Origin of the sequence: Neorhizobium sp. T25_27 (assembly GCF_002968565.1) — a bacterium.
Taxonomy (GTDB): Bacteria; Pseudomonadota; Alphaproteobacteria; order Rhizobiales; family Rhizobiaceae; genus Neorhizobium; species Neorhizobium tomejilense.
The window spans coordinates 730672-951583 of sequence record NZ_PVBJ01000001.1 but is presented as its reverse complement, the minus strand read 5'-3'; the positions used below and the strand labels follow the sequence as shown (position 1 = coordinate 951583).

The following is a 220912-nucleotide window of genomic DNA, read 5'->3' as shown; positions in this document are numbered from 1 at the left end:
TGCGGCGTGCGCGCCGGCGAAATCGCGGTAACGCATGTTTTTCATATCGAAGAGCCGGAATTCTGGTGGCCGTCCGGCAGCGGCGAGCAGGCGCTCTACCATTTGACGGTCGGCACCCCCACCGAAGCCATCACCCGCCAGATCGGCATCAGGACGGCCGAACTGCTGACCGATCCGGACGAAGCGGGCAGCCGTTTCGCCTTCCGCATCAACGGCCGCGAGATCTTCTGCCGCGGCGCGAACTGGATTCCCGCCGACGCGCTGTTTTCTCTCTCGAGCCGGGAGAAAACCGAGGACCTGCTGCGCTCCGCCGTCGATGCCAACATGAACATGATCCGGGTCTGGGGCGGCGGCTTTTATGAGCCGGACTGGTTCTACGATCTCTGCGACCAACTCGGCCTGATGGTCTGGCAGGATTTTCAGTTCGCCTGCAACCTCTATCCCTCGACCTCGGATTTCCTCGAAAACGTCGCGGCGGAAGTCGAGTACCAGGCCCGCAGGCTGATCTCGCACCCCTCCGTCGTGCTCTGGTGCGGCGATAACGAGCTGGTCGGCGCGCTGACATGGTTTCTGGAATCCCGTGAGAACCGCGACCGCTACCTCGTCTCCTACGACCGGTTGAACCGCGTCATCGAGCAGGCGCTCGAAAGGGCCGCGCCCGACGCCATCTGGTGGCCGTCCAGCCCTGCATCCGGCTATCTCGATTATGGCGACGCCTGGCATGCGGACGGTTCGGGCGACATGCATTACTGGTCCGTCTGGCACGAGAACAAACCGTTCGCCGACTACCGCTCCGTTCGCCCGCGCTTCTGCTCGGAGTTCGGCTTCCAGTCCTATACGTCGCTGCCGGTCATCGAGACCTATGCCGCCGCCAGGGACATGAATATCGCCTCGCCGGTCATGGAGCATCACCAGAAGAATGCCGGCGGCAACGAGCGCATTGCCGGCACGATGTTCCGCAACTTCCGCTTTCCGACGGATTTCGCCAATTTCGTCTATCTGAGCCAGGTGCAGCAGGGATTGGCGATCAAGACGGCCGTCGATTTCTGGCGGTCGCTGAAGCCGCATACGATGGGTGCGCTCTACTGGCAGCTCAACGACACCTGGCCGGTGGCTTCGTGGTCGAGCCTCGACTATGGCGGCAGCTGGAAAGTGCTGCACTACATGGCGAAGCGCTTCTTCCAGCCGGTCACGGTTGCGGCGATCCCGTCGGACGACGGCCAGGAGATCCGCTTCTCGCTCGTCAATGACACAGCCGTCGATGTGACGGTGACCCTCAATTTGTCGCTCCTGACGCTCCGGGGCGAGCGCAGCTCGCTTCGGAGCATCGAAGCCGTCTGCACACCCGATGCAGCCGTCACCGTGCTCACCTTGCCGACCGCGGATATTCCCGACGGGTCGGTCCTTGCCTGGAGCTTTACCGCGTCGAACGGCATGGCCGGCGAGGGGCATCATATGCCGGGCAGCTACAAGGCCCTGGAGCTCGAACCGGCAGGGCTTGAGCTTGCTGTGTCTCCATCCGGTGATGGAGCTTTTGACCTCGTCGTCAAGGCCGACGGCCTCGCGCTTTTCGTGCTGATCGAGAGCGGCACGACCGGCCGTTATTCCGACAATGCTTTCGATCTCGCCCGCGGCGAAAGCCGCAGCATCCGCTTCACGCCCGCCGCGCCGACGGACGCGATCCCGCAATTCCGCATCTACGACCTCTATTCCTGCCACGCAGCAGGCGAGGGTATTATCAAGGGAGGATCACTATGACGAAACTCGGTTTTCAGCTTTATTGCGCCCGCAACTTTCCGCCGCTCGCAGATGTCCTGAAGAAGGTTGCGCAGGCGGGTTATACCGAGGTGGAAGGATTTGGCGGAATTTACGCCAATCTCGACGAGTTGTCGCTGAAGACGCTCAAAGGTGATCTCGATGCCAACGGCCTGACCATGCCCACCGGTCATTTCGGCATCGACCTTCTGGAAAAGGAGCCGGAACAGGCGCTGCTGATCGCCAGGACGCTCGGGGTCGAGGCGATCTATTGCCCGCATCTGCTTGCCGACCAGCGCCCGACCGATGCCGCCGGATGGTTCGCCTTCGGCCAGCGGCTGCAGAACGTCGGCAAACCCTATTGGGATGCCGGCTACACGTTCGGCTGGCATAACCACGACTTCGAGTTCAAGACCCTGCCGGACGGCTCGACGCCGCAGGAACAGATCCTTGCCGGCGGCCCTGACCTTGCCTGGGAAGCGGATATCGCCTGGGTCATCCGTGGCGGTGCCGATCCGTTCGCCTGGATCGAGAGCTACGCCAAGCGGATCACCGCCGTTCACGTCAAGGACATCGCGCCGGCTGGCGAAAACGCCGACGAGGACGGCTGGGCCGATGTCGGCCACGGCACCGTTCCGTGGAAGGACCTGATGGCGGCGCTGAAGAAGACGTCTGCAAAACATTACGTCCTTGAACACGACAACCCGAAGGACCTCGACCGGCTGCTGACGCGCTCGATCGCTTCCTTCAAGACCTATTGATCACAGATTTTTTGGAGTTTTCCATGCCCAAGGAACTTGGCGTCGGCATCATGGGATGCGGCAATATTTCCACGACCTACTTCAAGCTGTCGCCGCTCTTCAAAGGCCTGAAGGTTCTCGCCTGCGCGGATCTCAACGCGCAGGCAGCCCAAATGCGCGCCGAGGAATACGGCGTCAAGGCACAGTCGATCGAGCAGATGCTCGCCAATGACGAGCTCGACGTGATCGTCAACCTGACCATCCCGGCGGCGCATTTCGCGGTCTCGAAAGCAATTCTCGAAGCCGGCAAGCACGTCTACTCGGAAAAGCCCCTCGTGATCACGCTGGAGGAGGGCAAGGCGCTGCAGGCGCTCGCCAACGAGAAGGGCTTGTCGGTGGGTTGCGCGCCGGACACCTTCCTCGGCGGCGCGCACCAGCTCGCGCGCAAATATATCGATGAGGGCGGTGTGGGGCGCATCACGTCCGGCACCTGCCACGTGATGAGCCCGGGCATGGAAATGTGGCATCCCAATCCCGGCTTCTTCTTTCTCGAAGGCGGCGGACCGATCCTCGATCTCGGGCCTTATTACATCGCCAACCTCATCAATTTCCTCGGTCCGGTGAAACGGGTTGCGGCACTGACGTCGATGGCAAACCCGACGCGCCTCGTCACCAGCGAACCGCTGAAGGGTCAGGTGATCCCGGTCGAGACGCCGACCAACATCCACGCGCTGCTTGAATTCGTAAACGGCGCGACGATCACGCTCTCGGCAAGCTGGGATGTCTGGTCGCACCGCCACGCCAACATGGAGCTCTACGGCACCGAAGGATCGATCTTCGTGCCCGACCCGAACTTCTTCGGCGGCACTGTCGAGGCGAGCGGCCGCAACAAGGATATCCAGCCGCTGAAACCCTGGGATCACCCGTTCGGCATCGACAACCAGGAACATCCGCAGGGGCCGCGCGCCAACTATCGCACGGCCGGTCTTGCGGACATGGCGATAGCGCTGATTGAGGGTCGCGATGCCCGCTGCTCGCTGGAGCGCACGCTCCACGGCGTCGACGTCATGACCTCGATCCTGAAGTCCGGCGAGGAAGGGCGGTTCATCGAGCTTTCGACCACCTGCACCCAGCCGGCGGCGCTCGGCATCGACGAGGCGCTGGCGCTTCTGCGCTGATGGGCTATGAATGCGGCGCGCACCGCCTGAGACACCGGCGCGCCGCATTTCATTCGGAGGATTTCGATCATGACCTGGCAACCCGCGTCCAACCGCTACGAAACCATGAAGTACAACCGCTGCGGCCGTTCGGGACTGAAGCTCCCGGCGATCTCGCTTGGCCTCTGGCACAATTTCGGCGACGACACACCGCATGAACGCAAGGTCGCGATTGCCCGCCGGGCCTTCGACCTCGGCATCACCCATTTCGATCTCGCCAACAACTATGGCCCGCTGCCCGGCAGCGCCGAGACCGCCTTTGGCCAAATCCTGCGCGAGGATTTCAAGGGATATCGCGACGAGCTGATCATCTCGTCGAAGGCCGGCTACAACATGTGGCCGGGTCCCTATGGCGAATGGGGCAGCCGCAAATACCTGATCTCCTCTTGCGACCAGAGCCTGAAGCGGATGGGCCTCGACTATGTCGACATCTTCTATTCACACCGCTTCGACCCGGATACGCCGCTCGAAGAGACCTGCGGCGCGCTCGACCATATCGTCCGTTCGGGCAGGGCGCTCTACGTCGGCATCTCGTCCTACAATTCGAAGCGCACCCAGGAAGCAACGGCGATCCTGAAGGAACTCGGCACGCCTGTTCTCATCCACCAGCCGAGCTATTCGATGATCAACCGCTGGGTCGAGGAAGATGGCCTGCTCGATACGCTGGAAGATCTCGGCATCGGCTCGATTGTCTTTTCGCCGCTGGCGCAAGGCATGCTGACCTCGAAATATCTCGGCGGCATTCCGGAAGACAGCCGCGCCGCGCAGGGCAAGTCGCTGCGGCCGGCCTTCCTGAACGACCGAAACATCGCCAACCTCAAGGCGCTCAACGCAATCGCCGAAAAGCGCGGCCAGACGCTGGCGCAGATGGCGCTCGCATGGGTTCTGCGCGGCGGCCGCGTGACCACGGCGCTGATCGGTGCCAGCCGTCCGGAACAGGTCGAGGATTGCGTCAGGTCGCTCGACAATCTGGAGTTCACGGCGGCCGAACTCGCCGAGATCGATACCTATGCCAAGGATGCCGACATCAACCTCTGGGCCAAGTCGGCCGAACGAGCAGGGCCGGCGCGGTAAGGCAAAGGCGGCTTCGAGCTGCCCCTCATCCCCCTGCCGGGACCTTCTCCCCGTCTCGACGGGGAGAAGGGAGATGTGGCGCGGCCGGCGCTCCGAAGCCCTTCTCCCCGCAAGCGGGGAGAAGGTGGCGGCAGCCGGATGAGGGGCAAGGACTCAGTTTTTATTTTGGGAGGAGAACATGATCCACAACCCCATCCTGCCGGGCTTCAATCCCGATCCGTCCATCTGCCGCGTCGGTGAGGACTATTATATCGCCACCTCGACCTTCGAATGGTACCCGGGTGTGCAGATCCATCATTCGCGCGACCTGGTGAACTGGACGCTGGTGCGTCGGCCACTGGAGCGGGCAAGCCAGCTCGACATGCGCGGCAATCCCGACAGCTGCGGCATCTGGGCGCCGTGCCTCTCCTATTCCGACGGGCTGTTCTTCCTGGTCTACACCGACGTCAAACGCTTCGACGGCAACTTCAAGGACGCGCATAACTACATCGTGACTTCGCCGACGATCGAGGGCGAATGGTCCGATCCGATCTATGTCAATTCCTCCGGGTTCGATCCCTCGCTCTTCCATGACGACGACGGACGCAAGTGGTTCCTCAACATGCAATGGAACCACCGCACGGAGAGTTATGGCGGCGCGCCGAAACATCCGGCCTTCGACGGAATCCTGCTGCAGGAGTGGGATTTCGAGACGAGGGCGCTCAAGGGCCCGATCAGGAACATCTTTGCCGGCAGCTCGCTCGGCCTGGTCGAAGGACCGCATGTGTTCAAGCGCAACGGCTGGTATTACCTGACGACTGCCGAGGGCGGTACGGGTTACGACCATGCCGTTACGATGGCGCGCGCGCGTTCGATCGACGGGCCGTACGAAATGCATCCGCAGACGCACCTCATCACCTCGAAGGACCATCCGAAAGCCGTTCTGCAACGGGCAGGCCATGGCCAATACGTCGAAACGCCGGAAGGCGAAGCGTACCATACCCATCTCTGTGGCCGGCCGCTGGCGCCGCAACGCCGCTGCACGCTCGGCCGCGAAACCGCGATCCAGAAATGCATCTGGGAGGACGATTGGCTCTATCTCGCCCAGGGCGGCGTCGTGCCGGATGTCGACGTGCCGGCACCGGGCGATGTCACACGTATCGAGCAGCCTGCCCGCATCGAGCGCTCGTTCGACAACAACGTCCTGCCGCCGGAATTCCAGTGGCTGCGCACGCCTCATCCGGAACGGCTGTTCAGCATCACCGAGCGTCCCGGTCACCTGCGCCTTTTCGGCCGTGAGAGCATCGGTTCCTGGTTCGAACAATCGCTGGTCGCCCGCCGTCAGGAGCATCATTCCTTCCGCGCCGAGACGGTGGTCGATTTCTCACCCGAGACTTATCAGCAGGTCGCGGGCCTGACGCACTATTACAATCGCCACAAGTTCCATTCGCTGGTGGTGACGCTGCATGAAAAGCTCGGCCGCGTGGTGACGATCTTCTCCTGCCCGGGTGATTTTCCGCATGGGCGCATGAGCTTTCCGGCAGGGAGCGGCGTTTCCGTCGCCGAGGGGCCGGTGCATCTCGCGATGGAGATCCGTGACAACGACCTGCAGTTCCTCTGGCGCGCCGGCGGCTCCAACGAGTGGCAGGAGCTTGGCCCGGTGCTCGACGCCGGCGTCATCTCGGACGAGGGCGGCCGTGGCGAACACGGCTCCTTCACCGGCGCATTTGTTGGCCTCTTCGCCTTCGACACCTCGGGTAGGGCGAAGACTGCGGATTTCGACTATTTCGTTTATGAGGCGCTAAAACAGTAAAGTCTAAATATAAAGAAATTAGCGGAACACATTAATTTCATTACGAAAATGTAATGCACCAATTCAGATAGGGTTCATCATTCGGGTCCTAGTTTCCGGGCGTGCTCAACACGAGGAGACATCCGATGAAAAAGTTCTTTGCAATCCTTCTTTCCGCAACCGTGCTTACCGCTCCGCTTGCCGCCCAGGCGCAGGATCGTCATTCCGGTCCGGATCGGACCAGGACCGTGACCCGCACGGTGACGGTTCAGAAGAAGGTCGTGGTGGTGAAGCCGCGTTGGTCCAAGGGGCATCGCATGACGGCTGCCGAACGCCGCCGCATGGCGGAAATCCGCGATTACCGCCGTTACCGCCTGTCGGCTCCGCCGCGCGGTTATCGCTGGGTCAAGGTCGACAACGATTTCCTGCTGGTCGGCGTCGCAAGCGGCGTGATTTCGAGTTTCATCGCGGCTCGCTGAGAAAAATCGGCCTGCGGGGGTATTTTGCCTTCCCGCCCGCAGGCCTCACACATTCGCCGCTATGCGACCGGCGATCACGCTTTCGGTGGCTGGTCTCAGGTCCTTTGGGACAGGCATTCCTTCATCGAGCGGGCAAGTCCGCGCATCAGCTCGAAATAAAGGCCGGAACCGGATTTCAGCGTCGCTGCTTCCGGATCGAGTGTCCCTGAGCGGGCAGGCGTGCCTTCGGTCACGACCGCCACCAGCTTCGGCTCGAACTGCGGTTCGGCGAAGACGCAGGTGGCGCCCAGTTCCTTCACCTTCTTCTGGATCTGGTCGACGCGTTCTGCACCGGGCATGTTCTCCGGGCTGACGGTGATCGAACCGGCGACGCTCACCCCATAACGATGCTCGAAATATTGATAGGCATCGTGGAAGACGATGAAAGGCTTGTCCTTGACCGGCGCGACCGTCGCCTTGATTTCGGTATCGAGCGCGTCGATATCCTTCATCAGCCTGGCGCCGTTTGCCTGATAGGCCGCAGCATTCGCCGGGTCGGCACTGACCAGCGTCTTTTCGATTTCTGCCGCCATCGCCTTGGCATTCATCGCATCGAGCCAGAGATGCGTATCGAAGCCGCCGTGGTCGTGATGGTCATCGTCGTGGTCGGCATGGTCGTCGGCGGGCTTCGCATGGTCGTCATGCCCCGCTTCTTCCCCTTCATGCTCGTCGTCATGGGCCTCGAAGGCGCCGCTCTCGCGGAATGGCAGTTTTTGCAGTCCAGGTGCATCCTCCAGCTCGATCACCGTTGCCGAACTCGCCAGAGCGTCCAGCGGCTTTTCGAGGAAGGCCTCGATGCCGGGACCGATCCAGAAGATCACGTCGGCGCCTTCGATGGCTGCTGCATTGGAGGGCTTCAGTGCGAAAGTGTGCGGCGAAGCGGCGCCATCGACGATCAGTTTCGGCTCGCCGACGCCCTTCATGATCGAGGCGACGAGCGAATGGATCGGCTTGATCGAAACCACCACGTCCCGGGCCGCAACGCCGGGGCCGGCACCGATGGAGAACACCGCGGCGGAGAGGAGGGAAATCGAAGCCGGCTTCATGCTGTGTCCTTGCATTGTGGCGTAATGTTATTACATCAATTGCGTTATGCTATAACGTGTGTCATAGCCATTGACAACAGGGAATTCGGAAAAACATGCTGATGTCCAATCGGGCTCGCGCCCCCAAAATCGAAAGCCAATTGGTATCGCTTGCCAATGCCGGCATTCGCCGGGATGGCCGATGGCTGGTGCGGGGCGTCGATTTCTCGATCCGCCGCGGCGAGGTGGTGACGCTGATTGGCCCGAATGGTGCCGGCAAGTCGACGACCGCAAAGCTTGCCATCGGTGTGCTGCGCCCGGACGAAGGATCGGTCGCAAGATTATCCGGCCTGCGCGTGGGCTATGTCCCGCAGAAACTGTCGATCGACTGGACCATGCCGCTTTCCGTGCGCCGGCTGATGCGGCTGACCGGCCCGCTTAATGACGCCGATCTTCTGGCGGCGCTGGCGTCGACCGGCATTTCCCATCTCATCGATGCCGAGGTCCGGTACCTCTCCGGCGGCGAATTCCAGCGGGCGCTGTTGGCCCGGGCGATCGCCCGCAAGCCGGACCTGATGGTGCTCGACGAGCCGGTGCAGGGTGTCGACTTTGCCGGCGAGAGTGCGCTTTACGACCTGATCCGCTCGATCCGCAATTCCACCGGCTGTGGCATCCTGATGATCTCGCACGACCTGCATATGGTGATGGCCGGCACCGACACCGTCATCTGCCTCAACGGCCACGTCTGCTGCCGCGGCACGCCGGAAGTGGTGAGCCAGAGCGCCGATTACCTGAAACTCTTCGGCAATTCTCGTTCGCTGGCGGTCTACAACCATCATCACGATCACACCCATCTGCCGGACGGCCGGGTCATGCATGGCGACGGTTCGGTGACCGATCACTGCCATCCCGATGACGGGCATCATCATCACGATGGGCATGATCACGACCATTCTCACCATGACCATCATGGCGGCCGCCATCACGGCGATCATGCCGAGGCGAAGGGAAAGGGCCGTGCTTGACGACTTCTTCACCCGCGCGCTCGTCGCCGGCATCGGCGTCGCATTGACGGCCGGGCCGCTCGGCTGTTTCGTCGTCTGGCGGCGGATGGCCTATTTCGGCGATACGATGGCCCATTCGGCGCTGCTCGGCGTAGCGCTGTCGCTGTTCTTCGAGATCAACCTGCTGGTCGCCGTCTTCGGCGTCGCGGTCGTCGTGTCGCTGCTGCTTCTGGCGCTGCAGCGGCGCCAGTCGCTGTCGGCGGATGCGCTGCTCGGCATTCTCTCCCATTCGGCGTTGGCGATCGGCCTCGTGCTCGTCGCCTTCATGACCTGGGTCAGGATCGACCTCATCGCCTTCCTGTTCGGCGATATCCTCGCCGTGACGCGCACCGATATCGCGCTGATCTGGGGCGGCGGCGTGCTGGTGCTGGCGGCGCTCGCCTGGCTCTGGCGGCCGCTGATCGCGTCCACGGTCAGCGAGGATGTGGCCGAAGCCGAGGGCATGAAGCCGGCGCAGACGCGGCTGCTCTTCATGCTTCTGATGGCGCTCGTCATCGCCATCGCCATGAAGATCGTCGGTATCATGCTGATCACCGCGCTTCTGATCATCCCTGCGGCGACGGCCCGGCGGTTTTCCGCAAGCCCTGAGCTGATGGCGGTGCTCGCCTCGCTGATCGGCGCGCTGGCCGTGGTCGGCGGCCTGTTCGGCTCGCTGCACTACGATACGCCGTCCGGCCCTTCCATTGTGGTCGCGGCGCTCTTACTTTTCATTTTAAGCCTGCTTCCCGCAGCGGGTAAAAACACGGCCGAGAAGGCCGGCAACCAAGGAGTGCGATGATGAACGCACCAGTTTCGACACCGACATCCGCTCCGGCGCTGACCAAGAACCAGTCGCTCGTCTTCGACGTTCTCGACCGGTCCGATGCGCCGATGAGCGCCTATACGATCCTCGATCGGCTGCGTGACCATGGTTTTCGTGCGCCTCTGCAGGTCTACCGGGCGCTCGACAAGCTCCTCGAATTCGGCATGGTGCATCGGCTGGAAAGCCTCAACGCCTTCGTCGCCTGCGCCCATCCGGAAAGCGAATGCTGCGGCAAGGGGCATGGCCACGGGCACGGCACGGTCGCGTTTGCGATCTGCGAGAGCTGCGGCCACGTCTCGGAGTTTCACGACCACGAGGTCGATCACCGCCTCGGCGCCTGGGCCAAGGCCAAGAACTTCAAGCCTGCCAAGACGACGATTGAAATCCGCGGGCTTTGCGGCGCCTGCGCGGCCTAGAGAAGCCGGAGATCGCGCGCAAAGCGCTTCCAGTTGGCGACATAACGGACAGCCGACTGTTTCAGCTTCTCGACCGCTTCGTCGTCCAGCACCCGCATCACTTTCGCTGGCGAGCCCACGATCAGCGAGTTGTCGGGAAATTCCTTGCCCTCGGTGACCAGGGCATTGGCACCGACCAGTGAATTCCGGCCGATCTTCGCGCCATTCAGGATCGTCGCGCCCATGCCGATCAACGAATTGTCGCCGATCACGCAGCCATGGATGATCGCATGGTGGCCGATCGTGCAGTTTTCGCCGATCGTTACCGGATAGCGCGGATCGGTGTGGATCATCACGCCTTCCTGGATGTTCGAACCCTTGCCGACGACGATCGGTTCGTTGTCGCCGCGAAGCACCGAACCGAACCAGATGCCGACATCCTCGCAGAGCTCGACCTTGCCGATGATGGTCGCATCCGGCGCCAGCCAGAAACGGTCGGGGCCGGGCGTTTTCGGTTCGAATTCTCCGAGTGCATAGATCGGCATGGTTTCCTCCCTGTCGCGGTTTCGTCAGACGACCGTCAGCGACAGCGCTCCGACGCCATCGATGCCGCAGGTGACCTTGTCGCCGCGCACCACAGCGCCAACGCCGGCCGGCGTGCCCGTCATGATCACGTCACCGGGGGCGAGGACGAACAGTTTCGACAGTTCGGCGATGATCTCCGGCAGTTTCCAGATCAGCTGATTGAGGTCGCCGGACTGTTTTCGCGCGCCGTTGACGTCAAGCCAGACGCTGCCCGCCGAGGGATGGCCGATTTTTTCGGCCGGGACGAGGGCCGAGACGGGCGCCGACTTCTCGAAGGCCTTGGCGGCCTCCCACGGACGGCTCATCTTCTTGGCGACATCCTGCAGGTCGCGGCGGGTGAAGTCGATGCCGACCGCGTAGCCATAGACCTTGGACAGCGCGTCCTCGACCGAAATATCGGCGCCGCCGCCCGAGAGCGCCACGACCAGTTCCACTTCGTGATGGACGTTGGAGGAGAGCGGCGGGTAGGGGAAGGTCTCGCCGTTATAGATGTTGTCGGCATTCTTCTGGAAAAAGAACGGCGGCTCGCGGGTCGGATCGCCCCCCATTTCGATCGCGTGGTCGGCATAGTTGCGGCCGACGCAATAGACCCGGCGAACCGGAAAGCGCTCCGCCACTCCCTCGACCGGCAGAAGAACGGTTTCGGGCATCGGGATCACGGTCGCAAACATGGAAAATATCCTGGAAAACTGTGGGCACGGGGGCGATGGAGACGGCGCCCTTTGTCTCCCAATTCGTCGGTTAATCCTAGCACTTTTTCAAGACCGCAGGAAAAGCTTGCGCCCTTCGGGCAACGATCCCGGGCGCCAGAGAGTAGACACTCCGACGATTGCCGGGGGCTCCGATCGAAGCGCCGTTGTGCGGACTTCATGTCTGGCTCGCTTCTCGCGCATAACGCGTCGGTGGCAATCCGACAACGCGGGTGAATGCGACGCTGAACGCGCTGGCGGAACTGTATCCGACACGTTCGGCAATCTCCTTCATGCCGCCGTCGCCACGCCGCAGAAGGTTCTTCGCCAGAGCCATGCGCCACGAAAGCAGGTACTCCATCGGGGTGACGCCCATGGCGCGGCGGAATCGAACGAAGAAGGCGGAGCGGGAGAGGGCGGCTTCCTGGGCCAGTTGCTCCACCGTCCAGTCCTGGGTCGGATCTTCGTGCATCCGACGGATCGCGACCGCCAGCCGTCCATCGGCCAGCCCGCGCAGAAGCCCGGGCGGCGCTGCGGTGCCTGCCGTGGACCGGAGCGCCTCGATAAGCAGAACTTCCAACAGGCGCGCCAGGATCATGTCCCGCGCAGGCCGCTGTTCGCGAGCCTCGTCGCGTACCAGCTTTACAAGGGTCGCAAGCCGTCTCTCGCCGCGAACGTGCACGAGTTGCGGCAGGAGCGTCACCAGCAGGGCAGCGTCCGGCGACCCGAAGACAAAACGGCCGACCATCAACCGGACATCGGGCGGCCCATCCGGATTTCCATGTCTTATTTCATCCGCCAACCTGGTGACGGTCAACGGATCCACGCCCTCCGACGGCATCGGTTCCAGGTTCGACATGCTGAAGCCATAGGCCGACGGGATCAGAACGAAGTCGCCCTCCCGCAGGTCGATCGGTTCCTGTCCGTCGACGGTCAGGCGGGACGAACCTTCGAGGATCACGCAGTAGAAGGGCTGTCCCGATTCCAGGCGCTGAACACACCAGGCGCCGGCGCCACTGACGAGTTTCGTCGAGGGGACGCTGGGTTGGAGCAATGTGACCACTTCGGCGAATGGATCGACCGTTTCAGGACTCTCGCGAATGACAACCGGACTTCTGATTGTAGCCAGTCCAACCTCCGCGGTCTAGGTTTCAGGTGCTGCAAAACACATGAAGGAGCCGCCATGAAAACCGTTCTCATCACCGGTTGCTCGTCCGGATTCGGTCTGGAGATCGCCAGGTATTTCCTCGACCGCAATTGGAAGGTTATCGCGACGATGCGTTCGCCGCGCGAGAATATTCTGCCTTCCTCCGAGCACCTCCAGATACTCGCCCTCGACGTCACCGATCCCGAAAGCATTCGCCAAGCCATCGATGCCGCCGGACCAATCGACGTGCTGGTCAACAATGCAGGCATCGGCTGGCTGAATGCCCTTGAAGGCACATCGATGGATATCGTCCGCGAGATCTTCGAGACGAACACTCTCGGGACGATGGCCGTGACACAGGCCGTCCTGCCTCAATTCCGGCAACGGAGAACCGGCGTCGTGGTCAATGTGGCGTCGAGCGTGACGTTGAAGCCGCTTCCTCTGCTTTCCGTCTATACGGCAAGCAAGGCTGCGGTGGATGCTTTCAGCGAGGTGCTGGCGCTGGAACTCCAGCAGTTCGACGTGCGGGTGCGCCTGGTACAGCCGGGAAGGGCGCCCGACACCCGTTTCGGAGATAACGCGCGGTCCCGCATGCAGGCTCATGGTGGCTTCCCGCAAGCGTATGCCGGTCTGGTGCAGAGGGTGTTCGCCGGTTGGGAGCAGGAGCAGTCGGCTGTCACCCGGCCGCTCGACGTGGCCGAGGCAGTCTGGCTTGCGGCAACCGATCCATCGTCGCCGGCTCGCATTCCTGCCGGCGCCGACGCCGTGGCACTGGCCGGCTGACGTCGGTTGGCCGACACTGCGCCAGCTATCTTTCAAGCGCCACGAACTGGCTTGCCGCGGGGGCCCCTCCGCGACAAGTCGACCTATGGTCAAGGTTGCACTTATGGCAGCAGATCCGCCAGGCTGTAAAACGCCGCCGATATCGCGGCAGTTGCCGGCATCGTCACGATCCAGGCGATCACGATGTTGCCGGCGAGACCCCAGCGTACCGCCGAAACCCGCCTTGCGGCGCCGACGCCGACGATCGCTCCTGTGATCGTGTGGGTCGTCGAGACGGGAATGCCGAGCCAGGTCGCTCCGAACAAGGTCAACGCTCCGCCCGTCTCGGCGCAGAAGCCTTGCATCGGGTTGAGCCTGGTGATCTTCGAGCCCATGGTATGGACGATCCGCCATCCGCCGAAGAGCGTGCCGAGAGCCATGGCGGACTGGCAGGAGATCACCACCCAGAAGGGCACGTAGAAGGTCGAGCCGAGATATCCCTGGCTGAACAGAAGCACCGCGATGATACCCATCGTTTTCTGCGCGTCATTGCCGCCGTGGCCGAGGGAATAAAGCGAGGCGGAGATAAACTGCATCACGCGGAATGTCCGGTCCACCGCGAACGGCGTTTGCCGGACGAACAGCCAGGAAACCAGGAGCACGAGCACCAGGGCAAGCAGGAAGCCGATGGCCGGCGAGAGGAAAATCGCACCTACCGTCTTCCCGAGACCGCTCCAGACAATCGAACTGAAGCCGACCTTTGCCAGGCCGGCGCCCACCAGCCCGCCGACGAGCGCATGCGAGGAACTGGACGGAATTCCGAAAATCCAGGTGAGAATATTCCAGATGATTGCCCCCATGAGGGCGGCGAAAATCACCTGGGGTGAAACGATCCCCGGATCGATGATGCCTGTGCCCAGCGTTTCCGCCACGTGCAGGCCGAAGAAAAGGAAGGCGATGAAATTGAAGAACGCCGCCCAGGCGACCGCATATTGCGGCCGCAGGACGCGGGTCGAGACGATCGTCGCGATGGAATTGGCCGCATCATGAAGACCGTTCAGGAAGTCGAAGAACAGAGCGAGCGCGATCAACCCGAACAGAAGTGGCAAGGCGAGAGAGATATCCATCAAACGTTCTCGATAACGATGCCGCTGATCTCGTTGGCGACATCCTCGAAACGGTCGACGACCTTTTCCAGTTCGCCGTAGATCTCGCTGCCGATCATGTAGGCCATCGCGTCGCCGCTCGCCCCGTGACGCCGGTACAGGTCTTTCAGGCCCTGGTCATGAAGGTCGTCCGATCGGCCCTCCACGCGGGTAATCTCCTCGGCGATCGCTGCAAGGCGGTGAGCATTGGAGCCAACCTTGTTGAGGAGGGGGATTGCTTCCGAAATGAGGTCCGCCGCCTTGACGATTTCGCCACCCATCTGCTGCATCAGCGGATCGAAGCCGGACTGCTCGAACAGCCGGATCGTCTTGACCGTTTTATGCATCATGTCGATCGCGTCATCCATCGACTGGATGAGGTCCTTGATGTCTCCGCGGTCGAAGGGCGTGATGAAGCTCCGCCGGACGGCGAGAAGAACCTCCCGCGTGATGTCGTCGGCCTCGTTCTCCAATGCGACGATCAGCTCGCAGTTCTTCTCGATCTCGTTGCCCTTGAGGAGCTGGTCAAGCGCGTGGGCTGCTGCAACGACAGCTTTCGAGTGCTGAGAAAACATTTCAAAGAAACTGTCTTCACGCGGCATCAGCTTCCGAAAAATACTCATCATACCGTGCGACCTCCCATGCGGCTGACTGTCATAAATGTGTCATAAACATGCTCGGGCAATTGAAGCAACACGCAAAATCGACAGTTTGATCCGCATGAAATCCACAAAAAAGCGCAGCAAGCTGCGACCGGACAGGTCCCAGACGCTGCTCAAGCAACTTGCGGCAGTTCCGGGAAGGCTATTCGCCGGCGCGTTTCGCCAACAATATGGCGCCTTGTGCTTTCGATATCGGGAGTACGGCCCTCAGGTTGAAATCCTGGTGATCACCTCGCGCGAGGCCGGGCGGTGGGTCATCCCGAAAGGCTGGCCGATGAAGGGAAAAAAGCCGTTCGAGGCCGCGACCACCGAAGCCTGGGAAGAAGCAGGCGTGAGCGGTACGGTGAAGAAGAAGCCGGTCGGCCGCTATACCTACCTGAAAGAACTCGACAACGGCGATGTGGTCCCTTGTATCGTCGACGTGTTCCAGATCGAAGTCACGGAGGTCACGGGTGGCTTCAAGGAAAAGGGGCAGCGTATGCTCGAATGGGTCAGCCCTGATGAAGCGGCACGACGCGTTCGCGAGATCGAACTCAAGTCGCTGCTCGTCGAATTTGAGCCGCAGGGTCGCAAGAAGCGCAATCGCGGCTAATTCTGAACCTGATCGCCGGCGCTTTGGTAGGTGGTCCTGCTCTGCAGCAGCTCACCTTGCCGTTCCAGAACCGGATAGGCCGTGGCTGCGACGAGGTGCGAATTGATCTGCTTGAAATCCCGCAACAGGTCCAGGTGGAGAGAGCTGGTTTCGGCCGTATCGAAATCCCCCTCGCGCAGCCGCTGGAAATGAGCGTTGGTTCCGTCGCGCTCCGCCCGCCGGAAGACGATTTTTTCGTCGGCGAGCATGCGTGCGACGCGCTCGTCCTGCGACATGAAAAGCGCAGCGGCGGTGCGCAGATTGGTCGAGAGGCGGTCCAGCAGACCGCTGAGCTCATGCTGCCCTTCCTTCGAAAAGGTCATGCCTCGGCGCAGTCTTTTGACAAGGTGGGGAAGCACGTTTTGGTCGACGACGTCGCCCGCGTGTTCCAGGCCGGTCGAGAACAGCAGAATCTCGTCGAGGCGTCTCCGGTCGACATCGCTGAGTTCTTCCGGGTCGATGGACGTGAGGTATCGTTTGACCGCCGTATTCAGGCGGTCGAGGACGTTGTCCTTCCGCCGCAGTTCCGCCAGGGCGCGGCGATCGGTGCTCGTCAGGGCAGCCTTCGTCCCCGCCAGCATTTCCTCCAGCACATCGACCAGCCGCAGGACTTCCCGCGCCGCTCCCTGCAGCGCGACGACCGGCGTTTCCTTGGCGGACGGATCGAGATATCGCGGATGGCCGGGATCGCTCTCGTCTATCCGCCGCGGCAGCAGCCTGACGAGGACGTTTGCGAAGGGCGAGAGGAACGGCATGAAGACGACCGCGACCACGAGATTGAATGCCGTGTGGAAATTCGCGACCAACCGGGCACCATCGCCCTCGATCTGGATCATCAGTGCCGTAATCGGGGAGAGAAGCGCAAACGCTGCCAGAACGCCGAGGATCCTGGTAACCAGATTGCCGATCGGAAGCCGTCTGGCCGCAAGATCCTTCCCGGACTGCCCCTCGACAACCGGGTTGATCGCCGTTCCCAGGTTGGCGCCGAGGGTCAGTGCGAAGGCCTGGTAGGGATCGATCAGCCCCTGGCTCGCAAGTGACATGACGAGCAGGACCACCGCGACGCTGGAATGGGCCGCCCATGTCAGTGCGGCCGCGAGCAGAAGGCTGAGGAGTGGCATGGTCGAAATGGCTGAAAGAACCGCACCGAAGGCCGGTGTATCGGCATATTCCGTCAGCACATCGAGCAGTTGATGCAGGGCGAGCAGCATGAAGCCGAGCCCGATAAACACCCGACCGAGGTCATGGACCTGCGGATTTTGCGTACGGCGGAACATCAGGACGCCGAGCAATACGAGAGCCGGCGAGGCGGCGGCCACGTCGAAGGACAGGACTTGCACGATGAGCGTGCTGCCGACATTGGCACCCAGCATGACGGCAAGCGCCGGGACAAGATCGACCAGGCCGTCGGCCGCGAACCCCGATGCCATCAGTCCGGTCGCAGTGCTGCTCTGGAGAATCGCCGTGACGCCCAATCCGGAAAAAAACGCCTTTATCCGATTATTCAGCGCGCGGCCGAGAAAAGACCTGAGATTGGGGCCGAAAGCGCGCTGGATGCCCGTCTGCACCATCCGCGTCCCCCATAGAAGGAGGGCTATGTGTCCGGCAATGGTGATGATTGCAATGATGAAGGGCATGGCATTTCCATAAGTAATCAGCCGGATGGAGAATCGCACCGGCAGCGCAAGATGTTAGCCAGCTAACATAGTTGCCGGGATCTATTGCTTTTTCAAGGCTGAGGTCTGACCGGTAGGTATTGGGGGGCTACCATCCGGCATTGCCCGGAAGGCGGGAGATTTTTTTGAGACGAGAGGATGTCGGATTGGCAAAGTCTGGTTCGTCCTTAGAGTCGTCCATTCCATATTTTAAAAGGATCACGACCATGCCGAACACCATACGCCTGCATCGCGTTCTGGCAACCAGCCCGGAAAAGATCTATCGCGCGTTCATCGAGGCTGACGCGCTTGCCAAATGGCTTCCGCCCAACGGCTTTTTGTGCACCGTGCATCACCTGGAACCAACGGTCGGCGGCAAGTTCAGAATGTCCTTCCGGAACTTCACGACCGGCAACAGCCATGCCTTCGGCGGCGAATTTGTTGAGCTCGTCCCAGGCGAACTTGTCCGCTACACGGACAAGTTCGATGATCCCAACCTGCCGGGCGAAATGGAAGTCACGGTGACGTTGAAGAAGGTTTCGGTCGGTACCGAGGTGAATATAACGCAGGCAGGAGTGCCGGACCTCATCCCGCCCGAAGCCTGCTATCTCGGCTGGCAGGAGTCGCTGCGAAACCTGGCAAGGGTGGTCGAGCCTGAGATCAACGAATAACCTATCATGACGGCGCAAGCCGTGGGACCGGATCGCGTTGGTGACTTTCGCGATCCGGCACGGGAAGCAGTTGCCTGCGGGAACTATCGCGGGCCTCTTTTGTTGACATTCCGAAAGAGAAGGAAGTCATGCAGCAGCCAACGACAGAATCCGTTACCGACCGGCAGCCTCCCGTGCCGTCGCGATCCAATCCGGTCCCCCCGGCCTCCGAAGCGCAGTCAGATCGTCTGCCGGACGAGGAGCACAGTCCCAATCCGCACCAGAACGACACGAAGCCGAAATATACGCCCCAGGATCTCGTCAAGAACTATGGCCTGAGCGCACAGGAAGCGCAGCGCCTCATCGACCGGTTCGGACCGTCCGTAGCGGAGCTTGATTTCATTCTGGCCGGGAAGGGGCGTCCCAGGAGGCATCGCCGGCAGGATATCGAACGCTCGGCCGAAGAAATCGCCTTTGGATGAACGCGGCTGGCAACATTCTTCAGGAGAAATCCCGTCTGGATTTGAGCCCGATGCCCGGCGTCGGCTGATCTCCGAGGAAACGGATCATGACGCTTTTCGGTTATCACGCCTCCCATGAACAGTTTTCACCAAGCGAGCTTATCGGGCATGTCCAGGCTACAGAGGCCGCGGGCTTTGGCGCGGTGATGTCCTCCGATCATCTGACCCCATGGAGCGAACGGCAGGGGCAGTCGGGTTTTGCCTGGGCGTGGCTGGGGGCGGCGCTCCAGGCGACACGGTCGATCCCGTTCGGAATCATCACCATTCCCATGGGCTGGCGCTACCACCCGGTCATCACGGCGCAGGCAGCCGCGACGATCGCCGAAATGTTTCCCGGAAGGCTGCCGTGGATTGCGGTCGGCAGCGGGCAGGCCATGAACGAACATGTCACCGGCGAACGCTGGCCATCGAAGCGGGAACGGAACGAACGGCTGCAGGCGGCGGTCGAGATCATCCGCGATCTGTGGTCGGGCAAGCTGGTCAGCCGGGAGCAGCCGATCAGGGTGGACGAGGCGCGTGTCTATACCCTTTCCGAAAAGCCGCCCCGCCTCGTTGCCGGCGCCTTGTCGCCCGAGACGGCGCAATGGGCCGGAAGCTGGGCCGACGCGTTGATCACCATCAACCAGCCAAGGGACAACCTTCGCAAGATCGTCGACGGTTTTCGGCGCGGCGGCGGCGAGGGCAAACCGCTTTACCTGCAGACCCATGTGTCCATCGCGGGTTCCGATGAGGAGGCGAGGGCAAACGCGTTCGACCAGTGGCGGAGCAATGCAATGACGGCGGCGGTCTCTGAAACGCTGCGCCTGCCCGAGGAATTCGACCAGGCGTGCGCCAAGGTGCGGCCGGAAGACATGGATCAGCACGTGCGGATTTCGGCCGACCCCCGCCGGCACATCGAATGGCTGGAAGCCGACGCCGCAATGGGCTTTGCGGAAATCTACGTCCACAATGTCGGACGCAACCAGCGCGAATTCATCGATCGTTTCGGACGCGAGGTTTTGCCTCACGTGAAGGCGGATAAACGCCACCGGAACGGGCGGTGACGGGTTGGCGTCGTCGCGTCCGGCGATGGGCCTCTGGCCGGAGTTAGGGCCGATGCCGAACTAAGTTCCGGCGCCATGGAACTACGATGGCTGACCCAAGTTACAAGTGCTCAATCCAACCATCCCATTCACAATGACCTCAAGACCGAAAAAGACGCCGCGTCTAGGCTTTCCAAGTGGCCCAGCCGGCGGATGGGGATCGGCTAGGTCCGTGGGTGAGGTGCTCATCCGGGAACACGTTCCGGTGTCCGGGCCTTCTCTTCTGGCGCATCAGAACAAGCCGGCCGGCTTGTCTCAGGCAAAGCCGGCGGCGGACGGTTCATTCGGATCCCAGTCGGGAAGCGTTCTCCCGCTCCCGCACTTCCTTCAGAAGCTTTTCGCGAGGCTTGCCGGAGAGCTTGCGACGCGTCCTTTCGACGGTCTCGTCGTCAACCTCGACCGGTCGCCCGCTGTCATCCGGCAGGCCGTCGGCGGTCTGGCCTATCGGCGCGTTCTTCGGCCTGTCATTCAGGCCCTCGGTCTGTTTTTCAGTGCTCATTTCAGCCTCCTTGGACCTTTCCAACAATCGACGGCCGGTTTTGTGCCCTGACATGGCCCCTCCGGAGACCGAAAAGGAGTTTTTCTGCTGGTCCTGGAACAACCCGAGGAATGCGTTGTTCGCGCTGATGCGAAAGGAGAATTGCATGAACAAGATCATTCTAGTGACTGCCATGGCAATGGTTACGACGTCGGCATTCGCCCAGTCCGCGGCGGAAAAATCGGGCGTCAATTCGCTTGCGGGCATCCCTCCGAAGACCCAGGATTTCGTGACCGAAGTTGCAACGAGCGACATGTTCGAGATCGAATCCAGCAAGCTGGCTGCAGAACGGGCCGACGCGGCGACGAAGACGTTCGCACAGCAGATGATCCAGGATCATCAAAAGACGACGACGGAACTGAAACAGCTCGTCGATAGCGGCAAGGTGAAAGTCAAATTGCCGACGGCGATGACCGACGCGCAAAAGAAGTCCATCGCCAAGCTCAAGGGCTTAAATGGCGCAGAGTTCACGAAGCAATATCATTCGGACCAGGAAGACGCCCATGAAGATGCCGTCGACCTGTTCAAGCGATATGGCAAGGAAGGTGAAAACGCCGACCTGAAGGCGTGGGCGGCAAAGACGGTCCCTGCGCTCGAACATCATCTGAAGATGGCCGAGGATTTGAACAAGTAATCGCCATTGCACGGGCTTGCGTCGACGGCTGTGGCTTATGCGGCGGCCGTCGAGGCCTGTGCGCAAACGAAGATAGTGGGGAAAGACCGGAGCCACGCCGCAGCCGTATTTGTGTTACCATTCCAGCGGTCTCAAAGCGGAAAGGTCGAATGCCCCTTCAGCGTGTCAGTTTTTATGTGCTTCTGGTCCTGGTGACCATTGCGTTCGTCGCAGTCGTCCTGCCGTTTTATTCAGCGATATTCTGGGCAATCGTCCTCGCCATCATCTTCTTTCCTCTCCATGCTCGTATCGAGGCCCGTCTGGGCGGGCGCAGAAATGTTGCGGCGGCGCTCTCCGTCCTGATCTGCCTTTGCGTCGTCATCATTCCGGGGCTGATCGTCCTCAGCTCGCTCGTCCAGCAGGGCAACCTTCTCTATGGACGCATCGACAATGGCGAGATCGATGTCCGGAGGTTTTTCCAAGAGCTGCAGGCATCGCTCCCCCTGTTCGTCCGCGGCTGGATCGAGCGGATCGAGCTGGAAGGCTTCGACACGCTTCGGGAACGTATTTCTGCGGCGCTGATGCAGGGCGGTGGTTTCTTTGCCGGACGCGCCTTGAGCCTCGGGCAGAACACCCTGCAGTTCTTCGTCACTTTCGGCGTCATGCTCTATCTGCTGTTCTTCATGTTCCGCGACGGGCAGGTGCTCGCCCGCACGATCCGAAAGGCACTGCCTCTCAGCAACGCGCATACCCGTCGCTTCACCTCCAAATTCACCGCCGTCATCCACGCGACGGTGCGGGGCAATATCATCATTGCCATCATCCAGGGCTCGATCGGTGGCGTCGCCTTCTGGGCGCTCGGCGTGGAGCCGGCCTTGCTGTGGGGCGTTCTGATGAGCGTCCTGTCGCTGCTGCCGGCGGTCGGTGCTGCATTGATCTGGATGCCCACTGCCGTTTATCTGGCGCTTGCCGGCTTTTGGGTGAAGGCCATCGTGCTGGTTGCGGTCGGCGCACTTGTCATCGGTCTGGTCGACAATCTTCTGAGGCCGCGCCTGGTCGGCAGAGAAACCAAGCTTCCCGACTATGTCGTCCTGATTTCCACCATTGGTGGCATTTCTCTGATGGGTATCAACGGGTTCGTCATCGGACCGCTCGTCGCCGCGCTGTTCATCGCCGCCTGGGGAATATTCGTCGAGGAGGAGGGTGTTGCCGATACCCAGTGAGGGCAACGACCTCTCCGTGCATTTTTAAGACGGCCTTCGGAACTTCCGTCTCCCTGAGGGGTTCGAAAGATTCGAACCATCATCATGGAGGTGAAGCCATGAGTGCTTCGGGTCTCACCGTCTTCGACAAGACGCTGCAAACCACCAACATATGGCTGGACGATCTGATGGCCGACCAGGGACCTGACCGGCAGCTTGCCTGGCATGTGCTGGGCGCGGTTCTCCACACGCTGAGGGATCGCCTGCCGATCGAACTGGCCGCACATCTTTCGGCACAACTGCCGCTTCTCGTACGCGGCGCCTATTACGACCGCTACGATCCCTCCAGACAGCCGACCCGTTCCCGCTCGCTGGACGAATTCCTGGAACCGGTGAAGGCGGAGCTTTCATCGACGCGTCCGGTGGACGCGAAGGAGGCGGTGCGGTCGGTTTTCCGGGTGCTTTCCCATTATATCGATCCCGGCGAGGTGCGCAAAGTGCGCGAGGGACTGCCGTTGGAAGTCCAGGCGCTCTGGCCGGATCCGCAAAAACCGCACTGAAGGGTTCGGAAGGAGCGACCAATGACAATGACCCTCACCAGCCCGGCTTTCGCCGATGGCGAACGCATGCCGGACAAGTATACTCGCCTCGGGGAAAACCTGATGCCGCCTTTGAAATGGGGCGATGCGCCTGAGGAGGCCAAAAGCTTCGCACTGATCGTGGAGGACCCGGATGCACCGAGCGGGACCTTCCGCCACTGCGGTGTCTTCAATATCCCGAAGGACTGGAACCAGTTGGGCCAGAGCGCGGATACGGCGCCCGGCGGCGGTCCGCGTTTCTCCGCGAACGACTTCGGCAACGCCCGTTACGACGGGCCTCAACCGCCGAAAGGCCACGGCCTGCACCATTACCGGTTCCGTCTCGCCGCCCTCGACGTCCCAAACCTCAAGGTGCCGGACAGCGCGGGGGTCGAGGCGATGTGGAAGGAGGCGCGCAGCCACATTCTCTCGGAGACCAGTCTCACCGGAACATTCGACGTCCACTGAACGAAGGAGGAAAGACCATGAAAGTGTCAGAGATCATGTCGCGCGATATCGAGATCGCCAGTCCCCACCAGACGATCACCGAGATTGCCAAGTGCATGGCCGACAGGCAGATCGGCTTTTTGCCGGTCGGTGACAACGACAAGCTCGTCGGAACGATCACGGACCGGGATCTGGTCATCCGCGGGCTTGCCGACGGGCTCGGAGGCGATGCGAAAATCCGGGAAGTGATGACGCGTGACGTAAAGTACTGTTTCGAAGACGATGATGTCGACGACGTGGCCCGCAACATGGGCAAGGTTCAGGTCCGCCGTCTTCCTGTCGTCAATCGCGACAAACGGCTGACGGGCGTCATTTCGCTCGGGGATGCCGCCCTTGCGGACGCCGCAGCCGCAGGAGCCGGATTGAAGAAGGTTTCCCGTCCGGGCGGCGCTCACGCGCACTGAGAAAAGGACGTCGGCCGGGACAATGCCAACCTGAAAGTAGGGGATCGCCTCCTGGTTCCCTTCACGATCTCCTGCGGCGAATGCTTTTTTTGCCAGCGCGGCCTTTATTCCGGCTGTGAACGCTCTCCGCAGATCTCTCTCGCAAATCCCAGACCGCTGTGAAATTGACCCCGATAGGGTCGATGGAGTAGGGAAAGCCGACGCGGCATCCCTGCACGTGCGGATCGGCAATCGTGCCGGTGGCCGTCTGCTCGTTTGGTATATCGCAATTCCATTTGCTAGATTGCACCCGGTCCGGCCCCGAAGCGGCGGGTCGGGGCGAAGGTGATTGTAAAGAAGACGGTGAAGAAAGTGATGCAAGCAGCTCAAAAGGCTGGATATTCCAAGGCTCCAGTCTTCGCTGTGGCGCCGATGATCGATTGGACGGACAGGCATTGCCGTTTCCTGCATCGGCAATTGTCGAAATCCGCGCTGCTCTATACCGAGATGGTGGTGGCCGATGCGATCATCCATGGGCCGCGCGACAGGCTCTTGTCCTTTTCGCCGGCCGAACATCCGGTTGCGCTGCAGCTCGGCGGTTCGGACCCGGCAAAGCTTGCCGAGGCGGTGCGGATCGCTGCTGATTTCGGCTATGACGAGATCAACCTCAATGTCGGCTGCCCGTCGGACCGGGTGCAGTCGGGCACCTTTGGCGCCTGCCTGATGCGGGAGCCGGCGCATGTGGCCGACCTCGTGACGGCGATGAAGCGGGTGTCGAGCGTGCCGGTCACCGTCAAATGCCGGATCGGCGTCGACGACCAGGAGCCGACGGACGTGCTGCCGGATTTTCTCGCCCAGGTAATCGGGGCGGGGGCAGATGCCGTCTGGATACATGCCCGCAAGGCCTGGCTTCAGGGGCTTTCGCCGAAGGAAAACCGCGAAGTGCCGCCGCTCGATTACGAGCTGGTCTATGCCATGAAGCGGGAAAACCCGGACGTGTTCATCGGCATCAACGGCGGCATCGCCGATCTGGAACAGGCGGCAAACCATCTCACCCATATGGACGGGGTGATGCTCGGCCGCGCCGCCTATCACAATACCGGACTTCTGGCCGGGGTGGATGCGTTTCTGAAGGATGCCAGCCCTGCAGGAGCCGCCACCGTCGAATTCGACTGGCTGGCGCTGCGCGATACGATGGCGGACTATGCGGCGGAGCTGATCGGCCGGGGCGGGCGGCTGCATCACGTCACAAGGCACATGGTCGGGCTGTTCCAGGGGTTTGCAGGCGCACGGCGGTTTCGCCAGATCCTTTCCACCGACGCCACCCGCCCGGGTGCCGGGCTGGAGGTCATAGCGGCCGCCTTCGCGGTGGTGGATATCGACGGCGGTCCTCGGGTCCAATCCGAGGAGAAGAAGCTGGCGGGGTGAGGGCGGAGATTTTCGAGCTCCCACAAGACACACTCCACCCTTGGCGATCCTCGGATCTCCGCCGGCTTCTCCAATGGTATCGAACGGACTTCAAGAATCCGGCGACACCATCCGGTCAGCCACCATGTGTGCCGCACAGGCACGTCCGGCGCGCGCTTTCGGGCTTCAAGAGACGAAGGCTCGGTTCGTTTGCCTCCACCTCTCCCCGTTGTCGCCGGAGGGAGACGGTTTTCCGCGAACTCCGAATGGCAGGACTTACGTCGTTTCCTGCAACCCGGCGCCGGTCCCGCCTCGCCAGCACGCCTGCCGGTGTATCCGCGACGGAACGGAGGGGATTTTAGGCACGGGCCGGGAGTGCGGGGATGAAGTAGATAAGGATTTTTAGTAACTCATTTGAAGAATTGTTGAAGATCTCCAAGTGCATTCACAGTTAAGGGTGCTTCAGACCGCTGTAGAGCCATCAATTAATACGTCCTCGATATAGCTGATGCCATGAATTCCGTGCGTGAGCGTGTCGTGGAGAGATAACCCCGAGGCTTCGAGAAGTAGTTTCCACACGTCCATCGCTTCATCATACGCATTGAGGACAAGGTCGGGCTTGATCTGATATTCCCATTGGCCTTGGAGCTCGCCGTTGTATGCCTCCAATTCGTGAGGCGTGCTAACGACCTCCTTGTCCACCTCAATCAACTCGGGCTTGCCGTGGGCCAGGGTGTCGCGGATGTCCTTGAGATAGGTAAAGGCTGTAAAGGGCTTCGCGTTAAGGCTCAACGTCACTCCTACATGCCGGCAGACCTTCTTGAGCTTTTCGTAGCTAGAGTCGCGCTCCCGCCATTTCCGGCCGAGTAGTCTATCTCCGAGGAAATTGATTTTGGCTTCGAGGGCAAACGCGGTCATCGTTACGCAGGCCATCATGTCGAAGTGACTTCCTTTTACACTTCCGTCGATCTTGCTGTTCTCCATAACCTTGTTACGGAAGAAGAAGGCGGCGCTCGCTAGGTCGTTGTGGATATGGATGTGATGGGTATGCTGGATGCGAACTCGGATCTTGCGCATATGCTTCCCTGCGAACACGTGTTTAGTTCCGGGATATTCGGTAACCAATCGAAGCTCAAGTGCATCGATGTCTCGAGCTACTCTTGAAGAATTCACGAATAAGGCAAGACGCGTGGCCGCCTCGGGTTGATATCAGCCATTCTAACGTAAAGGGCCTAGCCGCACTCGGCAAACCGCTATCGCCGCCCTCAATCCCGCTTGATGCTCATCAGCACGGCCCACATGTCCGCGCCCGTCTCGAACGCTGCCGCGTTGGCCGCATAACCCTGCGCCGAGGTGAAGGCGTCGAGCATTTCGTTGGCCATGTCGACATTCGAGCTTTCGGGGAAGGTGACGGAGGTGGAGGGGGTGACGGTGGTGGTGACGCCGCCGGAATTGGGGAGCGAGGAGACCTGGGTGTCGAGGCGGTTGTAGCCGGGAGTCTGGGCATTGGCGATGTTGTGGGCCGCGGTCGCGAGGCGTTTCGCCTGGGCCTGCATGCCCGAAACCGCAATGTTCATCACCGACGACAGACCCATGACAAGCATCCCCAAACCCGATGACGGATGTTTTAGGGCAAGAGCTTCAAGGAAGACTGAACGGGAAGGGTAAGGGAAGCGTATTGCGGCGCGGCACAGATGTGCCGGAACGGGGCGGGGACTTTTCGGCAAGGCGCTATCTGCGCTTGAACGCGTTTCCGTTGCGTGTCCCGAGGCATCCTCGTCGAACGGATGCCGTCGCAATGACGGAGGCTGGCGCCCAGGCGGGTCAGATCGGGGGCGTCAGGTATGGCTGCGCAGGTCCAGATGCACCACGACCCCGGCTTCGGTGTGGGCCCGCTGGCGCTTCATCACGCGGGAACTGGAGAGGAAGACGGCGACCGAGGCCAGCCGTTCCGGATCCGTCAGTCCGCGCCTGTAATAGCGGAAGACGATCCAGGCGAGCAGCTCGGTTTCGGCGGGGTCGGCGGGGGGCCGTATCGTTTCGGCAAGTCGCACCGCTTCGCGCATCGCCTGCAGATCGTGCATGGTCATGACATGCGGAAAAAACGTCCAATCATCGGACATGGGGGCTGTCCCGGTTCTGGAAACTGCCGTGACAGAATATCAAAAACGGCAAAGCTGTCAGGGAAAGTCCGGTAACGTAACGAAGGGCCGAGCTCCGTCGCTGGCAGGCTTCGATTGCGCGCCGCGGTGGTTTACAGAAGGTCGGCCGGGATCACGTCGCAGATGGCGTCCGGAACGAAAACCTCCGCCAGCATCTCGCCCTCCGCGCTGCAGATCCGGGTGCTGCGAAGCGTGAACCTGGCCTGTGCCGCAAGGGAATCCGCGGCGAGTTCGCGGATGGCCCGGCGCGCCGAATTTTTTGCAGCGTCGAGATCGGCGAACTCCACCCCTTCGGGATCGGTGACGAATTTGCCGGTAAAGTTGATGTGAAAAAAGAACCGCTGCATGGCGAGCTCCTTTGCCGCACCCCGCAAACCAGGGGGCGGCGCCGGAGTTCCCGTGCGGTAGCGTACAAAGAGGGCGGCGGTGGATCGCCTCGCCTCCGGGGATGGATCCGGGGCGAGGCGGGATGGAGGGGAAATTTACTCGGCTGCCTCCGCGTAAGCCTCCAGCGGCGGGCAGGTACAGACGAGGTTGCGGTCGCCATAGACATTGTCGACGCGGTTGACCGGGGACCAGTATTTGTCGACGCGGAAGGCGCCCGGCGGGTAGCAGGCCTGCTCGCGGGAATAGGGGCGGTCCCATTCGCCGACCAGGTCTTCCACCGTGTGCGGGGCGTTCTTCAGCGGGTTATTCAACCGGTCCATGCGGCCGTCCTCGATGGCGCGGGCCTCCTCGCGGATCGCCAGCATCGCATCGCAGAACCGGTCGATCTCGGCCTTGGTCTCGCTTTCGGTCGGCTCGATCATCAGCGTGCCAGCGACCGGCCAACTCATGGTCGGGGCGTGGAAACCGCAGTCGATCAGGCGTTTTGCGACGTCGTCGACGCTGACGCCGGCCGAGGCGTTGAGTGGGCGCGTGTCGATGATGCATTCATGCGCGACGCGGCCTGCCTCCGACTTGTAGAGCACGTCGTAGGCGCCCTTCAGGCGGGCGGCGATATAGTTGGCGTTGAGGATCGCCACCTTGGTCGCCTGGGTCAGGCCTTCGCCGCCCATCATCAGGCAATAGGACCAGGAGATCGGCAGGATCGACGGCGAGCCGAAGGGGGCCGCCGAGACCGCGCCCCCCATTGTACCTTTATCTGGTCCGTCCGTCGCCGGGTGGCCAGGCAGGTGCGGGGCGAGATGCGCCTTGACGCCGATCGGGCCCATGCCGGGACCGCCGCCGCCATGCGGGATGCAGAAGGTCTTGTGCAGGTTGAGGTGGGAGACGTCGGAGCCGATGTCGCCGGGGCGGGAGAGGCCGACCATAGCGTTCATGTTGGCGCCGTCGAGATAGACCTGGCCGCCATGCTTGTGCGTGATCTCGCAAATCTCGCGCACGGTTTCCTCGAAGACGCCGTGGGTCGAGGGGTAGGTGATCATGCAGGCCGAGAGGTTCTCGGCATATTGTTCGGCTTTGGCGCGAAAATCGTCGAGGTCGATATCGCCGTTGTCGCGAACCTTGACGACGACCACCTTCATGCCGACCATCTGGGCGGAGGCCGGGTTGGTGCCGTGCGCGGAGGTGGGGATGAGGCAGACGTCGCGATGGGTGTCGCCATTGGCGATGTGGTAGTTGCGGATGGTGAGCAGGCCCGCATATTCCCCTTGCGCGCCGGAATTCGGCTGCAGGGAAAAGGCGTCGTAGCCGGTGATCTGGCAGAGTTTGGAGGAAAGATCGTCGATCATCTCCTTGTAGCCGAGCGCCTGGTCCGCGGGCACGAAGGGGTGGATGTCGGCAAACTCCGGCCAGGTGATCGGCAGCATTTCCGCCGTCGCGTTCAGTTTCATGGTGCAGGAGCCGAGCGGGATCATCGCCCGGTCGAGCGCCAGGTCCCGGTCCGAGAGCCGGCGGATATAGCGGGTCATCTCGCTTTCGGCGCGGTTCATGTGGAAGATCGGGTGGGTCATGTAGTCGGATTTGCGCAGGAGCGCGATCGGCAGGCGCCAGGTGGGCTCGAAATGCGAAACCTTGAAATTGCCTCCAAAAGCCCGCCAGACGGCTTCGAGCGTCGCCGGCCTTGTGCGCTCGTCGAGCGACATGCCGATGCGGGTTTCGCCGACCTTCCTGAGGTTGACACCCTCGGCGACCGCCGCGCGCATGATCAGGCCCTGCATGTGGCCGACCTCAACGGTGATAGTGTCGAAGAAGGTGTCGGGTTCGATGGTGTAGCCCAGTTTTTCGAGGCCCTTGGCCATCAGCACGGCCTTGCGGTGGACCTGCTGTGCGATGGCTTTGAGCCCGTCCGGGCCGTGGAAGACGCCGTACATGGAAGCCATGACGGCGAGCAGGACCTGGGCGGTGCAGATGTTCGAGGTCGCCTTTTCGCGGCGGATATGCTGCTCGCGGGTCTGCAGCGACAGGCGGTAGGCGCGGTTGCCGCGGCTGTCGACCGAGACGCCGACCAGGCGGCCGGGCATGGCGCGCTTGTGGGTATCCTTGACCGCCATATAGGCCGCATGCGGGCCGCCGTAACCGACCGGCACGCCGAACCGCTGGGAGGAGCCGATTGCGATGTCGGCGCCCATTTCGCCGGGGGATTTGAGTAGCGTCAGCGCCAGGGGATCGGCGGCGACGGCAGCAACCGCGCCGGTCTGGTGCAGGCGGGAGATCAGGCCGGTGAAATCGCGGACATGGCCGTTGGTGCCCGGATACTGGAAGATCGCGCCGAACACGTCGACCGGATCGAGATCGGTCATCGGGTCGCCGATGACGACGCTCCAGCCGAGCGGCGCGGCGCGGGTTTCGATCAGCGCGATCGTCTGCGGGTGGCAGGCGGCGTCGACGAAGAAGGCTGTCGCCTTCGACTTTGCCTGGCGCTGGCAGAGCGCCATCGCTTCGGCAGCGGCAGTCGCCTCGTCGAGCAGCGAGGCGTTGGCAACGTCGAGGCCGGTCAGGTCGCAGATCATCGTCTGGAAATTGAGGAGCGCCTCGAGGCGGCCTTGCGAAATTTCCGGCTGGTAGGGCGTGTAGGCGGTGTACCAGGCGGGATTTTCAAGGATGTTGCGCTGGATGACCGGCGGCGTGATCGTGCCGTAATAACCCTGGCCGATCAGCGAGACGAGCGCTTTGTTGCGGTTGGCGGTATCGCGCAGCTTGTCGAGCGCCTCGCGCTCGGTCAGCGCCGGCCCCCAGGCAAGCGGTGCCGTCTGGCGGATCGAGGATGGCACGGTGGCGTCGATCAGGGCGTCGAGGCTCTTGTAGCCGACCACTTTCAGCATCTCGGCCATTTCGGCCGGCGACGGGCCGATATGGCGGCGGTTGGCGAAGTCGTAGGGCTGGTAGTCGGTAAAATGGAAATCGGTGCTGTCGGTGGTCATGCGATCAGTTCCTGGTAGGCGGCCTCGTCGAGCAGCGCATCGGCGTCGGAGGCGGTCTTGAGCTTCAGCTTGAAGAACCAGCCTGCTCCTTGAGGATCGGAATTGACGATCGAGGGATCGTCGACGATCGCCTGGTTGACCTCGATGACTTCGCCGTCCAGCGGACAAAAGACGTCAGAGGCTGCCTTGACGCTCTCGACGGTCGCGGCATTGCCGTCCTTGGTGAGTATGGCGCCGACTTCCGGCAGTTCCACGAAAACGAGGTCGCCAAGCTGTTCGGCAGCGTGAGAGGTGATGCCGACGGTCGCGATACCGTCTTCGAGCTTCAGCCATTCGTGTTCGGCGGTGAATTTCAACATGGTTCTCTCCGGAGGATTATCGTTTGTAGGTGGGGGTGATGAAGGGAAGGGCGGAGACGGTGAGGGAAAGGTATTTTCCGCGCACCTCCGCAAAAATCTGGCAGCCGGGTTCGGCAAAGCGGGTCGGCACGTAGCCCATGGCGACCGGGCCTTCGACCGAGGGGCCGAAGGTGCCGGAGGTGACTTCGCCGAGTTCGGTCCGGCCCTCAGCGTCGGCATAGAGCTTGGCATGGGCGCGGACGGGCGCCTTGCCTTCCGGCTTCAGGCCGACGCGGCGGCGGGAGGTGCCGTTCACCAGTTCATCGAGGATGCGGGCAGCACCCGGAAAGCCGCCGGCGCGGACGCCGCCAGCGCGGCGGGCCTTCTGGATCGCCCATTCGAGCGCGGCCTCGATCGGCGAGGTTGTGGTGTCGATGTCGTTGCCATAGAGGCAGAGGCCGGCCTCGAGGCGTAGCGAATCGCGGGCGCCGAGGCCGATCGGCTGGCAGTGCAGGTCTTCGAGCAGCGCCTTGGCGATCTGTTCGGTCTGGTCTGCCGGAACCGAAATCTCGAACCCGTCCTCGCCGGAATAACCGGAGCGGGAGACGATGCAGTCGATATCGTGCAGGGACGCGTCGCGGACGTCCATGAACTTCATGGAGGTGACGTCCGGCCAGAGAGCCGCCAGGGCGCCTTCGGCGCGCGGACCCTGGAGAGCGATGAGCGCGCGGTCTTCGAGGAGTTCGACGTCGCAATTGGTCAGATGCGCCTGCAGGTGGGCGAGGTTGGCGTCCTTGCAGGAGGCGTTGACGACGACGAACAGGTGATCGCCGCGATTGGTGATCATCAGATCGTCGAGGATACCGCCGTTGTCGTCGGTGAAGAAGCCGTAGCGCTGGCGGCCGGGCTTCAGGCCGAGGATATCGACCGGCACCAGGGTTTCGAGCGCAAGTGCTGCATCCTCGTAAGCGCCGGATTTCGCGCGGATGACGACCTGGCCCATATGGGAAACGTCGAAAAGCCCGGCGGCGGTGCGGGTGTGCAGATGTTCCTTCAGCACGCCGGCTGGATATTGCACAGGCATGTCGTAGCCGGCAAAGGGCACCATCCTGGCGCCGAGCGACAGATGGAGGGCGTGAAGCGGGGTGGTCTTGAGAACGGTCTGATCGTCCAAGGACGCCTCCAGGGTTGGCGCATTTCAAGCGCCGGCTCAGATTCAGGCGCAGTGACGCACCGGTTTATGAGCCCCCTCTGTCCTTGTCGCCTGAGATTGTTATCCCTTCGGCGAGCCCTCTTCGGGCTTCTCTCCAGAGTTCCTGTCGGTCGACTGCTGGTCCTTTTGCCTGAGAGTTTCCGGGGCGGTTGCTCCTTCGGCACCGCATCTAAGCGGCTTCTCCCAGCGAGTCTGGGCGGTATTATCGGCCTTGATCGCCATTTGGCAAGCCCTCCATGTCGCACGAAACACTATTTTTGTCGCAACGCAGCAAACGCGATTTGACCTAATGCAATGGCTGGCGAAATGACCGAACAAACCGCGGCAAAAAGGGCTTTTGCGCTTTGGTGCGATTTGGGTTATTCCGGCAGGCATTCGGACAGGCGAGACGATGACGGCACGGCTCAACACGGCGGCGAACTCAACGCGCATTTTCTGCGCGATGCTGCTGCTTTTGCTGGGATTTGCCCATCAGCCGGTCCAGGCGGCAGCGCCGCTCGATTCCTACAGCGAAGCCTATCGTCTGCCGGACGGCACGTTTGCCGACATCTGCTCGTCACGCGACCACGGCCATCAGATGCCGGCGGCAAAGCCGCTCTGCGAAGTCTGCCTGCTCTCCGGATCGGTCATCCTGCCGCCGCCGAGAGATGAAACCTGGCTTGCGGCAGAGCGCGCGTCGCTCGCCAATCCCCTGCGCCAGTTTTCCGAATTGCTCGGTACGAGTGCCGTCGCCCGGCCTAAGTCTCGTGCGCCCCCGATTTCGACCTGATGCTTTAACGCTCTCAGATCAATCGCGGTCGACCGGCACGGATGCTGTCACCGCATGGGGATATTCCATGAAGACTTTCACCAAACTCACGTTCCTCGGCATTTTCGCCGCGACCGGCATTATCATTGCGGGAGCTACGGCCGCTCAAGATGCGCCCGCCAAGGTCGCCGACCTGGAAATCACCAGCGCCTTCACCAAGGCGATGCTGCCCGGCCAGCCGGTTGGGGGCGGTTATCTCACCATCAAGAACACCGGCAAGTCCGACGACATGCTGGTTTCGGTCTCGTCGCCGGCCTCGGGCACCGTGGAGTTGCACGAGATGGCGATGCAGGGCGAGGTGATGAAAATGCGCAGGCTCGATACCGGGATTGCCATCCCGGCGGGCAAGGCCGTCGAACTGACGCCCGGCGGACTGCACCTGATGTTCATCAAGGTCAAGGAACCCTTCAAGCAGGGCGGCAAAGTGCCGGTGACCCTGACCTTCGAGAAGGCCGGCAAGGTCGACATCACGCTGCCTGTCGAAGCGGCGGGGCCGGGCGGCCACGTGCACAAGTAAAATTCGATGGAGCCTACTCCCCGGAGTGGGCTCTTCGTCTCTAGCGCAGCAGTTTGAGGCTGCCGGTCAGCGACTTTATCCATTTCGAAGGTCCTGCGAGGCCAAGGCCGTCGATCTCCTCTTCCGCAAGATCGCGATCGGGGAAGGCGGCTTCATAGTCTCGATAGTCGTGCAGCGATCTGGCGAAAGCCGGAAAGGGCACGACGGCGTGGTGCTGGATCTGGTCCATGGCCTTCAGCATCAGGGATCGGATCGTATCCGCCTGCGCCTGCAGGATCGGCACCGGCAGGGCGGAACTGATATCGATCGTGCGACCCTGCCGGTCGGTCAGCCGGCGAGCTGCGAGCGCAGGCACGCGAGCGCCAAGGCCGATCGAGATGGCGCCGGCCGTGTTGGCAAGGAGGCCGAGCGGCAGGGTAGGGTTGACGATGATGGCGATGCGGATGTCGTCGGTCATGGGCAGGCAGGATATCCATCAGTGAAGAGGATCTGCAGATTACTCCGCATCGCCCGGTCGATCCTGCCTTTTACTTCTCCCTTTCGGGGTTCTGAGGTAGGATCTACCTCATCTGATGGAAATATGGGTAGAGTTTGATGGAAAACGACGTCGAGCCGGCGGATATACGAATTCTGGAAGCGTTGCAGGACGATGGCCGCCTGACCAATCAGGCGCTCGCGGACAGGATCGGGCTTTCGACATCTCCAAGCTGGCGGCGGGTGCGGCAGCTGGAGGAGACCGGCGTCATCCAGGGCTATAAGGCGGTGCTGAACCGAAAGGCGATCGGCCTCGGCGTACTTGCCTTCATCCGCGTCAAGATCGACAGCCATAGCGAGGAAGAGGCTGAAGCGTTCGCGGCGGAGGTGATCGGGCTGGACGAGGTAGTCGCCTGCTACAGCATCGCCGGCGACGCGGATTTCCTGCTGCAGGTGGTCTCGTCCGATCTCGACGCCTATGCGGATTTCGCCATGTCGACGCTACGGCGGTTGCCGCGCATCAAGGAAATGCAGACGACCTTCGTCCTCAAGGAAATCAAAGCTTTCGACGGGCTTCCGCTGCGTTTCGCAGGCCGCCGGGCCTAAAATCCTCTCTCGGCTTGCCGGACGGAGATGTCCATTCGGCCCGTCCTGCACGGGCGGCACGCAACCGGTGGGCTTTTAGAATTTGCTTCGATACAACCTGATCGAGTTGCATCAAGAAATCTTAACAGAAGTCCGCGATGAATATCGCCAACACCTCTCATCAAAGGTTTCGGCGATGGAACTGCGACGTTCTCGGGTGATTGCGGCGGCCATTTTCCTGGGCCTGCTCGGGGCAATCGTACCGATTGTCGCGATGGTCTACATTTCGTGGGTCATCACGGTCGAGAAACAACAGAACAATCTCGAACGGCTCGCCGAGCAGACGATCATGCGTGCGAGCCGGACGTTCGAGGATGCGCGGGCGGCGCTCGATTCGCTCGCCTATCCGCGCCTGGTGCCATGTTCGGACCAGCATATCGCCCGGATGCGGGTGATCGCCTTCAATACGCCCTCGGTCAAGGAAGTCGGTTATTTCGAGAACGGCCTGTTGAAATGCACCTCCTGGGGGATCGAGGAGCGCAAGGTCGACAGGCCGTGGATCGACTACATGACGCCCGACGGCGTGGAAGTGGCCACCCGCGTGCAGCCGGCGGTCAGCATGGGCAATCCGATGATGGCGCTCCACTACGGCCCCTATAACGTGCTGGTCGATCCGGCCCGCTTTGTCGATATCCTGGTGGACGCCGACATTTCGCTGGCGCTCGCCAACCGGCAGGGCATGCTGATCAACGAACTCAATTCCCCCGAAACGGACCTCGTCAACGCCCTGATCGACGAGCCGAAGAACGGCATGACCTCCTCGGCGCTCTATGCGGTGGCGCACGACAAGGGGTTGATCGCGATCGCCATCGAGCCGCGTTCCAACCTGACCGGCAGGCTGCGGGAGGAACAGCTCCTGCTGCTGCCGGTCGGTGCCTTCGTCGCCATCTTCATTGTCGGCGTGGTGGTCTGGCTGTCCAAGAAAAGACTGTCACCGCTCGGTGAGATGGCGATTGCGGTGCGCAAGCGCGAATTCATCGTCCACTACCAGCCGATCATCGAACTCAAGACCGGCATCTGCGTCGGCGCCGAGGCGCTGGTGCGCTGGCGGCGGCCGGATGGATCGCTGGTGCGCCCGGACCTGTTCATTCCGCTCGCCGAGGAAAGCGGGCTCATTCTGCCGATCACCGACCAGGTCATCGAAGCGATCGTTGCCGATCTCGGAGGATTGCTCAGGGCGGAAAGTTCGCTGCATATCGCCGTCAACCTTTCCGCCGCCGATGTCACCTCCGGCCGCATCCTCGATGTACTCGACAGGAAACTCGCCAAGACCGGGATCGCGGCAGGGCAGATCTGGCTGGAGGCCACCGAACGCGGCTTCATCGACATCGAGGCGGCGCGGACGACATTGACAGCGGCTCGGCAAAGAGGCCATTCGGTGGCGATCGACGATTTCGGCACGGGATATTCCAGCTTGCAATACCTGCAGGGGCTGCCGATGGATGCGCTGAAGATCGACAAGTCCTTCGTCGACACGATCGGCCGCAACAGCGCCACCAGCTCGGTCACCGGCCACATCATCGAGATGGCGAAGACGCTCGACCTGCAGATCGTCGCCGAAGGCGTGGAGACAGAGGAGCAGGCGGACTATCTAAAGGCTCACGACGTCAATTTCGGCCAGGGCTGGCTGTTCTCCAAACCGCTGCCGGCCGCCGATTTCATCGATTACCACCGGAACGCAAAAGCCCGCTCGGGGAGCGGGCGGGAGAATATCCGGTGCGTGGCGGCCTGAGGGCTCGCCGGGTGATATCAATCGTCCAGATCGCGATAGGCGGATTCGACCTGGCGGAACGTGACCTGCTGGCGCGGCTTCTGGTCGGCGGTGAGCATGTCGAGCGAGACGGTGGTGGCCGGGATCATGAATTCGGTATCGCCGGGGTCGCCGGCGTTTTCGGCGCGGCGCTGGTTGCGGTCAGAATCGGCCTTGATGTCCTTGACCTGATCCTTGGCCGAGATGCGTCTGCCGGGCTTCAGCGCCTCGATGGCGAGTGCGGCAGTGCTTGCCGATATGCTGACCAGTTGTGTCATCGCGCCCATCGCTCTTTTTTCTCAGAATATGATAATTACGGCGGCCCTGATTTGTTCCCCTTTAAACAAAACGTCGGCATTTTATCGATTTGACGATTCTCGTTTCTGTCCTAGAGAAGTTCCATGACCAACCTGCTTCTCGTCGCCATCGGCGGAGCGATCGGCTCCGTCTGCCGCTATCTCGTCGGGTTCTGGGCGTTGCGCCTGTGGGGGCCGGCGTTTCCGTGGGGGACGCTTGCCGTCAATATCGCCGGCTCGTTCGCGATCGGCTTTCTGGCCGAACTCATCGTCCGGCGGTTCGATGCGTCGCCCGAGCTGCGGTTGCTGATCATTACCGGCTTTCTCGGCGGCTTCACGACGTTCTCGGCCTTTTCGCTGGATGTCGTGTCGCTGCTGGAGCGGGGCGCGACCATGGTGGGCGTCACCTATATTGTCGCGAGCGTCGCAATCTCGCTGGGTGCGGTTTTCGCCGGACTGGCGCTCGGGCGGGCAATGCTCTAAAGACCGGGCAAAGGGCCGCCGGCCCACACATAGATATGAAAGAGCTTTGATGGCAGGCATCGAGCATATCCGCGTCGAAGCGGACGAAGCGGGAATGCGTCTCGACCGCTGGTTCAAGATCCACTACCCGGGCCTCGGCTTCGGGCCGCTCCAGAAACTGCTGCGCTCCGGACAGGTGCGCGTCGACGGCGGACGGGTGAAATCCGACGCCCGCGTACAGCCGGGACAGACGGTGCGCATCCCGCCTTTGGACGTGGATGCAAAGAAGACGGGGCCGATCGCCGGCAAGGATCTCAAGCATTCCAGCGATTTCGAACTGCTGTCGCGCATGGTCCTGCATGAGGACGAGAAGGTCATCGTGCTCAACAAGCCGGCCGGCCTTGCGGTGCAGGGCGGATCGGGCGTCGCGCGCCATATCGACCAGATGCTCGACAGCTGGATCAGCCCGAAAGGCGAAAAGCCGCGGCTCGTCCACCGGCTCGACCGCGACACGTCGGGCGTGCTGGTGATCGCCCGCACTCGTGGTGCTGCGCAGAAGCTGACGGCCGCCTTCCGCGAGCGCGATACCAAGAAGACCTATTGGGCGCTGGTCAAGGGCGTGCCGCGCAAGCACGAAGACAAGATCTCCACCTGGCTGGTGAAGGAACAGACGCCGGATGGCGACCGCATGCGGATCGCCAGGCATGGCGAGGACGGTGCCGACCACGCGGTGTCCTATTACCGCGTTCTGGAAATGGCGGCGCAGACGCTCTGCTGGCTGGAGATGGAACCCTATACCGGCCGCACCCATCAGCTGCGCGTCCATGCGCTGCATATCGGCCATCCGATCATCGGCGACCCGAAATATTTCGACGACGATCACAACTGGGATTTTCCGGGCGGCATCCAGAAGAAGCTGCATCTCCACGCGCGCCATATCGACATTCCGCATCCGAACGGCGGCCGGCTAAAGGTCACGGCACCGCTGCCACCGCATATGGTGCAGAGCTGGAACCTTCTCGGCTTCGACATGGAAAACGGCCGCAGGGACGACGAAGAATGAAACTGGTCCTTTTCGATTGCGACGGCACGCTGGTCGACAGCGCGAACCTGATCCACGAAACCATGCGCCGCACCTTCGCCCATTTCGACAAGCCGGAACCCAAGGTGGAAGACACCAAGGCGATCATCGGGCTGACGCTCGACATCGCAATCGCCCGCATGCAGGGCAAGCCGCATGCGGACGAAGAAGCCGTCGAGATGATGGCCTATTACAAGACACTGTTTGCCGTCGTGCGCCAGGATCTCGGTTTCAAGGAGCCGTTGTTCGAGGGGATTCGCGAGCTGATCGACACGATCGGTCCGCGCAGGGACCTGCTGATCGGCGCGGTGACCGGCAAATCGCGGCGCGGCCTGAAGCTGGTCGTGGAGACGCACGGGTTCGACAAGTATTTCATGGTGTCGCGCACCGCCGACGACTGCCCCTCGAAGCCGCATCCGGCGATGGTGACCGAATGCTGTGACGAGACCGGCATGAAACCTTCCGACACTCTTGTCATCGGCGATGCCATTTACGATATGCAGATGGCGAAGGCGGCCGGCGCCACGGCGATCGGCGTTGCCTGGGGTTACGCCTCGGTGGACGAGCTGAACAAGGCCGGAGCCGACGCGATCATCCATCATCCGAGCGAGTTGCTGAGCCATATCGGTTGAGGTTTTATTTCCATGCGTGACATGTTTCCCGATCCATCCGAAGCGCTGAGCCATCCGGACCCGACGCGGCGGGCGCAGATCCAGATGCACAAGCCGCTGCCGAAGCGCTTCTACAAAAAAGTATCGGTTGCCGAGGGCGAGGGCGGCCATGCCATCCATCTCGACGGCAGGCCGGTCAGGACGCCGGCCAAGAACGGGCTCGTCGCGCCGACGGCACGGCTTGCCGAACTGATCCGCGACGAATGGGCCAACCAGGTGGATGTTATCGATCCGGGCACCATGCCGGTGACGCGGCTCGTCAACACCGCGATCGACGGCATCGCCACCGACCCCCAGTCGGTGTTCGAGGATATCCTGCGCTTCTCCTCGAGCGACCTGCTCTGCTACCGCGCGGAAACACCGGAAAACCTGGTCGCCCGCCAGAGCGAACAATGGGATCCGATCGTCGACTGGGCCGCGAACGAACTCGGCGCCCGCTTCATCCTGGTCGAGGGCGTGATGCCCCAGGAGCAGCCGAAGGAGGCGACCGCCGCCTTTGCGGTGACGCTGAAGAAATACGATACGCCGATCGAACTCGCCGTGCTGCACACGGTGACGACGCTGACCGGTTCGGCGATCCTGGCGCTTGCCTTCGCGGAAGGCCGGCTCACCGCCGACGAGGCCTGGACGCTCGCCCATCTCGACGAGGACTGGACGAACGAACATTGGGGCACGGACGCAGAAGCCGAACATCGCCGCGCCAAGCGGCTCGAGGAAATGCGGGCGGCGACCGAAACTTTTCTTGCCTTGAAGCCCTCGGCTTAATCGTTCTCTAACCGTGTTCGTTGGAACATCTGAAGGTGCCGTCTTGCGGGTTCCTTCATGTTTCGTCGCCTCTCTCGTTTCTGTCTTATCGCTTTGACGGCCCTGCCGCTGATGTCGTTCCGTCTGGAGCAGGCAAACACGGCGCAGGAAAAACTTTTCTATGACGTGCGCGGCGCCTTCGTGACCGCGCGGCCGGACGTGCCGAAGGGATTGGTGATCGCCACCGACATGCTGGTCGACGAGGCGATCCGCGCAACCACCAGGTCGATCGCCCTGCCGAGGACGATCATCTCGGTACGCATCGACGAGATGTCGCATATGCCCATGCTGATCGGCAGCCGACATGAGGCGAAGGTGACGGTGCAGGCGATTTCGGTCAACAGCGGCGAACCGATCGCCAGGGGAACGTTCAAGACGTCGATCTACCTGCTGGACGGCGACACCGCGGACCGTGACCTCGCCGAAAAGATCGCCGACCGCATCTCCAGCGAATTCCGCCTCGACGGCCAGCGCCGCCCAACCATGGCGACCGCCCTGTTTCCGTGAGATTTAGCCCAGCCGTTCCGCGTGCCAGCGGAGATGGTCGTCCATGAAGGTCGAGATAAAATAATACGAATGGTCGTAGCGCTCGTGCATCCGTAGCGTCACGTCTATATCCGTTCCCTTGGCCGCTTCCTCGAACAGCCAGGGGCGCAGGCCGCTTTCGAGGAAGCCGTCGGCCTTGCCCTGGTCGATCAGGAATTCCGAAAAGCGCGCCCCGTCCTCGACCAGTGCGCAGGCGTCGTATTGCCGCCAGGTGGAGCGATCGGCACCTAGGTACTTCTCGAAGGCCGGCGCCGACCAGTCGGCGGTCGAAGGCTCGACGATCGGCGCGAAGGCGGAGCAGCTCCTGAAGCGGTCGGGGTTCCGAAGCGCGATCGTCATCGCGCCGTGACCACCCATGGAATGGCCGAAAATCCCCTGGCGGCCCATGTCCATGCGAAAATGCTGGCTGACGAAGTTCGGCAGTTCCTCTGTGATGTAGGTGTACATCTGATAGTTTTCGGCCCACGGCTTTTCCGTCGCATCGAGATAGAAGCCGGCGCCCTTGCCCATCTGCCAGTTGGTGAGCTCGTCGGGTACGTCATTGCCGCGCGGGCTGGTATCCGGGCAGATGACGATCAGGCCAAGTTCCGCGGCCATCCGCCTGTATTCGCCCTTTTCCATGATGTTGGCATGGGTGCAGGTGAGGCCCGAGAGATACCAGACAACAGGGCAGGGCTTCTTGATCGCCTGGGGCGGCACGAAGACGGCGAAGGTCATCTCGCATTTGCAGGCCTCGGAATCGTGCATGAATACGCCCTGCATGCCGCCGAAGGCAGTGTTCTGGGAAAGGACCTTCATCGGTGCTCCTCGAAGATATCAGTTGCCCATAGACACGACGGCGTTGACGGCCGCGGCGACAAGGACGGTGTTGAAAAAGAAGGACACGACCGCATGCAGGAGGTTGATGCGGCGCATGCCGGTCGTGGTGATCTGGACGTCCGAGGTCTGGGCGGTCATGCCGATGACGAACGAGAAATAGAGGAAATCGTAGGCGCCGGGCTCGTCGGTTTCGGGAAAATCGAGGCCGCCGCGCTTCGCCTCGTTCTCCTCCGCCTGTTCCTCCGGCCGCCAGAAGCGATGGGCATAGTGCATGGCGAACATGGTGTGGATCGTCAGCCAGCCGAGCACGACGGATGCGAAGGCAAGCGACACGGAGGCAGCACCCGCGGGCTGCGAGCGGTTCAAGGCCTCGAACAGCGAAACAATGGCGGCGGCGACGGCAAGCAAGGTCACGGCGAGGATGACCGGCGCCGGTTCGTCGTCGTTCTGCCCCTTGTCTCTCAACGTGGGGCCGTCGAGCTTGCGGATGCGAAAGGCCATCATGACAAGATAGATCAGGAAGAAGACGACGACTGCGATGCCCGGTGCGAGCTCAGGCGTGTAGAAGAGCAGGAACGGCAGACAGACCAGCGAGGCGATGGTGCCGGCGAAGAACGGCCCGTGCCGGTGATAGGTCAATCTGCGCCAGGGGCTCGGCATCCGGCTTTCCGATCGCTCACGTGGCCGATTTGGACCGGCGGCAGAGCCTGTCCAGCGTTTCCAGGAATTTCGAACGGTCGCGTGGGGAAAAGGCGGCGTTGTAGCCCTTGCTTTCGCCGGTCTCGCGCAAATGCGCCCCAAGGTCGCGCATGGCGCTCGCCATGCCGATATTGGTCTCGTCGAAGACCCTGCCGGTCGGACCGGTCACCTGCGCGCCCGATGCTACGCAGCGTACGGCCAGCGGCACGTCGGCGGTGATGACGATATCGGCGGGTCCGGCGCGCTCGGCGATCCAGTTGTCGGCGGCATCGAAACCGGCAGAAACGATGACGTTGTGGACCATCGGATCACGAGTGGGGCGCAGGCCGGAATTGGCGACGAAGGTCACTTCGATGCCGTGGCGTTCAGCGACTTTCAGGACCTCCGGCTTGACCGGACAGGCATCGGCGTCGACATAGATCATGGATGGATACTCAGGCCCAATCCGGCGACCTCCTGCACGAGGGGAGGCAGCGTAGCCCACCGCAGCGGGCTACGCGCAGGATATGCTTCAGGCGACGGCAGTGGTCTGGTCGTCGACTGCTGCGCCGGGTACGTTTTTCTTGATCGATTCTATGGCCGAAACGGCGGAAGCCTTGGCCGAATAACCTTCGGAAGAGAACATGGACTGGCCGTTCGAAGCCTTGAAGCGAAAACGGTATTCCCCAGCCTTGTCCTGGTAGATTTCAAATTTGTACATCTTCTGCGTTCCTCACATTAAACGGAGTTAAATCCTAGCTCTATTCGCAGTATCGGAGCGTGTTCCGGAACATCGCGGAACTTCGCTCAGTAAATCACTACGCTGCGAATCGATTCGCCGCCATGCATCAGCTCAAAACCCTTATTGATGTCTTCGAGCGGCATCGTGTGGGTAATCATCGGGTCGATCTCGATCTTGCCCTCCATGTACCAGTCGACGATCTTCGGAACGTCGGTGCGGCCGCGGGCTCCGCCGAAGGCCGTGCCCATCCAGGTGCGGCCGGTGACGAGCTGGAAGGGACGGGTGGAAATTTCCTGGCCGGCGCCGGCAACGCCTATTACCACCGACTTGCCCCAGCCGCGATGCGAGGCTTCGAGCGCCTGGCGCATGACCTTGGTATTGCCGGTGCAGTCGAACGTATAGTCGGCTCCGCCGATCTGGTCGGCGCCGCGCTTCGTCAGATTGACGAGATAGGGGACGATGTCGCCGTCGACTTCCTTAGGATTGACGAAATGGGTCATGCCGAAGCGTTCGCCCCAGGCCTTCTTGTCGTTGTTCAGATCGACGCCGATGATCATGTCGGCGCCAGCCAGGCGCAGGCCCTGGATGACGTTCAAACCGATGCCGCCGAGCCCGAAGACGATGGCGGTGGCGCCGATCTCCACCTTGGCGGTGTTGATGACGGCGCCGATGCCCGTCGTCACGCCGCAGCCGATATAGCAGACCTTGTCGAAGGGGGCGTCCGGGTTGATCTTGGCGACCGCGATTTCCGGAAGGACCGTGTAATTCGCAAAGGTCGAGCAGCCCATATAGTGATGGATCTTGTCCTTGCCGATCGAGAAGCGCGATGTGCCGTCGGGCATCAGGCCCTGGCCCTGGGTCGAGCGGATGGCGGTGCAGAGATTGGTCTTGCGCGACAGGCACGACGGGCATTCGCGGCATTCCGGCGTATAGAGCGGGATGACGTGATCGCCCTTCTTGACCGAAATGACGCCTGGGCCGACGTCGACGACGATGCCGGCACCCTCGTGGCCGAGGATCGCCGGAAAGAGGCCTTCCGGATCGGCGCCGGACAGGGTGAAATCATCGGTGTGGCAGATGCCGGTCGCCTTCACCTCGATCAGCACTTCGCCGGCGCGGGGCCCCTCGAGCTGTACGGTCATGACTTCGAGCGGTTTGCCAGCCTGAACGGCGACGGCGGCGCGGACATCCATGATGCTCTCCCTTGAGGCTTTTTAGATTCGGCGCGACCTTGGCACAGGCGAGGGCCCCGGCTCAAGCCGGAACGAGCCGTTCGCGGTCGCATTTCGGTGAGCGGATCAGGGACCGATCAGGGGCACGTGCGGCGAGGTCGTGCGCGGCGCCAGGCCGGTCAGGCGCGGATCGTCCAGCACTTCGACCATCAGCGCGTAGGGCGTGAACCCAGACCGCTGGTAGAACTGCATCGCGGCCGGGTGGTCGAAGTGGCAGGTATGCACCCAGAAACGGCGGATCGGATGCGCCCAGGCCCTCTCGATCGCCCAGTTCATCATGAAACGCCCGGCGCCCTTGCCGATCGCACCGGTGACGAGGCCGAAATAGACGAGCTCGCATTCGCCCTGTTCCCGGAAATCGAGTTCCAGGAGGCCGATCCGGCGGCCGCCGTCGAGAAGCACGTAGATCTCGACCTGCGGATCGCTGAGCACCGAGGCAAGTTCGTCGTCGCTCATGACCAGCCGCGACACCCACATCCAGTTCTCGCCGACCGCCCGGAACAGCGCGCGGTATTCGTCGAGAGCAGGAGACTGCCAGCGTTCCAGGGTAAGCGTGTCCGGCGCCGTCGCGGTTTTCCTGCGCGGCTTCTCGAACATTTCGAGGCAGGTCACGACGGTGGCAATCTTGCCCGGAGGTACGGCGGAATAGCCGGACGGCAGTGTGGGGTTTTCGCTTTTCATGTAACCTTTTGAGCCGCTTGGCGGGTTGATGTCAATGGGTGGAGACGTCGATGGCGCGTGATATCGAAGGTGGGTGATCACCCGAAAAGGCGGTCGCAGGCGTAGACGATTCCGTGCGAATGGATGGCGACCGCGGCATAGAGGCCGAGCCCCGCCATCAGCCGCTCGCCCGGATGCATGGGGTCGAGACTTTCGCGCGGCTTGGCGGACGAAATGCCCATTAGGCTCATCAGCGTGAAGACGGCTAGGGCCGCGATCAGGGCGGTCGACGACAGGCCGATCCGGTAACCGACCCAGAGCATCAGAAGCGTGATCCCGAAACTGCCGGCGACGAGCAGGCTACGGGTCGGAAAGATCTGCCTCAGCACCCTGCCGCCGTCGAACTGGGACATCGGCAGAAGGTTGAGGAGGTTGAAGGCCCCTAATATCAGCAGGAAGACCAGAGCCGGTTCACGCAGGGACGAGGACAATAGGTGGGCGTTTGAGAGGTCGTGGACGGAAATCACCACCGGTACGAGGAAGGCGGACATGCCTGCGCCCATCAGCGCGCATGTGGCGACTTCGAAGCGGCTGTTATAGGGCCGCCCGCCGATGGCGATGCCTCCGAGAAACGGCACGAAGATCATCCTCACCCGTTCATGCCCGAAGGCGCGATAGGCCGCCATGTGCCCAAGTTCGTGCAGCACGATGACCAGGGTCAGGATTATGGAGATCGTCAGGCCTGCCGCAGTCAGCCCGAAAAAGGGCCAGAGCAGCAGCGTCGAGAGGAGCGCCAGGACTATCTGGACGACCGGGTGTTCGATCATGCCGCTTGTTTTCGGCCGGCCGTTTTTCATCCAGGCAGTCAGCGACGAAAGCTCGCGGCGGATCATGAAATAGCGAAACAGGTAGACGGCGAAGCCCCGATAGTCGTCCGTCTGCGCGAGGGTGACCGTGGAGCCGCCGGGTGAAGGCGACACGGCACGGTATTCCTCGAAATTGCGCCAGAAGGAAATGTCGAGCGCTGTGTCGTCGACGACGCGTGCGCGGCTCTCGTAGCTGAGCTGGGCACTATCGATAGTTTCCTCGACCTTGAAGACCCGCCGGATCGGCGCACCGTGGCGATCGGGATGGCTGTAGGCGATCTCGATCCCGCCGCGGTTCTTTTCCGTCCCTGATGAGAGGATCGAAGGGTTCCAGCTCGCTTCCTCGCCGCCGGGATGAAAGGCGTGCCACAGACGCTCCGGAGCGATTTCAAGCGTCCGGCGCAGCGCGATGGTGCGGCGGCCGACGGGTGCGGCCATCAGCAGCCAGAGCAGACCGAGATTGATCGTCAGCAACAGGACGGCGGAGACAGTGGGCGTCATATCGACCTCGGAAGCCTGTCGGCTCGCCATCGGCCGATCATCAGGGACACCATTAGGCCGATTGATTTTCCAGGCGGTTTAGCCAACCGATAAAATGCGAACGAGCAGCCGTGCAACGCGGCGCGGCCGGCGGTTCGTCAGGCCGCCACCTCTTGCGTCAGGCGATGCCTGGCATCGGTCACCAGCCAGGGACCCGACCGCAGCACTTCCTTCGGCCTTTCATATGTCGTCACCGCCGCGATGATCTCCCGCCAGGCGGGATGATGGGTCTTAGCATCGGCCAGTTCGTCGATCTCGCGCAGGACCCACGCTTCGACCGGCGACAGCATCAGCCGGCCACGTTCTGTCGCTCCCCGCAGAACCCGCCAGATATAGGTGAGGTCAAAGGCGGTGATGCCGGCAGAGGCCGGGCGGATAGCACGATAGGCGCCTCGCGCGCCGGGCTCGAGAGCCAGGCGGATCTGGTCGAGCGCAAAGGCCGAGAGGCTCTCCGGCACCTCGGATGCCATTTCCATGGCATGCAGCAGCAGTTCGAGCTCCGGGGCGGAACGCACGGCGCCGTCGGCGGCGATCGTGCGCATCAGCCAACCGGCTTTCGCGTCGTCGATGCGTCCCAGCGGCTCCGTGCCGCGCACGAGATATGCCGTCAGGCTTTCGACGAAATAGGTCGACCATTCGGGGCTTTGTTCGGGACAGGAATCATTCAGCGCAAAAAGGGCGAGCGCGTCTTCGGAGGAGCAAATGCCATCCGGGAACGCGTATTTGCGCAGCATCAGAATATCGTCGGCCACAATCCGACCCTTCCCGGCGATGACACATGCCGGAAAAGAAAAGCGGAACCCGCTCATCTTTATTTCTCCGTTTCATCATGAAACCAATGTGGGTGATAATTGAGAGAAGTTGAGGGGTGGCCAACAAGCGCGGTTAATCGGCAGGAAACAGGGCCGTCAAACGGCTTCGAGCTGCTTCGATTTGGAACGCTCCCGCCAGATGATGAACAGGCCGGAAGCGACGATGATGGCAATGCCGAGCGATTTGGAGGCGGTCGGGAAATCGCCGAACAAGGCGTAACCGAGCACGGTCGCCGAAATGATCTCGAAATACTGGAAGGGCGCAAGCAGCGAAAGCGGCGCCAGCCGGAAGGCGCGCACCACGAGCAGATGCATGTAGCCCGAGATCGAGCCGAGCAGCATCAGCAGGATGAGACCGAGCCAGGAGGCCGGGAGCGACGGGGCGAAATCCGTGGCCCCTGTGCTATCCCCGATGACCAGGGCTGCCGCCATGAACAGCGTTCCTCCGACGCCCGCCATGGTCTGCATGACGAGCGGCGAATCGGCTTCCCCGATCGCCCGGTTGAGGAAGAGGTAGAGCGTGAAGAGGAAGGCGCAGGCGACCGGCAGCAGCGCCGTCCAGCCGAAGATCGCATAACTCGGCTGGATGACGATCATGGCGCCGCCGAAACCGACGACGATCGCCAGCCACCGCCGCCAGCCGACCTTTTCCCGCAAGAAGACCGCCGACATCATGGTGAGCATGAAGGGTTCGACGAAATAGATGGCGAAGACGTCGGCGAGCGGCATGTATTTGACCGCCGCGAAGAACATCAGGCTGGCCGCCGCGTGCAGCACGCCGCGCAGCAGGTTCATCCAGGGGCGTTTCGGCCGGAAGATGGCAGCCCCGGTGAAGACGGCGAGCGGCAGGATGCAGACCAGCTGAAAAAAGAACCGGTAGAATGTCACCTGAGCGGGCGACATCGCCTCGGATGTCGCCATGTATTTGGCGATGGCATCCATCAGCGGCAGGATGGCCATGCAGGTGGCCATGATGGCCATGCCCTTCAGCGGATTTTCAGGTGTGGAAGAGGGCATGCCCGGCACTTTCGAGGAACCGGGTTCTTCAACCACAGCGGGCGGCAATGTTCAAGCCGGGATCAGGCGACCGCGGTCTCGGAAACCGTGCGCCCAAAGATTTCTTCGAAGGCTTGCCGCAGGCGCATATCCACGTCGGCCATCATTACCGGAAGTCCGAGATCGACGAGGCTCGTCACGCCGTAAGCGCTGATGCCGCAGGGCACGATGCCGGTAAAATGCGAGAGGTCAGGCTCGACATTGAGGGAGAGGCCGTGGAAGCTGACCCAGCGGCGCAGCCGGATGCCGAGAGCGGCAATCTTGTCCTCCGCTATCGAACCGTCCGGCAGGAGCGGTTTTTCCGGCCGGCGCACCCAGACGCCGACGCGGTCCTCGCGCCGCTCGCCGCGCACGTTCATCATGTCGAGGGTGCGGATTATCAGTTCCTCGAGCGCCGCCACATAGGCGCGCACGTCCTGGCGACGGCGCTTGAGGTCGAGCATCACGTAAGCAACGCGCTGGCCGGGACCATGATAGGTGTACTCGCCGCCGCGGCCTGTGGAAAACACCGGAAACCGGTCCGGCTCGATCAGGTCTGCGGCGTCGGCGCTGGTGCCGGCCGTATAAAGCGGCGGGTGTTCGAGCAGCCAGACGAGCTCGTCGGCATGGCCATCGGCGATCGCCGCCACCTCGCGCTCCATCTCGGCCACGGCCTCCTCATATGGAACGAGTCCATCGGAGATTCGCCAGCGCACCGGCGGCGAGCCTGTTTGCGGCAGCATGGACAGATTGAGGTCGGTGCGTGTGAGCATGGAAAATCTTCTGGCAAAAACAAAAGGGTGCGGCAAGGGCCTGGTTTCGGCCGGGTTTATATAGGCATTCACACCTGGAATTTTTATCCTTCAAAAATCTGTCACGGCGCACTTGTGCACCCCAAATGCTTTTGCTACATGCAGCCCCGCCGGCGCAAATCGGCATCTACCACGATGCGGTCGTGGCGGAATTGGTAGACGCGCAGCGTTGAGGTCGCTGTGTCGCAAGACGTGGAAGTTCGAGTCTTCTCGACCGCACCAAAATAAAAACCCGCTTCGGCGGGTTTTTTGTTGCCCGGATGAAATGACATCTAGAAAACTGAGCGGCCGATCTGCCGCTCCTATGGCAAAACATCGAGCTATATAGCGCATTGCCGATGAATAGTCGGCCGGTGTTCACGCAGGCGACACCTGTCGTCCGACGCCTAGACTTTCAACGCGACTGATTTACTCGGACGACCTTGAAGCGGGGGGGGGGAGCGAGACGTAATCAATCGGAACTGCGGCGTACATATTTTCAAAGATCGTCACGGTTACTTCTGCGTCGCGTCCCGCTTGGCGCAAACGCGCTAGGGCGCTGAACGACGTGTTCTTACTCGATTGAAACGACTTCCCGTCCCCGTGAAAGCGATCAACTAGTCGTCCCGATTCTTTAGCGAGAACGACTGTGTCTGCTCCGTACATCGCGTGCTCGAAATCGTGGTCCTCCGTGCCGAACAGTTGAAACGGGTCATAGTCGTTGTAGATCATCAGAACGGTCGGCTTCCCGCCCTTAGACGCGGCTTGTATTTGCCTCTTGCTCTTGGTGATTCTATCTCGGATAAATTTGCCGACCTCCCCACTGTGAACCATCTCATCCGCCCAATTTCGGCCAGCCTCAATCTGCTTTAGCTCGAAAATGATCTCCGCCTCACCGATTGTCACGCCGTAGTCTGGCATCGAGACGCCCCGTTCGGCTGAGATTGACCGAAAGGGCAGGCTGTTTGACGCTAACCATGTCTCGAATAGTGTCTCGGATCGGGTCTTGGCCATGGGTTTTTGCAGAATCATCCAGGGTTGGTGGCCGGTGGTGACATCTTCCGGCGCGGTGACGATAGGCGTATGGTTTGCGACGCCTCGTTTCATGTCTTGCCTACCCCTCTTACCATACTCATCTGGAATGGTCCCGCCCGCGCCGTATCGCGTCATATCGGGCAAGCTCTCGTTCACCTGATTAGCGCATCAGCCTAGGCACTCACCCACCTGCGTACTGTACGATGGGTGCCCGAATCCCGTGATTGTCGCTATCGGCCCGTGAGCGCCGATGAATTTTGATGAGGATTGGTACGCTGCCGCGCAAATGAGCCTCAGAATGACTCAAGTAGATTAGGCGAAAACCCAAATTTTGCTGATTGTACAAGGCAGTCGTGCAGCAAGACGAATTGCGGCTTTGAAATTCCATGCCTATCTGATGAATTGAGGCGTGTGCATTATTGCAGGGTAGGAAATGACCCCATGGTCGAACTGAAAGTAAAGACACGGCCGATCGGAGCGACCGCCGTTCTCGGACGCCTCGGTCACCCGCAGGTGACAAGCGAGACGGGTGGCCAGGTTGAATTGGTCACGGGCGCTTCCGAGCCGGGGTTCAATCCGCTCGACCTGATGTTTTCGTCGCTTGCCGCCTGCCTCGTGCTCAGCGGTCGTATCGCAGCAAGCAAGCTCGGCATTCTCGACAGGCTGACCGAGGTGAGGGTGCATGTGACCGGCGAAAAGGCCCATGACGGCCCCTCCCGGGTCACCCGGTTCATCGTGGATTTCCGTATTGAAGGGGATTTCGACGACGAGCAGAAGAAGAAGATCGCCCATATGGCCGAGGAAATCTGCACCGTCAGCAATACGCTGAAAAGTTCTCCGGAGATTTCCCTGACAATCGATTAGTCGTCGTCGGGAATGTGGCTGTCGACGCCTTCGAGGCGAAGGTTGTTGACCAGTTGGCGGACGCCGGCGACACGCTGGATCCGGCGGACGATCTTGCGCGAGGTCGCCGCATCGTCGACGGCGCCTTCGAGCGTGACCGTGCCGTCCTCGACATGCACGTCGATCGACGCCATGTCGATCATGTCCAGCTCCTCGATCGCGTCGGTGATCCGCTCTTCGAGATCGTCGGCCTCCTCGATCCCCTTGGTGCCGGGGCGGATGCTGTCTGCCAGGCGCTCTTCCGAGCCGTCGCGTTCCACACCGTCCACCTGATAGCCTCGGTTGCGGTCGGTGTCGAAATTGGCTTTGGGATCGCCATAGGCGGCGTTGTCGACGGGGCGTGCGCCGGCTGCATCGTCGTAAGGCCAGCCTTCGTCGATATTGCGGTCGTCGTAGTCGCGGAAATCTTCCTCGCGGGAAATGTCGTCAGCTTTTTTCTTGCCCGGCACCGCAGTCTCCTATCATGCCCACATGGACCCGGCGCACCCCCTCCTGAAAGGCCGGTGCGCCGGGTATTTCGGCTCAGTGGCTCGTGGATGCGCCGTTCCTTTGACCCGTCAGGGTCAGGTGGCTTTCGACATCATGTACGCCATCCACGGTTTCCGCGCTCAACACCGCCTTGCGGGCGGAGAACACGGTATCGACAGAACCCTCGAGGATAACCTTGGTTCCCTCGGCATGTGGTTCTATCATCGACGAATCGACGTCCGGCAGTGCAGCCAGGCGCTCGGATACTTTTCGCTCGAGCTCGGCTGCGGTCTTGTCTGCTGTCGCATTCATGGTCGTAGATCCTCGCTGGACTTGCGACCTCACAACGGGCGAACGCGAATTTGGTTCGGCCGCCTTCTTATTTTCCCTTGTCCCATTTGCGCAGCAGCCGGTCGCGCTTCAGGCGGGACAGCCGTTTCAGCCAGAAGATGCCGTCGAGCTGGTCGATCTCGTGCTGCATGCAGATGGAATAGAAGCCTTCGGCGTCTTCCTCACGGACGGTACCGTCGAGGTCCTGGTAGCGGAACCGGATCCTTTTCGGCCGCTCGACCTCGTCATTGGCGCCGGGCATGGAGACGCTGCCTTCCGTATGACGCATCAACTCGTCCGAGGAGACCAGGATTTCCGGGTTGACGTAGAAGCGCGGGCCGCTTTCCCTCGACAGTTCCAGCACCACGAGCCGGGTGAAGACGCCGACATGCGCGGCGGTGATGCCGACGCCGGGTGCCGCCCGCATCGTATCGAGGAGGTCATGGGCCAGCGCCGTTAGGGCAGCATCGAAAACGGTGACCGGTTCGCACGGCCTGGAGAGACCCGGATCGGGATATTTCAGGATGGTTCGGATGGCCATTTTCGAACTCCTCTTTCTGCCTTTCGGGCTGACTTCCCGGTTTTTCCGCATCGTTTCGTCATGCGCTCTGGACCCGGAACGGCAATTGTTCTAGCAGGAAAACCGGTGGCATGAGCAATAGCGCCGGATGCAGCTATCCAGTTGTTGACAATATGTTTTTTGCCGCCATTCTCCTTTTGTCAAAGACCAGCAGCGAGGGCGGCAGATGAGCGATATCGGCGAAGACCACCGCCTGCGCACAAAAACCGACGATGCCGGGGACGATATCTATTCCGAGGACGGCGCGATCCGCGCCGACTTCCTGGCCATGGTCGGCGCCGCAATCGCCGACCGCGACACGCTTTTCCTGCGTAGCCATGTGGCGCGGCTGCACGAATCGGAACTCGGCGATCTGCTCGAGGCGATCCTGCCAGACCAGCGCCATGCGCTTGTGCGACTGCTCGGCGATGATTTCGACCTCACCGCACTCACCGAGGTCGACGAAAACATCCGCATGGAGATCGTCGACCAGATGCCGAACGCACAGATCGCGGCGGCGATCGGCGAACTCGATTCGGACGATGCGGTCTACATTCTCGAAGACCTCGACCACGAGGACCGGGAAGAGATCCTGGCGCAGCTGCCGTTCACCGAGCGGGTGAGGCTGCGCCGCGCGCTCGATTATCCCGAACAGTCGGCCGGCCGCCGCATGCAGACGGAATTCGTCGCCGTGCCGCCGTTCTGGACCGTCGGCCAGACGATCGACTACATGCGCGACGAGGAGGACCTGCCGGAGAGCTTCACCCAGATCTTCGTCATCGACCCGACCTTCAAGCTGCTCGGCGTGCTCGACCTCGACCGTATCCTGCGCGCCAAGCGGCAGGTGAAGATCGAGACGATCATGCGGGAGACGAACTATCCGATCCCCGCCGACATGGACCAGGAAGAGGCAGCCCAGCTTTTCGAGCAATACGACCTCATCTCGGCAGCCGTCGTCGACGACAACGGCCGCCTCGTCGGCGTGCTCACCATCGACGACGTGGTCGACGTCATCCAGGAAGAGGCGGAAGAGGACATCATGCGCCTCTCGGGTGTCGGCGACGAGGAACTGTCCGACTCGGTCCGGGAAACCTCGCGGTCGCGGGTGCCGTGGCTGCTGGTCAATCTCTTCACCGCCTTCATTTCGGCGTCCGTGATCTCGCTGTTCGAGGCAACCATCGAACAGGTGGTGGCGCTCGCCATCCTGATGCCGATCGTCGCCGGTATGGGCGGCAATGCCGGCTCGCAGACGATGACGGTGACGGTGCGCGCACTTGCGACCCGTAATCTCGACATCCACAATGCCTGGCGCGTCGCACGACGCGAGGCTGGCGTCGGCCTGATCAACGGCGTGGTGATCGGCTGTCTCGTCGGCATGGTGGCCGGCCTGTGGTTTCACGACGTCCATATCGGCGGGCTGATCGCTACCGCCATGCTGATCAACATGTTTGCGGCGGCCATGGCCGGCATCACGATCCCGCTGCTGCTCGACCGGGCAGGGGCTGACCCGGCGGTATCGTCGGCGGTGTTCGTGACCGCGATTACCGACACGACCGGCTTCTTCTCGTTTCTCGGCCTCGCGACCTGGTGGTTCATGCTCCCTTGAGCCCAAAAAATTGACTGTTACGTAAAAGTCAATTAGTTTGGCTGACGAGTAGCAGGACATGATCGTGAACAAGTATTATAGCATTACGGAGCTGACGCGTGAATTCGGGGTATCGACCCGCACGCTGCGCTTCTACGAAGATGAGGGTCTTATCCACCCCGAACGCCGGGGTCGCACGCGGCTTTTCCGGGCAACGGATCGCCGGCTGATCCAGGAAATCCTGCGCGGCCGCCGGATCGGCTTCACGATCGCCGAGATTCGCGAAATCATCCAGGTCTACAAGGAGCCGCCGGGAGAGCTGGGGCAGCTCAAGCTCTTGATGACGCGCCTCGACGAGAAGCGCAACGACCTGCGCCAGAAGCGCAAGGATATCGACGACACGCTGAGCGAACTCGACAATGTCGAGGAAGCCTGCCTGACCCGGCTCGCCGAAATCGGCGTAGGCACCTGATCTTCAAAGCGACCGCTATTGGGCCTCGATCGAGCACTGTTCGGCGAGCGATTGCACCCTTTCGTCCTGCGCGGCAATGGCGCCAGACTGCAGCGGCGTCATCAGCGACTGCGCGATCAGCTTGTCGGCGGTGCAGCCGCAGAACTTCTGGCAGAGGCCGGCGTCGTTGCCCTGGCCCGTGCAGCCCGCCTCGCAGCTTCTGACATAGCCGATCCGCGGATCGGGCGGCGGGGCGGGATGCACCAGCGAGAAGAGATAGACGAGCGCGATCAGCACCGGCTGGTGGACGAGATAGACGATCAGGCTGTGGCGACCGGCCTTCGAGAGAAGGTTTTGCCGCGTCTGGACCGCTGCGAGCTTCGGGAGCCAGTTTTTCGATAGCGCCAGCCGCGCTACGGCCACCCCGGCCAGAAGTGCCGCGATCCAGGGAAACAGCGGCACATAGTCGTTCGAACGCGGCGGGATTTCTGCAAAACCGAGCCAGCTCAGGTAACGGGCGTTGAATAAAGCTCCGTCCAACGCGCCGGGGAAAAGACTGTAGTCGACGATCATCGCCGCCGCGATGAGGACGACGATGGCAGCCGTCAGCAACGGCGGCAGGCGCAGGAAGGCGAGGCCGATCAGGCTCGACAGCGCAATATTGTGCAGGATGCCGAAATAGATCCATTCGCTCGGAAAGGCGATCAGGGTCGCGATGCTGATCGCGAGTGCAGCGCCTGCAACCATCGCGAAACGCTTCCAGAAAGGCTCCCAGCGGATCTTCGGGAAATGCGCGAGGACGAGGCTGACGCCCGCCAGGAACAGGAACGAACTGGCGATCGAGCGGGCGTAGACCTTGAAGAACCCTTGGGTCGCCGTGCCGGGATCGACATAGCCGAAAAACTCGAGATCCCACGTGAAGTGATAGGTCGCCATGGCGATGAGAGCGACGCCGCGCAGCGTATCGATCAGCGTGATGCGGGGTCTGCGCAGGGAGGGATTTTCGGTTTCGGCAACGGTCACTGCTTATCTTTCCGGATCAGATCTCAGGGCGTCCCACGGTCCATGATCGCCAGCCGGGCCTCGGAGAAATACTGGCGGCGGGTGAGCACGACAATCACGACGACAGTCATCGCGATGAACATATAGGGCCCGATGAACCAACCGAGATAGCCGATCGACAAAAACAACGCGCGCAGGCCGGAATTGAAGTGGCCGGCCGCGATCGTGTTCATCCGCACCACCTGATCGGCCGCCCGCTCCGCCGCCGCCCGGTCGGCATGGGTGTCGTGCATCATCGGCAGGGCGCCGAAGAGAATGGTGCAGTAGTTGAACAGCCGGTAGGACCAGCCGAACTTGAAGAAGGAATAGCCGAACAGGAAGGTGAGGCCGGCCACCTTCAGTTCAAAGGCGGTGCGGCCGCCGTAAGCGACGAAGGGCAGGTCACGGAAGACCGCTTCCACCTGTTCGGTGGCGCCCAGCAGCGCAAAACAGCCGCCGATCGCAAAGATGGACGTCGAGGCGAAAAAGGCGGTGCCGTTCTGCAGACCCGCCAAGATCTGGGTGTCGATCATCTTCAGGTCGCGGCGGAGCGAGTTGTAGATCCAGTCCTTCCGCCGTTCGGCCATCGCCCGGTTGAGGCTGGCGCGCGGAAACAGCCGCGAGCCGGCGCCGGCGGTCACCCAGGAATAAAGGGCCCAAAGCACGGCAAAGAGGGCAAGCGCAACATAATCAGCGTTCGTCATAGGCCTCACCGTCGGAATCGGTCTTGATCCGTCCCGTCATGCTTTGTTTCGGTTTCGGCGGCAAGCCTCCTGCATCGGCAAGGGAACTATTTGGGGCGGGCAGGCGTTGCGAACATGACCAGCCTGGAGTTCCACCATGTTTCCGCCATTTTTGGATTGCGCAGGCGGCGGGATTTTAATAGACCATTAGCCATGACGACCCGGAGCGGACGTTTATCAATGCGGCAAGAACCTGGAGACGACATGGAAGATACCGTTCAGAAGTCCTGCTGGGGCGTGACCTTCAAGGCGCTGGTAGGATTTGCAGGTGCTTTGGCCCTCGCGTATCTTTTCGGCGCTATCTGACCATCTCAGTGAAATTCCGGAATTTCGGTCCTCGGCGTGGTATTCGTACCGCGCCGCTTCTATTTTAAGACCATGTCGCGGCCGGCTCACCGGATGTCGGGCAACCGCCAAGGCACGGCGGCAGTCTGACATAGGTTTGGCCGACATAGGCTTGGCCATCCCTCGTATCACCGCACGGATTCTCATGTTCCTGTCCGTTTTCGACGTTTTCAAGATTGGTATCGGTCCATCGAGCTCCCACACGATGGGACCGATGTCGGCCGCCAACCGGTTCCTGGAGCTCATCCTGTCCAACGATTGGCCGCGGCCGACCGGGGCGCATGTCGCCGCGCTGAAGGTGAGCCTGCACGGGTCCCTGGCGTTCACCGGGATCGGTCACGGGACGGGCAGGGCGGTGATACTGGGCCTGGTCGGCGAGGAGCCGCACGCCGTCGATCCCGACAGGATGGACGAGATCATCGGCGAAGTGGAACGCAGCGGCCGCGTCATGCCGCCCGGCCATCCGGCTTACGAATTCCAGCCGAAGACCGACCTGATCTTCGACAAGAAGCAGCCGTTGCCGGGCCATGCCAACGGCATGAGTTTTTCCGCCTTCGACCGTGACGGCCGGCTTCTCCTGAAGCGTATCTACTATTCGATCGGCGGCGGTTTCGTGGTGACCGATACCGAGCTCGAGGCCATGCGTGCCTCCAAGAAATCGGCAGGTGATGCGCGCATTCCGTATCCCTTCGCCTCCGCCCGGCAAATGCTCGACATGGCGCGCGGTTCGGGCCTGACGATCGCCCAGATGAAGCGTGCCAACGAAGAAACCAAAATGAGCTCCACCGAACTCGATGCCGGCCTCGACCGCATCTGGGAGGCGATGTCGAGCTGTATCGACCGCGGCCTCAAGGTCGACGGGATCATGCCCGGCGGGCTGAAGGTGAAGCGCCGGGCGAAGGCAATCCACGACAAGCTGAACGAGGAATGGCGCAGCAACCGGCTGAACCCGCTGCTCGCCAACGACTGGCTGAGCGTCTATGCGATGGCCGTCAACGAGGAGAATGCCGGCGGCGGGCGGGTGGTCACTGCACCGACCAACGGCGCGGCGGGCGTTATTCCGGCGACGGTACGTTATTACCTGCATTTCCATGAGGACGCGACCCAGGCCGACGTCCACAACTTCCTGCTGACGGCGGCCGCAATCGGCGGCATCATCAAGCACAATGCCTCGATCTCGGGCGCCGAAGTCGGCTGTCAGGGCGAAGTGGGCTCGGCCGCCGCCATGGCTGCGGCGGGGCTAGCGGCCGTCATGGGCGGCTCGCCGGAGCAGATCGAGAACGCCGCCGAGATCGCGCTGGAACACCATCTTGGCATGACCTGCGACCCGATCGCTGGTCTCGTGCAGGTGCCCTGCATCGAGCGCAATGCGCTCGGGGCCGTCAAGGCGGTCACGGCCGCCTCGCTCGCCATCAAGGGCGACGGGACGCATTTCGTGCCGCTCGACGCCTGTATCGAGACCATGCGCCAGACCGGCAACGACATGAGCGAGAAATACAAGGAGACGTCGACGGGCGGCCTTGCGGTCAACGTCGTCGAGTGTTGAACCGTCCCCGCTGTGGAGTGAACCGAGCAAACGCTTGACCTCACGTGCGGATGGGTCTTCAACCAAACCATGGCTCTACATCTCATCAAACTCTGCGTCGGCGCCGATTCGATCCAGGATCTCCAGGACTGGGTCGCCGAGCGGTCGCTCAATGCGATGGCTGCCGGCCTCGAGCCGCACAGCATCCATACGACCCGCATGGCGCCGAAGCGCATGGAGGAACTGCTTGACGACGGATCGCTCTACTGGGTGATCAAGGGGCAGGTGATGGCGCGGCAGAAGCTGCTCGATATCCGCACGGTTACCGGCGGCGACGGCATCCAGCGCTGCCAGCTGGTGCTCGGCCCCGAGGTCATCGAGACCGCACCGCAGCCGAAACGGCCTTTCCAGGGATGGCGGTATCTGAAAAGCGAAGAAGCGCCGCGCGACCTCGGCAAACTGGGCGAGGACGTGGCGGCGCTTCCGGAAGATCTGCGGCGGGAACTTGCCGAACTCGGACTTCTGTAGCGGCTGATCTTTCGATCAGCGAAGCCTGATACGGACTGGCGCACGGCCGGCGCGGATGCCGATATGAAGGTGGACATTGGCTTCCGGCTGGGAATGCCGCCAGGCGCGGGCACCGTGGCTGAGCAGCATGGCGACCAGGTCGCGGGTCTTTTCCTTGGAACGGTTCAAGCCGAGACCGGCAAGCCGCATGGCCGCCTCGTGAAGCGGGTTGAGGGCGACGCCCTTCGCTCTGGACTTCTGCGCCGGCTTGAAGGCCAGTTCTGCGCTGTTTTCATTCATTGCCATCGGAAACCCCGTCTACTCGTTACTCTCGAGATCCCTCCGCGCCGAAAACCCGGCGCGGGTATTTCCTTGATCGCCGGCGGCGACGCTCACTGAAGCGACGCCCAGCAGCTGATGCCCTTCTTCTTCAACACGTTGCAGGCATCGATGGCCGTCTTTTGGTCGTCGAAGCCGCCGAAGCGGGCGCGGTAGATCTGTTCGCCATTGTTGCTAAAGGCGACGGTGAATGGTTTGGCGGAACGCAATACCTTGCCGCCTTTATCCTGCGCATTCTGCAGGAGATCCTGTGCTTGTTTCTGGTTCGGCGACGCGCCGATCTGAATGACCCAGCCGTTCGCTGCTATCGCGGCCTCGGAGGAGGGCTTTGCAGCTGCCGCAGAGGCAGAGGCCTTGGTGGAAGCGGTCGTCACTTCATCGACGGCAGAGCGGCTCGTCCGGTGCGCCACGGCCACTTCGGTCTTGGCCGGAATATATTCTGGAGCCGGCGTCGGGACGGCGGAGGCACCGGCCATTGCCGAGTTCATCGCCTGGGTGATGACTTTCTTCTGTTCCGGTTCCGCGGCATAGGCCGATGCGGCGGGAGCCATGGCTGCAGCCTGCTGCTCGGCATAACGGGCGCCCGGCAGCGGACCGCTCGGCGGCAGGTCGAGCGCAGCCATCTGGCGCGCGTCGGACTGGGACGCGGCAACCGGCGAAGCGGATCTGACCGGCAGAGAGGGAGCGGGCGCAGCCGGGGTCACCTGGGCGATCAGGTTGCCGTTCCCGCCGCGAGATGCCTCCGGAAGATATTCCGCGACCAGCTTGCGCATCGTTGCGTCACGGGCGGCACTGGAGCGGCCACCGAGCACGACGGCGACGATCGAACGTCCATCGAGCTGGGCCGAAGTCGCAAGATTGCTGCCGGCGGCGCGGGTGTAGCCGGTCTTGATGCCGTCGACGCCCTTGACGTTGCCGACCAGGCGATTGTGATTGCCGATCGTCTGCTTGCCGAAATTGAAGCTGCGGATCGCGAAGTAACCGTAATATTGCGGGAAGTGCTGACGCAGAGCCATGCCGAGACGCGCTTGATCGCGCGCCGTCGTCATCTGCGCGGTATTCGGCAGGCCGTTGGCGTTGCGATAGGTGGTACGGGTCATGCCGAGCGCACGCGCCTTGCCGGTCATCAACGATGCAAAGCGCTCTTCGGAGCCGCCGATGAATTCACCGAGAGCGGTGGCGATGTCATTGGCGGAGCGGGTGACAAGTGCGCGGATGGCCTGGTCGACCGAGACAGAACCGCCGGCGCGAACGCCGAGCTTGGAGGGCGGCTCGGATGCAGCATGAGCGGAGACAGGGACCTGCGTGTCGAGGCTGATCCGGCCGGCTTCAAGCGCTTCGAAAGTCAGGTACAGCGTCATCATCTTGGTGAGCGACGCGGGATAGCGCAGACCATCCGGATCCTCGGAATAGAGAACCTTGCCGGTCTTGGCGTCGACGACGATACCGGCATATTTCGGACCTGCGGCAGCCGGCGTCGAAAACATCGAAATCGCCACAGCCAATGTGAAGAGAAACCCGAGGAAACGTCCCGGAACCGTCGCATCACCCTTCGAAGGGAATGCAGAGAACATTTTTTTCGACACTGCCGCACTCATCGCTTGCATCACATCAGTCATATCCGGACGCGCCCCCGCCACGACCGTTACCCATCAATCTAGGGGATTAGCGTTACCAAGAGGTTTATGATGAACAGCAGCTTGCATCGATATACTGCATTTTAGACATCAACTTGGGGCTTGGACCCGACCCGTCCGCGGCGGCTTATTTCGCCAACCGGTTTTCGACAAAGAGGCGAACTGCGGCATCAATATGTTGCCAATCCCTCAAAAGCGCACTGGAGAAGCGATAAAGTATCGTCAGGTCCTGCCCGATGTGGATATCCCGCTGGCAGTCGCCGCTGGTCGCCCTCTCGCCGGCAGCCGGCAGCACGCAGCGAACGACGTAGTCCGGCGCGCCGGCGACCCGCCCCGTCAGGACGATTTCGCTGCCATAGCCCGAGTCGGCGCGCAGCCGGTGAAGCGTCAATCCGAAGGCCGCCTGCTGCGGCGCTCCCTCGAACAGTTTGGAGTATATCGGCTCCAGCCGCCCCGACATGTCGCGAGACATGGTGCTCTGGGATAATTGCAGGAAAATCAATGAGGAAGACTGGCCGACATCATCGAAACGAGACCGCAGGCCGGCACTGTAACCTTCGAGCTCCGGCCATGTGAGATAGAGATCGACGCGCTCGGTGATGCCGGCCCGGCGCTGGTCGCGGAAGCGGATCGTGTTGGCCGGAAGCTTGAGCTTGTCCTGGCCGATCCGGATCAGGAATTCTTCGGTACTGTCGGTATGGCCGGCAAGCGCGATACGCTGGCCGAACCAATGACCACTGATGCTGATCGCCGCCGTCAACAGAGCAAGGACGGCGATGACGACAGTCAGCCGATAGACGAAGCGATTGGAGAGGAGCGGTGCTTCTTCTGCAGCCGAGACGTTCCGGGCCGGACCTGCCATGACGTGCGCTCCATGTTCTCGTTCGAGAGGAGATTCGCCAGCGCCGGAACGGGACAGGAATACGGGAAGAGGCCAGGCGATTTGGCCGCAGTCTGGATCGTTATGATTAACGCTTCGTAAAGCAGATCAAGTCCGGGACAGTTCGGGCGATCGCCTGCAGAGGTGCGATCGTGCCCATTGACCGCGGCTCGGGTCGCTGCGGTCTTCTGCCGATAGGAGAGGTGGGATTACTGGCCGACCGAGCCGACGGCGGTGGCGCGACCGTCCTGCAGCTTGACCCAGCGAGCGGGATCGTCGTTCGCCTGGCGCTTCAGGAAGGTGTATTCGGTATCCGACCAGACCATGACCTTGTTGCGCATGTTGTCGAGCACGAAGTCGCCGCGATCGGTGCGGACTGTCAGGACCGCGTGACCTTCGCCATTCGGCTGCAGGACGACGGTAATCAGCAGGTCGGACGGCGAAAAGCCCTTCGCGATCAGCATCTTCCGCTTCAGAAGCACGAAGTCTTCGCAGTCGCCGACGGTGCGGGGATAGGCCCAGCGCTCTTCGACACCGTAGATGTCCTGATCGGTCATCGGCGTGATCGAGGAATTGACCGTGTAGTTGACGTCCAGAAGCGTGCGCCACTTGTCTTCGGTCAGCGCCAGCGGGCCGGCGTCCTTGTAGGTCGCTGCGCATTCGCTGACATAGGTCTTGCAAAACTCATAGTGGCCGAGCGGCGGATTGGCCTGGCCGAGAACACGCACGGAGCCGGCCGGCATGCCGAACGAACTTCCGGCGGTAAAGATTGTGACGATGGCGGTGATGGCGGCGAGGCCCAGTCCCTTGCTGTACTTCATTTTTATGTCTCCCCGTTGTGGGAAGAACACTGCCAGACAGGGCTTGATCGACCGGAAAATCTCGTAGTAAAATCAATATCTTATTTGAATTCAATTCGTCTAAAACATAGCTCAAATGCATCTCGAACTTTCATAAAATTCGAGGCAAATTTGCCGCTGATTTTCCTAAAATGCGCCCTGCCGACAACGGCCGGCATTGCCGCTTTCCTACTATCCAACTGTAATTCAAGCGCTTCTTGCGAACGGCTGGAGCCGCCGCCGGAGCGTCGAAAACTCGGAAAGGGCGGCGGTTGGTGTGTTCGAGCAGGAGAGGAAAGGGCGGAGTGACGGTGCACCGAAGTCGAATCGGGCTCGCCGAGGTCGATTCCCGGCCTCAAAAAAAGTGCCGAAAGGGGACATTTTTTTGAAAGAAAGCCCGTTTCGGCACAAGCCGCCGGCTTTTTTCGGTCTGTCCAGCAACGAAACGGGACGACTGGCGGAGGCGGATAACAAAAAAGCGCCCCGAACGGGCGCTTGCGGATGGCGATGGTGAGAATGCTTTTAGAGGAATTCGGTCAACGTTTCGCGCGACTGGACCGAATTGAACTCGATCGCCACGCCTTCCATGAAGTGGCGCACGACGCGGCCGCGCATGTTGCCGAGCCGGACGGGCGTACCAAGCGCCGGACGGATATCGATATCGACGGCCGCGCCGGACAGTGAAAGGTCCACGATGCGGCAGGCATAACGCCGGCCGTCGTCGAGCGTGATCTCCGTGCGGGTAATGCGCGGCGCCAGGCGATCATGGCGGCGATCTTCCGGCAGGCCAAGTTCATGCTTGTTGGCGATCCAGGTCAGCTGGGCGGCCAGTTTCTCGCGCTTGCGGTCCGTCGCGTTGATCGACATCACGAAGCCGGTATCCGACACACTGACGACCATGCCTTCCAGCCGGCCGATATGCTCTAGATAGGCAATCACGCGTTCGCCGACGAGAGGACGACCGACGCAGGCAAAGCTGACGTCGCCCGGCGACATATCCACGACGTTGCAGGGAAATTCCTCATGCGTTGCCAGCATCAGCCGTCCTGGAATATTGACGGACACGCGCTGGAAGGAACGCTGTGCGGGAACGCTGGGTGTAGATGGAGTATGAGCCGGCTGAAATGAATACATTTGAGAGAGCTTTTCTCTTCTAAGTCTATCGTTAAGAGTATTAGCGCGCCTCGGTTAACAGAAGGTTTTGGAAGGCGCCGCCGCTGCTATCTGCCGCGACCGGCATTCGCCCTCACGAGGGAGGGCGGTCGGACGGAAGCCGACCTGGCGTGTTGCGGAAAATCCCGCGATCGCCTGTGACCGGTACGCCGAAATGCGAACCGCTGCCGGTCAGGAACGTCCAGTTCTCGAGCGTCAGGAAGGCGGCCGGCGTTGCCGTTACGGGATAGGGAGAGAGCCGGGGCAAGAGGGCGCCGAAAATGCGGTCGCTCGCCGTTGTCTCCGCCGATCGGATTGGCAGAAGCAACATTTCATAGGCATGGCGAATGTGGCCGTTCGAAGCGAGAACGTCCAGAAGCGCCGGTTGTTGCGAGTGAATGACGTTGTGGGCGATTTCCACCGGCTGCCGGTGATCGGTTTCCGGCCAGACATCCGCAAAAGCCTGCCCTCGGAATTCACGGTCGAACAGGTCGCAGATGCGGGTACCGGCCAGGCGGAATGTCAGGGTGCCGGCAGGGTCCATGGCAGCCATGAAAAGATGCGGGAGAAGATGACGCAAGGCGGCTGGATCGATCTCGGTCTTGAGGGGAACTGCCCCGTCGTGCTTGAGATTGATCCAGTAGTCGAAGATCGCCCGGCTGGCCTGGTTGCGCATTCATCTTACCTGTTGCATTTCGAGACAGATCGCGCTTCATGCGCGGCTGGTCCTTCTCCAGCAGCGAAATCCGTGCCACGGCAAAGGGGTCATGGTTAACGATCCATCATCTGCCGATGCGCTGGCGTTACTGTGATCCCGGTATGCTTTCATTTGAACGGCCGCTCCTATATGGCTGTCGGCCATTCCGCCGGGGAATGAGAAGACAGAAGGGGCTGGCATGAACGACGGGCCGGATATGGCAAACGAGCAGCCCGAGGCGGATGACGACGCCGAGCGCTCGCAGCCGATTTTCAATCTTCCGCGGAGCCTTGTCGTGACGCTGGCTCTGCTTGCGGTCATCTACCTCGTGCAGGACTATGTGCTGGACGAGGATACGCGCGCCTATATGGTCGTCAATCTGGCGTTCACGCCGTTGCGTTACGTCTATCCGCTCGGCGAGCAGGGTTTTGCATGGGCGTGGACACCGGTCACCTACTCGCTTCTGCACGGCGGCATCGAACACATTCTCTTCAACGCGCTTTGGCTGATGGCCTTCGGGGCGCCGGTTGTGCGACGGATTGGCACCCTGCGCTACGTGATCTTCTGGATCCTCTCGGCGGTGGCCGCCGCCTTCTTCCACGCCGCGCTCAACTGGGGCAACGAGACGCTGCTGATCGGCGCGTCGGGGGTCGTCTCGGCGCTGATGGGAGCCGCCTGCCGTTTCGCCTTCCCGGAACGTCGGGGCTATGACCGCACCCACGGCCATCTTTATCCGCGTCAGTCGATCCTCGGCTCCTTCCGCAACCGCACCGTGGTGATCTTCACTGCCATGTGGTTCGCCGGTAACCTGCTGATCGCCTTCGGGGTGACGCTGTTCGGCGCGGATATGGGGCCGATCGCCTGGGATGCGCATATCGGCGGCTTCCTGTTCGGCTTCCTGCTGTTCGGTCTTTTCGATCCCTTGCCACGCCACGTCATGCCGCTCGCGCGTCCTTGATCTCTTTCTTGATCTCTTTCCCGCCTCGCTCTACACTTCCGCATACGTGCAGGGACGGTTCCTCCACCCAGGCGCTTTGCTTTCGGGAACGGACAATGTCCAAGCCGAACTGGTTGCGAGGAGAGAGCCATGGCAATAGTCGTCAAGAACATGCTGGATGCAAAGGGGCGTGACGTGGTGACCGTCGGTCCCGACAAAACGCTGCTCGAAGTTGCCGGTATCCTCAACGACAAGAAGATCGGTGCCGTGGTGGTGATCGGCATGGAAGGCCGCATCGCCGGCATCTTCACGGAACGCGATCTGGTGCGTGCCGTCGCCGGCAAGGGCGCCGCCGTTCTCGATCAGCCGGTCAAATCGACAATGACCACTTCGGTGCAGCGCTGCAAGGACGAAACGACCGTCGACGAACTGATGGGGATGATGAGCTCGGGCCGTTTCCGCCACGTGCCCGTCGAGCAGGACGGCAAGCTCGCCGGCATCATCTCGATCGGTGACGTGGTGAAGTCGCGCATCCGCGAGATCGAACTGGAGGCCGAACAGATCAAGGCCTATATCGCCGGCTGATCTTTGGCCGAGCCTCGCCGAAGGGCGAGGCTCTTTACATATGTGGCGAGGCGAGATGCCCGCTCAACGAGCGAAAACTTCCTGCATGCGCTTCAGCGCCGAGATCTGCGCCATCGTCTCCGTATAGCCGCGGTCGATCGCTTCGCCGGCGCGGTGGAATTCCGACAGTCCGATATCGGCAAGCCGCGGATGCAGCGCCAGGTCCGGCGGATCGCCCGCAAGCCGCGCCCGCGAGATGCGTTCCTGGATGATGTTGAAAGCTTGCACCATGGTGCCGGTCAGACCGACGCGGACATCCTCGGGTTTCTTACGGCCGTCGTCGATCGGCTGGACGCTGGCATTGTGCTTGACGACAGCCGACCGTCCGAAAATCTCATAGTTCAGGTTGACGGCGACCACGAGCGGCTGCTCATAGGCGCGGCATACCGAGGTCGGCACCGGATTGACGAGCGCGCCATCGACGAGCGTGCGGTTGTTGCATTTCACCGGTTCGAAAATGCCCGGCAGGGCGTAGGAGGCGCGAAGCCCGGTGATCAGCGAGCCACTGGAGATCCACACTTCATGGCCGGTGTGAAGTTCGGTCGCAACCGAAACGAAGGGGCGGTCAAGCTCCTCGATCGACAGGCCTTCGAGATGTTCCTGCATCCGTTTGGTCAACCGCATGCCGCCGAGAAGGCCGCCGCCGCCGATCGTCAGATCGAGCAGGCCGGCGATGCGGCGCATGGTGAGCGATCGGGCAAAGGTTTCGAGTTCGTCGAGCTTGCCGGCAAGATAACATCCGCCAACCAGAGCGCCGATCGAAGTGCCGGCAATCATGCCGACCTCGATCCCGGCTTCGTCAAGCGCCCTGAGCACGCCGATATGCGCCCAGCCGCGCGCGGCACCGCCGCCGAGGGCGAGGGCGAGCTTTGCTTTTTTGGGGGATTCGATGATGGGAGGAGGGGTAGGTTCGAGGATATTCGTTTCGCCGCCGTCGGCAGGTGCCGCTTGCGGATCGTGACGGTTCCAACTCCAGTTCAGCATCGATAAACGCCCTCCACAGCTGAACAAACCCCAGTCTGTCGATTAACACACCAACAGATTTCGAAATCGTTTATTCAGGCGAGACATGCCGAAAAACGAGGCAGATCCCTAAATGGTTCCTTGATCCGAATAGACCACACCTGGGTCAAAATGACGCTGATCGTCGGTGATTTCAAGAACCGCCCGGCCATCACTTTGGGTAACAGTCCGATAGAAACAGGAGCGGCGTCCCGTGTGGCATGTGGCGTCGTGCCCGGCGACCGAGACCTTGAGCCAGACAGCATCCTGATCGCAATCGGTGCGCAGTTCATGGACGGTCTGGAGATTTCCGGAGGATTCGCCCTTCTTCCAGATCTTGGCACGCGAGCGGCTGTAATAGTGGGCAATGCCGGTCTCAACCGTCAGCGCCAGCGCTTCGGCATCCATATGCGCGACCATCAGCAGTTCGCCGTCACGGATATCGGTGACGACGGCAGTGACGAGACCGTTCTGATCGAAGCGAGGCGTGAAGGCGCCAGCGCCTTCGAGTTCCGTTTTGTCGGCGGAAGGCTGGTCGAAAGAAAGCGGCATGGGGAAACTCCGCCCGGGCAACCGCGCCTCAGCGGTTGCGGGCCAGCGTGAAGAAACGGGCCTGTTCGGCGGCGTTCGCCTTGAACTCGCCGGTAAACGTCGTCGTCATCGTATGCGAGCCCTGCTTCTGCACGCCGCGCATTTCCATGCACAGGTGCTCGGCCTCGATCATTATGGCGACGCCGCGCGGCTTTAAAGTTTCCTGGATCGCATTGGCGATCTGCGCCGTCAGGTTTTCCTGGGTCTGCAGGCGGCGGCCGAAGATCTCCACGACGCGGGCGATCTTCGAGAGCCCGAGGACGCGGCCGTTCGGCAGGTAGGCGACATGCGCCTTGCCGATGATCGGCAGCATGTGGTGTTCGCAATGAGAGAAGAACGGGATGTCGCGCACCAGCACGATATCGTCATAACCCGAGACTTCCTCGAAAGTGCGGCCGAGCACATCCTCCGGCGACTGTTCGTAACCGGCAAACAGCTCGCGATAGGAGGCGGCGACGCGCTTCGGGGTCTCGAGCAGGCCTTCGCGGGCCGGATCGTCACCTGCCCAGCGCAACAGAACACGCACCGCTTCTTCGGCTTCCTGCTGCGAGGGCCGGACCTGCTTCTCTTTCGAAGCCGGGAAATTCTTCACTATGGCATCCATCTATCGTCTCCTGATGCGGTTCAAGGCCGCATCCGACTGGCGTTACTCACGGACTGATCAGCCGCTGGGCACCTGCGGCTGATTTTTGGGCAATCTGGGGTTATCTGACCTTCGGCGAACATTTTTACAAGATATCCTATTCCGTTTTCGGTAGGATTTCGTGAAAACATCCTTTCTTGATGATCTCGCCCGGACATCACATATAATGGCAGGAAGCCTTTTATGGTAGCCCGCCGGACGTGACGCAGTGTTCAACGAGCGACGGCGGTTTCAAAAGCGAGCCTTGATGGACGACATCTATAACAGCAAGATCCTCGAATTCGCCGGCAATATCACCCATGCGGGCGTGTTGCCCGATGCGGATGCGAGTTCCGAAAAACATTCGAAATTGTGCGGCTCGAAGGTACGCGTGCATCTGAAGATGGACGGCGACCGGGTTACGGACTTCGCCCATGAGGTCCGTGCCTGCGCGCTCGGCCAGGCCTCGTCCTCGATCATGGCGCGGCATGTGATCGGCGCAACGACGGCCGAGATCCGCAAGGCGCGCCAGGACATGCTCGCCATGCTGAAGGAAGACGGCGAGGGGCCGGACGGCCGGTTCGAGGAGATGCGCTACCTGAAGCCGGTCAAGGACTACAAGGCCCGCCATCCCTCCACCATGCTGACATTCGAAGCGGTCGTCGATGCGATCGACCAGATCGAGGCGAGGGAACGGTCCGAAGCGGCCACCGTCTGATCCGATGTGCAATGCCCCCGACTGCCAGCATTCCAGATCCGAACCGAAGGCAGGCCGCTCACGCAACTGGACCGGCCCGTTCGCCAAGACGCCCGGCCGGCTGTTCGGCATGGGGCTCATCCGCCTCTACCAGCTGACCCTGTCCGGCTTCATCGGCAATTCCTGCCGGCATATTCCGACCTGCTCGGAATATGGATATGAGGCGGTGGCGCGGCATGGGCTGTGGCCCGGAGGATGGATGACGCTGTTTCGGGTGGGGCGCTGCGGGCCGGGCGGTACAAGCGGTCTCGACCCGGTGCCGGAAGCGCTCGAAGGGCGGCAGCATTGGTGGACGCCATGGAGATACTGGCGCCGTCATGTCAAACCGACATCGCTTCCGTGAGGAACCGATGATCACCTATGTCGCGCTGCTTCACAGCATCGTTCTCGGCAGCGGCAAGCGGGTCGTGATGGCCGACCTGCGCGCCATGGCGGAGGATCTCGGCTACCGGAATTGCCGGACCCTGGTTTCGACCGGCAATCTCGTCTTCGAGACCCGCAGGTCACCGATCCGCGATCTCGAGCAGAGACTGGAGACCGCCTTCGAGAAGCAGTTCGGCAAACATGTCGATATCATCGCAAGGACCGGTACCGATTGGCTGAAGCTCGCGGCCGGCAATCCCTTTCCGTCGGGAGAAGGTTCCGAGGTCGGCGTGCGGGTGATGCGACAACCGCTCGACGAAAGTATCCTCAACCTGCTCGAGCGCCACCGCGGCGAGGAGAAGATTTCCATCGTCGACGGCGATCTCTGGGTGGACTTCGGCGGCAAGGCGAGCGAGACGCGGCTGCTGTCGGCGATGACCACCAAGAAGCTCGGCATCGGCACGATCCGCAATGCCAACACAGTCGCCGGGCTTGCCGAAATGATCGGCTGAGCGGCTGCTCGCCTTTACTAAAACGCCAAAAGCATTTATCAGCCACGCCGGCTGCGCCCCAAGGGCGCACCGCCATTTATTCCAACACCACCCGCATTCGTTGGCGGGACTGGACAGGAGAAAGACATGTCCCAATCCGTTTCCCTTACATTTCCCGATGGCTCCGTCCGCGTTTTCGACGCCGGCACGACTGGCCGTGACGTTGCCGAGAGCATTTCCAAGTCGCTCGTCAAGAAGGCTGTCGCCGTCACCATCAATGGCACCGTGCAGGACCTTGCCGAGCCGGTGATCGACGGAAAGATCGAGATCGTCACCCGCACCGACGCCCGAGCGCTGGAACTTATCCGCCACGACGCCGCCCACGTGATGGCGGAGGCCGTGCAGGAGCTTTGGCCCGGCACGCAAGTCACCATCGGCCCGGTGATCGAGAACGGATTCTATTACGATTTTGCCCGCAACGCGCCTTTCACGCCCGACGATCTGCCGAAGATCGAGGCGAAGATGAAGGAAATCATCGGCCGCAACAAACCGTTCACCAAGCAGGTCTGGTCTCGCGAGAAGGCCCGCGAAGTCTTCGCAGCCAAGGGTGAAGGCTACAAGGTCGAGCTGATCGATGCGATCCCTGAAGACCAGGACCTCAAGATCTATTATCAAGGCGACTGGTTCGACCTCTGCCGCGGTCCGCATATGGCCTCGACCGGCCAGATCGGTACGGCCTTCAAGCTGATGAAGGTTGCCGGCGCCTATTGGCGCGGCGACTCCAACAACGCCATGCTGACCCGCATCTACGGCACCGCCTGGGCGACGCAGGAAGAACTCGACCAGTACCTGCATGTGCTGGCCGAAGCCGAAAAGCGCGACCACCGCAAACTCGGCCGGGAAATGGACCTCTTCCATTTCCAGGAAGAAGGTCCGGGCGTCGTCTTCTGGCATGGCAAGGGCTGGCGCATGTTCCAGACGCTGACGGCCTATATGCGCCGCCGGCTCGCCGGTACCTATGAGGAAGTCAACGCGCCGCAGGTTCTCGATGCCTCGCTCTGGGAGACGTCGGGCCACTGGGGCTGGTACCAGGAGAACATGTTCGCGGTGAAGTCTGCCTATGCCTTCACGCATCCGGAAGACAAGGAAGCGGACAACCGCGTATTCGCGCTGAAGCCGATGAACTGCCCGGGTCACGTGCAGATCTTCAAGCATGGCTTGAAGTCTTATCGCGAACTGCCTATCCGGCTTGCCGAATTCGGTCTCGTGCACCGCTACGAGGCGTCAGGAGCGCTGCACGGGCTGATGCGCGTGCGCGGCTTCACCCAGGACGACGCGCACGTCTTCTGCACCGACGAGCAGATGGCGGCCGAATGCCTGCGGATCAACGACCTGATCCTGTCGGTCTACGAGGACTTCGGCTTCAAGGAAGTCGTGGTCAAGCTGTCGACCCGGCCGGACAAGCGCGTCGGCACCGACGCGCTTTGGGATCGTGCTGAATCCGTCATGCTCGATGTTCTGAAGACGATCGAGGCGCAGTCGGAAGGCCGCATCAAGACCGGCATCCTGCCGGGCGAGGGCGCGTTCTACGGTCCGAAGTTCGAATATACGCTGAAGGACGCGATCGGCCGCGAATGGCAGTGCGGCACGACCCAGGTCGACTTCAACCTGCCGGAACGGTTCGGCGCGTTTTACATCGACCAGAACTCTGAAAAGACCCAGCCCGTGATGATCCATCGTGCCATCTGCGGTTCGATGGAACGTTTCCTCGGCATCCTGATCGAGAATTTTGCGGGCCACATGCCGCTGTGGTTCGCGCCGATGCAGGTGGTGGTCGCGACGATCACCTCGGACGCGGACGACTACGGCCGCGAGGTGGCGGAAGCTCTTCGCGATGCGGGCATGGTCGTCGAGACCGATTTCCGCAACGAGAAGATCAACTACAAGATCCGCGAGCACTCGGTCACCAAGGTGCCGGTGATCATCGTCTGCGGCAAAAAGGAAGCCGAGGAGCGTTCGGTCAACATCCGCCGCCTCGGCTCGCAGGCCCAGACCTCGATGACGCTGGACGAGGCGATCGCCTCGCTCAGCCTCGAGGCAACCCCGCCGGACGTGCTGCGTCGCCTCGAAGCCAGGAAGGCGGCAAAGGCAGCAGCCTGACCCAAGTCAAGTGATGGCGGCGCCTGTGAATGCAGGCGCCGCCAAATGCGATATGGCTTCGTTAAGATGGGATGGCTTCGTCAGGCTGGCTGAGGTTCGGCGATTGCTGCGGAAACTCGGCTAGTTCCTGTCGTTGGCGACAGCGCCGGCGACCTGGGGCGTTTCGCGCATCAGCACTTCGACCTCGGTATTGCGGCCGGCTTTGACGGTGAACGAGCGCTGATAGATCTTGGTCTTGTTGCGGGCGACAGCAAGATATTCGCCCTCTGACAGCACCATGGTGGAGAAAGCGCTGACGCTTTCGTTGACGATGTCCCCGGCGGCGGTCAGGACGGACCATGCCGTATCGGCAATCGCTTCGCCGCCCGGCTGGGAGACCAGCTTGAGGGTGATCTGCGCTGCACGATGCTGCAGCACTGCCTGGGTGAGCTTGCCGGCCTCCACCTGGATATCGGCCCGCACCACCGCGTTGACGCCGCCATATTCCGAGACGACATGATAGGTGCCGGCATTCAGCCGCACGACCGTATTCGGCTTCACGTCCGACATCACAAGCGCCCGGTCGCCGTTGTCGCGCACATCGGCCGAATAGACCGAAAAGCTCAGTTCCTTGGGCGGAATGCGCTGGTCAGTACCGGCAACCGCGTTCAGCACGAAACCGCCGGCATCGAGCACCAGCGTCTGTTTCGGCACGTTTCCGCTTTCGGGGACTTTCAGTTTCTTGGTGACGCCGGCGCGGCCGAAGGCGCAATTGACGAAATAGTCGCCGGGGGGGAGCTGGAACGACGCCGAGCCACCTTCGGAACTAGCCACCAGCGGCAATTTTCCGTCTTCGCCGGCGATCGGGCTGAAGACGCGCCAGGTGAGGCCTTCCTGCATGGGCTGTCCGTCGGACGTCAGCTTGGCGTCGAACTGCACGTCCCTTGAGAGTGAGCCGGGCGGGCCGCCGGGCAGAGCCGAGAAGGCATTGAGCTTGGGCATCTTCGCCGTGCTGTCCAGCGCGCGAAAATTCTTGAAGGCTTCTTCCTGGGCGAATGCGCTGAAAGCTGAGCCGAGAACCATCGCTCCGGCGAGAAACCAGCGTGCCGCAAGGGAAGTGCCTGCCATCTGTTGTACCGGTTGACTCTTGTTTTCCGAGACGTCACTTGAAGACCAATGACAAGGCAATTTCAAGACCTTCCCGACCGCCAGCTCCAAATGAAAGCTTTGACCATGCAAAATGACGTTAAACTCATCGATTTTCTGCGCGACAGGCATTCCACGCCGGTAGCCCAGATGAAGGAGCCGGCCCCGTCGCAGGAAGAACTAGAGGCGATTCTCACCTTCGCAACCCGCATTCCGGATCACGGCAAGCTGGCCCCCTGGCGCGTCATCGTCTATCGCGGCGACGTGCGCAGGACGCTCGGCGAACAGTTTCTGGCCCTGTCCCTCCAGAAGACGCCCGACATGGCCGAGGCTACCCGGCAGGCGGAGCTGACGCGCTTCACCCGTGCGCCGCTGGTCGTCGCCGTCGTCAGCACCGCGGCACCGCATCCGAAAATCCCTGAATGGGAACAGGTGCTTTCGGCCGGCGCCGTCTGCTTCAACATGCTGATGGCGGCAAACGCGCATGGCTATGTCGCCAACTGGCGTACGGAATGGGTCGCCTATGACGACGAGGCGCTGGCCCTCCTCGGCGTGAAGCCGGGCGAAAAGATCGCCGGTTTCATCCATATCGGCTCAAGCGATTTCGCGACGCCGGACCGCCCGCGGCCGGAATTGTCGCAGATCGTCACCTACGCCGGCGAATAGGGTTTTCGATGTTCTACACGACCGACACCAACCAGCATGGACTGAAGCACGATCCCTTCAAGGCGATCGTCGCGCCCCGCCCGATCGGCTGGATCGGCACGAAGGGCAGGGACGGTTCGATGAACCTATCGCCCTATTCCTTCTTCAACGCCATTTCCGACAGCCCGAAACTGGTGATGTTTTCCTCCAGCGGCCGAAAGCACAGCCTGAAGAACGCCGAGGAAACCGGTGTCTTCACCGCAAGTCTCGCAAGCCGTCACCTGGCCGAGCAGATGAACGCCTCGTCGGAGGCGGTGCCCTACGGCGTCAGCGAGTTCGAGGTGGCGGGGCTGACCGCCAAGATGGCGGAACTCATCGATGCGCCTTACGTCGGTGAAGCCTATACGGTACTCGAATGCCGTGTCACGCAGGTGATCCAGCCGGTCGGATTGGACGGCGAGCCGGCGGAGGCCTACATGGTGTTCGGCCAGGTGGTCGGCATCCATATCAGCGAGGAGATCCTGCGGGGCGGGCGGATCGACATGGGGCTTGCCCGGCCGATTGCGCGCATGGGTTATCGCGATTACGCCGACGGCGGCGCGGACGTGTTCGAAATGACCCGGCCGGCCGGCGCCGAGCCTAAACGCTGAAAATCCGATTGACGATCGGAATTTGATCGGAGCTGCGGCAGAGTTTGCCGGAGAAGCCGTTCGCTCTTGCTCTTTCGCAGTCAGACAGGAAGGTAGCCGCGTCCCCCGCGGGCGAGACGGCATCGATGGCCGTTATGCCTGTGGCGGCGGCGGTGAGCGCGATGGTTCCAGCCGCAACACGCGCGGTATCGGAGGAGGGGCCATAGCCGCCTTCCCAGCCGAGGGCCGCCAGACGATTGCTGCAGCGTTCGAAGCTGGAAGCGGCGAGGATGCCGGAGGCATTGGCAAGCGCGACGATCCGTGTCTTGCCTGGCGCCAGCCCCGCGCGGATTTCCGCCACGCGCAAAGCCATGTCGAGCCTCTGGACTTCGGCCCCGTTGCGGACGCCCGAGAGCACGACCGAGGCGGCCCCATATTGGATGGCGAGATCGATGGCGGCCTCCGTCCGTGCCGAAGAGAAAGCGGGCAGGAGAAACGAGAGGCCGGCGACCGGCGCCAAGTCGGCCCATGCCCGGCAGAAATCCCCAACCGCATTCTGCGACTCAGGAAGGCCCGTGAGATCGAGCACGACCACATCCGCGTCCGCCGAATGGACCGTTGAGGCCTCAGCAGACGGGGCGACGATAAACCAGGACCGTATTTTCAAGGACTTCGCCATGGTTAAGGAACGTGGTGAACCAATCTTAAACTTTTTGGCATTAGCGTGACGGATCAAGCCAGCCAGATCCGAACTGGCATGTGTAGTCGAGGCCGAGTGTGATCGTACAGGCATTTCTTCGTTGGGCAGAAACGGCAAGAACAGGCGAGAAGGCGAAGGCGGCCAATGCTCTCGGCCGGGCCTATCTCCACTCGCCCATGGGCGGTGAGCAGCATCGCGCCGCGGGCCTTGCCATGACCTATCTCCTCGACGATCCATCGCCGCACGTGCGCCTGGCGCTCGCGGAGGCTCTGGCGGACTCTCCCAATGCGCCGCGGGCCGTCATCGTGTGCCTTGCCGAAGACCAGCCGGAGATCGCCTGCACGGTCATCGCCTGTTCGCCCGTACTTACCGAAAACGACCTTGTCGATCTTGCCGGGCGCAGCGACAGCCTGACCCGTGGAATGATCGCCGCAAGGCCGAACCTTTCGCGCGGGGTTGCAGCCGCGATCGCTGAGATCGGCGACGAATGCGAAGTCACCATCCTGCTGGAAAACGAGACCGCATCGATCACCCGCGTTTCGCTCAGGCGGATCGCTGAGCGGTTCGGGCATTGCTGCGAAATCCGCAACCTGCTGCTGGAGCGCGACGCGCTGCCTGCGGACGCCCGCCACATGCTCGTCAACCACATTACCGCAGCCCTTGCCGGCTCCGGACTGGTGCGGACCAGCATGGCGCCGGCGCGGATCGAGCACATGACCCGCGAGGCAGGCGAGGCTGCGGCCGTCGCCATTGCCGGCACCGTGCTGCAGGAGGAAATCCCCGGCTTGGTCGAGCATTTGCGCACGGCCGGACGGCTGACGCCCGCCTTTCTCATCCATGCGCTCTGCAGCGGCAAGGTCGATTTCTTCGCAGGCGCGATGGTATCGCTTTCCGGGCTCGACGACCGCCGCGTGCGGGCAATCCTTGCGACCGGGCGTATGCATGCGGTGCGGGCGCTTTTCGAAGCCTCGGGGCTCGGACGGGATATCGCTGCCGTCTTCGTCGAAGCGGTCTTCCTCTGGCGCAAGGCGGCGGCAACCGGCGCGCTCGACAATATCGCCGGCCTGCTGCTCGAAAAGTTCCAGCGGTCGGACATGCAGCTTTCGCCGGTCTCCGACCTCCTCGACATGATCGAGAAGCTGCATCGGCTGGAAGTCCGGCTCAGCGCACGGTCCTACGCAACCGGAGTGTCGCTGGCGGCGTAACCGCCGGCTTAACGCTCGAATTTCTTGGCGACCCAGGAATAGCCGTTCTCGACCAGCCGCACCGGGCTGGTCATCAACGTTTTTACCCCTTCGGTGGTCGGAAGCACGGTCTTGACCCGCTGGATGGCGCGGCCAGCCAGCGTTTCCTTCTCCTGCTGCGTCACCGGTTCCTGAGCAAGCGTCGCGGTCGGCTGTCCGGCTGGTGCTGGCGGCGGCGTCTCGGGTCGAGCCCGCGGCACCGGCGCATTGGCAATCTCTGCGGCTTCCGGCTTCTGGCAAACGGCGATAAGCATCGGATAGGGTTGGTTGGCATAACCCGACAGCTGCTGCTCCGACACGGAATTGCACAATTCGATGCTCGGCCAGCGATTTTCCGCGGTGGCAATATAGTGGCAGTCCGTTCCGGCGTCGTTGCAGCCGAGAATGGTCATGACAATCAGTGCGGAATTCATGTCGTCCCCTGGAATGTGGTGGATGACTTAGATCGGACAATCTTGACCCGACCAAGGCAGGTTTCGCAGGCATTCCGCATCCGCTAAGGCATTCTCTTACCAAAGCTCGAGGAGGCAGAAATGACCGTCACGATCGCGATCGAACCGCCGCGCCAGACGGGCGTGCTGAAGCTTCTTGAACTCTCCGACGCCTATGCGGCCTCGCTCTATCCCACCGAGAGCAATCACATGGTGGACGTCGCGACACTCGAAGGTCCCGGCGTCTCCTTCTTCGTGGCGCGCGATGGAGATAGGATTTTGGGCTGCGGTGCGCTGGTCGAGGCGGGTGACGGCACCGGGGAGATCAAACGGATGTTCCTCGACGAGGCGGCGCGAGGGCTGAAACTCGGCAGGCGGCTGATGGATGCGATCCTGGAACGGGGCCGCGAGCTTCACCTGTCGGCGATCCGGCTGGAGACGGGCATCCATCAACCGCAGGCGATCGGACTTTATCACGCCTACGGCTTTTCGGAGATCGGGCCGTTCTCGAGCTACCGGCCCGATCCGCTCAGCATCTTCATGGAGAAGAGACTTTCCTGACCACGGGAAGATCGGGCGGAAGGTCCGGGGACGTCGCCGGCCCTTTGGCCAGATCGGCCGATTCGACCTCGGTCACATCGGCCATTTTCACTTCCCGGATCCATTCGCGCCAGATCGAGACGAGCAGCGCCATCAGGACCGGGCCGATGAACAGGCCGAGGAAACCCATGGTGCTGACACCGCCGACGAGTCCGAAGAATGTTGGCAGGAAGGGAAGCTTGATCGGACCGCCGACCAGGCGCGGCCGCAGCGTCTTGTCGACGATGAAGAGTTCGACCGTGCCCCAGAGGAAAAGTGCACCGCCGGCGACATAGGCGCCGTTGGCGACCAGATAAAACGAGATCAGCGTGAAAGACAGCGGCGCGCCGCCGGGGATGAGCGCCATCAGGCCGGTCAATACGCCGAGCGTGACGGGCGAGGGGACGCCGGCGATCCAGTAGGCTATGCCGAGCACGATACCTTCGCCGATCGCAATCAGCGTCTGACCGGTCACGGTGGAGCTGATCGTTCTTGGAACGATGCGCGAGATGCGTTCCCAGCGGGTCGGCAGGATGCGCTCGCCGAGAAGGTCGATCTGCTCGCTGAAGGAGCCGCCGTCGCGATAGACGAAGAACAGCGCGATCAGCATGAAGAGCAGCGTCAGCACCAGATGGAAGGCGCCGTCGCCTGCCGCCACGATGGCGCGGTAGATATTGCCGATATTGGCGCCCGAGACGATCTGGATGAGTTCGCCGACCGCACCGGGCGAGCCGACATGCTGGACCCACTGGATGCCCAGCCATTCGCCGACCCAGGGAAGGCCGGTGATCCAGGCGGGCGGCGGGGCGCCGAAACGGTTCACTTCAGCCGCCCAGATGATCCACTGGCGCACTTCTCCGATCGTATAGGAGATCGCGATGCCGATCGGCACGATCAGGAAGGTCAGAATGAAGATGATGGCGAGCGAGGCGCCGATGGTGGTGTTGCCGCCGGTCCGGCGCAGCAGCTCGCGATAAAGCGGCCAGCTGGCAAAGCCGATCACCAGGGCGGCCAGAACCGGAACCAGGAATCCGTGGAAGAAATAGATGCCGGCAGCGGCGACGAGCACGAGAAGCCAGCGAGCAGCGGAGATCGGCGGGATCAGCGCGACCCTGCTCGGTGCGACCGGCCCAAGCCAGCGCGGCTCTTTCGGGCCTCTGCGATCGTTATTTCCGCTCACCGAATTTCCTTTTTTCGTTTTCACCATCATATGGCTTATGAGGTCCGCTGGTACAAGACTAATGCGTCATCCATTAAAAGGAAGCTTACTCCTTGCCCTAGACGGCAGATGCGATAGAAATATGAAATCACCTTCCGGCAGAGCCGGAAATACGATGCAAACCTTCTTGATGACGTTTTCCTAACCTTAAGGATGCCGAAGCGTCTGCTGTCCCCATTGTATTGGCCGGACTGTCTTCAGGGACTTGTAACATGCCTCACAGGGATGCGGTCGACCTTAGCAATTGCGACCGAGAGCCGATCCATATCCCCGGCAGCATTCAACCCCATGGATGCCTTATCGCCTGCGACGCCGCTGGCGCGGAGATCGTGCAACACTCCGCCAATGTGGCGGACATGCTTTCGATCACGGGAGACATCAACGGCCGGCGGCTGGAGGAGATCGTCGGCGGGGAGGCGGCGCACACATTGCGCAATGCGCTCGCCACCTCCGACAATCCGGCGCGACCGGCGCTTCGGCATGGTCTCAGATTTGCCTCGGGAGCCGCGTTCGACGTCGCGATCCATCGTTTCGAATCGAAGGTGATCCTGGAGTTCGAGCCGGCATCGACCGATTCCGACCAGCCGCTCGAAGTGGCGCGCATGCTGATCAGCCGCATCCGCAACGTCGCCAGCCTCGACCGGCTGATCGAAAGCTCGGTACGGCTGATCTATGCCATGCTCGGCTACGACCGGGTGATGATCTATCGCTTCGAGGAGGACGGCGCCGGAAAAGTCGTCAGCGAATACAAGAGGCGCGACCTCGAAAGCTTCAAGGGCCAGTATTTCCCGGCAGGCGACATCCCGAAACAGGCCCGCGCGCTTTACGTCAAGAACACGGTGCGGGTGATTTCCGACGCCAGCAACCCGCGCATCCCGATCGTGCCAGAAACCGACGAGACCGGCGAGGCGCTCGATCTGTCCTTCGCGCACCTGCGCAGCGTTTCGCCCGTCCATTGCGAATATCTGCGCAACATGGGCGTCGCCGCTTCGATGTCGATTTCGGTCGTGGTGGACAATGAACTCTGGGGCCTGATCGCCTGCCACCACTATTCTCCGAAAGTGCTCTCGATGCCGCAGCGGGTGGCGGCGGAAACCTTCGGCGAATTTTTCTCGCTGCATCTGAGCGCATTGAAACAGCGGCAGCTCATGGAGACCGCGGGCCAGGCGCGACGGTCGCTCGACCGCTTCCTGCAGGCCGCTTCCCACCATGCGGACATCACCGGCCTGCTGCGCAGTTCGCTTGGAGAATTCAGCCGGATGCTGACCTGCGACGGCGTCGGCCTGTTGCTCGACGGCGTTTGGACCGGCGATGGGGCCGTGCCGCCGCAGAACCTGATAGCAGAACTTGCCGAACTTGTCGGCGGTGCCTCGGGCGGCAGGATCTGGTCCAGCTTTCAGCTCTCGTTGGATCTGCCGGGGCTGCTCATTTCTCCGGACACGATCTGCGGCCTGCTGGCCATCCCGCTTTCGCAGAGGCCGCGCGACTACCTGTTCTTCTTCCGCCGCGAAAAGGTGCAGACGCTCGACTGGGCGGGCAATCCTGAAAAATCCTACGAGGCGGGGCCGCTCGGCGATCGATTGACGCCCCGCAAGAGTTTTGCCATCTGGAAGGAGATGGTGCATCAGCAGGCACAGCCCTGGACCGATGCCGACCGCGAGATCGCCGACGCGATCCGCGCCGTGCTTGTCGAGGTGGTCCTGCATCACAACGAGTTGCTGGCCGACGAACGCGGCAAGGCGGACGTGCGCCAGCGAATGCTGAACGAGGAGCTTAACCACCGGGTCAAGAACATCCTTGCGGTGATCAAGGCGCTGGTCGGGCACTCGATCGATGCCGACGTCAGCCTCAAGGATTATGTCGGCTCGCTCAAGGGGCGCATCCAGGCGCTTGCCTTCGCCCATGACCAGGTGGTGCGCGGCGGCGACGGCGGCGTGCTGTCCGATCTTCTGGAAGCGGAGCTGAAGCCCTACAGGGAGGGAACGCGCAACGTCACGCTCAGGGGGCCGCGCATATGGCTCGACAGCCGCGCCTTTTCGGTGATGGCGCTGGTCCTGCACGAGATGTCGACCAATGCGGCAAAATACGGTTCGCTCTCCGTCAATGGCGGACGGCTGGATGTCGAGTGGCGGCGGCTTGCCAACCACGATTGCGAACTCGTCTGGACCGAGAACGGCGGGCCGCCGATAAACCTCCCGTCACGCGCCGGCTTTGGCAGCGTCCTGATCACCCGCAGCGTGCCTTACGAACTGGAGGGCGAGGCGAAGATCGAATATCCGCCCGAAGGGGTGAGGGCGCGCTTCGTGGTGCCGTCGAAACACATTCACGGCGATGATGAGCTGGCGGAAGTCGAAACCGAGGAAAGCAGCAGCGCCGTCAGCGATGACACGGCTACGCTTCGGCTTCAGGACCTCGAATTCCTGCTGGTCGAGGACCAGATGCTGATCGCCGCGGACGTGGAAGCGATGCTTGCCGAGCATGGCATCGACAAGGTGACGACGACGCCCTCTGTCGCCGACGCGCTCCGCAAGCTCAAGGAGTTCAGGTTCGACGTCGCGATCCTCGACGTCAATCTCGGCTCCGGCACATCGCTGCCGATCGCCGAGGAACTGATCCGCCGGGACATTCCGTTCATTTTCGCGACCGGCTACAGCGACAAGTCGATCATCCCGGCAAGCTTTTCGGCGCCTGTCGTCCTCAAGCCTTATGAGGCGGCCGCGTTGATCGGCGCCGTTACCAAGGTGCTCGGCGAACGGAGTTGACTTCCATGACCACACCGGAATTCCTGATGGTCTTCGGACGCGTGCTCATCGGGGGTCTTTTCGTGGTGGCCGGCGTCCGGCATTTCTTCATCCTTCCCGCGGTGACCGTGCCGATAGCGGCGCGGGGCATACCGCGTCCGGGGCAAGTTCTGATCACCGGCAGCATCTTCGAGGTGTTTGCCGGCTTGATGGTGATCTTCGGTTTTTACGCCGGCTGGGCGGCACTTGGGCTTGTCGCCTTCACGCTCATCGCCTCGTAGATAATGCTCGACTTCTGGAACAAGGACGGCTTTCCGCGCGACGGCGCGATCAATGGCTGGATCGCCAATATCGGCGTGATCGGCGGCCTGCTGATCGTGGCCGCCCAAGCTCTTTGAAAATATGGGCCTTTGAAAATGTCGGAGCCGGAAATCCGGCTCAGATATCGAGGTTTTCGGCAAACGCCGCGCGCTCCTGGATGAAGCGGAAGCGGGCATCCGCCTTGGTGCCCATCAGGTTGTCGACGGCTTCGCGGGTGCCTTCGAAATCCACGTCGTCGATCGAGATGCGCAGCAGGGTGCGATGGGCGGGATCCATCGTCGTTTCCTTCAGCTGCGCCGCCATCATCTCGCCGAGGCCTTTGAAGCGGCCGATTTCGACCTTCTTGCCCTTGAACACCGTTTCCATCAGCTCCGCCCGGTGGGCGTCGTCGCGGGCATAGACGGTCTTGCCCCCCTGGCGCAGGACGTAGAGCGGCGGCACCGCCAGATAGAGATGGTTGCCGCGGATGAGTTCCGGCATTTCCTGGTAGAAGAAGGTGATCAGCAGCGAAGCGATATGGGCGCCGTCGACATCGGCATCGGTCATGATGATGATGCGTTCGTAGCGGAGGTCTTCCTCGCGGTATTTGGTGCGGGTGCCGCAGCCGAGCGCCTGGATGAGATCGGCGATCTGCTGGTTGGCCGACAGCTTTTCACGGCTGGCGCTGCCGACGTTGAGGATTTTTCCGCGCAAGGGCAAAATGGCCTGGTTGGCGCGGTTGCGGCCCTGCTTGGCGGAGCCACCTGCCGAGTCACCTTCGACGATGAAGAGTTCGGCACCTTCGGCGGTGTTCTGCGAGCAATCGGCGAGCTTGCCGGGCAGGCGCAGCTTGCGCACCGCCGTCTTGCGGTTGACTTCCTTTTCCTTGCGGCGGCGCAGGCGCTCTTCGGCGCGTTCGATCACCCATTCGAGGAGTTTCGCGGCCTCCGCCGGATTGCCCGCGAGGTAGTGGTCGAAGGGGTCGCGCAGGATGTTTTCGACGATGCGCTGGGCTTCGACGGTTGCAAGCTTGTCCTTGGTCTGGCCGACGAATTCCGGCTCGCGGATGAAGACCGAGAGCATGCCGACCGCCGAGATCATCACGTCGTCGGTGGTGATGTCCTTCGCACGTTTGTTCTGGGTCAGGTCTGCATAGTTCTTGAGGCCCTTGGTGAGCGCGATGCGCAGACCCGCCTCATGCGTCCCACCCTCGGGCGTCGGGATGGTGTTGCAATAGGAATGCAGTTCCGGATCGCCGCCATACCAGGTGATCGCCCATTCCATCGCACCGTGGCCGCCGGTCTTCTCGGTGCGACCGGCGAAGATTTCGCGGGTGACGGTAAAATCCTTGCCGAGCGTGGCGGACAGATAATCCTTCAGGCCGCCGGGGAAGTGGAAGACCGCCTTTTCCGGAATGTCGCCGCCGGCGGCAACCATGCCCGGATCGCAGCTCCAGCGGATTTCGACGCCGCCGAACAGATAGGCCTTGGAGCGCGCCATGCGGAAGATGCGGCCGGCATCGAATTTCGCGTGGTCGCCGAAAATCTGCGGGTCTGGATGGAAGCGCACCCTGGTGCCGCGCCGGTTATGGACGTCGCCGAGTTCCTCCAGGCCGCCCTGCGGCATGCCGCGCGAAAAACGCTGGCGATAGAGTTTTCGATTGCGGGCGACTTCCACCTCGAGAAGATCGGAGAGTGCATTGACGACGGAAACGCCGACGCCGTGCAGACCACCGGAGGTCTCATAGGCCTTGCCGTCGAACTTACCGCCCGCATGCAGCTTGGTCATGATCACTTCGAGCGTCGATTTGCCCGGAACCTGGGGGTGATTCTCGACAGGGATGCCGCGGCCGTTGTCGGTGACCGTCAGGAAGCCCTCGGCATCGAGATGCACGTCGATGAAGTCCGCATGGCCTGCAACCGCTTCGTCCATCGAATTGTCGATGACCTCGGCGAAGAGGTGGTGCATCGCCTTTTCGTCGGTGCCGCCGATATACATGCCGGGACGCATGCGGACCGGCTCCAGGCCCTCGAGCACACGGATGGAGGAGGCGCCGTAGTCGTCGCCGGACAATGTCGTCGGCGCCGGGCGCGGTGTCGAGGGCTCTGCCTTGAGGGCGGGCGCGGGTTCGGCGGCGACCGCCTTGGCTGTCACCGGCAAATCGGCAAAAAGGTCGTTATTGTCATCCATTGGCTGCGTCGGTACTACCTGTCGGGGTGCGGAAGAGGAAGCCATACCCATCTCGTGCTGTTTCGAATCACTCGCGATTCTGCCAGAAACCCGGCTTTTTCGCGATGCCGCATGGAAACGGTCGTTTTTCACCAATGCTGCGCCGATCGGGCCATGGCAAGCTTGGGAGGCTGAAGGAACCGGATGAAACAAAGCATGTCCACAGTTCATTTCATTTTCGGCACGTTTCTTGCTGTCCTCTCAACTCTTGCCGCAGCTTCAGCGCAAGCGCAGCAAGAGCCGATAAAGCCTTTCAAGGATGAACTTTTTTCCCGGATGACGCTGCTGAAATCCTTGGACGGCGGCGCCTATGAGGTGATCGACTACCAGGAAATGCGCGACATCAACGGCCGCGACCGCGAGCCGGAACGGCGCGTCAAGGACGAGTATGTTTCCCTGGGCGTCAGGCGCCATCAGCAGAACGAGACGCTGAACCTTGCCGGACGCCGGCTCGATGTCACCAGGGTGGGACAGACGGACGGCTCCGCTTTCACGGTGATCTTCATCCACGGTCGCGGCGGTGACCGTCGGCTCGGCGTCAACGACTATACGTTCGGCGGCAATTTCAACCGGCTGAAGAACCTCGCTACCGGCAATGGCGGCACCTATTATTCACCGAGCGTCACCTCGTTCGACGACCAAGGGGTTGCCGATATCGCCGCGCTGATCCGCTACGCGTTCGACCGTTCGTCCGGACGGCCGGTGATCCTCGCCTGCGCGTCGATGGGCGGGTTTATATGCCAGGGCATCAGCCGCGACGAGCAGGCCGTCCGGTATCTGAAGGGCATGGCCCAGCTCGGCGGTCCGCCGGACCCGGAATTGCCGAAATCGCTTTTGGCAAAGCGCAAGCTTCCCATTTATTTCGCGCATGGCGGCAGCGACAGCGTCTACAAGTCCGAGAATCAGGAAGCGGTCTATCGCAAGCTGAAGGCGGCGGGCTACCCGACCCGGTTCACGCTGTTTGCGACGGGCAGCCACGGCACGCCGATCCGGATGGTCGATTGGCGGAAGGTCCTGAATTTTCTGCTGACCGGACACTGAAAGGCCGATCGTTAACCACGGTCCTGAACCAAAACCTGTCTTTTGCATACCAATTCACACAGGATATGTCTAAAAACAGTTTCCCGAATAGACGGAGGCCTCGGTTTTGCTGGTCGGAACCGAACGGAGAGGAAATATTTGCCTATGACGCCTGATGTGCGCCCGCTCGTTGCCGGAAACTGGAAGATGAACGGCACCCGCGAGTTCCTGACCGAAATCAAGACGATTGCCGATGGCGTGATGGGACCGTTGTCGGAAAAGGTCGATACGCTGATCTGCCCGCCGGCGACGCTGCTCTATGTCGCAACCGCCTTGGCGACCGACAGCCCGCTCGAAATCGGCGGCCAGGATTGCCACCAGAACATATGCGGCGCCCATACCGGCGATATTTCTGCGGAGATGATCGCCGACTGCTTCGGCACTTACGTGATCGTCGGACATTCCGAACGCCGAGCCGACCATGCGGAGACCGATCATCTGGTCCGCGCCAAGGCGGAGGCTGCCTATGCCGCCGACCTGACGGCGATCGTCTGCATCGGCGAAACCGGCGACGAACGCGACGCATACCAGACCCTCGACATCCTGAAACGCCAGATTTTCGGCTCGCTGCCCCTCTCGGCAAACGCTGCCAACACCGTCGTCGCCTATGAACCGATCTGGGCGATCGGCACTGGATTGACGCCGACCGTCAAGGATATCGAAATCGCCCATGCCTTCATGCGGGCAGAACTCGTCCAGCGGTTCGGCGACGAAGGCAGACAGATGCGCATCCTCTACGGCGGTTCGGTCAAGCCGGGCAATGCCCGGGAGTTGATGGGCGTCGAGAATGTCGACGGCGCATTGATCGGCGGCGCGAGCTTGAAAGCCGAGGACTTTCTCGCCATCTATCGGGTCTATGAGGGACTGACGGCCTAAAGCTTTTTGATAAGGGCTTGGAATGCACGCGAGCCTCATGTAAAGAGCCGCCAATCTTCTTCTATTGCCTCGTCGAGGGGCAGGGATCTTTAATTCATGCAGACCGTTCTGATCGTTATTCATCTCATGATCGTGCTGGCGCTTGTCGGCGTCGTGCTGATCCAGCGCTCCGAAGGCGGCGGGCTCGGCATCGGCGGCGGCTCCGGCTTCATGTCGGCACGCGGCACCGCCAATGCGCTGACCCGCACGACCGCCATCCTCGCGACGCTGTTCTTCATCACTTCGCTCGCGCTCGGCATCCTCGCGCGGTACGAATCCCGTCCGAGCGACATCCTGAACCGCATCCCGCAGAGCCAGCAGGGCACCGGCGGCGGCATTCTCGACCAGCTCGGCCCGGCACCCGCACCCGCTCCGGCAGGCAACGGCGTTCCGTCCGGTTCCGGCGCATCCGCTCCGGCAGCCCCGGCGACTGGTGCTGCCCCTGCAACGCCCGCTCCTGCGGCCCCAGCGACCGGTTCGGCGCCTGCCGCTCCGGCTGCGCCGACGGGTGTTCCGACCGGCCAATAAGGCTCGGTCAACGTTTGAAGCTCCGGCAGGCCAAAAGCCTGCCGGTTTTATTTTGTGAAGATTCCACAGCCGTTTTTATAAAGCAGACGATTTGGGCTGGCGGAATCACCAATGAAAAGGTATCCGGTGAATCCCATGGCGCGATATGTATTCATAACTGGCGGCGTGGTTTCTTCCCTCGGAAAAGGAATTGCGGCCGCGGCACTCGGAGCTTTGTTACAAGCACGAGGTTACCGGGTTCGGCTGAGGAAGCTCGATCCTTATCTCAACGTCGATCCGGGCACGATGAGCCCGACGCAGCACGGCGAGGTATTCGTCACCGACGACGGGGCGGAAACCGACCTCGATCTCGGTCACTACGAGCGCTTCACGGGGCGCTCGGCGACGAAGACCGACAACATCACCACGGGTCGCATCTACAAGAACATCATCGACAAGGAACGCCGCGGCGACTATCTCGGCGCGACCGTCCAGGTGATCCCGCACGTGACCAACGAGATCAAGGATTTCGTCACCGAAGGCAATGACGACTATGATTTCGTCATCTGCGAGATCGGCGGTACGGTCGGCGACATCGAGGCGATGCCGTTCATGGAAGCGATCCGCCAGCTCGGCAACGACCTGCCGCGCGGCACCGCGATCTACCTCCACCTGACCCTGATGCCGTTCATTCCGGCGGCCGGCGAATTGAAGACCAAGCCGACCCAGCATTCCGTCAAGGAGCTGCAGGCGATGGGGATTGCCCCCGACATCCTGCTGGTGCGCGCCGACCGGGAAATCCCGGAGGCCGAACGCCGCAAGCTGTCGCTGTTCTGCAATGTCCGCCCGTCCGCGGTCATCCAGGCGCTCGACGTCGCCAATATCTACGACGTGCCGATGGCCTATCACAAGGAAGGCCTCGACAGTGAGGTGCTCGCCGCCTTCGGCATCGAACCGGCCCCCAAGCCGCGCCTCGACGCCTGGGAAGAGGTCTGCAACCGCATCCGCACCCCGGAAGGCGAAGTGACGATCGCGATCGTCGGCAAGTACACGGGCCTCAAGGACGCCTACAAGTCGCTGATCGAGGCGCTGCATCACGGCGGCATCGCCAACCACGTCAAGGTCAACCTTGAGTGGATCGAGTCGGAAATCTTCGAGAAGGAAGATCCGGCACCTTGGCTCGAAAAGGTTCACGGTATCCTGGTACCGGGCGGATTCGGCGAGCGCGGCTCGCAGGGCAAGATCAATGCGGCCCGTTTCGCGCGCGAACGCAAGGTGCCGTATTTCGGCATCTGCTTCGGCATGCAGATGGCCGTCATCGAGGCTGCCCGCAATCTCGCCGGCATCGAGAAGGCATCGTCGACGGAATTCGGCCCTTCCAAGGAGCCGGTAGTCGGCCTGATGACCGAATGGGTCAAGGGCAACGAGCTCGAAGTCCGCTCGGCCGCCGGTGACCTCGGCGGCACGATGCGCCTTGGCGCCTACAAGGCGGCGCTCAAGAAGGAAACCAAGATCGCGGAGATATATGGCTCGACCGATATTTCCGAGCGTCACCGCCACCGTTACGAGGTGAATGTCGACTACAAGGACCGGCTGGAAAGCTGCGGCCTGGTGTTCTCGGGCATGTCGCCGGATGGCGTGCTGCCGGAGACGATCGAATATCCGGACCATCCGTGGTTCATCGGCGTCCAGTACCACCCGGAACTGAAGAGCCGGCCGCTCGATCCGCATCCGCTGTTTGCGAGCTTCATCGAAGCAGCCCTGGAACAGAGTCGCCTCGTCTGAGCAAATTCAAAAAGGCAGGGTCTCGCATCCTGCCTTTTTGCCGTCAGGCGGAGACCTTCTGTTTTCGCACTGGCGGGAATACTTCAACATCCCTTATGCTTCGCCGAATTGCTCTTTTCATTTCAGCGGTGCGATATGGCCATTTTCGACAGATTTTCCCTCATCGGGCGCGTGGCGCTGGTGACCGGCAGCGGCCGAGGGCTCGGCCTGCAGATGGCCAAGGCTCTGGCGGAGGCCGGCGCGCATGTGGTGCTCAGCGGCCGCTCCGGCGACCTGCTCGAACAGGCAGTGGCTTCCATCAAGGGTGCGGGCGGCAAGGCGAGCGCTGCCGCCTTTGACGTCGCAGATCTCGATGCCGGACGCGAGGCGATCGCAAAACTCCACACAGATCACGGCCGGCTGGATATCCTGGTCAACAATGTCGGCGCCCGCGACCGGCGCCCGTTTGCAGCGTTCAGCGATGCCGAAATCCTCAACCTGATCCAGACCGACCTGCTCTCGGCAATCGCGCTGTCCCGCAAGGCCGCTGATATCATGAAGGCTCAGGGCCATGGCCGTCTCATCTCGGTCACGTCGATCATCGGCAACATGGCCCGTTCGGGCGATGCCATCTATCCCGTCGCCAAACAGGGCCTGACCGGTCTGGTGCGAAGCCTGGCAGTCGAATACGGTCCATTCGGCGTCACTAGTAATGCGATTGCGCCCGGCATGTTCGCCACCGAGACCAATGCGGCGATTTCCGCGGAACCCGACATGATCGCATTCATGCGCCAGCGCGTGCCGCTGCAGCGCTGGGGCCGGCCCGAAGAGATCGCCGGCGCCGCGCTGTTCCTGGCAAGCGACGCCGGCTCCTTCGTCAATGGCCATGTGCTGACCGTCGACGGCGGCATGTCCATCCAGATGTGATCGCCAGTCATGCCGCCTGGGGCAGGGGGCCGACATAGACCGAGCGGGGCCGGATCAGCCGACCTTCCAGCGCCTGTTCACGGGCATGGGCGATCCAGCCGACCGTGCGGCCGATCGCAAAGACGCCGGTGAAGGCAGCCCGCGGAAATTTCAGCGCATCGAGGAGCAGGGCCGTGTAAAACTCGACATTGACGTCGAGCGGCCGGTCCGGCTTGCGCTCCCTGAGGATGGCGAGCGCCGCCTGCTCGACGGCTTCGGCGAGCCGTATGCGGTCGGGGTCCACCTGTCCGGTCATGACCAAGGGCGCCAATGCGCCTTTCAGCGCATCGGCGCGGGGATCGCGGACGCGGTAGATGCGGTGCCCGAACCCCATCAGCCGCTCGCGGCGATCGAGCGCCTGGCCGAGCCAGGTCCTGGCGTTGTCGTCGCTGCCGATCGCATCCAGCATGTCGAGCACCGGTCCCGGCGCCCCTCCATGCAACGGCCCCTTGAGCGCGCTGATGGCAGCCAGCACCGATGACGTGAGGCCAGCGCCGGTTGAGGCGACGACGCGCGAGGCGAAGGTCGAGGCGTTGAGACCGTGATCCGCGATCGTCACCAGATAGGCGTCCAGCGCTGCGACCTGTTCACGCGTCGGCAGGCTGGCGTTCAGCATGGCGAGGATATCGGCGGACTGGGAAAGCGACGGGGTGGGCGCCACCGGCATCTCTCCCTTCTGCAGCCTCAGCACGGCCGGCAGGAAGACGGCGGGAGCGGCCAGCAGTCGAAGCGTCGTCTCGAAATCCTCGCCGTCCGGCAACCGCCCGATCAGGGCGCGCATGGCATCGACAGGCGGCAGGTTCAGAAGTGCGGCATCTGCGGCGCGCACATGCGCAAAAACTTCGGCGCGGGCCTGGCCGAGGCGGGCCTTGAGATCGGCCGCGGTGACGGGACGTTCCAGGAAGCCATCGAGGAGCAGCGCTGCAGCGTCTTCATAGGTCGCGCGCTCGACAAGCAGGTCGAGAGATACGCCGCGAATGACGAGGCGGCCCGCTTCTCCGTCCACGTCCGAAAGCCGAGTCTCGGCGGCGATGACATCTTCAAGTCCGTTGTTTTTCATGAGTGTTTCTCCTTTACGAAGGTGATGATCCGACCTAGTCTTATTGACGTCAATCTTGATGTAATCGATCAATATGAACATGCTCTGGATCACCGCCGAAGAAGCTCTCTCCCGCCTCGGGACCAAACCGCAGACGCTTTATGCCAATGTCAGCCGCGGCCGCATCCGCGCCAAGGCGGATCCTGCCGATCCGCGCCGCAGCCTCTATCAAGCCGACGACGTCAAGCGCCTTTCGGAACGGCATGCCGGGCGGCGACAATCGGCGGCGGTGGCAGCGGACGCGATCCGCTGGGGCGACCCGGTCCTGCCGACGACAATCTCGACGATTTCCAGCGAGCGGCTTTTCTATCGCGGCCGCGATGCCGTCGAATTCTGCGAACATGCGACGCTGGAAGAGGTCGCCGCACTCCTCTGGGATACGGAAAGCGTGCGCGTCACCGCAGGCGGGGCAGGGCAAAGCGGCGCCAACCGTATGGCTGCGGCCTTTGCCGGGCTTGCCGCCCGGGTGATGAGCGACCTGCCGGCGCTGCGGCGAAAACCCTCCATCCTGCGCGCGGAAGCAGCCGACGTGCTATCCACCGTCGCCATGGCGCTTGCGCCGTGGCCGGAACCGCTGCCCCTGCATGAGCGGCTGGCGCTCGGCTGGCAGCGGCCCGATGCGGCCGAGCCGATCCGCAGGGCACTGGTGCTGGCGGCCGAACATGAACTCAACGTTTCCGCCTTCGCGGCGCGCGTGACGGCGTCGTCGGGCGCCGCACTCTCCGCTGCGGCGCTTTCCGGCCTTGCGACGCTGACAGGCCCGCGGCATGGCGGCGCCTGGACCAGCGTCACGGTGCTCGCGGAAAAGGCGGCTTCGGTCGGCGTGCGGGAGGCGATCCGCAGCATGCTGTCCTCGGAAGGCGTCGTCCGGCCTTTCGGCCACCGGCTCTATCCGCATGGCGATCCGCGGGCACGGGCGCTGATGGCGAGCTTCGAAGCGCCACCGCTCTACGTCACGCTCGCCGAAGCGGGGGAGGAACTGCTCGGCGAGCCGATCAACATCGATTTCGCACTGGCATCGCTTGCTGCGACCTTCAAGCTCCCTGAAGACGCGCCGCTCGTCATCTTCGCGCTTTCGCGCACCGCCGGCTGGCTGGCGCATGCCATGGAGCAGGTCGAGAGCGGACACCTGATCCGTCCACGGGCGCGTTATACAGGCCCCGGCGGCGAATCCGGTGCATAGCGTCCGTTAAAGGCCGGAGGCCTCCACGGCTGACATGACACCACCACAATAACTCCTTTATCCTGCCGGGGAATCACGGGTGAGCATGGACGATGTTGGGTAGTAATTTCAGCTTGAGTTTGAGCCTGTTCGTGGCACAGGGGCGCGAACGCGACACGGCCGAGTTCTACAAGAACGTCTTCGGCGCCACGGAAACGAATTCCTATGAGATGCTCCGCCTGACGATGATCGAGCTGCAGCTCGGACCGATCGGCATCGTCGTCTGCGGATCGGATCCGGAAAGGGAATCAGCACCTTCCTATCAGGGGCCTTATCATCCGAAAAACGACGGCGCCGTCAGCACGATCTTCCAGCTGACGGTGCCGGATGTCGAAAGCGTCGTCGAGGCTGCGTTCCAATTCGGCGGCATGATGCGTGACAGGATCCAGACGGACATGAATGGTCGCCAGGTGGCGTCGATCTTCGATCCGGCCGGTCATGTCTGGGTGCTGACCGAGCGCGAGCGGGAGCAGGACGAGGAATAGTCTCATTGCGGCCGTTAGGTTCGATCAACGGATGTCGCGATAGGCAGCAAGTGCCCGGTCGCGGGCAAAACCGTGATCGACGATCGGCTTCGGATAGGTCTTGCCGAGTTCGATGCCCGCCTGTTCCAGGACACGCTCCGGCGCTTCGAAGGGCTTGTGGACGTATTTGCGATCCAGTCTTGCCAATTCCGGTAGATATTCCCGGACGTAATCGCCACCCGGATCGAATTTCTCACCCTGCAGGACGGGGTTGAAGATCCGGAAAAACGGCGATGCATCGGCACCGGAGCCCGCCACCCATTGCCAGTTGGCCGAATTGTTCGCGGGGTCGGCATCAACCAACGTTTCGCGAAACCATCTCTCCCCGCGGCGCCAGTCGATCATCAGGTCCTTGATCAGGAAAGACGCGGCGATCATGCGCACACGATTGTGCATGAAGCCGGTACGCCAGAGCTGGCGCATGCCGGCATCGACGATCGGATAGCCGGTCATGCCCATCGTCCAGGCGCGGAACTCCCCCGGGTCGTATCCCCATTTGAAGCGGTCGAACCTGTCGTCCCAGTTCTTGTCGTGAAGCTCAGGGAATTCGATGAGCAGATTGTAGCAGAAGTCCCGCCAGGCGAGTTCGCGCCGGAAATGGGCGACATCCTCCGACGCTTTAGAGGGCAGGCCCCGCACAGCATGCCAGATCCGAGCCGGCGAGATTTCGCCATGCGCCAAGTGAGGCGACAGGAGGGATGTTGCATCGATCGACGGCAGATCGCGGCCCCGCTTGTAGTCGTGCAGCTCGCGATCGATGAGGTCGCCCAGTTTTTCCTGTGCGCCTGCTTCGCCGGATGCCCACGTTTTTCCGAACTCCGCGGCCCAATCGGGTTTCGTCGGCAGCAAGGCCCAGTGATCGAGGTTCTCGGATGGTGGCGGAGGCTCGGGCGAGGGGATTTTCGTCGGCGCGTCGATGGGCTCGTGCGACTCGCCCGCCTTCTGGAGCGCATTCCAGAATGGCGTAAACACCTTGAAGGCGTTTCCCGCACCGGTGCGGATGGACTTCGGCTCGTGCAGGAGTTGGCCGTGAAAGGCTCTGATAGCAATGTTCTGCTTCTTCAACGCGATGGCAATGTCGCGATCAAAAAACGTCCGCTCATAGGCGCGGTTGACGAAGACGGTTTCCGCGCCGGTCTTGCGGGCGAGACCGGCGAGCACATCCTCGGCCTTGCCGGAGACAAGGATGAGGTCACTGCCCAGAGACTTCAGCGATGCCTGGAGTGCTGTAAGCGAATGGTGCAGCCACCAGGCCTGCGCGGCACCGAGCGGCCCGACGTTCAGGTGTGCCGGCTCTCGGATATAAACCGGGATGACCGGGCCGCCGGCCTCGATCGCCGCGTGCAGCGCCGGATTGTCGTCGAGGCGCAGATCCTTGCGAAACCAGAGGATGGCGGGGACCGGTTTTTCGTGAGGCACAGTCTTCTCCGTTCAGGGCATTGCCGCCCGAAGGTACGGACTTCGAGAAGGTTCGGGTCACCTCAAGGGCGGATCAGCAGGATCGGGCAGGGCGCGCCGGCCGGCAGCTCCGGCGCGTGCGCCGGACGGATGATGAGGCCGTCGGAATGGGCAAAAATCTTCATCATCGACGAATCCTGCTTCGCGAAGGCCTCGGCGACGAGATTGCCGTCGCGGTCTCTCGTCAGCCTGGCGCGCAGATAATCCTGGCGCTGGTCGTTGGCGGCCAGTTTGCTTGCCGCGACGCCCTGCACCTCCCTGCGTTTTTCCGGCAGGTGCGCGAGCTTGCGGATCAGCGGTTCGAGGAAGAGCAGGCTGGTGACCAGGCTCGCCACCGGATTGCCGGGCAGGCCGAGAACCCGCATTTCGCCCAGTGCGCCAACCATCAGCGGCTTGCCCGGCCGCATGGCGATGCGCCAGAAATCCAGTTCCATGCCGGCCGCTTTCAGCGTCGATTGCACCAGGTCATGATCACCGACCGAGGCGCCGCCGAGGGTCACCAGCACGTCGGCCTTGGCCGCACGGGCCTTGTCGATGGCCGCGGTGATATCCTCAGGCCGGTCCCGGACAATGCCGAGATCGAGGACTTCGCCGCCATTGTCGCGCACCAGGGCGGAAACGCCGAAGGTGTTGGAGGCTATGATCTGCGCGCTCCCGGGCGTGACGCCGGGCGGGACGAGCTCATCTCCCGTCGCCAGGACTGCGACGCGGGGGCGGCGATAGACGGAAAGCTCCGGGTGGTTCATGGCCGCAGCGACCGTCAGATGCGAGAAGTCGATGAGCGTGCCGGCCGGGAGCACGGTTTCGCCCTCGGCGAAATCCTGGCCGCGAGGGCGCACGTGCCGGCCTTTGATGACATCGAACCTGGTGCGGATGCGGTTGCTTTCGAGCTTTTCGGCATCCTCCTGGATGAGAATGGAATCGGCACCTTCCGGCAGGGGCGCACCGGTGAAGATGCGCGCAGTCTCACCCTTGCCGACCGTGCCTTCGAAGGCGTGGCCGGCGGCGGCGGTACCGATTACGGTCAGTTCGGTCCCGATCGCCGGTGCGTCGGAAGCCTTGAGCGCATAGCCATCCATGGCAGACGCGTCGAAGGGAGGCTGGGTGAGGCGGGCAACGAGGTCCGTCGCAAGGAGGCGGCCGTTTGCGTCGCCAAGAGCGACCGTCTCCATCGTGCCGATCGGATTGGCTTTGCCGAGCAGGCGGTTCTTCGCTTCGGAAACAGGCAGCAACGCCATTTCTCAGTCCTCTGCGCGATAGGTTCCGGACTTGCCGCCGGTCTTTTCGAGAAGGCGGATGCCGCCGATCTCCATGGCCCGGTCGACGGCCTTCGCCATGTCGTAGATCGTCAGGCAGGCGACCGAGGCGGCCGTCAGCGCTTCCATCTCGACGCCGGTCTTGCCGGTGAGTTTGGCGGTTGCGGTCACCCGAAGGCCCGGAAGCTGCTCGTCCTCGGTGATATCCACGACCACCTTGGTCAGCATCAGGGGGTGGCAGAGCGGGATGAGATCCGAGGTCTTCTTGGCGGCCATGATGCCGGCCAGCCGCGCCGTTCCGATCACGTCGCCCTTCTTGGCATTGCCCTCGCGGATCGTTGCCAGCGTTTCCGGCAGCATGCGGACATAACCTTCGGCGGTCGCGGAGCGGCTGGTTTCGGCCTTGTCGCCGACATCGACCATATGCGCCTCGCCGGAAGCGCCGATATGGGTGAGGCCAGCCATTATTCCGCCGCCTGGGCCGCAGCCTCGCCGGTCAGGAGAAGGCGAGTGGCGGCGGCCACGTCGTCCTTGCGCATCAGGCTTTCGCCGACGAGGAAGGTGTTGATGCCGACCTTTTTCAGGCGCTGGCAGTCCTCATGGGTGAAGATACCGCTTTCGCCGACCAGCAGCCGGTCGGCCGGCACCATCGGCGCCAACCGCTCGCTCGTTTCGAGATTGAGTTCGAAGGTGCGCAGATTGCGGTTGTTGATGCCGATCAGCGGCGAGGGGAGTTTCAGCGCCCGCTCCGTTTCCTCTTCGTCATGCACCTCGATCAGCGCGTCCATGCCGAGTTCGGCGGCAACGTCGTAGAGCTCGCGCGCCTCGTCGTCGGAAAGCGAGGCCATGATCAGCAGGATGCAGTCGGCGCCCCAGGCGCGCGCCTCGTGGATCTGGTAGGTCTCGAACATGAAATCCTTGCGCAGCGCCGGCAGCGAGCAGGCGTTGCGGGCAGCGCTCAGGAATTCCGGCGCGCCCTGGAAGCTTGGCGCATCGGTGAGGACGGAGAGGCAGGTGGCGCCACCGGCTTCGTAGGCTGCTGCAAGCGACGGCGGATCGAAATCCGGGCGGATGAGGCCCTTGGACGGACTTGCCTTCTTGATCTCGGCGATCAGCCCGAAGACACCGCTATCCTGCCTGGCCTTCAGTGCGCGATGAAAGCCGCGCGGGGAGGGCTGGTCCGCAGCGCGGGCCTTCAGCTCCGCAAGCGGTACGCTCGCCTTGGCAGCGGCGATTTCCTCGCGCTTGTAGGCTTCGATCCTCTTGAGGATATCCGTCATGACCTCAATCCTTTTCGTTCGAGACGGCAACCAGACGGTCGAGCGCGGCAGCTGCCTGACCGCCATCCAGCGAACGGGTGGCAAGCCTCATGCCGTCGGCGATCGTTTCCGCCTTGCCGGCGACGACCAGCGAGGCAGCCGCATTGCAGAGCGAAATATCGCGATACGCATTCTTGGCACCACCGAGCACGGCGCGCAATGCGGCCGCGTTGTGCACGCCGTCGCCGCCCTTGAGTTCGTCCAGCGTTGCGGGCTGAACACCGAAATCCATCGGCGTCAGTTCGAAAGAACGGATCTTGCCGTCTTCCAGCGCCGTCACCTGGGTGATGCCCGTGGTAGTGATCTCATCCATGCCGTCCCCGTGGACGATCCAGACTGTCTCCGAACCGAGATCGCGCAGGACTTCGGCGATCGGTCCCAGCCATTTCGGCGCGAACACGCCGAGAAGCTGGCGTTTGGCGCCGGCAGGGTTTGAAAGCGGGCCGAGCAGGTTGAAGATCGTGCGGGTCCCGAGTTCGACGCGGCTCGGCCCCACATGGCGCATCGCCGCGTGATGCATCGAGGCGAACATGAAGCCGATACTGGCCTGCGTGATGCAGCGGGAGATCTGGTCGGGCCCGATCTCCAGGTTGACGCCCAGAACCGACAGCGTATCGGCAGTGCCGGATTTCGAACTCAGCGCCCGGTTGCCGTGCTTGGCGACCGGGACGCCACAGCCGGCGACGATCAGGGAGGCAAGCGTCGAGATATTGTAGGTGCCGAGGCCGTCGCCGCCGGTGCCGACGATGTCGATGGCGTCGGCAGGGCCGGAGACGGGCAGCATCTTCGATCGCATGGTTTCGACCGCGCCGGTGATCTCGGCAACCGTCTCGCCGCGCACGCGCAGCGCCATCAGGAAGCCGCCGATCTGAGAGGGCGTCGCCTCGCCGGACATCAGGATGTCGAAAGCGCCTCGCGCCTCTTCGTGACTGAGGCTCTCGCCATTGGCAATCTTGGCAAGCAGGGGTTTCAGCTCAGGCATGGTCGGCCGTCCCTCTGGTTTACTGCAGCATGGCCTGATCGACGACGGTCTGGTTGACGGACACGCCGTAGCTTGTCTTCAGACTGTTGACCATCTGATCGAGCATGTCGTCACCGGCAGCGTTCGCCATCTGCTGCAGCTGCTGGTCGCCGGAAACCGCATCCGTCGTCGCCTGGTCCACGGCGGCCACCTTCATCAGAAGGCGGCTTTCACCGTCGGAACCGATCGCGGTCGCAGTCTTGTTGACCGGGCCGGAGAAGGCCGCCGAAATCGCCTCGTTGCCGAAGATCGCGTCCTCGGCGCCACGGCGCAGGCCCTGCTTGTTTTCGACCGCTACGCCAAGTTCGGTGGCGATGGCTGCAAGCGTCTCGCCCTTGTCGAGGCGGCTCTTGAGCTCCGTCGCGCGGGCGGTGAGCGCCTGGCGCTGCTGTTCGGCGGTCCAGTCGGCGACGGCCTTTTCGCGCACATCGGCGAGCGGGCGGTCGCGCTCGGGCACGATGTTGCGCACCTCGAACCAGACATAACCGTCATTGCCGAGGTTGACCGGAATGGTGTCGGCGCCGGGCTCGGTCCGGAATACATCGCCGAGCAGCGCGGTGGAAGCCGGCAGTTCGGTGATGCGCTGCTCCTTCTCGTCGCGGCCGGAGGCATCGGATGTCACGGTGACGGCCTTGAGGTTGAGCGCGTTGGCAGTCTCCTCGAGCGGGGTGCCGCCGCTGCGCATGTCCTCGAAACGGTCGTGAACGCTCAAAACTTCCTGCGACGCGGAAGAGACGGCAAGCCGCTTGCGGATGTCTTCCTTGACCTCGTCGAACGAACGCGTCGTCTCCGGGCGGATATTGGTGACGCGCAGGATGACCGGGCCGAAGGTGCCGTCGATGACCGGCGTCGTCCCGCCGCTGGCAGCAACCTTGAAGGCCGGATCGGCAAAGGCCGGATCAGGCACGTTCTCCCTGGTGAAATCGCCGAGCAGAACGTCCGTCGCCGTCTTGCCCTGATCCTTGATGATCTGGTCGAAAGTGGCGGTACCGTCCTTCAGCTGCGTCGCGGCCGCCTGCGCCATTTCCTTGTTGGGGAAGGGGAGCTGCTCGATCGTGCGGGTTTCGTGCGTCTTGAAGCTGTCCTTGCGCTTGTCATATTCGGCGCGCGCCGCTTCGTCGGTAATCGAAGATGCGTCGGCGATGTCGCCCGGCTGCAGCTTCACATAGGTGAAAGTGCGGTATTCGGGTGCGCGGTAACGGGTCTTCACGCCCTCGAACCAGGCGGCGAGTACATCGTTTGCCGGTGCCTTCACTGGATCGATATTGGCGTTGGAGAGCAGGATGTAGTCGATCGTGCGGGTTTCGTCACGATAGCTCTTCAAGGCATCGACCAGCACTTTCGGCGGCTGGAAGCCATCCGAAACTGCCTCGACGATCTGACTGCGGACCGCGACCTTGCTGCGCTCCTTGATGTAGTCGTCCTCCCGAATGCCGGCATTGCGCAGGCGAGAGGTGAAGAGGTTGCGGTCGAACTGGCCGTTGACGCCCTTGAAGGCCGGGTCCTCGGCGATCAGGTTGGCGAGGCGGTCCTCCGAAAGGCCGAGGTTCATGTCGTCGGAAAGCTGATCGAGCGCGGCGCCGGCTGCGAGCTGCGTGAACACCTCGTTCTGGATGCCGAAGGCGCGGGCCTGCTCGGCCGTCAGCTGTGTCCCGAACTGGCGGCTGAGATTGGCGATCTGCCGCTGGTAGGCGAGGCGGAATTCCTCGCTCGAAATCTGCTGGTCCCCGACGGTCATCACCGTGTTGCCGCCGGTCGTCACCAACGACTGAGAAGCACCCCAGACGGCAAACGAGGCAACCAGAAGCAGGAGAAGCGACTTGGCAACCCAGGAGCGGGCGGCGTTTCTGAGGGAATCAAGCATTTATCAACATACCTTGCGAACAGTCCTACCGCCTGGAAAAGGCGGATTGAAGGACTGTCTCTAAATCAAACCGAGATAGAAATGAAGGCATGCCGACGGAAAAGCGAAAACCTCCCGTTCAGGCGCGTCTGGCGGTCTTCGCAATCGACGAAATCGGCCCCGCATCAAGCCGGTCGGCGAGGGCCTGGGCATCCCGCGGGGCGCGCACTTTCACGTCGTTGTCGAAGTAGACATAGACATCCAGCCCGTGCGCCCGCGGCGGGGCAGGCGGCCCCACACGTTCCGCGTCTTTCGGGTCGCGACCCTTCGTCCATTGGCGGATGAGCTGCGCCCAGCGGTCGAGAGCCTCGTCATCATATCCGCTGACATAAAGCTGCTCGGAGCCGTGCAGGCGGCAATAGACGAAATCGGCGGTGAGATCCATCAGGAGAGGCCACTCGACCGTGTCTGCGACGACCAAGCCGACCTTATAATGGCGCAGCAGGTCGATGAAATCCTGCGAGCGGAAGCTGTCGTGGCGAATCTCCAATGCATGGCGGATCGGCCGATCCGCATCCGTCTTCACATAGTCGCGCCCGTCGAGGCGCGAATCGTGCCGCCCCGCGAGGTCGACGGCATCTCCCGTGGCCTTCGGCAGCAGCTTCAGAAACGGCTCGAAACGTTCCGTCGAAAATTTCATCCGCGGGGGGGACTGCCAGAGGACGGGTCCCAGCTTCTTGCCGAGGCGCAGGACGCCGGAGGCCAGGAAATTGGCGAGGGGCGTTTCGATGTCGGTGAGGCGGCGCATATGGGTAATGTAACGCGACCCTTTTATCGCGAAGACGAAATCGTCGGGTGTCGCGTCATGCCAGGTGGCAAAGCTCTCCGGCCGTTGAAGCCCGTAGAAGGTGCCGTTGATCTCGATCGAGCGGAAATGCTCGGCGGCGTAGGTCAGCTCCTGCTTCTGCGGCAGGCCGTCGGGATAAAACACGCCGCGCCAGGGCTTGTAGGTCCAGCCCGAAATGCCGATCCGGATATCGCCCGATTTCTTCTTCATCGCACCACCTGACGTCATGGTGGCCCGAACACATCTATGGCGCGCCGGTTCCCGGCATCCGCTCTATTTCGTGAAGATGAAGAACGCTCCGAGCGCGATGAAACCGAAGCCGACGATCTGCTTCCAGTGAATTGGCTCGCCGAGATAAAGCACGGAGAAAATGACGAAGACCGAGAGCGTGATGATCTCCTGAATGGTCTTCAGCTGGGCTGCATTGAAGTAACCGTAGCCGATGCGGTTTGCCGGCACTTGGGCGCAATATTCGAAGAAGGCGATGCCCCAGCTCACCATGATGACGAGATAAAGCGGCTTGCTCTCGAATTTCAGGTGCCCGTACCAGGCGAAGGTCATGAAGACGTTCGACAGAATCAGAAGGCCGATGGTGAGGAAGGGCGTGGCGCTTGCAAACATGATGGGAGAATCCGTGAGGGCTGCTAATGCCGTACGGCAATCATGTTCGCACGCGAAAGACAAGCATGTCCGAGCACTCGAGCAGCACGGACGTTTTAGTGAAACGTTTCGGGACGAACTTCGTCCTCGAGAATGCGGAAGGCTTCGTAGAGCGCCTCGACCAGAATATCGGTCAGCTTGTCGGCGTCGTTGTCCTGCAGGAACAGCGCGAGCGACTGTTCGGACGGCTGGTGGGTAGTTTCGTTCGACATATCATTGTCCTCAATCTGAACCGGAATCATTCCGGGTGAGGCCGACGTTAGGGACGCTTGCTTGCGCCGAGCTTGACGAAGAGGCCAACGGTCCGGGAAGCCTCAGCGAGAGAGAGAACGGGCGTTCGTCTATAACGTTCCCGATGCGATCCAAGTGTCGCATAAGATAGATTATGGAACTATCCGATACGCACCCAGGCCTGGAAAACCGGGATTTGTGGCCACTCCACTCCACTATTCTGCCATCGATCAGAGATCGAGTACAACCTCGAACGCGAGACCGTCATAGGCTGGTTCGACATGCTGCGGCGTCTGAGCCATCACCGTGTCGTAGTCGAGCGGAAGATGCATATGCGTCAGGATCGCGTGTTTCGGCGAAAATTTCGCGATCCATTCGAGCGCCTGATCGAGCGACAGATGGCTCGGATGATATCTGTACTGCAACGTGTCGATGATCAGCACGTCGAGCCCGCCGAGCTTCGGCACGCTTTCAGGTGGAAAATCGCTGACATCGCTGCAATAGGCCACGTCGCCGATCCTGAAACCCAGCGAATGGATGTCGCCATGCACCTGCAGATGCGGCAGGAAACGAATCGGTCCACCAGGCCCGTCCACGACGATCGGCTCGTCCATGGTCTCGATCAGGAACGGCCGGACGATCGGCGGATAATTGCCGCCCGCCGGCGTTTCCAGGCAATAACCGAACCCCTGGCGGATCCGGTCCATGGTGACCGGATCGGCGTAGATCGGGATGCGATGGTGCTGCAGGATGAAATAACCGCGCAGGTCGTCGATGCCGTGCAGATGATCCGCGTGGGCGTGGGTGTAGAGAACCGCATCGACCCGCTGTACGTTGGCGGAGATCATCTGCTCGCGAAAGTCAGGACCGGTGTCGATGACCACCACGGTGCTGCCGCCATCGGGCGCGATCTGCTCGACCATGAAGGCGGCACGCGTGCGGCGGTTCTTCGGGTTGGTCGGATCGCAGGCGCCCCAGTCGCCATTCAGCCGCGGCACGCCGGGCGACGACGCGCAGCCGAGAATGGTGAAGCGGCGCCGATACCTCGCCACAGGTCAGAGCCTCGGCATCTTGGAGAAGATGCGGAACGCGTTCTCCGTGGTAACCTTGGCTATTTCCGCGTAGCTGACGCCCATGCATTCGGCGAGCACTTCGGCCGTATTGACCACATAGGAAGGCTCGTTGCGCTTGCCGCGCCAGCGTTTTGGCGCAAGATACGGCGCGTCGGTCTCGACCAGCAGCCGGTCGAGCGGCACGGTTTTGGCGATCGTGCGCAGGTCTTCCGATTTCGGGAATGTCAGGATGCCGGAGAAGGATACATAGCCGCCGAGTTCCACGCCGATGCGGGCAAGGTCGGCGCCCGACGAGAAGCAGTGCAGGATGAAAGGGAAAGCCCCCTTCCCGCTTTCCGCCGTCAGGATCTCGGCCATGTCCTCGTCGGCGCTGCGGCTGTGGATGACCAGCGGCAGACCGGTTTCCCGGGCGGCCGCGATATGGCGGATCAGCCCGGTCTTCTGGTCGGCCGGCGCCTGCGTGTCGTAGAAATAGTCGAGCCCGGCCTCGCCGATCGCGACGATCTTCTCATGCGCATTGGCAAGCCGCACCAGGTCTTCGGTCTGGATGTCCAGTTCCTCGCCGGCGTTGTTCGGATGCGTGCCGACCGAGCAGAAGACCGACGGATACTGCTCGGTCAGTGCCAGTAGCCCGTCAAGTTTTCGAACCCGCGTCGAGATCGTCACCATCTGGCCGACGCCGGCCTCGTTGGCGCGCGACACGATTGCGTCGCGCTCCTCGGCGAAATCGGCAAAATCCAGGTGGCAATGGGTATCGATCAGCATGGATAAGGCCTTATACGCTCGCTTCCGGCGCCACATAACGCGGGAAGACCGGCGTCGGGGCTTCGAGCGGCGTGCCGGGCTTCAGGCGACCTGCTTCGCCGAGCGCCGCGAAATCACGGCTGTCGGCCGGAGAAGCCACGAGATCGAGCAGCTTGGCAGACGATTCCGGCATGAACGGCTGCAGCAGAATGGCGATCTGGCGCACGACTTCCGCCGTCACGTAGAGCACCGTGCCCATGCGGGCCGTATCCGTCTTTTTCAGCACCCACGGCGCCTGCGCCGCGAAATAACGGTCCGTCTCGGAAACGATACCGATGACCGCCGCAAGCGCGCGGTTGATCAGCTGCTTGTCCATCTCCTCGCGGCAGATGGCGATCAGTCCGTCGGCCGCCGCAAGCAGTTCCTTGTCGGCGTCGGTGAGCTCGCCCGGCTCCGGAACATGGCCGTCGCAATTCTTGACGATCATCGACAGCGAGCGGCTGGCAAGGTTGCCGATGCCGTTGGCCAGATCCGCATTGACGCGGGTGGCGATCAGCTGATCGTTGCAATTGCCGTCCTGACCGAAGGAAATCTCGCGGCAGAGATAATAGCGCACGTAGTCGAGCCCGAATTTCTCCAGAAGCTCGAACGGATCGACGACATTGCCGACCGACTTCGACATTTTCTCACCGGCATTCAGCACGAAGCCGTGGGCGAAGACGCGCTTCGGCAGCGGCAGCCTGGCAGACATCAGGAAGGCCGGCCAGTAGACCGCATGGAAGCGGATGATGTCCTTGCCGATGACATGCACGTCCGCCGGCCAATATTTGGCGCGGGGGCCGTTCGGATCTTCCATATATCCGGTTGCGGTGATGTAGTTGGTCAGCGCATCGACCCAGACATACATGACATGGGCCGGATCGTTCGGTACCTTGATACCCCAATCGAAGGTCGTGCGCGATACCGACAGGTCCCGGAGGCCGGATTTCACGAAGGAGATCACCTCGTTGCGGCGCTCGTTGGGGCCGATGAAATCCGGGTTTTCCTCGTAGTGCTTCAGCAGTTTGTCGCCGTATTCCGAGAGCTTGAAGAAGTAGCTGGACTCCTCAACCCACTCCACCGGCGTACCCTGCGGCCCGTAGCGGACGCCATCGCGCATCGATGTTTCGTCCTCGGCATAAAACGCTTCGTCGCGCACCGAATACCAGCCGGCATAGGTATCCTTGTAGATGTCGCCATTGTCGGCCATCCGGTTCCAGATATCCTTGGAGGCCTCGTGGTGGCGCTGCTCGGTGGTGCGGATGAAATCGTCGTTGGACGCGTTGAGCAGCTTGCCCATCGCTCGGAACTCACTCGAATTGCGCTCGGCAAGCGCTTCCGGCGCAATGCCTTCGGCGCGCGCCGTCTGCTGCATCTTCTGGCCGTGCTCGTCCGTGCCGGTCAGGAAGAAAACATCCTTGCCGTCCAGGCGCTGGAAGCGCGCCATGGCATCCGTCGCGATCAGCTCATAGGCATGGCCGATATGCGGCTTGCCGTTCGGGTAGGAAATCGCAGTGGTGATGTAATAGGGCGTCTTGTCGGACATCAGGGGCACTCGGGCACTTGGATTTGGATCATGCCGCTCTTAGCGCATGTTTTGCTGATGCGAAACACAAAGTTCCTTATGCGGTTCCCGCCCCTGCCCTCGGATCAGCGCCGCGCGGCATCGAGGATCGACAGGATCGTCTGCTTGCGGTCCAGATTGTAGGCCTGCGCGATGGTGATCTTCTCGGTCATGTCGCTGACCAGTTTCGCCTGCCGGTCGGCAGTCGGAAGATCGCCGGCAAGGGCCGCGTTGCGCGCCTTGGCGATCAGGTGATCGCTCAGGTGCTCCAGGAAAAAGCCGAAGATCACTTCGCTGTCCTTGCCGGACAGCACATCCGCCAGCCGGTGCATCGCCTTGCGGGCCGTCGGACCGTCGGCCGCGACCACCTCCTCGAAGGCGGAGATGATCTCGGTGCCGCCGTAGTTCAGGAGTTTCAGCGCCTGGGAAACGCTGCCCTTGGACTTGGCCAGCACCATCTCCTGGGTTTTGCCGCCGTCAAGCGGCGTACCCAGGCCTGCGAGCGCCTTCGCAAGATCCCGGTCACCGAGCGGCGACAGCCTCAGCGACTGGCATCGCGAGCGGATCGTCGGCAGCAGTTTTCCGGGTGCATGCGAGAGGACCAGGAACAGCGCCCGGCGCGGCGGTTCCTCGAGGATCTTCAGGATGGCGTTCGCAGCATTGCGGTTGAGATCGTCGGCCGGATCGATGATGACGATCCGCCAGTTGCCGGTGCCTGACGTCTGCGAGAAGAAATGCCCGGCCCTGCGCACCTCGTCCACCGTAATCGCGGTTTTCGTCTTGCCGGTCTTCTCGTCCACCGGCCGGGCCAGATGCAGGAGGTTATGCGAGGCCCCGGACGCGATCTGGCGGCTGACGGACGAATTGAGATCGGGATCGGCGAGACGATCGGGCGCAGTCGCGGGATCGGGATGCGAAAGCACGTGGTTGGCAAAGCGGAAAGCGAGCGTCGCCTTGCCGATCCCCTCCGGCCCCTCGATCAGGATCGCGTGGTGCCCCTTCCCCGAGCGGTAGCTGCGCGCCAGAAATTCCTCGGCGGCCTGATGCCCATAGAGATGCGGATTGCGCGCCGGCGGCACGGCGCCTTCCAGAATGCCGGCGGTTTCCTCGCTCATCCGACCGATTCCGCGCTGCTCTTCTGGGTAAAGCTCAGTTCGCGCACCAGCGGCTCGACAATCGCGAAAATCTCGTCGGCGATCTCGTCTTCGGAGCGCTCGGCATCGACCACATAGCAGCGTTCCGGTTCCGCCTCGGCGATTTCGAGATAGGCCTCGCGGCGTTTTTCGTGGGTTTCGATCTCTTCCCGCTCAAAACGATCGGGCGCGCTGTCGGCGCCGCGCTTGCGGGCGCGCTTCAGCCCGACTTCGGCCGGCAGATCGAGGATCAGCGTGCAATCCGGCACCACGCCGTTGATCGCCACCCGCTGCAGCGCCTCGATGTAATCGGGCTCCAGGTTGCCGGTGACACCCTGGTAGACGCGGGAGGAATCGATGAACCGGTCGCAGAGCACGACGGCGCCGCTTTCGAGCGCCGGCCGGATCACTTCCTCGACATGGTCGTTACGGGCCGCGGCAAACAGGATCGCCTCCATCCGCACGCCGAACTCTTCCGCAGCCCCCGAGAGCAGAACGTGGCGCACGGCTTCCGCCCCCGGCGAGCCGCCAGGCTCGCGGGTCATCAGCACATCATGGCCACGGCGGCGCAGCTGATCTGCGAGCCGGCGAATCTGGGTGGATTTGCCAGCCCCCTCGCCGCCTTCGAAAGTTACGAACAATCCGGAATGTTCTGCCACGCGTCTTTCCGCACTCAAATTTATGCTTCAGCTTATAACGCATATGGGTGCGCTGCGAAACATCGTGTTGTCAAAGCCAGAAGAACATCAGTTCAAGCAGCGCGTCCGTCGCCTGGCTGACGAGGCTACCGGTTTCGATCGGCTTGGCCGTTACCAGCGGCACTTCCCGCACCACCCGGTCGCCCGAAGAAATCCTCAGCACGCCGACATCCTGGCCTTCGGTCACCGGAGCCCTCAACGGCCAGCGATAGACGATTCGCCCGGAAAGGCGGTCGGGATTATTGGCCGGCAGGTAGATATCGACCGGTTCTTTGGCGATCAGATCGACATGGCTCGACGTGCCGCCATAGACGCTCGCCTGGCCGATCACCTCGCCCTGCTTGAACAGGACCTTGGTCTCGAACGAAGACAGCCCCCATTCGAGCACCCTTCTCGCCTCCTCCAGCCGTTCCTTGTCGCTGGCAAGCCCACCCATGGCAAGGAAGAGCCGCGTGCCGTTGCGTGCCACCGACGCCACCAGCGCATAACCCGAACCTTCGGCAAAACCGGCGCCAAGGCCATCAACGCCGATATTGAGCGAAAAGAGCGGGTTCTTGTTGCGCTGGAAGATCTTGTTCCAGGTAAAATCCGGCTGGGCGTAGATCGGATAGAATTCCGGATATTCGCGAAAGATGTGACGAGAGAGCTCGACGAGGTCGCGGGCGGTCGTGCGGCTCTCCGTATCCGGCAGGCCGGTGGAATTGCCGAAGACGGAACGACCGAGCCCGAGATCCTTGGCGCGCGCCGTCATCCGGGATGCAAATTCGGCTTCTGAACGGGAAATACCTTCCGCCAGCACGATGCAGGCATCGTTGCCGTTCTGGACGACGACGCCCCTGATGAGGTCTTCGACACGGATCTGGGATTTCAGCGCCGCGAACATGGTCGTGGTGCCCGAGGGCGCCCCGCCGGTGCGCCAGGCAAATTCGGAAACGGGGAAGACGGTCTCACGGTTGATCTCGCCCCGCTTCAGCGCACTGAAAACCACTTCCATGGTCATCAGCTTGGCGAGCGAGGCCGGCGGGAAGCCCTGGTTTTCGTTGGAGGCGAGCAGCACCGTGCCGGTCTTCGCCTCGACCATATAGACCTGCTTCGCCTTGGTCACGAAGGCGGGCGGTGGTTCCTGCGCGTTGACGGCTCCCGAAGGCGCGCCGGTTTGCAGGAATACTTGCAGCAATACTAGGCAAAGCAGAATCAGCAGGCGCCGCATGATCACCCCACGAACCGTCCTTCCCCATGCCTAGCAGTGGCGATTGCACCCTGCAATCGCCCATGAACTAGCGCACGGGCTTTTGAGCGGCCTTGGGACCTTCCAGCACCATGTTACCGAACACGACCTGCGGAGTTTTTGCCTGAGGAGCGGATGAATAGGCGGTTTCCAGGTTCCGGCCCTGCGACGACCGCGCCTGAGCTTCGACGGGGGAGGAAGAGGCGACCTGCCGGTTCTGCGCGGGAGCAACCCCGGCAACCGGCCGTTCGATCGGGTGCGGGCCGACCTGCGGCAATGCCGAGAAATTCTCGAAAGCCTCGAAGGCCTGGGGTGCGGAAGCTGCCGGCGCCGGGCCGCTCGGCGTGCGGCCTGCCAGCGCCATCGGACGCGGCATGGCCGAGCCGTAGCTCTGGAGCTGGTCGCCCAGCGTCTGGTTCGACGCGACCATGACGCCGGTTGCGATCTGGCCTTCCGGTCGGATCGACGGCAGGCGATCGCCCTTGCGGATGTAGGAGGCCATCAGGAACGGCATGTCCTTACCGTCCATGCGGGCGCGGCCGACATACTGCACGTTGACCTTGGCAGTGCCGATCCGCTTCATATCCAGCATTTCGGCCGTCTTGTCGGAAACGTCGATGATGCGGCCCGGATGATAAGGGCCGCGGTCGTTGACCCGGACGATGACCGAGGTGCCGTTGTCGATATTGGTCACCCGGGCATAACTCGGCAGCGGAAACGTCGGATGCGCGGCCGACAGGTGGTCGCTGTCATAGACTTCGCCATTGGCGGTCAGGCGGCCGTGGAAGGCGGACCCATACCAGGAGGCAAGACCGCTCCGGTTATAGTTCGGATCTTCCTTCGGAACGTAAGTCTGGCCCTTCACTTCATAAGGCTGGCCGACCATGAACCGGCCGCCACCCTTCGGCACCGACCGGCCGTCGCCGACCACGCGCGGGCTCGCCTTGACCCCATATTCCTTTTCGGAAAAATACTCTTTGCTGCGGGGTTTCGACTTCGGTGCCTCTGTCGTAGCGCAGGATGCCATCCCCGCGCAGACCATCGTTATCCCGAGCCATTTCGCACCCAGCGAAAGCTTGCCGCCACTCACACCCAAACTCATCCGTCCCATGCCGCCTTCACTGCACCAGGCTGCGAACGATCCTCGCGATCGCGCCGCCTTCACAGCCATTGAACCGGTCCGGGACATACCCCTATGCCGTCGGACACAATGGAGGCGAACTTTTGCTAGCATCGCGGCGAAAATGCGAACGAAAATAGGGGAAAAGATAAAATTCTATTTGATATGGTTAATCACGCATTAACAACGATCACTCGCAGCCAAGATTAACTTCGCAGGAATCCAGGTATTGCACAGTCAAAGTTCCGGATCATCATGCCATTGCGTCTGGAACGACAGCTGGCCGGTAAATACCGACTGCCCAGACTCGTTACGCACCTCGATGGAGATCGAGCCCTTCCCCCGCTCGGGAAATTCCTCGCGGGCGATGTCGGCCAATATCCGGCTCACCTCCCGGCTGATCTCCTCGCGGGTCGATATTTCCTGACCCTCATTGTCACGCACAGGCCCATCGCCATTGATCAAATCGAAGAAATATCGCGCCATTCCATGCTCGCTGCCTTGAGTATCTATCGACCGAATTTCCTTCGAGGGCATTTGTTCCCGCGCAGTGGTCAGTGTGTTCGAGGGATCTATATGGCCTCCTCATCCGTTCTTTCCCTCGGATATTGACGCCCGCCGAGGATAACCGTGATCGACTCCTTACTTCTCAACCTGGAACAGCATGACCTTCTCACCGATGAAGAGCGCGACATCCTCAGGCGTATCGTTGGCCGCGAAAGGCGCTTTCTGGCTGGAGAAGACCTGGTGGTCGAGGGATCGAGACCCGGCTACAGCAGCCTGCTCGTCGATGGGTTCGCTGCCCGATACAAACTGACGGCGGAAGGCTCGCGGCAGATCACGGCGCTCCACGTCGCCGGCGATTTCGTGGATTTGCATGCCTTCCTGCTGAAGACCATGGATCATGGCGTCATCGCGCTTTCTCCATGCCATGTCAGCTTTTCCGACCATGCCGACCTGAAGCAGGTGACGGAACAGCATCCCCACCTGACCCGGATGTTGTGGCTCGATACGCTGGTCCACGGCTCTATCCACCGCGCCTGGATCGTCGCGATGGGGCGGCGCTCCAAAGTCTCGCACCTCGCCCACATTCTTTGCGAACTCTATGTCCGGCTGGACGTGGTCCGCCGCACCAACGGCTGGAGCTTTTACCTCCCGCTCTCGCAAGGCGAGATGGCCGACGTGCTGGGATTGTCCCTCGTCCACATGAACCGCGTCATCCAGATCCTTAGGCGAGAACGCCTGATCTCCTGGTCCAACCAGACGATCACCATTCTCGACTGGGAACGGTTGCAGGAGGTGGCCGAATTCGATCCCACCTACCTCAGCCTGTCCGTGGAGCCACGGTGAGAGGCGTGAGGGAGAATCACGGTGCGGTATCATGATACGCCAACAATGGCGGAAGACCGGTCACCCGCTGAACCTGATGTATGGCAAGCCTCTACCCAACCGGCCTTCTGCGATCACCCCACCACCTCAGACACATAGACGGGATCAAACTTCGCGCAATGCTAGTTGAGCCTCGACACGCTGCGGAAGTTCGTCATAATCCCGTCAGTTATTCCGGGGGATTTTATGAAGTACTTTTTACTTGCTGTTTCAGCGTTTGCCTTGACTGCCTGCCAGACCCAAACGCCAGAGGAATGGAAGATGCAAAGATCATTCAGAAATTCAGCTGAACGTAGATGTCACGACAAGCAGGGGACGGACCTCTATTCGAAATGCGTTGAAAACGAGGTACAAGTAAGAAACCAGTTCGCGGAAAGTATCCTGGTTCGCTATGGCGCGAGAGCGAGGCGTTGATTGCCGCGCGCAATTGTTGCTCAAAGAGAACCCCGCTGACTAGGCGGGGTTTTGAATTGCGGCCGACCGATTGGGGTGTTGGCCGCATCGGATTTCAATCCCGAACTGAGGTTTGTATAGTCGTCCGAACGGGCGAGGTTGGCGCCGGCCTAACTGCACGATCTTCCCAGCCACGGATTTAAACGCAGCCGAGACGTTCGGGGTCTGCGTTTCAGTCGGCGTCAAGGCAGCATCTGGGGCAGGGCATCCGCCGGACGGCGCCGCAGCCACACGCCCGGTGGCCGCTCCATGGCTTATTTGCATGCTCTTCGCACACCCAGCCTGTAGCCCCGCCATCGCCCCGTGTTTCCATGCCCACATTTTCGCACCTCGATGCCCGCATTTATGCCCGCAAACGTGTGGGCATTGGTGCGAATGGATGCGAAAGCATGCACATAACTGGCACGCAAATGGCCGATGTTACAAGGGGCAAAGCGAGGCTATGCGAGCATATGCGAGGGAGGGATGGCGGAAGAGGTGGGATTCGAACCCACGGTACGGTTTCCCGCACGCCGGTTTTCAAGACCGGTTCCTTAAACCACTCGGACACTCTTCCAGTGCGCTGGCTTTATAACGATCACGCGTCCAGCGTCAACCTCGCCTGCCCCATCAGCCCTCGGCAAAGCTCTTCAGCGTCTCGCCCGAAAGCCGATAGCGGATCCACTCGTTCATCGGCTCTGCGCCGATCGCCTCGTAGAGCCGGATCGCCGGTTCGTTCCAGTCGAGCACGCTCCATTCGAACCGGCCGCAATCGTTCTCGATGGCGACCTGCGCCAGCCGCTTCAGCATCGCCTTTCCGGCGCCGAGCCCGCGCGCTGCCGGCGTCACATACAGGTCTTCGAGATAAAGCCCGTTTCTCGCCTGCCAGGTCGAATAGCTGAAGAACCAGATCGCCATGCCGACGGGTACGCCGTCCTTTTCGCAGACCAGTGCCCTGGTCACTGACGTCTCGCCGAAAATGGAGCTTTCGATCGTCTCGACGGTGGCCGCGACCTCGTGCTCGGCCCTTTCGTAGATCGCCAGCTCGCGGATGAAGCCGAGCAGCGCCGCGGCATCCCCGTGGACACCCTCCCGTATGGTCAATGCCATCGAAAACCCTTTGAATTGAATGGGCTGAAGCTATGTCTTCAAGCTGACTTCGGTGTCAAGAGACGTGCCGCGGCCCTCACTCGGCGGCGGTCTTGATCTCGATCACCTCGACCTCGTAGGAATACCCGTCCAGCATGCCGTAGGCCTGCTCGATATTCTCGATCTCGGTCTCGGCCCTGCCGATCGCGTCGTTGATCGCTTCACACCGGGACCTCAGCATGCGGCCCAGCACATCCGTCTCGGGCTTGCGGCCGATACGGTCGATGTGGTTGCGGATGCGGGCGCGGTGGCGCTCCATCTCCAGGATATGGAAGCGGGCATTGACGATCTTGTCGGTCAGCTTGCGCCGTATGGCGGCGACCGGATCGAAACTTCCCGGCTCGCGCTCGTCGAGGATGATCTCGTTGACCAGCGTTTCGAGAATCACCAGCCCCTGGAGATCCTTCGTGTCGGCGAGTTCCGGGTCGTAACCCGTATCGTCGTAGACTTTTCGGCGTACCGGATCGGAGAGCAGTTCATAAGACACGGTCAGTTTTCCGAATGCATCGACGTCGCCGCCGGCATCCGGGTGAACCGTTTTCGCGCGTTTGCGATAGGCGGACTTGATGGCTACGCCATCCGCCTCGCGCGAAACACCAAGCATCTCATAAGGGTCGATCACAGTGTCACCTGTTTTCGGCAAATCCGGTTTCATTGTCTAACGGCTAAGGCCAGAGGTCTCAACCCCTCACCGACTCTTGTGGCCAATTATGGGCAGGCCATACCCTTGCCGGATTTTCCCACAGGGCAGTTTAGCCGGCTAGCGGCGCCGGCGCGGCCATGACGGGCGACGACCCTCGGCGACGGGCGCCATCAGGAAGCTGACCAGGACGCAAGGCAGGAGCACAAGGAAGGTCGCGACGAGATCGACATGTTCGGCAATGAAGCCGAGCAGCGGCGGCACGCCGATCGTCGACAACATCAGCGTCAGGCCCAGCGCCGCGAGGTTTTCCGACGGCTGACCCTTGCCGAGCTCGATCGTTGTCGAGACTGCGAGCGGGTAGGCGAGCGCCACGCCGCAGCCTATCAGGAAAAGCGCAAGGCCGGAAAGCGTCAGGCTCGGCGTCGCCACGAGAAGGACAATCCCAAGAGCGACGGAAACGGCCGAGGCACGCACTAGCACCATGGATCCCAAACTGTCCCGCAGCATGTCGCCGGAAAGTCGCGTCAGCCCCATGCCGACGGTGAAGGCCGCATAAAGCACGCCGGCAATCGCCGGATCGGCCTTCAGCTGTTCGCGCAGAAAAAAAATGCCCCAGTCGTAGACCGCGCCCTCGACGATGCAGAGGCCGAAAACCATGACGCAGATCAGCACGATCATCCTGTCCGGAAGCACATATGCCCCGCGCTTGTGGTCGGGTCGCGTTTGCGGAGACGCCTCCTTGGGGGTGATCCAGAACACCAGCAGGCACGCCGCGACGACAAAACCGGCGGCCATGATCTGCTGCACGAAGGGCGTCACCGCCTTTTCGGCCAGGAAGCCGGAACCCAGGGAGCCGGCCAGCAGGCCGACCGACCAGAAACCGTGGCTGCGGGACAGCACCTTGCGGCCGGTTCGCTGTTCTATGCCGGCGGAAATCATGTTGGCAGCCACGTCGAAAATCGTGCGGAAGAAACCGAAGAGAAAGAAACAGATCACAAATCCCACGACCGGAAAGACGGTCAGCGCCGGCGTGAGCATGGCGCAGATCGGCAGAGTGACCAGTGCCGTCAGCCGCGGAGTAAAGCGGTCGTTGATACGTCCTGCAAGCGGCAATGCGAGAAAGGTCCCGACAGGGGCGCTCAGCAACGCCAGACCGAGGCCGGCCTTGTCGATTCCGAGCGACGCCTGGATAGCCGGCAATCGGGTGAACAGCGAAATGAACAGGATGGCATTGCTGAAATAGAGGAGGGCCGGCGGCAAAAGGTTTTTCATCGAAATAGCATGTCCGGGCGAATCAATATTCCCGTCGCATTCCTGACAGTGTCGGCCGATACCGACAAGCCGTGATAACGGGACCCTGCCCTGCGCCACCGGTGGGCGGAATATCACGAAAACGTGCGGATAACGGCAGCGGCCGCCTCAACGCGTCATCATTCTGTAATCATTCGGATTCGTTTGCCTTCAAGAAAGGCGTTGCGCAAAAAAACCGCAGGCGCCATCTTCTCCTTGCGCCCAAAGGCGCTAGCCTTCTGGTGCTCGCCCCTGGAGAAAGCCCGATGCTGGTTCGATATCTTGCAGTCGTTCTGTGTTTCGCTCTCTGTTCCTTCACCGCCGTCAAGGCCGAGGATCCCGTCGCCAATGCCCAGGCGGTGATTTCCGGCCAGATCGCCGCGCTCATGCAGGATGACGCGGAAAAGGCCTATTCCTTCGCCTCGCCCGGGATCCGCAGCCTCTATCCCAACAAGGACCGGTTCCTGGATATGGTGCGGAAAACCTACGAGCCGGTCTATCACGCCGGCAACTATGCCTTCGGCCGCTCGAAGATGATCGGCGGCGGCGAAGTGGTGCTGCAGGAAGTGATGATCAGCGCCAGGGAAGGCAAGGACTGGACGGCCATCTACGAAATGCGGCTGATGGACGACGGGTCCTACAAGGTCAACGGCGTGCGGATGATCCGCAACACCGCCAGCCAGGGTATCTGACAGCGTCGATCAGACCGGATCGATATCGCCCTTCGCCCACATTTCCTGGGTTTCGGCGTAGAAATCGGCGAACCGCCCCTCGGCGATCGCCTGGCGGATGCCCTTCATCAGATCCTGATAGTAGTTCAGGTTGTTCCAGGAGAGCAGCATGCCGCCAAGCGCCTCGTCGGCGCGCACCAGATGGTGCAGATAGGCGCGGGAATAATCGCGCGCGGCCGGGCAGTTCGATTCCTCGTCCAGCGGCCGCATGTCCTCCGCATGGCGGGCATTGCGGATATTGACCTTGCCGCGGCGGGTGAAGGCGAGCCCATGGCGGCCCGAACGGGTCGGCATCACGCAATCGAACATGTCGATGCCGCGCGCCACCGATTTCAGCATGTCGTCCGGCGTGCCGACGCCCATCAGGTAACGCGGCTTTTCGAACGGCAGAACCGGAAGCGTGGTTTCGAGCATCTTCAGCATGACGTCCTGCGGCTCGCCGACGGCAAGCCCACCGACCGCATAACCCTTCAGATCGAGCTGTTTCAGGCCTTCGGCTGAGCGGACGCGCAGTTCCGGCTGGTCACCGCCCTGGACGATGCCGAACATCGCCTTGCCCGGCTGATCGCCGAAAGCGACGCGGCAACGCTCGGCCCAGCGCAGCGACAGTTCCATTGCCCGCTCGATCTCCTTCGGCTCGGCGGGCAGCGCCACGCATTCGTCGAGCTGCATCTGGATGTCGGAGCCGAGCAGGCCTTGAATTTCGATCGAGCGCTCCGGCGACATGTGGTGCAGGCTGCCGTCGACATGGCTCTTGAACGTCACGCCCTTCTCGTCGAGCTTCCGAAGGCCCGACAGCGACATGACCTGGAAACCGCCGCTATCGGTGAGGATCGGATGTTTCCAGCGGATCAGTTCATGCAGGCCGCCAAGCCGGGCGACGCGCTCCGCACCCGGGCGCAGCATCAGGTGATAGGTATTGCCGAGAATGATATCGGCACCGGTATCGCGCACCTGGTCGAGATACATGGCCTTGACAGTGCCGACCGTGCCGACCGGCATGAAGGCCGGGGTGCGGATCGTGCCGCGCGGCATGGTGATTTCGCCAAGCCGCGCGCCGCCATCGGTAGCCTTGAGATTGAACTGGAAAGTCTCGGTCATCGGTTGTCCCGGAAAAGCAGGCTGGAATCGCCATAGGAATAAAAGCGGTAGCCGGTTTCGATCGCGTGGGAATAGGCCGCGCGCATCGTCTCCAGCCCGCAGAAGGCCGAAACCAGCATGAACAGCGTCGATCGCGGCAGGTGGAAATTGGTCATCAGCATATCGACCGCCTTGAAGCGGTAGCCCGGCGTGATGAATATGCCGGTCGCCCCGCTCCAGGGTTTTACCGTGCCGTCATCGGCAACGGCGCTCTCGATCAGGCGCAAAGAGGTGGTGCCGACGCAGACGATGCGCCCACCGGCGCGTTTCACCGCATTCAGCCGCGCGGCGGTCTCGGCGCTGACATGGCCGATCTCCTGGTGCATCTTGTGCTCGGCCGTGTCGTCCGCCTTGACCGGCAGGAAGGTCCCTGCCCCGACATGCAGCGTCACGAAATGCCGTTCGATGCCGGCAGCAGCGAGGTTCGAGAAAAGCTCCGGCGTGAAATGCAGGCCCGCCGTCGGCGCCGCGACGGCACCTTCCTCGCGAGCGTAGATGGTCTGGTAGTCCTTTTGGTCCTGTGCGTCTTCCGGGCGCTTGGCGGCGATATAGGGCGGCAGCGGAATGTGCCCGACCGCCATGATCGCCTCGTCGAGCGCCGGGCCGGAAAGATCGAAGCGCAGGGTGACTTCGCCGCCCTCGCCCTTGTCTTCTACGGTTGCGGCAAGCGAACCGATCAGGCAGGCATTGCCGCCATGGCCGAATTCGAGCCGGTCGCCGATCTTGATGCGTTTTCCAGGTTTGGCGAAGGCCTTCCAGCGATCGGGCGCAACGCGCATATGCAGCGTCGCGGAGACCTGCTGGCCACCCGCTCCTTCGCGGTGGCGGATGCCTTCCAACTGCGCCGGTATGACCTTGGTGTCGTTGAAGACCAGCGCGTCGCCCGGTTTCAGGAAACCCGGCAGATCGGACACGCGGTGATCGGCAAGCACCGGCTGGCCCGCTGATTCTCCCTCTGGCCGCACGACGAGCAACCGGGCGCTGTCACGCGGGCTCGCGGGCCTCAGCGCTATATTTTTTTCCGGGAGATCGAAGTCGAAGAGATCGACGCGCATGGATTTTCCAAAAAAAGCGAAGCCCGCCCCGCCGACAGACGGAGCGGGCCATTCGTTCCGTCGAGATCAGACGTCGGCGGCGACGCGCACCGAAACGATCGAGTCCGGATCCTTGACCGGCTCGCCCTTCTTGATCTGGTCGATGAAGTCCATGCCTTCGATGACCTGGCCCCACACAGTGTACTGCTTGTTCAGCCACGGGGCGTCGGTGAAGCAGATGAAGAACTGCGAGTTGGCCGAGTTCGGGCTCTGCGAACGGGCCATGGAGCAGGTGCCGCGGACATGCGGGACGGCGGAGAATTCAGCCTTGAGGTCCGGCTTTTCCGAGCCACCCATGCCGGCGCGGGCCGGGTTGAAGCTCTCGGAACCCTGCTTGCCGAATTTCACGTCGCCTGTCTGGGCCATGAAATCGGGAATGACGCGATGGAAAACCACGCCGTCATAGGCGTTCTCGCGGGCAAGCTCCTTGACGCGGGCGACGTGGCCCGGCGCCAGGTCGGGCAGAAGCGAGATGACGACCTTGCCCTTGGTGGTTTCCATGATGAGGGTGTTTTCCGGATCTTTGATCTCGGCCATATGCTTTCTCCTTAATTCGGCACCCGATCGTCGTCTGCGACAGGGGCGCCCTTCGTTTAATTCCTGCGGCCTACTTCTTACCGACGGTGACCTTGATCATCTTGTCGGGATTGGTGACCTCGCCATTGCTACCCTGGCCGCGCTTGATCTTGTCGACCAGTTCCATGCCGGACACGACCTTGCCAACGGCGGTATACTGGCCGTCCAGGCTCGGGTATTTGGTGAACATGATGAAGAATTGCGAGTTCGCGGAATTCGGATCCTGCGACCGCGCCATGCCGACGATACCGCGCTCGAACGGCACTTTCGAGAATTCGGCCGGAATATCCGGCATTTCCGAGCCGCCCATCCCGGCGCGAGCCGGGTTGAAGCTCTTGCCCCCCTGCTTGCCGAACTCTACGTCGCCCGTCTGGGCCATGAAGCCGTTGATGACCCGATGGAAGACGACGTTGTCGTATTCGCCCTTGGTGGCGAGCGCCTTCATCTGCGCCACATGTTTCGGCGCAACTTCCGGCATCAGCTGGATCAGCACGGGGCCATCCTTCAGCTCGATGGTCAGGAAATCATCCGGCGCGGCAACAGCCGGCAGAACCATGGAGGCGAGGGCGAAAGCGCCGGCGACGGCAAGACGAAGCAGTTTCATGGAAAGATCTCCGGGTTTCGGAAACGATCAGCGTTTCAGCTTGTTGTTCAGGGCCTTCAGGACCGCGGCAGGCACGAAAGCGCTGACGTCGCCGCCCATCGCCGCGATCTGCCGGACTAATGTGGCCGTAATGGGCCGCGACGCAGTGCCTGCAGGCAGGAAGACGGTCTGGATATCCGGCGCCATCTGCCGGTTCATGCCTGCCATCTGCATTTCGTAGTCGAGATCGGTGCCGTCGCGCAGGCCGCGGATCAATAGGCCGGCGCCGTTGGCGCGGGCGGCATCGACCACCAGCTTGTCGAAGGAAACCACCGATACGTGGCTGGCTTTGCCCGGCAACGCTTCGGCAAGCGAGGCGCTGATGAGTTCGGCCCGCTCCTCGAAGGTGAACATCGGCACCTTGCCCGGATGAATGCCGATCGCGACGATCACCTTGTCCGCGACATTCAGCGCCTGGACGAGCACGTCCAGATGTCCGTGGGTCATCGGATCGAAAGAACCGGGATAAAAAGCGGTGGTCATGCCGAGGTCCGGAACTGTTTCAGCGAAATTTCACGCGCCTTTTGTCACGGAAGCCGCCCAACCGCAAGCATCTCCCAATTCTGAACGAAAGATGAATGGCCCGTTCAAGGGCGTTTCAGCGGCGCCATGGTCTTATGGCGATCGTGGCGGGCGAAAGACCCGTGCGTATCTCGGGAGAAACGACGACAAATGCTGGCTTTGATGGTGATGGGAGCCGTGGTTCTCGCTTTTGCATTGGAGGCTTTCGTAGTCGCCTTCGGACCGGAAGAAGCCTGAAAGAGACTTCGAATTCTGAACGCCAGATGAACAGAGCATTCAAGGTCGCTTCAGAGCCACACGGTTAAGTATCTCTCAAAATGCGGTGGAACCTGTTTGCGCGATGCGCGTTCAGGCTAACAAGAAGGACAGATGGCGATGATCGCGAGAAGGAAAACGATCATGCTGGACAAGATCACCATGATCAACCTGGTCTGGACGGCCATGATTGCGGTGATGCTGACGGCAACGGTAACCCTTTATCAAGATAAATCCCAATTGGCAGATCTCAATTATCCGCAAGTAACGGGCCGTTATAGCGATCTCTCGTACTACTGAGGCGGATACACGGACGAGAAAGGAACCCCATGTTCGTGACGTTGACAGTACTTGCAGGTTTGATCAGCATCATGTTCGTGGCTTCCGTGGCCTCAACGATTTCCGAGCTCCGGCGCGAACGTGCCGACATGAAGGATTTCAGGGATTTCTCGCGCCGCCACAGCGTGTTCTGACGGATTGCCCGATTTGACGATTTGACAGTAGCGAACCGCATTCACGCAGACTTTCCCGTCGCAAGCGGTTCAAACAAAAGCCGGAGGATTTTCATCCTCCGGCTTTTTATTTTGGGCGTTTTTTGATTGAGGTGCGGCTTATTCCGCCGCACCCTCATCCGTCGGACCCGCTTCCGGGGCGGCAGCGCCGAGATCACCGGTCTCGCTGACGATTTCCTCCGGCAGGCCATTGCCGTTTTCCTCGTCGCCTTCCGGCTCGCTGATACGCTCGACCGAGACAACCTTTTCGTCCTTGGCGGTCGAGAAGATCGTAACGCCCTTCGTAGCGCGGCTGGCGATGCGGATGCCGTTGACCGGCACGCGGATCAGCACACCGCCATCGGACACCAGCATGATCTGGTCGTTGTCCTCGATCGGGAAGGCAGCGACCAGTTCGCCGATCTCCGCGGTCTTGGACGTATCGGTAGCGCGGATGCCCTTGCCGCCGCGGCCCGAGGTGCGGAAGTCGTAGGAAGACGACCGCTTTCCAAAACCCTTTTCGGAAACCGTCAGCACGAACTGCTCGCGGGCCTTCAGTTCCTCGTAACGCTCGTCGGAGAGCTGTCCCTCCTCGGTGACTTCCTCACCCACGAGAGCGATATCCTCCTCGTCGACGCCTGCGGCGCGACGTTCGGTCGCCGAACGCTTGAGATAGGCCGCACGCTCCCAGGGCTCCGCGTCCACATGGCCGACAATGGTCATGGAGATGATGCGGTCGCTTTCGCCGAGCGTGATGCCGCGTACGCCGATCGAATTGCGGCCGGCAAAGACGCGCACGTCACCGACGGGGAAGCGAATGCACTGACCGAGCGCCGTGGTCAGCAGCACGTCGTCCTGATCGGTGCAGGTCTCGACGGAGAGGATTTCGTCACCCTCTTCCTCGAGCTTCATGGCGATCTTGCCGTTGCGGTTGACCTGCACGAAGTCCGACAGCTTGTTGCGGCGAACGGTGCCGCGGGTTGTCGAGAACATCACGTCCAGGTTCTCCCAGGTCGTTTCGTCCTCTGGCAGCGGCATGATCGTGGTGATGCGTTCGCCCGGCTCCAGCGGCAGCATGTTGATCAGCGCCTTGCCGCGGGACTGCGGCGTGCCGATCGGCAGGCGCCAGACCTTTTCCTTGTAGACGATGCCGCGCGAGGAGAAGAACAGAACCGGCGTGTGGGTATTGGCCACGAACAGGCGCGTGACGAAATCCGCGTCGCGCGTCGCCATGCCGGAACGGCCCTTGCCGCCGCGACGCTGGGCGCGATAGGTGCCGAGCGTGACGCGCTTGATATAACCGAGATGCGAAACGGTGACGACCATGTCCTCGCGGGCGATGAGATCCTCATCGTCCATTTCGAGACCGCCTTCGAGGATCTGCGTGCGGCGCGGCGTGCCGAATTCATCGCGTACGGCAGCGAGCTCTTCCTTGACGATCGTCTGGATGCGCAGGCGCGACGACAGGATGTCGAGGTAATCGCTGATCTCGGCGCCGATCTTGTTGAGTTCGTCACCGATTTCATCGCGGCCGAGAGCCGTCAGGCGGGCGAGACGGAGCTCGAGGATGGCGCGCGCCTGTTCCTCGGACAGATTGTAGGTGCCGTCCTCGTTAATCTTGTGGCGCGGATCGTCGATGAGCCGGATCAGCGCATCGACGTCCTGAGCCGGCCAACGACGGGTCATCAACTGCTCGCGCGCCGTCTGCGGATCGGGTGCGCGACGGATCAGGAGAATGATCTCGTCGATATTGGCGACCGCGATCGCCAGGCCCACCAGGACGTGAGCACGTTCGCGAGCCTTTCGCAGCAGGTATTTCGTGCGCCGGCTCACCACTTCCTCGCGGAAGGACACGAAGGCGCGCAGCATGTCGAGCAGCGCGAGCTGTTCCGGCTTGCCGCCATTCAGCGCCACCATGTTGCAGCCGAACGAGGTCTGCAGCGGCGTGTAACGATAGAGCTGGTTGAGGATCACGTCCGCATTGGCATCGCGCTTCAGCTCGACGACGACCCGGTAACCCTGGCGGTCGGATTCGTCGCGCAGGTCGGAAATGCCCTCGATGCGCTTTTCGCGCACCAGCTCGCCGATCTTCTCGACCATGGTCGCCTTGTTCACCTGATAGGGAACTTCGGTGATGATGATCTGCTCGCGATCGCCGCGCATCGGTTCGATTGCGGCGACGCCGCGCATGATCACCGAGCCGCGGCCGGTCTCATAGGCGGAACGGATGCCGGCCCGCCCGAGAATCAGGGCGCCTGTCGGAAAGTCCGGACCGGGAATGATCTCCATCATTTCCGGCAGCTCGATCGCCGGGTTGTCGATCAGGGCGATACAGCCGTTGATCACTTCCACCAGATTGTGCGGCGGGATGTTGGTCGCCATGCCGACGGCGATGCCGCCTGCGCCGTTGACCAGAAGGTTCGGGAATTTCGCCGGCACCACGACGGGCTCGGAGAGCGTGCCGTCATAGTTGTCGCGGAAATCGACGGTTTCCTTGTCGAGATCGTCGAGCAGCGCGTGGGCCGCTTTCTCGAGGCGGCATTCGGTGTAACGTTCGGCCGCCGGCGGATCGCCGTCGATCGAGCCGAAATTGCCTTGGCCGTCGATCAGCGGCAGGCGGAGCGACCAGTCCTGCGCCATACGCGCCAGCGCGTCATAGATGGCCGAGTTGCCGTGGGGATGGAATTTACCCATCACGTCCCCGGTTACACGGGCGCATTTGACATATTTCTTGTTCCAGTCGATGCCGAGTTCCGACATGCCGTAGAGGATGCGCCGGTGGACCGGCTTCAGTCCGTCGCGGACATCAGGAAGGGCGCGGCTGACGATGACGCTCATGGCGTAATCGAGGTAGGACCGCTGCATCTCTTCCATGATGGAAATGGGTTCGATGCCTGGAGGCAGCTTTCCGCCGCCGGGTGTGCTTTGCTCAGTCAAATCGGATCACGATCTCTGTTCGGAATCAGTTTCTTTTTTATAGCGGAAAGCGGTTCCGAGCGCCAATTTCCACAATGGTTTTGAACAGCTTTTGCGGCTTTAACACGGCTTTTGAACAAGGTCGAAACATGCCGCGACGCTGACGGGGTGGGCTTTCTTTCGCTGCCGGCCTGTCCTAACAATCTTCGCATGCGACTGCAAGGATTGCAGCCTGACAGGGAGAGGATATGGCGACCCCCGATATGCTGGTCAATGCGCTGACCACGATGCTCGTGACACTCGACCCGCCCGGTCTGGCGCCGGTCTTTCTGGGCCTGACCGTCGGCATGACCGCCCTCCAGCGCCGCCAGGTCGCCTTCCGGGGATCGCTGATCGCCTTCGGCATCCTCGCCGTCTTCGCGCTGTTCGGTTCGAGCGTGCTCGGGCTGCTCGGCATTTCGATCGGTGCCTTCCGCATCGCCGGCGGCCTGCTGCTTTTCTGGATCTCGTTCGAAATGGTGTTCGAGAAACGCCAGGAGCGAAAGGAGAAGACATCCCAGGCGGCGATCACCATCGACCACATCCACAATATTGCGGTGTTTCCGCTGGCGCTGCCGCTGATTGCCGGACCGGGCGCGATCTCGGCTACCGTCCTGCTTTCCGGCACCCTGCCCGGCGTTCTCGATCGGGCGCTTTTCATCGGCGTCATCGCGCTGATCATGCTGCTCGTCTACGCAACGCTTCTGGTCGCCGAACGGCTCGACCGTTTCCTCGGGGTCACCGGAAGGGCGATCCTCACCCGTCTGCTCGGCGTGATCCTGGCGGCGCTCTCCGTTCAGTTCGTCGTCGACGGGGTGCGCTCGGCCTTCAATCTTTAGGCCCGCACCCTTCGCGTAGGACCCAGCGTTAGGTAAGACCTGGGCGACAGAGCGGAATTTTCTGCTAAAACGCGATTCATCTCACCTCACTCGAAGGTCTCCATGATGCGCCGCATGTTGCGCCGGCTCCTGCCGGAAGCCACCCCCGTCAGCCCCAAGGAACGATTGCGTGCCGCACTTGGCGCGCTCGTGGGCATTCTGGTGACGGGACTGCTGGGAAGCCTGGCTTTGAAGGCAGATGCAACGCTTCCGGCGCTGGTCGCCCCCATGGGGGCTTCGGCCGTGCTGTTGTTTGCGGTGCCTTCCAGCCCGCTTGCCCAGCCGTGGTCGATCCTTGGCGGCAATATCGTCGCCGCTCTTGTCGGCGTGACCGCCGCGCTTTTGATACCCGACCCCTTCCTGGCCTCGGCGGTGGCAATCGCCGTTGCCATCGCCGCGATGATGACGCTTCGGTGCCTGCATCCCCCGAGCGGGGCGATCGCGTTGACCGCGGTGCTGGGTGGGCCGGCCATCCACCAACTCGGATATGGTTTCGTGATCTGGCCCGTCGCCGGCAACTCGCTGGCCCTGCTGCTGCTCGCGCTGGCCTTCAACAATCTGACGGGACGTCGATACCCGCACGCGGCCAAGCCGACGGCGGCCGATCACGGCACGACCGATCCCGCCTCGATCCAGCGGATCGGCTTTACCTCCGCCGACCTCGACGATGTCCTGAAAGAATACGACGAATTCCTGGATATCGACCGCGACGACCTCGAAACCATCCTGCGGCGGACGGAATTGCGCTCCTATCGCCGGCGCGCCGGCCATCTCGATTGCGCCAGCATCATGTCGCGCGATGTGGTGGCGGTCGCACCCGACAATACGCTGAAGGAGGCGCACGACCTGATGCGCGCCCACCATTTCAAGGCCCTACCGGTTACCAACGACAGGGCGGAAGTGGTTGGCATCGTCACCCAGACAGATTTTCTCGACAAGGCGAACTGGACGAGAGGCCGGCCGAAAATCGGTTTTGCCCAGCGTGTGCGCCTCGTCCTGTCGGGGGCCAGCGCACCGAACGACACGGTCAAGGACATCATGACAGCGCCTGTCAGGACGGTTGGCCCGGCCACGCCGATCGCAGACGCTATCGTCATCTTCGCCGAGGAGGGGCTGCACTACCTGCCGGTAACCCGCGAGAACAACAAGCTGGTCGGCATTCTCTCGCAATCGGACGTCCTGGTCGCGATGCTCGCCGACAAGGCAGCCGCCTGATCGATAATTCAGGCAGCTGCCGTTTTATAAATCGATGCCGACCGATCGATCAGAACGGGATGTCGTCGTCGAGATCGCGCGAGAAATTGCCGCCGGCCGGCTGACCGCCGGAGGACGGAGCGCCGCGGCTCGCGCCGCCCGCAGCGGGCCGACGCTCGTAATCGTCACCGCCGCCAAAATCATTGCCGCCGAAATCGCTGCCGACACGATTGCCGCCGCCGCCGCCACCGCCGAAACCAGCACGGTCACCGCCGCCCTCGCCGCGGCCATCCAGCATGGTCAGCGTCGAGTTGAAGCCCTGAAGCACGATTTCCGTCGAATAGCGGTCGTTGCCGGTCTGGTCCTGCCACTTGCGGGTCTGCAGCGCGCCTTCGATATAGAGCTTGGCGCCCTTCTTCACGTATTGCTCGACGACCTTGCAGAGACCTTCGTTGAAGACGACGACAGTATGCCATTCGGTCTTCTCGCGGCGTTCGCCATTGTTGCGATCGCGCCAGGTTTCGGACGTGGCGATGCGAAGGTTGGCGATCGGCCGGCCGTCCTGCGTCCGGCGGATTTCAGGATCAGCCCCCACATTCCCCACCAGGATTACCTTGTTCACACTACCAGCCATATTCATCACCTCATCTGCCGCCCGGTAACGGCACCAAAAATCAATCGCGGCACTCTAGCCCATCGGGCCCAGCCATTGGGTTTTTGCGATCTTTAATCCACAGGCAAATTTGTTCTTTATTTGTTCTATTTTATTCCTATAGTGCTGTCAACCGACTCGGGAACGGCGTTGCACGACAGCAGTTTCGTCTCGACAGTCGTGGATCAATCACTACATAAGGGCCTTCGATCCTCCCGAGAGCATAAGATGAGCGAACTGAAGAGCATTTCCATACGTGGTGCGCGCGAGCATAATTTGAAGGGGATCGATCTCGATTTGCCCCGCAATTCGCTGATCGTCATGACCGGCCTGTCCGGTTCGGGCAAGTCTTCGCTCGCCTTCGACACGATCTACGCAGAAGGCCAGCGGCGTTATGTCGAAAGTCTTTCGGCCTATGCGCGCCAGTTCCTGGAAATGATGCAGAAGCCGGATGTCGACCAGATCGACGGGCTTTCTCCGGCAATCTCGATCGAGCAGAAGACGACCTCGCGCAATCCGCGCTCGACGGTCGGCACGGTCACCGAAATCTACGACTATATGCGCCTGCTTTTTGCACGCGTCGGGGTGCCCTATTCGCCGGCGACAGGCCTGCCGATCGAAAGCCAGACGGTCAGCCAGATGGTCGACCGCATCCTCGCCTTCGAGGAAGGCACGCGTCTTTATATTCTGGCACCGATGATCCGCGGGCGCAAAGGCGAGTACAAAAAAGAACTCGCCGACCTGATGAAAAAGGGGTTCCAGCGCGTCAAGGTCGACGGCCAGTTTTACGAGATCGCCGACGTTCCGGCGCTCGACAAGAAATACAAGCACGATATCGATATCGTCGTGGACCGGCTCGTGGTCCGCTCCGATATTGCCGCGCGCCTGGCCGACAGTCTCGAAACCTCGCTGAAACTGGCCGACGGGCTGGCGGTTGCCGAATTCGCCGACAAGCCGCTTCCGCCGGAAGAGACTTCGGCCGGCGGATCCGCGAACAAATCCCTCAACGAAACGCATGAGCGGGTGCTGTTTTCTGAAAAATTCGCCTGCCCCGTTTCCGGATTCACCATTTCGGAAATCGAGCCGCGGCTGTTTTCGTTCAACAACCCATTTGGCGCCTGCCCGACCTGCGACGGTCTCGGCTCGCAGCAGAAGGTGGACGAAGCACTGATCGTGCCGGAACCTGCCCGGACACTGCGCGACGGCGCGATTGCGCCATGGGCGAAATCCACGTCTCCCTACTATAACCAGACGCTCGAAGCACTGGGCAAGGTTTTCGATTTCAAGCTGTCCAGCCGCTGGAACGAGCTTTCTGCAGAGGCGCAGAAAGCCATCCTCGAGGGCACCGAGGAAAAGATCGAATTCCACTATGCCGACGGCGCCCGCTCCTACAAAACGGTCAAGAATTTCGAAGGCATCGTGCCGAACCTCGAACGCCGCTGGAAGGAAACCGACAGCGCTTGGGCGCGCGAGGAGATCGAACGGTACATGTCGGCGGCCCCCTGCCCGGCCTGCAACGGCTATCGCCTGAAGCCGGAGGCACTCGCCGTAAAGATCAACAAGCTGCATATCGGCCAGGTCACCGAGATGTCGATCCGGATCGCGCGTGACTGGTTCGAGGTGCTGCCGGAACAGTTGAACGCCAAGCAGAATGAGATCGCGGTCCGCATTCTGAAAGAAATCCGCGAACGCCTGCGGTTCCTGAACGATGTCGGCCTTGATTATCTCAGCCTGTCGCGCAATTCCGGCACGCTCTCCGGCGGCGAAAGCCAGCGCATCAGGCTTGCCTCGCAGATCGGCTCCGGCCTGACCGGCGTACTCTACGTTCTCGACGAGCCGTCGATCGGCCTGCACCAGCGCGACAATGCCCGCCTGCTCGATACGCTGAAACACCTGCGCGACATCGGCAATACGGTGATTGTCGTCGAGCATGACGAAGACGCGATCATGAGTGCCGACTACGTGGTCGATATCGGCCCTGCGGCCGGCATCCATGGCGGACAGGTGGTGGCCGAAGGCACGCCCAACGAGGTGATGGCCAATCCGAAATCGCTGACCGGCAAATATCTGTCGGGCGAGCTCGGCGTGCCGGTACCCGCCGAGCGCCGCAAGCCGAAAAAGGGAAAGGAAATCAAGGTTTTTGGCGCCCGCGGCAACAACCTCAAGAATGTCACGGCCGCCATTCCGCTCGGCGTGTTCACCGCTGTGACAGGCGTGTCCGGCGGCGGCAAGTCGACTTTTCTGATCGAGACGCTTTACAAATCCGCCGCACGCCGCGTCATGGGCGCCCGCGAAATCCCGGCCGAGCACGACAGGATCGACGGTTTTGAACACATCGACAAGGTGATCGATATCGACCAGTCACCGATCGGCCGGACGCCGCGTTCAAACCCCGCCACCTATACCGGCGCCTTCACGCCGATCCGCGACTGGTTTGCCGGCCTGCCGGAGGCTAAAGCTCGCGGCTACCAGCCGGGTCGTTTCTCGTTCAACGTCAAGGGCGGCCGCTGCGAAGCCTGCCAGGGCGACGGCGTCATCAAGATCGAGATGCACTTCCTGCCGGACGTCTACGTCACCTGCGACGTCTGCCACGGCAAGCGCTACAATCGCGAGACGCTCGACGTCACCTTCAAGGGCAAGTCGATCGCCGACGTGCTCGACATGACGGTCGAGGAAGGCGTCGAGTTCTTCTCGGCGGTTCCGGCGGTGCGCGACAAGCTGCAATCGCTTTTCGATGTCGGCCTCGGCTATATCAAGGTGGGCCAGCAGGCCAATACGCTTTCGGGTGGCGAGGCGCAGCGCGTCAAGCTAGCCAAGGAATTGTCAAAACGTTCGACGGGGCGCACGCTTTACATCCTCGATGAGCCGACGACCGGCCTGCATTTCCACGACGTCGCCAAGCTTCTGGAAATGCTGCAGGAACTGGTGAACCAGGGCAATTCCGTGGTGGTTATCGAGCACAATCTCGAGGTCATCAAGACGGCCGACTGGATCATCGATATCGGCCCGGAAGGCGGCACCGGCGGCGGCGAAGTGATCGCGGCCGGCACGCCCGAGCAGATCGTCAAGGAAAAGCGGTCCTATACCGGCCACTTCCTGAAGGAACTGCTGGAGCGGCGGCCGATGAAGAAGGTGGAAGCGGCGGAGTGAACCTCCGCACAAGGGAGGCAATTCATGACCAAAGCCGGCACAATACGCACGGGCATCGGCGGCTGGACCTTCGAGCCGTGGGAGGGCACGTTCTATCCTGAAAAACTGGCGAAAAAGAAGCAGCTCGAATATGCGGCCAGCAAACTGAAGGTCATCGAGGTCAACGGCACCTATTACGGGTCGCAAAAGCCCGAAACCTTCGCCAAATGGGCATCGGAAGTGCCGGACGGCTTCATCTTTTCGCTGAAGGCAAGCCGCTTCACCACCAACCGCAAGGTTTTGGCCGAGGCAGGAGAATCGATCGAGAAATTCCTGACCCAGGGCCTGACCGAGCTTGGCGACCATCTCGGGCCGTTGCTCTGGCAGTTCGCGCCGACCAAGAAGTTCGAAGCGGATGATTTCGAGGCCTTCCTGAAATTGCTGCCGAACAAGTTGGACGGGCTGAAGCTGACCCATGTGGTTGAGGTCCGTAACGACACGTTCAAGGTGCCGGAATTCATCGCTCTGCTTTCGAAATACAACATCGCGCCCGTCTGTGCCGATCATTTCGACTATCCGATGATCGCGGATGTCACGGCGGATTTCGTCTACGCGCGCCTGCAGAAGGGGTCGGACGACATCAAGACCTGTTATGCAGAAGAGGATATGAAAGCCTGGGCGAAAAGGCTGGAAACCTGGGCCGAGGGCGGCGTGCCGGACGACCTGCCGCTGGTCGATGACAAACACAAGCCGAAGAAGGAGCCGCGCGACGTCTTCGCCTTCTTCATCCACGAGGGCAAGGTGAACGCGCCCTATGGCGCGATGGCGATGCGCGAACTCCTGGAAAGCCGAAGCTAGGGATCCAGGCCGATGCCGGCATGGACGGCGAGATCTTCGGCCGTCATGCCCCTGCCCGCCCGCTTGCCGGCTTCGCCATGCAGATAGACGCCTGCTGCGGCTGCCTCGAAGGCGGGCATGCCTTGGGCGAGCAATGCGCCAATCACGCCGGCCAGAACGTCGCCGGAACCGGCAGTCGCGAGCCACGGCGGTCCGTTGGTATTGATATAGGCGCGTCCATCGGGGCTGGCGATCACCGTATCGGCGCCCTTGTAGACAATGGCAGCGTGGGCTCGGGTCGAGGCCTTCACCGCCTTTTCCACCTTGCTCAGGTTGTCATCCGCGGCGATGTCGGGAAACAGGCGGGCGAATTCGCCCTCGTGCGGCGTCAGCACCAGACGGGTCTCCTCGCCGGCAAAGGCATCGAACAGGTCCGAAGGCTTTTCCTTGAAGGAAGTAATGCCGTCTGCATCGAGCACCAGCGGGCGATCCTTCAGCGCCAGCGCGAATTGTCTTGTTTTCTTGCCGATGCCGAAGCCCGGTCCGAGCACAAAAGCGGCGAGTTTTGCCGAACCGAGCCAGTTTTCCAGATCTTTCACCGTATCGACCGGATGCAGCATGATCGCAGTCAGCGAGGCTGCGTTGACCGGCATGGCAGTGCTCGGCGAACCGACCGTCACCAGCCCTGCCCCGGCCTTCAGGCCTGCGGTCGCAGAAAGCCGAGCCGCACCCGTCTTGCCAGCCTCGCCGGAAAATACGGCCAGATGTCCGCGGCGGTATTTATGGGTTTCGCGTCCCGGCTCGGCCAACAGACCGCGCCACAATTCCGGTCCGTTTTCCCTCGTCTCGCCCGCAACCTCACGGATGATGCGGGCCGGAATGCCGATATCGAAAACCTCGACGTCACCGCAAAGTGACCTTCCCGGCAGCAGCAGGTGGCCCGGCTTTCGGGTCATGAAGGTGACCGTATGGACGACCTGAAAGGCGGCGCCGAGCGGTACGCCACGCCTTCCGCAGAGACCGGAAGGCAGGTCGACGGCGATAACCGGTATCCGCGCCTCGCCGACCCGGCGGATCACATCCGCGACAATGTCGGGCACGTCACGCGTCAGGCCGGCGCCGAACAGCGCATCGATCACCACGTCGCCCGCCATCGGCCGGTAGGCTTGGAGCGGTTCAGACGGCAGGTCGCAGAGCTCGCGCGCCTGCCTGGCATCTCCCTTCAGCTTCTGCGGGTCGCCGAGATGGTGGACGCGAACAGGAGCCCCGGCTTGGCCAAGCACGCGGGCCGCCACATATCCGTCGCCGCCATTGTTTCCGGGGCCGCAGAGCGCGACAAAACGCAAGGCGCCGGGAAATTGCCGGAGTGCGGCCGCCGCAACCGCCTGCCCTGCCCGCTCCATCAGATCGAATGACGGAATGCCGGATCGGGCAGAGGCGGCGTCCGCCGCTGCCATCTCGTCGGGTGTCAGAAGCAATGAGACAAGCGAAGCATCCATAGGCGCAATTGAACGGAAAGATGATCAGAAAACAAGCGCCGTCTGGCCCGCTAGATAGGCAAAAAATTGTGCAAATGCCTAAATTTACGTCCTCACCCGTGCTATATTCGACAATGCTTAACTAATGGAAAAACTTCAAAAAACTCCGATTCTTGTGCCGCAACGCACCAATTGTGAGAAAAACGGAAGCAATTTTGTCACTGAAGCTGCTGTTTTGTAGGGAATTAGGGCAAAACTGCATTATTTTTTTGAAAGTGTCGTCTGAGTTTGGCACGATAACTGCATTGGCATGTGCGAGCGGGTAACGGCCTGCTTCAAGAGAGAAGCGGAGATATAGTTTCTCATGAAAAAGATCGAAGCGATCATCAAGCCTTTCAAGCTCGACGAAGTGAAGGAAGCCCTTCAGGAAGTCGGGTTGCAGGGGATCACAGTGACCGAAGCCAAGGGCTTTGGCCGCCAGAAGGGCCATACCGAGCTCTATCGCGGCGCGGAGTACGTCGTCGATTTTCTGCCGAAGGTCAAAGTTGAGGTAGTCCTGGCGGACGAGAACGCGGATGCCGTCATCGAAGCCATCCGCAATGCGGCACAGACTGGACGGATTGGAGACGGCAAGATATTCGTTTCCAACATCGAGGAAGTCATCCGCATCCGCACCGGTGAAACGGGCGTGGACGCCATCTAAACGCCCCCCAATAAACGCCCTAGGGCCAAAGGCCGGGGTTCATCGTCATCGTACATCGAGGAGGTCATATGACGAGCGCAAGCGAAATCATGAAACAAATCAAGGAAAACGACGTCAAGTTCGTGGACCTGCGCTTTACCGACCCCAAGGGCAAGCTGCAGCACGTCACCATGGACATTGCGTCGGTCGATGAGGACATGTTCGCCGACGGCGTCATGTTCGACGGTTCCTCGATCGGCGGCTGGAAGGCCATCAACGAGTCGGACATGGTGCTGATGCCCGACCCGGCGACGGTCCACATGGATCCGTTCTTTGCCCAGTCGACCATGGTCATCTTTTGCGACATCCTCGATCCGATTTCCGGCGAAGCCTACAACCGCGATCCGCGCGGCACGGCCAAGAAGGCCGAAGCCTATCTGAAGGCATCCGGTATTGGCGATACGGTATTTGTCGGCCCCGAGCCGGAATTCTTCGTCTTCGACGACGTCAAGTACAAGGCCGATCCTTACAATACCGGCTTCAAGCTCGATTCGTCGGAACTGCCGTCCAACGACGACACGGACTACGAGACCGGCAACCTTGGCCACCGGCCCCGCGTCAAGGGCGGCTACTTCCCGGTCCCGCCGGTCGACAGCCTGCAGGACATGCGTTCCGAAATGCTGACCGTGCTCGCCGAAATGGGCGTGGTCGTCGAAAAGCATCACCACGAAGTGGCTTCCGCCCAGCACGAGCTCGGCGTCAAGTTTGACACCCTGGTGCGCAACGCCGACAAGATCCAGATCTACAAGTATGTCGTGCACCAGGTCGCCAATGCCTATGGCAAGACCGCGACCTTCATGCCGAAGCCGATCTTCGGCGACAACGGCTCGGGCATGCACGTGCACCAGTCGATCTGGAAGGACGGCAAGCCGACCTTCGCCGGCGACGAATATGCCGGCCTTTCCGAGAGCTGCCTCTTCTATATTGGCGGCATCATCAAGCATGCCAAGGCGATCAACGCCTTCACCAACCCGACGACGAATTCCTACAAGCGTCTCGTCCCGGGTTATGAAGCACCGGTTCTGCTCGCTTACTCGGCTCGCAACCGCTCGGCCTCGTGCCGCATTCCCTTCGGCACAGGACCGAAGTCGAAGCGCGTCGAAGTCCGCTTCCCGGATCCGCTGGCAAACCCCTATCTTGCCTTTGCCGCCATGCTGATGGCCGGCCTCGACGGCATCAAGAACAAGATCCATCCCGGCAAGGCCATGGACAAGGATCTCTACGACCTGCCGCCGAAGGAACTGAAGAAGATCCCGACCGTCTGCGGTTCTCTGCGCGAAGCCCTCGAAAACCTCGATCGCGACCGCAAGTTCCTGACCGCCGGCGGCGTCTTCGACGACGACCAGATCGACGCCTATATCGAGCTCAAGATGGTGGAAGTCATGCGCTTCGAAATGACGCCGCATCCGGTCGAGTTCGACATGTACTATTCGGCCTGATCCGACTGGGCGCGATTTCCGCGCTTGGCTGCGTTGCGAACGGCGGGCCGCAAGCCCGCCGTTTTCCATTTCGCCGAGCCTTGTGGCTTGCGCCTCCATTGCCGGTGTGCCGATGACCTCCCCCAACCCTCCACAGCCGCGCCCGATCGACTGGGTGATCTTCGCGCTTGTGCCCGTGTTCTTTTCCAGCAACCTGATCTTCGGGCGCGGCGTGATCGGCGAGATCGGGCCGTTCATCACCGCCTTCATCCGCTGGGCCGGAGCAACCCTGATCATCGTGCCGCTGCTGTATCTCGACTGGACGGCAGCCTGGACCTTTGTGCGCCGGCATACCTGGCTCTGGCTGTGGCTGGGTTTCCTGAGCATCGGCATCAGCGGCGGCTTCGTCTATTGGGCGCTGACACTGACGACGGCATCGAACGCGACGCTGATCTACACGACCTCGTCGCTGTTCATCATCCTTTTCGAATGGCAGTTTTCCGGCCGCCGGATCGGCGGCCGCGAGCTTCTGGGCATGGCGGTCGCATTCGCCGGCGTGGCGGCGATCGTGCTGCGGGGCGACGTCGGCGCCCTGGCGCACATGAATTTCAATGTCGGCGACCTCGGCATGCTCGTGGCGGCGATCTCCTTTGCGGTCTATTCGCTCCTGCTGCGCCGCCCGGCAGCCCAAGCGATCCGGCCATTCACGCTGTTCGGGCTGATCGGCTTTTCCGGGTCGCTCCTGCTGCTGCCCCCGGCGCTCTGGGAACTCTTCCATGGCGGACTGCTGCCGAGGACGTTTTCAGCCTGGTCGAAGATTGCCGGCATCATCCTGTTTGCCTCGCTTGCAGCGTTCTACTGCTTTCAGCATACGGTGAGGATATTTGGCCCGGCGACGGCGGGAGTGACGCTTTACATGATGCCGCCGGTCTCTATCGTCATGGCGGTGATATTCCTCGGTGAGACTTTTGAAAGATATCACGCGGTCGGCATCGTTCTGGTGCTCGGCGGCATAGTTCTGGCGACGACCCGGCCGCGGAGGCTGACTAAGTCTTAAGTCTATCCCGTGGAACGAAGCGGGCCGGTCTGCATTAATCTCTTGATGTCGGAGAATTTTATTCCCACATTAGGATGCGAAAGGACATCGCACCATGAAACAACGCCACGCTAAATTTACCATCGGAGAAGTGGTCCGCCACAAGGTCTTTCCGTTCCGGGGCGTCGTGTTCGATGTGGATCCGGAATTCGCCAATACGGAAGAATGGTGGAATTCCATTCCCGCAGAAATCCGGCCGAACAAGGACCAGCCCTTCTATCATCTCCTCGCGGAGAATGACGAGACGGAGTATGTCGCCTATGTCTCGGAACAGAACCTGGAACATGACGAAAACGATGCCCCGCTGCGCAATCCGCAGGTCTACCAGATCTTCGATCGCGGCCCATCCGGTCAGTTGAAGCCCAAGATCATACTGGCCCACTAACCCGAATTCGCAAGACCCGGAAAGGCGTCGGCATTCTGCCGGCGCTTTTTTCATGTCCGGAATCAGAAAGCCCGGCGCTTGGCCGGGCTTTAAGCTGTTTGGTTCCGACTGGAACTTACTGACCCTGCTTTGCAGAATTCTGGGCGTCTTCCAGCTTCTTGCGGGTCTCTTCCGCCTTGCGCTGCATGCCTTCTTCGAGGCTGCGCTGGCTTTGAGCGATCTGTTCCTGCGGCATGGCCGGACCGTCGAATACGCCGGTGAAGCCGGTGAGCGGAACCTTGATCGGGTTCGGAGCGCGGCGGAAGTTGATCGACGTGAAGACCACCTCGCCGCCCTTCTTGAGGCTAGCAATCATGGCGTCGGTCAGCGGCACTTCGGCGGTGCACTTGTCCGGAAGGCAAACGATGTAATCGAGCTTCTGGCCCTTGCCGCCGTCGATCTGCATGACGATGCCGGGCGGCACGAGCCGCGCGGTCGGGACCGAAACCTGCATGATCTTGCGGTTGACCTTGCCTTCCACCGTGATCAGGCCGACGGCGGTGATGAGCTGGCCGTTCTGGGCGGCAATGATGTTCTGCACGACGCAGAGATCGCTGTCGTCCTGCTTGGTGCAGGTCTTGAACCAGCCGAGCGGCGGTGCACCAGGAGCGGCCGCGGCCGGAGCATCCTGTGCAAGGGCTGCGACCGGCAGCGCTGCTGCGCCGGCCGAAAGAGCGAGAGCGGACATCGCCGTCCGCAGAACTTGGGTTGCCTTAAGCATCATAACGAGATCCGTCTCCTGAAATCCGCTGGGTACGGCAGACGCCGTCAACTCCCTCGGGGTGTCCTACTGCCTGTGACCTGTCGGTCAAATGAGGCAATTGAATGACCCGCCCGTGTGGCCAACCTGTTACATCGGGCGGACATCGATATCCAGTCCCTCTTTCGTATTTTTTGACAAGGAGTTAACGTCGGCGATCACTCTTTTGCATATCGCGGCGGTTGGTTGGCCTCATGGCATGCGCTATTTTGCAGGCGAATCAGCGAGGATTTCACCGCCATGGGTTCCATGCGACGCTTTCTTCCCCTCATCGCCGCGCTTCTCATCGGCACCCCGGCCCTTGCCGAACCGGTGCACGGGATAGCCATGCACGGCAGTCCGGCGCTCGGCCCCGACTACAAACATTTCCCTTACGTGAACCCGGACGTGAAGAAGGGCGGGCGTGTAACCTATGGCGTCGTCGGCACGTTCGACAGCCTCAATCCGTTCATCCTGAAAAGCATGCGCACCTCGGCGCGCGGCATCTGGGACCCGGCTTTCGGCAATCTTATCTTCGAATCGCTGATGACCCGTTCCAGCGACGAGCCGTTCACGCTTTATGGTCTGCTGGCCGAGAGCGTCGAATGGAATGACGACCGGACCTTCATCCAGTTCAATCTCAATCCGAAGGCGAAATGGTCGGATGGCCAACCGGTTACCCCGGATGATGTGATCTTTTCGTTCGAACTGTTGCGCGACAAGGCCCGCATTCCATACTCGTCCCGATTGGCGCCCGTCGCGAAAATGGAGAAGGTCGGCGAGCACGGCGTCCGTCTGACCTTCAACGAAAAGGCCGACCGGGAATTTCCGTTGATCCTCGCCACCGGCACCCCGATCCTGCCGAAACACGCAACCGATCCGGCCACCTTCGATCAGTCGACGCTAAAGCCGCCGGTCGGCTCCGGCCCTTACCGGATCAAGTCCATTTCGCCCGGAGAACGCATCGTTTATGAACGGGATCCGGGTTACTGGGGCAAGGATATTCCGGCCAAGGTGGGTTTCGACAATTACGATCAGATCAGCGTCGAATATTTCCTGCAGGACAACACGTTGTTCGAGGCCTTCAAGAAGGGCGCGATCGACATCTATCCCGACGGCAGCCCGACACATTGGGCGCGGGCCTATGATTTCCCGGCGGTCCAGAACGGCGACGTGATCAAGGATGCGTTCAAGCCGCAGCTGCCGACCGGCATGCTCGGTTTCGTGTTCAATACGAGAAGAGCGCTCTTCGCCGACGTGAACGTGCGCGCCGGCCTGTCGCTCGCCTTCGATTTCGAATGGGCCAACAAGAACCTCTTCGAGGGCGCCTATACCCGCACCGAGAGCTTCTGGCAGAACTCGCCCCTCTCCTCGCTCGGCAAGCCGGCGGACGAGCGGGAGCTCAAGATCCTCGGACCCATCAAGAACAGGATCGAACCGGTTGTGCTCGACGGCAGTTATCATCTGCCGAAGACCGACGCTTCCGGCGCGGACCGCAAGGTGTTGCGCGATGCGGTCGATCTTCTCAGGAAGGGCGGTTATGCGATCAAGAACGGCAGGATGACGGACGCTTCGGGCAGGCCGTTGACCTTCGAGGTCATGACCCAGACCCAGGACCAGGAAAAGCTCGCGATCGCCTATCAGCGGACGCTGAAAATGATCGGCGTCGACATGTCGATCCGCACCGTCGACGATGCCCAGTACCAGGCCCGCTCCGGCAATTTCGACTATGACATGATCGTCAAATCCTATCCCGCGTCCCTATCGCCCGGCATCGAACAGGCCGGGCGCTGGGGATCGGATTCCCGCAATCGCGACGGCAGCTTCAATTTTGCCGGCACTGCGGATCCCGATCTCGACAAGCTGATCGAGGCCATGCTGACCGTTCGCAGCAAGGAGGATTTCGAGGCTGCGGTGCGGGCTTACGACCGGATGCTGATTTCCGGTCACTATCTCGTTCCGCTCTATCATATCCCCGATCAGTGGGTGGCGCGTCGCAAGCATATCGGTTATCCGGAAAAGCTCCCGCTCTATGGCTACCAGCTCAACACCTGGTGGGATAAGCGGGCGCAATAATCCGGCCTCTTCCGGTTACCGAAGAAAGGACGCCGCCATGGAGCGCGTAACCATCGACATCGTTTCGGATATCGTCTGCCCCTGGTGTTACCTCGGCAAAGCGCGGATGGAACTGGCGGTCGCCGAAGTGCAGGACGAGATCGGCGTGGATATCAACTGGCGCCCTTATCGGCTCAATCCGGACCATCCGCCCGAGGGCGTCGACCATCAGGCCGACCTTGCCGCCAAGCTCGGCGGCAAGGATGCCGTCGAACGCGCCCACGCCATGCTGAAGAAACTCGGCGAAGAAGTCGGCATCAAATACAATTTCGAGGCGATCAAGATCGGCCCCAACACGCTCGATGCGCATCGCCTGCTGCATTGGGCGATCGTCGAAGATCGCCAAATCCAGGACAAGGTTGCGACCGCCCTGTTTAAGGCGAATTTCGAGGAAGGCCGCAATGTCAGCGATCACGCCGTGCTGGCCGATATCGCCGAACAATCGGGCCTGGACCGCAAGGTCATCGAGAACCTTCTGGCAAGCGACGCCGACAAGGACACCGTCCTTGGGGAGATCGAGGCGGCCCAGAAGATGGGCGTGACCGGCGTGCCGTTCTTCATCATCGACGGACAATACGCGGTCAGCGGAGCGCAGACGCCGGATGTGCTTGCCAATGCGCTGCGAGAAATCGCCAAGCTGAAGGCGGAAGCCCGCAAGGGCATGATCTGAGAACGGACCGACCGCGTGCGTACCGACCAGACCTTGAAGGGCGTTCTTTTCGCCTTCGCCTCGTTTGCCGCCTATTCCTGGAGCGATGCCAGCGTCAAGATGATCGAGGGCGCGCTGACGCCCTATGAAATGGGCTTTTTCGGCGCCGTCTTCATGCTCGCCGGTTTTCCCTATCTCATGAAACCAGGCGACAGCTGGCTCGACGTGGTGCGAAGCACCAACCGGCCGCTCTGGGTCCTGCGCTTCTTCTCCGCGGCTATCGGGACGATCGGCAGTGTTGCGGCCTTCACCTACCTGTCGATGGCGGAAGCCTTCGCGCTGATCTTCCTGCTGCCGTCCTTCGTGACGATCATGTCGGTGCTGTTCCTCAAGGAGACGGTCGGAATCCGGCGCTGGAGCGCCGTGATCATCGGCTTTGTCGGCGTTCTGATCATTTTGCGCCCCGGTTTCCGCGAGCTTTCGATCGGGCATGTCGGCGCGGTCTTTGCCGGGTTTTCAGGAGCGATCTCGATCATCGTCTATCGCGCCGTCGGGCCGTCCGAGAAGCACATCTCGCTCTACGGCGCCGGCGTGCTTGGCGTTCTCGTAATCCTCGGCATCCTGATGATCCCGGACTTCCATTGGCCCACCCTTCCGCAATGGGTCATGCTTGCCGGATACGGCCTGCTGGCGGCACTGGCCACCGTCTGGCTGATGTATGCCGCCAACCACGCGCCCGCCGCCGTGATCGGGCCGACCCAATACAGCCAGATGCTCTGGGCCATCCTGTTCGGCTATCTCGTCTTCGGCGACACAGTCGACCTGCCGATGTTGATCGGCATCGTGCTGATCATCGGCTCCGGCCTCCTGACGCTCGCCCGCGAGCGGGCACGCGACGTGCGCCTGCCCGCGTCCGTCGCGACGGATCAGCAAGCCGCCGTCGTCACTGTCCCCGACAACAAACCCGATATATGATCACGATTTAGCCAGTTCCGCGAACTGGGTCATCACCTGGGCGGCGGCCGTCAGCCGCTTTTCGGGGGACGGCAGGTCGCGGGTAAGGAAGACGCTGTGGTCCGGGCGAATCTTGGCGAGCGTCCCCTGTTTGGCGATATAACCGACAAGATTGGCCGGGTTCGGGAACTGTTTGTCGCGGAAGGTGACGACGATACCCTTGGGGCCGGCGTCGAGCTTCTCGACATTGGCCTTGCGGCAGAGCGACTTGATGTAGACCACCTTCAACAGGTTCTGCACCTCAACCGGCATCGGGCCGAAACGATCGACCATTTCCGCGCCGAAACCATCGATCTCCGACAGGTCCGTGACTTCGCCGAGACGGCGGTAGAGGCCCATGCGCAGATGCAGATCGGGCACGTAGCTTTCCGGGATCATCACCGTGATGCCGACGGAAATCTGCGGCGACCAGCCGGTGTCGGTGATCTCGTCGTCGCCCTTCACTTCCGCCACAGCCTCCTCCAACATCTGCTGGTAGAGCTCGAAGCCGACTTCCTTGATATGGCCCGACTGTTCTTCGCCGAGCAGATTGCCGGCGCCGCGGATGTCGAGGTCATGGCTGGCGAGCTGGAAACCGGCGCCGAGCGTGTCGAGCGATTGCAGCACTTTCAGGCGGCGCTCGGCGGTGGTCGTCAGCTGCTTGTTGACCGGCAGCGTGAAGAGCGCGAAGGCGCGCACCTTGGAACGGCCGACACGACCGCGGAGCTGATAGAGCTGCGCCAGGCCGAACATGTCGGCGCGGTGGACGATCAGCGTATTGGCGGTCGGCACGTCGAGGCCGGATTCGACGATGGTCGTCGACAGAAGCACATCGTATTTGCCGTCGTAGAAGGCATTCATGATGTCTTCGAGTTCGCCTGCCGCCATCTGGCCATGGGCAACCGCGACCTTCAGTTCCGGCACGTCCGACTGGAGGAAAGCCTGGATTTCCGGCAGGTCCGCCAGCCGCGGGCAGACGTAGAAACTCTGGCCGCCGCGATAATGTTCGCGCATCAGCGTTTCGCGGATGACCAGCGGATCGAAGGGCGAGATGAAGGTGCGGACCGCCATGCGGTCAACCGGCGGCGTGGTAATCAGCGACAGTTCGCGTACACCCGTCATGGCGAGCTGCAGCGTGCGCGGGATCGGCGTTGCCGAAAGCGTCAGGACATGCACGTCGCTCTTCAGCTCCTTCAGCCGTTCCTTGTGCTTGACGCCGAAATGCTGTTCCTCGTCGATGATCAGCAGGCCGAGATTGGCGAACTGGATGCCGGCGCCAAGCAGCGCATGGGTGCCGACGACGATATCGACCTTGCCGTCGGCAATGTCCTTCTTGGTCTGGGCGAGTTCCTTGGCGGGCACCAGCCGCGACGCCTGCTCGACCTTGATCGGCAGCCCGCGAAAACGCTCGCGAAACGTCTTGAAGTGCTGGCGGGAGAGAAGCGTGGTCGGCACGACGACCGCGACCTGCGCGCCGTTCATGGCGGCAAAGAAAGCGGCACGCAACGCCACTTCGGTCTTGCCGAAACCGACGTCGCCGCAGACGAGGCGGTCCATGGGTCGGCCGGCACCGAGATCGTCGCGCACGGAATCGATCGCCGTCGCCTGATCCTCGGTCTCGTCATAGGGGAAGCGGGCGGCGAATTCGTCGTAGAGCCCTTCCGGTGTGGTCAGAACCGGCGCGCGGCGGGTGATGCGGGTGGCGGCAATGCGGATCAGCGCGTCCGCCATATCAAGCAGGCGCTTCTTGAGCTTGGCCTTGCGGGCCTGCCAGGCGCCGCCGCCAAGCCTGTCGAGTTGGGCCTCCGCCGCATCCGAGCCATAGCGCGACAGGAGATCGATATTCTCGACCGGCAGGAAGAGTTTTGCCTGGTCGGCATAGTGGAGCTCGAGGCAGGCACGCGGGGCGCCAGCGGCCTCGATCGTCACCAGTCCGACGAATTTGCCGATGCCATGCTCCGCATGGACGACCAGAGAACCTTCGTCGAGGCCGGCGACTTCGGTCAGGAAATTGGCGCCGCGCTTGCGGCGCTTGCCGCGGCGAACCATGCGGTCGCCGAGAATGTCCTGTTCGCCGATGACGACGATATTGCCCGTCTCGAAACCGGCCTCCAGGCTAAGGACCGCAGAAGCCGCCTCGCCTTTTTCCAGTTTGTCGAGATCGGCAAGCTTGTCGATCTGGTTGATGCGCTTCAGCCCGCGCTCGTCGAGCACCTGCAGCAGCCGGTCGAGCGAGCCGGCGGACCAGCCGGTGACAAGAACCTTGGCGCCCTCGGCGCGCTTGTCGGCGATATGCTTGACGACAAGGTCGAAGACGTTGACCCGTTCGTCGCGATCCTTCTCTTCCGTCTGGTTTTTCGCCCAGCGCGGACCGGCATGCGCATCCAGAGTCACCACCCGGCGACCTTCCGCGTCCATCTCGTTGAACGGCGTCAGGCGCACCGCGTTGACGGCGTCAAGCGCTGCGGCAAAGGCTTTGCTTTCGAGGTAGAGCTGACCCGGTGAAACCGGCTTGTATGGCGCCGCCTGGGCGGCCGCACCCTTGCCCTGGGTGCCGCTGTCGCGCCGTGCCTCGTAATAGTCGAGCACCAGTTTCGAACGCTCGCCGGCCGCTTCGCGAGCCGTGTGGTCCGTGACGATCCGGAACCCCTTGAAGTAATCGAAGGCGGTTTCGAGACCGTCGTAGAACAGCGGCAGCCAGTGTTCCATGCCGGGGTAACGCCGGCCTTCCGAGACCGCCTGATAGAGAGCGTCGTCGCGGGTCGCGGCGCCGAAGAGGGAGAGGTAGTTCTTGCGGAAGCGGCTGATCGTGTCCGGCGTCAGCGTCACCTCGCTCATCGGATTGAGGTCGAGGGCGCGCGCCTGGCCGGTGGTGCGCTGGCTGGCGGGATCGAACGAGCGGATCGATTCCAGCGTGTCGCCGAAGAAATCGAGGCGTACCGGCTCCTCCGTGCCCGGCACGAAGACATCGAGAATGCCGCCGCGCACGGCGAATTCGCCGACTTCGCGGACCGTCGCAACGCGCTCGAAACCGTTGCGCTCGAGCCGCGCGGCGATGTCGTCCATGCGGATCTGGTTGCCGGGTTTGGCGGAGAAGGCGAGGCTTTCGATGATCTCGGCAGGAGCGATCTTCTGCAGCATTGCATTGACGGTGACGAGCACGATCGCCGCATGCGGCTTCTTGGCATGTGAGATCAGCCCGGACAGGGCCGCAAGCCTACGGGCGGAGACATCGGCGCTCGGGGAAACGCGGTCATAGGGAAGACAGTCCCAGGCCGGCAAAGTCAGGACCGGGATTTCCGGCGCCACGAAGGACAGCATCTGTTCCAGATCGAGCATGCGCTGGCCGTCCGACAAGACATAGGCAACCGCCTGGCCGGCGCGCGCGAGCTCGGCAAGGATCAGCGGCTCCATGCCCGGCGGCACGTTGCCGATGGTCAGCGGCGTCTGCGCCGCGGCGATCTTCTTCGCGTCGAATCCGGGAATCATCGGGCCAGAATTCATATCTTGTGCCCGAGCCTTGCTTCCAGGGAAGCCTTGGTGACGGGATCGAAATCCGGGTTATAGGCAGCGACGCGCGCGAAAAGCGGCGTCTTCCTGTGCTCAGGCAAAGTTTGAGCCCCGGTGATCCAGGCATGCAGGTCGTGGTCGTCCTCGCCCATGATCGCTTCGAATTCGTCGAGTTCGGCTTCTCCGAGCTTGCCAATCTCGGATTCCGCAAAACTCCCGAGAACCAGGTCCATTTCCCGGATGCCGCGATGCCAGCAGCGATAGAGGATGCGCCTGCGGCGCGGGTCGAGATCCGCGCTGGTGCGGGATAGTCCTGTCATGGCCGTGTCCTTGTTTTGCCGTTCATATAGGACGCTTTTCCGCCCTCGTCACCTTGCCAAATGGGCAAAATCCATCGCATTTTGCGCGCCATGCGTCCCGCCATACTCGATCCGCTGTTCTCGCCCGTCGCCTCGCTTGCCGGTGTCGGGCCGAAGCTTGCCGAACTGATCGCCCGCGTCACCGGCCGCGAGGACCCGGACGATTGTCGTGTCGTGGACCTGCTTTTCCATGCCCCCTCCTCGCTGATCGACCGGCGCAACCGGCCGGGCATCGCGCTTTCGCCACAGGGCGCCATTGTCACCATCGAAGGCCGGGTCGACCGCCATCAGCCGCCACCGCCCGGCAAGTCCAACATGCCGTACCGCGTCTTCCTGCACGACGATACGGGCGAACTGGCGCTCACCTTCTTCCGGGCCAAAGGCAATTGGCTGGAAAAGTCGCTGCCGATCGACGAGATGGTGATGGTAAGCGGCAAGATGGACTGGTTCAACGGCCGGCCCTCGATGGTGCACCCGGATTTCATCGTCAAATCCTCCGAGGCTGAAAATCTGCCACTGGTAGAACCGGTATACCCGATGACGGCCGGCCTGACGCCGAAAGTGCTGCGCAAGGCGATCGACGGTGCCGTGGCCCGCATGCCGGAACTGCCGGAATGGGCCGATGCGGCGCTGGCCTTGCGCCAGGGTTTTCCTTCGGTGGCGGAGGCCTTTCGCGGGCTGCACGATCCGCGCGATGCGGCGGATATCGATCCGCAGGCCCCTGCCCGTCGGCGGCTCGCCTATGACGAGTTCCTCGCCGGCCAGGTGTCCCTGTCGCTGGTGCGCCAGAGGGTGCGCAAGGTCCCGGGCCAGCCGATCCGCGTGAAGGGCGATCTTGCCGCAAAGATCATCGCCAATCTTCCCTTCTCGCTGACGCCCAGCCAAAAAGCGGCTGTCGAGGACGTCATCAAGGACATGGCCGGCGAAGACCGCATGCTGCGGCTGCTGCAGGGCGACGTCGGGGCCGGCAAGACGCTGGTGGCGCTGCTCGCCATGTCCGCGGCCGTGGAGGCCGGCGGCCAGGCGGTGCTGATGGCGCCGACCGAAATCCTCGCCCGCCAGCATTTTTCGACGATCTCCAAGCTCGCAGGTGCTGCAGGCGTAGCGGTCGAGGTACTGACCGGCCGCACCAAGGGGCGAGAGCGCGACCAGATCATCGAGCGGATTGCGTCTGGCGAAGCGCAGATCATCGTCGGCACCCACGCGCTCTTCCAGGATGCGATCAACTATCACAATCTGATGCTCGCCGTGGTGGACGAGCAGCACCGGTTCGGCGTGCATCAGCGCCTTCGGCTCACCGCCAAGGGAATTTCCCCGCATATGCTGGTGATGACCGCGACACCCATTCCCCGCACGTTGGTGCTCGCCGCGTTCGGAGATATGGACGTCTCGAAGCTCACCGAAAAACCGGCCGGCCGCAAGCCGATCCAGACCGTCACCATCCCCACCGAACGGATCGGCGACATCGTCGCCCGGCTGCGCGGCGCGATCGGCGAAGGAAAAAAAGCCTATTGGATCTGCCCGCTCGTCGAGGAATCCGACGTCTCCGACCTGATGTCGGCGGAGGAGCGTTATGCGGTTCTCGCCAGGGAACTTGGCCGTGATGTCGGATTGATCCACGGGCGGATGAGCGGGCCTGAGAAGGATGCGGTGATGGGCGCCTTCAAGACCGGCGAGATCCGGCTGCTGGTCGCCACCACCGTCGTCGAAGTGGGCGTCGATGTGCCGGATGCGACGATCATGGTGATTGAGCATGCGGAGCGATTTGGGCTCGCCCAGCTGCATCAGCTGCGCGGCCGCGTCGGGCGCGGCGACGAGGCTTCGACCTGCATCCTGCTCTACAAGGGGCCGCTCAGCGAAACAGGCCGGGCACGGCTTTCGATCCTGCGCGACAGCGAAGACGGTTTTCTGATCGCCGAGGAGGATCTGAAACTGCGCGGCGAAGGTGAGTTGCTCGGCACCCGCCAGTCCGGCACGCCCGGTTTTCGGATCGCCAGCCTGGAAGCGCATGCGGACCTGCTGGAAATCGCCCGCAAGGATGCGGCCTATCTGCTGGAGCGGGATCCGGAACTCACCAGCGAGCGGGGCCAGAACATGCGCGTGCTGCTTTATCTGCACCGCCGCGACGAGGCGATCCGGTTCCTGAGAGCCGGCTAAGCCTGCATTTTCGGGGCCGGCAGGATGGCTGTCGGCGCGCCGGGGACGGGCTTGTAGTCCGGCGCGATCAACCCGCCCGATATCAGCAGCTTGGCGCCTTCTTCCGGCGTCATGTCGAGCATGATGATCTTGCTCTTTGGCACGAACATCAGGAAACCGGCGGTCGGAACCGGGGTCGGGGGCAGGAAGACGCCGACCATTTCCTCACCGTCCGCATTGAGCTTCGCCGCGATCTCTCCCTGCGCGTCGCCGGAAATGAAGACCAGCGCCCACATGCCGGGGCTCGGAAACTCGATCAGCCCGCATCTCTTGAAGGAGGTCGACTGTTCCTTCAGCACCGTCTCGAAGATCTGTTTGATGCTCTTATAAATGCTGCGGATCAGCGGCATCCGGTGCAGGATCGATTCGCCGAACTTGACGATCGAGCGGCCGATCAGGTTCTTGCCGAGAAAGCCGATGATGGTGATGAGCACCACCGCGATCAGCAAGCCGGTGCCGGGAATAGTGATGTTGAAGTAATATTGGGGGTCGTAGCGCTGTGGAATATAGGGCGTGACCCAGCTATCCGCCCAGTCGATGAAGGTGAAGGTGAGCCAGACGGTGATGGCAAGCGGCGCGCAGATGATCAGGCCGGTTAGGAAGTTGTTCCTGAGACGGCCGGCCAGCGATATTCGCTCTGGACTGTCGCTCATTCTGTTTCCCTGCATACCCTAAGCATTGCCGCAATCATTGATGCGACAATGCCGGATGCGATGTTGCGATGCAAGGAAAAGCCGGCGGATATCACTCCACCGTGACGGATTTTGCCAGATTGCGCGGCTGATCGACATCGGTCCCCATGAACACCGCCGTATGATAGGCAAGAAGCTGGATCGGCAGCGAGAAGATCATCGGCGCGATGATCTCATCGACATTCGGCAACGCGATCGTCGCCATGGTGGGAAGCTTGGACGCCGCCGCCCCCTTTTCGTCGGTGATGAAGATGATCTTGCCGCCGCGCGCCGCCACTTCCTGCATGTTGGACACGGTCTTTTCGAAGAAGCGGTCATGCGGCGCGATGACGATCACCGGCATGTGCTCGTCGATCAGCGCGATCGGGCCATGTTTCAGTTCGCCTGCGGCATAACCTTCCGCGTGGATGTAGGAAATCTCCTTGAGCTTCAGCGCGCCTTCCATGGCAAGCGGAAAACTAGTGCCGCGGCCAAGATAAAGCACATCCTTGAAGCGCGACAGCTCGCGCGACAGCGACTCGATCTGCGGCTGGATGTCGTTCAGCACCCGGCTCATGATCCGCGGCATTTCGGCGAGGTGCTTCACCATCGCCTTCTCGTCGCCCGCCGTCACCGTGCCGCGGGCGCGACCTGCACCGATCGCGAGCGCGGCGAGGACCGCAAGCTGGCAGGTGAAGGCCTTGGTGGAGGCGACGCCGATTTCCGGGCCGGCGAGGATCGGGAAGATCGTGTCCGATTCGCGGGCGATGGTCGATTCCCTGACGTTGACCACCGCGCCGATCTTGAGGCCGTTGTCCTTGCAGTAACGCAGCGAGGCCAGAGTATCGGCTGTCTCGCCCGACTGGGAAATGAACAGCGCCGCCTGGGACGGAGACAGCGGCAGTTCGCGGTATCGGAATTCGGAGGCAACGTCGATTTCGACCGGCAGGCGCGCATAACGTTCGAACCAGTATTTGCCGATCAGGCCGGACAGATAGGCCGTGCCGCAGGCGGCGATCGCCAGGCCCGAGACCTTGCTGAAGTCGATCGCCGTATCGTTCGCCTTCACCGTATGGGCGGCGAAATCGATATAGTGGCTGAGCGCATGGGAGATGATCTCCGGCTGCTCGTAGATTTCCTTTTCCATGAAATGACGGTGATTACCCTTGTCGACCATGAAGGCCGATGCCTGGGAAATCTGGCTCTGCCGCGTCACCGGCTTGCCGTCGTAGTCGATGATCTCGGCACCCTTGTGGGTCATGACGGCGCAATCGCCATCGACCAGATAGGTGATTTCATTGGTGAACGGCGACAGCGCGATCGCATCCGACCCCAGGAACATTTCGCCGCGGCCGTGGCCGATCGCGAGCGGCGGTCCGAAACGGGCGGCCATGATCGTGCCCGGGTCGTCCTCGAACATCACCACCAGCGCATAGGCGCCGGCCACCCGGTTCAGCGTCGCCAGCATGGCAGCACGATGGTCGAGGCCCTGGCGGGTGTATTTGGCGAGCAGGTGTGCCACGACTTCCGTGTCGGTCTGGCTTTCGAAGACCGCCCCTTCGGCCAGCAGCTCGTCCTTCAGTTCGGAGAAGTTCTCGATGATGCCGTTATGGACAACGGCGACCCCATCGACGAAATGCGGATGGGCATTGGTCTCGTTCGGAACGCCGTGGGTCGCCCAGCGTGTGTGGGCGATGCCGATCGTGCCAGGCAGCGGCTCGGCGTCGAGCCGCTTTTCGAGATTGAAGAGTTTTCCTTCGGCGCGGCGGCGATCCATGCGGCCCTCGTGGATGGTCGCGACGCCTGCAGAATCATAACCGCGGTATTCGAGCCTTCGCAACGCATCGACCAGACGCGCCGCCACCGGCGAATTTCCGACGATCCCGACAATTCCGCACATGAACGACCCTCTCCGCTTCTGGAACCCGCGCGAACTCCTAGCCGATTGCTGGTTTTGCGCAATCGGCCCGCCGGTCACTTTCGATGTCGGAAAGTAACGCGCAAACGTTAATGGCCGCGTTACTTTTGCGCCTTACGGGCGGCCTTGAGGGCGAGCGCCCGCTCGCGGAGGATTTTCGCGCGCTCCGGCTTCACTTCCTGGCGGGCACGGCCAAGCGCCAGCGCATCGGCCGGGACATTGTCGGTAATGACGCTTCCCGAGGCGACATAGGCGCCGTCGCCAATCGAGACGGGTGCAACGAGGGACGAGTTCGAACCGACAAAGGCATTGGCGCCGATCCGCGTCTCGTGCTTGTTGACGCCGTCATAGTTGCAGGTGATCGTGCCGGCGCCGATATTGGAATGAGCGCCGACGAATGCGTCGCCGATATAGGTCAGGTGGTTGACCTTGGCCCCCTCGTCGATCCTGGCATTCTTGACCTCGCAGAAATTGCCGACCTTGGAGCCGGCAGCGAGATCAGCACCGGGGCGGAGCCGGGCGAAAGGCCCGACCGTCGCGCCGCCGCTGACATGCGCACCCTCGATATGGGAAAAGGCGTGGATCACCGCGCCGCTGTCGATCCTGACGCCTGGGCCGAAAACGACGTTCGGCTCGATCAGCGCATCCTGGCCGATCTCCGTATCATAGGACAGGAAGACGGTTTCCGGCGCGATCATGCTGACGCCCGAGATCATCAACTCATGGCGGCGACGTTCCTGCCAGAGCTTTTCGAGCATGGCCAGTTCGGCCCGGTTGTTGCAGCCGGCAACCTCCGTTTCCGGCGCATCGACCGCCACGACCTTGCCGCCGGCGGCACGGGCGATCTCGACGGCATCGGTCAGGTAATATTCGCCCTTCGCGTTTTGATTGGTGATGCCCTCCAGAAGCGACAGTGCCTTGCGGCCGTTGATCGCCATCAGCCCGCTATTGCACCAGGTGACCTTGCGCTCGTCCTCCGTCGCATCCTTCTCTTCGCGGATGGCGATCAGCTCGCCGTTTTCCACCAGCAGCCGGCCATAACCTGTCGGCTTGTCGGTGTGAAAACCGATCACCACGACATCGGCTCCGGCGGCCAGCTTTTCCCGCGCCTCGGCGAAGGGAGCCGAGGTGACCAGCGGGACGTCGCCATAGGCGACCAGGATGTCGTCGTAACCGCGGGCGATGGCTTGTTTCGCCGTCAGGACCGCATGGCCTGTGCCGCGACGCTCGGTCTGCAGGAAGGCCTCGACCGTAACACCCTCGACCGCGCCGGCCTTGGCAACCCCGTCCGCATCGCGGCCGACCACCAGAGCCGCCTCGGTCACGCCGCTCGATGCCACCGCCGCCATGACATGAGCAATCATCGGCCGGCCGGCGATCGGATGCAGCACTTTCGACATCGACGATTTCATGCGCGTGCTGTCGCCGGCGGCGAGGATGACGGCAAGGCAGGAACGGCTCATAAGGGTTTCTCCTTCTCAGGCATTTTGCCGCTTCATAACAGCAAGATGATTGAAGTGCGATAAACGCCTTATGTCTGGCCGCAACAAAAAGGTGGCCCAACCACCTGCGCTGGAGCTGACCGAACCATTGGAACAGATGCGGCCGTTTTATAGGATATGCCAGGAGGATGGTCGCGGTCAGGTCTGGTTGTTGCCAGGCCCTATGGAGAATATCGGGCTGCCATATCGGAACCCGTTTCACATCAAGCCAGTTCGCTCTCGTCGTATTTCACGCGCGCGGCCTTGACTGACGGATGATTGGCTTCCGCCCATAGCAGCACCTTGGAAAGCGGCTCGAAGAGCGAGCGGCCAAGATCGGTCATCCGGTATTCGACGCTCGGTGGCTTGGTCGGAAACACTTCGCGTTCGATGTAACCGTCGCGCTGCAGGTCGCGCAGCGTCTGGGTCAGCATCCGCTGCGAAATATCCGGCACCAGCCGGCGAAGCTCGCCAAAGCGGTAAGGCTGGCGCGCCAAGGCCCCGAGAAGCAGCGTCGACCATTTGCCGGCGATCCGGTCGAGGACGTCCCGGACCGGGCAATTACCCATGTCCCACCCGGACATATCGCATTCTTTGCCGTCCAGGACCGGCTTGCGGCTTGCATTGAGGGCCATGGAGTTGGTTCCCTTGAAGTAACGATCTCCCTCGAAACTGCCTCCTTTACAGATCGAAGTCAATTCTTATTCTAGTGCTAGTCTCTTTTTGAGACCAACGTTCTTCGCCGCGCCTGCAGGCCGGCCATTGCCAGGAAAGAAACCCGCATGACCAAACTTCTCGTCACCGGCGCCGCCGGCCATCTGGGCCGCGCAGTCCTGCGTCACCTCATGGAGACATCCAAGGTCGCCGCCGCCGACATCGTCGCTGCCAGCCGTGATCCGAACAAGCTCGCCGACCTTGCCGCCAGCGGTCTGGAAACCCGCACGGCCGATTTCGACGACGAAGCCGGGCTCGTGAAGGCATTCACCGGCGTCGATCGTCTGCTGATCATCTCCACCGACGAGCTGGCAACGCCCGGCAAGCGCATCATGCAGCACAGGAACGCCGTTTCCGCCGCCAAGAAGGCCGGCGTGAAGCACATCGTCTATACGTCCATGCCCAACCCGGACAAGTCGCTGGTCACGTTCGCGCCGGATCATCTCGGCACCGAAGAGGCCATCAAGGCGAGCGGCGTCGCCTACACGATCCTGCGCAATTCCTGGTACCACGACAACTATCTGATGAGCATGCCGCACAATCTTCAGGTCGGCAAATGGTACACGTCCGTTGGTACGGGAAAGATCACCACGCTCAGCCGCGACGACTGCGCCCGTGCCGCAGCCGCAGCTCTTGCCAATCCGCCGGCCGGCAGCCGCACCCTCACACTCACCGGTTCGGAATCCCTGACGGCCAAGGAAATCGCCGCCCGCGCATCGACAGCCACCGGCAGGCCGCTGGATGTCGTTGATGTCACCGACGAGCAGTTGACCCAGGGCCTTGCCGGCGCCGGCCTGCCCGCCTTCGTCGCGACCATGCTGGTCTCCGCGGATGCCAATATCCGCGCCGGCAATTTCGAACAGGTGACGAGCGACTATGAGACGCTGACCGGCCAGAAGCCGCAGACGCTCGCCGCCTATTTCGAGACCCAGAAAGCCGCCCTCGCCGCTTAGCGTCTCGCCGGATTGCGACTCTCCGAATTTCGCGATAATGAGATGGAGTTACCAGATTCCATCTCGTTTGGAGAAAAAATGCGCAAGATCGGCTTGATTGGCGGGATGAGTTTCGAAAGCACTGCGGTGTATTATCGGCTGATCAACGAGACGGTGCGCGAACGCCTCGGTGGTTTTGCATCGGCCGATCTCCTGCTCCATTCCGTCAATTTTGCCGAGATCGTCGACATGCAGAAGGCCGGCCGCTGGGATCTGGCGGCCGAGCACCTTGCCAGGAGCGCTGGCGGGCTGAAAGCGGCCGGCGCCGAATGCGTGCTGATCTGCACCAACACCATGCACATCGTCGCGCCGGACGTGCAGGCTGCGGTCGACGTGCCGCTCATCCATGTCATCGACGAAACCGCCAGGGCGTTGACATCCAAAGGGCTGAACCGCCCGCTCCTGCTGGCGACCCGCTACACGATGGAGCACGGTTTCTATACCGAGCGGATGAAGATGCTGGGCGTCGATGTCATGGTGCCGGAGGCGGACGATCGCACCGATATCCATGACATCATCTTCAACGAACTCTGTGCCGGCACGGTTCTCGACACCTCCCGCACGCGGGCCATCGCCATGATCGAAAAGGCGAAGGCAGAAGGGGCCGACAGCATCATCCTCGGCTGCACGGAAATCTGCCTCCTCCTCGACCCCGTCAGCCTGCCGCTCCCTGGCGTCGATTCCACCGCCATCCACGCCACGGCTGCCGTCGATTTCGCACTTGGCCAGTCGTCGGCAAAACAGGCAGCGGCATAAGTTTACTTGACTCAGTCAAGCAAATATTGGACAGAATCTTCGAAGAGGAGATCCTGCCGATGACCGATCCTGCTGTTCTCGACGCCGTCCGCGCCTTCAACCGTTTCTACACAAACAAGCTCGGCGTTCTCGCCAAGGGCTATCTCGACACCGACTATACGCTGACCGAGGCGCGCATCCTGTACGAGATGGGCGCCCGCAAACGGGTTTCGGCAACCGAACTCAACCGCGATCTCGGCCTCGATCCCGCCTATCTCAGCCGGCTGCTGAAGAAATTTCGCGAGGCGGGCTTCATCGACAGCGAGCCGGATCCCGACGACAAACGCAGCCAGATCCTCGTTGTCACCGATAAGGGACAAGCCGAATACGAGACGCTCGGCGAACGCTCTCGCCGGCAGATAGCCAATGATCTCAATGAGGTGGACGAGATGGGCCGTGAAAAGCTGATCGGCTCGATGCAGGCGATCCGCACCATTCTCGATCCGCAATCGGCCGCCCCCTCCCCACCGGTTGTCATCCGTCCGCACCGCATCGGCGACATGGGCTGGCTCATCGAAGCCCAGGCGGTCGCTTATGCGCGGGAATACGGCTGGAACGACAAGTTCGAAGGGCTGGTCGCAGAGGTCGCCGGCAAGTTCATCGCCAATTTCAACCCCGAACGCGAACGCTGCTGGATCGCCGAACGCGACGGCAAACGTGTCGGTTCGGTGGTCCTGGCCGACGGCGGCGGCGATACGGCCAAGCTGCGCCTCCTCTATCTCGACCCGGCCGCCCGCGGCCTCGGTCTCGGCCGGACGCTGGTCGAGCAATGCATCAAGTTCTCGACGCTCGCCGGTTATAAGAAGCTGTCGCTCTGGACCAACGATTGCCTGACGGCCGCGATCCGCATCTACGAGACGACGGGCTTCAAGCTCGTCGCGGAGGAAAGGCACAACCTGTTCGGGCCGGAATGCAACGGCCAGACATGGGTGCTGGAGCTCTGCGAAGCGAAGCTTTCGTCGTCGAACTAGACCGCCTGGCCGCAGGCACGGCGGAAGCGGCGCACGGTTTCCGCCATGCCGTATTCCAGCGCATCCGCCGTCAGGCCGTGCCCGATCGACACCTCGGCGAGCTTCGGGATGCGCTTCACCAATGCCGGCAGGTTGGCGACGGTCAGGTCGTGGCCGCCATTGACGCCGAGCCCTTCGGCAAATGCCGCATCCGCCGTCTGCCCAAGTTTTTCAAGCAGCTCGGTGCCGCGCTCCGGATTGTCGAAACAGCCGCCATAGGGACCGGTATAGAGCTCGATGCGATCGGCACCCGTTGCCCTTGCAAGCTTCACCGCCTCGATATCGCCGTCGCCATCGGCAAACAGCGACACCCGCATGCCGCCCTTCTTCAGCCGCGCCACGATCGGCTTCAGCATCTCGTGCGTGGCACGGAAATCGAAGCCGTGGTCGGAGGTCGCCTGGGTCGGATCGTCCGGCACCAGCGTCACCTGCTCCGGCTGGGTCGCTTCGCAGAGCTCCAGGAAATCCTCGCTCGGATATCCCTCGATATTGAACTCGGCCGCTGGAAACTCGTCGTCGATCAGCGCCCGAAGAACCGGCAGGTCGGTGAAGCGGATGTGGCGCTGGTCGGGGCGCGGATGCACCGTCAGGCCGGCCGCACCTGCCTGAAGCGCGATGCGCCCGAGCCCCTCGACGCTCGGCCAGGGAAGATCGCGGCGGTTGCGCAGCATGGCGACGGCATTGAGGTTCACGGAAAGCTTGGTCGGCATGGCAATACCCGGTTTTGAAAGGTTGATCCGCTTTTAGGCCATGCGCCTTCGCAATGCCACCAGGTTTGGGAAAATGCACCTATAAAGAGTTTTGATGGACGAGAATTCACGAGGCAACCGGGGCTACCATTTCCTAAAGTTTTAGGTAACGTATATCTAACAGAGTTCGCTGAGCAGGCCAAAAGGCGGCGGAATACGGTTTGAACAGTGAATTCTGCCATCCATTTTAATCGGGTCCGCATTTTCAGTACCGAGGTTCCATCCGGAAGGTTCGACGCAAAATCGCAACCTGTAGATGCATATCTGACCACGACGCCAAACTCAGGCGCAAGGGAACTCGATGCAGAGCGATATCATGCAAGCCAGGACCGACAGTGTGCCCCTTGCGGGAGCAGCCCACAATTTCCCTTATCTCCCCCAGGTTTCACTCTCTTTTGAAATGCCCGCCCAGCCGGTGGCGATCGCCGAAATGGCGGACCTCTTCGGCGTCACCCATCGCACTCTTCACTTCTACGAGGAAAAGGGCCTGATCACCGCCCGCCGCTCCGGCAGCATGCGGGTCTATGACAGGGTTCAGATCCACCGCATGGCGGTCATCAATGCCTGCCGCGAGATCGGCATTCCGGTTGCGGTCATCCAGGAGCTGATGGAAGAGCTTGCCGGCGCGACCTCGGAGGCGGAAGCGGACGAGATGTTCCACGACATGCTGGCGCGGCGCAAACGGGAGCTCACGGCCGACATCTCCAACATCCGCCGGCAGATGCAGCAGATCGAAAGCCTGCTGGTGGCCGAAGAGGAAAATCAGCCGCTTGCCACCCCCAAGCCCATGTCTCTGGTCCTGAGCGACATCGAGAAACGGTGCCTGGGGCTGATGGCCGAGGGTTATTCGGCGCCGCGGCTTGCCCGCGCGCTCAACCTCGAATTCGAGGACCTGCGCCGGATGGAGGATGACATCATCCAGAAATTCCAGGCAACCAACCGTTTTCAGGCCGTCGCCAAGGCGATGCTGCTCGGTTTCGTGCCGAACTGATCGGCTTCTTTAGCGGACGATCGTCAGGGTCTCGGCCGCACGCGTGATCGCGGTATAAAGCCAGCGCTCCCGGCTGTCACGAAACGCCCAGCTTTCATCGAACAGAACGACGTTGTTCCACTGCGACCCCTGTGCCTTGTGGACGGTCAGCGCGTAGCCGTAATCGAACTCGTCGTAACGCTTGCGGGTCGTCCAGGGGATTTCCCCTTCCTGCTCTTCGAACGCCTGTTTCAGAAGCTTGATCTTGGCCGCACCGCGATCCATGTCGTCGTCTTCCGGCCGGATCATCAGGTTGATGCCGGGCTTCACCGTCTCGCGCGACGAGCTCATCACCTGCCAGAGCGAGCCGTTGAGCAGCCCCTTGGCCGGATCATTGCGCAGGCAGACCAGCTTGTCGCCGGATTGCGGATAATCGGCGGTGAACCCTTTCAGTTCCCGGAGCCGCTGGTTGTAGCGCTTGCGGGTCTTGTTGGTGCCGACCAGAACCTGGTCCGCCTCCATCACCAGCGGCTGCGTCACCTCGTTGCGGGAGATCACCTTGGCGGTTCCGTAATCGCCATAAATGATCTCCTTGCCCTCGCGCACGTTCATCGCCAGCTGGATGATCGGGTTGTCGCGCGCCTGGCGGTGGATATCCGTCAGCAGGTAATCCGGATCCTGTTCGGTGAAGAACCCGCCGCCGGTCACCGGCGGCAGCTGGCCGGGATCCCCGAGCACCAGGATCGGCGTGCCGAAGCTCATCAGGTCCTTGCCGAGCGCCTCGTCCACCATCGAGCATTCGTCGATGATGATCAGCGCCGCCTTGGCGACCGGGCTCTGGCGGTTGATCGAGAACATCGGCGAGATCGAGGTCTTGCCGGCATCGTCCTCGACCGCTTCCTCACCGCGTGGCCTGTAGATCAGCGAGTGGATGGTTTTCGCGTTGCGCGCCCCGCGCGAGCGCAGAACCTGCGCCGCCTTGCCGGTGAAGGCCGCAAACAGCACCTCGCCATCGACATTTTCGGCGAAATGCTTGGCGAGCGTGGTCTTGCCGGTGCCCGCATAACCGAACAGCCGGAAGACCTGGCCGCGGCCCTCTTTCAGCCATTGTGAAACGGCCTTGAGGGCCTCGTCCTGTTGCGGTGCAAATTGCATGGTAGGACTTGGCAGGATTCTGCAGCCAAGCGCAACCGAAAAAGAACGAAAGATGAATCAAAGGCCGGGATGAGCGCCGCTGCCGCTCATCCCGAGGACGGGCAACACCTTTCTCTCCGTCTATCCGGCGGGGCGGAATTGCCGCTGTTCAGTTTTCATCATCGCCCCCTATGATCGCGGCATGAAGATCCTGATTCTCGGCGCAACCGGCTTTATCGGCTCGACGATCCTGCAAAGGCTTGCCGCCGAGGGCCATCGGATAACCGGGCTCGGGCGAGACCCGGACAAGGCCCGCCTGAAATGGCCCGCGGCCGAGTGGATAAAGGCCGATCTCGCGCAACTGACTGCCACCGCCTGGGGTCCGCTGATCGAGGACCAGGATGTCGTCGTCAATTGTGCCGGCGCGCTGCAGGATGGTCTTTCCGATGATCTCGGGCCACCCAGGAAAAGGCGATGCTGTCGCTCTACGAAGCGGCACGGGCGCTCGGCGGCAGACGTATCGTGCAGATCTCCGCCCGCACGGACGGCGCAGCCGCCGGCCTGCCCTTCCTCGCCACCAAACGCCGCGCCGACGAGGCGCTTGCGGCAAGCGGCCTCCCGTTCGTCATCCTGCGGCCGGCGCTCGTCATCGGCCGCAATGCCCATGGCGGCACGGCGCTTCTCCGATCGCTCGCGAGCCTTCCCGGCCTGCTGCCGCTCATCCATGCGGAAAGTCCGATCGAAACCGTCTCGCTCGACGACGTCGCCGCCGCCGTTTCCCTTGCGGTCGACGGCACTATCCCGGCCGGCAGCGATCTCGATCTCGCCGCCGACAAGACCCTGACCTTGTCTGACCTCGTGAAGCTTCACCGCACCTGGCTTGGCCTGCCCGCGGCGGCCGCCATTGCATTGCCAGCAGCGCTTGCGAAACCCGTCACCTGGGCCGCTGACATCGCCGGACGACTCGGCTGGCGTTCTCCGCTTCGCTCGACGGCGATGACGGTAATGTCGGAAGGCGTCAGGAGCCTGAGGCCGAAACCTAGCGGCCTCGTCTTGGCAGACGCGGCAGAGACCCTCGCCGCCCATCCGAGCGGCGTCCAGGACCTCTGGTTCGCGCGGCTCTATCTCCTGAAACCCGCAATCATTCTGACGCTGTCGCTGTTCTGGCTGTTGTCCGGCCTGATCCCGCTCCTCGACCTGAGCGCCGCGGCAGCCCAATTTCCGCCCGTCGTGCCGGGCTCCGTCGCCATGGCAATGACCGTCGCGACATGTCTCCTCGACATCCTGCTCGGGTCTGCTGTCCTCACCCGTCCCCATGCCCGCAAGGCAATGCTCGGGATGATCCTCACCAGTCTCGCCTACCTGGCCGGCGGCTCGATCCTCGCGCCGCAGTTATGGCTCGATCCGCTCGGGGTCCTCGTGAAAGTCCTGCCGTCGATCGCCCTCACCCTCGTCTCCCTCGCCATTCTGGACGAACGCTGATGGACGCCGAAAGCCTGTTGAGGCTCTTGCATGTGATCGGCTCAACGGTGCTGCTCGGAACCGGCGCCGGCATCGCCTTTTTCATGGTCATCGCCCGGCGGACGGAAGATCCGAAACTGATCGCCCACACCGCCGACACGGTCGTGCTGGCCGATACCGTCTTTACGGCCACCGCCGTCGTCCTGCAGCCGGTCACCGGCTACCTGCTGGCAAGGAGCATCGGCTGGTCGCTGACGGATGGCTGGATCGCCCTGTCGCTCATTCTCTACGTGGTGACGGGACTGTTCTGGCTGCCAGTCGTCTGGATCCAGATCAGGCTGCGCGACATCGCCCGCGTCGCCTGCGAAGATTCCGCACCGCTGCCGCCGGAATGGTACCGGCTCTACCGGATCTGGTTTGTCTGCGGTCTCCCGGCCTTCTTCGCGGTCATCGCCATCTTCTGGCTGATGCTGACCAAGCCGGATATCCCGCTGTTCTGAACCCTCAGTGCTGCCGCTCGACCAGCTTCCCCAGCTGCTCGATCACCGTGCCCCAGCCGTCGAAAAAGCCCAGCTCGTCATGCATCTTGCGGTCCTCCGGGCTCTTGTGCATGACATGCGCCAGATATTCTGTGCCCTGCGGATGATCCTTGAAGGTGATGATCGCCGTCATGAACGGCTGTTCGGCCGGCCGCCAGCCGCCGGTCAGCGCATTGGTGAAGACGATCCTCTCTTGGTCGTCGGCTGCCAGAAAGCAGGCACTGAGATGCGGACCGAATTCACCGCCGTTCTCGCTCATCTGCGTTTCGAAGGCCCCGCCCGGGCGAATGTCCATCGCCGCGACCCTGCAGAGCGCCGGCGCCGGGATCCACCACTGCTCGAAACTCGCCTTGTCTGTCCAGGCATTCCACACGGCCGAGCGCGGCGCCTTGATCAACCGCGAAATGGTGAGGTCGAGATCCGGATTGAACGTCTGCGTCATCTGTCTGTCTCCCGTTTCTGTTCGTGCCGAAGGAATTCCTGTTTCGCCAGAACCAATTGCTCCAGCCTGTCGGTACGGACTTCCCAGATCGCCCGCTGTTCGGAAAGCCAGTTCTCCAGCATCGCGAACCGTGCCCGCTCCAGCGTGCATGTCCGCACCCGGCCCTGTTTCTGCGTCCGGATCAGGCCGCTCTCCTCCAGGAAACGCACATGTTTCATGAACGAGGGCAGCGCCATGTCGAATGGTTCCGCGAGATCGCTGATGCTGGCCGATCCATGACCGAGCCGCCCCAGAACCGCCCGCCGGGTCGGATCTGCAAGCGCCTGGAACAGGCCGTCGAGTTCGCTTGAATAGTTTTCCATAAGGCTAAGTATCAAATCGAAATACTTAGCTCAATAGCTAAGCGTATTTTTCTCAAAAAATCTTCGACACCGACGGAATAAATACGCCGCTCCCGGTGTCTTGACTTCGGTGGCCGACGTGAGGCCGCCATCAACCAGGGAGACGATCCATGAAGACCTTCATTCTCGTGCCTTTCGCGCTCGCAGCGCTGACCTCGGTGGCCCTTGCCGCCGGCCCGTTCAAGACCGTCAAAACCTCGACCAAGGGCGAAGTCCTCATCGGCGAAAAGGGCATGACGCTCTACACCTTCAAGAACGACAAGCCAGGTACTTCCAACTGCTACGACAAGTGCGCCACCAACTGGCCGCCGGTCATGGCCGCTTCCGATGCGAAGGCCGATGGTGCATACTCCATCGTGACCCGCAAGGACGGGGCCAAGCAGTGGGCGAAGGACGGCATGCCGCTCTATTACTGGGTCAAGGACACCAAGGAAGGCGACACCACCGGTGACGGCGTGAACGGCGTTTGGGATGTCGCAAAGCCCTGATCAATCAACTTCCGGAACGGCGCGTGAGGCACAGGCTCCCGCGCCGCTTTCCTTCGAGGCGCAGATCCTCGCCCTCCTGCCCTCGCTCAGGCGCTATTCGCGCAGCCTGACGCGCTCGGACACGGAGAGCGAGGACCTGTTGCAGGATTGCGTCGAAAAGGCGCTGGTCAGCCGTGGCCAATGGCGCGGCGCGAACTTCAAATCCTGGGCCTACAGGATCATGACCAATCTTCACCTCAACGCGCGGCGGTCAATCGCGCGACGCCCGTCCGTCGGCATAGAGGAGGCGGAGAGCTTGGCTGCAAGCACGGGTGCCGACGATCCCTTGGAAAAGAACCGGCTCGTGCAGGCGCTGGAAACGCTGCCGAAGGAGGCACGCGCAGTGCTGATGCTGGTCGTCGTCGAAGGTTACGCCTATCAGGAAGTCGCCGAGATGCTGGAGATTCCGGTCGGCACGGTGATGTCGCGCCTGTCTCGGGCGCGCCAGGCCTTGCGGGAAAAGATGCGGGAGGAAAACGTCATACCATTGCGGAGACCACGATGACCGAAGCCAGATCCGTAACCGAAGCGGAACTGCACGCCTATGCCGACGGCGTCCTAAACGAGGCCGACCGCGCTCGCGTGCAAGATTTTCTGGCCGAGAACCCCGACGCCGCACAGATGGTCGCTGACTGGCAGGAGCAGAACGACGAGCTGCGCGCCGCCTTCGCCGGTCATGAAAAATCGAAACCCACCGATATCCAGCTTCTCACGGGCGGTCTGGTGCGCACCAATACCCGGCCGTCCCGCCGTTTCGCGCTGGCAGCCGCCGCGGTCGTAGTCTTCGCAGCAGGCGCACTCGGAGGCCATTATGGCCCGCTGCTGTTCGAACGCCCGGATATCCAGCTTGCCGCTACCGAAGTCCTGCCGCGGGAAGCCCGCAACGCCTTCCTCGTTTATGCAAGCGAAGTGCGCCATCCGGTCGAAGTCTTCGCCAACGAGGAGACGCATCTCGCCAACTGGCTTGGCAAGCGACTGTCGATCGCCAATCTCAAGGTTCCGAACCTGCAGGGACAAGGTTTCAAGCTGGTCGGCGGCCGCCTCCTGCCGGTCGGCGGCAGGCCCGGCGCGCTGTTCATGTACGAGGACCAGACGGGCCAGCGGCTGACCGTGCTCGTCGGCCGCAACAAGGAAAACCGCACGACCAGTTTTCGGTTCGCCTCCGCCAGCACCGTCGAGACCTTCTACTGGATCGACGGCGAGCTCGGATACGCAGTCACCGGCGAAATCTCCCGCGACCTGCTACGCCGGGTCGCCGAGGAATGTTACCGGCAGTTTCCGAGTTGATCTTCAGCGCAGCGGATCGTTGGCAAGCTCGATCGGCCGACCATGCGGCGTCGCCTCGGCCGCCCGCTGCCAGCTCTGTTGAAGCTTGAGGATCGTCTCGCCGTCGGCAATACCCTTGCCGACCAGCAGGCCGGAGAGAGTCGCCACCCAGCAGTCGAAATAATCGCTGCCGTCATCCGCTCTGCCAGACCTGTGGACCTCGCCTGAAAGCGCTTCGGCCCATTCGCCCCAGCTGAACAGGCCGCGCTCGTGCAGATGCACGGTCATCGCGAAGGCTTCCGCCGCCCAGGGCTCCGGAAACACCGGATCACCCTCCGGTGACTTCGGCAATCCGGGCGACTGCACCAATGCCGAGGGGATCTCACATGCGCTCAAGATAGCTCTCCCAGGCATCGATCGAGACCGTCAGCGTCGGGTCGGCGCCCTCGCCCCAGATTTCCGGCCCGTCGAACACGACCGTATAGACCCATTGCGGGTTCTCGCCCTTGCCATGCGCATTGTCGTCGGGAAACACAAAGGAGCCCTGCACGGCCTCGACGACACCGGTCTTGGCGCGGGCGTAACGCGGCAGCCGCGTATGTGTCTCCGGATTGAAATTGCGGGTCCGCACCCGGTCGCCCGGCTGGAACTGCGGTTCCGTCTCGATTGGCCGGTCGCACGGTCCGCCCTTGGCAAGCGCGCCCGCCACCATCTCCGCCTTCAGGATGCGTTTTGGCGTCGCCGGCTCCATCTGCTTGCGGCCCGCATCGATTTCCGCCCGCGCCGCAAAACCATGGCGTTCGAGCAGCACTTCCAGCGCCCGGATCCAGATCTCGTAATAGCTCGCGCCCAGATACGCCGCCGGCGGAATATTTTCGCGCGCATGCCGGCTTTCGTCGATCGTCCAGCCACCGAGAGCGCCGCCGGACAGCGTCAGCCCCAGCGCCCGCTTCTCCCACTCGGCATGAAAATACGGCTCGTCCTTTTCCGGCGCCACCGGCCCGAAGCCCATCTGGCCGCCGAGATCATGAGGCCCGTTCATGGCCGCGACCCCGCAATCGCCGTGCCGATCATCGCGTCGCGGCTGACGAGGTCGGCGAGAGCCTCCTCGCCGAGGCCTGTTGTGCCTTCCGGTCGTTCGGGGATGACCAGATACCGCAGTTCGGCGGTCGAATCCCAGACACGGATCTTCTTGGTCTCGGGCAGGACCAGGCCGAACTCGGCAAGCACGCCGCGCGGATCGATGACGGCGCGCGAGCGGTAGGCCGGCGCCTTGTACCAGACCGGCGGCAGCCCGAGTACCGCCCACGGGTAACAGGAGCACAGCGTGCAGACGACGAGGTTGTGCGTCTCCGGCGTGTTGAACACCGCCCGCATATGCTCGCCCTGCCGGCCGGTAAACCCAAGGCTTGCAATCGCTGCGGTCGCATCGGTTCTCAGCCATTCGGCGAAATCCGGATCGCTCCAGGCCTTGGCGACCACGCGGGCGCCGTTGCGCGGGCCGATCTTCGTCTCATAAGTGTCGACGATCGCATCGATCGCCTTCGGATCGATCAGCCCCTTTTCGGTCAACACCGTTTCAAGCGCTTTTACGCGCGCCTGCATGTCGCTGTAGCGGTTGTCGTGATCGTGGTCATGGCCGTGCTGGTGGTCATGCCCGTGGTCGTGATGGTGATCGTGGTGATGATCTGTAGACATGCTTGTCTCCCTCATTTCAACATCGGCCAGAGGCTTGCGACAAGCAAGAGCGCCATGGTGATGTTGAACCATTTCAGCCGCGCCGGCACCGACAGCCATTCGCGCAACGCCGAGCCGAAGCCGGCCCAGGTCGAAACGCTCGGCACGTTGACCGCGGCGAACGCCAGCCCCACGAGCATCACGGTCGGTAGATAATATTCCGGGTTCGTATAGGTCGCCATGGCGGTGACCGCCATGACCCAAGCCTTCGGATTGACCCATTGGAAGGCCGCCGCGCCAATAAAAGTCATCGGCTGCGCACCGGTCTTGCCGTCCGACAGGCTGCGCGACGTGCCGATCTTCCAGGCGACCCAGAGCAGATAGGCGCCGCCGGCGAATTTCAGGGCCGTATAGACGACCGGCACCGAATGCAGCAGTGCGCCGAGGCCGAGACCGACCGCGATCAGCAGCGACAGAAAGCCGGCACCGATGCCGAGCATATGGGGAATCGTCCGCGCAAAGCCGAAGTTCACGCCCGACGCGAACAGCATCATGTTGTTCGGCCCCGGCGTGATCGAGGTGGTGAAGGCGAACAGGACGAGGGCTAGAAAGGTTTCCAGCGACATATTTTCTCCTAACGCCAATCCGCCCCGGTTGTCTCGACCATCTCGTTTCGCGGATGGCCCGCCTCCCGGTGATAGGATCGTTGGAGAAGATCTTCAAGCGGAACTTGGCAGCTTCAATCGAAGCCATATCTGAGTAGGATATACGTCTCCAGAAGCGACAGACCGAGGTCCCAGATGCCCGACATTCCGACAGTCACCCTGCCCTCCGGCATTTCGGTTCCGGCTCTCGGCCTCGGCACCTGGCAGATGGGCGAGGACAGCCGCAAGGCCGCGCTGGAGATCGAGAGCCTGAAGCGCGGCCTCGACCTCGGCCTGACGCTGATCGACACGGCGGAGATGTATGGCGAGGGTGGCGCCGAAAAAATCACCGCCCAAGCGATCGCGGGCCGGCGGGACCACGTGTTTCTGGTCAGCAAGGTCTATCCCTGGAATGCCAGCCGAAAGGGTGTCGTCGAGGCCTGCGAACGCAGCCTCGACCGGCTGAAGACCGACCGCCTCGACCTCTATCTCCTGCATTGGCGCGGCGAACATCCGCTGGCCGAAACCGTCGCCGGCTTCGAGGAGCTGCGCCGGGCCGGCAAGATCGGCGCCTGGGGCGTCTCCAATTTCGATCTCGACGACATGCAGGAATTGATGGAAGTGCCGGGTGGCGGAAACTGCGCCGCCAACCAGGTCCTCTACAATCTCTCCCGTCGCGGCATCGAATACGATCTTCTGCCCTGGTGCCAGGAGCGCGGCATCCCAGTCATGGCCTATTCACCGATAGAACAGGGCCGGCTTGCCAGAAACGGCGAACTGATCCGCATCGCCAAGGCTTATCAGGCGACGCCGGCGCAGGTGGCGCTTGCCTTCCTGCTGGAACGCGACGGCGTCATAGCCATCCCTAAATCCGCCAATCCGGACCGCGTCGCGGAAAACGCCGAGGCAGTCGACTTGGAACTGAGCGAGGCGGACTGGATCGCCCTCGACGCCGCCTTCCCGCCGCCGTCGCGCAAGGCGCCATTGGAGATGATCTAGCGAGATCGAGCGTCCGACGCTCCGCTACCAGCGTGTCGATCGCCCGCCAGACATCGATCTCCGCCAGACCCGTTACATCCCCTGCGGGCCGCGGTTCATCGCCGCGATCCCTGTGCGGCAGACTTCCACCAGGCCGAGCGGCTTCATGATCGCCACGAACTGGTCGATCTTCGAGGATTTCCCGGTGATCTCCAGGATGAAATGCTCGACCGTCGCATCGACGACCTTGGCATGGAAGGCATCGGCGAGCCGCAGCGTCTCGGCGCGGCGGTCGCCCTGGCCGACGACCTTGACCAGCGCCACCTCACGCTCGATCGGCCGTTCCTGGCCAAGCGCATGGGCGCGAACCGTCAGGTCGACGACCCGGTGCACCGGCACGATGCGTTCGAGCTGCGCCTTGATCTGTTCGAGCACTGTCGGCGTGCCGCGCGTGACGATGGTAATGCGGGATAGGTGAGCTTCGTGTTCCGTTTCCGAAACCGTCAGGCTCTCGATATTGTAGCCGCGGCCGGAAAACAGGCCGATCACCCGTGCGAGCACGCCCGGTTCGTTGGCGACGAGAACCGAAAGCGTGTGGCTTTCGGCTTTCGCCGTCTCAGGCGCGATGAAATAGGCGGATCCGGTCGGTTGCTGATGCGCATTCATGGTCTTGGGTCCATTTCCTCAGAATTTTGTTGAAGGATGTGCCGCCCGTCTCAGACGAGCTGGCGACCCTTGGCATCGATGGCATTGGCAACCGCTTCGTCGGTGGCTTCGTCCGGCAGCAGCATCTCGTTATGTGCCTTGCCCGAAGGGATCATCGGGAAGCAGTTGGCGAGATTGGCGACGCGGCAATCGAAGATCACCGGCTTCTTGACCGCGATCATCTCCTCGATCTTGTCGTCGAGCTCCTTCGGATCGTCGCAGTAGATGCCGACGGCGCCATAGGCTTCCGCAAGCTTGACGAAGTCCGGCATCGCCTCCGTATAGGAATTCGACAGGCGGTTGCCGTGCAGCAGCTGCTGCCACTGGCGGACCATGCCCATATACTGGTTGTTCAGGATGAAGATCTTGACCGGCAGGTTATGCTGGATGGCGCAGGACATTTCCTGGATGCACATCTGGATCGAGGCGTCACCGGCGACGTCGATGACGAGGGCGTCCGGATGCGCCACCTGAACGCCGATCGCCGCCGGCAGGCCGTAGCCCATGGTGCCGAGGCCGCCGGAAGTCATCCAGCGGTTGGGCTCCTCGAATTCGAGGAACTGCGCCGCCCACATCTGGTGCTGGCCAACTTCCGTCGTGATATAGGTGTCATGCCCCCTGGTCGCCTCGAAGAGGCGCTGCAGCGCATATTGCGGCATGATGACGTCGTTGGAATGCTTGTAGGAGAAACTCTTGCGAGCCCGCCAGCGGTTGATCTGGCTCCACCATTCCTCGGTCTGCGCCTTGGCCGGTTTTTTCGGCAACGCACGCCACAGGCGGACCATGTCTTCGAGGACGCTGCCGACATCGCCGAGGATCGGGATGTCGACATGCACGTTCTTGTTGATCGAGGACGGGTCGATATCGATATGGACCTTGCGTGAATTCGGTGAGAACGCGTTGAGGCGGCCCGTAATGCGGTCGTCGAAACGGGCGCCGATGCAGACCATGACGTCGCAGTCGTGCATCGCCATGTTCGCCTCGTAGGAACCGTGCATGCCGAGCATGCCGAGCCAGTTCTTGCCCGACGCCGGATAGGTGCCGAGCCCCATCAGGGTCGAGGTGATCGGGAAATCGCTGAGCTCGACCAGCTCGCGCAGCAGGCGCGAGGCGTGCGGGCCGGAATTGACGACGCCGCCGCCGGTGTAGAGGATCGGCCGGCGCGCCGAGGCCATCAGCTCGATGGCCGCCTGAATGGCGTTGATGTCGCCCTGGGTGCGCGGCTGATAGCTGGTGTTCTGGGCGATCTCCGGCTTCGGCGTATAGGTTCCGGTCGCGAACTGGATGTCCTTCGGGATGTCGACGACGACCGGACCCGGCCGCCCGGTCTGGGCGATGCGGAAGGCCTCGTGGATGATGCCGGCCAGTTCGTTGACGTCCTTGACCAGCCAGTTGTGCTTGGTGCAGGGCCGGGTAATGCCGACGGTGTCGCATTCCTGGAAGGCGTCCGAGCCGATCAGCGTCGTCGGGACCTGGCCCGACAGGCAGACCAGCGGCACCGAATCCATCAGCGCATCCTGCAGTGGGGTGACGGCATTGGTGGCGCCTGGACCGGAGGTCACCAGCATGACCCCGACCTTGCCGGTGGAGCGGGCATAACCTTCGGCCGCATGGCCGGCGCCCTGCTCGTGGCGGACCAGAATGTGCTGAATGTCGTCCTGCTGGAAGATCTCGTCATAGATCGGCAGGACGGCGCCGCCCGGATATCCGAAGATATGCTCGACACCATTGTCCTTCAGAGCCTTCAGGACGATCTCCGCGCCAGTCATCCGGTTATCTGGCGTCTGATTATCTGGCATCTGGTTGCCCGACCCCTGGTTGTTCGTATCCGTCATTGTCTTGGTCCATTCGCTGCTGGATTTTTACCGGCGGCTCCTCCGAGCCGGATTGAAGGCATAAAAAAAGGCCCCTTGGAGGAGCCTGTCTTTCCGCGCATGGGTGGCTGTCGCCGGACGGTTACACCGTCCTGCCCATGCGCGTTCCCACCACAATAAGAGCGATCGAAATCTTCATGGCGCGAAGTGTTAGCCAGATAAATGTCGTTCGTCAACGTGGGCCTGCACCAAAAATCCTCATCGGCCTGATTTTGCTGCTCCGTTTCCGCGCATTCGGCCGCGCGCTTTCCTACACGGGTTGTTAAGGCCGGCACAATATAGTCCTCCTGTTTGGAGGGTAGCGACCCGACGGACGAACCGTGACCCGTTCCGCCACCCCCAATGATAGGGGCCAGAGTTTGTTGAACAACGATCTGCAACGTTCCGCATCTGCAGGGGAGCAGGATCGTCGCGACATCCAGAAGCCGGGCAACCGCATGCTTGGCCGCGTCGTCGCCTGCACCGGCTCGCACGCCACCATTTCCGCCGTTGCCGAACACGGCGAGACCGATCTTACCGAACTGTGGTCCGTCGGCCGGCTGATCTCCATCAGCGTCGGCGAAAACCGTGTCGTGGCGCTTGCCTACGCAATGCAGACCGGCGGCAAGGAATGGAGCGAAAACGGCAACACCGGCTTTCACATCGAGGCTGAACTGCTCGGCGAGGTGCGCAAGGGGCTCAATGGTCGTGACGAGTTCACCGGTGGCATTTCCTGTTATCCCTATCTCGGCGCCGTCGCGCACCGGATTCGTGCCGCCGACCTTTCCCGCATTTATGATACCGGCAAGAACGAAACCTGCGTGGTCGGCAAGCTGACGCAGGACGACACGATCGACGCGACGATCCATATCCCGTCGATGCTGTCGAAACATTTCGCCATCGTCGGCTCGACCGGCGTCGGCAAATCGACCGCCGTCTCCCTGCTCCTCCACAAGGCGATCGAGACCGACCCGAAGCTGCGCGTCCTCATTCTCGATCCGCACAACGAATTTGCCGCAGCCTTCCCCGAGCACGCGGTCGTCATCGATACCGAGACGCTCGACCTGCCCTTCTGGCTGATGCGGCTCGAAGAGTTTTCAGAAGTGGTTTTCCGCGGCCGCCCGGCCGTGGCGGAAGAACTCGACATCCTGCGCGACCTGATCCCGGAGGCGAAACGCGCCTTCCGCGGCAACGAAACCTCGCTGATGCGCCGCTCGACGGAAAAAAGCTCGGTCACCGCCGATACGCCGGTCCCCTACCGCATGGCGGACCTGCTGGCGCTGATCGACGAACGTATCGGCCGCCTGGAAGGCCGCGGCGAAAAACCCTTCCTGCGGTCGCTCAAGATGCGCATCCTGTCGGCGATCAACGACCCGCGCTACCATTTCATGTTCTCCAACAATACGATCAACGACACGATCATGGAGACGATCGCCTATATCTTCCGCATTCCCGGCGACGACCGGCCGATCTCGACCTTCCAGCTCGCCGGCATTCCCTCTGAAGTCGTCAATTCCATCGCCTCGGTCCTCTGCCGCATGGCCTTCGAACTGGCGCTCTGGAGCAATGGCGCCATCCACATGCTCGTCGTCTGCGAGGAAGCACACCGCTACGTGCCGGCCGACCGCGAGCTCGGTTTCTTCCCGACAAGGCAGGCCATCTCGCGGATCGCCAAGGAGGGCCGCAAATACGGCGTCTCGCTCGGCGTCATCACCCAACGCCCCGGCGAACTCGACCAGACGATCCTGTCGCAGTGTTCGACCGTGTTCGCGATGCGGCTGTCAAACGACCGCGACCAGGAAATCATCAAGTCGGCGATCCCGAATTCGTCGATCTCGACGACCAGCTTTCTGTCGTCGATCGGCAATGGTGAGGCGATCGCCTTCGGCGAGGCGATTTCCGTGCCGATGCGCATGCGGTTTGCCCGCGTCGAGGAAAAATACCTGCCCAAGGCCAATGGCGTCGCTGACAAGGGCACGGAGGATACGCCGGATACGGTCGACCTGCGCACCGTGATCGCCCGTATGCGCGCCGTCAGCGGCCCCGATATTTCCGCCTTCCAGCAAAGCTACTCGACGGCGACGGCGCCTTTCGCGGAAGGCGCTTCCGGGGCCGACGAGGATACGGACGATGATTTCCCGCCGGCAGGCGATGCCGAACTCGATCGCTGGAACCGGGAGATCCCCTCGACCGGCCATGTGACGATCAATCCGACACCGCCCATGGCGACCAACCCGCAGCTGGAACCCTACCGGCCGGAAATGCTGCCGCGCGCGGCAGCACCGGAACAACCCTTAGCGCCCCGCCCCGACCGTTTCGCAGAACTGCGCCGCGACCGTCCGCCTGAGCCGCCGCCCTACCAGCCCGCGCCTCCGACATTCCAGCGTCCGCCGGCGTCCGAAGGAGCCCCACGCCCGAACCCGCTGCTCCGGCGCGAAGGATCGCTGCGCGAAAGCCTGCTGAAGAAACCGCTGAGCAGCCTTTACGACAAGGATTGAGCCGGCCTCAGGCCAGACGTTCCCAACTCTCGTCCATCTGGTTGCGAAACCAGGTCATCTGCCGCTTGGCATATTGGCGGGTCAATGCCGATCCGCGTTCGACAACCTCTTCCCGGCTCATGCGGCCTTCCAGCATCTCGGCGACCTGCACAACGCCGATCGCCTTCATGACAGGCAGGTCGGGTGCAGGATCGAGCGCCAGCAGCGCCCTCACCTCATCCACGGCCCCGGTCTCCAGCATCGTCTCGAAACGGCGGTCGATCCGTTCGTGCAGGAGTTTTCTGTCCGGCAGGACGACAAGCTTCTTCGCCCTCGAAGGATCGATCACCATCGGCCCCTGCCTGCCCTGAAACTCGGCGATGGAGCGACCGGTCTCGGCCAGAACCTCCAGCGCTCTGACGATCCGCTGCCCGTCCTTCGGCTCCAGGCTCGCCGCCACCGCCGCATCGCGTGCCGAAAGCTCCGCATGCAGCGCCTCCGGTCCTTCCTCCTTGAGACGCAGGCGCACCTCGCAACGAATATCCTGCGAGATCTCCGGCATATCGGACAGGCCGCCGGTCAGCGCCTTGAAATAAAGCCCGGTGCCGCCGACGAAGACCGGCAGCCGGCCCTTGCGCGCCAGTTCCGGCAGGATCGCTATCACGTCGCGTAGCCACTCGCCGGTGGAATAGGGGCGCCTCGCCGGCACATGCCCGTAGAGCAGGTGCGGCACGCCCTCCATCTCGTCCTCGGCCGGCCGCGCCGTCAGGACCCGCAGCGTGTCGTAGACCTGCATGCTGTCGGCATTGATCACCACGCCGTTTTTCTCGCGCGCCAGGCGCAATGCAAGCGCCGACTTGCCGCTGGCCGTCGGCCCGGTTATCAGGATCGCATCAAAATTGTCGATAAGGTCGCTCATATGGCTTTCGTTGCCACGCTCATCGCCCATCCGTCAAACCCCGTTCTCACGCAACAGCTCGGAGAACAAGCGGCGGAGGCAGTGAAAGCCTCCGGCCTCTACTGGCTGGCGGATGGTATCGCCTGCGATATCGCCTTGCGCGACGGCTGCGATATCGAGGCGGCCGAGGCCGATCTGAGGGTTGTCATCAGCAGCGTCCCGATCGATCTCGTCATTCAGGATGCGGACACGCGGCGCAAGAAATTCCTGATCGCCGACATGGATTCGACCATGATCGGCCAGGAGTGCATTGACGAGCTTGCCGATGTCGTGGGGCTGAAGGACAAGGTCGCGACGATCACGGCCCGCGCCATGAACGGCGAGATCGCCTTCGAACCCGCGCTTCGCGAGCGCGTCGCGCTTCTGAAAGGCCTGCCGATCACGGTCGTCGACGACGTCATCGCCAAGCGCATTACGCTGACGTCAGGTGGGCCGGAACTGATCGCCACCATGAAGGCCAAAGGCCACTACGCCGCGCTCGTGTCGGGTGGCTTTACCGTCTTCACCACCCGCATCGCCGCGACCCTCGGCTTCGACGAGAACCGCGCCAACATCCTCCTCGAAAACGATGGCTTCCTCACCGGCGAGGTCGCCGAACCCATCCTCGGCAAACAGGCCAAGGTGGACGCGCTCCTTGCCATCGCGGAAAAGCTCGGCATCTCCCCGGAAGACACGATCGCCGTCGGCGACGGCGCCAACGATCTCGGCATGCTCGACATCGCCGGTTCCGGCGTCGCGCTGCACGCCAAGCCCACCGTTGCCGCCCAGGCCAAGATGCGCATCGACCACGGCGATCTGACCGCCCTCCTCTATATCCAGGGTTATCGCAAGACGGATTTTATCCTCAGTTGAACACAACCTACGCGATTGACGAAGTACAACTCGCATCGCGTCATACGCATTGAAGATCATTGCAAAAATGGTATATTCAATGCATTGGAAAATGGAATTTCTGAACGATCGCGTCAGGATCGAGCTGGAGGCGTTTCCCACCGATATTGTTGCCAGTTTCCTCCGCATCGTAAAGCTGATCGAGCTGGAAGGACCCGCCAAGGTGCGCGAGCCTATGTGAAGCACCTTGAGGGACCGATCTGGGAAATGCGGATGCGCGGCCGCGACGGAATAGCCCGGGCAGCTTATGTAACGGCTTCAGGCCAGCGGATCGTGGTCTTGCACGTCTTCCAGAAGAAGACGCAGAAAACGCCCAGGCGCGAAATCGAGATTGCGCTGAGACGGGCAAAGGATGTGAGATGAACAAGAAGAGCCTTCTGGTAAGCGAGGCAGCGAAGGAATGGTTCAAGGACCCCGAATTCGTCGCGGCCTATGATGCCCTCGAAGAGGAATTTGCCCTCGCGGAGGCCCTCATCAAGGCACGCGCCCAGGCCTCCATGACTCAGGAAGACGTCGCCAAGGCCATGGGCACGACTCAGGCCGCCATCGCCCGGCTGGAGAGTGGTCGTTCCATGCCTTCGACCCGCACCCTGCAACGGTTCGCCGATGCGACCGGCACGAAACTCCGCATCAGCTTCCAGAAGCCGAAATCCTCTTCCAGAGCATCATAGAGCAGGTTGACCGTGCATCGTCCCATGATCATCCTCGAAACCGAACGCCTGCGCCTCAGGAGCTGGATCGACAGCGACCGCGACCTCTTTCGCGAGATCAATTCCGATCCGAAGGTGATGGAATTTTTCCCGTTCCGCCGCACCCACGAGGAGGCCGACACCTTCCTCGCAAAACTCAACGATGCGATCACCGAAACCGGGCTCGGCTTTTACGCGCTGGAACTGAAGGAAACCCAGGAGCCCATGGGTTTCTGCGGCCTGTCGCTCGCCAACATGCCGGATATCTTTCCGGTCGAGACGGTGGAGATCGGCTGGCGGCTGGCGACCCGGTTCTGGGGCAACGGTTATGTCACGGAAGCAGCCCGCGCGCTGCTCGACTTCGCCTTCAGCGAAAAGCACCTCGATGCCGTCGTCTCCTTCGCAGTCGGCGAAAACAGGCGATCGACCGCCGTCATGAAGCGGCTCGGCCTGCACCGCATCACGGGCATGGATTTCGACCATCCGCGGGTGCCGGATACGCATCCGCATCTGAAACCGCATGTGGTCTATGCGATCACCCGCGATGAGTGGCAGCGCCAGAGGGCGGCCGCAGGGCGCGCCCGCTAACCGCCCTGCCCTTGAGCTTACTCCAGCGGCAGCGCCACGAAGCGCAGGTTTCCGGAAGGATCCGAGACCATCACATGCGCATTGCGCCGGCCCTCGGACTTCAGGACCGAGATCCGCTTGACAACGTCGGCCGGGCTTTCGACGAAATCCTGCGCCACCTCGACCACGACCTCGCCGACCTTCAACCCCTTCTGGGCTGCTGGCGAATTCGGCGCGACGGCGGTGATCAGTACCCCCTCGACGCTTTCGACAATGCTGAAACTCTTGCGGCGGTCTTCGTCGAGCACGGCGAGCGTCATGCCGAAGGCTGCGGCCGGGTCCTGGCTGAGTTCGCCCTTCTGGTCTCCGGGCGTTTTGTTGTCCGGCGTCTTATTCTCGCCCTGGCCTTCCGGCAGGGCCGGCTGGTCGTCTTCCTCCTCCGGATCGGCGCTATCCTCCAGGCGGCCGAGCGTCACCTTGACGGTCTGCTGCTTGCCGTCGCGCAGGATCACCACGTCGACTTCCTTGTTGACCGGGCTTTCCGCAACGATGCGCGGCAGGTCGCGCATCTCGTTGACGGACTGGCCGTCGAAGGTGAGGACCACGTCGCCGGCCTTGATCTCGCCGTTCTTGATCGGCCCGCCGTTGACGACGCCGGATACCAGCGCGCCGCGCGCCCTGTCGAGGCCGAGGCTTGCCGCCACGTCGTCGGTGACCGGCTGGATGCGCACGCCGAGCCAGCCGCGGCGCGTCTCGCCGAATTCGGTCAGCTGGTGCACGACATTCTCGGCGAGCTCAGTCGGCACGGCGAAACCGATGCCGATCGAACCGCCAGACGGCGAAATGATCGCGGTATTGATGCCGATCACCTCGCCGCGCATGTTGAACAGCGGGCCGCCGGAATTGCCCTTGTTGATCGCCGCATCCGTCTGGATGAAGTTGTCATAGGGACCGGCATTGATGTTGCGGCCGCGGGCCGAAATGATGCCCAGTGTCACGGATCCGCCGAGGCCGAAGGGGTTGCCGATCGCCATCACCCAGTCGCCGATCCGCATGCGGCGGGAATCGCCGAAGCGCACGGCCTTGAGCGGCGCCTTGGGCTCGACCTTCAGGACCGACAGGTCCGTCTTGGTGTCGGTGCCGACCAGCTTGGCCTTGAGCTTCGAGCCGTTCGGGAAAATCACCTCAATGTCGTCGGCGCCTTCGATGACGTGGTTGTTGGTGACCACGTAGCCGGAGGGATCGATCACGAAGCCGGAGCCGAGCGAAGAAACCTTCTGGTTGCCGTTCTGGTTGCCCTGGCCATCGAAGAAGTCCTCGAAAAACTCCTGGAACGGTGAGCCTTCCTGAATCTGGGGCTGCGGGCCGGCGCCCTGGTCCTTGACGCTCTGGGACGTGGAGATGTTGACGACGGCATCGAGCAGGCCCTCGGCGAGATCGGCGATCGAGCCCGGGCCGCCGCCTGCCATCGGCCCGGGAGCCGGGGGCGGATTGATGGTCGGAGACGGGGTCGGCGGAGCCGGCAGCATGACGCCCGGAGAACCGGCCGGCGGATTGGCGTTCTGCCCCGGGGCGGCAGGGACCGGGGTCTGGGCAATCGCCTGCAAGGGTGCCGCCAGCAGGGCAAAAGTTGCCGCAAGCGTGACGGTGCGCTTGAAGGTCGATCGAACCGAATGGGCCATCTGGCGTCCTCGCTGTTGGATTTTCCGCATCACCCCGGAAGAGCGGTCTCCACCCGGGCAGGCTATAGGAACCTTTGAATCGGGCGGAGTTTCGGCAGAGCATAAGGCGGAATGACGACTGTGGAAATTACCTTTTCGTGAGGACTGCGCCCTCTACCCGTCACGCCTGTGGATGGTCTTGTCATGAAAGGGGCGGCTTTGCGCCGCCCCAAACTTGCCAGATCAGTTCGCCGGCGCTGCGGGCGCGGCAGGCGGTGCCGGTCGAGCCGGAGGCTGGATCGGCGCAAGTGCCTGACCTGCGGACGAGTTGAAGAACCGGAAGAACTCCGAATCCGGCGACAGCACCAAGGTCGTGCCGTTGTCGGCAAGCGCAGCCACATAGGCCCGCATGGTGCGGTAGAACTCGAAGAAGGCCGGATCGCGTTGGAAGGCCTCGCCGAAGATCTTGTTGCGTTCGGCATCGCCCTGACCGCGCATGATTTCCGAATCCCTCTGTGCTTCGGAGACGAATTCGACGACCTGGCGGTCGGCGATCGCCCGCCGGCGCTGGCCCTGTTCGTTACCACGAGCACGGATCAGTTCAGCTTCGGCAAGACGTTCCGCCTTCATGCGCTGGAAGGTCTGCTGCGACACTTCCTGGGTGAGGTCGGTGCGGCGGATACGAACGTCGCGGATCGCGAGCCCGAGGGTTTCCGCCGCAGCACTCAGGTCGGCGCGAACCTCCTGCATCATCGAAGAACGCTCATTGGAAAGCGCCGCGTCGAAATTGCGCAGACCGTAGACCCGGCGCAAAGCCGCATCGAGGCGGGTGCGAAGGCGCGATTCGGCCGATTCGCGGTCGCCCGAGACAGTTTCCCGGAAGAGGCGCGGGCCGGTGATCGAGTAGACGACGAAAGCGTCGACTTCATAGAAGGCACCGCCGCGCACCTGGACGCGGATATTGTCGAGATCGAAGCGCAATGCCCGGTCCTCGACATACTGGACGCGATCGGCGTCCATGAATGCGAAGGGCAGCTTGAAATAGATGCCCGGCTCGCGCTTGACGTCCTGGATTTCGCCGAAGCGGACGACGATCGCCTGTTCGCGTTCGTTGACCACGAAGACCGACGAATAGATGAGGATGAGAAGAACGGCGAGGCCGATCAGGAATGCGGGGAGTCGATTGGAGTTCATCGTGTGCCTCCCTGGTTCGTCTGCGGCTTGATCATCTCGTTGAGCGGCAGATAGGGAACCACGCCGTCCTTGTTGTCCAAAATGATCTTGCGGGAGTTCTTCAGGACCGTTTCCATGGTTTCGAGGAAGATGCGCCGGCGCGTGACTTCAGGCGCATTGGCATACTCGTTGTAGATCGAGACGAAGCGCTGCGCCTCGCCCTGCGCCTCGTTGACGACCTTGTCCTTGTAGGCGGATGCCTCTTCGCGGACCTGGGCTGCCTGACCGCGGGCCTGGCCGAGCTTCTGGTTGGCGTACTGGTTCGCCTCTTCGACGAAACGGTCCTCGTCCTGTTCGGCACGCTGCACTTCTTCGAAGGCGTCGGCCACTTCACGCGGCGGCGCCGCATCCTCGATCGGTACGGCATTGATGGAAAGGCCGGAGCCGTAGGTATCCATCGTGCCCTGGATGATGCTGCGCACCTCGGTCGAGATGCCTTCGCGATTGTCGCGGAAAATGTCCTGCGCCGGGCGGCGTCCGACGACTTCGCGCATGGCACTTTCGGAAACCTGCTGCAGCGTCGAAGCCGGGCCTTCCAGATTGAAGAGATAGGCCTTCGGATCGGTTACGGTGAACAGAACCGAGAACTGAACGTTGACGATGTTCTGGTCGCCGGTCAGCATCCAGCCGGCATTGGAGCTTGAGCCCCGAGCCGCGCCGATATTCTGCTGCTGTTCGGTGACCTTGACGATCTCGACGGATTCGAACGGCCAGAAATGGAAATGCAGGCCCGGCATGGATATTTCGTCCTTCGGGCGGCCGAAACGCAGTTCGACCCCGCGCTCGTCCGGCTGGACCGTATAGACGGACTGGAAGGCGAGGAAGGCAATAATCACGATGAGAACGATCGCGAAGGCGCCGCCGTTGAAGCCGCCGGGCATTACGCTGCGCAGCCGGTCCTGGCTGCGCCTTATGATGTCTTCGAGGTCGGGCGGACCACCGCTACCCCCGCCGCCGCGTGGGCGGTTCGGTCCCTGTCCCCAGGGCCCTTGATTATTACCGCCACCGCCGCCCCAAGGACCGCCGCCGCCACCATTCTGATTGCTCCAGGGCATCAAAACCTCTTTGTTCGTATTCGCTCCCAAACCGCGACCCTGCCGTGCGGCAGCCGTCTGGCTATTGCCCGTTATAGGGATGCGCCGACCTGCTTTCAACGCAGGTTCAATAACTTCCCGTTCAACGGTCACGAAATGTTTCAGTTTGTCGCGGTTCGGCGGGCATAAGTGGCGAAACGGGTCGGATAACTGTCCTTCTCGCCCACCGGAACGGCAACCTCATCGATCTTCTCGAACACCGCCGGATCGATGGCGGGAAAGAACGTATCACCGTCCGAAATATCGGTTTCAACATGCGTGACACGCATCATGTCTGCGATCCTGATCGCCTGGGCGTAAATCTCGCCGCCGCCCAGCACGAAGATCTCGTCGGCTCCGGCCTCCTCGGCCCTGCGGCCGGCAATCTTGAGTGCCTCGTCGAGGGATGCGGCCACATCGACGCCCTCGTAGTGGAAATCCGGATTGCGCGTGACGACCACATGCGGCCGGCCCGGGAGAGGTCTGCCGCCAAAACTGTCGAAGGTCTTGCGCCCGACGATGACCGGTTTGCCCAAGGTCAGCGCCTTGAAGCGCTTCAGATCGGTCGAAAGTCTCCAGGGCATGTCGCCATCGCGGCCGATGACGCCGTTCCGCGAGACGGCGGCGATGATGACGAGACGGGGCTTACTCACACCGCCACCGCCGCCTTGATATGCGGATCGGCCTCATACCCTTCGAGCGCAAAATCCTCGAAGCGGAAGGAGAAGATGTCCTTTACCGCAGGATTGATGCGCATGGTGGGCAGCGTTTTCGGGGTACGGGTCAGTTGCAGCTTCGCCTGCTCGAAGTGATCCGAGTAGATATGCGTATCGCCGAGCGTGTGGACGAAGTCGCCGGGCTTCAGCCCCGTCACCTGGGCGACCATCATCGTCAGCAGGGCGTAGGACGCGATGTTGAACGGCACGCCGAGAAAGACGTCGGCGGAGCGCTGGTAGAGCTGGCAGGAGAGCTTGCCGTCGGCGACGTAGAACTGGAACAGGCAATGGCAGGCTGGCAGTGCCATCTCGTCGAGTTGGCCGACGTTCCAGGCCGACACGATATGCCGGCGCGAATTGGGGTTGACCTTGAGGCCTTCGATCAATTGCGAAATCTGGTCGATCTGGCGGCCGTCGGGGGCGGGCCAGGAGCGCCACTGGTAGCCGTAGACGGGCCCAAGCTCGCCCTTCTCGTCGGCCCATTCATCCCAGATCGAGACGCCGTTCTCCTTCAGATAGGCGACGTTCGTATCGCCCTTCAGGAACCACAGGAGCTCGTGGATGATCGATCTCAGATGCAGCTTCTTGGTCGTCAAGACCGGAAAGCCTTCTGCGAGGTCGAAGCGCATCTGATAGCCGAATACCGAGCGGGTGCCCTTGCCGGTCCGGTCGCCTCGGTCGGTGCCGGTTTCCATCACATGCCGAAGAAGATCGAGATATTGCTTCATGGGTCAGGCCGCCGATTCCATCGTCAGGGAATGATATAGTAGCATAAGGCCGCCCGACCAATCTCCTGTGGCGGCTTTCCCCGCTATTTTGGCCCCCTATTTTGGCAAGCCCGGTTCCCAGGATCACCTGGTGACGTATTTGCGCCAATCGTGGCTCTCGGCGAAACCCAGGACCTCCCTGATCTTGCGGTTGCTGATCGGAGCCTCGAATTCGCCGATCTCGCCGACGATGGGCGTGCCGGGCGCCCAGCGCTCGAGGAACGGCCGGGTCGGCTCAAGCGCCGTGATCGTGTCGTTGACCGCGTTGAAGACCTGGAAGCCGAGGCCGTCCTTTTCGATGCAGAGATGCACGATCTGGCCGAGATCGCGGGCATCGATATAGCTCCAGGCATTGCGTTTGCGCGACGGCGGGTCGGCGAGGAAGGCGGGGAAGCGGCTGTAGTCCTCCGGCGAGATCACGTTGCCGATCCGAAGCGCATAGATGTCCGCCCCGAAACGCATGGCAAAGGCCCGCGCCGTCTTCTCGTTGACGACCTTGGAGAGACCGTAGCTGTCCATCGGGTCGACATCGTAATCTTCGGTGAGCGGAAACGAATGATAGTCCTTGTCGCCCTCGGCAAAGCAGACCCCATAGGTCGTCTCGCTGGACGCGATGATCACCTTGGGGATGCCGAGCTTCATCGCCGCCTCGATGACGTTGTAGGTGGAGATCGTGTTGGCCGAAAACGTCGCATTGTCCGGGCGCATCAGGATGCGCGGTACGGCGGCGAAATGCACCACCGCATCGACGGGCGCCGGCCCCTTGCCGCTCTCCAGCCCCTGGAAGCCGAAATGCATCGACAGCGCGTTGAAGGTCTCGCCGCCGTCCCTGAGATCGGTAATCAGCGTGTTGACGCCGGGGCAATCGAGCGGCACCAGATCGAGGTTGAGGACCTCATGCCCTTCCCCTACGAGATACGGCACGACATGCCTTCCAGCCTTGCCGCTGCCGCCGGTGAATACGATCCGCTTGCCCATGACGTGCCTCCTCAAATCCCATCCTGGCCCTGCCGCAACTGTCGATATCGTCCGCCCACCTTCTGCGAGCCCGGCATCGCCAGCCGAAAGACCTGTGTGGCTCGATGATGAAGCATGGCACCACCAGCCCGTCAACGTCGATCGCGCAAAAGCAGGACGCCCGAAACACGCCTTGAAGCGCTTGACCTTCCAATGCTGGAAACTTGTAGCGTCCGCTCCATCTCGTGACTTAGCGATGTGGAGGAAGCCGTGTTCATCCAGCCAATCGACTATCTTCTCTTCGTCTGGTTCATCCTGGCCGGGCTCAGCACACTTTATGTCGCCTCGGACCAGTTCAGGAACAATCCCGAACCGGCCGTGATGAAATGGGGCTTCATCCTCGTCACTCTCTATCTCGGGCCGATCGGCCTGCTCCTCTACATCCTGGCCGACAAGGAACCTGTGCCCGGAACGCACGAAGAGTTCATCAAGCCGCTGTGGAAGCAGGGGATCGGCTCCACCATCCACTGCGTCGCCGGCGATGCCACGGGCATCATCATCGCCGCTGCGATCACCGCCGTTCTCGGCCTGCCGATGTGGATCGATATCATCATCGAATACATCGCCGGCTTCACGCTCGGCCTGTTCATCTTCCAGGCTCTGTTCATGAAGAACATGATGGGCGGCACTTACTGGCAGAATGTCCGAAACTCCTTCATGCCGGAATTCATCAGCATGAACGCGATGATGGCCGGGATGGCTCCGGTTATGGCGATCCTGATGATGGGCCGCGACATGAGGGCCATGTGGCCGGGAGAAATGCTCTTCTGGGGCGTGATGGCCCTCGGCATCGGGGTCGGTTTTCTGATCGCCTACCCGTTCAATGTCTGGCTGGTCGCCAAGGGTCTGAAGCATGGGCTGATGACGGAGCGAAGCCAAGTGGCCGGCGACACGCATGGGCGACACCAGCAGGAGGGCGCACATGCCCACGGAGACGAGAACCGACAAGAGCAAGCCGGCAACCATCAGCATCACGGGTCGGGGCAAGATCATCCAAGCCGCGCATTCGCCCCTACCCGTCTCCAGATCGCCACGATGGCCGCCTTCACCTCGATCATGCTGATTGCCGGCTTCGCCTACCCGTTCACCAAGGTGAATATGCATCTGAGCGCTCACGACGTCGGCGGTGCGATCATGGCTCCTGGGATGATCATGACGTTCGATACACCGGGCGACGCGATGCGCGACATGGCGGCGGTCGATCCCCGCCTCGCCGGTTTTCGGGCGCGGGAAACGGCGACGGGCGGCGAAGTCCTTCCGCCGCGCATCGATGGCGACGTCAAGGTATTCGACCTCACCGCCTCGGTGATCCGATGGTCGATATTGCCCGGCGAAACGGTGGAGGCATACGCCTATAACAATCAGGTTCCGGGCCCGACCTTGCGGGTCGTGAAAGGCGACAAGGTCCGGATCAACGTCACGAACCGGCTGCCGGAAAGCACGACCGTCCATTGGCATGGCCTGATCCTGCCAAACGAGATGGACGGGCCGGCCCACATCACCCAGAAGCCGATAGAGCCGGGCCAGACCTTCACCTACGAATATACCGTCGGGCAGTCCGGCACGTATTTCTACCACACGCACGACCACGTGGACCGGCAGCAGTCGCTTGGCCTGTACGGCGCACTGATCATCGATCCCAAGGATGCGGCCGACGAAATTCCCGCCGATCTCGAATATACGATGCAGCTTCAGGAATGGGTGAAGCGGGAGTGGCTCACATATCCGGCCATGCCGATGGAAGGTGCCCTGCCCAACTTCTTCACGATCAACGGGAAATCCTATCCCGCAACGGACACGATCAAGATGAAGGTCGGGCAGAAACTGAAAATACGCTTCGTGGGTTCGCACACGACGGCCATCCATCCGATGCACGTTCATGGAGGCCCGTTCGAGGTCGCCGCGCGCGACGGGGAGACACTGGCGCCAACCGCCCGCTACCTGGCCGACACGGTCAACATTGCTCCCGGACAACGCTACGATGTCGTATGGACCGCCCAGCGACCGGGCAAATGGCTCGTCCACTGCCACATCTCCCACCACACGACGAACAACAATGTCGAAACCGACGGCGGTGGTGGCCTCATGCTGGTGATCGATGTCCAACCGTGATTGCTTCAACTCGACTTCGGCTATGCTGATCGCGCGCGATATCAGGGGCGATCACGCCGCACGCGGAGCAGTTTCAGAGGCGGCGGAACAGGATAACCACAGACAGCCCCGGCGTATTGTCCAGCAACTCGACCTTCGCACCATGAAGCTCTGCAATCGCCTTTACGAGGCTGAGGCCAAGGCCCGATCCGACGGTGGTTCTGCTTTTTTCCAGCCGATAGAAGCGATCGAATACCCGCTCCCGCTCTTCCGCAGGAATGCCTGGCCCGTCATCGGATACGCTCAGGCAGATGGCGCCGCCACGATGCGTCAAGCCCAATGTGATGGTGGAGCCGGACGGGGTATGACGGAGCGCGTTGGCGAGCAGATTGGCCAACATTTGCCTTATCAGGTCCGGATCGGCGCGAACCTGACATTCCTCACCCGCTTCCTGTATACGAAGCGTGTAGCCGTCTTCCGCGGCGATCGCGTCGTAAATGTCGTAGATGTCGCGGACCAGCGAAGTGAGATCGATTGACTTGAAATGGGCAGTCCTGTTGCGGGCCTCGATCTGGGCAATCCTCAGGAGTGCGTCGAACGTGCTCGCTATCGCGGTCAGTTCAGCGAGAGCGGCTTCTACCGCGTCTTTGGCCTCCGCCATTGTTTCTGCTTGCAGAGCATCGTCCAGAATCAGGAACGTCCGACCGATCGGCGTTTTCAGGTCATGGGCGACGTCCGTTGTCACATGGTTCAAGGTGGCAACGCTCGCCTCCAGACGCTCCAGCGCAACATTGACCTCCGACGACAACATGTCGATCTCGTCCATCCTCGACGACACCGGCAGTCGCCTCGCAAGCTCGCCGCGCCCGATGGCATGGGCGGTTTGAGACAGCTCCGAAATCCGCCGACGGGTGCGATATCTCAGGACGACCGCTCCGCCTAATCCGACGGTAAATACGATAGCGGTGGCCCACCCGAAGCTGACCAGCACGATCCGGGCTAGTTCGTCGGTGTCGCCGTAGCTGATGCCAACCGTCAGGTCGTTCCCGTCGAGCTGGCCCCGGAACAGCTTATAGTTGACGTCGCTTTGATGCTGATCTTTCGGCCTCAGGGTGGAAAAGCCTTTCGCAACGCCTTTCAGTTCAGCGTTTCCCGCAATCAGCGCTCCGGATGAATTCCGGAGCGTGTAGATCGTCTCTTCGCCTCGGATCGCCGGACCATGGCTGTTGATCATGCTGATCGCGCCTGGGAGACCGCGAGCCTCGTAGGCTGACCCGATTTCCCTGTATCGCTCCATGACGTTTGCGTTGAGCCGCTCGTCCAGAAAATTCAGTACCATCTGGTAGGCGATGACGTTGGCTGCGAGGTAGGAGACGACAAACAGCGATATGTAGAGGAAGGCAAGCCGGACAGCCGTGCTCTTGAAGAAGCTACCGCCGCGCATGCAGGCTATAGCCGGTGTTGCGGACGGTGTGCAGGAGCGGGAAGTCGAACGGTTTATCGATCTTCGACCGCAATCGGCTGATATGGGTTTCGACCACGGAGCTCTGCGGATCGAAATTGAAGTTCCAGATCCTCTCCAGAAGCATCGTTTTGGTAAGCACCCTTCCCTCGTTTCGCATCAGAAGCTCCAGCAGCGTGAATTCTCTCGGCAGCAGTTCAAGAGGCATTCCAGCTCGTTCGGCGGTTCGTTTGACCAGATCGAGTTCAAGATCCCCGACGCGCAACTTCGTTTTCTCGGCAGTCATTGGCGGACGCCTGAGCAACGCGTTGATCCTCGCCGTCAACTCGGAGAAGGCGAAAGGTTTGACGAGATAGTCATCGCCCCCGGCTTCGAGACCCTCGACGCGGTCATCGACACCGCTCATGGCCGTGAGGAAAAGAACCGGGGTTCGGACGGAGGCCGCGCGAAGGCTTTTTACGAGGGTGAGGCCGTCCAGAGCTGGAACCATCCGGTCGACGACCATCACGTCATAGGAATCATCGAGTCCTGCCGTCAACCCATCTCTGCCATCGAGAACCCAATCCACGACATGTCCAGCCGACGTAAAACCTTTGACGATATAGGTGGCCGTCTTCTTGTCATCTTCTATCAGGAGGATTTTCATAAGGCTTCCGGTCTGTAGAGCAGTATTTCGATCGCGCGCTCGCCGATGCTCCAAGCGGTACGATCCAGGCTTTGTTGCGGCAGGATATCAGCCCTGCCTGACCCGTGATAGCCGCGGCGACGAGCCGTTCCACCTTACAATTTTGTAAACTTGGCGAAAGGCGGCCGACAAAACCACGATGTAACTTCCTCACGCTGCACCACGCAGTCGAACGAGGAAAAGATCATGAATTCCAAGCTCCTAATCCTATCGGTTGGTTTCGCGGCCGTTGCAGTCCCCGCTCTGGCTAACGGTCCCTTGGCCTCCGGAGCGTCTCCTGTGGATGCTATTGTCCAAGGGCATGGCAAACCCGGAGAAACCGCCGTCGCCAAGTCAAATAGCAACGTGACATTCCGGGTCCTCGACAATGGCATCGTCGAGCGCACCAACAAGCGGTTCGGGACCGTTTCCGTAACCGATCCGCGTGCTGAACTCCATAAATCCCGCGACAACCGCTGAACTTCAACTGCCGTCGATCAGCGATCCCTGCTCGACATTCAAGACATCGGCAACGCATCGACCATGGTCGCTAACTCCAGTGGTCGGCAATTCTGAAGGAATATCTACAATGATGAAAGCAGCCTCCGCTACCGCGTTTCTGGCCGCAATTTTTCTGAGCACCTCCGCACTGGCCCAGGAAGGTAATTACTACGAAGGGGCTGACCGCAACCCCTCGGTAGAAGCATCTGCAGCCCGGGACGCCCGCTACGGATATACCGGATCGATCAACAATCCGGCGCTTCGCAACGGGTGGGACACGACCCCGAAGACAACCAACAGCGGTGACTACTATGGTGGTTCGGACCGCCCCAATTAAAGCCAATGCAAGCCGTGCCCGCTGGCCTCAGATACGGCGGGGCACCCTTCGTGGCGTTGTTGCGGTGCCACACAAACGACGTGAAGTGGTGGTTTGAGAAGGCGTCGATTGACAAGCTCGAAGGCTCTGGCAATCCTGATAGGCATGAGCGGGATGTATCGAATCACATCTAAAGCGATGGCACTGATGTTCAGACTGGTGATGATCTTGTCACTGGCGGGCTACAGCTTTTCTGCCGTCAGCGCCGCGATGCATCCCGAAAGCGCCGCCCAGGTCTCGCAGGTCGAAGATGGCCAAGCCGCTCACCATGGCGACGGCGTTGCGATGGCCGATGCCGATCATCACGGCAACCAGCACGACCACGGCAGCCCGGAAAAATCCAAAAGCTCCTGCTGCACGGATTATTGCGGTGTTGCCGCCATCGCCTGCTCCGGTTCCTCGTTGAACCATCCGCGCGTGGTTTCCATTCGCGAGTTCATCGACGACACGGATACTGCCGGTCAGAAGCCGAGCCTGCATCGTCCACCTAACATCTGAGAACTAGCACCCGCAGGGCGGGTCTTGCTGTGCCTGTGCGCGAGTGAGCGCCATGGCGCAATTGCGATCATATTCTCGGATTTTCACCATGAAACATTTGTTCCTGGTGGTTGCTCTTCCGCTTTTTGCCAGCGGATGCGCGTCCACATTGCCTGAAGTCGTTGCTTCGACCGACCAGCCTGACACCGTGCCGGACGTCATGCCCCTCCGGTACCAGAGCCCGATTGACGGCTACACCCATCGCATGCCCGTCGATCCGAAGCCCTGGCGCGGTCTCAACGACGCCCAGGCTCCGAAAAAGGGATGAGCGCGATGATAACACGTCACATCAAGCTGGTGTCCGCCGTCGTGCTCCCTCTCGTCGCCGCAGGTTGCGTAACGACGGACTATTCGGCCAAAGACGCCGGTTTCATGAATGCCTCAGCGAAAAGCAGCGAGGCAACCGGCAAACAAACCGTGTGGGTCCAGAACCGACAGCAGGCTCAGGCAGTCCAGGGCCGCGTGAAGGCGCTGATGGCCAAAAAGACCATCGACGTCGAGACCGCCGTCCAGGTCGCTCTCCTGAACAACAAGGGCCTCCAGGCCTCCTATGCCGATCTCGGGGATAGTGCTGCGGACGCATGGCAGACGCAGCTTTCGGTCTTGCCGACCTTCTCCGTCGGTCTGACCGGGATCGCCACTCCCGGACTTGAGGCCTATCGTGTTCTCGAAGGTGCCATCGCGGCCAACATTCTGGCTCTGGCGACATACGACAAGAACATCAAGCTGGCCGACACGCGGTTCCGTCAGGCCCAGCTCAACGGGGCGATCGCCACGATCTCCCTCGCCGCCGAAACGCGGCGAGCCTGGATCAACGCCGTGGCGGCATGGGAAAACGTCGCCTACCTCAACCAGGCCAAGGGAGCCGCCGACGCTGCCTCCGAACTCGCCAAGAAGATCGGCGAAGCCGGATCAATGCCGAAGGCCGACCAGGCTCGTGAACACGTCTTTTACGCGGAACTGACCGGCGAGACTGCCAAGGCAAGGCTCGAAGCAAAGCTTGCCAAAGAAGAGCTGATCAGGCTGATGGGCCTCACCGGTTCCGACATCGCCTTCCAGATTCCGAACCGCCTCCCCTCACTGCCGAAGGCATTGATCAAGCGCGACGACATCGAGGCCGAGTCGATTCACAAGCGCATGGATCTGCAGGTCGCCCGCCTGGAGCTTCAGGCGACCGCCCAGTCCTACAAGCTCGAAGATGTCACCCGCATCGTCACCGACATCGAACTGGTCGGCACTTACGAAAAGGAACGCGAGCGCGAGGACGGCAAGATCCTCTCGGACGTGTCGAAGACGGCAGGACTGGAATTCAGGATCCCGATCTTCGATTCCGGCCAGGCGCGGCTGCGAAAGGGTGAGCTCGCCTACATGCGGGCTGCCAACCAGCTGGCGGAACTTGCGGTCAACACCCGTTCACAAGCCCGCTCTGCCTATCTGGCCTACAAGTCGAACTACGATATCGCACGCCACTACCGAAACAACGTCCTGCCGTTGCGCAATGCGATCGAGGAACAGTCCCTCCTCACCTACAACGGCATGATCACCAGCACCTTCGAACTGATCGCCGACACCCGCGAGAAGATCGATTCCACCATCCTTGCCGTCAACGCCAAACGCGACTTCTGGCTTGCCGAAGCGAACCTTGCCCCCGTCATCTATGGCGGCAGCACCGGTTCGGCCTCGGCAGAAACCGAGGTCGCTTCGGCTGAAGAAGCCGAAGACTGAGAAAGGAAACGAGAATGTTCAATAGAAGACAGCTGCTTGGAGCAGGTGCCGCCGGTGCCGCACTCGTCTCCTCCCAGGCCTGGGGCCAGACGTCGAACATGGGTCTGCCGGAGGCGGCCGCGATGGACTCCGCCGCAACCCAGACGCCGATCCGTCCATCCGTGGGGCCAGACTACAACCCGGTCGTGACCCTGAACGGATGGACCCTGCCCTTCCGCATGAACAACGGCGTCAAGGAGTTCCATCTGGTTGCCGAGCCTGTCGAGCGCGAGATGGCGGAAGGCATGACCGCTTACCTCTGGGGCTATAACGGCCAGTCGCCAGGTCCGACCATCGAGGCGGTCGAGGGCGACCGGGTCCGTATCTTCGTGACCAACAAGCTGCCGGAGCACACCACGGTCCACTGGCACGGCATGCTCGTGCCGTCGGGGATGGACGGTGTGGGCGGCCTTTCGCAACCCCATATTCCCGTCGGCAAGACCTTCGTCTACGAGTTCGACCTCGTGAAGTCCGGCACCTTCATGTACCACCCGCATTCGGACGAGATGGTTCAGATGGCGATGGGCATGATGGGTTTCTTCGTGGTCCATCCCAAGGACCCGAAGTTCATGCCGGTCGACCGCGACTTCGTTTTCCTGCTCAGCGCCTATGACATCGATCCCGGCACCTATGTGCCGCGCGTCATGGAGATGACCGACTTCAATCTCTGGACCTGGAACAGCCGCATCTTCCCGGGCATCGATCCGTTGGTGGTCTCGAAGAACGACAAGGTCCGCGTCCGCGTCGGTAACCTCACGATGACCAACCACCCGATCCACATGCACGGCTACGATTTCGAAGTGACCTGCACCGACGGCGGCTGGGTTCGGCCTGAAGCCCGCTGGCCGGAGGTCAGCATCGACATTCCCGTCGGCGCGATGCGGGCCTACGAGTTCGACGCAAAGCATGTCGGCGACTGGGCGATCCATTGCCACAAGTCGCATCACACGATGAACGCGATGGGCCACGACATCCCGACGTTCATCGGCGTCGACAAGAAGGAAGTCACCAAAAAGATCAGGCAGATCCGTCCCGAATATATGCCGATGGGTACGGCCGGCATGGCGGATATGGGCGAGATGTCCATGGAAATACCGGAAAACACTGTTCCCATGATGACTGGATGGGGACCCCACGGCCCCATCGAGATGGGCGGCATGTTTTCCGTGGTGAAGGTCCGCGAGGGTATCTCGGCGGGCGACTACGCCGATCCGGGTTGGTACGAAAACCCGCCCGGCACCCAGGCCTGGGAGTGGACGGGAAGCCTCCCCGACGCGCCCAAGGCCAAAGACGCAAAGACACAGCCGCCGTCGAAACATTCGAACCACGGCTGATCGGTAACTCCCAACAATCAAAGGACATGATCATGAAAACTGCAATTCTTGGCCTCATCCTCGCCACCCTCGCAACGCCGGTTCTGGCATCGGGCAGCCACGCGGGCGGCCACGGCGAAGCCATGGCCGTTGGCGAACCCGGCGACAAGTCGAAGGTCAGCCAGACCATCCGCGTCAGCATGAAAGAGACGCCCGACGGCAAGATGATCTTCACCCCGAACGACTTCAAGGTTCGCAAGGGTCAGACCATCCGCTTCACCATCAAGAACGAAGGCGAGCTCGACCACGAATTCGTCCTCGACCAGGAGGCGAAGGTGATGGAGCACAAGGCGGTCATGGAGAAATTTCCGGACATGGAACATGACGATCCGAACGCGATCCGCCTGAAGCCGGGCAAGTCCGGTGATATCGTCTGGAAATTCACCAACGATGGCGTCTTCAAGATCGCCTGCCTCGTTCCCGGCCACTACGACGCCGGAATGCACGGCGACGTCACTGTCGCCAACAAGTAGGTAAGAAGGAAGGAGTAAGAGCATGAAAACGGTTCTCAAACTTGCTGTCGTCGCAGCGCTCGGCCTGGCATCCGCCAGCGGTGCGTTCGCTCAGGAATTCACCAAGGGCACGGTCAAGAAGGTCGATGCCAAGGCCAAGAAGGTCACGCTCATCCACGAGGAGCTGAAGGGTCTCGAAATGCCCGCGATGACCATGGTCTTCAACGTGGCCGACGAGGGGATGCTCGGGAAGATGAAGGAAGGCGCGAACATCCAGTTCGTGGCGGAACGTGTCAACGGCAAGCTGACCGTCACCCAGGTGAAGTGACAACAACGGCCCCCGCTTCCCCGGAAGCGGGGGCCTACTCACCTACTCAAGAGACGGGTTGAAGGCACAAGGCCTTCCACAGGTCCTCTTTCCAGTCGCCCATCACTGGCGGGTCATGCAGCCTGTAAACTGTAGCGCCGACCAATACCGTTCGTGGCGCCTGACACCGGATACGCATGACATGGGTGCCGTTGTCCACGAAGATGGGTTCGCCGCCGGTCTTGTGCTCGGTCAGTCCAATTGCGACGTCGTAATCATACTCGATGTCTTCCGACGTCGCCGCCGACGTGATCGTAAGGCTCACTGTCCGGCTGTCGGGGAATTGCGCAATGTGAAACGGCTGACGTTCCTGAGCTTCTAGGCCCGACGCCTCAATGACGAATGCTGCCACAGCTAAGCAGAGACGGCCCATCGGCCCCTCCCAAGGCACGACACTTCAGTAGTTTAGCATCGATTGGACCGCTGGGACAGCGATTGTCAGGTGCTGCCACAACGGCTCATATCAAAAAGGGGAAGCGCAACGATCGTGGATCGTTATCTGCGCGAAGGAACCGGTCGATTGCGCTGATCCTCGGTTCCTGCCCGTTTCCCTGTTGACCAGCGGCAAAAGTGATCGATGCGACGATTTATGGGAGCCTTCACGCTTCTCACCCCTTTTCACCGGGGGTGGAAACGCCTATATGACGGTTGCCGGACTTCGGTCCGGCTATGGCAATAAACGGCCGGTGTAATAAACCTATTGGACCCGGGGGCGGTACCCGGCGCCTCCACCAAAAACCGGTCGGTCGCATGGAAACCTTGCGGACCGGCTTTTGATGGGGGCGAAATAGGATCGACAAGGGCTTAAAGATCGAACTTTTGCTCGGCATGATACCACCGTTATCGGGTCAAAAAGTGTAGTTGCAAACGACAACAACGCTAAGGGTTATGCTCTCGCTGCCTAATGGCGGTGCGGGAAATCCGAACTAAGTCCTTGGAGGTAGCACTTTAAGGCGGGGTCCGAAGGCACCTGGCAACAGAAGCCTTCACCTTCGCTCCCCAGTCGAATACTATGGAACTGACTCGGATGCTCGTCGGGGCTTCCCCGCGCCGGGCCGGCATGGCATAACGCGTCTGACTAAAAGACGAGAGAATGGAAAGACAGGACCGTATGGGGCAGGACCACATCCGTTACGATATTCTGGCGCAGGACGCGTTGCGCGGCGTCATCCGTAAGGTTTTGACCGAGGTTGCGGCCACGGGCCGTCTGCCGGGCGACCATCATTTCTTCATCACCTTCCTGACCGGCGCCCCGGGCGTGCGCATCTCGCAGCACCTCAAGGCGAAATATGCCGAACAGATGACCATCGTCGTCCAGCACCAGTTCTGGGACCTCAAGGTCTCCGATACCCAGTTCGAGATCGGCCTCTCCTTCTCCGACACCCCGGAACGCCTGGTCGTTCCCTTCAACGCCATTCGCGGTTTCTACGATCCTTCTGTGAATTTCGAGCTTGAATTCGAGGTGCCGCTGGCCGACGAGGACGAGAACACCACCGCCGAGATCACCGCCATCCCCGTAGACGCCATTTCCAAGTCTGCCGACACCGAAGCCAAGCCCGGCGAAGAGAAGAAGCCCGGCTCGGTCATCTCGCTCGATTCCTTCCGCAAGAAGCAGTAAGCGCCGGGAGGCGCGTCAGCCATGAGCGCCGAAATCGTCAACCTTCGCCAGTTCCGCAAAGCCAAGGAACGGCTCGAAAAGGAAAAGGAGGCGGAGCAGAACCGCCTCACCTTCGGCCGTACCAAGGCCGACAAGTCCCTGACCAAGGCACGCAACGACAAGGCGGAGAAGGGGCTCGACCAGGGCCGCCTGGAAAAGCCCGGCAAGGACGACTGACTTTCCGTCCGGTGTATATTAAGGATCCGCTAACCAAGCTTCAGCCGATCGGCTTGACGCCGGAAGTACCACAGTCTGAATAAGCGAGCTTGTTCCGAAGGTCCGGAGAGTTTCGTGATCCGCAAACATTCCGCGACCCTTCACGGTCATCGCACCAGTTTTTCCCTCGAGGACGAGTTCTGGCTCGAATTGAAGGCGATCGCAGCAAAGCGCGATATCAGCCTGGCAACCCTGATCGCCGAGATCGACGATCAAAGGGATGCCGCCAGCAATCTCTCGTCGGCGTTACGCGTCCATGTCCTGACGTGGCTCAAATCCTCCTAGATCCGAACCGGTTGGGGGCAGCTACTGCTGCACCCCTGGCAGGCTTGGCATATTGGAAATGCCGGGGGACGGAAAGTTCTGGCGGATCGCGCCGTCGGTCGGCGGCACGATGAGCTGCGGCGGCTGGCTGATCTGACGCTGACGCACCTCCTCCGCCGCACGCGCCGCCGCCTCCACCCCCTGACGCTGGCGTTCCGCCTCGGCCGCCTGCTGCTGGCGGGCCCGCTCTTCGGCCGCCGCCTTGTCGCGGGCCGCCTGCCGCTCGATCGCCTGGAAATTATAGAGCGCCACCTCGCGACGAAGACGCTGCTTTTCGAGCACGCTCGCCTGCAGCGTCTCGACACGCCGCCGCTGCTGCTCGAAAGCCCGCTGCGACAGGAAATTCGTGATCGCCGCGATATCGATCCGCTTGGTGGGGGCGGCAAGGTCCCCCGAATAGTCGAGCCGGATGGTCGGATCGCCGCCGGCCAGCGCTTCCTCGCCGGCATCGTAGGTGACCGCCAGATTTGCGCTCAGACTGTCATCCAGCAGATCGAAGCGCCCCTCGCCCGACAGCTTCGTGGTGCCGACGCCAGCCGCGACATTCTGCGCCCGCGCTTCGCCGGCCGTGATCGTCACGGGGATGGTCACGTTGCCGACCGCCGCACTTCCCTGATGCAGCAGGCCGGTTGCGATCGGCCGGACCCTCGCCTCCGTCACCTCGCCGCCAAGCTTGTCGACCCCGGCCATCAAGGGCTTCATCGCATCGGGATTGACGCCGGCGACGGTCAGGCCCTTCAGCCGCAACTCGGCCGAACCGCTCGTTGCACCCAGGAGCTCGGCCAAGGTCCTGCCGGTCGATTCGGCGGACATGTTGAAATCCAGCTTGCCGCTGGCGACCGGCTTGCCGCCAGCCTTCCAGACGAGCGGCGCGAGATCGGCGTTCTCAGCCGAAATCCGGGCCTGCAGAAGTCCTGTTCCGTCACCGTTCGACATCAGCAGCCGGCCGGCGAGCCGGCCGCCCTGCCAGTTGCCCGCACCGTTCTCGATGGTGATGCCGCCGCTGCGATGGGTGACCCTGGCAGCGAAATCATCGATATTGCCGAAAACGCCGGCATCGAACTGTCGGGCCTTGACGTCGAGAGCGATATCCGCGCCGGAAAAGATCGGCCGGGCGAAGGGTTTTGAGGAAAACGCCCCGCTCTGCGGATCGCTGAACGGCCCATAGATCGCCTCACCGAGCCAGGCAAGATCGAGGTTGTCGACGCTGAGCGAGCCGGTTGCCGGCATGCCCGGCGCCTTGCGATCGACTGTGATGTCGCCGCTGATTGCGTTGCCGTCCGCCGCACCTTTAAGGGCGGCGATCTTCACCGCCTCCGGCGTCATGCTGACATCCGCGTCGAGCGTCACCGGCATGCCAGTGCCGAACTGCGGCAGGCCGATGCCGTTCATCAGCAGATAGGGTTCCAGATCCGCGCTCCTGAGCGTGACGTGGCCGCTCCCCTCGCCAAAACCCTCGCTGCCGATCCGGATATCGCCGTTGATGTCCAGCGAAGTCTTTTCGGTCGTGAACGTCAACGCAGCCTTTGCGGCGGGATCCGGACCCTGGTGGACGTTGAGCAGCAGTTCTCCCGCGCCATCCCCCTGGAAAGGCAGGGGATCGAGACCCGCCTGCCCCAGGAGAACCATCGGATCGGGATTGTCGAGCGACGCAACGAGCGTCATGTCGGTGCCGCTCGTCAGGTCGAAGAGGCCTGGAAGCTTCAGGTTCGCATTGACCGCGCTGCCGTTGGTCTTGCCCTTGAGGACGACCTCCACGCCGTTCAGGTCGCCGCCGACGGTCAGGCTGGCACCGAGATCCGTGTTGGCGAACCAGGCGCCGTTTGCCGCAAGCCGGGCGAGAGCCGGATGCGCGGGCAGCCGGTCGCGCAGCATGGTCAGGAAAGCTGTCGGATCGGCGGAACGGAAGGTGAGGCTGCCATTGCCCGAATAGGCAAGCAGCGAGCCTTCTACGCGACCTCGTGCCGAAACCGTGGCGCCTTCGACATTGCCGATCGTCAGGCGCTCCAGTGACAGCGCCCCGCCGGCCAGGGTGAAGGCGGTGTCGACATTGTTGGCGGCGACCCCGAGGGCGGTGAACCGGTCGGCCTTCAGCGTCGCGGCAACCCGATGGTCGAGCACGTCCTGGCCTGCATCGTCGCCGGTCATCAGCGAGGCGAGCGCCCGCATCGCATCGATATCGATCTCGTTGCCGGCAAGGCTCATCGAAAGATTGGGCGTCTGCCCCTGGGCGGACTGGCGCTCCACACGGCCCTTGAGCGTTGCCGGACCGACCGCCAGTTCGAGGTTGTCGAACCGCTGCAGGTCCGGCGTCAGGTTGACCTTTGCCGAAAATCCCGCGGAGCGGAGTTGGCGGAGCTCAGGCGCTACCCGGCCCGAAAGCCAGTCGGAAAGTCCGGACGGCTGGCTGGAGGCAACCAGCATGTCGCCGACGAAGGACGTCCGGTCGCGAAGCACGAGGCTGCCCTTGGCCTCCAGCTGCGTGCGGCCCGGCAGGGTGGCGACCACGTTGTCCACCGTCCAGCCGCGCCCGGCGGGCCGGATGTCGAGCCTGATATCGCGTATGGTCGTGTCATTGGCGACGATCGCCGGTAGCCTGAGGCTGGCGCGGCCGGGCACCTGCGGAATGGGGATCGAGGCCGCCAGCCGGATGAAATTGTTGATACGGCGCTGCGCCGAAGCGGCCGCATCGCGGCCGGTCTTGGCCCGCGCGCCCTCGCCCAGCCGATTGACGTCGATCTGCTGGCCGTCTGCTGTCAGCAGGAATTCAGGCTTCTCGCCGGTATCGAGCGTCGCTTCGCCGGTTACGACGTAAGGGTTGTCCGTCGCCCCGACTTCCAGCCGGTATTGCGGAACGCGGATGCGTTCGTTGGTTACCTCGAACCCGCCCTTGAGGCGTGGCCCGGGCGGCGGCGGCGCCACCGGCTCGGTCTCGTCTTCCTCCTGCAGGAAGTCGAGGGTGAAGTTGCCGTTATAGGCCGGCTTGTTGTCGGCGACGGTAAGCTCGCCGTCGAGATTGACTTCCACCGGCTGTGCATCCGGCCAGAGCCTGAGGCGCAGCGGCATACGCTTGCCCTCGGCATCCGCCGTGCCGCTCGCCAGGTTGAACCGGGTCTCATAACCGTCGAGCGCCGCATTGCCTTCGCCGCGCCAGGGACCGCGCAGCGAGCCGGCAGAAAAATCGCCCGCGAGGCCCGTGATCTGCCGCGACTGCCCGGACTGTTCGTCGATCAGGTTGATCTCGCCGCCGGTGATATGCACATCCTCGATGACCACCGTGCGGGCCGGGATCGCGGCACGGCTGCCGCGCATCCAGTCGAGCGAGCCATCCTTCAACAGTCGGATCCGAGCCTTCGGTTCCTCGATGCGCATGTCGAAGATACGCGCCTCGCCCGAGAGGAACGGCGCCAGCTCCATATCCATCGAAAACCGTGCCACCTGCACCAGCGGCTGACCATCCGTATCAGGCCCCACCCGTACGTCATGCAGGGTGACTGAGGGAAACGGCAGTATACGCGCATCTACGTCGCCGTGGACGGTCACCTTCTTGCCGAGGATGCGGCTTGCCTGTTCCTCGAAGCCGACGCGCAGGCTCGACCAGTCGACGAAGAACGGCGCGAGCAGCGCTGTGAACAGCGCCACCACCACCAATCCGCCGAATGCCAACAGGATGCGTCCGAGCACGGTATCCGTCTCCCTGATCTTGCTTAAGAGACTAGTTCCATTGGGTTCACAGGCAAGTCAAGCTTGCGGGAGCATCTCATTCGGCAATCCTGAAGATCTTGCCCGGATTGAAGATATTATCCGGATCAAGGCCCCGCTTGATGGTCCGCATCAGCTCGACGGCGCCGCCCAGTTCCTCCTCGAGGAACGACATCTTGCCCTGGCCGACGCCATGCTCGCCGGTGCAGGTTCCGTCCATCGAAAGTGCCCGGTGGTTGAGGCGGGCGATGAACGCTTCGACCTTGTCGACCGAGGCCGGGTCCTTGCCGTCGAAGAGCACCAGGACGTGGAAATTGCCGTCGCCCGCATGGCCGACGATCGGGGCCAGCAACCCCTTTTCGGCAATATCGGCCTGGGTTTCGGCGACGCATTCGGCAAGCCTCGAGATCGGCACGCAGACGTCGGTCGAAAGGCCGTCGAGTTCCGGCGCCAGCGCCCGGCTCGCCCAGTAGGCATTGTGCCGCGCGTTCCAGAGCTTTGCCCGCTCCTCGGCATTGGCGGTCCAGAGAAATTCGTCGCCGCCGCATTCCGTGGCAATCTCGGCAAACTGCGCCGACTGCAGCGCCACCGTTTCCTCGGTGCCGTGGAATTCCAGGAAGAGCGTCGGCTTTTCCGGATAGGAGAGTTTCGAATAGGCATTGCAGGCCCGCATCTGCACGTCGTCCAGCAGTTCGATGCGGGCGACGGGAATGCCCATCTGGATGGTCATGATCACGGCGTCGCAGGCGGCCTTGACGCTCGGGAAGGCGCAGACGCCGCCGCCGATCTTTTCCGGAATGCCCTGCAGCCTCAACGTCACAGAGGTGATGACGCCGAGCGTGCCTTCCGAACCGACGAAGAGGCGGGTCAGATCGTAGCCGGCCGAGGATTTCCGGGCCCGCTGCGCGGTGCGGATTTCCTCGCCGTCGGCGGTGACGACGGTCAGCGACAGGACATTGTCCTTCATCGTGCCGTAGCGCACCGCATTGGTGCCGGAGGCGCGGGTGGCGGTCATGCCGCCGACCGAGGCGTTGGCGCCGGGATCGATCGGGAAGAACAGGCCGGTGTCGCGAAGCTCGCGGTTCAGCTCCTCGCGGGTGATGCCGGGCTCCACGGTTACGTCGAGATCGGCCGGGCTGACCCGGAGCACCTTGTTCATGCGGCTGAAATCGATCGAGATGCCGCCGGAGGGCGCATTCACCTGGCCTTCGAGCGAGGAGCCGATGCCGAATGGCACCACCGGCACGCGATGCACGGCGCAGGCCTTGACCACGGCTTTGACGTCATCGGCGCTTTCGACGAAGACGACGCCATCCGGCAATTGCGCCGGCAGATAGGTCGTCGTGTGGGCATGCTGCTCGCGAAACGACTGGCCGGTCTGGAAACGCTCCCCGAAGGATTGCTTGAGGATGCCGAGGACCGTCGAGATGCCCTCTTCGTTGCGAAGGCCCGCCTTCACATCCTTGATCGCCATGATCACTCTCCTCTTGTCTTTTCAAGGGATTGGTTAGGCGACGGGTCGGGTTTTGTCCAGCCGGAACAGCGGCGGACCGATCACGCAGAGTCCGGCCTTGGTGATTTCGGATTTTGCATCGGACGGGGCGCTGAAAGCTGCCCCCGACGAACTCGACATGCGGATGACGGACGCGGAACCTAGCCCGCTATGGCTACGCTCAGCCTCTGCTGTACCTGATCGACATTGCCGCGGACATAGACGGCCGTCGGCTTGCCGCCGGCGCTGGCAAGCGCGAGAGCGACGATGGTGACTTCCTCTTCGAAGGTCGTGACGTAAAGCACCTGGGCGGGATTGATGTATACGGACTGGTTATGGGTATTCTTGAAGCCGATCAACGCCATACGTCTCTCCTTCTGCTGCGTGGCAACATTGCCATGCCATGCACAAGGTTGCCGCAAGTTTAACAGGCGCCGGTCATGGACGTCATGGGCACAAGAACCCTCGAAAGCGACCACCGCAGCGAGATGTCCATCATGAGCCTCCCGCGTCGGTAAGTCCTTCAGCTCCATCCCGGCAGGGGTTACAGGAGCCCGACGCGAATCGCCGAAGTAGTCGTTGACCGAGGTGGAGGCGGCAGCTCCTTGATTCCGGTACACGGGCAGATCTTTTTCCCTCGGCGCCAAATAGTTCACCTGCAAGTCACCGATCGATGCGCTAGATCAGGTCCTGCCCTTATCAAGTTTCAGGAGATCAGCGATGGCGACAATTGCAATCATCGGCGCGGGTGCGATGGGGAGCGGCGTCGGCCGGCAGTTGGCGGACGGCGGCGCCAAGGTATTGACCTATCTGGACGGCCGCTCGCCCGAGAGCCACGACCGGGCCAGAGCCGCCGGAATGGAGCCCGCCCCGCTCGAAGACATCGTCGGGGCGGAGATCGTTCTGTCGATCGTCCCGCCCGGCGAGGCGATCGGCGTCGCGGAACGTCTGTCGGCGGCGATCGGAGAGCGCCCGAGCCCGGTGACATTCATCGATTGCAATGCGATCTCGCCCGACACGATGCGTCAAGTTGCAGCCGTCTTCAGGCTCGGCCAGGCGAACGTACTGGACGGCTCGATCATCGGCCTGCCGCCGCAGCCGGGAAAAGCCGGACCAAAACTCTATATCAGCGGTGACGGGGCGGACCGAAGCGCCGTTCTCGCCGCGCACGGGCTTCACGTCCGCCGGATCGAGGGCGCCATCGGCGCTGCCTCGGCGCTGAAGATGTGTTATGCGGGCATCAACAAGGGCGTCACCGGCCTCGGCACCGCCATGCTTCTCGCCGCCATCGGATCGGGTGCCGACCAGAGCCTCAGGCGGGAGATGGCCGAAAGCAACCCCGACCTCGATCGGAAACTCTCGGGCGCCATTCCGGACATGTATGCGAAAGCCTATCGCTGGGTGGCGGAGATGGAGGAGATCGCCGCATTCCTCGGCGAAGACGATCCGGCCTCGCTGATCTTCAAGGGAATGGCGGGCGTGTTTCAGAAGATGGCCGACGACCGGGCCGGCGGCGGCGCGCTTGCCGGCCAGCTCAACGACCTGCTCGGCCGGTAGGTCGTCGAAAATCTCGACGCTATCCTGTCTGTCCCCGGATCGGGTCCGAGGACAGCGGCTATGGAAGGGACAGGTCTTCTCTCCGCCCGTCACTCGGCGGCGAGCAGCTGTTCCTCTTTTTCCTTCTCGTTGTCCTGCTTCTCCTGCCCGCCGCGCGAGGCATGCGCCAGTTCCTCATGGAACCGCGCTTCCTCGTGCATATGCGGCTTGGCGAAGCCGGCGATCAGAAGGTAGGCGACCGGGGTGATGAACAGCGTCACGATGACCGCAAAGCCGAGACCGCCGACGATGACCCAGCCGAGCGCGATACGAGCTTCCGCACCGGCGCCCTGGGCCAGCAGCAGCGGTACGCCGCCGATGACGGTGGCGATCATCGTCATCATCACCGGGCGCAGACGCATGGCGCAGGCGGTTTCGATCGCCTCGCGCACACTGGTGCCGCGGTCCCGCAGCTGATTGGCGAATTCGACGATCAGGATGCCGTTCTTCGCCATGACGCCGACCAGCAGCACGAGACCGATCTGGCTATAGACGTTGAGGCTCGACCCGGTCAGCACCAGCGCGATGGCGGCGCAGGCAAGACCGAGCGGCACGGTCGACATGATGATGATCGACGACAGCACGCTTTCGAACTGCGCCGCCAGCACCAGGAAGATGATCACGATCGCAAAACCGAAGGTCATCAGCATGGCGTTGGAGTTTTCGCCGAGCGTCTTTGCCTCCGCCATTGGGACCAGGCGGACGCCCGCCGGCAGGAACGGCTGGGCGATCGCGGAGACTTCCCTGACCGCGTCGCCGAGCGCCACGCCATCGCGCAGGTTGGACGAGATGGACACCGAGGCGAGCTGTTCCTCGCGGTTGAGCTGCGGCGCCACCGCGCCTTCCTTCAAGGTCGCGATCGTCGACATCGGCACGATCTTGCCGTCGCCGGTCTTGAGGAAGATGTTCTCGAGATCGGTCGGGTCGTCGATCGGTCTCGTGGTCGAGGTGAGCTTAACGGGCAGCGCATCGCCGTTGACGAAGACGTCGACGACCGAGCGGCCTTCGAGCAGCGACTGCATGGCGGTCGACAGGCCGGTGATGTCGATCCCGAGGTCGGAGGCCCGCTCGCGGTCGATCGCCACCGAAAGCTGTGCCTGGGTCGGCTCGTTGGTAAGGCGCGGCGTATCGAAGAACCGGGCGCCCTCGCTTTCCATATGCGACACGAGCTTCAGAGCCGTCGAGGTCAGGACGTCGTAGTCGTTGCCGACCAGGGCCATCTGCAGGCCGTTGCCGGCGCCGCGGATTTTCAGGCTGTTGGCCTGCATGGTGAAACCGCGCAGGGCCGGAACCCTCAGAGCCGCGGCGTTGACGTCGGCGGCGATCTGGTCCTGCGTGCGGCTGCGCTCGCCCCAGGGCGCCAGCGTCAGAACCATGAAGCCGCTATTGGTGTTGCTGCCGAAACCCGAGATCGAGAAGACATTGGTGATCTCGCCGGAATCGCGCAGCGACTTCAGGTTCTCTTCGACGCGCTGCATCTGGTCGCGGGTATAATCGAGGCTGACGCCCTGCGGCGTCGTCAGGCGCAGCATGATCGTGGCGCGGTCTTCGCGCGGCGTCAGCTCGCTCTTGACCAGGCCGAAGACATTGTAGGCGGCAATCGAGAAGACCACCGACACGACGATGACGACCAGCGGCGCATTGAGGCAGAACCGCAGCGACGACGCATAGACTCTGGCGAACCCGTTGCCGAAGGCGCCGAGGAGACCGTGGTCCTCTTTCATCGGCTTGGTCAGCATGCGCGACGCGAGCATCGGGCAGAGCGTCAGGGCGGTGACCGACGACAGCGCTACCGAGAAGGCGAGCACGAAGCCGAATTCCTTGAACAGGCCGCCGATCTGGCCGGGCAGGAAGGACAGCGGAATGAAGACGGCGGCAAGCGTCGCCGTGGTCGCGATGACGGCGAAGAACACTTCCTGGGTGCCGAGCACGGCGGCGGCGCGCGGCCCCATGCCTTCCGCTCGTCGCCTGACGATGTTTTCGAGCACGACGATCGCGTCGTCGACGACGAGACCGGTCGCGAGCACGATCGCCAGCAGGGTCAGGATGTTGATCGAGAAACCGACGAGGTAGATCGCCACCAGCGTGCCGATCAGCGCCACCGGCATGGTGATCGCCGGGATCAGCGTGGCGCGCCAGTCACGCAGGAAGAGGTAGATGACGACGACGACGACCGCGGCCGAGAGCATCAACGCGATCTCGACTTCGTGCAGCGCGCCCTGGATGAAGATCGCGTCGTCGCCGGTGATGGCGATGCGGGTGCCTTCCGGTAGCGCCTTCTGCATCTCAGCGACGGCCGCCTTGACGCCTTCGGAAATGTTGAGCGTGTTCGACTGCGCCTGGCGGATGATGCCGAGGCCGACGCCCTGCACGCCGTTGGCGCGCAGCACCGTCGTGCCGTCATCGGGACCGAGCGCCACGGTCGCCACGTCGCGGACGCGGACATTCGGGCCGATCAGGACGTTTTCGAAATCCTGCGGAGTGGTGAGGTTGGCGGTGGCGCGAACGACGATATCCTGGGTCGTGCTCTTCAGCGAGCCGGCCGGAACGTCGAGCGCCGCGCTCGACAGCGCATTGGAAACGTCGGCGACGGTCAGACCGCGGCCAGCCAGGGCGGCCTGGTTGACATCGACGCGGAACACCTTGTCCTGATCGCCGTAGAGTTCGACGTCCGCGACACCTTCGACGGCGGCAAGCCGGTCGACGACCTCGTTGTTGACGAGCTGGGTAAGATCTTCCATCGACATGTTCGACGATGTGACCGCAAGGCGCATGATGGCGTCGGAATCGGCGTCCGCCTTGACGATGCGCGGTTCGTCGGCATCGTCCGGCAGCTGGTTGACGACACGGCCGACCGCATCGCGCACGTCATTTGCGGCTTCCGACAGATCGACGCTGTCGGAAAACTCCATCGTCACGCGGCTGGAGCCGAACTGCGACTGCGAGGACAGAGCCTTGAGGCCGGAGACGCGCGCGACGGCGCCCTCGATGACCTGGGTGACTTCCTGGTCCATCGTCTGCGGCGAGGCACCGTCGTAATTGGTGCGCACGGTGATGACCGGCTGGTCGACGTCAGGAAGTTCACGCACCTCGACGCCGGCAAGAGCCGCGAGACCCGCAACGACCAGCAGCGTGTTCAGAACCGCGGCGAGGATCGGCCGGCGGACGAAGAGGGCGGTAAAGCTCTGCGCGGATTTCTCCGCCTCGGCCTTCCCCTCGTCGTCATGGCCAACGCCTGGGAGTTCGATCTTCATTGGCGCGCCACCTCAGCCGTTTCCGGCGCCCCCAAGATCCGGACCGGCGCCCCTTCCCTCACACGCTGCAGGCCTTCGGTCACGATCCTGTCGCCCTCTTTGAGCTCGCCGCCCACGAGGACCGCATCGGGGTTGCGCTGGACGACGCGCACCCGGGTCTTGACGGACTTGTTGTCCCTGACCTGCCAGACATACGAACCTTCGCCGTCCCACTGGATGGCCAGCGGATCGACCGCGGGGTATCGTTCGCCGGCAAAGCGCATGCCGACGTTGAAGGCCATGCCGGCGCGCAGCACGTCGCCCGGATTTTCCACCCGGGCGCGGATGCGCATCGTGCGGCTTGCCGGATCGATGCGGTTATCGATCGCCTCGACCTTGCCGGAAAAGACCTGGCCCGGACGGGCGATCGAGCTCGCCTCGACCGGCTGGCCCGGCTCGATCGCAACCGCGAAACGCTCCGGCGCCCAGAAGTCGACCAGAATGGCCGTGCGGTCGTCGATCGTCACGATATTGGTCTGGGTGGTGACGTTGTCGCCGATATTGACCGCCACGATGCCGGCAATGCCGTCGATCGGGGCGGCGATATCGCGGCGCCTGAGATTGAGTTCGGCGGTGGAGAGTGCGAGTTTTGCGGCCTGTTCGGCGATCTGCGCATCGAAAACGTCGAGGCGCGAGAACGACTGCAGGTTCTTGTAGGAAGCGGATTTTTCCTGGGCGCTGGCGAGCGCCACCCGCGCCTTGTCGCGCTCGATCGTCTGCTCTTCGTCGTCGAGGCGGGCCAGAACCTGGCCCTTGGTGACCTTCTGGCCCGACGTCACCATGATCTCGTTGATGGTACCGGAGGCCTGCGGCATGACGACGACCGACTGGATGGCCTGACCGCTGCCGATCGCCGAGAGGCGGTCGTTGACGGTGCCGATCGCGACCGGCTGAGCGACGACGAGCGTCGCGCGGTTGCCGCCTTGGCCCCCACCCTGGCCGCCTGCCCCGCGCTGCCCATTCTGCACGGCGCCCTGGGCTCCGCCCTCGCCTTGCGGACGCGCCGCAGCATTGCCGTTGGCACCACCCGCTGGAGCAGGTGCGGGCTGGGCTGAGGTTCTCGGAATGACGGCGGCGATCACTTCACCGGGAATGCCCATCTTGGTCAGGGTTCCGCCGGCGCTCGGCACCAGGTAGACCCACAGGCCGAGCGCTCCGGCCAGGACTACGATACAGAGCAGAAGCTGTTTCCAAATCCGCATTCAATTCTCCGATGGCGGCACCAGGAGGCCATTATTGCTCGGGAGTATCCTTTTTTGCGGGTGCTCACGCAATGGGTGTTCGGCAACCTTACAAAAATGTAACCTCACGGAATTTCACGGATATGTTAGGCCGGAGGCATACATATACTCCTAAAATCGCCGCTTTCGCAGTGGGCAACCGGCGGCCTCTTCACAATTTGGCCTTGCCTTGTGTGAACAGTCGGAATGAAAGCAGAACATTTTCTGGTCTTTCAGGTCCGAATCACTACATTGGCCGCATGACGAACAGTTTCGACGACATTCCGTTCTTCGACGAAGAACCTGAGCAGGCGCAGCGCAAGGGCCCGGCCCCCGCCCTGGCGCAGCCGGCCGGAAACGGCGGCCTCGGCATCGCCGCGCGCGCCATGGCGGCCCGCGACCAGCACCGGGCGCCCGACTATCTCGCAGGCCTCAATCCGGAACAGCGCGAAGCGGTCGAGACGCTCGACGGCCCTGTCCTCGTGCTCGCAGGCGCGGGCACGGGCAAGACGCGGGTGCTGACCACCCGCATCGCCCACATCCTCGCAACCGGCCGGGCCTTCCCTTCGCAGATCCTTGCGGTCACCTTCACCAACAAGGCCGCCCGCGAAATGAAGGAACGCGTCGGCGTTCTGGTCGGCGGCGCGGTCGAGGGCATGCCCTGGATGGGCACCTTCCACTCGATCGGCGTGAAACTGCTGCGCCGCCATGCGGAACTCGCGGGCCTTCGCTCCGACTTCACCATTCTCGACACCGACGACGTGGTGCGGCTGATCAAGCAGCTCATCCAGGCCGAGGGGCTGGACGACAAGCGCTGGCCGGCAAAACAGTTCGGGGGCATGATCGACACCTGGAAGAACAAGGGCCTGACGCCGCCGGACATTGCCGAAGGCGACGCCCGGGCATTTGCCAACGGCAAGGGCCGCGAACTCTATGCAGCCTACCAGGCGCGGCTTCGCACGTTGAACGCCTGCGATTTCGGCGATCTTCTGCTGCATCCGATCGCGATCCTCCGCAAGAACCCGGATCTTCTGAAGGAATATCACGGCAAGTTCCGCTACATCCTCGTCGACGAGTACCAGGACACCAACACGGCCCAGTACATGTGGCTGCGGCTGCTTGCGCAGCGGCCGAAGGACGTTCCGCAGAACGTCTGCTGCGTCGGCGACGATGACCAGTCGATCTATGGCTGGCGCGGCGCGGAGGTCGACAACATCCTGCGCTTCGAGAAGGATTTTCCGGGCGCCAAGGTGATCAAGCTCGAGCGCAACTACCGCTCCACCGAACACATCCTGGGTGCCGCCGGCCATCTGATCGCCCATAACGAGGGCCGCCTCGGCAAGACCCTGTTCACCGACCGCTCCGACCCCGACGACGAAAAGGTCGTGGTGCATGCAGCTTGGGATTCGGAAGAGGAAGCGCGCGCTGTCGGCGAGGAGATCGAGAACCTCCAGCGCGGCAAACATAAGCTCAACGACATGGCGATCCTGGTGCGCGCCTCGTTCCAGATGCGCGAGTTCGAAGACCGGTTCGTGACATTGGGCCTCAACTACCGGGTCATCGGCGGTCCGCGCTTCTACGAGCGGCTCGAGATCCGCGACGCCATGGCTTATTTCCGCATGGTCTGCCAGCCCTCCGACGACCTTGCCTTCGAGCGGATCATCAACACCCCAAAGCGCGGCCTCGGCGACACGACCGTGCGCTACCTGCACGACTATGCCCGCGCCCGCGACATCCCCATGCTGCAGGCGGCGGCCGACCTCATCGAGACGGACGAGATGAAGCCGAAGGCGCGCAAGGCGCTGTTCGACGTGGTGACTGACTTCCGCCGCTGGCAGGGCCTGCTTGAAAACACGCTCCACACCACGCTTGCCGAGCAGATCCTCGACGAGAGCGGCTATACCGCCATGTGGCAGAACGACAAATCGGCGGAGGCGCCGGGACGGCTGGAAAACCTCAAGGAACTGGTCCGTTCCATGGAAGCCTTCGAGAGCATGCGCGGTTTCCTCGAACATGTGTCGCTGGTCATGGATGCCGAGAATAACGAAAACCTCGATGCCGTCTCGATCATGACGCTGCATTCGGCCAAAGGCCTGGAATTCGACACCGTCTTCCTGCCCGGCTGGGAGGAAGGCCTGTTTCCGCACCAGCGGGCGCTCGACGAGGGCGGCCGCTCGGGGCTGGAAGAAGAACGCCGCCTCGCCTATGTCGGCCTGACGCGCGCAAAACACCGCTGCCATATCTGGTTCGTCTCGAACCGCCGCATCCATGGCCTGTGGCAATCGACCATGCCGTCGCGCTTCCTCGACGAGCTGCCGGCCTCCCATGTGGATGTCGCGGCCTCGGACAGCAATTACGGCGGTTATGGCGGCCGCGGTGGTTATGGCCAGTCGCGCTTCGACAAGGCCGAGCCCTTCGCCAACAATTATTCCACACCCGGCTGGAAACGCGCCCAGGCCAACAAGACCGACGCCACCCGCGACAACTGGGGCACCCGCTCCGGCCACGCCGTGGAACGCATCGGCTACGGCGAAAGCGGCCCGCGCACCCGCACGATCGACGGCGAACTGGTGGCCAAATCGGTCGCCGACAAGCCCTCGCAATTTTCGGTCGGCGACCGGGTGTTTCACGTCAAGTTCGGCAACGGCAACATCTCGGCGATCGAGGGCAACAAGCTGACGATCGAGTTTGATCGGGCCGGAGAGAAGCGGGTGCTGGACGGGTTTGTGGAGCGGGTGTGAGCTTGGACGTTGCTGTAGGGCCTGACGACCAGATCGAAATCCTGCTGCTGACCGGGCCTGCGGGCGTCGGCAAGTCTACTCTTTCCTGGGAGATCTCCGCTCGCCTCGCCGAGGCCGGTATTGCGCATGCGGCGATCGAAAGCGACGAACTGGACCGGATATTCCCGCGCCCTTCGCGCCAGGACCTGGAGCGGCTCTCTCCCGGCACGATCGATGTCAGCGCCCTCACCCTCAAGGCGATATGGTCAACTTACAAGGAGCTGGGGAGCAAGCGCCTGATCCTGTCGGGCGTCATGATGCACCTGGATTTCGACAGAAGGTGGATCACGTCGGCGATACCCGGCGCCAGGTTCACTGTCGTTCGCCTGATGGCAACGGAAGAGAACATTGCCAGCAGATTGGCTCGGCGAGAAACTGAAGGAAGCATGGAGGATCAACTCGAACGTTCTCTCCGGCAGATGAACCGCATGGCGACCGAAACGGGTAAGGATATTCTTTACATAAATACCGACGGACGCACCGCTTCCGAGATTACAGACGACGTTTTAGCCAGGATAGACTGGCTAAAACTACAAAATCGGACTGAAATCTCCTAGGTCTGCTTGGCTACCAGAGCAGCCACATATTCCCGCAACGTCACCCTCCCTCGCCCCACCGCATCCGCGCCGGGCTTACGATTGGACGGCCGCCTGCGAGAAACCGACCGACCGATACGCTTCTTCCCATTGTCCGGCGGACAGTCAACCTTGTCAGCCTCCCTGTCTCCCGCTACCTCAAGCACCGGAGCTTTGGAATTTTTAAGGGAGGAACTCATGAAAGCCATCGTCACGGCCCCTGGCGGGCTCGATGCCCTGAAGCTCGTCGATCTGCCGGATCCCGGCAAGCCGGGCCGGGGCGAGATCCGGGTGGCGCTGCATGCGAGCTCGATCAATTTTCATGACCTGGGCGTCGCAAGCGGCAGGACGCCGATCGATGGGCGGGTTCTGATGGCGGATGGCGCCGGCGTGGTCGAGGAGGTCGGCGAAGGGGTGATCGAGTTCAAGCCGGGCGACCATGTGGTCTCCTGCTTCTTTCCGGACTGGCAGGATGGTCCGCCGCTACCGGGCGGTTTTTCGCGCACGCCGGGCGACGGGATCGACGGGTTCGCGACGGAATATGCGGTGCGGCCGGTGGGCGCCTTCACGCTCGCTCCAACAGGGTTCAGCCATGTGGAAGCGGCAACGATCACCACGGCCGGCCTGACCGCCTGGCGGGCGCTGGCCGAGCTTGGGCGACTGAAGGCCGGCGAGACTGTGCTGGCGCTTGGCACGGGCGGCGTGTCGATCTATGCGCTGCAGATCGCCAAAGCCATGGGCGCGCGGGTGGCAATCACCTCCTCCTCCAACGACAAGCTGGAGCGTGCCAGGAAGCTCGGCGCCGAGTTTACGGTCAACTACAAGGACCATGCCGACTGGGGCAAGCAGGTCTTCGACTGGACCGGGGGCCGCGGTGTCGATCACGTGGTGGAGGTCGGCGGTCCGGCGACGCTCGGCCAGTCCATCCAGGCGGTGAAGATGGGCGGCCATATCGCCATGATCGGCGTCTTGACCGGCCCGCGCGGCGAGGTGCCGACCGCGGCGTTGATGGGCAAGCAGGCGGTTCTGTCGGGCATTCTGGTCGGCAGTCGCCGCCAGCAGCAGGATTTCGTGCGGGCGCTCGATACGGGTCTCGTCCGGCCGGTGATCGACAGGATCTTTCCGCTCGAAAAACTCGCCGACGCGTTTCGCTATGAGATGAGCGGCAGCCATTTCGGCAAGATCGGCATCGATTGGTGACACGCCAAGGGCAGAGGTTTTCCTTGCGGAGAACCCCTGCCCCGGTTACCTCGAAAACCAGACCCGGCCATCAGGGAGCAGCCCATGTTTCTCACCAATCAGGACGTCATCGAACTCACCGCCTGGCGGCGCAAGCTGCATTCCATGCCGGAGATTTCCAGCGAGGAGATCGCGACGGCCGCGGAGGTGCAAGGGTTCCTCGCCGATACGGTGCCCGACCGGGTTGTGACAGGCCTTGGGGGCACCGGCGTCGCGGTCGTTTACGACAGCAGGCTTCCCGGCCCGACCGTTCTGTTCCGCGCCGAGCTGGATGCGCTGCCGATCGAGGAAGTCGGCTCGCCGGACCATCGCTCGAAAATCGCCGGCAAGGGCCACATGTGCGGGCACGACGGCCATATGGCCATGCTCGCCGCACTTGGGCGGCAGTTCGGTCGCGAAAGGCCGAAGCGCGGCCGTGTCATCCTGCTTTTTCAGCCGGCGGAAGAGACGGGCGCCGGCGCCGCGGCGGTCGTCGCCGACGAGAAGTTCAAGGAACTGGTACCGGATTACAGTTTTTCGCTGCACAACATGCCGGGCCTGCCGCTCGGCCATGCCTGGCTGAAGGACGGGATCGTCAACTGCGCCTCGCGCGGCCTGCGGATTTCTCTGACCGGGCGCACGGCGCATGCCTCCATGCCGGAGACGGGCATCTCGCCGGTACCGGCGGTCGCAACGCTGATGCCGGCGCTGACGGCTCTCAGCCAGGGCTCGATCGCGACCGGCGACATGGTGCTGGCAACGGTGACACATGCCTCGGTTGGCGAACCCGCATTCGGCATCGCGCCCGGCCATGCGGAAGTCTGGGTGACGCTGCGCACGATGACCGACAGCCAGATGGAAGCGCTGACGAACAGGGCCGAGAACATGGTTCGCGAGATCGCAGCAGCTGGCGGCCTCCAGTGCGAGATGGATTATCACGACATCTTCGGCCATTCCGAAAACCATGCCGAAGCCGCCGGGATGCTGCGGGCGGCGATGGATGCCGAAGGCGTTCCCCACGATGTCGGTGAAGCGATGCGCGGCTCGGAAGATTTCGGACGGTTCGCGACGGTCTCAAAATCGGCGATGTTCTTCCTCGGTGCCGGCGAAAACATGCCGAACCTGCACAATCCGAACTATGATTTTCCCGACGACCTGATCCCGATCGGCACGAAAATTTTTATGCGCGTGGCGAGGGATATTCTCGGCTGAAATTGGGTCGGAGGAAACGACGCCCGATCAGGCGTCGTTATTGCTGAACAGGTTGGCGATGAAACCGCCACCGGTGCCCCGTCCGGGGCGCTTGCCGTCCCATTTGGGCACGATCACCATATGGGTGATGTCGCCGCGCTGGAAGGCTTTCAGGAACGCGTTGTAATCGGCAAACGCGACGCAGCCGTGCGAGTCGCCGCGCACCCGGAGCAGGAAGCTGTGGGCAAGCAGGCCGGTGCGGCCCTGCGGCGCCCTGCCGTCGACCGGCGTCAGGCGGATCGCGGCGACGCCGTGGAACAGTTTTTCGCGCATAGATAGCTTGTAGGTGCCGGGCGGCGTCGGGCCACGCATCGTCACATGCGTGTATTTCGGGTTGTCGCGCATTTTGCCGATGCCGGAATGCGCCTCGAGCTTGGAGCCGTTCGGCATATAGACCATGCCGCCGGAAATATCGTAAACGGCCACTTTCGTGCCGATGCCGGGCCAGGCCGGCGCCGATTGCGACGGCCGGGTCGGCTCCTCGCGCATCGGATTGTCGGGCTTGGCAAAGGCGAGCGCCGTCGGCTTGTCGTCGCCGTCATCCGTCTTGGCGGGCTTTTGCGGCGCGACAGCGGCGATGGCCGCAAGGGCTGCCGGCTTGGCGGGTTTGTCGGCGGCGGAACCCGGACGGATCACCGGCAGCGGACCGGCCTTCGGCAGATCATAGGAAGGCACTGCGGGAACGGTCGCCTCGACCGCCGCGACCTCGCTCTCGTCGGCACCGTCTTCTTCCAGGGCAGTTTCTTCGAGCGCGGCCATCTCGACCGGCTTCATGTCCTTGAGCCCGGCAACGGTGGTGACCGTCTCGGCATCCTGAATCATATCCGGCAAGGCGCCGCTCGCCGAGCGGGGCGCCACGACCACGAGGCTTTCCATCGCAGGGCCGAGCACCGCGCGGATGGCATTGGCGTCCGGACGGGCTTTTTCGAGCGCGGCGAACCGCTGTTCGTGTTCCTGATGCCGGGCGGCCTTGGCCATCGCCACGGTCAGCACCCGGCTGACGTTCGAAAGATCCGGCTTGCGGGCTTCGAGGGCGGCCACATCGGCGCCAGTCAGGCGATTGCCCTTGGGATCGGCAGGCGCACTGCCCGGAAGGCGGGAGAATTTCGAAACATCGATTTCGCGTTCCCGCGTTGCGACGGCGGGAACGGCAAGAGCGATCGGTTTTGCCAACGCCGTCTCGAATTTCATATCGGAAGCCGACTTCACCGCGGTCGCCATGGTAACTATCGACGCACCCATCAGGGCAGCGACCGTCAGGCCGAAACCGACCGTGACATTGACCAGGAGAGAGCGGGATTTTTTGCGGCGCTGCGGAACTTTGCCTGCCTGCCTGCCATTTACCGACGTCTGGACCGAACGCGCCATCACTCGTTACCCGAACCGTTACTCACACCGGCGGGCATCGCTTCCGCGAGACCGCCAACACAACCCTGGCGAGCGCTGAGCAAACGAAGGTTTTGCTCACTGCCGCCTATCGACTGCATGTGAGGATGAACGATTATGGTAACCAATGTCTTTACGCCGCCCCGATTTGGTTTCGGTGGTGCACATAAAAGCGCATGCCGTCGGAAGTTTAACCGAATTGCGGCAACAGGGTGTCTGCCCCGTGTCCAATTGAGGCTAGTCAAGCCAACGACCGTTGCTGTTTAGCCACAAAATCCAAGTCTTTCAAGGCTTGTCAGAATTTTTATACCATTTCCCTCTCCGCCCGCCGCCGGCCCCCGGACACATATTCCGACAGCAACGCCTTGACGACGTCCATGACCGCCCGCAGCCGAGGTGTATACCGAAGCCTTTCAGAGTGGTCGGACAGGTCTCTGCAGCAGGCGAAATCTTGGGGTAAAAACAGTAGATCAGGTCCTTATGGACGGTCGCCGCGAACTCGAGAACAGTCCAATCCTGAGCTCGCTGTGAATGCTCGACAGCGTTGTAGAGACTGAGTTCCGCCGCACCATGATGGGCCTCTCGGGGGAGTTTTTCCGCACCCACAAAACAGCCGGATGATCCTTGATCCTGGGTGGACGGAGATCGACAGAACCGCGCTAACTGCTGCACTGCAAAACATATCGGCCTTGATCCTGCCGCCCGCCCTTGGCATCCTCCGATAATCCAGGATTCGGAGGACGACCGATGAAAGCGCTGCTCCTGATCGACATCCAGAACGATTTTTGCCCGGGCGGCAACCTGCCCGTGGCGCACGGCGACGAGATCGTGCCGGTCGCAAACCAGCTGATCGAAGGCGGCGGCTACGATGTCATCGTCGCCTCGCAGGACTGGCACCCGGAAAACCACGGCAGCTTTGCCTCCCGGCATCCGGGCAAGAAGCCGTTCGACATGGGCGAGCTGTCTGGCCAGCCGCAGGTCATGTGGCCGGATCATTGCGTGCAGGGCACGCCGGATGCGGAGTTCCACCCGGACCTTAACGTCGAAGCCATCGACTATATCCAGCAGAAAGGCGAGAACCCTGCCGTCGACAGCTACTCCGCCTTCCGCGACAATGACCAGGCCGCAACGACCGGCCTTGCCGGCTATCTCAGAGCCCAGCAGGTGACCGAACTCGATCTCTGCGGGCTCGCGACCGATTATTGCGTGAAATTTTCCGCTCTCGACGCCGTGGAAATGCTGCCGGGCGTAAAAGTGCGCTTCATCGAGGATGCAAGCCGCGGCATCGATCCGGAAGGCATGAAGAGCGCCATCGCCGAGATGAGAGCAAAAGGCGTCGGCATCGTTTCGAGCAAGGACATTCTTGTCGACTGATCGCCGGCACGGGGACCAGCCGGGCCTGATAGTTCAGCGGAATCGATCGTTCCATCAGCCCAATTGAATTGCGCGAGGTCTCGCAGGGCTCTAAAGCCGATGCGAAAAGGATTTCTTCGATGAATCGCAGCGAATTCAACCAGGGTCTGAAGGGTGGCCTCATCATTGCCCTGTCCGCCGCGCCCTTCGCGATGCTGTTCGGCGCCGTGGCAAGCGACAACGGCCTCTCGGTCATGGAAGCGGGCCTGATGAGCGCGACCGTCTATGCCGGCGCCAGCCAGCTCGTCGGCATCGAGCTTTTCGGCCATCAGGTGGCGCCGTGGCTGATCGTGCTCTCCGTCTTCGCCGTGAATTTCCGCCATATCCTCTATTCGGCGGCGCTGACCCGATACATTACCCATTTCACGCCGGTCCAGAAATTCTTCACCTTCTTCGTGCTGACCGACCCGCAATTCGCCGAGGCCGTGAAACGCGGCGAAAGCGGCCGGGGCGTCAGTTTCCCCTGGTATATCGGCTTCGGCGCCGCGATCTATTTCCCCTGGCTGTTTTTCAGCGTCGTCGGCGCGTTTTTCGGGCGAATGATGGGCGATCCGCGTGCGCTTGCGATCGACGTGCTGCTGCCGGTCTATTTCCTCGGGCTGGTCATCGGCTTTCGCAGCAAGCCGGGCTTTTATCCGGTGGTGGTGGCGAGCGCGCTCGGCTCCGTGCTCGGCTATCATTTCGTAGGCTCGCCCTGGCATGTCAGCATCGGCGCTGCGGTCGGCGTGGTCGTTGCCGCTTTCCTGCCGCTCTCCACTGAATCCGTGCCGGCCGACGCCGCCACCGAGATGGAGAGCTGACATGACCGACCTCATCTCCGTGGATATGGCTCTGCTGATATTGGCCGCAGCGGCCGCGACATTCCTCACCCGTATCGGCGGTTATGTGCTGATCACCCGGATGAAGACGATCCCGCCGCGCATGGAACAGGCACTTAACGCCGTGCCGGCAGCGGTTCTGACAACGCTCGTCGCACCCGCCTTCTTCAACGGCGGCTGGGACGTCAAGATCGCCATGCTGGCGGCACTCGTGGTTGGGGTCCGGTATCCAGGCCTCTTGCTGCTCGGCGCCGGCTGGGCGGCAGCAATGATCTGCCGCCATCTCCTGGGTTTCTGATTAAAGGCGCCTGCTTCAGGAAAGCGGCTCCGTCGCCTTCACCAGCCAGATCTTGACCGCGTCGTCCTCGATCAGCGGCAGCAGCTTTTCGCGCACGGCGGCGTGGTAGCCGTTAAGCCAGGCGAGCTCTTCGGCGGTCAGCAGGTCAGGCAGCACGAGGCGGCGGTCGATCGGGCACCAGGTCAGCGTCTCGAAGGCAAGCATCGGCTGGTCGCCGCCGTCGATTTCTTCCGCTCCGGTCACATAAATCAGGTTTTCGATGCGGATGCCGAAGGAGCCGGGACGGTAATAACCGGGCTCGTTGGACAGGATCATGCCGGGCAGCAGTTCCTGGGTCGCCAGCCGCGAAATCCGCTGGGGGCCTTCATGGACGGAGAGGTATGAGCCGACGCCGTGGCCCGTGCCATGCGCATAATCGCCACCGGCCTTCCAGAGCGCGATGCGGGCGAGCGGATCGAGATCGCAGCCGCGCGTACCCTTGGGGAAGCGCGCCGTGCTGATGCCGATCATGCCCTTCAGCACCAGCGTGAAGAAACGCTTGTGCTCTTCCGGAACAGAGCCGACCGCGACCGTGCGGGTGATGTCAGTCGTGCCGTTGACATATTGCGCGCCCGAATCGACCAGGAACAGCTCGCCCGCTTCGAGCTTGCGGTTCGTCTCGGTCGTCACCCTATAGTGGATGACCGCACCGTGTTCGCCGGCGCCGGAGATCGTCTCGAAGGAAATGTCCTTCAGCGGGTTCTGCATGTTCTGTCCGACGCGGGCGCGGGTCGCCTCCAGCGCCTTGACCGCGTCGATCTCGGTGATCGTGCCGGGCGCCTGGGCGTCGAGCCAGCAGAGATATTCGACCATGGCCGCGCCATCCTGCAGATGCGCCTTGGCCGAACCGTTGAGCTCCTCGCGGTTCTTGCAGGCGCGCGGCAGTTTTGCCGGATCGGAAGCCTCGACCACCTCGCCGCCGGCGGCCGTGATCGCCCTGGTGAGCGCCAGCGGCGTCAGCTCGGGGTCGATGAGGACCTTCGCGCCGTCCGCCGAGAAGGCCGCAAGCCGCGCGAGGAATTCCGAAGGCGGACGCTGGATGGCGATCTGGGCCAGATAGGCGGCCTGTTCGATACCGGTCTTCATCTGGTCGAGAAAAATCTCGGCCTTGCCCTCCGCCGGAATGATGGCGCGCGACAACGGATAGGGCGTGTGCGGCACGTCGTCGCCGCGGATATTGAATATCCAGGCAACCGAAGTCGGATCGGCGATGACGACCGCGGCAGCCCCCTTCTCCTTTACCTGGCTCGCAATCGAGGCAATCTTCTCGCTCGCCAGCGTGCCGGCATGCTCCTGTTTCTGGATCGAGACGGCACCGAGCGGCTCGGCTGGCCGATCGGTCCAGATCGCGTCGAGCGGATTGCTGTCCAGCAGCACCAGCGAGCCGCCGATCTCGGCAAGCGCCTTTTCGAGCCGGCGCACTTCCGCCCCCGCATGCAGCCACGGATCGATGCCGAGCCGGAAACCCTTTGCGCCGTGGCGCGGCAGCCAGACATGCGGCGGTTCGTTGACGAGATCGCCGGCGGTAAAGACCGAGCCATCCACCTGTTCGGCAAGCTGGGTGACGTAACGTCCATCGACGAAAACGAGAGCCTCACGTTGCGTCACGAGCGCCATGCCGGCCGATCCGGTGAAGCCGGCGAGCCAGGACAGGCGCTCGGCCGAGGCCGGCACGTATTCGCCCTGATATTCGTCGGCACGGGGGACAAGAAAACCGTCAATGCCGAGATCGGCGAATTTCGCCCTGAGCGCGCTGACGCGATCGCGGCCGAACTGCGGGGCGGACTTCACTTCGAAGGACTGGAACATGAGGTTGTTTTTCCGGGCTGCCTGATTCCGAGAGATCGGACCATGTTAGCCGATCTTCGACGGAGATTGCCAGACGGGCCGGATGAGCGGCGATTGTGCATCTGCTCAACAGGTCTGGCGCGGATCTGGTCATCCCATGCAACAAACGCATACCACCAATGAGAGAAGCCCTCTCACTGTGCGGTGCAGCAATCGCTATATTCACATCATCGAACGGGCGCCGAACAAGGCCCGTATCAAAAGGATCGCTTCCATGGCCAACTCTTTCTTCCGCAATGCCTTCAACCGCGTGGTCGAAGCTCGCGAGCGTCAGGTTGCCCGTTACGTCAACGGCGCCCTGCTGAACCTCGACGATGAAACGCTGAAGGGCCTCGGCACCAGCCGCGAAGAACTGCGCCGCAAGGGCGCCCAAAGCTACGTATTCTAAGCTACGTATCCCGATCATACGGCCGGCGCGGGCTCTCCTCCCTCACCCGCCCCGGCTTTCAGGATACGAGGCCCGCTCGAGCAGATCCTCCCTCACGCTCGCGGGTAGGTCAGTCTCAGAACTGATCGCAAGGCGGCACCACTGGTGTCGCCTTTTTGCTGTCTGCACCAGAAGCCATGCAAATAACTCAATGCTGCATTGCGAAACAGATCACCGGCTGCGCAGATGGATCGTCACCCAGCCATTGCGCCATATGGTGCGGACATGGGCGAGGTGAACGCCGCTATAGGCGGCCAGCACCTTCCAGCGCTGTCCGGCCAGGATGCCGGACAGGATCACCGAACCGCCGGGCGCCAGATGTGCCGCCAGCTGCGGCGCCATCTTCATCAGCGGCCGCGCGAGAATGTTGGCGATGATCAGGTCGAACGGCCCCTCGCGATCGAACGCCGGCGAATGAAATCCTGGCGCCGTCTCCAGGCGGATGCCGGTGGCGATGCCGTTGCGGCGGACGTTTTCCCGCGCCACCCGCACGGCGACCGGGTCGATATCGGTCGCCAGAACCGGGATATTGCGCAGCTTGCGCACGGCGAGCGCCAGCACGCCGCTTCCGGTTCCGAGATCGAGCGCGTTGCGGACGGGTCTCGCGCGCATCACGTCCTCGATCATTTCGAGGCAGCCGGCGGTGGTGCCGTGATGACCGGTGCCGAAGGCCTGGCCCGCATCGATCTCGATGGCGATGTCGTTGACCTTGACCTTGTCGCGGTCATGCGACCCATGGACGATGAACCGCCCGGCCCTCACCGGCTTCAGCCCTTCCAGCGATTTGGCGATCCAGTCGATATCCGGAATGACTTCCCTCTGGATTTCCAGAGCGGGAAAGGCCTGGGCGAGACCTTCGGCGACACGCTCGCGCACCATCTCCTCGTCATCCGCCATCATGTAGACGGAGGCTTCCCAGATGTCCTTCTTCTCATCGACCTCGGTGGTGGCGATGGCGAAATCCTCTTCGCCGAAAACCTCCGACAGGATATCGAGGATCTCGGCCGCACCTTTTTCGGTGGACGTGACGTAAAGGCGGATTTCGCTCAAGGAAACGGTCTCTCAGCTATTGATCTGTGGCGGAGAGGATTGCCACAGAAGCTGTGTCCGCTTCAACGCCAAACGTGTCAGCCCTTGATCAGATTTTCGAGCTTCTTGATCGCGACGTCCGGGTTTTCGCCGTAGGCAATGGTGCCGGCGAAGCGCCCGCCATCGTCGAGCAGGAATACCGACGCCGTGTGATCCATGGTGTAGTCGCCGTTCGGATCCTTTTCGTCGACCGGCACCTTCTTGAAATAGACCTTGAAGCCCTTGGCCATCTCCTGGACCTTGGCCGGCGGGCCGGAAATGCCCTTCACCCGGTCGGTGACATTGGAAACGTACTGGCCGAGCAACTCAGGACTATCTCGCTCCGGATCGATGCTGACGAAATACCCGTTGAGCTTGGTGCCGTCCGGATCGACCTTGTGCAGCCAGCCGTTGAGCTCGAAAAGCGTCGTGGGGCAAACTTCCGGGCAATGGGTGAAGCCGAAAAACAGCGCCGTCGGCTTGTCCTGGAAGGCCTTTTCGGTGATCGGCTGGCCGTTCTGGGCGACGAGTTGGAACGGCACGCCGAACGGACCCTCGGCAAGCTGCTGTTTCGAACGCGTCAATGTCAGCGTCAGCGCCACCAGCACGCCCGCCAACGCAACGACGGCGACCCACAGAACAATTTGGAAGCTCTTCATCGGTATCTCTTCAGCTCAGGCCCGGTTGACGGAGCGATAGACCCGAGCCGGCGGCCGCGCAATTCAAGAAGTCGTTTTCGAAAGAAATCGCGCTGATTTGTCTCAACGACAAGGCAGTGGTCAGAAACACCAGGAAAGACCGGTTTCATCGAGCGTCAGCAGGATGGATGAGCCGAACCGGAGCCAGCCGTAAAAGGCGATGCCGCCGAGCCCGAGCAAGAGCAGGCTCAAGGCGGTGATCAGCGGCAGGCGGTAACTGTCGACGGTGCTATCCATGCTGTTCAATCTACAACCTTTTCCGGCTCCTTGGAAGGCGGCACAACCTCCAAACAAGCTTAGCGTAAGATTAATACCTGTCTGAGATCTTATAAAGGCGAAGGTGGTTCACGAATCGTTGCGGCAAATGGGAGTGAGATGCGACACGCATCGCACTGAGGGCCGCGATATCGTGAGGACCCCAAAGACATGACGTCGCCGATATCGGCTCGCTCCCTGTTTCCATCTCTATCCGAAAGCCTGCCGGACCTGTCCGGCGCCGGGAGGAATTTCAACAGCATGACGGCAGAACCCATTCGCAAGACGCTATCGGTCAATCACCGGCTATGGACGCTGGCAGGATCCGCCTTTGCCGGTATCGGCGCCATGCTGCTTGTCGGCTGGTACGAGGGCCGCCAGGTCGACGAAGCGCTGCAGCGCGCCACCGAGATCCGGGAGCATGTGGATACCGTTAACGGCATGCGCATCGCCAACCTGGAGCTCGTCCTGGCAGCGATGGACACGATCGTCGACCGCGACGACAAACGCGTCGAGCCCGCCCGGCTGAAGGCGATGGCGGACTCCATCGACAAGTTGAAAAGCTCTTCGGGCGACCTGAAGAAACTCGCGACTGCCATGGGCAATCCGGGCCTCGTCGCAGGTTTTGAAACGGATCTCGCGGCCGTTTCCAGCGCAATCCAGATCGATCTCAAAAAAATGGTCGAAACCGGCGCGCCCGACGACGCCTATGACAAGATCGACGACGTCATCGACAGCGCTGGCGAACGGCTCGGCACGGCCCTTGAGACAGCAGCCCTCGCAGGCGAAAAGCTTGTCAGCAACCGCGTTCAGGAGGCGAACACGCTTTCCTCGAACGCTCTTTATGTGCAGCTCGGCTGCGGCCTGATCGCACTGGTCGCCATGGCGATCCTCCAGAGCGTTCATGGCGGCGCCATAAGGCGCGGCATCGACGGGGTTCGCGCCAGCATGCAGCGGATCATCGGCGGTGACTACGAGACCACTGTACCCGGCATCGACCGCGGCGACGAGATCGGCGAGATGGCGCGCGCCACCGATATCTTCCGGCTTGCAGCCGTCGAGCGCCAGACCCTGGAGAACAGCCTGGAGGACGAACGCCGCCGCAACGAAACGCAACGGCAGGCGAGCGAATCGGAACAGAAGGCCGAAGCCCAAGCGCTTCAGTTTGCAGTTGATTCGCTTGCGAGCGCGCTCAACCGTCTTTCCGAAGGCGACCTCGCAGCCGCCCTCGAGCGTCCCTTCCGCGGAGATCTCGAGCGCCTGCGCACCGACTTCAACCGGGTCGTCGAGCGCCTGCGCCACGTCATGACCGAGGTTGCCAACAGCTCCAGCTCCATCGGCGCCAACGCCAACCAGATGCGCTCCGCTGCCGACGACCTGGCGAAGCGGACCGAGAAGCAGGCGGCCTCGCTCGAGGAAACATCTGCGGCCCTCGAAGAAATCACGGCGACCGTACGCAACGCCACCAGCCGCGCCGAGGAAGCGACGCAGATGGTGAGCGATGCCAAGGACTATACCGAGAAGTCGTCCGGCGTGGTTCGCGATGCCACGGCCGCCATGGGGCGGATCGAGGACGCGACCGCCGAAATCGGCAAGATCATCAACGTCATCGACGAAATCGCCTTCCAGACCAACCTGCTGGCCCTCAACGCCGGGGTCGAGGCGGCCCGCGCAGGCGAGGCCGGCAAGGGTTTTGCCGTCGTCGCCCAGGAAGTGCGCGAGCTCGCCGGACGCGCCGCTGGTGCGGCCAAGGACATCAAGGCACTGGTCACCCGTTCGAACCACGAGGTCAAGACCGGCGTGGACCTGGTGAAGGCGACAGGCGACGCCCTGACCCGGATCGGCGACGACGTGCTGAAAATCAACGATCACGTTCACGCGATTTTCACTTCTGCGCGCGAACAATCAACCGGACTAACCGAGATCAACATGGCGATCGGCCAGATGGACCAAGCAACGCAACAGAATGCCGCAATGGTGGAGCAGAGCACTGCTGCCAGCCATTCGCTGGCCAGCGATGCCGAAAACCTGAACAAGCTGATCGGCCATTTCCAGATCCGTGGAGGCAATGGCCCTCGCGCCGTCGAGGCTGCGAGCGCTTCCACGCCACCCAAACCATCGCCCGCACTGAACTTGATGAACAAGCTCGCGGGAGCCTTCAGCAACAGCCCCACCTCCGCCAAGCCGAAGGCCGTGGGATCCTCAGACAAATGGGAAGAGTTCTGACATGAGTAATGCCATCAAGCAGTCCGGCGCCTACCTCGAAATCGTCTCCTTTCATCTCGGAGACCAGGAATTCTGCATCGATATCATGGCGATCCGCGAAATCCGCGGCTGGGCGCCGGTGACCCCGATGCCGCACACCCCGCCTTACGTGCTCGGCCTCATCAACCTGCGCGGCGCGGTGATCCCGGTCATCGACATGGCCTGCCGCCTCGGCATGAAGATGACCGAACCGTCGGAACGCTCCGCGATCATCGTCACGGACATCGCTGGCAAGCTGGTCGGCCTGCTGGTCGAACAGGTATCCGACATGATGACCATCCGCGGGGAAGACCTGCAGCCGGCCCCGGAAATCATCCCGGAAGCCCAGCGCGCCTTCTGCCGCGGCATCGTAGCGCTCGAAAAGACCATGGTCTGCTTCCTGAACCTCGACACCGTCATCGCCGACGAGCTCGCGCGCGAAGCCGCGTAATCTGCGGCGCAAAACGACCGAAACCATGTCCGGATCTCCCGTTACACGCAGATGTGACGGGAGATTAACTTATTGTAATCATTGCCTATTTGTAACAATTTTAAACGGAACCGGGGAACCGGGGCCACGTTCTCCCGTCGCTAAACGCCCAACCGACGCTTCAAACGCCCCTCGGCTGGTTTACCCAAGATAGGAGAACGACCATGAACAAGGCTTTTGCTCTCGCAGTCCTGATGTCCGCCGCCACGGTGGGAACCGCCTATGCCCGCGATATGGGCATGACGGCAAAACCCGCGGGCGACATCGCCATCGTTTTTACCAACCCTGAACTCGACGACAGCGCCAAGCGGCTGGATGTTCCGGATAGCGTCATCCACCCGGATCAGGCCACCATCAAGAAGGCCCAGAACGAAGTGAAGACCGACCGCGCGCTGCGCGCCGATCTGCTGAGCCAGAACGTCGAGCTCAACAACGTCGTGGCGATCGACACCGCCGCCGACGGCAGCCGGATCGTCTACGTCCGCTGATTCGCCGTTGAGGAAACGGGGCCGGTCTCTTTCCCCGGCCGCCGTTTCTGGCCACCCACGACCGCCTCCGCGCATGTGATGGAAGCTTAACCGTTGTGCATGAAGATGACCTCGGAAAAGTCCGGAACAATCTCCGGACTTTTCCGGTTCCGTCTATATCTTGGTGCCGAAGAGACACGTGTTTGGCGCCTAAGAACCGAGAAAGGAACATGTTATGAAGAAGGCTATTGCTCTCGCAACTCTTATATCCGCTTCCTCAATCGGGGGCGTTTACGCCCAGGACCTCGCCCCGACCACGCCGGCCCCCTCCCCGTCGGACGTGACGGTGGTCTACATTACCGAGGCTACGGATAGCGAATCGTCGAACGACAAGATCCCGCCTGCGCTGATGACACCCAACCCGCAGGCAGCTGAGGCTGCGCAGGAGCAGATCCAAACGGATTCCAACCTGATGGCAGCTCTTGAAGAGAAGAACGTCCAGCTGCAGAACGTGGCGGGTATCGAAACCGCGGCCAACGGCGGCAAGATCGTCTACGTCCGCTGATCGGCCATTTGAGGATTGGAGAACAGGCTCGCTTTGCGGGCCTGTTTTTTGTCGTGCCGCGCCTGAATTGACTCCCGCCACACCGCATGACTGTATTCGCCGTAAGGATGCAGCATGCCCTGCATCCTTACGGCTTTGGGAGGAGCGCACTTGAGCGACAGAGTTGACGCCATCGTGGTGGGTGCGGGCCTTTCGGGCCTCGTTGCCGCGACCGAACTTGCAGATGCCGGCCGCTCCGTCGTCATCCTCGACCAGGAACCGGAACAGAACCTTGGCGGCCAGGCCTTCTGGTCGCTCGGCGGGCTGTTCCTCGTCGATTCTCCCGAGCAGCGGCGGATGGGCATCCGCGATTGCCTCGATCTCGCCTGGCAGGACTGGCTCGGCACCGCCGGTTTCGACCGCGAGGAAGACCACTGGCCGCGCCTCTGGGCGGAAGCCTATGTGGCCTTCGCCGCCGGCGAAAAACGCTCCTGGCTCAGGCAGATGGGCCATCGCATCTTTCCGGTCGTCGGCTGGGCGGAACGCGGCGGCGGCTCGGCGACCTCGCATGGCAATTCCGTGCCTCGGTTCCACACCACCTGGGGCACCGGCCCCGGTGTCGTCGAACCGTTCGAGCGACGGGCGCGCGAGGCGGAGAAAAACGGCAGGATCAGCCTTCTCTGGCGGCACCGCGTCGACAATCTGGTCAGGACCGGCAGTGCCGTGACAGGGGTTGCAGGCACGGTCCTAGCAGCAAGCTCGGCGCTGCGTGGCGAGGAAACCTCCAGGACACCGGCCGGTGACTTCGAACTCAATGCGCCAATCGTCATCGTTGCCTCGGGCGGCATCGGCGGCAACCAAGATCTGGTGCGGCAAATGTGGCCGGAACGGCTCGGGCGACCGCCGGCTCTCATGGTCTCGGGCGTACCGAAACATGTGGACGGGCGGATGATCGGCATTACCCGGGCGGCCGGCGGCCAGGTGATCAACCGCGACCGCATGTGGCACTACACCGAGGGCCTGCGGAACTGGAACCCGATCTGGCAAAACCATGGCATCCGGATCCTGCCCGGCCCCTCCTCGCTATGGTTCGACGCGACGGGCAAGCGCCTGCCTGCCCCTTTTTATCCCGGCTACGATACGCTCGGCACGCTGCAGCACCTCATGGCGACCGGCTACGACTACAGCTGGTTCGTGCTGAACCAGAGCATTATCCGCAAGGAATTTGCGCTCTCCGGCTCCGAACAGAACCCGGACCTCACCGGCCGCGACTGGAAGCTGACGGCGAAACGGGCGATCGGCAGGAAGGCGACCGGGCCGGTGGAGGCCTTCAAGGAACATGGTGAGGATTTCGTGATCGCCGAGAACCTTGGGGAGTTGGTGGCCGGCATGAACCGGCTCGCGGGGAGCAATCTTCTGGACATCGGACAAATCGAGCGCGAGATATTGGCCCGCGACGGCCAGGTGGCCAATCCCTTTGCCAAGGATGTGCAGATCATGGGCATCCACAACGCCCGCCGCTCGCTTGGCGAAAAGCTGGTGCGCACGGCAAAACCGCACCGCATTCTCGATCCGGCGCACGGGCCGCTGATCGCGGTGAGACTGAATATCCTGACGCGCAAGACGCTTGGAGGGATCGAGACGGACCTCTCGGCCCGCGTGCTCGGTGAGAACGGAGAAGCGATCCCGGGCCTCTATGCCGTCGGCGAGGCCGCCGGTTTCGGCGGTGGCGGCATGCACGGCTATCGGGCACTCGAAGGCACCTTTCTTGGTGGATGCCTGTTTTCCGGCCGCAATGCCGGCCGGGCGGCGGCGGCCGCCCTTGGGTGACCGGATTACGGTTTTGGCTTGCCGTTCTTCCAGGTGACGTTCTGATTGTAGAGCGGAACGGTCGAGATCGCCATCTTCGCCGAGCCGTCGGTGAGTTCGCGCGTGTGGACGAGATAGATCAGCGTGTCGTTGGCCTTGTCGTAGATGCGGTTGACGACCAGCGACTTCCAGATCAGCGACATGCCTTCGCGAAACACCTCGTCGCCATCCTTGGAAAGATCTATGTTGCCGATCTCGATCGGGCCTGTCTGGCGGCAGGCGATCGAATTGTTGGACGGATCCTCGAACCAGTTGCCGTTCTTCAGCCGGTCGATGATGCCGCGCTCGAAATAGGTCACGTGGCAGGTGACGCCCTTCACCTGCGGATCAGCGACCGCCTCGACGATAATGTCGTTGCCGATCCAGTCGACGCCGACCTCTCCGACCACTTCGGCAGAAGCGGGAAGGACAAGCACGCCGAGCGAAAAGGCTGCGGCGGATGCAAGGCAGGCAAGGCGGCTCATTGGTTGCGTCATGGCGACTTCAGCTCCGGTAAACGATCCGTGATCTGAGATAAGGATTGCCGGGACGGAAACAAGCGGATGCTCGGGAACTCTTATTTGAGCCGACAGGTGCAGGGCGCGTAGCCGCCGGAGAACAGCCGCCCGACCTTCATGCCGATCATCGCCGGAATGTCGCGGACATGCGGCACGGCAAGCGATTTGGCGATCGCGATCGTCGCCCGCGCGCAGACGGCCGCGTCCTCGGCCGCATTGTGGTGGGCGAACCGAAGGCCGAGATGCTGGGCAAGGACATTGAGCTTGTGAGAGCCGAGATGCGGCCAGACCTTCTGCGACATCTTCACGCTGCAGAGATAGGACAGGTCCGGATAACTCTGCCGGTAGGCATCGAGGCAGGCCCGCCAGACGCTGAAATCGAAGGCGGCATTATGGGCGATCATCGTCGCGCCGCGAAAATCGTCGGCGAACTCGTCCATCACCTCCGGAAACTCGCCGGCATCCTCGACATGTTCCGGCCGAATGCCGTGGATCGCGACGTTGAAGGAGGAAAACCGCATGTCCCTCGGGCGGATCAGCCGCTCCTCCACCCGCACCACCTCGTCGCCCTCCAGCCAGGCAAGCCCGACCGAGCAGGCGCTGCCGCGTTGCTCGTTGGCGGTTTCGAAATCGATGGCGATGGTTTTCAAGGGCGAGTTCCGGATGAAGGTCGGAGAACTTCTACAGGCGGGAATTCGATTCGGCAAAGACGACCAGCGCTTTCACCCCTCTTGACGCCTTGGCGCTTGTCTGAGACCTTGGCCACCATGATCCGTTTCGCCGCCCACATGCATCTTACCGTGACCATTCACCCCGCAGGGTGCGTGGCGGTCTTGGCGCGTTAACCGGTCATCCGTCCACCAACCCTGCCGAATATGGCAGGGTTCGGTGTTTCCGCTCTGCCTCGGCGAAGACCAAGGAGAGCAAGCATGACTGAGTTCGATATCCCGCCGCCTTTAGACCCCGATGCGCGATGGCCCGAAGGCCTGTCGATCCGCGCCCGCACTCCGGCGGATGCGCCGGCCATTACCGCCTTGCACAATATGCCCGGTTACCGCCGGGGCACCCTGAGAACGCCGCACCACAGCCCGGAGGAAATCCGCAAGGGCATCGAGAACCAATCCGCCAATTTCATCTCGCTGGTCGCGGTCCTCAAGGACAGGATCGTCGGCGATGTCGGCATGACCCGTTATGCAAATCGCCGGGCCCACGCCGGAAGTATCGGCATGGGCGTCCACGACGCCTATACGGGCCGCGGGATCGGCCGCGCCCTGATCGGCGAAATCCTTGCCATCGCCGACCGATGGCTGGACCTGAAGCGCGTCGAACTGACCGTCTACACCGACAACGAGGCAGCCATCGCGCTCTACCGGAAATTCGGCTTCGAGGTCGAAGGCCATCTCAAACAATTCGCCTTCCGCAACGGCGAATATGTCGATGCCTATTCGATGGCGCGGCTCAGGGTGTGACCTTCATCACCCGATGAAGGCCATCACGCGATAAAGGCGAGCCATTCGTCCTCGTCCATCACCTGGACGCCGAGTTCCCTCGCCTTGTCGAGCTTGGAGCCGGCGCCCGGGCCGGCGACCACATAGTCGGTCTTCTTGGAGACCGAGCCGGCCACCTTGGCGCCAAGGCTTTCCGCCCTCGCCTTGGCCTCGTCGCGGGTGAATTTCTCGAGCGATCCGGTGAAGACCACCGTCTTGCCGGCGATCGGGCTGTTCGAGGCGACCGGCTTTTCGGCGGCCTGCGGCGTCACCTCTTCGCGAAGCCGGGTGATGACC

At 62.2% G+C, this 220912-nt stretch carries 229 protein-coding genes, 2 tRNA genes, 1 other RNA gene, 2 pseudogenes and 2 riboswitches (2 of these 236 running past the window's edge); of the genes and pseudogenes, 116 read left to right on the top strand and 118 right to left on the bottom strand.

The window, feature by feature from the left end:
• The 6 genes from C5J24_RS04775 to C5J24_RS04750 form a co-directional block, all read left to right on the top strand.
• Window positions 1–1758, top strand: partial view of a glycoside hydrolase family 2 protein gene (locus C5J24_RS04775; protein WP_105415971.1) — the 3' portion only. It extends 702 nt beyond the left edge of the window; 1758 of the gene's 2460 nt are visible here — the last part of the coding sequence; its start codon lies beyond the left edge, outside the window; the stop codon is at window positions 1756–1758.
• Window positions 1755–2516 (top strand): sugar phosphate isomerase/epimerase, encoded by a 762-nt coding sequence (locus C5J24_RS04770; protein WP_046636287.1) that lies wholly within the window; start codon window positions 1755–1757, stop codon window positions 2514–2516. The genes C5J24_RS04775 and C5J24_RS04770 overlap by 4 nt, the downstream gene beginning before the upstream one ends.
• 23 nt (window positions 2517–2539) lie before the next feature.
• On the top strand, window positions 2540–3673 hold the full coding sequence (locus C5J24_RS04765) for a Gfo/Idh/MocA family protein (RefSeq protein WP_105416652.1): 1134 nt from the start codon (window positions 2540–2542) through the stop codon (window positions 3671–3673).
• Between the two features lie 69 nt (window positions 3674–3742).
• Complete coding sequence (mgrA, locus tag C5J24_RS04760; RefSeq protein WP_105415969.1) at window positions 3743–4786, top strand: L-glyceraldehyde 3-phosphate reductase; 1044 nt, start codon at window positions 3743–3745, stop codon at window positions 4784–4786.
• Window positions 4787–4964: 178 nt separating this feature from the next.
• Complete coding sequence (locus tag C5J24_RS04755; RefSeq protein ID WP_105415967.1) at window positions 4965–6578, top strand: glycoside hydrolase family 43 protein; 1614 nt, start codon at window positions 4965–4967, stop codon at window positions 6576–6578.
• Window positions 6579–6703: 125 nt separating this feature from the next.
• Entirely contained in the window at window positions 6704–7036 is a 333-nt protein-coding gene (locus tag C5J24_RS04750; RefSeq protein ID WP_046636284.1) for an RcnB family protein, read from the top strand.
• 95 nt (window positions 7037–7131) lie between these two features.
• Here C5J24_RS04750 and C5J24_RS04745 read toward each other — a convergent pair whose 3' ends face one another.
• Complete coding sequence (locus C5J24_RS04745; RefSeq protein WP_105415965.1) at window positions 7132–8121, bottom strand: zinc ABC transporter substrate-binding protein; 990 nt, start codon at window positions 8119–8121, stop codon at window positions 7132–7134.
• A gap of 95 nt (window positions 8122–8216) precedes the next feature.
• Here C5J24_RS04745 and C5J24_RS04740 point away from each other — a divergent pair, with 95 nt between their 5' ends.
• Genes C5J24_RS04740 through C5J24_RS04730 form a run of 3 tightly spaced genes read left to right on the top strand, consistent with a single transcriptional unit; the run spans window position 8217 to window position 10382 of the window.
• Complete coding sequence (locus tag C5J24_RS04740; protein ID WP_105415963.1) at window positions 8217–9125, top strand: metal ABC transporter ATP-binding protein; 909 nt, start codon at window positions 8217–8219, stop codon at window positions 9123–9125.
• Window positions 9118–9942, top strand: a complete 825-nt coding sequence (gene znuB, locus C5J24_RS04735; protein ID WP_105416650.1) for a zinc ABC transporter permease subunit ZnuB — start codon at window positions 9118–9120, stop codon at window positions 9940–9942. The genes C5J24_RS04740 and znuB overlap by 8 nt, the downstream gene beginning before the upstream one ends.
• Window positions 9942–10382, top strand: a complete 441-nt coding sequence (locus tag C5J24_RS04730; protein ID WP_046667152.1) for a Fur family transcriptional regulator — start codon at window positions 9942–9944, stop codon at window positions 10380–10382. Before znuB ends, C5J24_RS04730 begins: the two co-directional genes overlap by 1 nt.
• Here the strand turns inward: C5J24_RS04730 and C5J24_RS04725 are convergent.
• The 3 genes from C5J24_RS04725 to C5J24_RS04715 all read right to left on the bottom strand — a co-directional run bounded on the left by C5J24_RS04725 (window position 10379) and on the right by C5J24_RS04715 (window position 12689).
• Complete coding sequence (locus C5J24_RS04725) at window positions 10379–10906, bottom strand: gamma carbonic anhydrase family protein (protein ID WP_105415961.1); 528 nt, start codon at window positions 10904–10906, stop codon at window positions 10379–10381. The two genes, C5J24_RS04730 and C5J24_RS04725, sit on opposite strands and share 4 nt — an antisense overlap.
• A gap of 24 nt (window positions 10907–10930) precedes the next feature.
• Complete coding sequence (locus C5J24_RS04720) at window positions 10931–11617, bottom strand: fumarylacetoacetate hydrolase family protein (protein ID WP_105415959.1); 687 nt, start codon at window positions 11615–11617, stop codon at window positions 10931–10933.
• Between the two features lie 196 nt (window positions 11618–11813).
• Window positions 11814–12689, bottom strand: coding sequence for an AraC family transcriptional regulator (locus C5J24_RS04715; protein WP_245446512.1), 876 nt, complete (start codon window positions 12687–12689; stop codon window positions 11814–11816).
• Window positions 12690–12818: 129 nt separating this feature from the next.
• On the opposite strand from C5J24_RS04715, the gene C5J24_RS04710 reads away from it, so the two are divergent.
• Window positions 12819–13565, top strand: a complete 747-nt coding sequence (locus tag C5J24_RS04710; RefSeq protein WP_105415955.1) for an SDR family oxidoreductase — start codon at window positions 12819–12821, stop codon at window positions 13563–13565.
• Window positions 13566–13666: 101 nt separating this feature from the next.
• On the opposite strand, the gene C5J24_RS04705 is transcribed toward C5J24_RS04710, so the two are convergent.
• Together C5J24_RS04705 and C5J24_RS04700 are read right to left on the bottom strand one after the other, a co-directional pair.
• Window positions 13667–14671, bottom strand: a complete 1005-nt coding sequence (locus C5J24_RS04705; protein WP_105415953.1) for an inorganic phosphate transporter — start codon at window positions 14669–14671, stop codon at window positions 13667–13669.
• A complete protein-coding gene (locus C5J24_RS04700; RefSeq protein ID WP_105403532.1) occupies window positions 14671–15315 on the bottom strand; it encodes a DUF47 domain-containing protein in 645 nt (214 codons plus the stop codon). Before C5J24_RS04700 ends, C5J24_RS04705 begins: the two co-directional genes overlap by 1 nt.
• A gap of 94 nt (window positions 15316–15409) precedes the next feature.
• On the opposite strand from C5J24_RS04700, the gene C5J24_RS04695 reads away from it, so the two are divergent.
• On the top strand, window positions 15410–15943 hold the full coding sequence (locus C5J24_RS04695) for an NUDIX hydrolase (RefSeq protein ID WP_105416648.1): 534 nt from the start codon (window positions 15410–15412) through the stop codon (window positions 15941–15943).
• On the opposite strand, the gene C5J24_RS04690 is transcribed toward C5J24_RS04695, so the two are convergent.
• Window positions 15940–17619: a Na/Pi cotransporter family protein gene (locus C5J24_RS04690; protein ID WP_105415951.1), complete on the bottom strand. Its 1680-nt coding sequence runs from the start codon at window positions 17617–17619 to the stop codon at window positions 15940–15942. The genes C5J24_RS04695 and C5J24_RS04690 overlap by 4 nt on opposite strands.
• Before the next feature lie 245 nt (window positions 17620–17864).
• Between C5J24_RS04690 and C5J24_RS04685 the strand changes: the two genes are divergently transcribed.
• From C5J24_RS04685 to C5J24_RS04675, 3 genes are all read left to right on the top strand, one after another.
• Window positions 17865–18308: an SRPBCC family protein gene (locus tag C5J24_RS04685; protein WP_105415949.1), complete on the top strand. Its 444-nt coding sequence runs from the start codon at window positions 17865–17867 to the stop codon at window positions 18306–18308.
• A 128-nt stretch (window positions 18309–18436) separates the two neighbouring features.
• A complete protein-coding gene (locus tag C5J24_RS04680) occupies window positions 18437–18769 on the top strand; it encodes a hypothetical protein (protein ID WP_105415947.1) in 333 nt (110 codons plus the stop codon).
• Between the two features lie 86 nt (window positions 18770–18855).
• Window positions 18856–19851, top strand: coding sequence for a TIGR03885 family FMN-dependent LLM class oxidoreductase (locus C5J24_RS04675; RefSeq protein WP_105415945.1), 996 nt, complete (start codon window positions 18856–18858; stop codon window positions 19849–19851).
• Between the two features lie 319 nt (window positions 19852–20170).
• Here the strand turns inward: C5J24_RS04675 and C5J24_RS04670 are convergent, their stop codons facing one another.
• Window positions 20171–20389 carry a hypothetical protein gene (locus tag C5J24_RS04670; RefSeq protein WP_105403602.1) on the bottom strand — a complete coding sequence of 73 codons (219 nt, stop codon included), beginning with the start codon at window positions 20387–20389 and terminating at the stop codon, window positions 20171–20173.
• Between the two features lie 145 nt (window positions 20390–20534).
• On the opposite strand from C5J24_RS04670, the gene C5J24_RS04665 reads away from it, so the two are divergent.
• From C5J24_RS04665 to dusA, 7 genes and pseudogenes are all read left to right on the top strand, one after another.
• Window positions 20535–21062, top strand: a complete 528-nt coding sequence (locus C5J24_RS04665; RefSeq protein WP_105415943.1) for a DUF4142 domain-containing protein — start codon at window positions 20535–20537, stop codon at window positions 21060–21062.
• Between the two features lie 149 nt (window positions 21063–21211).
• Window positions 21212–22264 (top strand): AI-2E family transporter, encoded by a 1053-nt coding sequence (locus C5J24_RS04660; RefSeq protein ID WP_105415941.1) that lies wholly within the window; start codon window positions 21212–21214, stop codon window positions 22262–22264.
• Between the two features lie 98 nt (window positions 22265–22362).
• Window positions 22363–22803: a DUF2267 domain-containing protein gene (locus tag C5J24_RS04655; RefSeq protein ID WP_105403538.1), complete on the top strand. Its 441-nt coding sequence runs from the start codon at window positions 22363–22365 to the stop codon at window positions 22801–22803.
• Window positions 22804–22824: 21 nt separating this feature from the next.
• The gene (locus C5J24_RS04650) at window positions 22825–23289 is read left to right on the top strand and encodes a YbhB/YbcL family Raf kinase inhibitor-like protein (RefSeq protein ID WP_105415939.1); all 465 of its coding nucleotides are present in this window, start codon (window positions 22825–22827) and stop codon (window positions 23287–23289) included.
• 17 nt (window positions 23290–23306) lie between these two features.
• Window positions 23307–23732 carry a CBS domain-containing protein gene (locus tag C5J24_RS04645; RefSeq protein WP_105415937.1) on the top strand — a complete coding sequence of 142 codons (426 nt, stop codon included), beginning with the start codon at window positions 23307–23309 and terminating at the stop codon, window positions 23730–23732.
• A 6-nt stretch (window positions 23733–23738) separates the two neighbouring features.
• Window positions 23739–23858, top strand: a pseudogene (locus C5J24_RS04640) (alcohol dehydrogenase catalytic domain-containing protein); the annotation flags it as partial.
• Between the two features lie 228 nt (window positions 23859–24086).
• Complete coding sequence (gene dusA, locus C5J24_RS04635; RefSeq protein WP_105415936.1) at window positions 24087–25139, top strand: tRNA dihydrouridine(20/20a) synthase DusA; 1053 nt, start codon at window positions 24087–24089, stop codon at window positions 25137–25139.
• Between the two features lie 441 nt (window positions 25140–25580).
• On the opposite strand, the gene C5J24_RS04630 is transcribed toward dusA, so the two are convergent.
• The 7 genes from C5J24_RS04630 to gcvT all read right to left on the bottom strand — a co-directional run bounded on the left by C5J24_RS04630 (window position 25581) and on the right by gcvT (window position 32157).
• The gene (locus tag C5J24_RS04630) at window positions 25581–26195 is read right to left on the bottom strand and encodes a hypothetical protein (RefSeq protein ID WP_105415934.1); all 615 of its coding nucleotides are present in this window, start codon (window positions 26193–26195) and stop codon (window positions 25581–25583) included.
• Between the two features lie 188 nt (window positions 26196–26383).
• Entirely contained in the window at window positions 26384–26713 is a 330-nt protein-coding gene (locus tag C5J24_RS04625; protein ID WP_105415932.1) for a flagellar basal body protein, read from the bottom strand.
• A 243-nt stretch (window positions 26714–26956) separates the two neighbouring features.
• Window positions 26957–27241, bottom strand: a complete 285-nt coding sequence (locus C5J24_RS04620; protein ID WP_105415930.1) for a hypothetical protein — start codon at window positions 27239–27241, stop codon at window positions 26957–26959.
• A gap of 131 nt (window positions 27242–27372) precedes the next feature.
• Window positions 27373–27627 (bottom strand): hypothetical protein, encoded by a 255-nt coding sequence (locus C5J24_RS04615; RefSeq protein WP_105415928.1) that lies wholly within the window; start codon window positions 27625–27627, stop codon window positions 27373–27375.
• Window positions 27628–27762: 135 nt separating this feature from the next.
• Window positions 27763–30645 (bottom strand): aminomethyl-transferring glycine dehydrogenase, encoded by a 2883-nt coding sequence (gcvP, locus tag C5J24_RS04610; RefSeq protein ID WP_105415926.1) that lies wholly within the window; start codon window positions 30643–30645, stop codon window positions 27763–27765.
• Window positions 30642–31004 carry a glycine cleavage system protein GcvH gene (gene gcvH / locus C5J24_RS04605; RefSeq protein WP_105415924.1) on the bottom strand — a complete coding sequence of 121 codons (363 nt, stop codon included), beginning with the start codon at window positions 31002–31004 and terminating at the stop codon, window positions 30642–30644. Before gcvH ends, gcvP begins: the two co-directional genes overlap by 4 nt.
• 16 nt (window positions 31005–31020) lie before the next feature.
• The gene (gene gcvT, locus C5J24_RS04600) at window positions 31021–32157 is read right to left on the bottom strand and encodes a glycine cleavage system aminomethyltransferase GcvT (RefSeq protein ID WP_105415922.1); all 1137 of its coding nucleotides are present in this window, start codon (window positions 32155–32157) and stop codon (window positions 31021–31023) included.
• A 67-nt stretch (window positions 32158–32224) separates the two neighbouring features.
• Window positions 32225–32304, bottom strand: a riboswitch (glycine riboswitch).
• Window positions 32305–32392, bottom strand: a riboswitch (glycine riboswitch). It lies immediately after the preceding riboswitch.
• A gap of 195 nt (window positions 32393–32587) precedes the next feature.
• Between gcvT and C5J24_RS04595 the strand changes: the two genes are divergently transcribed.
• Window positions 32588–32965, top strand: coding sequence for a hypothetical protein (locus tag C5J24_RS04595; RefSeq protein ID WP_105416646.1), 378 nt, complete (start codon window positions 32588–32590; stop codon window positions 32963–32965).
• 67 nt (window positions 32966–33032) lie between these two features.
• The gene (locus C5J24_RS04590; protein WP_105415920.1) at window positions 33033–33521 is read left to right on the top strand and encodes a copper chaperone PCu(A)C; all 489 of its coding nucleotides are present in this window, start codon (window positions 33033–33035) and stop codon (window positions 33519–33521) included.
• Window positions 33522–33561: 40 nt separating this feature from the next.
• Here C5J24_RS04590 and C5J24_RS04585 read toward each other — a convergent pair whose 3' ends face one another.
• Window positions 33562–33978, bottom strand: coding sequence for a DUF2000 domain-containing protein (locus C5J24_RS04585; RefSeq protein ID WP_105404898.1), 417 nt, complete (start codon window positions 33976–33978; stop codon window positions 33562–33564).
• Window positions 33979–34115: 137 nt separating this feature from the next.
• Here C5J24_RS04585 and C5J24_RS04580 point away from each other — a divergent pair, with 137 nt between their 5' ends.
• Both C5J24_RS04580 and C5J24_RS04575 read left to right on the top strand, forming a co-directional pair.
• The gene (locus C5J24_RS04580) at window positions 34116–34601 is read left to right on the top strand and encodes an Lrp/AsnC family transcriptional regulator (RefSeq protein ID WP_105415918.1); all 486 of its coding nucleotides are present in this window, start codon (window positions 34116–34118) and stop codon (window positions 34599–34601) included.
• A 175-nt stretch (window positions 34602–34776) separates the two neighbouring features.
• The gene (locus tag C5J24_RS04575) at window positions 34777–36372 is read left to right on the top strand and encodes an EAL domain-containing protein (protein WP_105415916.1); all 1596 of its coding nucleotides are present in this window, start codon (window positions 34777–34779) and stop codon (window positions 36370–36372) included.
• A gap of 17 nt (window positions 36373–36389) precedes the next feature.
• Here the strand turns inward: C5J24_RS04575 and C5J24_RS04570 are convergent, their stop codons facing one another.
• Complete coding sequence (locus C5J24_RS04570) at window positions 36390–36677, bottom strand: hypothetical protein (RefSeq protein WP_105415913.1); 288 nt, start codon at window positions 36675–36677, stop codon at window positions 36390–36392.
• 114 nt (window positions 36678–36791) lie between these two features.
• On the opposite strand from C5J24_RS04570, the gene crcB reads away from it, so the two are divergent.
• The 5 genes from crcB to C5J24_RS04545 are packed head-to-tail and all read left to right on the top strand — an operon-like array spanning window position 36792 to window position 40211.
• Window positions 36792–37169: a fluoride efflux transporter CrcB gene (gene crcB, locus C5J24_RS04565; RefSeq protein WP_105404894.1), complete on the top strand. Its 378-nt coding sequence runs from the start codon at window positions 36792–36794 to the stop codon at window positions 37167–37169.
• A 49-nt stretch (window positions 37170–37218) separates the two neighbouring features.
• Entirely contained in the window at window positions 37219–38211 is a 993-nt protein-coding gene (locus tag C5J24_RS04560) for an RluA family pseudouridine synthase (protein ID WP_105404893.1), read from the top strand.
• Window positions 38208–38861, top strand: coding sequence for an HAD family hydrolase (locus C5J24_RS04555; protein WP_105415911.1), 654 nt, complete (start codon window positions 38208–38210; stop codon window positions 38859–38861). The genes C5J24_RS04560 and C5J24_RS04555 overlap by 4 nt, the downstream gene beginning before the upstream one ends.
• Window positions 38862–38873: 12 nt before the next feature.
• On the top strand, window positions 38874–39665 hold the full coding sequence (locus tag C5J24_RS04550) for an ATP12 family chaperone protein (RefSeq protein WP_105415910.1): 792 nt from the start codon (window positions 38874–38876) through the stop codon (window positions 39663–39665).
• Window positions 39666–39722: 57 nt separating this feature from the next.
• Window positions 39723–40211 carry a hypothetical protein gene (locus tag C5J24_RS04545; RefSeq protein ID WP_105415908.1) on the top strand — a complete coding sequence of 163 codons (489 nt, stop codon included), beginning with the start codon at window positions 39723–39725 and terminating at the stop codon, window positions 40209–40211.
• 3 nt (window positions 40212–40214) lie between these two features.
• Here C5J24_RS04545 and fghA read toward each other — a convergent pair whose 3' ends face one another.
• The 10 genes from fghA to lipB all read right to left on the bottom strand — a co-directional run bounded on the left by fghA (window position 40215) and on the right by lipB (window position 48407).
• A complete protein-coding gene (gene fghA, locus C5J24_RS04540; RefSeq protein WP_105415906.1) occupies window positions 40215–41048 on the bottom strand; it encodes an S-formylglutathione hydrolase in 834 nt (277 codons plus the stop codon).
• A gap of 18 nt (window positions 41049–41066) precedes the next feature.
• Window positions 41067–41729 carry a DUF1345 domain-containing protein gene (locus C5J24_RS04535; RefSeq protein WP_105415904.1) on the bottom strand — a complete coding sequence of 221 codons (663 nt, stop codon included), beginning with the start codon at window positions 41727–41729 and terminating at the stop codon, window positions 41067–41069.
• A 16-nt stretch (window positions 41730–41745) separates the two neighbouring features.
• Window positions 41746–42192 (bottom strand): YaiI/YqxD family protein, encoded by a 447-nt coding sequence (locus C5J24_RS04530; protein ID WP_105404887.1) that lies wholly within the window; start codon window positions 42190–42192, stop codon window positions 41746–41748.
• Between the two features lie 87 nt (window positions 42193–42279).
• Window positions 42280–42468 (bottom strand): YegP family protein, encoded by a 189-nt coding sequence (locus C5J24_RS04525; RefSeq protein ID WP_046636214.1) that lies wholly within the window; start codon window positions 42466–42468, stop codon window positions 42280–42282.
• Window positions 42469–42554: 86 nt separating this feature from the next.
• Window positions 42555–43682, bottom strand: coding sequence for an S-(hydroxymethyl)glutathione dehydrogenase/class III alcohol dehydrogenase (locus tag C5J24_RS04520; protein ID WP_105415902.1), 1128 nt, complete (start codon window positions 43680–43682; stop codon window positions 42555–42557).
• A 105-nt stretch (window positions 43683–43787) separates the two neighbouring features.
• Window positions 43788–44402, bottom strand: coding sequence for a GNAT family N-acetyltransferase (locus C5J24_RS04515; protein ID WP_105415900.1), 615 nt, complete (start codon window positions 44400–44402; stop codon window positions 43788–43790).
• A gap of 77 nt (window positions 44403–44479) precedes the next feature.
• Entirely contained in the window at window positions 44480–45748 is a 1269-nt protein-coding gene (locus C5J24_RS04510) for a hypothetical protein (protein ID WP_105416644.1), read from the bottom strand.
• Window positions 45749–45885: 137 nt separating this feature from the next.
• Entirely contained in the window at window positions 45886–46539 is a 654-nt protein-coding gene (locus C5J24_RS04505; RefSeq protein WP_172723844.1) for a hypothetical protein, read from the bottom strand.
• A gap of 156 nt (window positions 46540–46695) precedes the next feature.
• Window positions 46696–47616: a DMT family transporter gene (locus tag C5J24_RS04500; RefSeq protein WP_105415896.1), complete on the bottom strand. Its 921-nt coding sequence runs from the start codon at window positions 47614–47616 to the stop codon at window positions 46696–46698.
• 62 nt (window positions 47617–47678) lie between these two features.
• Window positions 47679–48407, bottom strand: a complete 729-nt coding sequence (gene lipB, locus C5J24_RS04495) for a lipoyl(octanoyl) transferase LipB (protein ID WP_105415894.1) — start codon at window positions 48405–48407, stop codon at window positions 47679–47681.
• A gap of 176 nt (window positions 48408–48583) precedes the next feature.
• On the opposite strand from lipB, the gene C5J24_RS04490 reads away from it, so the two are divergent.
• Window positions 48584–48668: transfer RNA gene (locus C5J24_RS04490), tRNA-Leu, on the top strand.
• Window positions 48669–48854: 186 nt separating this feature from the next.
• On the opposite strand, the gene C5J24_RS04485 is transcribed toward C5J24_RS04490, so the two are convergent.
• Window positions 48855–49532 (bottom strand): hypothetical protein, encoded by a 678-nt coding sequence (locus C5J24_RS04485; RefSeq protein ID WP_172723843.1) that lies wholly within the window; start codon window positions 49530–49532, stop codon window positions 48855–48857.
• A gap of 369 nt (window positions 49533–49901) precedes the next feature.
• On the opposite strand from C5J24_RS04485, the gene C5J24_RS04480 reads away from it, so the two are divergent.
• Window positions 49902–50324, top strand: coding sequence for an OsmC family protein (locus C5J24_RS04480; protein WP_105415890.1), 423 nt, complete (start codon window positions 49902–49904; stop codon window positions 50322–50324).
• Here the strand turns inward: C5J24_RS04480 and C5J24_RS04475 are convergent.
• The 3 genes from C5J24_RS04475 to C5J24_RS04465 form a co-directional block, all read right to left on the bottom strand.
• On the bottom strand, window positions 50321–50812 hold the full coding sequence (locus C5J24_RS04475) for a BON domain-containing protein (RefSeq protein ID WP_105415888.1): 492 nt from the start codon (window positions 50810–50812) through the stop codon (window positions 50321–50323). The genes C5J24_RS04480 and C5J24_RS04475 overlap by 4 nt on opposite strands.
• 73 nt (window positions 50813–50885) lie before the next feature.
• Window positions 50886–51143, bottom strand: a complete 258-nt coding sequence (locus tag C5J24_RS04470) for a BON domain-containing protein (protein ID WP_105415886.1) — start codon at window positions 51141–51143, stop codon at window positions 50886–50888.
• A gap of 67 nt (window positions 51144–51210) precedes the next feature.
• Window positions 51211–51702 (bottom strand): peptide deformylase, encoded by a 492-nt coding sequence (locus tag C5J24_RS04465; protein ID WP_105415884.1) that lies wholly within the window; start codon window positions 51700–51702, stop codon window positions 51211–51213.
• A gap of 205 nt (window positions 51703–51907) precedes the next feature.
• Here C5J24_RS04465 and mgtE point away from each other — a divergent pair, with 205 nt between their 5' ends.
• Both mgtE and C5J24_RS04455 read left to right on the top strand, forming a co-directional pair.
• Complete coding sequence (gene mgtE, locus C5J24_RS04460) at window positions 51908–53326, top strand: magnesium transporter (RefSeq protein ID WP_105415882.1); 1419 nt, start codon at window positions 51908–51910, stop codon at window positions 53324–53326.
• Window positions 53327–53384: 58 nt separating this feature from the next.
• Entirely contained in the window at window positions 53385–53777 is a 393-nt protein-coding gene (locus C5J24_RS04455; protein ID WP_037082306.1) for a MerR family DNA-binding transcriptional regulator, read from the top strand.
• 15 nt (window positions 53778–53792) lie between these two features.
• Here the strand turns inward: C5J24_RS04455 and C5J24_RS04450 are convergent, their stop codons facing one another.
• Together C5J24_RS04450 and C5J24_RS04445 are read right to left on the bottom strand one after the other, a co-directional pair.
• On the bottom strand, window positions 53793–54779 hold the full coding sequence (locus C5J24_RS04450; protein ID WP_105415880.1) for a DUF1624 domain-containing protein: 987 nt from the start codon (window positions 54777–54779) through the stop codon (window positions 53793–53795).
• Window positions 54780–54802: 23 nt separating this feature from the next.
• Entirely contained in the window at window positions 54803–55501 is a 699-nt protein-coding gene (locus C5J24_RS04445; RefSeq protein WP_046607040.1) for a DUF599 domain-containing protein, read from the bottom strand.
• Window positions 55502–55615: 114 nt separating this feature from the next.
• Between C5J24_RS04445 and C5J24_RS31735 the strand changes: the two genes are divergently transcribed.
• The 3 genes from C5J24_RS31735 to C5J24_RS04435 all read left to right on the top strand — a co-directional run bounded on the left by C5J24_RS31735 (window position 55616) and on the right by C5J24_RS04435 (window position 57938).
• Window positions 55616–55846, top strand: coding sequence for a hypothetical protein (locus tag C5J24_RS31735; protein WP_172723802.1), 231 nt, complete (start codon window positions 55616–55618; stop codon window positions 55844–55846).
• Between the two features lie 184 nt (window positions 55847–56030).
• The gene (locus C5J24_RS04440) at window positions 56031–57431 is read left to right on the top strand and encodes an L-serine ammonia-lyase (protein WP_105415878.1); all 1401 of its coding nucleotides are present in this window, start codon (window positions 56031–56033) and stop codon (window positions 57429–57431) included.
• A gap of 69 nt (window positions 57432–57500) precedes the next feature.
• A complete protein-coding gene (locus C5J24_RS04435) occupies window positions 57501–57938 on the top strand; it encodes a DUF1489 family protein (RefSeq protein ID WP_046636189.1) in 438 nt (145 codons plus the stop codon).
• A gap of 15 nt (window positions 57939–57953) precedes the next feature.
• Here C5J24_RS04435 and C5J24_RS04430 read toward each other — a convergent pair whose 3' ends face one another.
• From C5J24_RS04430 to C5J24_RS04405, 6 genes are all read right to left on the bottom strand, one after another.
• Window positions 57954–58223: a hypothetical protein gene (locus tag C5J24_RS04430; RefSeq protein WP_046640241.1), complete on the bottom strand. Its 270-nt coding sequence runs from the start codon at window positions 58221–58223 to the stop codon at window positions 57954–57956.
• 86 nt (window positions 58224–58309) lie between these two features.
• On the bottom strand, window positions 58310–59743 hold the full coding sequence (locus C5J24_RS04425; RefSeq protein ID WP_245446548.1) for a D-alanyl-D-alanine carboxypeptidase: 1434 nt from the start codon (window positions 59741–59743) through the stop codon (window positions 58310–58312).
• A gap of 277 nt (window positions 59744–60020) precedes the next feature.
• Window positions 60021–60755: a hypothetical protein gene (locus C5J24_RS04420; protein ID WP_105415873.1), complete on the bottom strand. Its 735-nt coding sequence runs from the start codon at window positions 60753–60755 to the stop codon at window positions 60021–60023.
• A 227-nt stretch (window positions 60756–60982) separates the two neighbouring features.
• Window positions 60983–61594 carry a transglutaminase-like cysteine peptidase gene (locus C5J24_RS04415; protein WP_105415871.1) on the bottom strand — a complete coding sequence of 204 codons (612 nt, stop codon included), beginning with the start codon at window positions 61592–61594 and terminating at the stop codon, window positions 60983–60985.
• 540 nt (window positions 61595–62134) lie between these two features.
• The gene (locus tag C5J24_RS04410) at window positions 62135–62746 is read right to left on the bottom strand and encodes a PilZ domain-containing protein (protein ID WP_105415869.1); all 612 of its coding nucleotides are present in this window, start codon (window positions 62744–62746) and stop codon (window positions 62135–62137) included.
• 112 nt (window positions 62747–62858) lie between these two features.
• On the bottom strand, window positions 62859–63440 hold the full coding sequence (locus tag C5J24_RS04405; RefSeq protein ID WP_105415867.1) for a PAS domain-containing protein: 582 nt from the start codon (window positions 63438–63440) through the stop codon (window positions 62859–62861).
• 220 nt (window positions 63441–63660) lie between these two features.
• Between C5J24_RS04405 and C5J24_RS04400 the strand changes: the two genes are divergently transcribed.
• Together C5J24_RS04400 and C5J24_RS04395 are read left to right on the top strand one after the other, a co-directional pair.
• Window positions 63661–64419, top strand: coding sequence for a rhomboid family intramembrane serine protease (locus C5J24_RS04400; RefSeq protein ID WP_105415865.1), 759 nt, complete (start codon window positions 63661–63663; stop codon window positions 64417–64419).
• A 129-nt stretch (window positions 64420–64548) separates the two neighbouring features.
• A complete protein-coding gene (locus tag C5J24_RS04395; protein ID WP_105415863.1) occupies window positions 64549–64983 on the top strand; it encodes a CBS domain-containing protein in 435 nt (144 codons plus the stop codon).
• Window positions 64984–65046: 63 nt separating this feature from the next.
• Here C5J24_RS04395 and C5J24_RS04390 read toward each other — a convergent pair whose 3' ends face one another.
• From C5J24_RS04390 to folE, 3 genes are all read right to left on the bottom strand, one after another.
• Window positions 65047–66006, bottom strand: a complete 960-nt coding sequence (locus tag C5J24_RS04390) for a patatin-like phospholipase family protein (RefSeq protein ID WP_105404866.1) — start codon at window positions 66004–66006, stop codon at window positions 65047–65049.
• A 108-nt stretch (window positions 66007–66114) separates the two neighbouring features.
• Window positions 66115–66576 carry a phosphoribosyl-AMP cyclohydrolase gene (gene hisI, locus C5J24_RS04385; RefSeq protein ID WP_105415861.1) on the bottom strand — a complete coding sequence of 154 codons (462 nt, stop codon included), beginning with the start codon at window positions 66574–66576 and terminating at the stop codon, window positions 66115–66117.
• A gap of 28 nt (window positions 66577–66604) precedes the next feature.
• Window positions 66605–67219, bottom strand: a complete 615-nt coding sequence (gene folE / locus C5J24_RS04380) for a GTP cyclohydrolase I FolE (RefSeq protein ID WP_105415859.1) — start codon at window positions 67217–67219, stop codon at window positions 66605–66607.
• A gap of 286 nt (window positions 67220–67505) precedes the next feature.
• Between folE and C5J24_RS04375 the strand changes: the two genes are divergently transcribed.
• The 4 genes from C5J24_RS04375 to thrS all read left to right on the top strand — a co-directional run bounded on the left by C5J24_RS04375 (window position 67506) and on the right by thrS (window position 71008).
• Entirely contained in the window at window positions 67506–67955 is a 450-nt protein-coding gene (locus C5J24_RS04375) for an iron-sulfur cluster assembly scaffold protein (protein WP_172723842.1), read from the top strand.
• A gap of 4 nt (window positions 67956–67959) precedes the next feature.
• On the top strand, window positions 67960–68337 hold the full coding sequence (yidD, locus tag C5J24_RS04370) for a membrane protein insertion efficiency factor YidD (RefSeq protein WP_105415856.1): 378 nt from the start codon (window positions 67960–67962) through the stop codon (window positions 68335–68337).
• A 7-nt stretch (window positions 68338–68344) separates the two neighbouring features.
• On the top strand, window positions 68345–68869 hold the full coding sequence (locus C5J24_RS04365; RefSeq protein WP_105415854.1) for a DUF1697 domain-containing protein: 525 nt from the start codon (window positions 68345–68347) through the stop codon (window positions 68867–68869).
• A 126-nt stretch (window positions 68870–68995) separates the two neighbouring features.
• Window positions 68996–71008 carry a threonine--tRNA ligase gene (thrS, locus tag C5J24_RS04360; RefSeq protein ID WP_105404860.1) on the top strand — a complete coding sequence of 671 codons (2013 nt, stop codon included), beginning with the start codon at window positions 68996–68998 and terminating at the stop codon, window positions 71006–71008.
• A 120-nt stretch (window positions 71009–71128) separates the two neighbouring features.
• On the opposite strand, the gene C5J24_RS04355 is transcribed toward thrS, so the two are convergent.
• A complete protein-coding gene (locus C5J24_RS04355; protein WP_105415852.1) occupies window positions 71129–72115 on the bottom strand; it encodes a hypothetical protein in 987 nt (328 codons plus the stop codon).
• 105 nt (window positions 72116–72220) lie between these two features.
• Between C5J24_RS04355 and C5J24_RS04350 the strand changes: the two genes are divergently transcribed.
• The gene (locus C5J24_RS04350) at window positions 72221–72799 is read left to right on the top strand and encodes a nitroreductase (RefSeq protein ID WP_105416642.1); all 579 of its coding nucleotides are present in this window, start codon (window positions 72221–72223) and stop codon (window positions 72797–72799) included.
• Between the two features lie 8 nt (window positions 72800–72807).
• Window positions 72808–73428: a flavin reductase family protein gene (locus C5J24_RS04345; RefSeq protein ID WP_105415850.1), complete on the top strand. Its 621-nt coding sequence runs from the start codon at window positions 72808–72810 to the stop codon at window positions 73426–73428.
• On the opposite strand, the gene C5J24_RS04340 is transcribed toward C5J24_RS04345, so the two are convergent.
• Window positions 73418–74143, bottom strand: coding sequence for an aldolase/citrate lyase family protein (locus tag C5J24_RS04340; RefSeq protein ID WP_172723841.1), 726 nt, complete (start codon window positions 74141–74143; stop codon window positions 73418–73420). The genes C5J24_RS04345 and C5J24_RS04340 overlap by 11 nt on opposite strands.
• Before the next feature lie 41 nt (window positions 74144–74184).
• On the opposite strand from C5J24_RS04340, the gene C5J24_RS04335 reads away from it, so the two are divergent.
• A complete protein-coding gene (locus C5J24_RS04335) occupies window positions 74185–75312 on the top strand; it encodes a DUF2336 domain-containing protein (RefSeq protein WP_105415846.1) in 1128 nt (375 codons plus the stop codon).
• Between the two features lie 8 nt (window positions 75313–75320).
• Here C5J24_RS04335 and C5J24_RS04330 read toward each other — a convergent pair whose 3' ends face one another.
• Window positions 75321–75764: a hypothetical protein gene (locus tag C5J24_RS04330; RefSeq protein WP_105415844.1), complete on the bottom strand. Its 444-nt coding sequence runs from the start codon at window positions 75762–75764 to the stop codon at window positions 75321–75323.
• 120 nt (window positions 75765–75884) lie between these two features.
• On the opposite strand from C5J24_RS04330, the gene C5J24_RS04325 reads away from it, so the two are divergent.
• Window positions 75885–76343: a GNAT family N-acetyltransferase gene (locus tag C5J24_RS04325; RefSeq protein WP_105415842.1), complete on the top strand. Its 459-nt coding sequence runs from the start codon at window positions 75885–75887 to the stop codon at window positions 76341–76343.
• On the opposite strand, the gene C5J24_RS04320 is transcribed toward C5J24_RS04325, so the two are convergent.
• On the bottom strand, window positions 76321–77568 hold the full coding sequence (locus tag C5J24_RS04320; protein ID WP_245441314.1) for an AI-2E family transporter: 1248 nt from the start codon (window positions 77566–77568) through the stop codon (window positions 76321–76323). The two genes, C5J24_RS04325 and C5J24_RS04320, sit on opposite strands and share 23 nt — an antisense overlap.
• A gap of 224 nt (window positions 77569–77792) precedes the next feature.
• Between C5J24_RS04320 and C5J24_RS04315 the strand changes: the two genes are divergently transcribed.
• Window positions 77793–80342 carry an HWE histidine kinase domain-containing protein gene (locus tag C5J24_RS04315; RefSeq protein ID WP_105415840.1) on the top strand — a complete coding sequence of 850 codons (2550 nt, stop codon included), beginning with the start codon at window positions 77793–77795 and terminating at the stop codon, window positions 80340–80342.
• Window positions 80343–80347: 5 nt separating this feature from the next.
• The gene (locus tag C5J24_RS04310) at window positions 80348–80602 is read left to right on the top strand and encodes a DoxX family protein (protein ID WP_105415838.1); all 255 of its coding nucleotides are present in this window, start codon (window positions 80348–80350) and stop codon (window positions 80600–80602) included.
• A gap of 157 nt (window positions 80603–80759) precedes the next feature.
• On the opposite strand, the gene parE is transcribed toward C5J24_RS04310, so the two are convergent.
• Window positions 80760–82811 carry a DNA topoisomerase IV subunit B gene (gene parE, locus C5J24_RS04305; protein ID WP_105415836.1) on the bottom strand — a complete coding sequence of 684 codons (2052 nt, stop codon included), beginning with the start codon at window positions 82809–82811 and terminating at the stop codon, window positions 80760–80762.
• 195 nt (window positions 82812–83006) lie between these two features.
• Between parE and C5J24_RS04300 the strand changes: the two genes are divergently transcribed.
• The 5 genes from C5J24_RS04300 to C5J24_RS04280 all read left to right on the top strand — a co-directional run bounded on the left by C5J24_RS04300 (window position 83007) and on the right by C5J24_RS04280 (window position 88043).
• Entirely contained in the window at window positions 83007–83891 is an 885-nt protein-coding gene (locus C5J24_RS04300; protein WP_172723840.1) for an alpha/beta hydrolase, read from the top strand.
• Window positions 83892–84035: 144 nt separating this feature from the next.
• The gene (gene tpiA, locus C5J24_RS04295) at window positions 84036–84806 is read left to right on the top strand and encodes a triose-phosphate isomerase (RefSeq protein ID WP_105415832.1); all 771 of its coding nucleotides are present in this window, start codon (window positions 84036–84038) and stop codon (window positions 84804–84806) included.
• 96 nt (window positions 84807–84902) lie between these two features.
• Window positions 84903–85373, top strand: a complete 471-nt coding sequence (secG, locus tag C5J24_RS04290) for a preprotein translocase subunit SecG (protein WP_038543050.1) — start codon at window positions 84903–84905, stop codon at window positions 85371–85373.
• A gap of 135 nt (window positions 85374–85508) precedes the next feature.
• Entirely contained in the window at window positions 85509–87137 is a 1629-nt protein-coding gene (locus C5J24_RS04285; protein ID WP_172723839.1) for a CTP synthase, read from the top strand.
• A 135-nt stretch (window positions 87138–87272) separates the two neighbouring features.
• Window positions 87273–88043 carry an SDR family oxidoreductase gene (locus C5J24_RS04280; protein WP_105415830.1) on the top strand — a complete coding sequence of 257 codons (771 nt, stop codon included), beginning with the start codon at window positions 87273–87275 and terminating at the stop codon, window positions 88041–88043.
• 7 nt (window positions 88044–88050) lie between these two features.
• Here the strand turns inward: C5J24_RS04280 and C5J24_RS04275 are convergent, their stop codons facing one another.
• Window positions 88051–89142 (bottom strand): citrate synthase/methylcitrate synthase, encoded by a 1092-nt coding sequence (locus C5J24_RS04275; protein WP_105404848.1) that lies wholly within the window; start codon window positions 89140–89142, stop codon window positions 88051–88053.
• Window positions 89143–89221: 79 nt separating this feature from the next.
• Here C5J24_RS04275 and C5J24_RS04270 point away from each other — a divergent pair, with 79 nt between their 5' ends.
• Together C5J24_RS04270 and C5J24_RS04265 are read left to right on the top strand one after the other, a co-directional pair.
• On the top strand, window positions 89222–90364 hold the full coding sequence (locus C5J24_RS04270; protein ID WP_105416640.1) for a citrate synthase: 1143 nt from the start codon (window positions 89222–89224) through the stop codon (window positions 90362–90364).
• A 113-nt stretch (window positions 90365–90477) separates the two neighbouring features.
• Complete coding sequence (locus C5J24_RS04265) at window positions 90478–90888, top strand: VOC family protein (RefSeq protein WP_245446510.1); 411 nt, start codon at window positions 90478–90480, stop codon at window positions 90886–90888.
• 24 nt (window positions 90889–90912) lie between these two features.
• On the opposite strand, the gene C5J24_RS04260 is transcribed toward C5J24_RS04265, so the two are convergent.
• The 17 genes from C5J24_RS04260 to C5J24_RS04180 all read right to left on the bottom strand — a co-directional run bounded on the left by C5J24_RS04260 (window position 90913) and on the right by C5J24_RS04180 (window position 107647).
• On the bottom strand, window positions 90913–92346 hold the full coding sequence (locus tag C5J24_RS04260) for a deoxyribodipyrimidine photo-lyase (RefSeq protein WP_105415827.1): 1434 nt from the start codon (window positions 92344–92346) through the stop codon (window positions 90913–90915).
• A gap of 62 nt (window positions 92347–92408) precedes the next feature.
• Entirely contained in the window at window positions 92409–93623 is a 1215-nt protein-coding gene (gene glp, locus C5J24_RS04255) for a gephyrin-like molybdotransferase Glp (RefSeq protein WP_105415825.1), read from the bottom strand.
• Window positions 93624–93626: 3 nt separating this feature from the next.
• Window positions 93627–94106, bottom strand: a complete 480-nt coding sequence (gene moaC / locus C5J24_RS04250) for a cyclic pyranopterin monophosphate synthase MoaC (RefSeq protein WP_105415823.1) — start codon at window positions 94104–94106, stop codon at window positions 93627–93629.
• Window positions 94106–94921, bottom strand: a complete 816-nt coding sequence (trpC, locus tag C5J24_RS04245; RefSeq protein WP_105415821.1) for an indole-3-glycerol phosphate synthase TrpC — start codon at window positions 94919–94921, stop codon at window positions 94106–94108. The genes moaC and trpC overlap by 1 nt, the downstream gene beginning before the upstream one ends.
• A gap of 4 nt (window positions 94922–94925) precedes the next feature.
• Complete coding sequence (gene trpD / locus C5J24_RS04240) at window positions 94926–95942, bottom strand: anthranilate phosphoribosyltransferase (protein ID WP_105415819.1); 1017 nt, start codon at window positions 95940–95942, stop codon at window positions 94926–94928.
• Between the two features lie 19 nt (window positions 95943–95961).
• Entirely contained in the window at window positions 95962–97845 is a 1884-nt protein-coding gene (locus C5J24_RS04235) for a peptidylprolyl isomerase (RefSeq protein WP_105415817.1), read from the bottom strand.
• Between the two features lie 118 nt (window positions 97846–97963).
• Entirely contained in the window at window positions 97964–98881 is a 918-nt protein-coding gene (locus tag C5J24_RS04230; protein ID WP_105415815.1) for a DUF72 domain-containing protein, read from the bottom strand.
• A 63-nt stretch (window positions 98882–98944) separates the two neighbouring features.
• Window positions 98945–99292, bottom strand: coding sequence for a DMT family protein (locus C5J24_RS04225; RefSeq protein WP_037082394.1), 348 nt, complete (start codon window positions 99290–99292; stop codon window positions 98945–98947).
• Window positions 99293–99387: 95 nt separating this feature from the next.
• Window positions 99388–99543 carry a hypothetical protein gene (locus C5J24_RS04220; RefSeq protein WP_172717047.1) on the bottom strand — a complete coding sequence of 52 codons (156 nt, stop codon included), beginning with the start codon at window positions 99541–99543 and terminating at the stop codon, window positions 99388–99390.
• Window positions 99544–99792: 249 nt separating this feature from the next.
• Complete coding sequence (locus C5J24_RS04215; RefSeq protein WP_105415811.1) at window positions 99793–100614, bottom strand: MBL fold metallo-hydrolase; 822 nt, start codon at window positions 100612–100614, stop codon at window positions 99793–99795.
• Window positions 100615–100617: 3 nt separating this feature from the next.
• Window positions 100618–101400, bottom strand: a complete 783-nt coding sequence (locus C5J24_RS04210; RefSeq protein ID WP_105415809.1) for a TatD family hydrolase — start codon at window positions 101398–101400, stop codon at window positions 100618–100620.
• A gap of 10 nt (window positions 101401–101410) precedes the next feature.
• Window positions 101411–102964: a methionine--tRNA ligase gene (gene metG, locus C5J24_RS04205; RefSeq protein ID WP_105415807.1), complete on the bottom strand. Its 1554-nt coding sequence runs from the start codon at window positions 102962–102964 to the stop codon at window positions 101411–101413.
• A 104-nt stretch (window positions 102965–103068) separates the two neighbouring features.
• Window positions 103069–104097, bottom strand: coding sequence for a DNA polymerase III subunit delta' (locus C5J24_RS04200; RefSeq protein ID WP_105415805.1), 1029 nt, complete (start codon window positions 104095–104097; stop codon window positions 103069–103071).
• Window positions 104094–104774, bottom strand: a complete 681-nt coding sequence (gene tmk / locus C5J24_RS04195) for a dTMP kinase (protein WP_105400862.1) — start codon at window positions 104772–104774, stop codon at window positions 104094–104096. The genes C5J24_RS04200 and tmk overlap by 4 nt, the downstream gene beginning before the upstream one ends.
• A 70-nt stretch (window positions 104775–104844) precedes the next feature.
• Window positions 104845–106023 (bottom strand): D-alanyl-D-alanine carboxypeptidase family protein, encoded by a 1179-nt coding sequence (locus C5J24_RS04190; RefSeq protein ID WP_205836917.1) that lies wholly within the window; start codon window positions 106021–106023, stop codon window positions 104845–104847.
• A 67-nt stretch (window positions 106024–106090) separates the two neighbouring features.
• Window positions 106091–107143: a septal ring lytic transglycosylase RlpA family protein gene (locus tag C5J24_RS04185; protein ID WP_105416636.1), complete on the bottom strand. Its 1053-nt coding sequence runs from the start codon at window positions 107141–107143 to the stop codon at window positions 106091–106093.
• A gap of 255 nt (window positions 107144–107398) precedes the next feature.
• On the bottom strand, window positions 107399–107647 hold the full coding sequence (locus C5J24_RS04180; protein WP_105416634.1) for a hypothetical protein: 249 nt from the start codon (window positions 107645–107647) through the stop codon (window positions 107399–107401).
• A gap of 144 nt (window positions 107648–107791) precedes the next feature.
• On the opposite strand from C5J24_RS04180, the gene C5J24_RS04175 reads away from it, so the two are divergent.
• Window positions 107792–108511 carry a Crp/Fnr family transcriptional regulator gene (locus tag C5J24_RS04175; RefSeq protein ID WP_105415803.1) on the top strand — a complete coding sequence of 240 codons (720 nt, stop codon included), beginning with the start codon at window positions 107792–107794 and terminating at the stop codon, window positions 108509–108511.
• A 958-nt stretch (window positions 108512–109469) separates the two neighbouring features.
• Here the strand turns inward: C5J24_RS04175 and C5J24_RS04165 are convergent.
• The 4 genes from C5J24_RS04165 to C5J24_RS04150 all read right to left on the bottom strand — a co-directional run bounded on the left by C5J24_RS04165 (window position 109470) and on the right by C5J24_RS04150 (window position 112046).
• Window positions 109470–109559: transfer RNA gene (locus tag C5J24_RS04165), tRNA-Ser, on the bottom strand.
• Between the two features lie 53 nt (window positions 109560–109612).
• Window positions 109613–110092 (bottom strand): GNAT family N-acetyltransferase, encoded by a 480-nt coding sequence (locus C5J24_RS04160; protein ID WP_105415799.1) that lies wholly within the window; start codon window positions 110090–110092, stop codon window positions 109613–109615.
• 76 nt (window positions 110093–110168) lie between these two features.
• A complete protein-coding gene (locus tag C5J24_RS04155; RefSeq protein WP_172723838.1) occupies window positions 110169–110753 on the bottom strand; it encodes a J domain-containing protein in 585 nt (194 codons plus the stop codon).
• A 138-nt stretch (window positions 110754–110891) separates the two neighbouring features.
• Window positions 110892–112046: an MFS transporter gene (locus C5J24_RS04150; protein WP_105415797.1), complete on the bottom strand. Its 1155-nt coding sequence runs from the start codon at window positions 112044–112046 to the stop codon at window positions 110892–110894.
• A gap of 284 nt (window positions 112047–112330) precedes the next feature.
• On the opposite strand from C5J24_RS04150, the gene C5J24_RS04145 reads away from it, so the two are divergent.
• Window positions 112331–112756: a DUF4864 domain-containing protein gene (locus tag C5J24_RS04145; protein ID WP_046606992.1), complete on the top strand. Its 426-nt coding sequence runs from the start codon at window positions 112331–112333 to the stop codon at window positions 112754–112756.
• A gap of 9 nt (window positions 112757–112765) precedes the next feature.
• Here the strand turns inward: C5J24_RS04145 and tgt are convergent, their stop codons facing one another.
• The 5 genes from tgt to coaD form a co-directional block, all read right to left on the bottom strand.
• A complete protein-coding gene (gene tgt / locus C5J24_RS04140) occupies window positions 112766–113896 on the bottom strand; it encodes a tRNA guanosine(34) transglycosylase Tgt (protein ID WP_105415795.1) in 1131 nt (376 codons plus the stop codon).
• A complete protein-coding gene (gene queA, locus C5J24_RS04135) occupies window positions 113893–114990 on the bottom strand; it encodes a tRNA preQ1(34) S-adenosylmethionine ribosyltransferase-isomerase QueA (protein WP_105415793.1) in 1098 nt (365 codons plus the stop codon). Before queA ends, tgt begins: the two co-directional genes overlap by 4 nt.
• A gap of 66 nt (window positions 114991–115056) precedes the next feature.
• Window positions 115057–115566, bottom strand: a complete 510-nt coding sequence (locus C5J24_RS04130) for a peptidylprolyl isomerase (protein ID WP_046633694.1) — start codon at window positions 115564–115566, stop codon at window positions 115057–115059.
• Window positions 115567–115636: 70 nt separating this feature from the next.
• Window positions 115637–116209, bottom strand: a complete 573-nt coding sequence (locus C5J24_RS04125; RefSeq protein WP_105415791.1) for a peptidylprolyl isomerase — start codon at window positions 116207–116209, stop codon at window positions 115637–115639.
• A gap of 27 nt (window positions 116210–116236) precedes the next feature.
• Window positions 116237–116731, bottom strand: coding sequence for a pantetheine-phosphate adenylyltransferase (gene coaD / locus C5J24_RS04120; protein ID WP_105415789.1), 495 nt, complete (start codon window positions 116729–116731; stop codon window positions 116237–116239).
• Between the two features lie 438 nt (window positions 116732–117169).
• On the opposite strand from coaD, the gene C5J24_RS04115 reads away from it, so the two are divergent.
• Together C5J24_RS04115 and C5J24_RS31730 are read left to right on the top strand one after the other, a co-directional pair.
• Window positions 117170–117325, top strand: coding sequence for a hypothetical protein (locus tag C5J24_RS04115; RefSeq protein WP_155414821.1), 156 nt, complete (start codon window positions 117170–117172; stop codon window positions 117323–117325).
• A gap of 29 nt (window positions 117326–117354) precedes the next feature.
• Complete coding sequence (locus C5J24_RS31730) at window positions 117355–117498, top strand: hypothetical protein (protein ID WP_167336316.1); 144 nt, start codon at window positions 117355–117357, stop codon at window positions 117496–117498.
• A 138-nt stretch (window positions 117499–117636) separates the two neighbouring features.
• Here C5J24_RS31730 and gyrA read toward each other — a convergent pair whose 3' ends face one another.
• A complete protein-coding gene (gyrA, locus tag C5J24_RS04110) occupies window positions 117637–120453 on the bottom strand; it encodes a DNA gyrase subunit A (RefSeq protein ID WP_105415787.1) in 2817 nt (938 codons plus the stop codon).
• Window positions 120454–120680: 227 nt separating this feature from the next.
• Here gyrA and C5J24_RS04105 point away from each other — a divergent pair, with 227 nt between their 5' ends.
• Together C5J24_RS04105 and C5J24_RS04100 are read left to right on the top strand one after the other, a co-directional pair.
• A complete protein-coding gene (locus tag C5J24_RS04105; RefSeq protein WP_038542993.1) occupies window positions 120681–121310 on the top strand; it encodes a MarC family protein in 630 nt (209 codons plus the stop codon).
• A gap of 105 nt (window positions 121311–121415) precedes the next feature.
• Window positions 121416–122564, top strand: coding sequence for an HPP family protein (locus tag C5J24_RS04100; protein WP_105416633.1), 1149 nt, complete (start codon window positions 121416–121418; stop codon window positions 122562–122564).
• Between the two features lie 49 nt (window positions 122565–122613).
• On the opposite strand, the gene C5J24_RS04095 is transcribed toward C5J24_RS04100, so the two are convergent.
• The gene (locus tag C5J24_RS04095) at window positions 122614–123177 is read right to left on the bottom strand and encodes a single-stranded DNA-binding protein (RefSeq protein WP_105400989.1); all 564 of its coding nucleotides are present in this window, start codon (window positions 123175–123177) and stop codon (window positions 122614–122616) included.
• A gap of 246 nt (window positions 123178–123423) precedes the next feature.
• On the opposite strand from C5J24_RS04095, the gene uvrA reads away from it, so the two are divergent.
• Both uvrA and C5J24_RS04085 read left to right on the top strand, forming a co-directional pair.
• Entirely contained in the window at window positions 123424–126345 is a 2922-nt protein-coding gene (gene uvrA, locus C5J24_RS04090) for an excinuclease ABC subunit UvrA (RefSeq protein ID WP_105415785.1), read from the top strand.
• Window positions 126346–126369: 24 nt separating this feature from the next.
• Entirely contained in the window at window positions 126370–127182 is an 813-nt protein-coding gene (locus C5J24_RS04085; protein ID WP_105415783.1) for a DUF72 domain-containing protein, read from the top strand.
• Here C5J24_RS04085 and C5J24_RS04080 read toward each other — a convergent pair.
• Entirely contained in the window at window positions 127179–128660 is a 1482-nt protein-coding gene (locus tag C5J24_RS04080) for an NAD(P)H-hydrate dehydratase (RefSeq protein ID WP_105415781.1), read from the bottom strand. The two genes, C5J24_RS04085 and C5J24_RS04080, sit on opposite strands and share 4 nt — an antisense overlap.
• 343 nt (window positions 128661–129003) lie before the next feature.
• On the opposite strand from C5J24_RS04080, the gene C5J24_RS04075 reads away from it, so the two are divergent.
• The 4 genes from C5J24_RS04075 (at window position 129004) to hspQ (ending at window position 132280) form a co-directional block, all read left to right on the top strand.
• Entirely contained in the window at window positions 129004–129342 is a 339-nt protein-coding gene (locus C5J24_RS04075; protein ID WP_038542987.1) for a P-II family nitrogen regulator, read from the top strand.
• A 68-nt stretch (window positions 129343–129410) separates the two neighbouring features.
• Window positions 129411–130820 carry a type I glutamate--ammonia ligase gene (glnA, locus tag C5J24_RS04070; RefSeq protein WP_007753930.1) on the top strand — a complete coding sequence of 470 codons (1410 nt, stop codon included), beginning with the start codon at window positions 129411–129413 and terminating at the stop codon, window positions 130818–130820.
• Between the two features lie 112 nt (window positions 130821–130932).
• Window positions 130933–131856, top strand: coding sequence for a DMT family transporter (locus C5J24_RS04065; RefSeq protein WP_105415779.1), 924 nt, complete (start codon window positions 130933–130935; stop codon window positions 131854–131856).
• 94 nt (window positions 131857–131950) lie between these two features.
• Complete coding sequence (gene hspQ, locus C5J24_RS04060; RefSeq protein WP_046667651.1) at window positions 131951–132280, top strand: heat shock protein HspQ; 330 nt, start codon at window positions 131951–131953, stop codon at window positions 132278–132280.
• A 115-nt stretch (window positions 132281–132395) separates the two neighbouring features.
• On the opposite strand, the gene C5J24_RS04055 is transcribed toward hspQ, so the two are convergent.
• Window positions 132396–133043 carry an invasion associated locus B family protein gene (locus C5J24_RS04055; RefSeq protein ID WP_037087005.1) on the bottom strand — a complete coding sequence of 216 codons (648 nt, stop codon included), beginning with the start codon at window positions 133041–133043 and terminating at the stop codon, window positions 132396–132398.
• 285 nt (window positions 133044–133328) lie between these two features.
• Between C5J24_RS04055 and C5J24_RS04050 the strand changes: the two genes are divergently transcribed.
• Genes C5J24_RS04050 through C5J24_RS04040 form a run of 3 tightly spaced genes read left to right on the top strand, consistent with a single transcriptional unit; the run spans window position 133329 to window position 136797 of the window.
• Complete coding sequence (locus C5J24_RS04050) at window positions 133329–135134, top strand: extracellular solute-binding protein (protein ID WP_105416631.1); 1806 nt, start codon at window positions 133329–133331, stop codon at window positions 135132–135134.
• A gap of 37 nt (window positions 135135–135171) precedes the next feature.
• Entirely contained in the window at window positions 135172–135843 is a 672-nt protein-coding gene (locus tag C5J24_RS04045; protein ID WP_105415777.1) for a DsbA family oxidoreductase, read from the top strand.
• 15 nt (window positions 135844–135858) lie between these two features.
• Window positions 135859–136797, top strand: a complete 939-nt coding sequence (locus tag C5J24_RS04040; protein ID WP_105415775.1) for a DMT family transporter — start codon at window positions 135859–135861, stop codon at window positions 136795–136797.
• On the opposite strand, the gene mfd is transcribed toward C5J24_RS04040, so the two are convergent.
• Together mfd and C5J24_RS04030 are read right to left on the bottom strand one after the other, a co-directional pair.
• Window positions 136798–140304: a transcription-repair coupling factor gene (gene mfd, locus C5J24_RS04035; protein WP_105416629.1), complete on the bottom strand. Its 3507-nt coding sequence runs from the start codon at window positions 140302–140304 to the stop codon at window positions 136798–136800.
• 11 nt (window positions 140305–140315) lie between these two features.
• Window positions 140316–140645, bottom strand: coding sequence for a succinate dehydrogenase assembly factor 2 (locus C5J24_RS04030; RefSeq protein ID WP_105415773.1), 330 nt, complete (start codon window positions 140643–140645; stop codon window positions 140316–140318).
• Between the two features lie 90 nt (window positions 140646–140735).
• On the opposite strand from C5J24_RS04030, the gene recG reads away from it, so the two are divergent.
• The gene (gene recG, locus C5J24_RS04025; protein ID WP_105415771.1) at window positions 140736–142841 is read left to right on the top strand and encodes an ATP-dependent DNA helicase RecG; all 2106 of its coding nucleotides are present in this window, start codon (window positions 140736–140738) and stop codon (window positions 142839–142841) included.
• On the opposite strand, the gene C5J24_RS04020 is transcribed toward recG, so the two are convergent.
• The 4 genes from C5J24_RS04020 to C5J24_RS04005 form a co-directional block, all read right to left on the bottom strand.
• Window positions 142838–143533 (bottom strand): DUF502 domain-containing protein, encoded by a 696-nt coding sequence (locus C5J24_RS04020; protein ID WP_105415769.1) that lies wholly within the window; start codon window positions 143531–143533, stop codon window positions 142838–142840. The two genes, recG and C5J24_RS04020, sit on opposite strands and share 4 nt — an antisense overlap.
• A gap of 91 nt (window positions 143534–143624) precedes the next feature.
• On the bottom strand, window positions 143625–145451 hold the full coding sequence (gene glmS / locus C5J24_RS04015; RefSeq protein ID WP_105415767.1) for a glutamine--fructose-6-phosphate transaminase (isomerizing): 1827 nt from the start codon (window positions 145449–145451) through the stop codon (window positions 143625–143627).
• A gap of 119 nt (window positions 145452–145570) precedes the next feature.
• Window positions 145571–146932 carry a bifunctional UDP-N-acetylglucosamine diphosphorylase/glucosamine-1-phosphate N-acetyltransferase GlmU gene (gene glmU / locus C5J24_RS04010; protein ID WP_105415765.1) on the bottom strand — a complete coding sequence of 454 codons (1362 nt, stop codon included), beginning with the start codon at window positions 146930–146932 and terminating at the stop codon, window positions 145571–145573.
• Window positions 146933–147174: 242 nt separating this feature from the next.
• Window positions 147175–147585: a helix-turn-helix domain-containing protein gene (locus C5J24_RS04005; protein WP_046633662.1), complete on the bottom strand. Its 411-nt coding sequence runs from the start codon at window positions 147583–147585 to the stop codon at window positions 147175–147177.
• 147 nt (window positions 147586–147732) lie between these two features.
• On the opposite strand from C5J24_RS04005, the gene C5J24_RS04000 reads away from it, so the two are divergent.
• The 3 genes from C5J24_RS04000 (at window position 147733) to C5J24_RS03990 (ending at window position 150422) form a co-directional block, all read left to right on the top strand.
• Window positions 147733–148617, top strand: a complete 885-nt coding sequence (locus tag C5J24_RS04000) for an SDR family oxidoreductase (RefSeq protein WP_105415763.1) — start codon at window positions 147733–147735, stop codon at window positions 148615–148617.
• A 78-nt stretch (window positions 148618–148695) separates the two neighbouring features.
• The gene (locus C5J24_RS03995) at window positions 148696–149412 is read left to right on the top strand and encodes an aspartate/glutamate racemase family protein (protein WP_105415761.1); all 717 of its coding nucleotides are present in this window, start codon (window positions 148696–148698) and stop codon (window positions 149410–149412) included.
• A 59-nt stretch (window positions 149413–149471) separates the two neighbouring features.
• Window positions 149472–150422 carry a helix-turn-helix domain-containing GNAT family N-acetyltransferase gene (locus C5J24_RS03990; protein WP_105416627.1) on the top strand — a complete coding sequence of 317 codons (951 nt, stop codon included), beginning with the start codon at window positions 149472–149474 and terminating at the stop codon, window positions 150420–150422.
• Here C5J24_RS03990 and C5J24_RS03985 read toward each other — a convergent pair.
• Window positions 150419–151171 carry a pyridoxine 5'-phosphate synthase gene (locus C5J24_RS03985; protein WP_105415759.1) on the bottom strand — a complete coding sequence of 251 codons (753 nt, stop codon included), beginning with the start codon at window positions 151169–151171 and terminating at the stop codon, window positions 150419–150421. The two genes, C5J24_RS03990 and C5J24_RS03985, sit on opposite strands and share 4 nt — an antisense overlap.
• Window positions 151172–151511: 340 nt before the next feature.
• Here C5J24_RS03985 and C5J24_RS03980 point away from each other — a divergent pair, with 340 nt between their 5' ends.
• Window positions 151512–152201 carry a MerR family transcriptional regulator gene (locus C5J24_RS03980; protein WP_105415757.1) on the top strand — a complete coding sequence of 230 codons (690 nt, stop codon included), beginning with the start codon at window positions 151512–151514 and terminating at the stop codon, window positions 152199–152201.
• 9 nt (window positions 152202–152210) lie between these two features.
• Here the strand turns inward: C5J24_RS03980 and C5J24_RS03975 are convergent, their stop codons facing one another.
• Window positions 152211–153335, bottom strand: coding sequence for an ATP-dependent RecD-like DNA helicase (locus C5J24_RS03975; protein WP_105415756.1), 1125 nt, complete (start codon window positions 153333–153335; stop codon window positions 152211–152213).
• 181 nt (window positions 153336–153516) lie between these two features.
• Between C5J24_RS03975 and C5J24_RS03970 the strand changes: the two are divergent.
• Window positions 153517–154796 (top strand): annotated as a pseudogene (locus tag C5J24_RS03970) (SDR family oxidoreductase).
• The gene (locus C5J24_RS03965) at window positions 154796–155275 is read left to right on the top strand and encodes a DUF2269 domain-containing protein (RefSeq protein WP_105415755.1); all 480 of its coding nucleotides are present in this window, start codon (window positions 154796–154798) and stop codon (window positions 155273–155275) included. The pseudogene C5J24_RS03970 and the gene C5J24_RS03965 overlap by 1 nt, the downstream one beginning before the upstream one ends.
• A 4-nt stretch (window positions 155276–155279) precedes the next feature.
• Here the strand turns inward: C5J24_RS03965 and C5J24_RS03960 are convergent, their stop codons facing one another.
• Complete coding sequence (locus C5J24_RS03960) at window positions 155280–155756, bottom strand: SRPBCC family protein (RefSeq protein WP_105415753.1); 477 nt, start codon at window positions 155754–155756, stop codon at window positions 155280–155282.
• On the bottom strand, window positions 155753–156118 hold the full coding sequence (locus tag C5J24_RS03955; protein WP_105415751.1) for a helix-turn-helix transcriptional regulator: 366 nt from the start codon (window positions 156116–156118) through the stop codon (window positions 155753–155755). The genes C5J24_RS03960 and C5J24_RS03955 overlap by 4 nt, the downstream gene beginning before the upstream one ends.
• Window positions 156119–156267: 149 nt before the next feature.
• Here C5J24_RS03955 and C5J24_RS03950 point away from each other — a divergent pair, with 149 nt between their 5' ends.
• Genes C5J24_RS03950 through C5J24_RS03940 form a run of 3 tightly spaced genes read left to right on the top strand, consistent with a single transcriptional unit; the run spans window position 156268 to window position 157971 of the window.
• Complete coding sequence (locus tag C5J24_RS03950; protein WP_105415749.1) at window positions 156268–156645, top strand: hypothetical protein; 378 nt, start codon at window positions 156268–156270, stop codon at window positions 156643–156645.
• Window positions 156629–157189, top strand: coding sequence for an RNA polymerase sigma factor (locus tag C5J24_RS03945; RefSeq protein WP_105415747.1), 561 nt, complete (start codon window positions 156629–156631; stop codon window positions 157187–157189). Before C5J24_RS03950 ends, C5J24_RS03945 begins: the two co-directional genes overlap by 17 nt.
• Window positions 157186–157971 carry an anti-sigma factor gene (locus C5J24_RS03940; RefSeq protein WP_105415745.1) on the top strand — a complete coding sequence of 262 codons (786 nt, stop codon included), beginning with the start codon at window positions 157186–157188 and terminating at the stop codon, window positions 157969–157971. Before C5J24_RS03945 ends, C5J24_RS03940 begins: the two co-directional genes overlap by 4 nt.
• 3 nt (window positions 157972–157974) lie before the next feature.
• On the opposite strand, the gene C5J24_RS03935 is transcribed toward C5J24_RS03940, so the two are convergent.
• From C5J24_RS03935 to C5J24_RS03920, 4 genes are read right to left on the bottom strand one after another with little or no spacing between them, the layout of a single operon-like run.
• Window positions 157975–158346 carry a nitrile hydratase accessory protein gene (locus C5J24_RS03935; protein WP_105415743.1) on the bottom strand — a complete coding sequence of 124 codons (372 nt, stop codon included), beginning with the start codon at window positions 158344–158346 and terminating at the stop codon, window positions 157975–157977.
• Window positions 158333–158992 carry a nitrile hydratase subunit beta gene (gene nthB / locus C5J24_RS03930; protein WP_105415741.1) on the bottom strand — a complete coding sequence of 220 codons (660 nt, stop codon included), beginning with the start codon at window positions 158990–158992 and terminating at the stop codon, window positions 158333–158335. Before nthB ends, C5J24_RS03935 begins: the two co-directional genes overlap by 14 nt.
• Window positions 158989–159648 (bottom strand): nitrile hydratase subunit alpha, encoded by a 660-nt coding sequence (gene nthA, locus C5J24_RS03925; protein WP_105415739.1) that lies wholly within the window; start codon window positions 159646–159648, stop codon window positions 158989–158991. The genes nthB and nthA overlap by 4 nt, the downstream gene beginning before the upstream one ends.
• 11 nt (window positions 159649–159659) lie before the next feature.
• Entirely contained in the window at window positions 159660–160253 is a 594-nt protein-coding gene (locus tag C5J24_RS03920; RefSeq protein ID WP_105415737.1) for a LysE family translocator, read from the bottom strand.
• A gap of 174 nt (window positions 160254–160427) precedes the next feature.
• Between C5J24_RS03920 and C5J24_RS03915 the strand changes: the two genes are divergently transcribed.
• Entirely contained in the window at window positions 160428–161270 is an 843-nt protein-coding gene (locus tag C5J24_RS03915; protein WP_105415735.1) for an aldo/keto reductase, read from the top strand.
• Window positions 161271–161342: 72 nt separating this feature from the next.
• Here the strand turns inward: C5J24_RS03915 and ilvN are convergent, their stop codons facing one another.
• Together ilvN and C5J24_RS03905 are read right to left on the bottom strand one after the other, a co-directional pair.
• Window positions 161343–161915, bottom strand: a complete 573-nt coding sequence (gene ilvN, locus C5J24_RS03910) for an acetolactate synthase small subunit (RefSeq protein WP_024164177.1) — start codon at window positions 161913–161915, stop codon at window positions 161343–161345.
• 50 nt (window positions 161916–161965) lie between these two features.
• On the bottom strand, window positions 161966–163753 hold the full coding sequence (locus C5J24_RS03905) for an acetolactate synthase 3 large subunit (protein WP_256427129.1): 1788 nt from the start codon (window positions 163751–163753) through the stop codon (window positions 161966–161968).
• A 434-nt stretch (window positions 163754–164187) separates the two neighbouring features.
• Here C5J24_RS03905 and C5J24_RS03900 point away from each other — a divergent pair, with 434 nt between their 5' ends.
• Complete coding sequence (locus C5J24_RS03900) at window positions 164188–166305, top strand: ATP-binding protein (RefSeq protein WP_105415731.1); 2118 nt, start codon at window positions 164188–164190, stop codon at window positions 166303–166305.
• 7 nt (window positions 166306–166312) lie between these two features.
• Here the strand turns inward: C5J24_RS03900 and miaA are convergent, their stop codons facing one another.
• Window positions 166313–167203 carry a tRNA (adenosine(37)-N6)-dimethylallyltransferase MiaA gene (gene miaA, locus C5J24_RS03895; protein ID WP_105416625.1) on the bottom strand — a complete coding sequence of 297 codons (891 nt, stop codon included), beginning with the start codon at window positions 167201–167203 and terminating at the stop codon, window positions 166313–166315.
• On the opposite strand from miaA, the gene serB reads away from it, so the two are divergent.
• From serB to C5J24_RS03875, 5 genes are all read left to right on the top strand, one after another.
• Window positions 167204–168094: a phosphoserine phosphatase SerB gene (gene serB / locus C5J24_RS03890; protein WP_105415728.1), complete on the top strand. Its 891-nt coding sequence runs from the start codon at window positions 167204–167206 to the stop codon at window positions 168092–168094.
• Between the two features lie 91 nt (window positions 168095–168185).
• Window positions 168186–168314, top strand: coding sequence for a type II toxin-antitoxin system RelE/ParE family toxin (locus C5J24_RS32255; RefSeq protein ID WP_245437411.1), 129 nt, complete (start codon window positions 168186–168188; stop codon window positions 168312–168314).
• A 26-nt stretch (window positions 168315–168340) separates the two neighbouring features.
• Window positions 168341–168496 carry a type II toxin-antitoxin system RelE/ParE family toxin gene (locus C5J24_RS32250; RefSeq protein WP_371673828.1) on the top strand — a complete coding sequence of 52 codons (156 nt, stop codon included), beginning with the start codon at window positions 168341–168343 and terminating at the stop codon, window positions 168494–168496.
• Window positions 168493–168804: a helix-turn-helix domain-containing protein gene (locus C5J24_RS03880; RefSeq protein WP_105415726.1), complete on the top strand. Its 312-nt coding sequence runs from the start codon at window positions 168493–168495 to the stop codon at window positions 168802–168804. The genes C5J24_RS32250 and C5J24_RS03880 overlap by 4 nt, the downstream gene beginning before the upstream one ends.
• Before the next feature lie 24 nt (window positions 168805–168828).
• On the top strand, window positions 168829–169410 hold the full coding sequence (locus tag C5J24_RS03875; RefSeq protein ID WP_105415724.1) for a GNAT family N-acetyltransferase: 582 nt from the start codon (window positions 168829–168831) through the stop codon (window positions 169408–169410).
• Window positions 169411–169427: 17 nt separating this feature from the next.
• Here C5J24_RS03875 and C5J24_RS03870 read toward each other — a convergent pair whose 3' ends face one another.
• The 6 genes from C5J24_RS03870 to C5J24_RS03845 all read right to left on the bottom strand — a co-directional run bounded on the left by C5J24_RS03870 (window position 169428) and on the right by C5J24_RS03845 (window position 175817).
• Window positions 169428–171071: a Do family serine endopeptidase gene (locus C5J24_RS03870; protein WP_105415722.1), complete on the bottom strand. Its 1644-nt coding sequence runs from the start codon at window positions 171069–171071 to the stop codon at window positions 169428–169430.
• A gap of 222 nt (window positions 171072–171293) precedes the next feature.
• Window positions 171294–172244, bottom strand: coding sequence for a protease modulator HflC (hflC, locus tag C5J24_RS03865; protein WP_105400822.1), 951 nt, complete (start codon window positions 172242–172244; stop codon window positions 171294–171296).
• Window positions 172241–173338: an FtsH protease activity modulator HflK gene (gene hflK, locus C5J24_RS03860; RefSeq protein WP_105400980.1), complete on the bottom strand. Its 1098-nt coding sequence runs from the start codon at window positions 173336–173338 to the stop codon at window positions 172241–172243. The genes hflC and hflK overlap by 4 nt, the downstream gene beginning before the upstream one ends.
• 140 nt (window positions 173339–173478) lie before the next feature.
• The gene (locus C5J24_RS03855; RefSeq protein ID WP_105415720.1) at window positions 173479–174009 is read right to left on the bottom strand and encodes a dihydrofolate reductase; all 531 of its coding nucleotides are present in this window, start codon (window positions 174007–174009) and stop codon (window positions 173479–173481) included.
• Window positions 174006–174800: a thymidylate synthase gene (locus C5J24_RS03850; protein WP_105415718.1), complete on the bottom strand. Its 795-nt coding sequence runs from the start codon at window positions 174798–174800 to the stop codon at window positions 174006–174008. The genes C5J24_RS03855 and C5J24_RS03850 overlap by 4 nt, the downstream gene beginning before the upstream one ends.
• A 123-nt stretch (window positions 174801–174923) precedes the next feature.
• Complete coding sequence (locus C5J24_RS03845; RefSeq protein WP_105415716.1) at window positions 174924–175817, bottom strand: NAD(P)-dependent oxidoreductase; 894 nt, start codon at window positions 175815–175817, stop codon at window positions 174924–174926.
• 249 nt (window positions 175818–176066) lie between these two features.
• Between C5J24_RS03845 and C5J24_RS03840 the strand changes: the two genes are divergently transcribed.
• The gene (locus tag C5J24_RS03840) at window positions 176067–177968 is read left to right on the top strand and encodes a multicopper oxidase domain-containing protein (protein ID WP_105415714.1); all 1902 of its coding nucleotides are present in this window, start codon (window positions 176067–176069) and stop codon (window positions 177966–177968) included.
• Between the two features lie 73 nt (window positions 177969–178041).
• Here C5J24_RS03840 and C5J24_RS03835 read toward each other — a convergent pair whose 3' ends face one another.
• Together C5J24_RS03835 and C5J24_RS03830 are read right to left on the bottom strand one after the other, a co-directional pair.
• On the bottom strand, window positions 178042–179181 hold the full coding sequence (locus C5J24_RS03835) for a HAMP domain-containing sensor histidine kinase (RefSeq protein ID WP_245446508.1): 1140 nt from the start codon (window positions 179179–179181) through the stop codon (window positions 178042–178044).
• Window positions 179182–179377: 196 nt separating this feature from the next.
• On the bottom strand, window positions 179378–180055 hold the full coding sequence (locus C5J24_RS03830) for a response regulator transcription factor (protein WP_105400815.1): 678 nt from the start codon (window positions 180053–180055) through the stop codon (window positions 179378–179380).
• A gap of 225 nt (window positions 180056–180280) precedes the next feature.
• Between C5J24_RS03830 and C5J24_RS03825 the strand changes: the two genes are divergently transcribed.
• The 8 genes from C5J24_RS03825 to C5J24_RS03790 all read left to right on the top strand — a co-directional run bounded on the left by C5J24_RS03825 (window position 180281) and on the right by C5J24_RS03790 (window position 185404).
• Window positions 180281–180553 carry a hypothetical protein gene (locus C5J24_RS03825; RefSeq protein WP_105400814.1) on the top strand — a complete coding sequence of 91 codons (273 nt, stop codon included), beginning with the start codon at window positions 180281–180283 and terminating at the stop codon, window positions 180551–180553.
• Window positions 180554–180662: 109 nt separating this feature from the next.
• A complete protein-coding gene (locus C5J24_RS03820; RefSeq protein WP_105415710.1) occupies window positions 180663–180911 on the top strand; it encodes a hypothetical protein in 249 nt (82 codons plus the stop codon).
• A 108-nt stretch (window positions 180912–181019) separates the two neighbouring features.
• Entirely contained in the window at window positions 181020–181448 is a 429-nt protein-coding gene (locus C5J24_RS03815; RefSeq protein ID WP_371673658.1) for a hypothetical protein, read from the top strand.
• An 88-nt stretch (window positions 181449–181536) separates the two neighbouring features.
• Window positions 181537–181755 (top strand): hypothetical protein, encoded by a 219-nt coding sequence (locus C5J24_RS03810; protein ID WP_105415706.1) that lies wholly within the window; start codon window positions 181537–181539, stop codon window positions 181753–181755.
• Between the two features lie 5 nt (window positions 181756–181760).
• Complete coding sequence (locus C5J24_RS03805) at window positions 181761–183212, top strand: TolC family protein (RefSeq protein WP_105416623.1); 1452 nt, start codon at window positions 181761–181763, stop codon at window positions 183210–183212.
• A 14-nt stretch (window positions 183213–183226) separates the two neighbouring features.
• A complete protein-coding gene (locus tag C5J24_RS03800) occupies window positions 183227–184585 on the top strand; it encodes a multicopper oxidase family protein (RefSeq protein WP_105415704.1) in 1359 nt (452 codons plus the stop codon).
• Window positions 184586–184617: 32 nt separating this feature from the next.
• A complete protein-coding gene (locus C5J24_RS03795) occupies window positions 184618–185097 on the top strand; it encodes a plastocyanin/azurin family copper-binding protein (RefSeq protein WP_105400977.1) in 480 nt (159 codons plus the stop codon).
• A 22-nt stretch (window positions 185098–185119) separates the two neighbouring features.
• The gene (locus tag C5J24_RS03790) at window positions 185120–185404 is read left to right on the top strand and encodes a copper-binding protein (protein WP_105400811.1); all 285 of its coding nucleotides are present in this window, start codon (window positions 185120–185122) and stop codon (window positions 185402–185404) included.
• 46 nt (window positions 185405–185450) lie between these two features.
• On the opposite strand, the gene C5J24_RS03785 is transcribed toward C5J24_RS03790, so the two are convergent.
• Window positions 185451–185816 carry a hypothetical protein gene (locus tag C5J24_RS03785; protein ID WP_105400810.1) on the bottom strand — a complete coding sequence of 122 codons (366 nt, stop codon included), beginning with the start codon at window positions 185814–185816 and terminating at the stop codon, window positions 185451–185453.
• 238 nt (window positions 185817–186054) lie between these two features.
• Between C5J24_RS03785 and ssrA the strand changes: the two genes are divergently transcribed.
• The 4 genes from ssrA (at window position 186055) to C5J24_RS03765 (ending at window position 187601) form a co-directional block, all read left to right on the top strand.
• Window positions 186055–186434: a transfer-messenger RNA gene (gene ssrA / locus C5J24_RS03780) on the top strand.
• Between the two features lie 120 nt (window positions 186435–186554).
• The gene (locus tag C5J24_RS03775; protein ID WP_046667613.1) at window positions 186555–187061 is read left to right on the top strand and encodes an SspB family protein; all 507 of its coding nucleotides are present in this window, start codon (window positions 186555–186557) and stop codon (window positions 187059–187061) included.
• A gap of 21 nt (window positions 187062–187082) precedes the next feature.
• On the top strand, window positions 187083–187277 hold the full coding sequence (locus tag C5J24_RS03770; RefSeq protein ID WP_046667612.1) for a DUF4169 family protein: 195 nt from the start codon (window positions 187083–187085) through the stop codon (window positions 187275–187277).
• A 114-nt stretch (window positions 187278–187391) separates the two neighbouring features.
• Window positions 187392–187601, top strand: coding sequence for a ribbon-helix-helix domain-containing protein (locus C5J24_RS03765; protein WP_046626051.1), 210 nt, complete (start codon window positions 187392–187394; stop codon window positions 187599–187601).
• A 21-nt stretch (window positions 187602–187622) separates the two neighbouring features.
• Here the strand turns inward: C5J24_RS03765 and C5J24_RS03760 are convergent, their stop codons facing one another.
• The 3 genes from C5J24_RS03760 to C5J24_RS03750 all read right to left on the bottom strand — a co-directional run bounded on the left by C5J24_RS03760 (window position 187623) and on the right by C5J24_RS03750 (window position 193199).
• On the bottom strand, window positions 187623–191324 hold the full coding sequence (locus tag C5J24_RS03760) for an AsmA family protein (protein WP_105415701.1): 3702 nt from the start codon (window positions 191322–191324) through the stop codon (window positions 187623–187625).
• A gap of 76 nt (window positions 191325–191400) precedes the next feature.
• Entirely contained in the window at window positions 191401–192816 is a 1416-nt protein-coding gene (locus C5J24_RS03755) for an FAD-binding oxidoreductase (protein ID WP_105415699.1), read from the bottom strand.
• Between the two features lie 179 nt (window positions 192817–192995).
• Window positions 192996–193199 carry a hypothetical protein gene (locus tag C5J24_RS03750; RefSeq protein WP_105400806.1) on the bottom strand — a complete coding sequence of 68 codons (204 nt, stop codon included), beginning with the start codon at window positions 193197–193199 and terminating at the stop codon, window positions 192996–192998.
• A gap of 355 nt (window positions 193200–193554) precedes the next feature.
• On the opposite strand from C5J24_RS03750, the gene C5J24_RS03745 reads away from it, so the two are divergent.
• On the top strand, window positions 193555–194391 hold the full coding sequence (locus tag C5J24_RS03745) for an NAD(P)-dependent oxidoreductase (RefSeq protein ID WP_105415697.1): 837 nt from the start codon (window positions 193555–193557) through the stop codon (window positions 194389–194391).
• A gap of 89 nt (window positions 194392–194480) precedes the next feature.
• Here the strand turns inward: C5J24_RS03745 and C5J24_RS03740 are convergent, their stop codons facing one another.
• Together C5J24_RS03740 and C5J24_RS03735 are read right to left on the bottom strand one after the other, a co-directional pair.
• Window positions 194481–197684 (bottom strand): efflux RND transporter permease subunit, encoded by a 3204-nt coding sequence (locus C5J24_RS03740; RefSeq protein WP_105415695.1) that lies wholly within the window; start codon window positions 197682–197684, stop codon window positions 194481–194483.
• Entirely contained in the window at window positions 197681–198925 is a 1245-nt protein-coding gene (locus tag C5J24_RS03735) for an efflux RND transporter periplasmic adaptor subunit (protein WP_105415693.1), read from the bottom strand. Before C5J24_RS03735 ends, C5J24_RS03740 begins: the two co-directional genes overlap by 4 nt.
• Window positions 198926–199203: 278 nt before the next feature.
• On the opposite strand from C5J24_RS03735, the gene C5J24_RS03730 reads away from it, so the two are divergent.
• The 4 genes from C5J24_RS03730 (at window position 199204) to C5J24_RS03715 (ending at window position 204728) form a co-directional block, all read left to right on the top strand.
• Window positions 199204–201684 (top strand): ATP-dependent helicase, encoded by a 2481-nt coding sequence (locus tag C5J24_RS03730; RefSeq protein WP_105415691.1) that lies wholly within the window; start codon window positions 199204–199206, stop codon window positions 201682–201684.
• 2 nt (window positions 201685–201686) lie between these two features.
• On the top strand, window positions 201687–202280 hold the full coding sequence (locus C5J24_RS03725) for an AAA family ATPase (protein WP_172723837.1): 594 nt from the start codon (window positions 201687–201689) through the stop codon (window positions 202278–202280).
• Window positions 202281–202496: 216 nt separating this feature from the next.
• Window positions 202497–203498 carry an NAD(P)-dependent alcohol dehydrogenase gene (locus C5J24_RS03720; RefSeq protein ID WP_105415687.1) on the top strand — a complete coding sequence of 334 codons (1002 nt, stop codon included), beginning with the start codon at window positions 202497–202499 and terminating at the stop codon, window positions 203496–203498.
• An 84-nt stretch (window positions 203499–203582) separates the two neighbouring features.
• Window positions 203583–204728: an amidohydrolase gene (locus C5J24_RS03715; protein ID WP_105415685.1), complete on the top strand. Its 1146-nt coding sequence runs from the start codon at window positions 203583–203585 to the stop codon at window positions 204726–204728.
• 27 nt (window positions 204729–204755) lie between these two features.
• Here C5J24_RS03715 and C5J24_RS03710 read toward each other — a convergent pair whose 3' ends face one another.
• Window positions 204756–206135, bottom strand: coding sequence for a DUF2778 domain-containing protein (locus tag C5J24_RS03710; RefSeq protein ID WP_245446506.1), 1380 nt, complete (start codon window positions 206133–206135; stop codon window positions 204756–204758).
• 765 nt (window positions 206136–206900) lie between these two features.
• Between C5J24_RS03710 and pncA the strand changes: the two genes are divergently transcribed.
• The 3 genes from pncA (at window position 206901) to C5J24_RS03695 (ending at window position 208682) form a co-directional block, all read left to right on the top strand.
• Complete coding sequence (pncA, locus tag C5J24_RS03705; RefSeq protein ID WP_105415683.1) at window positions 206901–207527, top strand: bifunctional nicotinamidase/pyrazinamidase; 627 nt, start codon at window positions 206901–206903, stop codon at window positions 207525–207527.
• A gap of 119 nt (window positions 207528–207646) precedes the next feature.
• Entirely contained in the window at window positions 207647–208366 is a 720-nt protein-coding gene (locus tag C5J24_RS03700; RefSeq protein WP_105415681.1) for an AzlC family ABC transporter permease, read from the top strand.
• A 1-nt stretch (window position 208367) separates the two neighbouring features.
• Window positions 208368–208682: an AzlD family protein gene (locus C5J24_RS03695; RefSeq protein WP_105400796.1), complete on the top strand. Its 315-nt coding sequence runs from the start codon at window positions 208368–208370 to the stop codon at window positions 208680–208682.
• 15 nt (window positions 208683–208697) lie between these two features.
• Here C5J24_RS03695 and C5J24_RS03690 read toward each other — a convergent pair whose 3' ends face one another.
• Window positions 208698–210530, bottom strand: a complete 1833-nt coding sequence (locus tag C5J24_RS03690) for an aminopeptidase P family protein (protein ID WP_105415679.1) — start codon at window positions 210528–210530, stop codon at window positions 208698–208700.
• Between the two features lie 253 nt (window positions 210531–210783).
• Here C5J24_RS03690 and C5J24_RS03685 point away from each other — a divergent pair, with 253 nt between their 5' ends.
• A complete protein-coding gene (locus C5J24_RS03685; RefSeq protein ID WP_037087476.1) occupies window positions 210784–210957 on the top strand; it encodes a hypothetical protein in 174 nt (57 codons plus the stop codon).
• Window positions 210958–211167: 210 nt separating this feature from the next.
• Here the strand turns inward: C5J24_RS03685 and C5J24_RS03680 are convergent, their stop codons facing one another.
• From C5J24_RS03680 to C5J24_RS31725, 3 genes are all read right to left on the bottom strand, one after another.
• On the bottom strand, window positions 211168–212046 hold the full coding sequence (locus C5J24_RS03680) for a 50S ribosomal protein L11 methyltransferase (protein WP_105415677.1): 879 nt from the start codon (window positions 212044–212046) through the stop codon (window positions 211168–211170).
• Between the two features lie 77 nt (window positions 212047–212123).
• On the bottom strand, window positions 212124–212723 hold the full coding sequence (locus C5J24_RS03675) for an SCO family protein (protein WP_105415675.1): 600 nt from the start codon (window positions 212721–212723) through the stop codon (window positions 212124–212126).
• Between the two features lie 120 nt (window positions 212724–212843).
• Complete coding sequence (locus C5J24_RS31725; RefSeq protein ID WP_172723836.1) at window positions 212844–212999, bottom strand: hypothetical protein; 156 nt, start codon at window positions 212997–212999, stop codon at window positions 212844–212846.
• A gap of 279 nt (window positions 213000–213278) precedes the next feature.
• Here C5J24_RS31725 and C5J24_RS03670 point away from each other — a divergent pair, with 279 nt between their 5' ends.
• The 4 genes from C5J24_RS03670 (at window position 213279) to C5J24_RS03655 (ending at window position 216783) form a co-directional block, all read left to right on the top strand.
• Window positions 213279–215243 carry a methyl-accepting chemotaxis protein gene (locus C5J24_RS03670; RefSeq protein ID WP_105415673.1) on the top strand — a complete coding sequence of 655 codons (1965 nt, stop codon included), beginning with the start codon at window positions 213279–213281 and terminating at the stop codon, window positions 215241–215243.
• Window position 215244: 1 nt separating this feature from the next.
• A complete protein-coding gene (locus C5J24_RS03665; protein ID WP_046607492.1) occupies window positions 215245–215712 on the top strand; it encodes a chemotaxis protein CheW in 468 nt (155 codons plus the stop codon).
• 203 nt (window positions 215713–215915) lie between these two features.
• Entirely contained in the window at window positions 215916–216239 is a 324-nt protein-coding gene (locus C5J24_RS03660; protein ID WP_105415671.1) for a hypothetical protein, read from the top strand.
• A gap of 214 nt (window positions 216240–216453) precedes the next feature.
• Complete coding sequence (locus tag C5J24_RS03655; RefSeq protein ID WP_105415669.1) at window positions 216454–216783, top strand: hypothetical protein; 330 nt, start codon at window positions 216454–216456, stop codon at window positions 216781–216783.
• Here the strand turns inward: C5J24_RS03655 and C5J24_RS32540 are convergent.
• Window positions 216771–216899: a hypothetical protein gene (locus C5J24_RS32540; protein ID WP_256427120.1), complete on the bottom strand. Its 129-nt coding sequence runs from the start codon at window positions 216897–216899 to the stop codon at window positions 216771–216773. The two genes, C5J24_RS03655 and C5J24_RS32540, sit on opposite strands and share 13 nt — an antisense overlap.
• A 34-nt stretch (window positions 216900–216933) precedes the next feature.
• On the opposite strand from C5J24_RS32540, the gene C5J24_RS03650 reads away from it, so the two are divergent.
• Entirely contained in the window at window positions 216934–218592 is a 1659-nt protein-coding gene (locus C5J24_RS03650) for an FAD-binding dehydrogenase (protein WP_105415667.1), read from the top strand.
• A 5-nt stretch (window positions 218593–218597) separates the two neighbouring features.
• Here C5J24_RS03650 and C5J24_RS03645 read toward each other — a convergent pair whose 3' ends face one another.
• Together C5J24_RS03645 and C5J24_RS03640 are read right to left on the bottom strand one after the other, a co-directional pair.
• Entirely contained in the window at window positions 218598–219095 is a 498-nt protein-coding gene (locus C5J24_RS03645; RefSeq protein WP_105415665.1) for a CreA family protein, read from the bottom strand.
• Window positions 219096–219187: 92 nt separating this feature from the next.
• Window positions 219188–219778 carry a 3'-5' exonuclease gene (locus C5J24_RS03640; RefSeq protein WP_105400787.1) on the bottom strand — a complete coding sequence of 197 codons (591 nt, stop codon included), beginning with the start codon at window positions 219776–219778 and terminating at the stop codon, window positions 219188–219190.
• Between the two features lie 279 nt (window positions 219779–220057).
• Here C5J24_RS03640 and C5J24_RS03635 point away from each other — a divergent pair, with 279 nt between their 5' ends.
• Window positions 220058–220597: a GNAT family N-acetyltransferase gene (locus C5J24_RS03635; protein ID WP_105400786.1), complete on the top strand. Its 540-nt coding sequence runs from the start codon at window positions 220058–220060 to the stop codon at window positions 220595–220597.
• A 23-nt stretch (window positions 220598–220620) separates the two neighbouring features.
• Here the strand turns inward: C5J24_RS03635 and ligA are convergent, their stop codons facing one another.
• Window positions 220621–220912 carry the end of an NAD-dependent DNA ligase LigA gene (gene ligA, locus C5J24_RS03630; protein ID WP_105415663.1) on the bottom strand. The gene runs 1865 nt beyond the window's last position, so 292 of the gene's 2157 nt are visible here — the last part of the coding sequence; the start codon falls outside the window, past its right edge; the stop codon is at window positions 220621–220623.

What these genes read in the sequence shown, in the direction of transcription:
- C5J24_RS04770 (WP_046636287.1), top strand. Translation starts at nt 1,755, where the DNA reads ATGACGAAACTCGGTTTTCAGCTTTATTGCGCCCGCAACTTTCCGCCG.
- C5J24_RS04765 (WP_105416652.1), top strand. Translation starts at nt 2,540, where the DNA reads ATGCCCAAGGAACTTGGCGTCGGCATCATGGGATGCGGCAATATTTCC.
- mgrA (WP_105415969.1), top strand. Translation starts at nt 3,743, where the DNA reads ATGACCTGGCAACCCGCGTCCAACCGCTACGAAACCATGAAGTACAAC.
- C5J24_RS04755 (WP_105415967.1), top strand. Translation starts at nt 4,965, where the DNA reads ATGATCCACAACCCCATCCTGCCGGGCTTCAATCCCGATCCGTCCATC.
- C5J24_RS04750 (WP_046636284.1), top strand. Translation starts at nt 6,704, where the DNA reads ATGAAAAAGTTCTTTGCAATCCTTCTTTCCGCAACCGTGCTTACCGCT.
- C5J24_RS04745 (WP_105415965.1), bottom strand. Translation starts at nt 8,121, where the DNA reads ATGAAGCCGGCTTCGATTTCCCTCCTCTCCGCCGCGGTGTTCTCCATC.
- C5J24_RS04740 (WP_105415963.1), top strand. Translation starts at nt 8,217, where the DNA reads ATGCTGATGTCCAATCGGGCTCGCGCCCCCAAAATCGAAAGCCAATTG.
- C5J24_RS04730 (WP_046667152.1), top strand. Translation starts at nt 9,942, where the DNA reads ATGAACGCACCAGTTTCGACACCGACATCCGCTCCGGCGCTGACCAAG.
- C5J24_RS04725 (WP_105415961.1), bottom strand. Translation starts at nt 10,906, where the DNA reads ATGCCGATCTATGCACTCGGAGAATTCGAACCGAAAACGCCCGGCCCC.
- C5J24_RS04720 (WP_105415959.1), bottom strand. Translation starts at nt 11,617, where the DNA reads ATGTTTGCGACCGTGATCCCGATGCCCGAAACCGTTCTTCTGCCGGTC.
- C5J24_RS04710 (WP_105415955.1), top strand. Translation starts at nt 12,819, where the DNA reads ATGAAAACCGTTCTCATCACCGGTTGCTCGTCCGGATTCGGTCTGGAG.
- C5J24_RS04705 (WP_105415953.1), bottom strand. Translation starts at nt 14,671, where the DNA reads ATGGATATCTCTCTCGCCTTGCCACTTCTGTTCGGGTTGATCGCGCTC.
- C5J24_RS04700 (WP_105403532.1), bottom strand. Translation starts at nt 15,315, where the DNA reads ATGATGAGTATTTTTCGGAAGCTGATGCCGCGTGAAGACAGTTTCTTT.
- C5J24_RS04695 (WP_105416648.1), top strand. Translation starts at nt 15,410, where the DNA reads ATGAAATCCACAAAAAAGCGCAGCAAGCTGCGACCGGACAGGTCCCAG.
- C5J24_RS04690 (WP_105415951.1), bottom strand. Translation starts at nt 17,619, where the DNA reads ATGCCCTTCATCATTGCAATCATCACCATTGCCGGACACATAGCCCTC.
- C5J24_RS04685 (WP_105415949.1), top strand. Translation starts at nt 17,865, where the DNA reads ATGCCGAACACCATACGCCTGCATCGCGTTCTGGCAACCAGCCCGGAA.
- C5J24_RS04680 (WP_105415947.1), top strand. Translation starts at nt 18,437, where the DNA reads ATGCAGCAGCCAACGACAGAATCCGTTACCGACCGGCAGCCTCCCGTG.
- C5J24_RS04675 (WP_105415945.1), top strand. Translation starts at nt 18,856, where the DNA reads ATGACGCTTTTCGGTTATCACGCCTCCCATGAACAGTTTTCACCAAGC.
- C5J24_RS04670 (WP_105403602.1), bottom strand. Translation starts at nt 20,389, where the DNA reads ATGAGCACTGAAAAACAGACCGAGGGCCTGAATGACAGGCCGAAGAAC.
- C5J24_RS04665 (WP_105415943.1), top strand. Translation starts at nt 20,535, where the DNA reads ATGAACAAGATCATTCTAGTGACTGCCATGGCAATGGTTACGACGTCG.
- C5J24_RS04660 (WP_105415941.1), top strand. Translation starts at nt 21,212, where the DNA reads ATGCCCCTTCAGCGTGTCAGTTTTTATGTGCTTCTGGTCCTGGTGACC.
- C5J24_RS04655 (WP_105403538.1), top strand. Translation starts at nt 22,363, where the DNA reads ATGAGTGCTTCGGGTCTCACCGTCTTCGACAAGACGCTGCAAACCACC.
- C5J24_RS04650 (WP_105415939.1), top strand. Translation starts at nt 22,825, where the DNA reads ATGACAATGACCCTCACCAGCCCGGCTTTCGCCGATGGCGAACGCATG.
- C5J24_RS04645 (WP_105415937.1), top strand. Translation starts at nt 23,307, where the DNA reads ATGAAAGTGTCAGAGATCATGTCGCGCGATATCGAGATCGCCAGTCCC.
- dusA (WP_105415936.1), top strand. Translation starts at nt 24,087, where the DNA reads ATGCAAGCAGCTCAAAAGGCTGGATATTCCAAGGCTCCAGTCTTCGCT.
- C5J24_RS04630 (WP_105415934.1), bottom strand. Translation starts at nt 26,195, where the DNA reads ATGCGCAAGATCCGAGTTCGCATCCAGCATACCCATCACATCCATATC.
- C5J24_RS04625 (WP_105415932.1), bottom strand. Translation starts at nt 26,713, where the DNA reads ATGGGTCTGTCGTCGGTGATGAACATTGCGGTTTCGGGCATGCAGGCC.
- C5J24_RS04620 (WP_105415930.1), bottom strand. Translation starts at nt 27,241, where the DNA reads ATGTCCGATGATTGGACGTTTTTTCCGCATGTCATGACCATGCACGAT.
- C5J24_RS04615 (WP_105415928.1), bottom strand. Translation starts at nt 27,627, where the DNA reads ATGCAGCGGTTCTTTTTTCACATCAACTTTACCGGCAAATTCGTCACC.
- gcvP (WP_105415926.1), bottom strand. Translation starts at nt 30,645, where the DNA reads ATGACCACCGACAGCACCGATTTCCATTTTACCGACTACCAGCCCTAC.
- gcvH (WP_105415924.1), bottom strand. Translation starts at nt 31,004, where the DNA reads ATGTTGAAATTCACCGCCGAACACGAATGGCTGAAGCTCGAAGACGGT.
- C5J24_RS04595 (WP_105416646.1), top strand. Translation starts at nt 32,588, where the DNA reads ATGACGGCACGGCTCAACACGGCGGCGAACTCAACGCGCATTTTCTGC.
- C5J24_RS04590 (WP_105415920.1), top strand. Translation starts at nt 33,033, where the DNA reads ATGAAGACTTTCACCAAACTCACGTTCCTCGGCATTTTCGCCGCGACC.
- C5J24_RS04585 (WP_105404898.1), bottom strand. Translation starts at nt 33,978, where the DNA reads ATGACCGACGACATCCGCATCGCCATCATCGTCAACCCTACCCTGCCG.
- C5J24_RS04580 (WP_105415918.1), top strand. Translation starts at nt 34,116, where the DNA reads ATGGAAAACGACGTCGAGCCGGCGGATATACGAATTCTGGAAGCGTTG.
- C5J24_RS04575 (WP_105415916.1), top strand. Translation starts at nt 34,777, where the DNA reads ATGGAACTGCGACGTTCTCGGGTGATTGCGGCGGCCATTTTCCTGGGC.
- C5J24_RS04570 (WP_105415913.1), bottom strand. Translation starts at nt 36,677, where the DNA reads ATGGGCGCGATGACACAACTGGTCAGCATATCGGCAAGCACTGCCGCA.
- crcB (WP_105404894.1), top strand. Translation starts at nt 36,792, where the DNA reads ATGACCAACCTGCTTCTCGTCGCCATCGGCGGAGCGATCGGCTCCGTC.
- C5J24_RS04560 (WP_105404893.1), top strand. Translation starts at nt 37,219, where the DNA reads ATGGCAGGCATCGAGCATATCCGCGTCGAAGCGGACGAAGCGGGAATG.
- C5J24_RS04555 (WP_105415911.1), top strand. Translation starts at nt 38,208, where the DNA reads ATGAAACTGGTCCTTTTCGATTGCGACGGCACGCTGGTCGACAGCGCG.
- C5J24_RS04550 (WP_105415910.1), top strand. Translation starts at nt 38,874, where the DNA reads ATGCGTGACATGTTTCCCGATCCATCCGAAGCGCTGAGCCATCCGGAC.
- C5J24_RS04545 (WP_105415908.1), top strand. Translation starts at nt 39,723, where the DNA reads ATGTTTCGTCGCCTCTCTCGTTTCTGTCTTATCGCTTTGACGGCCCTG.
- fghA (WP_105415906.1), bottom strand. Translation starts at nt 41,048, where the DNA reads ATGAAGGTCCTTTCCCAGAACACTGCCTTCGGCGGCATGCAGGGCGTA.
- C5J24_RS04535 (WP_105415904.1), bottom strand. Translation starts at nt 41,729, where the DNA reads ATGCCGAGCCCCTGGCGCAGATTGACCTATCACCGGCACGGGCCGTTC.
- C5J24_RS04530 (WP_105404887.1), bottom strand. Translation starts at nt 42,192, where the DNA reads ATGATCTATGTCGACGCCGATGCCTGTCCGGTCAAGCCGGAGGTCCTG.
- C5J24_RS04525 (WP_046636214.1), bottom strand. Translation starts at nt 42,468, where the DNA reads ATGTACAAATTTGAAATCTACCAGGACAAGGCTGGGGAATACCGTTTT.
- C5J24_RS04520 (WP_105415902.1), bottom strand. Translation starts at nt 43,682, where the DNA reads ATGGATGTCCGCGCCGCCGTCGCCGTTCAGGCTGGCAAACCGCTCGAA.
- C5J24_RS04515 (WP_105415900.1), bottom strand. Translation starts at nt 44,402, where the DNA reads ATGAAAAGCGAAAACCCCACACTGCCGTCCGGCTATTCCGCCGTACCT.
- C5J24_RS04510 (WP_105416644.1), bottom strand. Translation starts at nt 45,748, where the DNA reads ATGACGCCCACTGTCTCCGCCGTCCTGTTGCTGACGATCAATCTCGGT.
- C5J24_RS04500 (WP_105415896.1), bottom strand. Translation starts at nt 47,616, where the DNA reads ATGCCCTCTTCCACACCTGAAAATCCGCTGAAGGGCATGGCCATCATG.
- lipB (WP_105415894.1), bottom strand. Translation starts at nt 48,407, where the DNA reads ATGCTCACACGCACCGACCTCAATCTGTCCATGCTGCCGCAAACAGGC.
- C5J24_RS04485 (WP_172723843.1), bottom strand. Translation starts at nt 49,532, where the DNA reads ATGAAACGAGGCGTCGCAAACCATACGCCTATCGTCACCGCGCCGGAA.
- C5J24_RS04480 (WP_105415890.1), top strand. Translation starts at nt 49,902, where the DNA reads ATGGTCGAACTGAAAGTAAAGACACGGCCGATCGGAGCGACCGCCGTT.
- C5J24_RS04470 (WP_105415886.1), bottom strand. Translation starts at nt 51,143, where the DNA reads ATGAATGCGACAGCAGACAAGACCGCAGCCGAGCTCGAGCGAAAAGTA.
- C5J24_RS04465 (WP_105415884.1), bottom strand. Translation starts at nt 51,702, where the DNA reads ATGGCCATCCGAACCATCCTGAAATATCCCGATCCGGGTCTCTCCAGG.
- mgtE (WP_105415882.1), top strand. Translation starts at nt 51,908, where the DNA reads ATGAGCGATATCGGCGAAGACCACCGCCTGCGCACAAAAACCGACGAT.
- C5J24_RS04455 (WP_037082306.1), top strand. Translation starts at nt 53,385, where the DNA reads ATGATCGTGAACAAGTATTATAGCATTACGGAGCTGACGCGTGAATTC.
- C5J24_RS04445 (WP_046607040.1), bottom strand. Translation starts at nt 55,501, where the DNA reads ATGACGAACGCTGATTATGTTGCGCTTGCCCTCTTTGCCGTGCTTTGG.
- C5J24_RS31735 (WP_172723802.1), top strand. Translation starts at nt 55,616, where the DNA reads ATGACCAGCCTGGAGTTCCACCATGTTTCCGCCATTTTTGGATTGCGC.
- C5J24_RS04440 (WP_105415878.1), top strand. Translation starts at nt 56,031, where the DNA reads ATGTTCCTGTCCGTTTTCGACGTTTTCAAGATTGGTATCGGTCCATCG.
- C5J24_RS04435 (WP_046636189.1), top strand. Translation starts at nt 57,501, where the DNA reads ATGGCTCTACATCTCATCAAACTCTGCGTCGGCGCCGATTCGATCCAG.
- C5J24_RS04430 (WP_046640241.1), bottom strand. Translation starts at nt 58,223, where the DNA reads ATGGCAATGAATGAAAACAGCGCAGAACTGGCCTTCAAGCCGGCGCAG.
- C5J24_RS04425 (WP_245446548.1), bottom strand. Translation starts at nt 59,743, where the DNA reads ATGTTTTCGACGCCGGCTGCCGCAGGTCCGAAATATGCCGGTATCGTC.
- C5J24_RS04420 (WP_105415873.1), bottom strand. Translation starts at nt 60,755, where the DNA reads ATGGCAGGTCCGGCCCGGAACGTCTCGGCTGCAGAAGAAGCACCGCTC.
- C5J24_RS04415 (WP_105415871.1), bottom strand. Translation starts at nt 61,594, where the DNA reads ATGAAGTACAGCAAGGGACTGGGCCTCGCCGCCATCACCGCCATCGTC.
- C5J24_RS04410 (WP_105415869.1), bottom strand. Translation starts at nt 62,746, where the DNA reads ATGTATTCATTTCAGCCGGCTCATACTCCATCTACACCCAGCGTTCCC.
- C5J24_RS04405 (WP_105415867.1), bottom strand. Translation starts at nt 63,440, where the DNA reads ATGCGCAACCAGGCCAGCCGGGCGATCTTCGACTACTGGATCAATCTC.
- C5J24_RS04400 (WP_105415865.1), top strand. Translation starts at nt 63,661, where the DNA reads ATGAACGACGGGCCGGATATGGCAAACGAGCAGCCCGAGGCGGATGAC.
- C5J24_RS04395 (WP_105415863.1), top strand. Translation starts at nt 64,549, where the DNA reads ATGGCAATAGTCGTCAAGAACATGCTGGATGCAAAGGGGCGTGACGTG.
- C5J24_RS04390 (WP_105404866.1), bottom strand. Translation starts at nt 66,006, where the DNA reads ATGCTGAACTGGAGTTGGAACCGTCACGATCCGCAAGCGGCACCTGCC.
- hisI (WP_105415861.1), bottom strand. Translation starts at nt 66,576, where the DNA reads ATGCCGCTTTCTTTCGACCAGCCTTCCGCCGACAAAACGGAACTCGAA.
- folE (WP_105415859.1), bottom strand. Translation starts at nt 67,219, where the DNA reads ATGGATGCCATAGTGAAGAATTTCCCGGCTTCGAAAGAGAAGCAGGTC.
- C5J24_RS04375 (WP_172723842.1), top strand. Translation starts at nt 67,506, where the DNA reads ATGGACGACATCTATAACAGCAAGATCCTCGAATTCGCCGGCAATATC.
- yidD (WP_105415856.1), top strand. Translation starts at nt 67,960, where the DNA reads ATGTGCAATGCCCCCGACTGCCAGCATTCCAGATCCGAACCGAAGGCA.
- C5J24_RS04365 (WP_105415854.1), top strand. Translation starts at nt 68,345, where the DNA reads ATGATCACCTATGTCGCGCTGCTTCACAGCATCGTTCTCGGCAGCGGC.
- thrS (WP_105404860.1), top strand. Translation starts at nt 68,996, where the DNA reads ATGTCCCAATCCGTTTCCCTTACATTTCCCGATGGCTCCGTCCGCGTT.
- C5J24_RS04355 (WP_105415852.1), bottom strand. Translation starts at nt 72,115, where the DNA reads ATGGCAGGCACTTCCCTTGCGGCACGCTGGTTTCTCGCCGGAGCGATG.
- C5J24_RS04350 (WP_105416642.1), top strand. Translation starts at nt 72,221, where the DNA reads ATGCAAAATGACGTTAAACTCATCGATTTTCTGCGCGACAGGCATTCC.
- C5J24_RS04345 (WP_105415850.1), top strand. Translation starts at nt 72,808, where the DNA reads ATGTTCTACACGACCGACACCAACCAGCATGGACTGAAGCACGATCCC.
- C5J24_RS04330 (WP_105415844.1), bottom strand. Translation starts at nt 75,764, where the DNA reads ATGAATTCCGCACTGATTGTCATGACCATTCTCGGCTGCAACGACGCC.
- C5J24_RS04325 (WP_105415842.1), top strand. Translation starts at nt 75,885, where the DNA reads ATGACCGTCACGATCGCGATCGAACCGCCGCGCCAGACGGGCGTGCTG.
- C5J24_RS04320 (WP_245441314.1), bottom strand. Translation starts at nt 77,568, where the DNA reads ATGGTGAAAACGAAAAAAGGAAATTCGGTGAGCGGAAATAACGATCGC.
- C5J24_RS04315 (WP_105415840.1), top strand. Translation starts at nt 77,793, where the DNA reads ATGCCTCACAGGGATGCGGTCGACCTTAGCAATTGCGACCGAGAGCCG.
- C5J24_RS04310 (WP_105415838.1), top strand. Translation starts at nt 80,348, where the DNA reads ATGACCACACCGGAATTCCTGATGGTCTTCGGACGCGTGCTCATCGGG.
- parE (WP_105415836.1), bottom strand. Translation starts at nt 82,811, where the DNA reads ATGGATGACAATAACGACCTTTTTGCCGATTTGCCGGTGACAGCCAAG.
- C5J24_RS04300 (WP_172723840.1), top strand. Translation starts at nt 83,007, where the DNA reads ATGTCCACAGTTCATTTCATTTTCGGCACGTTTCTTGCTGTCCTCTCA.
- tpiA (WP_105415832.1), top strand. Translation starts at nt 84,036, where the DNA reads ATGACGCCTGATGTGCGCCCGCTCGTTGCCGGAAACTGGAAGATGAAC.
- secG (WP_038543050.1), top strand. Translation starts at nt 84,903, where the DNA reads ATGCAGACCGTTCTGATCGTTATTCATCTCATGATCGTGCTGGCGCTT.
- C5J24_RS04285 (WP_172723839.1), top strand. Translation starts at nt 85,509, where the DNA reads ATGGCGCGATATGTATTCATAACTGGCGGCGTGGTTTCTTCCCTCGGA.
- C5J24_RS04280 (WP_105415830.1), top strand. Translation starts at nt 87,273, where the DNA reads ATGGCCATTTTCGACAGATTTTCCCTCATCGGGCGCGTGGCGCTGGTG.
- C5J24_RS04275 (WP_105404848.1), bottom strand. Translation starts at nt 89,142, where the DNA reads ATGAAAAACAACGGACTTGAAGATGTCATCGCCGCCGAGACTCGGCTT.
- C5J24_RS04270 (WP_105416640.1), top strand. Translation starts at nt 89,222, where the DNA reads ATGCTCTGGATCACCGCCGAAGAAGCTCTCTCCCGCCTCGGGACCAAA.
- glp (WP_105415825.1), bottom strand. Translation starts at nt 93,623, where the DNA reads ATGGCGTTGCTGCCTGTTTCCGAAGCGAAGAACCGCCTGCTCGGCAAA.
- moaC (WP_105415823.1), bottom strand. Translation starts at nt 94,106, where the DNA reads ATGGCTGGCCTCACCCATATCGGCGCTTCCGGCGAGGCGCATATGGTC.
- trpC (WP_105415821.1), bottom strand. Translation starts at nt 94,921, where the DNA reads ATGACGGATATCCTCAAGAGGATCGAAGCCTACAAGCGCGAGGAAATC.
- trpD (WP_105415819.1), bottom strand. Translation starts at nt 95,942, where the DNA reads ATGCCTGAGCTGAAACCCCTGCTTGCCAAGATTGCCAATGGCGAGAGC.
- C5J24_RS04235 (WP_105415817.1), bottom strand. Translation starts at nt 97,845, where the DNA reads ATGCTTGATTCCCTCAGAAACGCCGCCCGCTCCTGGGTTGCCAAGTCG.
- C5J24_RS04230 (WP_105415815.1), bottom strand. Translation starts at nt 98,881, where the DNA reads ATGAAGAAGAAATCGGGCGATATCCGGATCGGCATTTCGGGCTGGACC.
- C5J24_RS04225 (WP_037082394.1), bottom strand. Translation starts at nt 99,292, where the DNA reads ATGTTTGCAAGCGCCACGCCCTTCCTCACCATCGGCCTTCTGATTCTG.
- C5J24_RS04220 (WP_172717047.1), bottom strand. Translation starts at nt 99,543, where the DNA reads ATGTCGAACGAAACTACCCACCAGCCGTCCGAACAGTCGCTCGCGCTG.
- C5J24_RS04210 (WP_105415809.1), bottom strand. Translation starts at nt 101,400, where the DNA reads ATGCTGATCGATACCCATTGCCACCTGGATTTTGCCGATTTCGCCGAG.
- metG (WP_105415807.1), bottom strand. Translation starts at nt 102,964, where the DNA reads ATGTCCGACAAGACGCCCTATTACATCACCACTGCGATTTCCTACCCG.
- C5J24_RS04200 (WP_105415805.1), bottom strand. Translation starts at nt 104,097, where the DNA reads ATGAGCGAGGAAACCGCCGGCATTCTGGAAGGCGCCGTGCCGCCGGCG.
- C5J24_RS04190 (WP_205836917.1), bottom strand. Translation starts at nt 106,023, where the DNA reads ATGCGGCGCCTGCTGATTCTGCTTTGCCTAGTATTGCTGCAAGTATTC.
- C5J24_RS04185 (WP_105416636.1), bottom strand. Translation starts at nt 107,143, where the DNA reads ATGAGTTTGGGTGTGAGTGGCGGCAAGCTTTCGCTGGGTGCGAAATGG.
- C5J24_RS04180 (WP_105416634.1), bottom strand. Translation starts at nt 107,647, where the DNA reads ATGGCGCGATATTTCTTCGATTTGATCAATGGCGATGGGCCTGTGCGT.
- C5J24_RS04160 (WP_105415799.1), bottom strand. Translation starts at nt 110,092, where the DNA reads ATGGCATTGACCATACGGGAGGGTGTCCACGGGGATGCCGCGGCGCTG.
- C5J24_RS04150 (WP_105415797.1), bottom strand. Translation starts at nt 112,046, where the DNA reads ATGAAAAACCTTTTGCCGCCGGCCCTCCTCTATTTCAGCAATGCCATC.
- C5J24_RS04145 (WP_046606992.1), top strand. Translation starts at nt 112,331, where the DNA reads ATGCTGGTTCGATATCTTGCAGTCGTTCTGTGTTTCGCTCTCTGTTCC.
- tgt (WP_105415795.1), bottom strand. Translation starts at nt 113,896, where the DNA reads ATGACCGAGACTTTCCAGTTCAATCTCAAGGCTACCGATGGCGGCGCG.
- queA (WP_105415793.1), bottom strand. Translation starts at nt 114,990, where the DNA reads ATGCGCGTCGATCTCTTCGACTTCGATCTCCCGGAAAAAAATATAGCG.
- C5J24_RS04130 (WP_046633694.1), bottom strand. Translation starts at nt 115,566, where the DNA reads ATGGCCGAGATCAAAGATCCGGAAAACACCCTCATCATGGAAACCACC.
- C5J24_RS04125 (WP_105415791.1), bottom strand. Translation starts at nt 116,209, where the DNA reads ATGAAACTGCTTCGTCTTGCCGTCGCCGGCGCTTTCGCCCTCGCCTCC.
- coaD (WP_105415789.1), bottom strand. Translation starts at nt 116,731, where the DNA reads ATGACCACCGCTTTTTATCCCGGTTCTTTCGATCCGATGACCCACGGA.
- C5J24_RS04115 (WP_155414821.1), top strand. Translation starts at nt 117,170, where the DNA reads ATGCTGGACAAGATCACCATGATCAACCTGGTCTGGACGGCCATGATT.
- C5J24_RS31730 (WP_167336316.1), top strand. Translation starts at nt 117,355, where the DNA reads ATGTTCGTGACGTTGACAGTACTTGCAGGTTTGATCAGCATCATGTTC.
- C5J24_RS04105 (WP_038542993.1), top strand. Translation starts at nt 120,681, where the DNA reads ATGGCGACCCCCGATATGCTGGTCAATGCGCTGACCACGATGCTCGTG.
- C5J24_RS04100 (WP_105416633.1), top strand. Translation starts at nt 121,416, where the DNA reads ATGCGCCGCATGTTGCGCCGGCTCCTGCCGGAAGCCACCCCCGTCAGC.
- C5J24_RS04095 (WP_105400989.1), bottom strand. Translation starts at nt 123,177, where the DNA reads ATGGCTGGTAGTGTGAACAAGGTAATCCTGGTGGGGAATGTGGGGGCT.
- uvrA (WP_105415785.1), top strand. Translation starts at nt 123,424, where the DNA reads ATGAGCGAACTGAAGAGCATTTCCATACGTGGTGCGCGCGAGCATAAT.
- C5J24_RS04085 (WP_105415783.1), top strand. Translation starts at nt 126,370, where the DNA reads ATGACCAAAGCCGGCACAATACGCACGGGCATCGGCGGCTGGACCTTC.
- C5J24_RS04080 (WP_105415781.1), bottom strand. Translation starts at nt 128,660, where the DNA reads ATGGATGCTTCGCTTGTCTCATTGCTTCTGACACCCGACGAGATGGCA.
- C5J24_RS04075 (WP_038542987.1), top strand. Translation starts at nt 129,004, where the DNA reads ATGAAAAAGATCGAAGCGATCATCAAGCCTTTCAAGCTCGACGAAGTG.
- glnA (WP_007753930.1), top strand. Translation starts at nt 129,411, where the DNA reads ATGACGAGCGCAAGCGAAATCATGAAACAAATCAAGGAAAACGACGTC.
- C5J24_RS04065 (WP_105415779.1), top strand. Translation starts at nt 130,933, where the DNA reads ATGACCTCCCCCAACCCTCCACAGCCGCGCCCGATCGACTGGGTGATC.
- hspQ (WP_046667651.1), top strand. Translation starts at nt 131,951, where the DNA reads ATGAAACAACGCCACGCTAAATTTACCATCGGAGAAGTGGTCCGCCAC.
- C5J24_RS04055 (WP_037087005.1), bottom strand. Translation starts at nt 133,043, where the DNA reads ATGATGCTTAAGGCAACCCAAGTTCTGCGGACGGCGATGTCCGCTCTC.
- C5J24_RS04050 (WP_105416631.1), top strand. Translation starts at nt 133,329, where the DNA reads ATGCGACGCTTTCTTCCCCTCATCGCCGCGCTTCTCATCGGCACCCCG.
- C5J24_RS04045 (WP_105415777.1), top strand. Translation starts at nt 135,172, where the DNA reads ATGGAGCGCGTAACCATCGACATCGTTTCGGATATCGTCTGCCCCTGG.
- mfd (WP_105416629.1), bottom strand. Translation starts at nt 140,304, where the DNA reads ATGATTCCCGGATTCGACGCGAAGAAGATCGCCGCGGCGCAGACGCCG.
- C5J24_RS04030 (WP_105415773.1), bottom strand. Translation starts at nt 140,645, where the DNA reads ATGACAGGACTATCCCGCACCAGCGCGGATCTCGACCCGCGCCGCAGG.
- recG (WP_105415771.1), top strand. Translation starts at nt 140,736, where the DNA reads ATGCGTCCCGCCATACTCGATCCGCTGTTCTCGCCCGTCGCCTCGCTT.
- C5J24_RS04020 (WP_105415769.1), bottom strand. Translation starts at nt 143,533, where the DNA reads ATGAGCGACAGTCCAGAGCGAATATCGCTGGCCGGCCGTCTCAGGAAC.
- glmS (WP_105415767.1), bottom strand. Translation starts at nt 145,451, where the DNA reads ATGTGCGGAATTGTCGGGATCGTCGGAAATTCGCCGGTGGCGGCGCGT.
- glmU (WP_105415765.1), bottom strand. Translation starts at nt 146,932, where the DNA reads ATGAGCCGTTCCTGCCTTGCCGTCATCCTCGCCGCCGGCGACAGCACG.
- C5J24_RS04005 (WP_046633662.1), bottom strand. Translation starts at nt 147,585, where the DNA reads ATGGCCCTCAATGCAAGCCGCAAGCCGGTCCTGGACGGCAAAGAATGC.
- C5J24_RS04000 (WP_105415763.1), top strand. Translation starts at nt 147,733, where the DNA reads ATGACCAAACTTCTCGTCACCGGCGCCGCCGGCCATCTGGGCCGCGCA.
- C5J24_RS03995 (WP_105415761.1), top strand. Translation starts at nt 148,696, where the DNA reads ATGCGCAAGATCGGCTTGATTGGCGGGATGAGTTTCGAAAGCACTGCG.
- C5J24_RS03990 (WP_105416627.1), top strand. Translation starts at nt 149,472, where the DNA reads ATGACCGATCCTGCTGTTCTCGACGCCGTCCGCGCCTTCAACCGTTTC.
- C5J24_RS03985 (WP_105415759.1), bottom strand. Translation starts at nt 151,171, where the DNA reads ATGCCGACCAAGCTTTCCGTGAACCTCAATGCCGTCGCCATGCTGCGC.
- C5J24_RS03980 (WP_105415757.1), top strand. Translation starts at nt 151,512, where the DNA reads ATGCAGAGCGATATCATGCAAGCCAGGACCGACAGTGTGCCCCTTGCG.
- C5J24_RS03975 (WP_105415756.1), bottom strand. Translation starts at nt 153,335, where the DNA reads ATGCAATTTGCACCGCAACAGGACGAGGCCCTCAAGGCCGTTTCACAA.
- C5J24_RS03965 (WP_105415755.1), top strand. Translation starts at nt 154,796, where the DNA reads ATGGACGCCGAAAGCCTGTTGAGGCTCTTGCATGTGATCGGCTCAACG.
- C5J24_RS03960 (WP_105415753.1), bottom strand. Translation starts at nt 155,756, where the DNA reads ATGACGCAGACGTTCAATCCGGATCTCGACCTCACCATTTCGCGGTTG.
- C5J24_RS03955 (WP_105415751.1), bottom strand. Translation starts at nt 156,118, where the DNA reads ATGGAAAACTATTCAAGCGAACTCGACGGCCTGTTCCAGGCGCTTGCA.
- C5J24_RS03950 (WP_105415749.1), top strand. Translation starts at nt 156,268, where the DNA reads ATGAAGACCTTCATTCTCGTGCCTTTCGCGCTCGCAGCGCTGACCTCG.
- C5J24_RS03945 (WP_105415747.1), top strand. Translation starts at nt 156,629, where the DNA reads ATGTCGCAAAGCCCTGATCAATCAACTTCCGGAACGGCGCGTGAGGCA.
- C5J24_RS03940 (WP_105415745.1), top strand. Translation starts at nt 157,186, where the DNA reads ATGACCGAAGCCAGATCCGTAACCGAAGCGGAACTGCACGCCTATGCC.
- nthB (WP_105415741.1), bottom strand. Translation starts at nt 158,992, where the DNA reads ATGAACGGGCCTCATGATCTCGGCGGCCAGATGGGCTTCGGGCCGGTG.
- nthA (WP_105415739.1), bottom strand. Translation starts at nt 159,648, where the DNA reads ATGTCTACAGATCATCACCACGATCACCATCACGACCACGGGCATGAC.
- C5J24_RS03920 (WP_105415737.1), bottom strand. Translation starts at nt 160,253, where the DNA reads ATGTCGCTGGAAACCTTTCTAGCCCTCGTCCTGTTCGCCTTCACCACC.
- C5J24_RS03915 (WP_105415735.1), top strand. Translation starts at nt 160,428, where the DNA reads ATGCCCGACATTCCGACAGTCACCCTGCCCTCCGGCATTTCGGTTCCG.
- ilvN (WP_024164177.1), bottom strand. Translation starts at nt 161,915, where the DNA reads ATGAATGCGCATCAGCAACCGACCGGATCCGCCTATTTCATCGCGCCT.
- C5J24_RS03905 (WP_256427129.1), bottom strand. Translation starts at nt 163,753, where the DNA reads ATGCCAGATAATCAGACGCCAGATAACCGGATGACTGGCGCGGAGATC.
- miaA (WP_105416625.1), bottom strand. Translation starts at nt 167,203, where the DNA reads ATGAGCGACCTTATCGACAATTTTGATGCGATCCTGATAACCGGGCCG.
- serB (WP_105415728.1), top strand. Translation starts at nt 167,204, where the DNA reads ATGGCTTTCGTTGCCACGCTCATCGCCCATCCGTCAAACCCCGTTCTC.
- C5J24_RS32255 (WP_245437411.1), top strand. Translation starts at nt 168,186, where the DNA reads ATGGAATTTCTGAACGATCGCGTCAGGATCGAGCTGGAGGCGTTTCCC.
- C5J24_RS32250 (WP_371673828.1), top strand. Translation starts at nt 168,341, where the DNA reads ATGCGGATGCGCGGCCGCGACGGAATAGCCCGGGCAGCTTATGTAACG.
- C5J24_RS03880 (WP_105415726.1), top strand. Translation starts at nt 168,493, where the DNA reads ATGAACAAGAAGAGCCTTCTGGTAAGCGAGGCAGCGAAGGAATGGTTC.
- C5J24_RS03875 (WP_105415724.1), top strand. Translation starts at nt 168,829, where the DNA reads ATGATCATCCTCGAAACCGAACGCCTGCGCCTCAGGAGCTGGATCGAC.
- C5J24_RS03870 (WP_105415722.1), bottom strand. Translation starts at nt 171,071, where the DNA reads ATGGCCCATTCGGTTCGATCGACCTTCAAGCGCACCGTCACGCTTGCG.
- hflC (WP_105400822.1), bottom strand. Translation starts at nt 172,244, where the DNA reads ATGAACTCCAATCGACTCCCCGCATTCCTGATCGGCCTCGCCGTTCTT.
- hflK (WP_105400980.1), bottom strand. Translation starts at nt 173,338, where the DNA reads ATGCCCTGGAGCAATCAGAATGGTGGCGGCGGCGGTCCTTGGGGCGGC.
- C5J24_RS03850 (WP_105415718.1), bottom strand. Translation starts at nt 174,800, where the DNA reads ATGAAGCAATATCTCGATCTTCTTCGGCATGTGATGGAAACCGGCACC.
- C5J24_RS03845 (WP_105415716.1), bottom strand. Translation starts at nt 175,817, where the DNA reads ATGGGCAAGCGGATCGTATTCACCGGCGGCAGCGGCAAGGCTGGAAGG.
- C5J24_RS03835 (WP_245446508.1), bottom strand. Translation starts at nt 179,181, where the DNA reads ATGATCAACAGCCATGGTCCGGCGATCCGAGGCGAAGAGACGATCTAC.
- C5J24_RS03830 (WP_105400815.1), bottom strand. Translation starts at nt 180,055, where the DNA reads ATGAAAATCCTCCTGATAGAAGATGACAAGAAGACGGCCACCTATATC.
- C5J24_RS03825 (WP_105400814.1), top strand. Translation starts at nt 180,281, where the DNA reads ATGAATTCCAAGCTCCTAATCCTATCGGTTGGTTTCGCGGCCGTTGCA.
- C5J24_RS03820 (WP_105415710.1), top strand. Translation starts at nt 180,663, where the DNA reads ATGATGAAAGCAGCCTCCGCTACCGCGTTTCTGGCCGCAATTTTTCTG.
- C5J24_RS03810 (WP_105415706.1), top strand. Translation starts at nt 181,537, where the DNA reads ATGAAACATTTGTTCCTGGTGGTTGCTCTTCCGCTTTTTGCCAGCGGA.
- C5J24_RS03805 (WP_105416623.1), top strand. Translation starts at nt 181,761, where the DNA reads ATGATAACACGTCACATCAAGCTGGTGTCCGCCGTCGTGCTCCCTCTC.
- C5J24_RS03800 (WP_105415704.1), top strand. Translation starts at nt 183,227, where the DNA reads ATGTTCAATAGAAGACAGCTGCTTGGAGCAGGTGCCGCCGGTGCCGCA.
- C5J24_RS03795 (WP_105400977.1), top strand. Translation starts at nt 184,618, where the DNA reads ATGAAAACTGCAATTCTTGGCCTCATCCTCGCCACCCTCGCAACGCCG.
- C5J24_RS03790 (WP_105400811.1), top strand. Translation starts at nt 185,120, where the DNA reads ATGAAAACGGTTCTCAAACTTGCTGTCGTCGCAGCGCTCGGCCTGGCA.
- C5J24_RS03785 (WP_105400810.1), bottom strand. Translation starts at nt 185,816, where the DNA reads ATGGGCCGTCTCTGCTTAGCTGTGGCAGCATTCGTCATTGAGGCGTCG.
- C5J24_RS03775 (WP_046667613.1), top strand. Translation starts at nt 186,555, where the DNA reads ATGGGGCAGGACCACATCCGTTACGATATTCTGGCGCAGGACGCGTTG.
- C5J24_RS03770 (WP_046667612.1), top strand. Translation starts at nt 187,083, where the DNA reads ATGAGCGCCGAAATCGTCAACCTTCGCCAGTTCCGCAAAGCCAAGGAA.
- C5J24_RS03755 (WP_105415699.1), bottom strand. Translation starts at nt 192,816, where the DNA reads ATGGCGATCAAGGATGTGAAGGCGGGCCTTCGCAACGAAGAGGGCATC.
- C5J24_RS03750 (WP_105400806.1), bottom strand. Translation starts at nt 193,199, where the DNA reads ATGGCGTTGATCGGCTTCAAGAATACCCATAACCAGTCCGTATACATC.
- C5J24_RS03745 (WP_105415697.1), top strand. Translation starts at nt 193,555, where the DNA reads ATGGCGACAATTGCAATCATCGGCGCGGGTGCGATGGGGAGCGGCGTC.
- C5J24_RS03740 (WP_105415695.1), bottom strand. Translation starts at nt 197,684, where the DNA reads ATGAAGATCGAACTCCCAGGCGTTGGCCATGACGACGAGGGGAAGGCC.
- C5J24_RS03735 (WP_105415693.1), bottom strand. Translation starts at nt 198,925, where the DNA reads ATGCGGATTTGGAAACAGCTTCTGCTCTGTATCGTAGTCCTGGCCGGA.
- C5J24_RS03730 (WP_105415691.1), top strand. Translation starts at nt 199,204, where the DNA reads ATGACGAACAGTTTCGACGACATTCCGTTCTTCGACGAAGAACCTGAG.
- C5J24_RS03720 (WP_105415687.1), top strand. Translation starts at nt 202,497, where the DNA reads ATGAAAGCCATCGTCACGGCCCCTGGCGGGCTCGATGCCCTGAAGCTC.
- C5J24_RS03715 (WP_105415685.1), top strand. Translation starts at nt 203,583, where the DNA reads ATGTTTCTCACCAATCAGGACGTCATCGAACTCACCGCCTGGCGGCGC.
- C5J24_RS03710 (WP_245446506.1), bottom strand. Translation starts at nt 206,135, where the DNA reads ATGGCGCGTTCGGTCCAGACGTCGGTAAATGGCAGGCAGGCAGGCAAA.
- pncA (WP_105415683.1), top strand. Translation starts at nt 206,901, where the DNA reads ATGAAAGCGCTGCTCCTGATCGACATCCAGAACGATTTTTGCCCGGGC.
- C5J24_RS03700 (WP_105415681.1), top strand. Translation starts at nt 207,647, where the DNA reads ATGAATCGCAGCGAATTCAACCAGGGTCTGAAGGGTGGCCTCATCATT.
- C5J24_RS03695 (WP_105400796.1), top strand. Translation starts at nt 208,368, where the DNA reads ATGACCGACCTCATCTCCGTGGATATGGCTCTGCTGATATTGGCCGCA.
- C5J24_RS03690 (WP_105415679.1), bottom strand. Translation starts at nt 210,530, where the DNA reads ATGTTCCAGTCCTTCGAAGTGAAGTCCGCCCCGCAGTTCGGCCGCGAT.
- C5J24_RS03685 (WP_037087476.1), top strand. Translation starts at nt 210,784, where the DNA reads ATGGCCAACTCTTTCTTCCGCAATGCCTTCAACCGCGTGGTCGAAGCT.
- C5J24_RS03675 (WP_105415675.1), bottom strand. Translation starts at nt 212,723, where the DNA reads ATGAAGAGCTTCCAAATTGTTCTGTGGGTCGCCGTCGTTGCGTTGGCG.
- C5J24_RS31725 (WP_172723836.1), bottom strand. Translation starts at nt 212,999, where the DNA reads ATGGATAGCACCGTCGACAGTTACCGCCTGCCGCTGATCACCGCCTTG.
- C5J24_RS03670 (WP_105415673.1), top strand. Translation starts at nt 213,279, where the DNA reads ATGACGGCAGAACCCATTCGCAAGACGCTATCGGTCAATCACCGGCTA.
- C5J24_RS03665 (WP_046607492.1), top strand. Translation starts at nt 215,245, where the DNA reads ATGAGTAATGCCATCAAGCAGTCCGGCGCCTACCTCGAAATCGTCTCC.
- C5J24_RS03660 (WP_105415671.1), top strand. Translation starts at nt 215,916, where the DNA reads ATGAACAAGGCTTTTGCTCTCGCAGTCCTGATGTCCGCCGCCACGGTG.
- C5J24_RS03655 (WP_105415669.1), top strand. Translation starts at nt 216,454, where the DNA reads ATGAAGAAGGCTATTGCTCTCGCAACTCTTATATCCGCTTCCTCAATC.
- C5J24_RS32540 (WP_256427120.1), bottom strand. Translation starts at nt 216,899, where the DNA reads ATGCTGCATCCTTACGGCGAATACAGTCATGCGGTGTGGCGGGAGTCA.
- C5J24_RS03645 (WP_105415665.1), bottom strand. Translation starts at nt 219,095, where the DNA reads ATGAGCCGCCTTGCCTGCCTTGCATCCGCCGCAGCCTTTTCGCTCGGC.
- C5J24_RS03635 (WP_105400786.1), top strand. Translation starts at nt 220,058, where the DNA reads ATGACTGAGTTCGATATCCCGCCGCCTTTAGACCCCGATGCGCGATGG.